Source organism: Nocardia sp. JW2 (assembly GCF_051843015.1).
Taxonomy (GTDB): domain Bacteria; phylum Actinomycetota; class Actinomycetes; order Mycobacteriales; family Mycobacteriaceae; genus Nocardia; species Nocardia coubleae.
Window position 1 is genome coordinate 288,358 of the sequence record NZ_JBPXLK010000002.1, and the last position, 197,531, is coordinate 485,888.

Consider the following 197,531-nt stretch of genomic DNA (forward strand, 5'->3'; position numbering starts at 1 on the left):
GTCCTCCGAAGAGGACGAGCCGGTCACCATGTACGTGCGTAAGCAGGGCCCGGGCACCGTCACCGCCGGTGACATCGTCCCGCCGGCCGGCGTCGTCGTGCACAACCCGGACATGCACATCGCCACCCTGAACGACAAGGGCAAGCTCGAGATCGAGCTCGTCGTCGAGCGGGGCCGCGGTTACGTGCCCGCCGTGCAGAACAAGGCGACCGGCGCGGAAATCGGCCGGATCCCGGTGGATTCGATCTACTCCCCGGTGCTCAAGGTGACCTACAAGGTCGAGGCCACCCGTGTCGAGCAGCGCACCGACTTCGACCGTCTCATCCTCGACGTGGAGACCAAGAACTCCATCACGGCCCGGGACGCGCTGGCTTCGGCCGGTAAGACCCTGGTCGAGCTCTTCGGCCTGGCCCGTGAGCTCAACGTCGAAGCCGAGGGCATCGAGATCGGCCCCAGCCCGGCCGAGGCGGACCACATCGCCTCGTTCGGTCTGCCGATCGAGGACCTGGACCTCACCGTCCGGTCCTACAACTGCCTCAAGCGCGAGGGTGTGCACACGGTGGGCGAGCTCGTCGCCCGCACCGAGTCGGACCTGCTCGACATCCGCAACTTCGGCCAGAAGTCCATCGACGAGGTGAAGGTCAAGCTGCACGCGCTCGGCCTCTCGCTGAAGGACTCGCCCGCTTCGTTCGACCCGTCCTCCGTGGTGGGTTACGACGCGAGCACCGGCACCTGGAGCGATTCCGGCACCTTCAGTGACACCGACGGCGGCGAGCAGGACTACGCCGAGACCGAACAGCTCTAGGCCATCGGGGGGCACCCCGGCTGCGCCTTTCACAAGGAGAATCCAATGCCCAAGCCCAAGAAGGGTGCCCGCTTCGGCGGGTCGGCGTCGCACCAGAAGGCGATCTTCGCCAACCTGGCCACGGCGCTTTTCGAGCACGGTCGGATCACGACCACCGAGTCGAAGGCCAAGGCGGTCCGCCCCTACGCCGAGAAGCTCATCACCCGCGCGAAGGCCGGCACCCTTGCCGACCGTCGCGAGGTCATGAAGGTCATCCGCAACAAGGACATCGTGCACGCGCTGTTCGCGGAGATCGGCCCCTCGTTCGAGGGTCGCGAGGGTGGCTACACCCGCATCACCAAGGCGCTGCCGCGCAAGGGTGACAACGCGCCGATGGCCGTCATCGAGCTGGTCCGCGAGAAGACCGTGACCAACGAGGCCGACCGCGCCCGTCGCGTCGCCGCTTCGCAGAAGACCGAGGCGCCCGCCGCCGAGGCCACCGAAGCCGAGGCCGACGAGGTCGTCGAGGCTCCGGCCGCCGACGAGGCCGCTGAGGACAAGAAGGACGCCTGATTCTCAGGAGTTCGACCGAGCCCGTCACCCTTCGTGGGTGGCGGGCTCGTTCTTTTGGTCAGAGTTGGTGAGGCAGGGAGGTCCGATGGACGAGATCGAGCGGGAACGGTCGCGCGTGCGGCTCGGAATCAGTTACGACGGCACCGATTTCATCGGGTGGGCGCGTCAGCCCGGGTTGCGCACCGTGCAGGGCGTGCTGGAGGAATCGCTGTCGAAGGTGTTCCGTGAGCCGATCGTGCTCACCGTCGCCGGGCGAACCGACGCGGGCGTGCACGCCGAGGGCCAGGTGGCACATTTCGACACCACCGCCGAATTCGACGCCGACAAGCTGATGTACCGGATGGCCCGCTTCCTGCCCAAGGACGTCCGCATCACCGATATCCGCACGGCTCCACCGGAATTCGATGCCCGGTTCTCGGCGATGCGGCGCCACTACGCCTACCGCCTCACCACAGCCCCCTACGGTGCCGAACCGCTGCGCGCGCGCAGTGTGGTCGCCTGCAAGCCGGGTGTGGATCTGGAAGCCATGCGCGCCGCCTCCGGAAAGTTGTTGGGACTGCACAACTTCGCCGCCTTCTGCCGTCGCCGCGAGGGCGCGACTACCGTGCGCGAACTGCAGCGTTTCGACTGGGAGCGGGAGGGCGACCTGCTCACCGCGTACGTGAGCGCCGACGCGTTCTGCTGGTCGATGGTCCGCAGCCTGGTGGGCGCGGTGCTCGCTGTCGGCGAGGGACGCCGGACACCGGAGTGGGTCGCGTCGCTGCTGTCGGAAACGGAACGCTCCAGCTCCGTGACCGTCGCCCCCGCACACGGCCTGAGCCTGATCGCGGTCGACTATCCCGCCGACGCCGACCTGGCCGCCCGCAACGCCCAGACCCGCGAGACCCGGACCGTCCCCGCCGCCGAGGGCTGCTGCGGCGACTGACTGCCGAGCGGCCGATGTCTCCGTCACCGTCCTGACCGGCGGAGGTCACCGATCGAGCGTGACAAGGATCCTTGACCGGGGTGGCGCGAGCAACTCGGGAACTGGCGGGCGCGTAGGCATACGCGCTGGTAGGCTCTGGCCGGTTACGAGTCGAGCGGTCCGTCTGGACTACCATTGCGCCGCAGTCGATTTCAGGGAGTTATTGTGAATCCGCAGGACACGAATCAGGGTGCCATCCGCAACTCGCCGTTGTCCGCGGCGGTGCCCGAGCACCGGATTCCGCTCTACGACGAGGCGTTCGCGGCCGATCCGCACGGTGCCTACCGCCGGATGCGTGACGAGTACGAATCGCTGGTGCCGGTCGAGCTGTGGCCGGGTGTGCCCGCGACGCTGGTCATCAAATTCAGCACCGCCGTGCGGATTCTCAACGACCCCGCGAACTTCTCCGCTGACCCGAGGGCGTGGCAGGCGACCGTGCCACGCGACATCCCGATCATGCCGATGATCGAGTACCGGCCGAACGCGCTGCGTACCACCGGCAAAGGCCACACCCGCTACCGCGACGCCGTGAACGACGCGCTCGCCGGGATGGACCTCAATGTCATGCGCACCAGCGTGGAGCGATCGGCCATCCCGATCATCAACTCGTTCTGCACGGACGGGCACGCGGATGTGCTGCACCAGTACATCTTCCCGATGGTCTTCTCGGTGCTGTGCGAATTCCTCGGTTGCCCGCCCGAGATCGGCGCGGAAGTCGCCAGGGCCAATGCCGCGATGTTCGACGGCGTGGACACCGACAAGGTGAACACGATCATGACCAACGCCCTGCTCGACCTCACCGCGCTGAAGCGCTCGCAGCCGGGCGACGACATCACCACCCGCCTCGTCCAGCATCCGGCGCGGCTGACCGACGACGAGATGGTGCATCAGCTGGTGCTGATGTTCGCGGCAGGCGTCGAGCCGCCGATGAACCTCATCGCCAACACCCTGCTGCTGATGCTGACCGATCCCCGCTTCACCGGCGAAGGCAACTCGATGCCGTTGTCCACCAAGATGGCGATCGATGAGCGCCTCGCCACCGACCCGCCGATGGCGAACTACTGCATCACCTACCCGCGCCAGTCCGTGCCGATCGACGGCGTGCTGCTGCCCGCGCAGCAGCCGGTCATCATCAGCATGGCCGCCTGCAATACCGATCCGACGATCAACACCGGCGATTTCCTCGGCAACGGCTGGAACCTGGCGTTCAGCGCGGGCGAACACGCCTGCCCCGCGCATGCGCGCCCGTATGGCGTGCTGCTGGCACAGGACGTCATCGACCAGCTCTTCGATGTCCTCCCGGAGCTGAAGCTCGGAGTGGCCCAGGACGACCTGGTGTGGCGTCCCGGGCCATTTCACCGAGCGTTGTCAGCGTTGCCGGTCGTGTTCCCACGAACGGCGCCGCTGTCGCTGTAACGGCCTGTCAGCTGTTGATGCGGCTCTCCCACGCGCCGGGTAGATCGTCGAACAGCACCGGCGCGCCGAGGATCTCGTCGTCGAAGCCGAAGGAATCGAGCAGGGCCGGAACGTTGTCGGCGAGCGTGTCGATGGCGTCCCGCAGCTGCTGCTTGATGCCTTCCACAGCGGCAACGTCCAGGTAACCGCGGGTGAGGTACCACGCGGCATTCTGATCGAGGTAGTGCAGCGCGAAAACGTCACGCACGGCGGCGATTTCGGGCAGGTGCTCGTACCGGTGCAGCAGCTGCAACGCTTCCTCCGCGCTGTAGGCCTCGGCGAGTTCGAGCGCTTCCGGGATGACGGCGAGCCGATCCGCGAGGTCGCCTGATTCCAGGTGCCGCTGGGCTTCCTGCACGATCGTGAGCGTGCGCGCGGTGAACAGGCCGAGGCGGTCGGTGGTGACGGCGGGATCGTGCAGACCGGTCTGCGGCGGTACCTTGCCCGCGAGGTGCCTGGCCAGGACGCGACCGGCCACAGAGCCGAGCACATGGCAGTCGCCTTCGCCGGTGATGGCCGCGTGGCAGACGCCGATGTAGTCGGCGACCCGGTTGGCACTGAACATGCCCTGCGCACCCATCTTGATGCGGCAGTGGGTCACCGTGTCCAGGGCGTGCAGCTGGATGAAGTGCTTGGCCAGCATCACCGAGACGACGGTGTCGCGATCGGTGAGGTCGCTGTTGGCGAGGGAGGTCTTGACCGCGTTGCCGAAAATGGTGCGCGCGACCGTGCCTGCCAGATCGGTGAGCAGGGTGTTGCGCACATGCGGGATGTCGGCCATGACCGTCGTGGCGGTCGGCGTCAACGGCACCGCGCGCTTGGCGGCGTAGCGCAGCGCGATGTAGAGCGAGGCCCGCGCGGTGGCGTTCAGGCACGACGCGAGGGCCAGGCGACCGACCGTCAGCTGGCTGATCGCGGAGGCGAACGAGCGGCGCTGGCTGTCCTCGTCGTTCCAGGTCAGGACACCGTTGTCGTCGATGGTCGCCAGGTTTCCACCCAGCCAGGCGCTGCGGTCGACGCGGAGATTGTCGAAGCTGATGACCGAGTTGTCCATGATGACCAGCGGCTGCCGGTCGAGCTGGGTGATCGTGACACCGGGTGCGGCCGTGCCGTCGGCCACCCGCAGACGCGCGGTGAACAGGTGCACGCCCTGATCGACACCCGCCGCGTCGATGAAGCGGGCACCCACGACGCACACGCGCGAGACCGGGATACCGACGCTCGGCATGAACTTGCGGGCCCGCGGGTTCGGGGTGTTGATGACGAACCCGCCGTCTTCCCAGGTCGCCGTGGTCTGCATGAAGCCGATGTTGGAGCCGCAACCGTACTCGGTGAGCAGCATGACACCGATCGCGGTGGCGTCGTCGAGGTCGTGCAGGTACGGCGCCGCCGAGTCCGAGTCGGTGAGCGTGGACAGCGAGCCCGACGCCAGGTTGAAGTGGCCCGAGATCAACGGGATGAGGTCGGTCGCCAGCACCGCGGACCAGTCGAACAACGCGAACAATTGGGGGAGGTTGGTCGCGACATCGCTGGCCTTGCCGAGTTCCTTGACCAGGTCACGCAGCTGGGCGTAGGCGTTCTCGCGCCGCTGCGCTTGGCCCTGGTGCACGGTGATGGCGTAGTCGGGGTCGATCAGCAGTTGCTGCAACCGTTCCTGAAAATCTCGCTCACCATGGCGGAGAAGTTCCGAAAGAGGGGTGTCTGCCGTGTTGCTTTGCGCCGTCATCATCGATCCTGCTCTCACGTGGGCGCCACGACGAACAGGTTCACGGCGCCCCTGAATACCGAAAATGCATTGTTGCACAGCGGATTACGCCAATTCTGTGAATCGTCACTTCACAACAGTCGGTGCAGGCAGACGCGGTCTTTCAGGATCGGACGAGTCGCGCGATGGCGTCGGTGGCTTCCTTGATCTTCGCCTCGGCCTCGGGTCCGCCCGCGACGGCGGCGTCGACGACGCAGTGGCTGATGTGGTCTTCGAGCAGCCCCATCGCGACCGCCTGTAGGGCCTTGGTCATCGCCGAGACCTGGGTGAGGATGTCGATGCAGTACTTCTCCTCCTCGACCATGCGCTGCAGGCCGCGGGCCTGGCCCTCGATGCGGCGCAGGCGCTTGAGGTAGTCGTCCTTGGCGGTGATGTAGCCGTGGCCGTGGTGGCCGGCGTGCTCGTCGGCGGGCGCGGTGTCGGGGGTGGGTGTGGTCACCGTGATCTCCTCGTGCGTCGGGCCCGCATACTGCGAGCTGATACCCCCCTAGGGTACAGTTTCGCGAGGGAATTGTCAGATGTGGTCCCGGTGCTCCTCGAGACCGGGCCGGACGGGAGAATCAGCGGTATGAGTTCGCATCCCCGGCCCGCCCTCGCCGTCATCGGCGGCAGCGGTTTCTATGACTTCTTCGACAACGACGCGGTGCACGTCGACGTCGACACACCGTACGGCACGCCGAGCGCCCCGGTCGCGATCGGCGAGGTGGAAGGCCGCCACGTCGCCTTCCTCCCGCGCCACGGCAAGCAGCACGAATACGCTCCGCACACGCTGCCCTACCGGGCCAATATGTGGGCGCTGCGCTCGCTCGGTGTGCGCCGGGTGTTCGCGCCGTGCGCCGTCGGTAGCCTGCGCGCCGACTGGGGGCCGGGGACCGTCGCGGTACCGGATCAGCTCGTCGACCGGACCTCGGGCCGTCCGCAGACCTACTTCGACGGCGGCGGTATCCACGTCTCCTTCGCCGACCCCTACTGCGACGACCTGCGCGGCGCGGCGGTGAAGGCGGCCGGTGCAGGCCAGTTGCGCGTCGAACCCTCGGGCACGATGGTCGTGGTGCAGGGCCCGCGCTTCTCGACAAGGGCCGAGAGCCGCTGGTTCGCCGGGCAGGGCTGGGACCTGGTCAATATGACCGGCCACCCCGAGGCCGTCCTGGCTCGGGAACTCGAAATGTGCTACGCCGCAGTGGCTCTGGTCACCGATCTGGACGCGGGCCTGGAGGAGGGGCAGGGCGTGCACGCGGTCGACGTGTTCGCGGAGTTCAAGAAGAACCTCGGCCCGTTCAAGGAGCTCATGCGCAGCGCCGTGGCGGCCGTCGACGGCACCGACACCTGCGAGCGCTGCCAGGTGCACGCCGGGGTGTCACTGCCCTTCGAACTGCCCTGAGAACAACCGGCTCAGCCTTAGAACTGCCCGGGGGTGAGCCGCACCTGAGCCAGGACGAACAACGGCGTGCCGTCACCCGGCGCGCCGGGTAGGGGTGACACCTCGACGTCGGCCACCAGCCACTCACCCGACTCGGTGGCAAGCCGCAGCCCCGGCAGTGTCGCGTTCGTCGCCCCCGCCAGAATCTGCTCGCGCACCTCGAGGATCCTGACCCGGTCCTCGGGGTGCGGGATGTCGCGGTCGTCGACTCGGTGCCAGCGCACTCCGGGCAGCGGCTCGGTGACCCACCGCACCGGACGCGCCTGCACGGTGTCGATGATGGCCAGATACAGCCCGGGCTGGGTGTCGCGCAGCAATTCGAGGGTGGTCGCCTCGAGTGATTTCGGTTGTGGCGCAATGCTGTCGGTGACGTCGATCGACACACCACGCCACTGGAACCGGTCGTCGGTCTCGTTGCGGGTGGCGATCAGCATTGATCGAGGCCCGATCCCGGAACGTATGGTGGCGATTCCCGACCAGCGACTGCCCGGTTCCGAACGGTTCAGCGCGGCAACGAGATCGAGCGCGGCGTCGAAGCGTTCCACCAGCTGGTACGGCTCGGCGCCACGGTATTCCCTCGGTTCGGCACCGAAATGGGCGCCGAGGCCGCCGGGCCTGCTGCTCACCCGGCGGGTGCGCGCATCGATCCGGAACGGCGAGACACCGAGCTCCTCGGTGGGCGCCTGCCTGCCCACCCACACCTTCACCGCATGTGGCGCCGAGCCCGGCCACACCACGGGGACCGCGCGAAAGCGGTGCTCCGACCACGGTTTCCGCGATTTCGGCAGCACCTTGTCGACCGGTTCGCCCGAGTCGTAAGCGGCCACGACCAAGGGCCGCAACTGCGCCGAGATCGCCCGCTCGTAGGACGTCCACTCGCGCGGCGTCGTGCCCGAAGTGAGCATCGACCAGGTATGCGCTTCCCCCAGTGTTTCCACCAACTGCCAGCGGTCGAGAATCATGAGCGTCCCCCTTCGTCACACGTCGCCGGAACATGAACGAACGGTGACCATCGTGCCTGATCCGCCCGCTCGCATCGGCGCCGGGGCAGCATCGATAGGCTCAGGGTATGGATGAACCACTGCGGTTGGAGGTCATCGTCGCCAGCACCCGGCCCGGCCGGTTCGCGCCCGTGGTGGCCGACTGGTTCCTCGGGGCGCTGGCCGACCGGCCGGAATTCGAGGTGGGGGTGCTGGATCTGATCGACCACCCGATGCCGACCGAGCTCACCGAAACCCCGCAGGTCGCGGCATTCCGGGAACGTCTCGGCGCCGCCGACGCCTTCGTGGTCGTCACCTCCGAGTACAACCACGGCTATCCGGCCTCGCTCAAGGCCGCGCTCGACAGCGCCAAACACGAATGGCGGGCCAAGCCCATCGGTTTCGTGTCCTACGGCGGGCTGTCGGGTGGATTGCGCGCGGTCGAGCAGTTGCGGCAGGTCGTCGCCGAACTGCACATGGTCTCGGTGCGCGAATCGGTGAGCTTCGCCCAGGCCAAACGGCACTTCGACCCCACCGACGGCGCGGCGGTCGACGCCCGCGAGCGGATGCTTCGCCAATTGGCCTGGTGGGGAACGGTGCTGCGGGAAGCGCGGCCGACCTATCCCGGCTGAGACGCCATCGCCCGCTGACCGCGCGGCTGACCGATGTAGGTCGACTCGCGCGGAATGGAGACCAGCGTGAGGTTCACCCTTGTCGTACCCGTCCGCAGCACCACCCGGTTGCCGACCGCGCCCGGTTGGTAGATCTCCAGATCGGGGCGGGAGGCGGGCCAGCCGTTGGGGTCGGCGGTGAGGTAGATCGTGGTGACACCGGCGTGCGGGGCAGGCGCGAGCACACCGTCGACGATGGTCGCGGTGAATCCCGCGTCGGACTGGTGTGTTTCGACCGCGATGGTCAACCGCTCGGGGTTGCCGACGGTGGTCACCAGCTGCTCCCAGGCCTGAGCGCGATCGGTGCGGATCAGCACCCGCTCGCCGACGGCGAGCGCACGGAACACCAACTGCTGGGCCAGGTACAGCTCACCGGCGACGTAGACGGTGGAGATACCGGCGCCGATGATGCGCGTCGCCACACCGTTGCCCTCCTCGTCGGAACCGAGCAGCTGCCCGCACCCGGCCGAGGGCAGGTGCAGCGCGCCGATGACGTCGATCGGGTACTCGGTGGTCGGTACCGTGTCGTCGACGCCGGGCACCGCGATCGGCAGGTGCGCGAGCAGTGCGTCGCGGTGGCGCCCGTTCATCGAGATCATGCCCTTGGTCTTGGCCTTCTCGGGCAGTTCGCGCGCGGTCAGGCGCCAAGCCGCGCCCACGCTCACCGATTCGGCGTCACTACCCGGGCGCAGCCGCACGGCGACAGTCGTGCCGCGCGACGGCGCGACCCACAGCTGGGCGAGCAGGTCCGAGCCGAGCTGCGCGGGGTCGACCGCGCTGCCGATATTGACCGCGTTGCCGATCTCGGCGTACTTCCAGCGTTGGGTGAGCGTGCGCGGATCGAGCCCGACGGTGATCTGCTGCACGGCTTTCCGGATTTCGGGGGCGGTGAGGATGCGGGCGTTGCAGTCGGCGTCTTCCAGCGTGCGCATGATGCGCTGGGTGGCGATGGTGACCGCACGGGACGCGCCTTCGGTGCCGCCGCCGCGTCGTGCCGCGGCCTCGGGGCACTGCACCGCGTCGAAGCTGATCGCCAGCCACACCGTGCGATGCGCGGTGGCGGGCAGCGGGCCGAGCAGCGACTCGTAGATCGCGCCCGCGGGTGTGCCGGAGCGGCTGCGGTGGCCGTGGCTGATGATGTCGATGCCGCTGAGCAGGATGTCGTGCTGGGTGAGGCAGGCGGCGAGTTCGGGCAGCGGGAGCAGGTGGGAGGCGTGCACGGCGGTGCGCGCGATCCGGGTGAGTCCGCCCTTGGGCGGCAGGACCTCGACCACGGTGACCACCCGGCTGCCGTCCCAGTACAGCCCGAGCGAACGGCCGTCGGCGCCACGGAAATCCACGGTGTCACCGAGGGTGTAATCCCGCTTGCTCGCGTAACCGCGGATGGTGGCGAGCCAGTCGAGGATCGTGCGCTTGCCGATCGGGATCAGCGGAACGAGCATCACCGCCACCGCCACCCCGAGCGACGGCAACGCGCCGAGGCCGACCACCAGCGCGACGAGCCCCGCGACGAGACCGAGGACCTGCGCGATGAGCAGATGCGGCAGCGAAATCCGACCGAACAGCGGACGCGGACCCGCACCGGTGAAGTCGGCCATTCGTTCCTCCCCCAAGTACCCGATTACCGATCGACCGATGGCCGAATGCGAACAAGTGCTGCCGGGAACTGTACTGTGTTGCCCGGACAAGAGCACTGTTCGGGGGAGGAACCATGCCTTCAAAACCCACTACGCGCTGGCAGGTCAGCGGTTACCGCTTCCTGGTGCGGCGGATGGAGCACGCCCTTGTACGGCGCGACGTGCGCATGCTGCACGATCCGATGCGCGCCCAAACCCGTGCCTACGTGGTCGGATTGGTTCTCGGCATCGTCGTTCTCGCCGGTTGCGGCGTGCTCGCCCTGCTCAAGCCGCAGGACAAGATCGGCGACAACAAGATCCTGATCGGTAAGGAATCCGGCGGCGTCTACGTGGTGATCGACAATGTCGTCCACCCCGCGCTCAACCTCGCCTCCGCCCGCCTGGCCGCGGGTGAGGCGGCCAAAGCGGTGATCGTCAAGGAGTCCGAACTCGGCAAGAAGCCGCGCGGTCAGCTCGTCGGCATCCCCGGCGCCCCCTCGTCGATCCAGTACGACAAGGACGGCAAGGGCAGGCCCTGGTCGGTGTGCGACCGGCTCAAGGCCGACGGCAGCACCGACCTCACCACCTCCGTCCTCGCGGGCGCCCCCGAACTCGGCGACAAGGCGTCCAAGGTGGAGACCGGTAAGGCGATGCTCGTCAAGGGCAAGGACGCCACCTACCTGATCTACGACGGCAAGCGGGCCCGCGTGAATCTCAGCGATCGGCCGGTGGTCAATGCCTTGGGAATCGTGGATGCGGAGCCGCGGCCCATCAGCGAGGGATTGCTGAATGCGATTCCCGAAGTGCTGCCGATCGTTTCGCCGGTTGTTACCAATCCTGGTGGAACCCCGCCCTACGCGGTGAGCGGCCACCGCATCGGTGATGTCGTCCAGGTTTTCAACGAACCCAATCAGAACTACGTGGTTCTCGCCAACGGCTTGCAGCCGGTGTCACAACTGACCGCGCAGATTCTCCGTAACACCTACGACACCACGATGACCGGCACCACCATTCAGGCGACCGAGGCTACATACGCGGACCGGACAAACGAACTGAATGTGCAGAACTATCCGGCCGAGCGGCCGACCTTGATCACCGCCAAGGATCGGCCGGTCAGCTGCATCTCGTGGAAGCCGATCGCCGGTGCCACAGACAACGACGACAGCACTGCCCGCGCCGAACTGACCCTGCTCACCGGCATCGACATGCCGATCCCGAACAAAGCCAAACTCGTCGACCTGGCCCAAGCCGACGGTGCGGGTCCTAACGCCGACTCCGTCTACATCCCGCCGGGCGTCGGCGCCTACGTGCAGTCCACCGGCATCGAGCCCGACAGCCGCCGCAAGGACAGCCTGTTCTACATCGCCGACACCGGCGTGCGCTTCGGCATCAAGAACGCCGAAGCGGTGAAGGCGCTCGGCCTCGAGAACGTCACTGCCGAACCGGCGCCCTGGGCGATCATCGGGCTGCTCGCCGGCGGCCCGAGCCTCGGCCGCGAGGACGCGATGGTCGCGCACGACGGTGTGTCGCCCGATCCCTCACCCGCGAAACAGCCTGTCGCGTCGGTGAATTAGCCGCCAGGGGTTTGTCGGTCGGTGGTCAGCTCGGCCACCTCGGCGCGCAGCGAACGCACCTCCTCTACTAGTTCGGCGAGGGTTCGTTCGGTGCGGTCGGCGGCCTCGTCGACGGTTTTGAGCTGCTCGACCACCCAGCTGGTCATGGTGCCGATGGCGAAGGAGATCAGGCCGATGCCGAGCGTCATCAGGACCAGCGACACCAGGCGGCCCTCGGGCGTCACCGGGTAGACGTCGCCGTAGCCGACGGTGGTCACCGAGACCGCCGACCACCACAGTGCGTCGGCGAAGGTCTTGATCTTGCTGTCCGGTGCGCCGTACTCGGCGTCGAAGAACGCCAGGCTGCACAGCAGCAGGATGAGCAGCGAGCTCGTCGCGACGAAGGTCATCAGCCGGGTGCGCGGTTTGGTCGCGCGATTGAGGCTGTCGAGCAGCAGTAGTGCCACGCGCAGCAGTCGCAGCGGCCGGAACGGTGGGACCAGGACTACGAGCAGGTCGAGCGGGTGTTTGCGGACGAATCGGCCACGGTCGGTCGAGAGGTACAGCCGAACCGCGAAGTCGATCGCGAATGCCGCCCATATCGCGATATCGGCCCAGATGAGCGTGATATCGAGGGTGGGGGAGGCCTGGGTGTCGAGCACCCGCCAGGCGTAGATGAGCAGGAACGCGATCGCGAGCATCATCAACGGCAGGTTGGTGCGCTGCTCCCAGCGTTGCCGCCGGGTGAGCGGGTGCTCGGTCGTCGTTGTCATCGCTACCTGCTTCGCTGGACTACACGTCTGAGCAGGACAGTAGCGCGCCCGGCGCACCGGCGAGGACAGTGCTGGACCGACGAAAAAGGGGCTGCCTGCCCGCCGGTCGAATCCCGTTGGGAGGCAGCCCCGTCCGTGCGAAAGCTACAGACCGCGCACCAGCGAGTAGAGATCGGCGACCCAGAACACCAGCGGAAGCACCGCGGCGACGAAGCCGTACTCGATGAGTTCGGCGGCCCGGCGCATCGGCGGGGTGGCGGACTGGTTGGGCACGATCAGGCCGATGACCAGCGCGGCGACCAGGATCACCAGCGCGGCCCCGAACACCACGAGCGGCTGTTCCATCCCGACCGCGACACCGATCAGCATCAGCAGCACGATCGCCGAACCACCCGCGATCAGCACGACGGCCTGCTCGGCGCCCGCGTAGGTGCGGCTGCGGAACATCAGGACCACCGCGCACACCAGCGCAAGCGCGATGCCGGGCCAGTACGGGTCGTCGGCGGACGGGTTGGTCGCGAGCAGCGCGCCGACGACGGTGACCAGCGTGGTCGCGCTGACGAGGCCGGCGAGGTAGTTGCGGGCGCGCTCCGAACGGGCGCGCAGATTGTCGAGGGTGGGCAGCGCGCGGTGGTCGTCCGGGTCGTCCTCGGTGGGGTCGATCGGGGTGCCGGGGGAGGGGACCGGCGGCAGCGGCAGCTTGGCCAGCAGCATCGAAACACGCGGCGAGAGTGAAAGACCCGCGAGCGCCAGCGCCGCGACGACGGCGCCGATGGCCTTCACCGGCTGATCGGTGAGCAGACCGACCAGCGCAGCGGGAACGACGAACAGCGAAATCGCGGCGGCACCGATGAACAGCGCGAGCCCCACCCCGGTGACCCGCCACGCGAGCACCGCAGTCGCACCGAACAGGGCGGCGCCGAGCAACAGATTCGCCCAGCCGTAGTGGTCGGGCACCAGCATCATGCCGCCGGTGAACGCGGTCGGCAGGGCACATCCGCCGAGGACCAATGCGGCGGAGGTGTCGCCGTACATGCGGCTGAGCACCGTCCCGGCGATCACGCACAGCACGGCGACGAACAGGGCCAGCGACCCGCTCACCCAGAACGGCACACCGTCGGGGGCGGCGAGCAGGCCGAAGCAGCCGACCAGCATCGTGAGCGCGGCGAGCACGGAACCGGTGATGCGCGCGGTCTTGGGGGTCCAGCTGCGGTAGTGCTCGGCGTCGGCGATCGCGACGTTGTACATGATGTCGTCGAACAGCGGCGTCGGCGCGGTGTGCGAGGCGCTCTCGAGCATCAGCAGCTCACCGTCGCGCACACCGTGTTCGCCGAGGCTCAGCGAGTTCGAGAAGGGCGGATGGCCGATGCGGGCCAGGACCCATTCGGCGGGTTCGTAGCGTTCGCCGTCGTTGTCGAAGTCGTTGGAGCGGCTGTGCGCGGCGACCATGTCGACCACACTCGGGATGACGAGCGCGACCGGAACGTCCACCGGAATCGCCATGTCGACCTGTGTGTGCTTGGCCAGAATCGTCACCCGGGCAAGGTCGGGTGCGCGAACGATTCCGCGCGCGGAATCCTCTTCCACATGATCGAGTCGCGCGTGCGTCAAAACTCCCCCAACTCCGTCTCTACCTCGCGTTTCCGCTCGACCGGTCAGCGGCCGACAGTTTGCGGAACCCACCGTTCGGACAGCAGAATGCCTGACGAACCATACGACATGTCGGCCGCGACCTCTACACTGAGCCCGTCGCGAGGACAGACAGCGAGTAGTCAAGCAGGGGGAGTCTTCGACCATGAGCACAGTCCGGTTCCAGCGCCGTGCCCGGCGCGAGATGCCGCGCACGCCCGGTGGCGAAGTCACCCTCCAGCCGCCGCCCGAGATCCCACGCATCACGCCCGGCAATCTGCTGATGAAGCTGATGCCCGTGGTCATGGTGGTCGGCATGGTCGGCATGATGGCGCTGATGTTCACCCAGGGCAGCGGCATGCTGTCCAACCCGATGTCGATGATGTTCCCGCTGATGATGATCATGTCGATGGTCACCATGTTCGGGCAGGGAAACGGCAAGGGCGCCAAGGCCGCCGAGGCCAACGAGGATCGTAAAGACTACTTGCGTTATCTCGATCAGGTCCGCAAGGACGTCGACGAGACCGCCAAGCAGCAGCGCGCCGCCGTCGAGTGGAGTCACCCCGAGCCCGGCCTGATCTGGATGCTCGCCGGCACCAGCCGCATGTGGGAACGACGCTCCGGTGACAAGGACTTCTGCCACGCCCGCATCGGCCTGGGCGGTCAGCGTCTCGCCACCCGTCTCGTCGCCCCCGAGACCGGTCCGGTCGAAGAGCTCGAGCCGATCGCGGCGGTCTCCCTCCGCCGTTTCGTCCGCGCCCACTCCACCGTCCCCGACCTGCCGACGGCCATCGCGGTGAAGGGCTTCGGCACCATCGCCCTCGACGGCGACCGCGCCCAGGCCCGCGACATGACGCGCGCGATGTTGTTGCAGCTGTGCATGTTCCAGGCCCCCGACCAGGTGCTGGTCGCGGTGGTGTGTGGTCCCGACACCGCCCGTGAATGGGAATGGACCAAGTGGCTGCCGCACACCCAGCATCCCGAGGTGACCGACGGTGTCGGCACCCAGCGCATGTTCTACGGCTCCATCCGCGAAGCGATGTCGGGCCTGCACCCGCTGCTCGGCAACCGGGTGCGCTACTCGCGTAACCAGCCGAACAACCCGAACATGGTGCACGTGGTCATCGTGGTCGACGGCGGTCTGCTCGAGGCCGAGGACGACCAGCTGCGCGAATCCGGTTTCGAGGGCGTCACCATCATCGACCTGTGCAATTACGCACCGCGCCTTGCCGTTTCGCGCGGCATCAAGATGGTCGTCGAGAACGGTGAGTGCCTCGGCCGCGGTGCCACCGGCAACCAGGAACGCTTCGCCACCATCGACCGCGTCAGCGCCGAGCAGGCCCAGCAGGCCGCCCGTCGCCTCGCCCCCTACCGCGCCGCCACCCAGCGCAGCAGCGATGTGGAGACCGACGAGTCCGAGGCCATCACCAGCTGGGCACAGCTGATGAACCTCGGCGACATCGGCAACTTCAACCCCGCCAGCGCGTGGCGTCCCCGCTACGGCCGCGAACGCCTGCGCGTGCCCTTCGGTCTCGGCGCCGACGGTGCCCCCGTGGAACTCGACATCAAGGAAGCCGCCGAGAACGGCATGGGCCCGCACGGCCTCTGCATCGGCGCCACCGGTTCCGGCAAGTCCGAGTTCCTGCGCACCCTCGTGCTCAGCCTGCTCGCCACCCACTCACCCGACCAGCTCAATCTCGTCCTCGTCGACTTCAAGGGTGGCGCCACCTTCCTCGGCCTCGACGGTGTCCCGCACGTCGCCGCCGTCATCACCAACCTCGAAGACGAGGCCGACCTCGTCGACCGTATGAAGGACGCCCTGGCCGGTGAGATGAACCGCCGCCAGGAAGTCCTGCGTCAGGCGGGCAACTTCGCCAACGTCTCCGAATACGAGAAGGCCCGCGCGGCAGGCGCCGACCTCGACCCACTGCCCGCGCTGTTCGTCGTGCTCGACGAGTTCTCCGAACTCCTCACCCAGCACCCCGATTTCGCCGAACTGTTCGTGATGATCGGCCGCCTCGGCCGCTCGCTGCACGTGCACCTGTTGCTCGCCTCCCAGCGCCTGGAAGAGGGCAAGCTCAAGGGCCTCGAGTCCCACCTGTCCTACCGCATCGGCCTGAAGACCTTCTCCGCCAACGAGTCCCGCCAGGTCCTCGGCGTCCCCGACGCCTACAACCTGCCCAACTCACCCGGTGGTGGTTACCTCAAAGCCGACTCCGGCGAGATCCAGCGCTTCCAGGCCTCCTACGTCTCCGGCCCCTACGTCGGCGGCGGCTCGCAGCGCGAGGTCACCAGCGCGGGCATCGTCGGCGGCGAGATCGACGTCAACGCCCGCCCCTTCAGCGCCACCCACGTCGACTTCCGCACCTCCGACCGCATCCCGCTGCCGGTCGAGGCCGAGTACGAGCCGGAGCCGACGGGCGACGAGAACGACCAGGTGTCGAACCTGAACATGCTCGTCTCCCGAATCCAGGGCCATGGGCGTCCCGCACACGAGATCTGGTTGCCGCCGTTGGACGAGGCGCCGACGTTGGATCAGTTGATTCCGCGGTCGATTCTCACGGGGGAATACTCCGCAGCCGCCACATTGCGCGCACCGATCGGCATCGTCGACAAGCCATACGACCAGCGTCGTGACCCGTTGATGCTCGACCTGTCCGGCGCGCGTGGCCACGTGGCGATCGTCGGTGGCCCGCAATCGGGTAAGTCGACTGCGTTGCGTTCGCTCGTGATGGCAATGTCGTTGGCGCACACGGCCGAACAGGTGCAGTTCTACTGCCTGGATTTCGGTGGTGGCACCCTGGGCAGCCTCGAAGGCCTGCCGCACGTGGGTTCGGTGGCGAGCCGTCTCGATCCCGACAAGGTCCGCCGCACAGTGGCAGAGATGTCGACGCTGGTCCGGCAGCGAGAGAAGCGCTTTCACCAGCTCGGCATCGAGTCCATGGCCGAGTACCGGCGCCTGCGCGCGTCCGACCCCAACAGCAGCCCCGCAGCCGCCGGTGCCCACGCCGACCCCTACGGTGATGCCTTCCTGGTGATCGACGGCTTCGGCACGATCCGCCAGGACTACGAAGCCCTCGAGCAGCAGATCACCAATCTTGCGCTGCAAGGCCTTTCGTACGGCGTGCACGTGGTGATCTCGCTTTCGCGGTGGATGGAAGCCCGCCCCGCCCTCAAAGACCAGATCGGCACCCGCATCGAACTTCGCCTCGGTGACCCGATGGACTCCGAGATCGGCCGTAAGTTCGCGTCGCTCGTTCCGCAGGGCAGACCAGGCCGCGGTATCACGCCTGACGCCCTGCACATGCTGATGGCGTTGCCGCGTGTCGACGGCAGTTCGGACCCGACGGATCTGAGCACCGGTGTCGCGCACGCAGTCGATTTGATCGCCCAGCGCACCCCGGGCCGCCCGGCCCCTGGCACCCGCACCCTGCCCGACGAGCTCGATCGTGCATCGCTGCTGCGCGCGATGAACGATTGGCCCGCCGGCCTCGACCCGTCGCGCCCGAACCTGCAGGTTCCGATCGGTGTCAACGAATCCGAACTCGCCCCGGTGATGCTGAATCTCGCAGAGACGCCGCACTTCTTGGTGTTCGGCGACAGTGAGTGCGGTAAGACCGCGTTGCTGCGTGACATCTGCCAGGGCATCGTGGAGTCGAATACGCCCGGTCAGGCGAAGATCATCCTCGGCGACTACCGGCGCACCCTGCTCGGAACGGTCGAGGGAAATCACCTCGCCGGCTACGCGCCGTCGTCGGAAGTACTTGCTCCGTTCGTTCAGCAGGTTGTCGGCATCCTGAAATCACGGATGCCCGGTCCGAACATCACCCAGCAGGAGTTGCGCGCACGCTCCTGGTGGTCGGGTCCGGAGCTCTACCTGATCATCGACGACTACGACCTGGTGGTCACGTCGTCGGGTAATCCGCTGACACCCCTGGTGGAGTACATCCCGCACGCGAAGGACATCGGCTTCCACCTGATCATCGCCCGTCGCTCGGGTGGCGCGTCGCGCGCGCTGTACGAACCGGTCATCTCCCGCATGCGTGATGTCGGCTGCATCGGCATGGTGATGAGTGGTAGCCGTGACGAAGGCCAGCTATTCGGCAATATCCGCCCGAGCGCGATGCCCCCCGGCCGAGGAACATTGGTTACCAGGAACGCGATCGACCTGGTGCAGGTGGCATGGTCGCCGGCCCTGTGAGCATCGTCGATGTGGTCGTCAGCGGCGCGCGCATCTGGGCGCGCACCGCCGACCACCACGCAGACGTACTCCCCTCGGTGATGCCCGTGCAGGGAGGGATCGCGGTCGGAGCTCCCATTGGGGCCGAGCAACCGTCGGCAGCCGTGTTGACCTTGGCCGACGCGGCATGGATCGGATTCGGCCCGACACCTTTATCGATGGCCGACGCTGTGAATGCGGTCGTCGATGAGCTGTTCTCCGAGTTGATGCCGATAGCCCCAGGTTCGGCAATCGATGTGGCACACCCCGGTTCATGGTCCACAGCGCAATGTGCAGTCTTCGAGAACTCGCTCGCCAGGTATTCGAGCGCGGTAGTCCTCGAGACACTCGCGACGCGCATCGCTTCGTTGCGGCAGGCCCTGTCCTCATCCGAATTGATCGTCGTGGTGGAGGTGGAGTCGCTCCACCTCACGGTGAGTGCCGTCGCGCGGGCCCACGATCAGGTGCAACTCACTGCGTGTGAGCACGATCCGACCCTTGGCGCAGAAGAATTGAGCGAGGCGACCTTCGAACGCCTGGCTGCGATGATCCGTCATGTCGTGGAGGGGCACCGCCCGTCGACCGTCATCGTGGTCGGTCAACACGACGGTTCGCTCGACCAACAGCTACGCGACTTCGTCTCCGCGTCCTGGACCTCTCAGCCACCGTTGGTGCAATCATCGACGTTCACTGCCTTGCTTCGTCCGCAAGCTCGCCGCGGCGGCGCACCCGGCTCATCAGGCCAACCGAATCGCCAGGATTGGGTCGGAACCTTGCGTGAGCGCGCGGCAGCGTCAGCGCCCAGCCCACGCGCTGGAATGGCGAAAGCCATTGCTGCTGCTGCAGTTGTTCTCGTTCTGGTCTCGTTGGGCGTGGCTGGGATCATGGCGGCCAAGGGCGGGGAGGGAGAGGCTTCAGCGGCCCAAGGCTCGCTGTCGACAACCGCCTCCACCCAAGCCCTGCGACCGCCGACCACACAGTCTCTGCCGCCGTCCAGCCGACCGGCAGCACCTTCGCCCAACCACGTGATGGGTCGAGTCTCCTTCGATATCCCCGCGAACTGGCAGCTCACGGCGGCTTCGACCCCGGAACGAGCAGTGCTGACACCGAAGTCTGCGGCGGCGGCCCGAATCACTGTGATGTACAACACTGTTGCAGATCTCGCCGGATATGATGAAGTGCTAAGGGACATTACGTCACGAATCGAGCGGGCCCAGCCCGGCCGGTTCACCACACCGGAACGTGACGTGGTGTTCGCTGGGCGCCGGGGGATCGGCTACCAAGAGCTTCCTGGTGACGGGTCCGTCGTCAGGTGGTATGTCCTGCTCGACCATGGTGTCCAAACCAACGTTGGTTGCCAACATGGAACAGAAGGATGGGGGACTGTCGGATCAGCGTGCGAGGACGTGATGAGATCTGTCGCAATCACGCCGTAGATCCAGGAAATTTTCTCCGAAATGACGGAACCGAACACACCGTCGGTGCGTCCAACCAATATGAAGGGCTCAGATCGCCACCAGGGGGGTCTGGTCCACCGCTGACCACGAAGGAGCCAGAAGATGGGTTTCAACGCAACTCCTGACGAGATCCGGGCGTTCTCCGGACGGATGAAGGATAAGCACGACGCGATCCAGGGGATGATCACCCGCGCTGAAGGCCACGCGAACGACGTGAACAGCCCGGCATTCCAAGGTGCAGCGGGCAAGGCTTTCCAGTCTTCGATGCAGGAGTACCTGACGAACGCCAAGAAGCTGAACGAGGCTCTGTATGACGCGTCCGACAAGGTCTCGACCATCGCTGGGAAGATCGATGACACCGAGGTCGACAACGCTCAGCAGATCATTCAGGCCCAGCAGTTGAACATGAACACTGCTCCGTAATCCAGCTAGATCCATACTTATTTGAGAAGGGGAAAACAATGGCTGACATCGGTTCGATCCGGTATGACTTCGCGGCAATCAACGACGCTGGCACGGGTCTGCAGTCTCAGGCTCAGGCAATCACCAGCGCGCTGCAGGATTACGAGAACGAGTTTCAGCGCTTCATCGAGGAGAACTGGTCCGAGGGTGAAGGCTCGGCCGCCTTCACCATCATGCAGACCAAGTGGTCACAGGACTCGATCAACCTGAACACCAGCCTGCAGAAGATCGGTGCTACGACACTGTCGGGTGCCGACAGCATGAAGGCGACTGACCAGGCGCTGGCGAACATGCTTTTGGGTTAATCCAGAACTGCCTGGGGCGCGGGTGCGGGATTCCTGCATCCGCGCCCCTTCTATTTGAGAAGCGTTAACAGCTTGTATTGCGCGGCTGTCCGTTGATGGGTGTCCTGCATGTTGGCCCCGCCTATTCGGGCGGCAAATCTGCCCACGGTAATGAAGCACTGTGGAGGGATATTGGCGTACGAGGGATCTGTAGGGTCTACTTCGTAGCATTTCGCCGATGGGAGGCCTGGAGGGTGGGTGTCTGAGGGCCTCAAGCCGATGAGGTCAAGGCTTCCGCTCCTGAGTGCTGTCGAGAGGCGCTCTGCAGCCGCCGCATCGCGTGCGCGCCACACTCGTGACAGGCCACCCGACGTGTGGTAGTCCACGCCAGCGTCGGTGAACGCGTTGGACATCAGCTTCGTGTATTTTGACAATGATAGAGCGACGCGAGCCGGATATACCGCACTTTTGATACGCCCATCGTCAGACGGTAGTGTGTGGGCCAAAAGGTTGTCGATATCCAACTGTAGCTTTGATATTTCAGCGAGCGACGTCGGCTCGTAATCATTCAGCATCGCCAGTTGTTTATCGAAAAACTTCTTAGCAATAGATGCAGACTCGGCTGCTTCGTAGGGTCTGCTGACCGGGTCGCCGACCTTGATGTACAGCAGCATTTCATGGTGACTTGTCCAAGACTCCATCGTGCCACCGTAGAAGACCCCAGGGGTAACTTTGGTAATCGTGTTCGGCTGGTCTGCTATCGGATAGTTCTCGCCTGCGGCTCGTTCTGAAATTCGATGAACGGCATTGGTGGCAGCTGATGCCGTCTCAAACCTAAGTGTGTAAGTTTTTATATGTCGCCCGAAGTCCGGTTCGAACCTGCGTTGTCCGAAGGTTTGCCACCCGGCTACCAAGCCAGGGATTTCGGCATTGAAGTTTTCAGCATCTACGCCTGTGTTATCGAATCCGTCTGGTGGTTCGCCCCTTGTGACGTGCTGCCTATAGCCAAAATAGTTTCCGAATTCGAAGCGATGATCGTATTCGAATGGCAACGGCGTGTGGGAACCTATGTTGATCGCTTCTCGAAGGGCGCCGGATTCAGAAGTTTGGAAGGTCTCCGCAGCAACTGGCATTGTTTGATAGTTTCCGACATCAAGCTTATCCAGCTCGACGTCGGAGGTGTTTGTATTTGGATTGCTACAAGCTGCCGCCGCAGAGATCGTGATGGCGGCTACGGTGAGTGCTATTGTGTTCCGCATATTCACCCGCATTTCTTGAGTATTGCGTATTGGGCGGCGGTGCGCTCTTGTAGGGAATAGTCGGCGCGCGCTGACGTATTCCCCATCTTCTCCGCCACCACCGCGACGTAACGGTCGTATACCACCGCGCAAATTGCGTCGTAGCCTCGGCTGGGATCCTTTACGTCCAATCGTATGCACTGTGCGTCGGCGATTCCTGGCGGCGGATCGAGGGCGACATCATCCTTCGTCGGCTGGGCGAGGAATGTCTGCAGCTCGAATGCGGCAGCTAGATCGCGCGTTCGGTAGACGGTGGTCGCCCGGCGGGCAATCATATCTACTCCGGTATCGGCGTACTTCTTTCGGGCACCCTCGGGATCGCGTTCGTAATGGAGCATGCCAGAGGGTTGGAGTAGGCCGAAGTACTTCTCGTACTCGAGCCAGCTTCCGATTTCACGGGGCATTGCACGCCGCATCAGATTGCCAGGGTCGAGGGGGTGATCGAGTACGTCGTCCATTGGGATCGGTTGCTGGCTATCGAGCGATGCAGCCTGAATCTGCAGAGCCTGTTTCGCTACCGATTCCAGCTGGGGACTATCTGCGAACGAAATGCGGGCAGAAATCATCACTACATACGTTCCGTGTGCCTGCCAAACGTCGATCGCCTTGTCATCAAGCACCGATGCATGTGTTGCAGCGCCGCTGTCCAGCGCGTGCTCGATTCGTGGGCCCGATTCCAATGTCGCCCTGTGTAGTTCATGTGCCGAACGGGCCGCTTCTGTATCCGAATCAAACCGGAATATTCCGACCTCAAATTCTTTCGGGGTCCGCAGGCTCTTGTTCGATTTCCTGGCTGTCAATCCCGTGATGAAGTGTTTGCTGTCCTTGAGTATCCTCTTGTGGTTCTCGCCTAGCCCGAGGGTAATCGGAATGTCCAACACATCGATGAAGATGCTGGTCTTTCCTGTTACGACAAGCTCAGGGTCAATATCCATGGGGTGAATGGCATAGTTTAAGAGCCTGCGCCCCTCCATGAGTCTGAGCCATTCATGGCCCGGTGTTGTGCTGTTATCCCCGGCTTTGTATTCTGTCGGTTCAGTTAGATATGGCCCGGTTCGAATCTGATCGAGGTCAACTGGAGTTGAACCTGGTTTCGGATTACCTTCAACGGCTATTCCACATCCGCTGCACAATGTGATGACGGCGGTGATCAAGGCGATCCGAAGAATGCGCGCAGTTTTCTGGTTCGCGGCATGCATCTAGTAACAACTACTTTCTACTGCACAGCCTTGGCGATAATGGGCACCATCTTCTCGATGAGAATCTGTTCCGACTGAGAACTCCACACCTGGAAGGCCTGTACAGTGGCTGGGTCGTCGATGATGACTGTCTTACCGCTACCGCTGGTGAGTGAGTACGGTAGACCGCGGAATCCGCCGTTGCCGGCTTGGCTGTCCGTACGGAGAATGAGGACTACATCGGTCGTGTTCTTGACGTTGTAGTCGCCAACAGAGAGCGCTCGCGGTGACTTTTCGTCGCCGACCGCCTTGAATTCCGGATTGTAGTCGAAATCCAGATCTCGCAGGAACTTCCACTGGTCGCTGGGGTTCAAGACTACGGACAGGCTGGAGTTGCCGAAGTTGTATGCCGTGATGGTTTTGCCGCTGAACTGGGGGTTCTGGGCTCTGGCTTCGCTCATCGGGTCACCAGCAGTTGCTGCACCATCTGGTCTCGTCAGAACAAACACACCTGTGCCGACCAGTGCTGCGACGAGGAGCGCAATCAACCCAGGTAGCAAGAACTTTCGCGCTCGTTTCGGCGAGCGCAACGGCTGGGGGTTGCGGGCGGTGACGATGTCGCTTTCCGGAACACTGCCGTGGTAGCCGGTGTTCGTAGCGATAGGGCGACTGGGGTCGGTGGTCCACCGCGGCTGGCCGACCGGTTCGGTGGCGATGGTCCTGGGCCCGGTCGTGTGAGCAGTAGGCATGCTCGGCGTCGTGAGGAAGCCTTGCGAGGCGGGGGCCTGCATGGGAGACCCGAAGAGGGCGGTGTGGGCGTCCTGGACGAATTCGCGGCAGGTGTTGTAGCGCTGGGCCGGGTCCTTGGCCATCACCTTGGCGATGACGTGGTCGATCGCGGGCGGGAGGTCGGGGCGGACGGCGGTGGGCCGGGGCGGTGGTTCGTGCAGGTGGCCCATCATGACCATGGCCGACACCGTTGCCGGGTAAGGGTTTTGGCCGGTGAGGAGTTTGTAGAGGGAGCAGCCGAGGCTGTAGATGTCGGCGCGGTGGTCGAGCTTGGAACCCATCAGTTGCTCGGGCGGAGCGTAGGCGATGGTGGCCATGATGTTGCCGGTGGACGTGAGTTCCTGGCCGTCGTCCGACGACTTCGCGACGCCGAAATCGGTGAGCAGCACACGCTCCTCGTCACCGTCCTCGGCGGCGGCGATAAGGAAGTTGGCCGGCTTGATGTCGCGGTGCAGCAGCCCGCGGCGGTGGGCGTAGTCCAGGCCCTTGCCGACTTCGCCGATGATGCGCAGCGCGCGATGCGCGGGCATCCGCGCCGGGCCCTTCGCGACCTCGGCCGAGGCGTCGGTTCCGTCGATGTACTGCATGGCGATCCAGAGCTGACCGTCCTCGTCGCCGCGGTTGTACACCGCGACGATATTGGGATGGTCAAGGCCGGCCGCCAGGTTCGCCTCACGTTCGAAGCGGGCGCGGAACTCGGAGTCGGTCGACAAGTCACCGCTGAGCACCTTGAGGGCGTCGCGGCGTGGCAGGCTGGGGTTCTGGGCGAGGTAGACGGTGCCCATGCCACCGGCACCGAGGACCTTGATCACTCGGTAGCCACCTACAATTGCGCCGGGCCGCAAGGCCATTCGCATCTCCTCATCCTTCGCGCGCCCCGCAGTGCACGTGCCGACCAGGGCAATCTAACAGGTGCCGCGTTACCGCATCGTCCACGCGTTCATCAGCTGAAACCGTGCAGGAGCTTGTACTGAGCGGCCAGCTGTTGCTGAGCGTCCTGCAGATTCATGCTCTGGGATTTGATGACATACCGACCGATGGTGGTGATGCACATCGGCGGTGCGTCGGAGGCGTATTTCACCTCGGGCTTGGCGTTATAGCACTCCGCGCCTGGCATCTCGGCCGGCCCGTCCACCTTCATGTGGTCCTCGGTCGTCGAATCGGTTGCTTCGGCGACCATGTACCTGATGGCGGCATCGGCGTCACGCGCACGGAACACCGATCCGCCGGCGAAGCTGGCGTAGTCGATCCCCGCATCGGTGATGGCGGCGATCAGCTTGTCGCGGCGCGAGCCCGCCAGATGCAGGACTGCCTGTACCGGGAAGGCTGCACCCTCGCTCTCCTTCGTTTTCGCCGGAAGAGTGTGGGCCAGAAGGCCGTCGACATCGAGCGGTAGTTTCCCGAAATCGGCTACCGGCGTGGGTTTGTACGATGCGAGCAGTTCGAGCTGCTTGTCGAAGAAGCGTTTCACGATGTCGGCATCGGCCGCCGCGTCGAACGGAATGCTGATGGGGTCGGACAGACTCGCGTGGATGAGCAGGTCGCCCCGGAGCAGCCAGGCGCGCAGGTACTGGGTCGTGTACGAACCCTTGTTGATATCGACACGGGTCTGGACTTCCGGGTGGTCCGGAATCACGGGCCCGGGTACACCCTTGGTCCGCTTGCCGATTTCATCGGCGGCGAAGCGGGCCTGATCGGCGGTTTCATAACGCACGACCATGGTATCGATCTCGCGACCGGCGCTGAATTCTTCGCGTCGTTGCCCGGCCGTCTCCCATCCTGCGACCACACCGGGAATGGCGGCCGAAGTGTCTTTGCCGTTCTCGAAATCGGTACCGGGATACCAGGGCGGAGCTTCGGCCGTGACGGCGTGACCGGGACGGGCCGCGAAGACGAATCGATTGTCGTAGTCGTACGGGGTCGGCGATGCGGCGGCGATCCGGATGGATTCGCGCAACGCGCCCGACATGGCGGTGCGGGTGCTCTCGACATCGAGCGGCGTGGTCGGGTAATTGCCGGAATCCAGCTTCGCCACATCGACCTGGGGTGCGGGCGGTGCGGCCGGTTCCGGATCGTCACCGCAGGCACCGAGCAGGAGAGCGAGGGCGGCAAAAGCGCTGTAGGCGCGGGTCTTTCGCATGGTCGTCTACTCGCTCTTCCCGAGGATCAGATATTGCGCGGCGGTCCGCTCCTGCAACACCGGATCGGCCTGCAGTGCGGTGCGAGACGCCGTGGCCATTGCCATCACCACGGCGACGTAACGGCCGTGCACCAGCACGCAGAAGCCGTTGTAGCCGCGGTTGGGGTCGGCATCCGAGAGCCGCACGCACTGGGCGTCGGCGATGCCGGGCGGCGGATCCAGCACGGCGTCTTCTTTGCCACGTCGGGCCAGCGCGGTCTGTAGCAGGAACGCGGACTCGACGTCGCGCGTGCGGTAAACGGTGCTGTAGCGGCGGCCGACCAAATCGACGCCCGCCGCTTCGAATGCCTTGCGGGTCTCGAGAGTGTTGCGTTCGTAGTGCAAGATGCCCGAGTGCTGGAAGGTGCCGAAATCTTCTTGATGGAAACTCATGCCGAACGGGTCACCGGCCGGCGATTTGCCCATGGTCCGGCGCATGATGCCGTCTTGATCCAACGGTAGGTCGAGCAGGTCGTCGGCAGGAACCGGCTTGTAGGAGTCCAGCGCTTTGATCTGGGCGTCCAGCACCATCTGGATCTTCTGCGACAAGGCCGTGCGGTCGGGCTGGGGCTGCTGGATCGAGGTGACGACCACGAACGGTCCGTGCGCCTGGAACGCATTGACGCTTGCGGCCCCGATGGTGCCGTTGGCCTGGGGGTGGCCGGGGATTTCGATCGGCTGGCGGGGTGGCTCGCCTCGCGTACTCACTTCGAACATGCCGGTGGCAACGTTCTTGGCATTCTCGGCCGTACCGAAATGCAGCACTCCCACATACATCGACTCGGTGGCGCGAGCACTGCCGTTGGTCCGGACTGTCGACACCCCGGACACGAGGTCGTTCTGGTCGACGATCGGGTTGAAAGTGCTCGGCAGGCCGCCGGTTTTCGACATCTCGGACGAATCGGCGAAGATCCGGGTGTGGTCGAGCTCGGTGAGGCTCGGCATGAAATCGATCGGGTGGACGAGAAGATTCAGCAGTTGCCGACCCTCGATCAACCTGATGCGTTGTGCGGTATGCGAGCTGAAATTGAGTTCGAACGGAGTGGGCTCGACGACCTGGGCGCCGGTTTGCAGCGCGGCTATGTCGACGGGGGTGATGCCTGGTTTGGCCTGACCGGAAATCGTTGACGCGCAACCTGATCCGAGAGTCAGGACGGTGAGCAGCCCGACAAGCCGCAGGGAAGTCTTCATCGCGGATTCCTTATCGAGCGGCCAGCAGAATGTACTGCGCGATCGTCTGCTGGTGCAGGTCCTGCAGGTTCTTGTTGCGAACCTGCACGGCGTAGCGGTCCACCTGCAGATAGCAGATGTGGTCGACGGGTTTCACCTGGCCCTCGGAGTCTTTGTAGGTGTTGGCGAAACACTTGACGGGTACCGGAAGTTTTTCGGGCGCTTCGACCTCTTGCTTGTCGTCCGCCGGGGCAATCGCCTCCTGGTACATGCCGTTCGCGCCTGCCGCTGTGGCCGAACGGAAGATGACGGCCTCGCCGAAGGTGATGAGGTCGATCTGATGCTCGGCGAAATCGGCCAGCACATCCGGTGACGGTTCGGCGAACAAGTTCAACGCGCCGCGACCGGTGGAGTACCCGTCGGGCTGCGCGCGTACGGGTGCGCCGGGATCCGAGGGCAGGGTGCGGCCGAGCAGCCCGGTGGGGTCGAGCGGGATGTGTTCGAGCTTGTCCGAGGGCGTCGGCACGAACTTGTCGAGCAGGGGGATCTGCACCTCGAGTGTCTTCTCCACCTGGCTCGTGAGCCACGGCAGGTCCGGTGCACGCGTCTCGTCGTCGATCTTCATGAAGATGACGTAGCGGTCGTGCACGGTCCACGAACCGATCGAGGACACCGACGGACGCCAATGCGCGAAAGTCTTGGGGTACTTGGTGATCGGCACCTTCACGTTCTCGGTGTTGAAGGTGAAGTCGTCGTGCTCGAGCGTCGGACCCACGGACTCCGCGGTTTTCGCGTCGGGGAACATCAGCACCGAGAGATGCAGCTTGCGTGACTTGTTCTCGGCGTCGAGTTCGGTGGCCCACGAGTTCAGCCAGCCGGCGACGAGGTCTTCGGCGACCTCGTCGAAGGTGTCGTTGACGATGAGCCCGCCGAGACCCTTGCGGTTCAGCACGATCTGAGTGCTCGGAACGAACGAATCGAATCGCGCGTCACGGACGTACGCGGGATCGACCTCGAACGGGACCGCCACGTAGTCCGCGAGGCGCTGGGCCTCCCACGCTCGCGCCTGGGTCAGACTCTTGGCATTGCCGACCACCCGAGGTTCGGTCTGGTAGTTGCCGAAGTCGAGGCCCGAGGTATCCGGCGCCTCGCGCGTGGCCGAGCCGGAAACCTGTCCGCCGCACCCGGCGACAGTGGCGGTGATGACGCCGGCGACTGCCACCTGAACTGCGAAACGGGTTATCGATGCGCCACGACAGAACCTCACGCCTCCCCCTCCAACTAACTCTTTCGATCCGATGTGAGCTCGATGGCCCACCTCGTCCCCGGTGATCTGGTTCGCGGGCATAGTAGCGCACCGACGGTTATGACTTCCTTGTCAGACGCTGGGCTCACTGGTACCCGGCAAGAAGCTTGTACTGAGCGGCGAGGCGCTGATGAGCGTCCTGTGGATTCGCTCCGACCGACCCGATAACGTATCGGCCCACTGTGGTCAGACAAGTCGGCGGCAGAGCAATGGCCATCGCTTTACCAGGTTTGGCTTTGTAACACCGCGCGCCGGGCATTTCGGCAGGTGCGTCCATCGGTTCGTACCTGGGGTCGATGTCGGCGGCCTCTGCCGCCAGGTACCGGACCGCTGCGGCCGCGTCACGTGTGCGATACACCGAGCCGCCCGCGGCAGCGGCGTAGTCGACGCCGGCGTCATCGAAGGCAGGCATCATTCTGTCGGGTCGATTTGCCAGGTGCAGCAGGGCCTGCCTGGGATATACGCGGCCGACTGCGAGTCCATCCTCGGCGGGCAGGGTGCGGGTCAGCAAACCGTCCACGTCCAAGGGGGCCTTGTCGATCTCGGCCACGGGGGTGGGGGAGTAGGACTCGAGCATGGCCAATTGCTTGTCGAAGAAGCGTTTGACGATGTCGGCGTTGGCTGCCGCGTCGAAGGGCACACTGACCGGGTCGCTCAGCGCAGCGTGGATGAGCAGATCGCCGCGAACCAGCCACGCGCGCATGTATTGAGTACTGAACGAGTCCTTCGTGATCGCGACCCGTACCTGCGCATCCGGGTAGCCGGGCACTTCTCCTGGGACACCGTTTGTGCGCTTGGCCAACTCCTCGTAGGCGAACCGCGCGTGGTCGTCGTCGGTGTACCGGACCACCATCGTGTCGATTTCACGGCCGGTATAGATGTGGGCACGGCGGGAGGCGGCGGTCTGCCAGCCCGCTACCACACCGGGGATGGCGTCGAGTGTTTCCTCGGCGCCCTTGAAGTCGGTCCCCGGGTACCACGGTGGTTTGCCTGTGGTGATTTCGCGGCTCACCCGCAGCCGGTTGTAGACGAATCTATGGTCGTAGTCGTATGGCATCGGCGACGCGGCACCGATCATGACGGATTCTCGAACGGCCCCTGAAAGTGGCTGTCTCGTGGCCTCGACATCGACCGGCGTCGTCGGATAGTTCCCGGAGTTCAGCTTGCTGATATCCACTTCGGGTGCGGTCGGAGCAGGGGGCTCCGATGAGCTTCCACAGGCGCTCGAGAGGATAATCAGGACCGAAAAGGCGGCGTAGGCGCGGAGCTTTCGCATATTCATCACTCGCTCTTCGCCAGAATCGCGTACTGCGCGGCTGTGCGTTCCTGCAATGTCGGATCTGACGGCTGCGTGCTGTTCAACTGGGACGCCTGAGACATCACCACGGCGACATACCGTTCGTAGACCAGGACGCAGAAACCGTTGTAGTTGCGATTCTTGTCCGGTTCGGCCAAGCGCACGCATTGAGCATCGGCGATGCCAGGCGGCGGCTCGAGAACGGTGTCGTGCTTGCCGCGCCGAGCGAGCGCGGTTTGCAGCAAGAAGGCGGATTCGACATCCCTGGTTCGGTAGACCGTGCTGTAGCGGCGTCCGATGAGATCGACCCCCGCGTCTACCAGCGCTTTGCGGGTTTCGTGAGGGTTGCGCTCGTAGTGCAGGATCCCGGACGGGAGGAATATGCCGAAATCCTCGTTGTGGAAGCCCATCTGAAAAGGGTCGCCCACCGGGGACTTGCTCATTGTGCGCCGAACCATGCCATCCTGGTCGAGTGGCAGATCGAGCAGGTCGTCCGCGGCGACGGCCTGGAACTTGTCCAGCGCCTCGATCTGCTTGTCGAGCACGTTCTTGATCATGTCGGCCGATGAGTTGCGGTCTGCTACCGGCTGTATCGCGGTGACGATCACGAATCGGCCGTGCGGCTGGAAAGCGTTGACGCTGCTGTCCGAAGCAGAGCCGTGCGCGCCCGGGTAGCTCGGAATCGCCACCGGCTGCCGAGAGTTCTCCTGCGTGAGTCCAACGGCGTACATCGCGGCGGCGGCCGCGACGGCGTTCTGCTCTGTGCCGAATTCCAGGATCCCGACGAACAGGGATTCGAAGTCACGGCTGCTGCCGTTCGTTCGTGTTGTGCAGACGCCGGCGACCAGATCATTGGTGGTGACAGCATCTTCGAACTTCTCTGGAAGTCCACCGGTCTTGGTCATCTCTTCGGCGTCGGCGAAGATCTTGGTGTAGCTCGACTCGGTCAGGGTCGGCACGAAGTCGGTCGGGTGGACCAGGACGTTCAGGAGCCGCCGCCCTTCGATCAGCCTGACCCGCTGTGCGGCGTGCGAGCTGAAGTTCAGTTCGAAGTCGGTCGGTTCGGTGACCATCGCGCCCGTTTGCAGGGCCGCGAGGTCGACCGGTGTCGTCCTCGGCGTGGCTTGGCCGGATACTGTTGCAGCGCAACCGGATCCGAGCACCAGGACCGCCGTCAACGCAGCGAATCGCTCGAGCCGCATGTTCCCCCTCCAACCGATCACCGCGTATCGCGGCGTTCAACCGATCGACAGGCTACCGCGTCTGCGACCGACGGCTACTTCACCCGGTTTTTCAGGATCGGGACGAGGCGGGAGAGGAGGGTTTGTTCGGAGGTGGTGGTCCAGGTGCGGATGGCGGTGACGGTGAGGGGGTCGTCGATGGGGATGACGGTGGCTCGGGAGCCGGTGAGTTGGTAGGGGAGGCCGAGGAGGCCGCCGCCGCCTGCTTTTTCGTCGCTGCGGACCGCGAGGATGTAGCTGTCGTCGGGGGTGTCGAAGCGGGTGGTGGTGCTGGTGACGGGGCGGGGGGAGGGTTCCTCGCCGGTTTTCGTGTAGTTGAAGTTGTAGACGAAGCCGAGGTCTTCGAAGAATTTCGTGGGGAGGGTGCCGCCGAGGTAGGTGGCGAGTTTGCCGTCGGCGGCCACGTCGACCATGAGGACGGTTTTGCCCGCGAAGGCGGGGTTGTCCTTGCGGGCCTGTTCCAGCGGGGTCAGCGCGGCGGTGGTGCTGGTCGAGGGGCCGGGTGGGGTGGAATCGCCGCTCGAGGCCCAGATGCCGATGCCCGCGGCGACCGCGACCACCGCCACTACGGCCGCGCCCGCGAGGAGCAGCTTGTTCCTCGGCTTCTCGGATGCCGGGGCGGCGGCGGGAGGAGTGGGTGGTGACCACTGCTGCGGCACCTGGACGGGGTAGGTGGGGGCGGTGTGGTGGCCGGTGGGGTGCGAGCCAGGCACGAGGGCGGCGGTCGCGGCGTCGGTGAATTCGCGGCAGGTACCGAACCGCTCGTTCGGGTTCTTGGCCATGGCGCGGGCGATGACGTGGTCGATCGCGGGCGGCAGGCCGGGGCGCACCGCGGTCGGCCGCGGCGGCGGTTCGTGCAGGTGACCCATCATCACCATGGCCGGTTGCGTTGCGGGGAAAGGGTTTTGGCCGGTGAGGAGCTTGTAGAACGAGCAGGCGAGACTGTAGATGTCGGCACGGTGATCCAGGTGCGCACCCGACAGCTGTTCCGGTGGCGCGTAGGCGATGGTGGCGAGGAAGTTGCCGGTCTGGGTGAGTTCGGAGGCGTCGTCGGTCGACTTCGCGACGCCGAAATCGGTGAGCAGGACTCGCTCTTCGTCGCCGTAACTGCTCGACAGCAGGAAGTTCGCCGGTTTGACGTCGCGGTGCAGCAGGCCGCGCCGGTGCGCGAAATCCAGGCCCTTGCCGACCTCGGTGGTGATGCGCAGGGCGCGCAGCGGGGTCATGGCCTGCGGGTCGCGGGCGAGTTCGGCGGCGGCGTCGGTGCCCTCGACGAACTGCATGGCGATCCACAGCTGGCCGTGTTCCTCGCCGCGGTTGAAGACCGAGACGATATTCGGATGATCCAGTCCGGCAGCCAGATTCGCCTCGCGCTCGAAGCGGGCACGGAACTCGGGGTCGTTGCTGAGTTCGGCGCTGAGAATCTTCAACGCGTCGGTGCGGGGCAGGCTGGGGTGGGCCGCGAGATAGACCGAGCCCATCCCGCCCGCGCCGAGCTTCCGGATGATCCGGTACCCGCCGACGATGGTGCCGGGGCTCATCGCCATATCTCACGATCTCCTGACTCGGTGCATGCTGCCCTTGCTCGGCCGGAGCATAGCGAAACCGGCCCGAACGGGGCGGTCAGCGGGTATTGGCGAACAACGCGTACTGCGCTGCGGCACGTTGGTGGGCGTCGAGCAATTGGCTGCCACCGACCACTCCGACGTATTGCTTGTAGGCGACCAGGCAGGTGAACCGTTTGGCGCCGTCGAGGGTGCGGTTCTCCGTGCATGCGGCCTGGGGGAGGTTGGGCGGCGGGGCGGCATCGGCTTTGGGATGGTGGGGGAAGAGTTTGTCGGTGATCGCGCGCTGGGCCGAGGCGGGGTCGGCGGTGCGGATGGTCATCGTGCCGTGCGAGAAGGCGACCTGTTCGGCTTTCATCGCGGCGAACTGTCCAGCGATTCTGTCGCGTTCGGGGGAGAGGGGGACGCCGGGTGTTCCCGCGAAGTGGAGGGCCCCCGTGGCGGTGGTGACCATGTGAGCACCGTCGCCGCCGGGGAAGGTGAACTGGTCGGGATTGAGGGTGCGGACCAGCAGGTGGTCGGGGTCGAACGGGAGGGCGTAGACCTCTTCGTCGGTGAGAACGGGGACGTCGGCCATCGCCTCGATCTGCTTGTCGTAAGCCGTGGCGGCCAGGGCGGTCAGCGCGTTCTGGTCGGGTTTGTCGATCGAGAGCAGGAACGCGAGCACATAGGGGCCGTGCGGCAGTAGGGTGCGCACGAAGGGCGAATCGGGGCGCCAGTGGGAACGTGCGGCGGGGTGACCGGGGATGCTCACGGGCTGGTTGCGGCCCGCGAAGGCGGCCAGCTCGGCGTCGTGGAGTTCCTGGGCGGCCGCGGTGGCGTGGGCGGCGTCGGGGAATTGCAGCACCATGGTCGCGGCGGTGAATGTGTTCGTCGATTCCTTGGCTGGCCAGTCCATCGAGCTCACGGTGGAATCGGTCGACGCGCCCGTCGACAGGAATCCGTAGAGCATCTTGTGCTTCTCGAGGATCGGCTCGACGACCTTGTCGTCGCCGAGTTCCCAGGCGGCCGTGCCGTCGGAGAAGGCGCGTGCCCCGGTGCCGTACTTCATCCGCGGGTCGATGGCAGCGGCGTCGATGACGTGGCTCGCGACGCGCATGCCCGCCACGTGGTACATCTCGTAGAAATCGGGAACCGGGTCGTCGTCGTGGGCATTCACCGGTTCGGTGGGAAAACTGCCGACATCCAGTGTGCGGATGTCGATCTCGGCAGGCAGCGGGGAACCGGTGACCGCCGACCCGCAGCCGGCGAGGACGACAGCGAACGCGGCGATCGCGAAACGGCGGATTCTCATGACGCGTTCACCAGCAGGGCATACTGGGCGGCGGCGCGTTGCTGCACGTCGAGGAGCTGGTTGGACCAGACGTACGCGGCGTAGCGGTCGTAGGAGACGGCGCAGTAGAAGCGGATCGCGAAATGCTGATTGCGTCCGATGTATTCCTTGCATTCGGCGCTCGGCAGATTCTTCGGTGGGTCGACGGCGGTGAATTTTCGGGTGAGACCGCCCAATTCGTCGCGCACGGCCTGTGCGCCCGCGATATCGCGGGCCCGGAAGACCTCGGCGCCGTCACTGGCGTACAGGTCGACGCCGTTGTCGGCGATCATCGCGGTCATGCTCACCGGGTCGGAGGAGAAATGGCGGGCGGTGCGGCCCGCGTACACGCCGGGCGGGTTGAGCCAGGAATCCTCGCGCGGGCGGGGCGCGGTGCGGCCGAGCATGCCGTCGCGGTCACGTTGCAGGGTCATCAGATCGGCGGTGGGGGTGAAGTTGGCGACCGACGGCACGATGGTGTCCAGACTCTTGCGGGTCAGGTCGAGCAGGGCTTGCTTGTCGACCTTGCCCAGCCAGATCTTGAGGTAGTCGTAGAACCAGGTGTAGATCACCAGATGCCCGGTGGCGAACCACGATCCGATCGACTGCTGGTCGGGCTGCCAATGTGCTTTCGCCGCAGGGTAACCCGGGATCTCGATCGGCTGATTGTTGGGCGCGTAGCCGAAGTCGAGTTGCTCGAGCGCGGTCGCGGCGGCGGTGGCCTTCTGCGCGTCGGGGAAGATCATCACGGCGTTGACCATGTCGATGCCCTGGTTGTCGGGCTTGGTCTGGGCCGAACTCACGAAACCGCCGATGAAATCGGGGGCGATCTCGGCGAACCGGTCGACGGCCATGATCTTGCCGAGCGCGGCCTCGGGGTCGATGAACACCGAGGCGATCGACGGGTTGGTGTGAATGAACCGGGGATCGATATCGGCGGGGGCGGGGACGTGATCGCCGAGGCGTTCGGCCTCGATGAACCGGGCTTGATCCATGCTCGCGACGGCGCCGACCACCCGGGGCTGCGTCGGGTAGTTGCCCACATCGAGGGTGGACAGGTCGACCGGCGGATCGCTGGCCGCGCCCGGTTCCTCCCCGGAGCCGCACGCCAGCAGGCCGGTGAGCAGGACGGTCGCCAGTGCGGCGCAGGCCGGTTTCCTCGACAGCACGGCGATCATTCCTCCCCGAAACGATGGTCGGCCGAATAGTAACCCGTTCTGCCGACCTACAAACTGTTGGCCAGCAGGGCGTATTGGGCGGCGACTTTCTGCCGGATCTCGGGTTCCTGCTCGGCACCGACAATAGCCAGGTAGCGCTTGTACGGAACGTAGCAGCGGTATTCGGAATCGATGTCGGAGTTGCCCTTCGAATTGAGTTGGAAGCATTTGGCGCCGGGCACATCGGTGGGCGCGGGCACGGAATCGTAGTGCTCGGCCGAGTCGATGAAGCCCTGCATCAGCGCTTCGGCCCCCGCCTGATCGCGGACGCGGGCGATGGCGCCGCCTTCGACCAGGGCGTACCGGTCGGCGCCCGCGGCTTCGAGGAGGCGTTCGCGGGCGGTCTCGTCGTCGACCCGGCTCACGATGTGCTCGGGGCTGTACACGGCGAAGGTGCTCTGGTCGGGCTCGGTCTCGGTGGTGTCCTCCACGACGGCGCGGGCCAGCAGGCCGTCGGGATCGACGGGCAGGTCGGCGAGCTTGTCGTAGGGGGTCGGGGTGAACTTCGCGAGCTGGGCCAGGCTCGCTTCCAGCGACATATCGATCCAGGACACGAGGTCGTCGGCGTCGGCGCGTGGCCGCTGCACGAACAGTGAGATCACGAATTCCTTGTGCGCGTGGAAGGCACCGACGGTCGGGATGCCGGGACGCCAATGCACATATGCCTCGGGGTATTTCGTCGAGGCGAGCTTGCGGTTGTCCGGGGAGACGCCGAGGTCGACGTCCTCGAGTTCGCGGGCCGCCAGCGTGGCCGAGGCGCTGTCGGGGAAACGCAGGATCGCGGTGGTGATGGCGGTGGCGTCGGCACCGGGACGTTTGCTGCCGTCGGGATCGGCGCGGTCGGCGCCGAGCGTCACATAGCCGGTGACGAACTTGCGGTTCTCCAGTACCGGACGTGACACATTGGCGATGAAATCGAGTGCGCGTTCCACCGACGGGATCACGGTCGACCCGCGCCCGTAGGACATCGACGGATCGATCCGGACCGTCGGCGGCACGGCGCCCGACATCCGCATGCCCTCCACGAGCGGACCTGCGCTACCGGCCTTTTCATCGTGCGAGCGCTTCTCGACGGCGAAGGTCCCCACCTCGAGTTTGCGCACATCGATCTCACCTGCGACGGGGGTGCCACTCACCGCGCAGCCCGTGAGGGCGATCGTGACTGCCGACAATGCGAACGCGACGCGGATCCTGATCATGGCTGCCCCTCGGTGTTCCTCCCGCTGTAGGTGTGAAGTTACCGGAACAAGCCCGCCCAGGGGGCCCTAAGTGTGGTGCTTTGCCATAGTCTGGATGTCATGTCGACGACCCTGCTGCGCGGTTCCGGTGGAGGCCGATACCTGTGAGGGATCGGCAGGTCGAAATCGTGCCGGGCGCGCATGCCGTGGCGCACGTGGCGGGAGCGGTGATCGCGGTGGCGCACCGGCAGCCCGGACGCCTCACCCCGGAATCCACCGCCGCCATCGCCCTGGAATCGCTGGCCGAGCTCGTCCGCACCGCGGTGGAGGCGGAACCGGGCGGGCCGGGTGCCTCGGTCGCGCGGGAGGCCACCCGGTGGCTGATGAAGCATGCCGAGCAGATCTCGCCGGGTGTGCCGATCGACTTCGGGGTGCTCTCGGCCGCCGACAACGGCGGTGTCGCGATCTTCCTGCACGGCGCGGTGACCGCCGTGCTCGCAGGCGATCGGGGGCCTGAGTACTACCGGGGTAGTGACGCGGCGTTCACCGTCGACCGGGTGGCCTCCGAACCAGCCAAGGGCGTTGCGCTGTTCGTCGACGACGCCAAGGGCCGCATCCCCGACCTGCCCGCCGAACGCGGCATCGGCTGGCTGGTCGAGGGCATCGCGCAGGCGGCCGGGGCCGTGGTGTGGGCCAACGATGTGCGAAGCCGCGTGCGTACCGCCGACCCGGACGCCCGCCGCCTGCCGCCGCCCACTGCCCGCATCGACCGGGAACCACGCCCGCCGCAACAGGATTCGCGCCCGGCCGAGGCGCCTGCCACGGGGATGCAGCCCGCGACCTCGATGCTGGACGCGGTGACCGGAACCAACCACGATCTGGTCGACCCGCACAACGCCGAAACCCGCACCGCCGGAACCAATCCCGCCCCCGAACCCGACCCCGACCTGCAACGCAGGCTAGAGGCGACCGCCCGTTCGACGGTGCTGACGGTGAAGGTGATGGGATTCAAGTGCGCGCGAGCGCATCCCAGCGACCCGCGTTCGGCGTTCTGCACGGTGTGCGGCATGCCGGTCGACCAGACCCAGGCGCTGGCCGAAGTGGTCCGCCCGCCGCTGGGCATGCTCGTCCTCGACGACGGCATGACCTACCTGCTCGCGGCCGACGCGGTGATCGGGCGCGACCCGGAGAATTCCGAAGCGGCACAACGCGGCCTGATCCCGTTGCGCATCGACGACACCTCCGGCGGCATGTCACGCGCGCATGCCGAAGTGCACCTGGTGAATTGGGACGTGCAACTGCTGGATCGCGGTTCCACCAACGGAACTCGCAGCCGGCTGCCCGGCTATCGCGACTGGATCCGGCTCACCCCGAACCAGCCGCTGGTGCTCGTCCCCGGCACCGAGATCATGATCGGCAACCGGGTCCTGCGCTACGAACCAGCCGCGCCGCCCCCGTTCGGCTGAGTCAGCTGTAGCGGGATTCGCAGGTTGTCGCGCCGTTGAGGACGCCCGCGCGGAAGGCGTCGACGCGGGAGAAGCCGCTGGGGACGGTGTTGCCTTCGGCGTCGCTGGCGGCGAGGCCGTCGGTGAGCAGGCCGGAGACCGCTTCGTCGAGGTCGCCCGCGGAGAGCTGGATGTCGCCCTGGCTGACCGGGCGGCCGGGCTCGGCGAGTTTGCCGGTGACCACTCCCGACAGGCAGGCCGCGCGCAGGCCCGTCTTCGCGCCGGTGAGCGCTTGGCCGTTGCTGCGCTGCACGGCGAGGGTGTAGCGGGAGATGAACAGGACGTAGCCGTTGTAGTCGCCGCTCACCTTCACCGGGAGCGGGCCGTCGTCGCTGTCGTCGGCGGAACCGCGTTCGGCCAGGCCGGGCACATCGGTGGCGATCACGTTCTTGGTGGGGCAGTAGGTGACCGGGTCGGTGACGGCGCCGTCGTCGCACTCCACCTGCGATCCCGAATAGTCGTAGGAGGGTGACTGCCGCACCGGCAGGATCGCCTGCAGGGCCTTGCTCAACTCGACCAGGTTGCTCTGGGTGATCGGGTACTCGCCGCGTCCCTGGTCGCCGGAGAAACTCTGCGGCAGATTGCCACGACGCGATTCGATCTCGTCCTCGTCGATGCCCTTGCAGCCGCGCGCACCGTCGGTGAAACCGATCTGCACCGCCGTGACCCGTTCGAACGCCGAACCGTGCACGCTCTCCGGATCGTCGGGGTCGGAATCGCGAATCGAAACCGTCGCGGCCAGCACGGAATTGAGGCCGTCGGAGGTGTTGATGGTGAAGTGCTTCGACTTGCCCTCGGCGACATGACGCATGAACGCACCCGCGAAACAGTCGGCCTGCTGTTCCTTCACCAGTACCGGGGTCTTCTTGGTGACCATCTTGGCCATGGTCTGGATGGCGTGCCCGTATTCGTGGGCGAGCACCATCACCACCGACATCGGGCCGAAGGTCTCGCTCATCGTCGGCAGCAGCATCGCGCGGTCCCAGCCGATGGAGTTGTCGCTGCGGCAGTAGGCGGCGTTCACCAGGTGGTAGGTGGTTTCCTTGCAGAACTCGACCGCCGAGTTGCGTGGGGCGCGCGCGTCCCACGAGATGAGGGTGGTGACCGGGTCGAACGTCTCACCACGGAACTCCGTGCCGAACACCGACTCCCAGTAGGTCTGGATGTCCTCGATGGCGTTGAGGGCGAGGGCGTCGACCTCGCCGCCGTCACCGTTGGACGCGGTGAGCGACGAATCCGCGACGCCGGGTCGTGGGCCGTTCGGGCCGCCGGTGGTCGGCAGACCGGCTACTCGGAAGGGGTCGTCGTAGATCGAGACCGCGCGGCCGTCGACCGCCCGTGTGCAGCCCACACTCAGCAGTGCGCATAGCACGGCGGTGATGGCAACGAGCACTTGGCCTTTCGGCATCGGTCCCCCTGGTCGGCCGGATACACGTGCAGGTCGGTCGCCGGATCGGGTGTGAAGCCGTCTCGGGGGCACCGCCGATGTCCGGGCGATGGCATAGTATCCGCTCCATGTCTTCACCGGGGGCGCAGACCATCACCGTGCGCCATGATGGAACCGAACGAGTCTTCGAAGCGAGCCAGCAGATCACCATGGGCCGTGCGCCCGAGGTCACCCTGTTCGTGGACAGTCCGCTGGTCTCGCGCGTGCACGCCACTCTGCGCTTCAGCAACGGCGCCTGGGTACTCGCCGACAACGGCAGTACCAACGGCGTTTTCGTCGACGCACGCAGGCTGAGTCAGCCGGTCTCGATCGACCGGCCGACCCAGGTGCGCCTGGGCGACGCGATCAGCGGGCCGTTGCTGCACCTCGTGCCCGCGGCGCCGGGGGCGGGATCGCGGCACGCGGCGACCATGGTCGCGCCGCCTTCGCAGCAGCAACCGCAGCACCGTCCGCCGCAGCGCCCGTCCTTCCAGCCACCGTCACATCCGACACCTCAACAGCAGCAGCCACCTGCCCGGCCGCAGTACGTGCCGACCTCGCAGCTGCCGTCGCAGCCGGTCGCGCCGCAGGACAACATCAATATGACCCGCCGCGCCGACTCCTCGATGCTGCCGCCGGTGCGCAAGGCGGCCTCGACCGAACCGGTGGCGCGCGGTGACCGCATCCCGCCCGGCGGCCTGAGCATCGGCCGTACCTCCGACAACCAGATCGTGGTGAACGACCCGCTGGCCTCGCGCAAGCACGCGCGGCTGGTTTCCTCGCCGGAGGGGCTGGTCGTCGAGGACCTCGGGTCGGCCAACGGCACCTTCGTCAACGGTCACCGCCAGCAGCGCACGGTGCTGCGCGAGCGGGACATCGTCACCATCGGCAACATCGACTTCGTCGTCGCGCAGGGTGCGCTGGTGCACCGGCAGAAGCCGGTCGCCGAACTGGGTCTCACGGTGCACGGGGTCGGGTTCACCGTCGAGGGCAACAAGCAGTTGCTCGTCGATGTGAACATGCAGGCCGGGCGTGGCACGCTGACCGCGCTGATCGGCCCCTCGGGCGCGGGCAAGTCGACGTTGTCGAAGCTGATCGCGGGCAATACCCAGCCCTCCGGCGGTGTGGTCACCTTCGAGGGCCGCAACCTGCACGCCGAATACGAGGCGCTGCGTTCGCGTATCGGCATGGTCCCGCAGGACGACGTGCTGCACCGTCAGCTCACCGTCCGCCAGGCCCTCGGTTTCGCCGCCGAGCTGCGGCTGCCGCCGGATACCACCAAGGCCGACCGTCAGCAGGTGATCGACGGTGTGCTGCAGGAGCTTTCGCTCACCCAGCACGCCGATACCCGGGTCGACCGGCTCTCCGGCGGTCAGCGCAAGCGCGCGTCGGTGGCGATGGAGCTGCTCACCGGTCCGTCGCTGCTGATCCTCGACGAGCCGACCTCGGGCCTCGATCCGGCGCTGGACCGGCAGGTCATGCAGATGCTGCGCGAACTGGCCGACGCCGGTCGCGTGGTCATCGTGGTCACCCACTCCGTGGCCTGCCTGGACATGTGTGACCAGGTGGTGCTGCTCGCGCCCGGCGGCAAGACCGCGTTCGCCGGCCACCCCGGTGGTGTCGGCGCGGCGATGGGTACCAGCGACTGGGCCGAGATCTTCGCCAATGTCGCGGCCAACCCGGACCAGGCCTTCGCGGCGTATCGGTCCAGGCAGGCCTATGTGCCGCCGCCACCGCCGCCTCAGCCGTTGCAGCGCGGCAATGCCGGTGCGCCGCCGCAGTCGAGCGGCATGCGGCAGTTCAGTACGTTGGCGCGCAGGCAGTTGCGGTTGATCTTCGCCGATCGCGGTTATCTGGTGTTCCTGGTGGTGTTGCCGTTCATCCTCGGTGCGTTGTCGCTGGTGGTGCCCGGTGAGAACGGATTCGCCGCGGGGCCGCTGGTCGCCCAGCCCGACGGGTCGTTCGCCAAGTCCGGTGGTAGCGAGACCCAGCAGCTGCTGGTGGTGCTCATCCTCGGCGCGTGCTTCATGGGTGCGACGCTGAGTGTGCGTGACCTGGTCGGTGAGCGGACGATCTTCCACCGCGAACGGGCGGTCGGGCTGTTGCCCTCGGCGTACCTGCTTGCCAAGATCGCGGTGTTCAGCGTGGTCGCGTTCCTGCAGTCCGCGGTGCTGATCGGCATCACCCTGCTCGGTAAGAACCCGCCCGGTGCCGGATCGCTGATTCCGAACGGCAGCATCGAGCTCTACATCGACATCGCCATGACGGCGGTCTGCTGTGTGGTGTTCGGTCTGCTGATGTCGAGCCTGGCCAAGTCCAACGAGCAGGTCATGCCGATGCTCGTGGTGATGATCATGGTGCAGCTCGTGATGGCCGGTGGTCTGATCCCGGTGACCGACCGCGTCGGACTCGAGCAGGTGTCGTACCTGTTCCCGGCCCGTTGGGGTTACGCGTCGGGCGCGTCGACCGTCGATCTGAAGAATCTGTTCTGGGGTGCGCAGGACGATTCGCTGTGGACGCATTCGGTCGGCATCTGGATCCTCGACATCGCCATGGTGCTCGTGATCACCGCCGCACTGGCGTTCCTCACCTGGACCCGCCTGCGGCTGAAGCGGTCGCAGGCATGATGATCGGGCAGGTCAACGTCGTTTCGGCGGACACACTGCGCGTGTCGAGCGCCGACCGGGCACACTTGAGCCTGTGACCGTTCGAGTTGGCGCCCTGCATCTGGGGTGGGATGTGGTGTCTGTCGCCGCGGGTGGCGGTGAGACCCCCATCCGCCCGGTTCAGGTGGAGGGCACCTACACCCCGCCCGCCTACCTGCTCGCCGACGCCGCGGGCAGGTTGCACACCGCCGGTGTCGACCGGCAGCGACCCGATCTGGGGATGGCGATCGCCGACGTGCGCGACATCCTCGGGCACCCGCAGATCGTGATCGCCGGCGCCACCTGGCCCGCCGAACTGGTGTTCCGGGCCAGGCTCTACAACCCGCTGGCCGCCGTCGGCAAGTATCTGCGCGGAAAGCCGCAGCTGGTGGCGTTGCCGTATCCGGACAGCTGGCCGGAGGAGAAGGTCGAGGTCTACGCCGGACTGGTCGAACAGCTCGACGTGGTCGTCGAACCGCTACCGGAGAGCGTCGCGCTGTCGGGATACCTGCGCGCGCTCGGCCTGGTCTCGCCGCCGAGCGAGCGGCACCACACCGGCATCGGCGCCACCGGCATCTACTCCGACGGCCGCACGCTGCTGGTCGTCGCGGTGCACGGCGACGACGAGCAGCCGACCGAATCGGTGGAGGTCTCGGTGAACCCGGAGGCGCTGCGCGACGCGCGCACCGCCGACAACGTGGTAATCGAGGCGATGGCCGCGGCCCGTTCCATCGGCGCCGACACCTCGACGGTGCTGCTCGCGGGCAACGTCTGCTTCAACGACGCGCTGCGCCTGGCCTTCCAGAACCACCTCGGACAGCGGCTGCAGGTGGCCGATCACCCGATGCACGCACTGGTGCTCGGCGCCGCGCATCTGCTGGTCACCGAGCCGTTCGACGAGGACGACTACCCCGAACCGCAGCATCCCGGGCAGGCCTATGCCGCCCAGGTCGGCTGGGGTGCGCCGCCTGCCGCGCCGCCCGCCGCCCAGCCACCGGGGCCCGCCGGTTTCGTGGCCGGACCGCCCGCCCAGTCCGGTGGGCGGCACGCGCTCGACGACGAAGCCGACCAGCGCGGAAAGCTCCTCGGCAAGGTCAAGAAGGGATTCTTCGGCGCACCCGCCGTGCTCGGCGCGCTGGCACTCGCCGCCACCGGCTGGCAGACCGACACCACCCTCGCGACCGACGCCTCGGACTGCGCGTTCACCCCGTACGTCAACACCACGCCGCCCGACGGCATCGCGACCGCGGACGGCAGCGTCGTCGACGGATGCGCCACCCCCGGCATCGACAACCTGCGCTATCTGATCCCCGGCCCGGCGCGCACCACCGACCCGGGCCCGCCGGTGGTCATCTAGTCCGATTGTGGGGGCGTCATACCCGGCTGGTATCGTTGGCCGCTGGCGTGTGGAACGTCGACCCGTTCGCGGTTCGGTGTCTCCGCGATGTCCCGGGTCTCCACCGGCCGCCGGGACAAATCTCGACTCCGGGATCCATAACAGTTGGCCGGCAACACCGACGACAGACAGGGAACGACTGTGCCTACGTACAGCCCCAAGGCAGGTGACGTCACCCGCAAGTGGTACGTCATCGACGCCACTGACGTAGTCCTCGGCCGTCTCGCCGTGCAGGCCGCTGGCCTGCTGCGCGGCAAGGGCAAGCCGACCTACGCACCCCACGTCGATGGTGGCGACTTCGTCATCATCATCAACGCGGACAAGGTTGCCATCTCCGGCAACAAGAAGCAGGACAAGCTGATCCACCACCACAGCGGACACCCGGGCGGCCTCAAGTCGCGCACTGTCGGCGAGGTGTTGGCGACCCGTCCCGATCGTCTCGTGGAGAAGGCCGTCAAGGGCATGATCCCGAAGAACAAGCTGGGTAACGCGATCGCGGGCAAGCTGAAGGTCTACGCAGGCCCGAACCACCCCCACGCCGCGCAGCAGCCGGTTCCGTTCGAGATCAAGCAGGTGGCCCAGTGACCGCTCCTGAAGAGTTCACCCCCGAAGAGTTCGACGCGGTCGACGAGACCGTGGTCGAGGTCGTCGAAGACGGCGAAGGCTACGACGAGGGCGAGGCCGTCTACGAGGCGTCCTACGAGCCGATCGTGATCGATCGTCCCGTGCAGACCGTCGGCCGCCGTAAGGAAGCCGTCGTCCGCGTGCGACTGGTTCCCGGCTCCGGCAACTTCACCCTCAACGGCCGCACCATCGAGGATTACTTCCCGAACAAGGTGCACCAGCAGCTGGTGAAGTCCCCGCTGGTGACCGTCGAGCGGACCGAGTCCTTCGACATCGTCGCCCTGCTCCACGGCGGCGGCCCCTCGGGTCAGGCAGGCGCCCTGCGTCTGGCCATCGCCCGCGCGCTGATCGAGGTCACCCCCGAGGATCGCCCCGCGCTCAAGCGTGCCGGCTTCCTGACTCGTGACCCGCGTGCCACCGAGCGCAAGAAGTACGGCCTCAAGAAGGCCCGTAAGGCGCCTCAGTACTCGAAGCGCTGATTTCGGCACTGCCGACCACCGTCTTCGCCTACCTTGGCTGAGGCGGTACGGTCTGCGGAGCACGTGTGCGAGAGCAGGCTTCCAGCACGGCTGGTCGCCTGCTCTCGTGCTGTATATGGACCACCTACAAGGGGCAGGTATGGGACGGCTTTTCGGTACGGACGGCGTTCGTGGGCTCGCCAACGAGTCTTTGAGCCCGGAGCTGGCGATGCGGGTCGCCGGTGCGGCGGCGCAGGTACTCAGCCGGGGCAAGAAGCGTCCGGTCGCGGTTCTCGGCCGTGATCCGCGGGCCAGCGGCGAGATGCTCGAGGCCGCGGTGACCGCGGGCCTGACCGCCACCGGTGTCGACGTGCTGTCCGTCGGTGTGCTGCCAACCCCGGCCGTTGCCTACCTCACCGGCCTCTACGACGCGTGCTTCGGCGTGATGATCTCCGCCTCGCACAACCCCATGCCCGACAACGGCATCAAGATCTTCGCGGCGGGCGGGCACAAGCTCGACGACGCCGTGGAACAGCGGATCGAAGCCCTGATCGCCGACGGCACCACCGTGCGCCCGACCGGCGCGGGCATCGGCCGGGTGCGCGGCGACTACACCGTCGAGGGCACCCACGAACGCTATGTCGAGCATCTGCTCGAATCGACCGGGGAGAACCTGTCCGGGCTCACCGTCGTGGTCGACTGCGCGCACGGCGCGGCCGCCGAGGTGGCGCCGCAGGTGTACCGGGAGGCGGGCGCGACGGTGATCGCGATCAACGCCGAACCCAACGGTCTCAACATCAACGACGGCTGCGGTTCCACCCACCTGGACGCGGTCCGCGCCGCGGTGCTCGCCAACGGCGCCGATCTCGGTGTCGCGCTCGACGGCGACGCCGACCGGTGCCTCGCGGTCGACGCCGCCGGCGAGGTGGTCGACGGCGACAAGATCATGGCGGTACTCGCGCTGGCCATGCGGGAGTCGGGCGAACTGGTCGAGGACACCCTGGTGGCCACGGTGATGAGCAACCTCGGTCTGCATATCGCCATGCGCGAGGCCGGTATTCGCGTGCTCACCGCCGCTGTCGGTGACCGCTACGTGCTCGAGGAACTGCGTCGCGGCGGGTTCAGTCTCGGTGGCGAACAGTCGGGTCACGTGGTCTTCCCGCGCTACGGCACCACCGGTGACGGAGTGCTCACCGGGCTGCGGTTGATGGCGCGGATGGCGCAGACCGGTCGCGGGCTCGGGGACCTGGCGTCGGTGATGAGCACCGTGCCGCAGGTGCTGGTGAACGTGAAGGTGTCGGACAAGGCCGCGGTCGCCGCCGCCCCCGAGGTGCGCGACGCGGTGGCCGAGGCGGAGCGCATGCTCGGCGAGTCGGGCCGGGTGTTGTTGCGGCCCAGCGGCACCGAGCAGCTGGTTCGGGTGATGGTCGAGGCCACCGATCCGGCGCAGGCGCGTCAGCTGGCCGACGACCTGGCCAAGCAGGTCGCCGCCGTCTGATCGGCTGGCGTGCCGTCGCCGCTGCCTCTACTATCGGCGTACGCCGTAAGGACCTGTGTGCCCGTGGCGCGTGTGCTTGCTCGGCGCACCGGAGAGTTTGGCGCGCAGCACGATTCGAAGGGGGCCGATCATGGCGCCGCTGCCTGCCCGCAACTACCAGGATCAGTACTACGAGTACGGCGAGCCACACCGCTGCGGCGGGGCGTGTGGACGGCCGGGGTGTCGTGAAGTGCCGCAGGGGTATTCGCCGACGGTGCCGATCCGCGACGAAGGATACGGTCAGCGCATCGAGGCCGAGTCGTCGCGCAGCGGCGCGGTGGCGGTGCCACGGCCCTCGCCGCGCTCACGGTCGCTGATCGTGGTTGTCGCGATCCTGCTCGCCACCCTCGTCGCCGGGTTGGTCGGGATCAAGTTCGGGTCCGATATCGACCTGTTCGGCGCGGCGGAAACCGCTGTGGTCCAACTGATCTGATCAGAACTGGCCGGCGATGAAACCGGTGAACAGCACGAGGAAGCCACCGACCTCACCCACGATCAGCCCGTACATCGACAGTTTCAGCGCGCCGGAGATCTCCCCGGCGAACTGGTCGGTGGTGTCGCGGCGCAGGCCGTGCATCACGTAACTGGCGATCGCCCCGGCGAAGAACGCGAGAACCACCAGGTCGGCGGCCAGATTCACGAGCGTCGGCCAGGCGCTGAGCTCGGTGAACACGGCAAGCACCAGGCCCGCGAAGGAATACATCAGGGCCGCGCGGTGCGCGATGTCGACGTAGACGTGCGCGGCGCCGTCGACCCGGATGCCGCGATACTTCCAGATCCCGAGCAGCAGGGCGCTCAGGAAGATCAGACCGGTGACGAGCAGCGTGACGCGGGTGTCGATACCTAATGCCATGGGGTGTCCTATTTCTCGGTGAGCAGCCCGGCGGCCATGTGCCAACGGCGGGTCGCTCGCACAGAATCCAGCATGCGGCGGTCGTGCGTCACCAGAATCAGGGTGCCCGTGAAGGATTCGACCGCCTGCTCGAGCTGTTCGATGGCGGGCAGGTCGAGGTGATTGGTCGGTTCATCCAGGACCAGCAGGTTCACCCCGCGCGCCTGGAGCAGGGCCAGGGCCGCGCGGGTGCGTTCACCCGGTGAGAGCGTGTCGCACGCCCGGATCACGTGCGGACCACGCAGCCCGAACTTGGCCAGCAGCGTGCGGACATCGGCGTCGGGCCAATCCGGCATGGCCGCGCCGAAGGTGTCGACCAGCCGCTCGCTGCCGCGGAACAGCCCACGCGCCTGGTCCACCTCACCGATGGCGACACCGGAACCCAGAGCGGCAGAACCGGAATCGGGAGCGATCTTGCCGAGCAGCAGCCCGAGCAGGGTGGACTTGCCCGAACCGTTGGCGCCGGTGAGCACGATCCGGTCCGCCCAGTCGATCTGGGTGGTGACCGGTCCGAGCGTGAACTCGCCACGGGTGACCGTCGCATTGTTGGCGGTGGCAACCACCGCACCACTGCGCGGGGCGGTGGCGATCTCCATCCGCAGCTCCCACTCCTTGCGCGGTTCCTCGACCACCTCGAGCCGTTCGATGCGGCGCTGCGTCTGCCGGGCCTTCGCCGACTGCTTCTCGGTGGACTCGGCGCGCGTTTTGCGGCCCATCTTGTCCGAGTCGTTCTTGCCTTTGCGCCGGGCGTTGCGCACACCGTGCTCGAGCCAGTTGCGCTGCATCTGGGCGCGTGCCTCCAAACCCGCTTTGGTGTCGGCGAATTCGTCGAACTGCTCGCGAGCGTGTTTGCGGGCGATCTCGCGCTCGGTGAGATACGCCTCGTAACCACCGTCGTACATGCCGTACTGCTGCTGGGCCAGGTCCAGTTCCAGCACACGATTCACGGTGCGCGCCAAGAACTCCCGGTCGTGACTGATCACCATCAGCGGCACCCGCACGCCGGTGACGAAACGTTCCAGTCTTTCCAGGCCGTCGAGGTCGAGATCGTTGGTCGGTTCGTCGAGCAGTAGAATGTCGAAGCGCGACAACAACACCGACGCCAGTCCGGCACGCGCCGCCTGGCCACCCGACAGGCCCGTCATCGGGGTGTCGAGGCCGCCGGCCAGACCATCGATGAGGCCGAGTTCGGCCGCCACCTCCTCGGCCCGCTGCTCGAGGTCGGCGCCGCCGAGGGCCAGCCAGTGTTCCAGTGCGGGGGAGTAGTCGTCGTCACCGCCCTCGCCGAGTCGCTCGGCCGCGGCGTCCATCACCCGCTGCGCCTGCGCCACTCCCGTTCGGCGGGAGAGGAATTCGAGCACGGTCTCACCCTCGATGCGCTCGGGTTCCTGCGCCAGGTAGCCGACGGTGGCGTCCGGGGGGCTCAAGGTGATCGTCCCGTCGCCCGCGTCGTGCTCGGCCAGCATCCGCAGCAGCGTCGACTTGCCCGCGCCGTTCACGCCGACCAGCCCGATCACATCGCCCGGGGCGAGGGTGAAATCGAGGTCGGCGAACAGGGTCCGTTCGGCGTGTCCCGCGGACAGGCCGCTGGCGTGCAATGTCGTGCTCACCGCTCGAGTCTGCCCGATCTCAGGGTGTGACCCTGAGATGGGGTAGCCCGAAATCAGGGTGCGGATGGGTCCGTCGACCGATGCCGGGGAGTGGCACCCGACGGCACTGTGGAGTCATCACCGCTCGACCAGGAAGGCACACCATCATGACTGCCCCCACCCGCCGCTTCACCCGCTCGACCAGCGACAAATGGATCGCAGGCGTCTGCGGCGGCATCGCCGACTACTTCGGGTGGAGCCCGAGCGTCGTCCGCCTCGCCTTCGTCGCCTCCTGCCTGCTGCCAGGACCCCAGTTCCTGCTCTACCTGATCCTGTGGCTGATCATGCCCAAGAAATAACACCCGACGTGGCCGTGAGCCGCTCGCGGATGACAGGATGGTGGAGTTCCGCCGCGCCGTCATACGCGAGTTTCCCGTTTGAGGAGGAGCCATGGTCACCTCGGGCGACATCCCCGGCTTCGGCCTACCCGACATCGACGCGCACACACCCCTCGACAGCCTCGGCCCCGTCGAACTCAACTCCCCCTCCCAAGACCTCGACGCCGACGGCGTAGCCGACTCCCTCACCCACACCGACCCCAACTCCACCACCATCTGGTCCGACTACGACGAAGACGGCCTCGCCGACCACGTGACGGTGATCGAGGAGGACGGGGACTATGCGGCGTGGGAGTACCACCGGCATCCGGATGGGACTTCGGAGTGGAGGAAGACGGATCAGGGGAATCTGGGAAAGTAGATTTTCGCGGGAACCAGCGGATGGGTTCGCGCGTCGAAGTAGGTAGGGCGTCATCCGGGCGCCGTGTGTTGGGGAGGCGGGGGAGATGGGTACACAGGTTTCCGGCGGTGTCGTCGTCGACAAGACGGCGATGGACAAATCGGTCAGCAGTCTGAGGGCCACCGTGACCGAAGTGCGCACGGCGGCAAAGAATGTCGCGAACAACGACTGGGGCGACGGCACCGAGGCGGGTCGTGCCTACGCCGCTCAGGGGGTCCGGATCTCACAAGGTATCGACCGGGCTGTCACCTGGCTCAGGGTGTGGACGACTTCGGTCGAAGCCACCGCCGATGCAATCGGCAAGGCCACGGTGGAATACGCCGAGGTGGACAAGAACACTGCGCGCGCCCTCGATCAGGCAGCAGCGAAGTGAGCGCTGACGTCCGGCGGGAGGTTCTGCGATGACCAAGACCGTTGATCAAATTCTCGACGACGGCGCGAAGGGGCTCCTCTATTTCGAGCAGCTGTTGCCGCTGTACCAGGAGGCATTCGGCACAGACCTCGGTTGGCCGCTGCTGAAGATTCAGGCGACCTATGACCAAGAGCGCGAAATGAATCTCGCCAAGATGCAAGCGTCTGCCGATGCTCTGAAAGCGATGATCACTGTTGCCGACACACAGCGAGGTGTGCAGCAGACCACGGCGAACAGTTTGGGGGCGAGCTGGCAGGGGGCGGCCGCAGAGGCCGGCATAGGGCGGCTGCGTGAGATCGTCGGGTTCGCGGAACAAGATCGCAACCCGGTGCAGACCCTTGCGAACGCGATGTCGGATGCCGTGCCGATCCTTCGGCAGGTCGTGGAGCAGAAGGCGACGACTGTTCTGCAGATTGCGGCCGGATACCGTGAACGAGGCGGGCAGACGGTGATCACGGTCAAAGAAATGCCCGCAGACGATATCCGGCGGATCATCGACGCCAGCAAGACCGGCGACATCACGGATATGTTGCTGAATACCTTGACCGACCTCGACGGCATCGAAAATCGGACCGACGATGTCAAACGACATTCCGATGAGTGGAAGCAGGCGGTCAGGGAGACCTGCAAGGAGTGGCTGGACGAGGTCTTCAAGCAGGCCTACAGCGACAAACTCGATGTGTTCAGAGCCCAGTGCAACGTTGCGCAAACCGGCATCGAGGGCAAATACAACTACCTCCAGGCGCTTGCCGACGCGATCCAGGAGCGTGCTTATCCGTCGGTCGCGGGGGTTGCCGCGGCACCGGTCGAGGAGCCATCCAAGGGCGACCAGTCCGGAGCCAAAGGAAACCAGAACTCGGACGGTAGTTCCGCCGGTGCCGCCACAGGCAGCCAGAACTCGGACGACCAAACCAGTGCCGCGGGCACGCAAAAGGGCGACACCTCGTCGCCGGTCAAGACCACGACGCAGGACACCGACGACGACTCCGACGACGACAGTTCCGATACCAGCACCGCGCTGAGTACTCTCGCCACCACGCTCAGCGAACTCGGCACGACGGTGTCGAGCGCACTGACCGGAGATCTCGGGAGTTCGCTGACTTCTGCGGTCGAATCGGTCGGTACTTCCATCAGTGATGGCATCGAGCAGATGACGGAGCAGGCGAGCACTCTGCTATCGGGAGAGCACGAGGCGTCGTTCCAGTTGGGCGATACGAAGGTGACAATCCAGGCGGGTGCGGAAGGCTTGTCGCTGACGACGACAGGCGCCGACGGTCAAACGACCGAGTACCGGCTGACCTTGGACGAGAACGGAACTCCCGTGGTCACCACGGAGTCCGGTTCGGACGGCTCGACCGGCGACCAGGGCGACCCGGGTGTACTCGGCACGGGGACACCGGAATCCGGGACAGGGCACGGCACGGCGGACCTCGAAGATGCGGGGACCGGAGCGGGAGGCGCTGCGGATGCCACCACGTCTGAAACTCCCGACCTGACGAATGCGCCGGTGACCAGCGAAGTCGGTGCGGGAGATCCCTCCTCGGGTTCGGTAGCCGGTGGCATTCCGGTCGGTCCGCGGTCCCAGCAACAGGAGACCGACGGTGAACACACCCCAAGTGTCGAGGACCACCAGGCGAGCAATCCGGGTGACAGTGGTGCCGTCCTGGCCGAGGCGGGTCCACTGTGAGCAGGACCAGAGCTGGCGGATCGCGCCGGACGCCAGGAGAATGACCCATCGTGGACTACGCGGCGGAGTTCGAGCAGATCGCGGCCGAGACCCTTCGGCGCTCGGTCATGCTGCGAGAGGAACTCGATGAGATCGACCGGCAGACGGCAATTCGCGCACAGCAGGTAGCCGCCAATGCGACCCGACGCTTCGATGACGTGGTCGAGTTGCTTGCACAGGAGGCAACCGAAGCCGAAGTTGCTGAGCCACAGCCCGATCCACATGTGGTGCAGGAGGAGCGCATCCAGCCCTTCCCCCGCGCTGTGGCCCCACCGCCGCCTCCGGTCTTCCCCACAGAGCCCGACCCGACCCTGACTCCTGAGCAGCAGCGCCAGGCCGAGATCCGCGCCGCCGTGGCGCGAGCGCGGGCGGCGAGGGAAGCGCGCTCGGTCGTTGCCCCCTCCGATAATGACTACGACTCTGAATCGGAGTACTACCGGCGCTCGACTTGGCTGGACTGATCGTCTGCATATTGTGATGATTCGCGTTGGCATGGCCGGTGCGTGGGTACGGGACGGGGCCGACTGTGGACCGCTGACGAGGGGAACGACTTGATAGGCGCCGGGTCTGTCGCAGGATACGAGTTCGAGCGCCTGCTCGGGCGCGGTGGAATGGGCGCTGTCTATTTGGCGCGGCACCCGAGGTTGCCGCGCTCGGTCGCCGTCAAGGTGCTCGACGAGCAGATGTTCGGTGATGCGGAGGCGCGGGCACGGTTCGAGCGCGAAGCGGATCTTGCTGCGCGCCTGGATCATCCGAATATCGTCACTGTCTATGACCGGGGTATCGACGGAAATCGGCCCTGGATCTCGATGCAGTACGTGCCGGGGACCGATGCAGCAGCAACTGGGGTTCTCGAGCCTCAACGTGCTGTACGGATCGTGTCCGAGGTCGCCGAGGCGTTGGACTTCGCACACAGTCGAGGTGTGCTGCACCGGGATATCAAGCCCGCCAATGTGCTGCTCGGGGCGACGGAGTCGAGTCGACCTGAGCGTGTGTTGCTGGCCGATTTCGGCATCGCCCGTTTGCACTTCGATCAGAATCCGCTCACGCAAACCGGAACCTTCACCGCCACATTGGCTTACGCCGCGCCGGAACAACTGGCCGGATTGGCCGTCGGTCCACAATGCGACCAGTACTCGCTCGCCTGCACCCTCTTCGTGCTGCTCACGGGCGCTCCTCCGTTTGCGGCAAACAACCCGGTTTCGGTGATCCAGTCCCACATGTCAGCTGATCCGCCAGCGATCACGTCGCAGCGCCCGGACCTACCTGCAGGGCTCGACCAGGTGATTCGCCGCGCGATGGCCAAGCGGCCGGACGACCGATTCGGGTCGTGTGGTGAATTCGCCAGGGCAGTGCGTTCGGCGTTCGAGCCAGTCGGGGCCGCAGCGGCCCTCGGAACGTCGACTGCGTCGCGGCGAGTAGCCGTCACCATGGTCAGCCCTGCACCGGTACCCGCGTCCGAGCCGGACCTGGGAAACGTGCAGCCCAGGGCGCCGAGAATTCGGCGGCACCGCACCGAACAGCGCCCATCGAGTCGGCAGGTGTGGCGGCAACGAGCCGAGAGCGTGGGCGTTGTCCTGGCACTGGCCTGGATCGTTGCACTGATATTGCTGGTCGTCCTGACGTGATCGACGGCAGGTCGATGAAGTAGAGCCGGTGACCACAGTTCCAGCCCGACGGGCCGTCCGGCTGCAACCACGTCAGCTCCTCATACTGTTCTACATGACCAGTGAACTCTCGGTCTGCGTGTACATCACCAGGACGGACATGGCGACCACTGCCAGGATGCTGCCGAAAGTCCACATCAACGGTGGAGTGCCCTTCGCGCGGATCGTATTAGACGGGACCCGGGCGATCAGCAATACGACGGCGAGCAATATGAATGGCAGCATCTAGATTCCACCAAATCTGCTCGCTCGACCTGTAGATCAGCTCGATCGCTCCGATCAGGACCAAGGGGACGCCGACGAGTGTCATCGCCACCGGCCAGTCCGGACTGGCCGACGTCCTTGCGGTGAAGATGGCGGCCAGAGCCTGACCCATGACAATCGCAGCGGCGATGATAATCGTGCTGCTTGCCGCCGACTTCAACAATGTCTGGTCGTCCATCGCCATAGTGAGCGGACTACCTATCAGGCAAATTGCCAAGCCGACCGCGCAGACGATGCGACGATCGGCGAGGTGGCCCAGTCGGGATGCGAGACCCAGCGGGATCAACACCATCGAGAGGAATGCTCCGGCGACGATAATCATCGGGTACTGAGCAATCCATGAGTCCAACCCTCTGGTACTGACAACGAGCGCGATGAACGCGCACCACAACCCGAACAGGAGTGGGGCCTGGCCGGTCCGTGGCATCGGCGGCGTTCTCTGAGGAGATCGGGGCTGAGGAGGGAAGTTTCCGGGCGTAACGACGGTCGCGGCGTTCGCCAGCATCGCAGGCGTCCACGTGGGTGCCGCCGACGGACCACCTACCGGCGCAACGAGATCGGTGCTCACGGCGTGGACAGCCGCCTGTGCGAATTCGGTGCAGGAATCGAATCGATGACTCGGGTTCTTCGCCATGGCACGCGCAACGACCATGTCCAGTCCGGGCGGCAAGCCCGGGCGTCGTTCCGAAACAGCGGGTGGTGGAGCGGACATATGGGCACCGATGACTGCGACCGGATTGGTCGCTGTGAACGGAGGATATTGGCGGGTTTCACGTCGCGATGCAGGATGCCTCGACCGTGCGCGAAATCCAGGGCGGCCGCGACATCGCTGATGATCCGAATGGCCCGCGCGGGATCGACCGTGCCCGGTGCGCCCGCGTCGCAGCCGGCAACATACTGCATGGCGATCCAGAGGTTGTTCCCTCTAGTCCACGATCCTGCACCGAGACGATGTTCGGGTGTTCGAGTTGCGCGACCAGATCGGCTTCTCTCTCGAATCGTTGCCGAATTTCCCTGTCGCCCAGCAGATCCGAATTCAGGATCTTGAGCGCTACCGCATCCGCGGCAGGCTCGGGTGCCTGGCGAGATACACGGTGCCCATCCCGCCTCGCCCGAGGACCCGCTCGATCCCGTACCCCGCGAAGGTTCCCGACGTCCCCCAGGTGTCCACTTCTATCCTTCTCTGTACGTTCATCCGAGCCAATTACGACCGCGGAAATACTCGCTTTCCTGGTCGTAGCCGTCGTAGTCGACGGGTTCGACGACCTCGGCCGCTCGCCGTGCGGCGGCGGAACGGGCGATTGCTTCGCGGGCTTCGCGCAATTCGGCTTCGCGGCGAGCGGACTCGTTGTCCAGGGGCGGAGATTCGGGTGTGTACGCAGTCGGCTCGGCGGCGCCGATATGTTGCACGGGTTGGGGCACCGCGCGAGTGCCGTCGTCAACCGGTGTCGACTGATGCGAACTGTTGGCCGGCATCGCCGCCCATCGAATTTGTTCTGCCTCGCCGCGGGCGGTCTCGTCGTTGATGGGCAATGCAGGCTGGGGGACAGCTTCCTTCGCTGCGGAGGTTTGCTCTGCGACCCGTTGCTCCTCGGCTCGGGCGGCGGCGAGCAGCATGTCCCCGGTGGCTTGCAAGCGGGCACGCTCGTCGTCGAATTCTGCTCGGAGCATGCGGACACGGCGGAGGTGTTCGGCGACAAGGTCTTCGATGGGGGAGTTACTCACAGGGGACCTGCCTCTGCCAGTTGCGCACCGGACTCTCCGGGCCCTGGCTGGCCGGTACCGGGAGTGGTGGCGTGGTGTTCGTTGTCGGGTTCGTCGGTGGCGGTCCATGCGGGGGCGCCGCTGTAGCTGCCAGGGTTGTTCTCGGCTTCCTGGCCGCGGGCATTCAGTGAGCCGGTGGGATTCGGTGTTGCGCCGGATAGTGTTCCGGCATCTTCGGGTGCGGCGGGGGCCTGGCTGCTGGACGAGGAAGGCTCGCCGGTGCCGACTGCGCCGGACGAGGTGTTGTCGGTGACGACCGGGACACCGTTCTCGTTGAGAGTAAGGCCGTATTCGTGTGCCGTGCCGGTGGAGTCGGTCGTAGTGAGCTTGAGCTGTCCGTCTTCACCGGTCGCCAAGCTGAGTGTCGTTCCGGCGATACTGAATTCGGTAGTGCTGTTCCCGCTGAACAACGAGCTCAGCTGTTCGATTCCGGTGGTGATCGAAGTGCCGAGCGAACTGAGTCCCGTGCCGATCGATTGGGCGATCGATTCGGCCGAATCCGTCGATCCCGAGGTCAGGCTCGACAACTCGCCGGCCACGGAGCTCAATGTGGACAGCCCACTCGAGACCGTCGACAGCAAGTTGCTCAGATCTGTGGACGAGTCGTCGTCTTTGTCGTCGTCGGGATCGTCGGTTGTTGTCGTATTCTTCAATCCGGCGGTGTCGGTCTTCGTATCGTCGTCGGTATTCGTGTTGGGTTTTCCCCCGGTCGATGCGTTATCGTCCGAGGTATCGTCCCCGTTGGGCTTGCCAGTATTGGGCACTGCGTTCTCGGGAGTTGCCGGTGCGGGGGAATCCGTGGGCATCGGATACGCGAGCGCCTCGACGTTGCCGAGTGCGGTGGTGGCTTGCTTGAAAGCCTCGCTGATGACGGAGGAGGTTTCTTTGCAGACTTCCTCGAAATGGAGGACAGTTGCTTCGACCTGCGGGACGAATACGTTGCGCAGGAAGTCCATCTGATATTGGACATCATCTGCAGTGTCGACACAGTTCTTGATTGTCTGGAGCAGGAACTCTTCGCTGCGGCCTTCCATCTTGAAGTCCGCAGTGCCTGCGGGCCGGTAATAACCTTTGACGTCCGTAGCTTTCTCCGTCACAATAGTACGAAGCGCGGTTGCGAGCTCGCTCAGCTCACGAGAGGCGATCTGAGCGTTGTTGTAGTCCGCTTCGGCGCGTCGAACCTGCTCGTTGATCATATTGAAGGCGGCATCACCCGCGTCGCCTTGCCAGATGTTCTGTACATTGTTGCGCTGGGTCTGTTGCTTCTGTAATTCAGTGGCGAGTTTGGGAAGGGTGGATGCGAGCAGCGTAGCCATTCGCTCGATGGCTTCGATGTCCATATCGCGTTCTTTGTCATACAACGCATAGAAGTGAGTGAGTTCGCGTGCTGCGATATCGGCTCTGCCCAAGTTGTATTTTTCGAGGCACTTCCGATACAGCGGGAGGTAGTTCTCGAAATACTCGAGGCCGTCGTCGCCGTCATCGAGAATCTTGTCGGCATTCCCGGCAGATTTCGAGACATTGTGTTCCCAGTCCGAGTTGATCTTTCCTTCGGTGACAACGCCCGCTTCGTTCGCTGACCAGGTCATCCGAGATTCACCCCTTGTGCTTTGAACTTGGTGACGTTGGCATCGTCGACGGCTGAGTAGGTGTTCGCACTAGTCGTATAAGTGCTGCCGGACTTGGCGATCGCGGTCTCCCAGTGCGTCAACCACGCGCCGATGTTCCCGATCTCGGCGCCGAACTTGGTGCCTTCGTCCCCGTAGCCGCGTCCAGCTTGCTTCGCGGTGAAGGACCACCCGCTGATTTCCTTGTTGAGTGTCTTGATCGTGCCTGCCGAAGTGGTGAGATGCCCCCCGAGTGTGCGCAGCAGATCCGGATCGACCTTTACATGACTCCCCATCAGGACCCTCCCTTGTTGTTCGTCGCCGTCCGGTGTCGGCTACCTCGTTGTCTTGTCAGGCCCACGGTGCTGGGGCAGCATGTTCGGCTTGTTCTCGTATGCGGGTGAGGGCGCGGTCGATCCAGTTCGTGAACAGCGTGTTCATGCCGTCGGCGCCGATCGGGCTCAGCTGCAGATGCTCGCGGTTGCGTTGCATCAGGTAGCGGCCGTCGTCCTTGAGGTCCAACCAGCGGGCGTTGAACCAGGGGTCCTGGCCGTCGGCGAACGGTTCGGCTCGCAGCCGGGCCCAAGCGGAACCGTGGCGAGGTCGGTGGATGAACCGGTCCAAGCGCTGGCGCGGCGTGGTGGTCCAGCTGTCCGAACGCGCATTGCGCGAGGTCAGGTCTTCGAGGTGGAAGATGTCGGCGGCGCTGCGGCCCGCCGGGCACTCGGGGACGATCCAGGACAGGCGGCCGGGTAGTTGTTCCGGCCTGAGGAGGCGGCAGCGGATGCGTTCGGCCACACCGTCGGTCGTCGCCGTTTGGGTGAGCAGCACCGCGTGGTGAGGGGTGCGGGCGCCGATGACGCGGTACTCCTTGGTTGTGCCCTTGGCGATCGCATTGGAATCGCCCAGGATCTCGACCCGCAGTTGGGCGTGGGTGAGGGTGTGGAAGGCGAGTTCGATGAGTTCGTGCTCATCGATGTCGTAGCGCGCACGAACGACCGCGTTGTGTTGGTCTACGTCCTCGAGCCAGGCGAAACGACTTGTGTAGCTGAGCGGGAAGGGGAATCTGTCGCGGCCGGGGCTGAACCACAGCGCGGCGAAATCATCGGGTTCCCAGGCCCATTCGGTCATTCGTCGACACCGATCACACCGCCCGGCAAGGTCTTGGGGAGTTCACCGAGCAGTTCCTCGGTGTTCTTGGCGTTCCTGAGCCATTCCGGAAGGTCGTGGGTGGACTCGTCGTCTTGTCCGCCGCGGGCGCCGGGTGCCCCCATGCCGCCCATCATGCCCGGCATACCTCGGCCCGCTCCGGCGCCGGTGCCCGCGGCGACAGCCGCGGCGCCACCCGCCGATGGGGTGCCTGGTGTCGCTCTCCCCGGGCCAGGAACCGACGGCGAACCGCCACCCGGCGTTCCCCCGCCACCGGGTGATCCGCCACCGGGTGATCCAGTGCCGGGCGATCCGGATCCGGGTGCACCCGTCCCGGCGGGCAAGGTAGAGGTCGGCGTGGTCGCCGGGGACTCCGGCGTGGTCGAAGCGGGCGTGGTGGAGTCGTCGGTGCCCGGGTCGCTGCTGGTGGAGTCGTCGGTGGAATTGCCGGGGGAGTCGTCGTCGGTGGTGCCGGGATCCGTGGTGGCGGGTTGATCGGTGGCCGGGTTTGTGGTCGCGGGAGCCGAGGTGCTCGGTGCGTCCGAACTCGGGCCGCTGCGGGACCCATCGCCGCCCGGATTGCTGCCCGGATCGAAGGAGTACAGCGGGCTCGTCGGGTTCACCGCCGCAGGAAAGACCGGGATCTTGCCGTCCGACTCGGTGAACCTGTCGACGTAGTTGAGCCGCATTACCTCCCGCGCTTGGTCGGTGGCCGCATCCCTGCTCTCCTTCGACCGGGGGCCGTCGGTGATCCAGTCCGCGAATCGTCCTGCCCACTCGTCGTCGTCACGGCGGTTGTAGGGTTCGTGGACTTGCTGTTTGGTCATCACGACCCCGTTCGCGGCGCGTGTCACCTCCGTGACGAGGGCATTCAGGGCGGGTGAAAGCTCGAGGGCGCGGGTGGTGTAGTTCGAGATCGCGGTGCGTGAGGCTTCCGCCGCGGCACCTTCCCACGCGGCCTGGCTGGAATGTTTGATGCGTGCGGCGAAATATTCGACCGCGTTGTTCCAGCCGTGCGCCAGCATCGTGTATTCCTGGGCGACCTGCTGCGCGGTGGTCGGATCAAGGGGGTTGAACGCTTGGAAGATGTCCGAGTGCTCGAAGTTGTCGGGGTTCTCTTTCCTGGTGATCTTGGGTCCTTCGGTACCCGTCATGACTGACCCACCTGGATGACCGTGGTGCCCGGCTCGATCTTGCCATTGAACGGTGCGCTGATCGGGCTGGCGGGCATGTCCGCGAGTTTGCTGTCGTAGGCGGCCGCGAATTCGGCGTCGGTCTCGCGGAACTTCTGGGCGATGGTGCGGTGCAGGATCTGGATGTCGTCCGCGATCTTGTAGTGCTGCTCCAGGATGTCGTAGACGTTGTTGTCGGAATCCCTGGCCGGGTCGACGATCTTGGCTTTGCCGCGGAATCGGCCGACCAGTGTCTGGGCGGATGTCAGGCGTTCCTTGTCTTCACCGAGGCCCCAGATCTCACGGTTGGATATCTGCAGTGCCGCATCCTGCAACTCTCGGATCTTGACCTTGAAGGCTTCGCAGTCGCGTTCGATGTAGGCGAACTCCTCGGCGTTGACAACGATGTTGTCACTGAATCCCACGGTCAACCCGCCGTTCTTCGCCTGTTCGATCAGCGAACCCAACGGTGATGTCCCGGTCATCGGATCTCCCTCCCTGTTGTCTTCGTTTCGGCGCCGCTACATGCCGTCGGTGATCGTCGGCGCCAACATCTCAGCCAAGGACGTCGCGATATCACAGGCGTTCCGGCCCCTGGATTTTCGCGCCGATGGCTGGTTGGAGATGCCGATCTCCATCCCGCCGCCGCGCATCTCGACGTTGATTGTGCAGTTCTCCGCCGGATTGCCCGCCGGCTGCCAATAGGTGACCGTCGACCGTCCGTCGATCGTTGCTTGTTCGCCGACGGCCCATTGGGAGCGGGGACTTTCCACGATCTTCTGTCCGGTGATCGTCGTCACCGTAATGTTGGCTGTGAATCCGTCGCTTTGGGTCCACGTGCAGCCCAGCCACTTCCGCGTGGTTCCCGGCGTGTTCCAGGTCTTGTCCTCGCGCCCCTTCTTCAACTGCTCCGCATCGATCACCGACTGCGGCAGGTTGCACCCATCGAACCCGGTCGGCAACGGCACATCGGTCGACGTCGGCGCGGCGGTCACCTCTTCGCCCGGCTCATCGGTTCCACAGGCCCCGACCAGCAGGGCGGTGACAACCAGCCCGGCGGACATGACGGATCGTCGGCTCATGAGTGCTTTCCCTCCTGTCGGCGCGACCGCGGACTCCCCGCCACGATCGGCCCGACTCTACCGGGCAGAATAGTCGGGTCGCATCTGTGGCGGAGCGAGTCCGCGACACCGATCATGCGAGTTCGAGACCCAGTGCCGACAGCCCGCGTCACCGATCCGGCGCCAAGGTGCCCTGACGGTGTTCGCGCTATCCCGAGCATCGAGTATTGCGCCGATGACAAGCTGTCATATCCAGTCCCTCGCAGCGATCTCGATGGCGGCCCCAGCCGGGCGGCTTCACTGAGGCTGTGCCGCAACGGCTTCCGGGATCCGCAGCCGGTGGGTCAGGGTGGCGAGGGCGGCAGCATCGGGGGACGCGGCCATAATGATGGTGCCGGGGAGGTAGGTGTTGCCCGGGCCGAGGCTGCCGCGACGATGGAGCATGAACTCATCGAGGGTGACGACGATGGTTGCGGCCGTGCCCAATTGGTTCCACCAACGACCACGCCAGCAAAGGCTCTGCACACGCGAAGCCGTCGTGGGGACGAACGACGCGTTCTGGCTCACGGCAGTCGGCTAGAGCCGCAACCCCCAGATTCGACGCTGCCCTTGCGCGGCGCTGATCCGTGTGAGGTCGAGTGCGATGCCGTCGGTGCTCGACGCGTAGGGCACAAGTAGTTCGATGGCGATCCCGCTGCAGTGCTCGATGTGGACCTCGATCGCGTCCTCGCCGCTGGCCGGGAGGTCGACATCCATCGCGACCGCGCACGCGCGCAATTCCCCGGCATCGCGATCGAAGGTCAGCGCATTGTGGATCGCGTTCTTCGACGTGCTGACACTGTCTGTCGTCCGAGCGGCCCGCTGACCGGCAACGTTGATGACGAATGCGAACGGCGAGAACGATCGGTGTTGACGCAGCTCTGATTGGGCGAACTCAACGCAATCGGCGAACAGGTCGTCCACGTCGTCTTGCACCTGCTGTGAGGCATTGTCGCGCCACCGCATCCAAGTCCGCTTCCCCGAGTCCGCTTTGCTCTACTACTGTGAGCTATGACGATACGCTCGGTCTCGCCCGGGCGTGATGCTGGGATAGGAAGTGCCCGCGTGGGGGACGAGTTATCGGTCGCGCCCGAGAAGGTTCGGGCCGCGGCCACGCGCTTGATGGGTTTGCACGCGACGCTGTCAGCGGCCGCTAGCGACATCGACAGCAAGAACACGAGTTTGTACGACAGCTGGACCGGCAGCGCCGCGAACTCGATGAAACAGATCTGGCAACGCGACTTCGGCGAGCTCAGAGCCTTTATCAACGAACTCACCGACATGTCAACGAAGCTGACTACGGTAGCCGATCAGATTGCGGCTTCCGATATCGCCAACAGCGACGCGATTACCCAGGCCCCACTACCAGGTGTCCAGCAACCGGGTGATGGGCAGGACACGTGATGGCGGCGTTCAGCTACAACCTCGATGATCTGGCGAACTTCTCGACCTCGCTCGATGCCTTCCTCCGCGCCGTGACCGACGAACTATCCGGTGCGAAGTCGGCCGTCGACGAGCTCCGCGCGGGTGGGTTCAGCGGAGCAGCGGCCGAAGCGTTCAACCAAGTCCACACCACCTGGCAGACCAACGGTGCCCGGCTCGTCGCGCAGCTAGGCGACTACCGGCTCAAGATCGACAACGCTCACCACAACTACACCCAGGCACGGCAGGTCAACGCCGAGATCCTCGGACGACCTGCGATCTGACCGTGGGCAATGTGGATCCTGCCGCGTATTACGTCGCGGCCACTCGGCTTGCCCAATCCAGTCGCGAGCTCGAAGCCTTCTTGCGAATCCTTGATGTCAGCCTTGATGTCGCGCGCTCGGCTGGCGTGCATGAGGCGGGAGTGCGCTGGTCAACCAGTTACGACCAGTCGGCCTCGGATGTATTCGAGCTGGGCTCGCTCACCGCCCTCGCTGCCGGGGAACTGGCCAAGCAGGTCCATCAGTCCGGTGCGAATTACGACACCAACGAATCTGCGACCGACCCCAATCAGTCAGGAGCCGACCAAACATCGGCCCCAAGCGTCACCACGATCGTTGATGCCCTACACCCCAAGCAGATTTCGGCTGGCGGGACCGGAGACAGGCCAGCGCATTGGGACAAGATCGCCGACCAAGTCACCAAGAAGTGGCCAGACTGCGACTTCGCTCGGATCAAAACCGCAGGCGAGAAGTTCCAGATCTTCGGCGAACACGCCGAAACCGACGCGATCAGCATGTTCAACGACGTCAAAGGGCACCTCTACGACCAAACCGAAGTCGAAGTCGAAGGCATCCTCGAGGAAGTCGCGCTCATCGCGACGGCGTACCGAGACACTGGCACCATCGCCAAAGCATTACGCGCGGCGTGCACCGAAGTCGGTGACAAGTCCGACACCGAACGCCAACAGGTCCAAGCGATTCTGAACAGCCTGGTCACCTCACTAGCGGCGCTGGACGTAGCACAAGCCGCTCCCGGACGAGAAGGCGGCGACGTCGGATACACCGCTGCCAAGAACGCGCTCATCCGCCAAGCCGCGACCGATTTCGACACGCTCATGGTCGAACTCGACACCTTCGTCGCAACGGCGATCAACTCGAACACCGGCATCTACACCACAGCGACAGCCTCCTCGCGACTGCTGACGGGGATCATCGAGCGGACACCGCGCAATACTGACCCGATCCACAACGGCGATACCAGAGATAGCGGTGCCACCGGGCAACAAGGCGAAGACCGGGCAGGGATACCACGGGGAAAGAAGGAAGAAGTTGTTGTCAACGGACGCGTCCGCGCCCCCGACCACATCGATCCCCAGCTCGGTCAGGTCACCGAGGTCAAGAACAAAAACAAGCTCGACAGTCGCGACACTGCGCAGATCACCGATATGGTCGACTACGCCAACAGCAAGGGCTACTCGCCGATCCTGGTCACCGATCACCGCACTCAACTCACGCCCGATGTTCAGAAGCTCGTCGATGAAGGCAAGATCACGTTGATCCGGAAGGAGCTCGATGACAACGCCGACCTCTGACACACCGAGCGAACACGATCTCGCCCACCTCATCGCCGAGCTCGACCGGTTCATCGACACCCTGGCTACAGGCATTGCCGAAGCCGGTCTGGAACCAGGTTCGGCGTTGTCAACCGTCGAGGGCTCGGCAGCGGACCTGGCGGACTGGCAGCGTCGCGGACAGCAGCAACTGGCCAACCTTCGTCAGTATCGAAAGCGGCTCGCCGCCTTCCACATCCACCAACTCGCTATCGCCAAGACCACCCCAACGGCGGCTGACCGCGGTGAGCGGCGCGCGACACCATCCACCGCTGCGTCCCCACCGGTCATCACCTACCCTGGCATGCCCCATGGTGAGGACTGGCTCACCAACCTACCGGCGTGGTTCCATGACGGACGCAACGGCTACGACCTGCGACTTGTCCGCGACCTCGCCGCCGTCGGAGTACGCGCCTACGGGCTCAGCGACCTCGCGAAGCTCCCTACCATCCCGCCCGCTATCCCAGTCTTCCTCGACTGGCTCGCCCACCTGGACGACAAGATCCCCGGGCCTGAGGAATGGGGACGGTTCAACACAGCCGAACATCACAAGGCGTGCATTCGCGCGGACCTCATCCGCAACCTCAACGACCCGGCCGCACACGGCAACCGCGCCGCCATAGACCTACTTGTCGACCAACTACGTCGACGCCCTCCGCTTGCCGAGGATGTCCGATACTGGGCCGGGTCGGGGCTGGCCACGGCCGCGGAATCGAGCGATTTCGACCTGGTCGCCACCGTGATCTCCGAACAACCGCCTGGTGATGTCGTTATCGCGGCGCTCATGCGTTTCATCGGCCGCCATCCGACACCGGCTGCGAAGGAGATCGCGTTGGCTCACCTTGAACATCCCCACACCCGAAATTTCGCGATCGAAGCGCTTGGCCAGATGAAGGCGCCCGGTGTGCGGGCGCTCATTCAGCCCTACCTAGTGGATTCCGACGCGTATACCCGCGACGAAGCCAAGAAAGCAATAGCGAGACTGCCCGAATAGGTCCGCACCAACGTCACGCCGCGTGCACCGATTCATTCCTGTCGCACCGGCGTTCGGACGTTGTGGGACAGGAGAACAGATGCGATCGACAACAGTGCTCGCGCTGCTCGTGATATCACCCGTCGCGCTCGGTGCCTGACGCTGCGCTCGTATTATTTCCTCGGTCGGATTCAATTCCGGGACGCTCCGTGTGAAATTTGAGAATGGCTGGACGTTGCTAGCTCGCAAGGATGACGCGACCGCCTCTGTCCGGTTCGGCGATGACCGTTTGTGGCGTCAAACGCCTTCCGGGAGTGTGCTGGATTAATTTTCGACAGCGCATTGTGTGCCCACTCCGTCGCGGTCGCAACTGTTCGCAACGGAAGAGGCGATGCGGAAAGGTAGGGCCACACCGGAGAAGGCGTCGTGCGTCGAAGCGTCCGTGGGCATCGGGGCCGATGAGTATCCGGAGACGGGCGGCATGGTAGGTCGATGACAGAGCGCTGCGACTGCTCACTTCGGCAGGGAGGCCTGGTCCCGGGTTCGGCGAACGATCTGGAGGCGGTGCGCGAGGCGGATCCTTCGGGGGAAGGAGATCGGCGTCCACGACGTGCTGACAGCCGCGACCGCGATGAGTTTCGGGGGCAGATACCTACCGCGAACGTGCGCCATTACGAGCGCATTCCCGGACTCGATGTGTGTGAAGTCCGGTTCCGCTGAACGGCTTTCAGCCCTTGATGAGCTTGGCGATCGTGCCGACGGACAGTTTCGGCGCTTCCACCTCCACCTCGGCGTGGGGGTCGATGACCGTGGTGTGGGGGATGGCGGCTTCGGGGTCGGCGAAGGGTTTGTATTTTTTGTCGCCGACGAGGGTGGTGAGGAGGTAGCCGGTGAGGAGGGCTCGGGTGGCCTTGTCGGTTTTGTATTCGTAGCGGCCTGCGCCGAGGGCGGCGAAGAGGCGGCGGCCTTCGATGATGCCGTTGTGGGTGGCGCCGTCGAGGCGGCGCAGGAGGCAGGGGCCCGACCAGGCGGTGGCGAGGGGGCGGGCGTTGGAGTTGATGGAGTCGAGGTCGTCGCCTGCCAGGATCAGGGCGGGGGTGTCGAGGTCGGTGGCGATGTTCTCCGCGGCGGGGGAAGTGGGCGCGGGGAAGAGGGCGGCGACGGTGGCGACGGGGCGCTGGGCGGCGGCGATCACGGCGGCACCCGCGCCCATGCCGTGGCCGGTCAGGGCGAGGCGGTCGGGGTGGACGCTGATGGTGCCGTCGCCGAGGCGGACCTTGCTCACGATGTCGAGGGTGGTGAGCAGATCGGTGGCGAGGTCGAGGTGTGACGGGATCGGTCCGCGTTCGGTGTCGGGGGCGGCGACCACGAAACCCCACGACGCGATGTGCTCGAGCAGGCCCTTGTAGTTCTCGGCGCTGGTCAGCCAGCTGTGCGCGAACGCGACGGCAGGCAGGTTCAGCCCGGACTCGGGGGTGTAGACGACGCCGGGCTGGCCGGCGATGCCGAGATTGCCACGCAGCACCCGGTGAGGACCGCGCATGGACAGGGTGCTCAGGAGCGATTTCACGGAGTCCGACACGGCGTGAAGACTAGCCGATCAGTAGGGTGGTGGACCATGTGCGGAATCGTTGGCTACGTCGGATACCGGGATGCGCTCGGCGTTGTCGTCGACGCGCTGCGTCGCATGGAGTACCGGGGCTACGACTCCGCGGGGGTGGCGATTCTCGACGGAAACGGGGGAATCGCGGTCGAACGCAAGGCGGGGCGGCTGGCGAATCTGGAAGCCGAACTCGACGTCGCCGACGGCGCGAAATTCGCCGGGACCAGCGGAATGGGCCACACCAGGTGGGCCACGCACGGCGCGCCGACCGACCGCAACGCCCACCCGCACCGTGACCCCTCCGGCAAGCTGGCCGTGGTCCACAACGGCATCATCGAGAACTTCGCACCGCTGCGGCGCGAACTCGAGGACGCCGGGATCGAGCTGCTCAGCGACACCGACACCGAGGTCGCGGTGCATCTGGTGGCGCGCGCGTACGCCGAGGGGCCGACCGCCGGTGACTTCACCGCGAGCGTGCTCGCCGTGCTTCGCCGCCTCGACGGCGCGTTCACGCTGGTGTTCACCCATGCCGATCATCCGGGCACGATCGTCGCGGCCCGGCAGTCGACGCCGCTGGTCGTCGGGGTCGGGCAGGGTGAGATGTTCATCGCCTCCGACGTCACCGCGTTCATCGAGCACACCCGCGAAGCCGTGGAGCTCGGCCAGAACCAGGCCGTCGTGATCACCGCCGACAGCTACACCGTCACCGACTTCGACGGCAATTCCGACGTGACGAGCAGGCCGTTCACCATCGACTGGGATCTGGCCGCCGCCGAGAAGGGCGGCCACGACTACTTCATGCTCAAGGAGATCGAGGAGCAGCCGACCGCTGTCGCCGACACCCTGATCGGGCATTTCGTCGTCGACGAGAACGGCGGGCGGATCGTGCTCGACGAGCAGCGCCTCGCCGACCAGGAACTGCGCGAATTCGACAAGGTGTTCGTGGTGGCGTGCGGCAGCTCCTACCACGCGGGTCTGCTGGCCAAGTACGCCATCGAGCACTGGACACGGGTGCCGGTGGAAGTGGAGCTGGCCAGCGAATTCCGTTACCGCGACCCGGTGCTCGACCGGTCGACGCTGGTGGTCGCGATCTCGCAGTCGGGGGAGACCGCCGACACGCTGGAGGCGGTGCGCCACGCCAAGGAGCAGAAGGCGCGCGTGCTCGCGATCTGCAACACCAACGGCGCGCAGATCCCGCGCGAGTCCGACGCGGTGATCTACACCCGCACCGGGCCGGAGATCGGCGTGGCCTCGACCAAGGCGTTCCTGGCGCAGGTGGCCGCCAACTATCTGGTCGGTCTTGCGCTGGCGCAGGCGCGCGGCACCAAGTACCCCGACGAGGTGGCCCGCGAGTTCGCCGAGCTCGAGTCGATGCCGAAGCTGATCGCGCGGGTGCTCGACACCGCGCCGCAGGTGCGTGCCATCGCCCGCGAGCTGGCGCACGTGCCGACGGTGCTGTTCCTCGGCCGCCATGTGGGTTACCCGGTGGCGCTCGAGGGTGCGCTCAAGCTCAAGGAACTGGCCTACATGCATGCCGAGGGTTTCGCGGCGGGCGAGCTCAAGCACGGACCGATCGCGCTGATCGAAGACGGTCTGCCGGTGATCGTGGTGATGCCGTCGCCGAAGGGTCGCGCGGTGCTGCATTCGAAGCTGCTCAGCAACATTCGCGAAATCCAGGCCCGCGGCGCGCGCACGATCGTGATCGCGGAGGAAGGCGACGACACGGTCCGCCCGTTCGCCGACGACCTCATCGAGATCCCGGTCGCCCCGACCCTGTTCCAGCCGTTGCTGTCGACGGTTCCGTTGCAGGTCTTCGCCGCCGAGGTGGCGCAGGCGCGCGGCTACGACGTCGACAAGCCGCGCAACCTGGCGAAGTCTGTCACCGTCGAATAGGACCTATTCGACGGTGATCTGGCCGCGCATCTCGGGGTGTAGGGAGCACAAGTAGCGGTAGGTGCCGGGCTGGGTGAAGGTGTAGGACCATTCGCCCTTGTCGATGATGGGGCTGTTGATGCCCATCGCCTTGTCGCCGATGCCCTGCACGTTGTGTGGGGCCTTGTCGGAGAACTTCCAGGTGACGGTTTGGCCGACCTTGACGGTCGCCTGGGCCGGGCTGTACTTCATGTCGCTGACCTCGACCGTGAGGGCGGCGTCCACCTCGACGCTCGGGGTGGTCGTGGTGCTGACCGGGCGGGGTTTGCGGGTTGTGGTGGTGGCCGCGTTGTCCGCGTCGCCGGAGCAACCGGCGGCGAGCAGGGCGGCGACCACGGTGAATCCGGCGGCAACCCGTGCGGCGCGGTGACGAACCATCGACATGGTTGTGCAGCGTAGTCTGCGAACGATCGCGGGACGGTCGTGGCCCGCGCGGGCGCAGGCGGGAGGCGAACGATGGTTGCTCGGCGTGACTATTTCACCGTCGATCAGGTGCGGGCGGCCGAGGCGGAACTGTTCACCCGGGTACCCGACGGTGTGCCGATGCGGCGCGCGGCGTTCGGGTTGGCGCGGGTGGTCGCCGATGAATTGCGTTCGCGCACAGGGGGAGTGGTTGGCCGTTCCGTTGGTCTGCTGGTCGGATCCGGTGACAACGGCGGTGACGGGCTGTGGGCCGGTGCGATGCTGCGGCGACGAGGGGTGGCGGTGCAGGCGGTGCTGCTGAACCCGGAGCGCGCGCATGCGCAGGGGCTCAGTGCTTTTCGGCAGGCCGGTGGTCGAGTGGTCGATCGGCTGGGCGAGGTCGACGTGGTTGTCGACGCCATCGTCGGTATATCCGGCAAGGGGCCGTTGCGTCCCGCAGCCGCAGAAATGGTTGCTGCCGTGCGGGTTCCGATCATTTCCGCCGACCTGCCCAGCGGTGTCGACCCGGACACCGGGGCCATCGACGGGCCTGCCGTGCGCGCGGACGTGACGGTGACGTTCGGGGCGTACAAACCCGTCCATGCCCTGGCGCCCGCGAGCTGCGGACGAATCATCCTGGTGCCCATCGGTTTACATCTTCCCGATGCCACGCTGTCGCAACTCGATCCGGCCGAGGTCGGCGCCGAGTGGCCGGTACCCGGGCCGTTCGACGACAAGTACACCCAGGGCGTGACGGGCGTATGCGCGGGCAGCGCCGAATACCCGGGCGCCGGCGTGCTGTGTACCGGTGCGGCCGTGGCGGCGACCTCGGGAATGGTGCGGTACGCAGGCAGTGACACCGAGGTGGTGAAGCAACTCCCGGAAGTCGTTGCCGCACCGAGTATCCAGGAAACAGGCCGGGTACAGGCCTGGGTCTTCGGGCCTGGTGTCGGCACAGACAGGCGCGACGATCTCGCCCGGGTGCTCGCCACGGATCTCCCGGTGATCATCGACGCCGACGGCCTCACCATCCTCTCCCACGAACCCGACCTGGTACGCGGCAGACAGGCCCCGACCGTCCTCACACCGCACGCGGGCGAGTTCGCCCGGCTCACCGGTGCGAGCCCCGACCCCGACCGGCAGGCAGCGGTCCGCGTCCTGGCCGAGCAATGGGGCGTGACAGTGCTGCTGAAGGGCCGCGCCACCATCATCGCCACCCCCGGCGAACCAACCCTGGTGAACGACGCGGGCGGCTCCTGGGCCGCCACCGCAGGCTCCGGCGACGTCCTCGCCGGCATCATCGGTGCCCTCCTCGCGGCAGGCAAACCCCCCACCTGGGCAGCCGCGGCGGCAGCCCGAACCCACGCCCTGGCCGCCAACCTCGCCGCCCACGCAGGCGAAACCGCGGGCGCCCCCATCTCGGCCACCCCCCTCCACACCCACATCCGACCCGCCATCCGCCTCCTACGAGAACTGCCCCCAACAGCAACCAGCTGATCACGCAAGAACATGGGTAACTCCCCCACCACCTCCCAGCCCGTACGTATCCAACGCAAGCCCGACAACCAACGATCGAGCTACCGGACGCCCCGCTTAAGGCGCGGGGAGGCGGGGGAGGCAGGATCGGGAGGGTGAATGCGCAAGTGGAGACGGTCATCGACCTCGACGCCATTGCTCACAACGTGCGAGTGCTGCGTGGCTTCGCGCAGGGTGTCGCAGTGATGGTCGTGGTCAAGGCCGACGGGTACAACCACGGTGCCGTGCAGGTCGCGCGTGCCGCGCTGGGGGCGGGCGCGCGGGAACTCGGTGTTACCACGGTCGCCGAGGCACTGGAATTGCGGGCGGCGGGTATCGACGCCCCGATTCTGTGCTGGCTCAATACCATCGACGCCGACTACGGTGCGGCGATCGCGGCCGACGTGGAGATCGGGGTGTCCTCGCTCGAGCAGGTGCGGGTGGTCGAGCAGGCCGCGCGCAAGACCGGCCGCACCGCCACGATCTCGCTCAAGGTCGATACCGGACTGAACCGCAACGGCGTCTCGGCGACCGAGTATCCGCAGGTCCTGGCCGCCGTGCGCGCCCTCGTCGACGACCGCGTGCTGCGTTTGCGCGGGATCTTCTCCCACCTCGCGCACGCCGACGAACCGGGCAATCCCGCCATCGACCGGCAGCGGGAACGGTTCCTCGAGGCCGTCGCGCTGGCCAAGGAACACGGCCTGGAGCCGGAGCTGATCCACCTGTCGAATTCGGCGGCCACCCTCACCCGCCCCGACCTGCACTTCGACCTGGTCCGGCCGGGTATCGCGGTCTACGGGCTCTCACCGATCCCCGAGCTCGGCGACTTCGGATTGCGGCCCGCGATGACGCTGCAGGCCGAGGTCACCCTCGTCAAACGGGTGGCTGCCGGGGAAGGCGTGTCCTACGGGCACCGGTGGATCGCGCCACGCGACACCACCGTGGCCCTGGTACCCGCCGGATACGCCGACGGTGTTTTCCGTTCGCTCAGTGGGCGTTTCGAGGTGTGGCTCGGCGGCGCGCTGCACCGTAATGTCGGAAGGGTGTGCATGGACCAGTTCATGGTCGACCTGGGCGACAACGTCGGCAATGTGCGCGCGGGCGACCGGGCGGTGCTGTTCGGTGGCGGCGCGGGACACCCGCACGCCCTGGACTGGGCGCGGCTGCTCGACACCATCGACTACGAGATCGTGTGCTCACCACGCGGTCGCGCGGTCCGCCGTTACGTGGGGACCGGTCGATGAGGCGCCGTCAGGTGGTGCGCGGCGGCTTCGCCACCGCAGGCGTGCTCGGGGCGCTCGCCCTCGCCCACACGCTGCGCCGCATCGGCGCGCGGGTGCGCTGGCCCGCCGAACGCGACGAGTACCGCGACGAGAACTTCGCCCTGATCGATGAGGACGAGCCGGGTGAGGTCCGCGCCGACGACGGTGTGTCGCTGGCCACCCGTACCTACGGTGACGACACCGCCGAGGTGACGCTCGTCTTCGTCCACGGCTTCTGCAACAGCATGGACTCGTTCCATTTCCAGCGCCGCGACCTGGCCCAGCAGTGGGGCCCGCGGATCCGGATGGTGTTCTTCGACCAGCGCGGCCACGGCCGCTCCGGCACGCCGAGCACCGACAGCTGCACCATCGCCCAGCTCGGCCGCGACGTGGCGACCGTGATCCGCACTTGCGTGCCGAAGGGTCCGGTGGTGCTCGTCGGACATTCGCTCGGCGGGATGGCGGTGCTCGCGGCGGCCGCGCAGTTCCCCGAACTGTTCGCCACCAGGGTGGTCGGGGTCGCCCTGCTCAACACCGCCGCTGCCGAGGTCACCTCCACCGGCGTGCTGCAGCTGCTGCGGCATCCGGCGCTGGGCGTTTTCGGGCTGGCGGTGCGGTCGGCGCCCGCGCTGGTGCAGTTCGGGCGCTCGGCGAGCAAGCACGTGGTGACGCCGATCCTGCACGTCAGCTCGTTCCACGGGCCGGTGAGTCCCACACTGTCGCGATTCACCACCATGATGATCGACCGCACACCGGTCGCCACGGTCGAGAAGTTCCTGAAAACGATTGAGTTGCACGATGAATCGGCCGCGCTGCCGACACTGAACAAGCTGCCCGTGCTCGTCCTCGGCGGCGCGCACGACATGGTGATCCCGTTCGAGAACTCGCGCCTGCTCGCCGAGGCACTGCCCAACTGCGAGCTGGTGAAGATCGGTGAGGGAGCGCACATGCCGCACCTGCAGTTCCCCCAGGTGACCCTCGACGCACTCGACCGGCTGCTCGCCCGCGCGGGCGCCGAGAGCTTCGGCGGGGAGGCCGTCGGTGGCTGACCCACGCACCCGCGTCCTGCCGTCCGTCGACGACACCGAGGCGCTCGGCCGCGAACTCGCGCAGACACTTCGCCCCGGCGATCTGGTGGTGCTCGACGGCCCACTCGGCGCCGGCAAGACCGCCTTGACCAGGGGCATCGCCGTCGGCCTCGGTGTGCAGGGGCGGGTGAGCTCGCCGACGTTCATCATCGCGCGCGCCCACCGCGCCGGGCAGCGACCCGACGGCTCGCCCGGGGTGCCGATGGTCCACGTCGACGCCTACCGGCTCGCCGGTGACCTCGACGAGCTCGATTCCCTCGACCTCGACACCGACCTGAACCACGCGGTAGTGGTCGTGGAGTGGGGCAAGGGCGTGGTCGAACACCTCGCCGACCGGCACCTGCGCGTGCAATTGGTGCGGGAACCGGAATCCGATGTGCGCACGGCGATCTGGGAATGGATCGGCTGACGCGCGCGGACCCGATCCACCAGTGCGCGCCGGTCGCGGATACCACCCGGTATTGTTGAGACAATCATGCTCGTACTAGCAGTCGACACCGCGACACCTGCCGTTACAGCGGGATTGGTGCATCTGTCACCGGCCGACGACGCGGACTCCCGACCCGCCGTGGCCACCCTCGCCACCCGGGTGAAGGTCGACGCACGCGCCCACGCCGAGGTCCTCACCCCGCAGATCCTCGAATGCCTCGCCGAAGCCGGGGTGGCCCGCGCCGACCTCGACGCCGTCGTCGTCGGGATCGGGCCGGGCCCGTTCACCGGGCTGCGGGTGGGTATGGCCACCGCCGCCGCCTTCGGTGACGCGCTCGGCCTGCCCGTGCACGGCGTGTGCAGCCTCGACGCCATCGCCGCCGACAGCGCGGGCGAGCAACGCGAGGCCGGGGAACTGCTGGTGGTCACCGACGCGCGCCGACGCGAGGTCTACTGGGCGCGCTACCTCGACGGTGCGCGCGTGGCCGGGCCCGAGGTGTGCAAACCCGCCGAGGTACCGATGGGCGACGCCGTCGCCATCGCCGGGTCGGCCGCCCACGTCGACGACTTCGATCTGCCGGTGCTGCCGAACGAGACGCCGTCGCCGGGAGGCCTGGTCGCCGTCGCCGCACCCGCCCTGCTGGCCGGTGCGGCGCCCGAGCCGCTCGTGCCCCTGTACCTGCGTCGGCCCGACGCGGTGGAGAACAGCTTCCGCACCCTGGCGGGCGCCTCGTGACCTACCGCATCGCCCCGATGACCGTGCACGACATCGACCGCTGCGTCGAACTCGAACACCTGCTGTTCCCGGAGGACGATCCGTGGCAGGCGGTGTCGTTCCGGTCCGAACTGGCCGGGGCGCACAACCGCTACATCACCGCCCGCGACGAGAACGACACCATGGTCGGCTACGCGGGCATCGCGCTGCTCGGCGACAACGCCCATCCCGAGGCCGAGGTGCACACCATCGGGGTCGATCCGGAGTGTCATCGCGGTGGGATCGGCACGCTGCTGCTCGAGGCCCTGCTGGCGACGGCCGCCGAGCGCGGCGGCCCGGTGTTCCTCGAGGTCCGCACCGACAACGCGCCCGCGATCGCGCTCTACGCCAAGCACGGTTTCCACATCATCGGGTTGCGCAAGAACTACTACCACCCGAGTGGGGCGGACGCGTACACGATGCGGCGCCCGGAACTCACCGCCGCGGCCGACGAGTGGGCCGCGCGCGGTCGTCAGGACGAGGTGCTGTCGTGAACGGCGCACGCTGTGCCGCCGTATTCGCCTACCGGATCGGATCGACTGTGAGCGGGGTCGCGGCGTGATCGTCATGGGGATCGAGAGTTCGTGCGACGAAACGGGAGTCGGCATCGTGCGCCGTCACCCCGACGGGTCGGTCGAACTGCTCGCCGACGAGGTGGCCTCGAGTGTCGACCAGCACGCCCGTTTCGGCGGTGTGGTGCCCGAGATCGCCTCGCGCGCGCACCTCGAGGCGATCGTGCCCGCCATGCGCCGCGCGCTGGCAGCCGCCGGGATCAGCAAGCCGGACGCGCTCGCCGTCACCATCGGGCCCGGCCTCGCCGGTGCGCTGCTGGTAGGTGTCGCGGCCGCCAAGGCGTACGCGGCGGCCTGGGATGTGCCGTTCTACGCACTCAACCACCTCGGCGGGCACGTCGCGGTCGACACCCTCGAACACGGTCCGCTGCCGCCCGCGGTGGCGCTGCTCGTGTCGGGTGGGCACACGCATCTGCTGCAGGTGAGCGATCTCGGCTCGCCCATCACCGAAATGGGCAGTACCGTCGACGACGCCGCGGGCGAGGCCTTCGACAAGGTCGCCAGGCTGCTGGGCCTCGGTTATCCCGGTGGCCCCGCGCTGGACGCCATGGCGCAGGACGGTGACCCGCGCGCCATCGCCTTCCCGCGTGGCATGACCGGCCCGCGCGACGCCCGCTACGACTTCTCCTTCTCCGGCCTCAAAACCGCCGTCGCCCGATACGTGGAAGCCGCGCAGCGCCAGGGCATCACGCCCGAACAGTTGCCGATCCCGGATATCGCCGCGTCGTTCCAGGAGGCCGTGGCGGATGTGCTGACGATGAAGGCGGTGCGCGCGGCGACCGATGTCGGTGTCGACACGATCGTGCTCGGCGGCGGTGCCACGGCGAACTCGCGGATCCGCTCGCTGGCCGAGGAGCGCTGCGCCGCAGCCGGATTGACCCTGCGAGTGCCCAAGCCGCGGCTGTGCACGGACAACGGGGTGATGATCGCGGCCCTCGGCGCGCATGTGATCGCGGCGGGCGCCGAACCCGCCGAGCTGACGGTGGCGACGGACCCCGGGCTCCCGGTGTCGGTGAGCGCGCTGCGCTAGATCTGCTGGTTCTAGTCGACCGGGACGAGCGGGGTGACGCCTGTTGTCGGCGGAACCACGAGGCTGCCGCTGGCCGGTGCCTGGGTGGGTGAGGTGTTCGGGGTCGACGGACGCTGCTGGCCGCGACCGGATCCGCTGTTGATACCGCCCGGAGATTCGGGGTAGGGGATCTGCGGGAGGTTCGGGTCGGGGCGCAGGGTCGGTGCCGTGGTCGTGGGCGACGGGGACGGCGCGGGGGTGGTCGACGGTGTGGACGTCGGCGGTGTCGTGGTGGTCGGCTCCTGGGTGGGAGCGGGCGACTCGACGACCGGCGGGGCCACGGTGACCCCGGTGCGGTCGGTGCTCTCTCGATAGGTCGGTGTCGGTGCCGGAGGCACCACGGGTAACGGCGGCTGGCGCACGGTGCTGCTGGTGCCTGCGGGCGTCACATCGGGGGCATCCGGCGAGATGGTCCGCACGCCGTAACCGATCACCAGCCCGACCACGACCACCGCACCGGCCAGCGTGCCGATCACCTTGGCGAAGGTGCCGCTCGGCGCGTCACCGAGGGTTGCCACCTGTAGACCCGAGGGTGCCGCCGCGTCGGCGAGCAGGGCCGCGCCCTTGGCGATCACGGCCTCGGGATCCGGCACCGTGACCACCGGGACGTCCAGGCGCGCGTCGAGGGTGTCGATGACGCTGGGGATGTTCGCGCAGCCGCCGATCACCGCAACCGCCTCGGGGTACTTCGGTGCCCTGGTGAACACCGAAGCCGAGAACACCGCGATATTGCGCAGCAGCCCGCCGATGAGCTCCTCGAAATCGGAGCGCGTGAGTTTCAGCGGCTGCCCGGCCACATGGTCGATGGTGACGGCGGGCGCGACGGTGAGGTGTTCCTTGGCGGCGCGGCCGCGATTGGTGAGGGTCTGGCGGTTGGGCCTGGTCCCGCGCCGGGCGTAGTGCAGATCGACGAGGTGGTGGTAGATCAGCTCGTCGATGGCGTTGCCGCTGAGGGTCGGGGTGCGTTCGGTGTGCAGGACCGTACCGTCGGCCTGGTCGGCCACGGTGACGGTGAGGCCGGTGGCGCCGAGGTCGACCACGGCCACGGTCGAATACCGGTCGAGCAGACCGGTATTGCGCAGATAGGCGAGTGCGGCGGTGCCTTCGGGGACCAGGCGCAGATCGCGGTGGTGCGAACACGCGGCCCGGATGGCCTGGGCCTGCTCGCGGTTGCGGTAGGCGACGGCCACACTGGTCGGTGGGCGCGAGCGCGTGGCGACGGCACGGCGGTGCGCGCCGGTGGAGTAGCGTCCGAGCGGTTCGCCATCCAGCTCCACGTGTTGCTGGGACACGGGTAACTGGTTGGTCATCAGTTCGATCGACGACGACACGAGGTCGCCGAGGTCGGAGTGCGCGGCGTCGGCGGAGACGACGCGGTAGTCGAAGTTCTGTTCGCCGGATGGAGCGGTGGCGACCAGAGCCGAGCACACCACCTCGTTCCCGGCGGAAATGCCGAGGGATGTTCGCATGTTCACCTCCCTTCGAGCGGATGGTTCCAACGGAGGCCGACCATCTCGAATGGAACGATATGCATACTCTGTCACAGCCTGTTATGCGAACGTTACAGATTCAGTCGGTCGATGTGAAGATCACCATTACGCGCGGGCGTGTCGATAATGCGACATTGGCAGAACCCGACCTTGAGCGCTGGCACTCTCGCGTATAGAGTGCTAGTCGGCACTGTGTAGCTGTGCTTGTGCCATCGACGACTACTGGGCTCGGAGTCCCGGCACCCGCGACGACGGGGCCTGCGCGCAGGGTCGCATGCTGAACCGAACCCGGTCCGGGGCAACAGTTCCGGACAACCGAATTCCCCTGAAAGTGGAGGGCTCAACGTGGCGAGCGTGAACATCAAGCCGCTCGAGGACAAGATCCTCGTCCAGGCCAACGAGGCCGAGACGACGACGGCCTCCGGCCTGGTCATCCCGGACACGGCCAAGGAGAAGCCGCAGGAGGGCACCGTCATCGCCGTCGGCGAGGGCCGGATCACCGAAAAGGGTGACCGCATCCCCGTCGATGTCAAGGAAGGCGACGTCGTCATCTACAGCAAGTACGGCGGCACCGAGATCAAGTACCAGGGCGAGGAATACCTCATCCTCTCGGCGCGCGACATCCTGGCCGTCGTCACCAAGTAAGGCCGACGCCGCACCAGCGTTCCGCCCCGGCGTCTTCGTGACCCCGGGGCGGAATGCGTTAAACACAGGAGCTTTTAGATGCCCAAGCAGATCCGGTTCGACGAGCAGGCTCGTCGGGCACTGGAACGCGGTGTGGACAAGCTGGCCGACGCCGTCAAGGTCACCCTCGGCCCGCGTGGCCGCCACGTGGTCCTTGCCAAGGCCTTCGGTGGCCCCACCGTGACCAACGACGGTGTCACCATCGCGCGTGACATCGACCTCGAGGACCCCTTCGAGAACCTCGGCGCCCAGCTCGTCAAGAGCGTCGCCACCAAGACCAACGACGTCGCGGGCGACGGCACCACCACCGCCACCGTGCTGGCCCAGGCGTTCGTGCGCGCCGGCCTGAAGAACGTCGCCGCCGGCGCCAACCCCATCACGCTCGGCCAGGGCATCGCGCTCGCCGCCGAGAAGGTGTCCGAGGTGCTGCTCGCCGCGGCCACCCCGGTCGAGGGTGCCCAGGCCATCGCCCAGGTCGCCACCGTCTCCTCGCGTGACGAGGAGATCGGCGAGATGGTCGGCAAGGCGCTCACCACCGTCGGCAAGGACGGCGTGGTCACCGTCGAGGAGTCCTCGACCACGCAGACCGAACTCGTCGTCACCGAGGGTGTGCAGTTCGACAAGGGCTACCTCTCGCCCTACTTCCAGACCGACCCCGAGACCCAGCAGGCCGTGCTGGAGGACACCTACGTCCTGCTGCACCGCGACAAGATCAGCTCGCTGCCCGACCTGCTTCCGGTGCTCGAGAAGATCGCCGAGTCCGGCAAGGGCGTGCTGATCGTGGCCGAGGACGTCGACGGCGAAGCGCTGTCGACCCTGGTGGTCAACTCGATCCGCAAGACCATCAAGGCCGTCGCGGTGAAGGCGCCGTTCTTCGGTGACCGCCGCAAGGCGTTCCTCGACGACCTCGCCGTCGTCACCGGTGGCACCGTGATCAACCCCGATCTCGGCGTCACCCTGCGCGAGGCCACCCTCGAGCAGCTCGGCCAGGCGCGTCGCGTCGTCGTCACCAAGGACGAGACCGTCCTCATCGACGGTGCGGGCACCGAGGCCGACATCGCGGCCCGCAGCGCGCAGCTGCGCCGCGAGATCGAGGCCACCGACTCCGACTGGGACCGCGAGAAGCTCGAAGAGCGCCTCGCCAAGCTGGCCGGTGGCGTCGCGGTGATCAAGGTCGGCGCGGCCACCGAGACCGCGCTCAAGGAGCGCAAGTACCGCGTCGACGACGCGGTCGCCGCCGCCAAGGCCGCGGTCGAGGAGGGCATCGTCCCCGGTGGTGGTTCGGCGCTGGTCCAGGCCGCCGCCGCGCTGGTGGAGCTGCGTGACTCGCTGACCGGCGACAAGGCCGTCGGCGTCGAGGTGGTCCGCAAGGGCCTCGAGGCGCCGCTGTTCTGGATCGCCACCAACGCGGGCCTCGACGGCGCCGTGGTGGTCAGCAAGGTGGCCGAGGGCAAGGAAGGCTTCAACGCCGCCACCCTCACCTACGGCGACCTGCTCACCGACGGTGTCGTCGACCCGGTCAAGGTCACCCGTTCGGCCGTGGTGAACGCCGCGTCCGTCGCCCGGATGATCCTGACCACCGAGAGCGCCATCGTGGAGAAGCCGGCCGAAGAGGCCGACGACCACGGGCACGGTCACGGTCACGCGCACTGACCTGACATGACGAAGGCCCCCTGACCGTTGCGGTCCGGGGGCCTTTCGTTGTGCGCCTAGCTGGCTACGGGTGGTTCTTCGGCCTCGATCGCGGCCAGTAGCCGAGCGCGCAGAGACGGGGGTGGTGGGGTGGCGGTGAGTTCCGAGAGTTCGGTGAGAGCCGCGCGGGTGGCGCGGATCTCGTGCAGAAACTCGGTACACAGGGTGGGGTCTTCGGTATCGATGATGGTCTGGATCGCGTGATGGTCTTCGTCGTCGATCAATCCGAGCGCGACGGTGTGCGCGAGATCGATCTGGGCGTCGTTCATCTCACGTCACCCCCAAACTTTTCTTCAGTCGTGTCAATCCGTCCCGAATACGGGACTTAACGGTCGGTAATCCGATGCCGAGGTGCTGAGCTACCTCCGCATACGTCCGCCCGCCGTAGTAGGCGAGCGAGATCGCCTCGCGCTGGGTCTCGGTCAATGTCGAGAGCCCGCGCCGGACGGCCTGCTGTTCGAGTCTGCGTTCCACCTCCTCCGTGACCTCGTCGAATTCGTGACCGAGTACCCGGATCCCGTACGCGACCTCGCGCTGGGTGTGGGCTTGCTCGGCACGAACCCGGTCGACCGCGCGGCGGTGGGCCAGCGTCATCAGCCAGGTCACCGCCGACCCCTTGGCGGGGTCGAAACTCGTTGCGGTGCGCCAGATCTGAAGGTAGACCTCCTGCGTCGTCTCCTCGGCGTACCCGGGGTCGTGGAGCACCCGCAGGATCAGGCCGAAGACGCGGGCACAGGTCCGGTCGTACAGTTCGGCAAAGGCTTGCTGGTCGGCAAGGCCGCATCGTTCCAACAGTGCAGCTAGCTCGACTCCTTCGGCCGCGCGTGCGGTAACCGCAGAATCCACGCTCGGTGGGAAGGCTTCGCTTCGGAACCCATTCTGTGTCATCGGTCACGAATGTAGCCCGAGGCTATGACACCCCTGCGAGCGGGGTGCCTCGAATCGGGTGCCAGCTGTTTGCTAGGAATTCGGCGCCCCACGCAGGATGGATGGGAACGGATTTGCGGAGGGTTCCGCGAAGGGCTCTAGACCGCCATGCGCCGCCGGTTGCGGCGGGCGTGCATCTCGCGTTCGGTCTCGGACATGCCACCCCAGATGCCGTAGGGCTCGCTGACCTTGAGGGCGTGGGTGCGGCACTGCATGAGCACGGGGCAGGCCCGGCAGATCTCCTTGGCGCGCATCTCGCGGGCGGTGCGGGCGCGGCCACGTTCGCCGTCGGGGTGGAAGAAGACGGCCGAGTCCTGGCCGCGGCACGAGCCACGCATCTGCCAATCCCAGACGTCGGCGTTCGGACCGGGGAGGTGGGTGGGCATGGGCATGGTGAACTCCTTGTGGTGCGAGCTCGTCAGCGTTGTCGAGCGAGTGGTGCGGCAGGTCAACGCGGCCCCTCGGTTGAGTGGCCGGCTCGACGGTGCCTGACGGTGCCGAGTGGATGGTCGCTGCAATTTCGCGCGGCGCCGTCCCCGGCGATGAGCTACGTTAGGGCTCGGCGGGAAATTCCGTCAATAGTTCCGCGCATTGGTTCAGCAAATCATCAACGCTGAAATTTAACCTGCGAACTGTTTACATTTCACTCCCCGTCCGTCCATACTGTTCGGTTGGCTATGGATGGGTCGAGTTGGTCTGTGGAAGCACACGGCTATTTTCCCTGGTGACAGCCTTTTCGATGCGTTTCGAGTGCTCGATGCCCCGCTCAGCGCGGTGTGCCGGGTCACAGTGGCTCCCGCGACCGTAACCTCGGACATGGCGCAAAGAGGGCCCTCAGGTTAATTGCGAGAAACGCATGTGAATTCGAGACTTTGCGGCGAGGGCATCCGGGAGCGGAGATTTACCTGATGGCAACATCGGCCACGGAAAGAAAAGCTGAACGGTTGCTGCCCGGCCGCGGTCGTGACATATCACGAGAAACGGCGAGGACCATCGGGAGCTAGAGTCACCGCGTGCATACTGCGGCCTCATCGGCGGATATCGGTTCCGAAATCCTCGCTTCGACAGCATTCGGTCCCACCCCGGGCCGGGCCGCTGCACAGTTGCCGGAGCCTGCCGACCCGCGCTCGCGCTGGCATCGGGCGGTCGCCCTCGGTGGTCAGGGCCACTACGCCGCCGCCCGCGCCGACCTGCGGGTACTCGCCCGCACCCGCCTCGATCCCGGCTTGGCCTCGTTGGTCGAGAGCACCACGGGCTCGCTGCTGCGTCAGCTCGGCTGGCACGGTGCCGCCGCCGCCAACGACGGGCGCGCGGCCCGCCTCGCCTGCGCCGCGACCGGAGCCACCCGCGCCGAGGCCCTGGCCGACGCGTACACCGGTCTGGCCGCCGACGCGCTCGGCACCGGCCGCCTCGCCCTCGCCACCCGGCTGCTCGGCCGGGTGGAACCGCTGCTCGACGAGGCGCCTGCCCGGGCGCGGGTGCGCTGGCACTGGGTCCGCGCCGAAACCGCGCTGGCCCGCGGCGAATTCGCGCTGGAGGACGCCACTCGTGCCGCCGCGCTGGCCGAGGACCTTCCCTCGGTGCGGCACCGGGTGAAATCGGCACTGCTCGTCGCGGCCGCCACCGCCGCCGCGGGAGAGCTCGCGGCGGCCGCGCGACTGGCCGAGAAAATCGACTCTGAGTGCCGTGACAACGCCCTGCTGCCCCTGCGCTGGGCGTGCGCGATGCTGCGCGCCGGAGTGGCCGCGGAGCCAGCCGCCGCGGCGGCCGCCGCGCACGAAGCCGCAGATCACGCCGCACGTATCCGTTCCCTCGGGGGAGACTTCCGCTCGTCCCCCCGATGAGGCCGCCCGGCGATCTTCCTGAGAGCACCCTCAGAACAACCCGGGGCCGCTGGCGGGTGATCATCGGGTCGCTATTGTTAGTTCCGTTCCGCCACATCGGTGGAAGCTCGGTCACATGTGACCGCGCCACTCGTAACGCCAGGAAAATCTCTGACGATGACGCATATGGGCGAAGAGTTGGACCTCGCCGTCGCTGCGGCTGCGCAGGGCGACAGGACCGCTTTAGCTCAGGTACTGGAACTGGTCCGTCCCTTGGTGGTTCGCTACTGCAGGGCGCGGATCGGTGCCGCGGAGCGCGGGCAGCTCTCCGCGGACGATGTTGCGCAAGAGGTCTGTTTGGCTGTGATGACCGCCCTGCCCCGCTATCAGGATCAGGGTCGGCCCTTCATGGCCTTCGTGTACGGGATCGCCTCGCACAAGGTCGCCGACGCCCACCGCAATGCCGCCCGTAACAAGGCGGAGGCGATGGCCGAAGTACCAGATGTCATATCCACCGACCACGGACCGGAACAGCGAGCTCTCGACTCGGAGACCAGCAGGCAGATGAACACTCTGCTCGCCACGCTCCCCGAGAAACATCGGGAAATCCTGATCTTGCGACTGGTGATGGGTCTGTCAGCAGAGGAAACCGCAGTCGCCGTGGGCAGCACGGCGGGGGCGATACGGGTGGCCCAGCACAGGGCACTCGCAAAACTGAAGTCACAAGTGGCGAGGGCAGGTGAAATGTATGGCTAGGGATGGCGAGCGCGGTCGAGGCGACCGGAAGGTTTGGCGTGGGTCGCACGACAGCGGTCCCTACGCCGCCGAGGATGCCGGCGATTCCGGTCCGGTCGACATTGCGGCGGTGCGCAGCGACGATGCGCTGATCGACGCGATCGCGAGCGACGGACCGGTGCATACCGACAGCACCGAGGAGTTCCAGCTGGCGTCACTGCTCGCGGATTGGCGGGCCGATCTGTTGGCCGAGCCGATGCCGGCGGGCCCCGATCTCGACACCGTCTTCGCGGCGGTCGATCAGGAGATCGGTGCCAGGCAGGTTCGAACCGGAGCTTCCTCGCGCGGACGTCTGCGTCTGGTCCGGCCCCTGCTGGGGTCCGCCGCGGCACTGGCCGTGGTGTTCGGCGGTATCACGGCGTTCTCCTACAGTGCGGCACCCGGTGATCCGCTGTGGCGGGTCAAGGAAGTCGTGTTCAGCGAACAGGCACAGACCACCGTCGTGGCTCGCGCCGACGACGACCTGGCCGCCGCGCAGAACATGATCGCCGCGGGCAATCCGGAACAGGCTCGCGCCAAGCTGGAGCAGGCCTCGGCGACCGCAGATCAGGTCAGCGACCCGAAGAAGCGCGAGGACCTGCTGGCTCGCTGGAACTTGCTGCGTGATCAGCTGGTGAAGCAGGCACCCGAACTCGGGTCGCTGCTGCCGCCCGCGCCGCTGCCGGGTACCACCGCGCCGTCCTCGTCGCCGTCCGCACCTTCTCCGTCGCCGGCCAAGCCGGGGACCACCGACCCCGCGGCGCCGATCGACCCGGGTAACTCGGGTACGACCGATCCGACCGTGCCGCCGGAGATCATGCTGACGCCTGCTCCGGAGACGGTGGACCCCAAACCGACCGACCAGTCGCCACCGCCGGTGACCACGGTGCCGCCGACTCCGCCGCCGGTCACCGTCGAACCGACCCAACCCCCGACAACCATCGCAGAACCGCCGCCGACCGCTCCGACGGCGGTTCCGCCTACGCAGCCTGTGCCGACGGCCGTTCCGACGATCTCGATCCCGTCGCTTCCCGGCACTCCCTGACCAACAACGAAAGAGGCCTCGAACCACAGTGGTTCGGGGCCTCTTTCGTTGTTGTCTGTATCGGTAGCCGTCCGGCGCGTGCGCGACTCACGCGGGACCGCACGTGCTCGGTCCGCCGATCAGTGAGCGCTCAGTTGTCGAACCCGTCGAACCCGTCGCCGTGGAAGGCCTCGTTCATCGAGGCGTCCGCGTAGCCGCGGCAGTAGTCCCAGGTGACGTACGCCTCGGGCGTCGGGTCGTAGGCGGGCTCGTGCGGCCGGACAGTGCCGTCGACGAGTAGCTGCAGCAGGTTCGCCCGCAGCATGTCCCAGTCGTGGTAGTGATCTTGCCGACAGTCCTCGCAGCTGACGACGAGCCCGCGGATGCCACGATGGGCGAGCAGGGCTTCGTAGACGGCGAGGTCGGCGAGATCTTCCTCGACCGCGAGGCGCTCATGTGGATCCAGCGGCTCACCGGGCTCGATGGCATCGAGCGCGGCAGACGGGTCGGAGGGGTCTCCGGCGAAGGGATCCGGCGGCAGGCCAGGTGGTAGATGGTCACGCACAACCCCACGGTACGCAGTGGTGGCCGGTCTGCGCCAGCGATGCACCTGGCAAGTTTTGCGCGAGGGCTCACTGCACAGCGTGTCACGGCCGACCGATACCATGGAATGCAGGCGTCGGCGAGCTTGTTCTCACCGACCATCAAGCTTTCCGCTCAGCACCGACGCGCGTCATCTCCTGCGTCGGTACTCCGACGACCAGGAGGGGTCGATCCGAATGAGTAATCCCGTGTCGGGCGAACGAATCGCGGTGCGCCCTCCTACGGGTGGCGACGATCCGAACAAGATCGCCATGCTCGGCCTCACGTTCGACGACGTGCTGTTGCTGCCTGCCGCCTCGGATCTCATCCCCAGCTCCGTCGAGACCTCCAGCAGGCTCACGCGTGACATCACGCTGCGCACCCCGCTGGTGAGTTCGGCCATGGACACCGTCACCGAGGCGCGCATGGCGATCGCCATGGCGCGTGCGGGCGGCATGGGTGTGCTGCACCGCAACCTGTCGGCCGCCGATCAGGCCGCCCAGGTGGAGACCGTGAAGCGGTCCGAGGCGGGCATGGTGACCGACCCGGTCACCTGTCGTCCCAACGACACTCTCGCCGATGTGGACGCCATGTGCGCCCGGTTCCGCATCTCGGGCCTGCCCGTGGTGGACGAGACCGGTTCGCTCGTCGGCATCATCACCAACCGCGACATGCGCTTCGAGGTCGATCAGGACCGCCGCGTCGACGAGGTGATGACCAAGGCGCCGCTGATCACCGCCCAGGAGGGTGTCACCGCCGAGGCCGCGCTCGGTCTGCTGCGCCGCCACAAGATCGAGAAGCTGCCCATCGTCGACGGCAACGGCCGCCTGCGCGGGCTCATCACGGTCAAGGACTTCGTCAAGACCGATCAGTACCCCAACGCCACCAAGGACCGCGACGGCCGCCTGCTCGTCGGTGCGGCGATCGGTGTGGGTGAGGACTCCTGGTCGCGCGCGATGACCCTGGCCGACGCGGGTGTCGACGTGCTGATCGTCGACACCGCGCACGGGCACCAGTCGCAGGTGCTGCAGATGGTCGCCAAGGTGAAGGCCGAAGTGGGCGACCGCATCCAGGTCGTCGGCGGCAACGTCGCCACCCGGGCCGGTGCCGCCGCGCTCGTCGAGGCGGGCGTCGACGCTGTCAAGGTGGGTGTCGGTCCCGGCTCCATCTGCACCACTCGCGTGGTTGCCGGTGTCGGTGCGCCGCAGATCACCGCGATCCTCGAGGCCGTCGCCGCGTGCAAGCCCGCCGGTGTGCCGGTGATCGCCGACGGTGGCGTGCAGTACTCCGGCGATGTGGCCAAGGCCATCGCCGCCGGTGCGTCGACGGTGATGCTCGGTTCGCTGCTCGCGGGCACCGCCGAGTCGCCCGGCGATCTGATCCTGGTGAACGGCAAGCAGTTCAAGAGCTACCGCGGCATGGGTTCGCTCGGCGCGATGCAGGGCCGCGGCCAGGCCAAGTCCTACTCCAAGGACCGCTACTTCCAGGACGACGTGCTCGCCGAGGACAAGCTGGTCCCCGAGGGCATCGAGGGCCGCGTTCCGTTCCGTGGCCCGGTGAATCAGGTGATCCACCAGCTCGTCGGCGGCCTGCGCGCCGCGATGGGCTACACCGGTTCGCAGAACATCGAGCACCTGCAGGGCGCCCAGTTCGTGCAGATCACCGCCGCGGGCCTCAAGGAAAGCCACCCGCACGACATCACCATGACCGTCGAGGCCCCGAACTACACCGGCCGCGGCTGAGTACAATAGATGCGTTTGTGCGCCGGGGGGTACGCTCCCGGCGCACAGCCATGCAAGCCGTCAGGTTTGTGAAAACGCGCGCACACGCGCGCCCGGACACAGGGAGCAACTGTGCGTGACATGGTCGAGATCGGGATGGGTCGGGTCGCTCGGCGGACCTACGAGCTGGACGACGTGGACATCGTGCCCTCGCGGCGGACGCGGTCGTCGAAGCAGGTCTCGCTGGCCTGGCAGCTCGACGCCTACCGCTTCGAGATCCCCGTGCTCGCGCACCCCACCGACGCGCTGGTCTCGCCGGAGTTCGCGATCGAACTCGGGCGTCGTGGTGGCCTCGGTGTGATCAACGGTGAGGGTCTGTGGGCGCGGCACGCCGATGTGCAGGCCAAGATCGATCAGCTGATCGATCTGGTCGACAAGGGGGGTTACGAACGCGCGATCTCCTTACTCCAGGAACTGCACGCCGCCCCGATGCAGCCCGACCTGCTCGCCGCCGCCGTGGCCCAGGTGCGCGCCGCCGGGGTGACCACCGCCGTGCGGGTGAGCCCGCAGAACGCCCGCGCGCTCACCCCCGCACTGGTGCAGGCCGGTGTGGAGCTGCTGGTGGTGCAGGGCACCATCATCTCCGCCGAGCACGTCGGTGACGGCGAACCGCTCAACCTCAAGACCTTCATCGCCGAACTCGACGTGCCGGTCGTGGCCGGTGGCGTGAGCGATCACCGCACCGCCCTGCACCTGATGCGCACGGGTGCGGCGGGCGTCATCGTCGGATACGGCTCCTTCCCGGGTGCGACCACCACCGGCGAGGTGCTCGGTATCGGTGTGCCGATGGCCACGGCCATCGCCGACGCCGCCGCCGCGCGCCGCGACTACCTCGACGAGACCGGCGGCCGCTACGTGCACGTGATCGCCGACGGTGACGTGGCCACCTCCGGCCAGCTCGCCAAGGCCATCGCCTGCGGCGCCGACGCCGTGATGCTCGGTGTGCCGCTGTCGGTGTCGGCCGAGGCGCCGGGTCACGGCTGGTACTGGCCCTCGGCCACCGCGCACCCCTCGGTGCCGCGCGGTTCGTTCCTGCCGGTCGACGAGTCGTGGCTCGACGGCCCCGACGGCGCCACCGACCGCCCCAGCCTCGAGCGCGTCCTCTACGGCCCCTCCGACGACCCGTTCGGTTCGCTGAACCTGGTCGGTGGCCTGCGTCGCTCGATGGCCAAGGCCGGTTACTCCGACCTCAAGGAATTCCAGAAGGTCGGGCTCAGCGTCCGCTAACGGACGTGGGCCAGTGACACCCGTTCGCGCAGGAACCGGCCGATGGCGGCATTGACCGGTTCCGCGTGGGTCATCGTGACACCGAGGCGGGCGCCGTCGATCTCCACGTAGGTGGAGGCGGTGAGACCGTCGGCGAGCATGCGGGCCCTTTTCCCGGCGATACCGCTGTGGGTGGCGTGGATGACCAGCGCCGGGCAAGTGATCTCGGACAGCCGTTCGAGCACCGAGTCGCGCCCGAGCAGGCAGCCGACCGCGGCGTCGAGACCGTTGTGCGCGTCGCCGACCCAGCGGCGGGTCCAGATCTCGCGGTAGTGGTTGTCGTCGCCGATGAGCCAGTCGGCGAGCTGGGTCGCGGCTTCCTCGCGGGAACCCCGGTCGTGCCATTCGTCGAGGAAACGCTGTGTGGCGGTGGACTGTTCACGGGTCGGCCCGTGGGCTTCGGTGCTGATGAGGATGAGCGCGGCCACCCGTTCGGGGGCGACGAGCGCGGTGCGTAGCGCGGTGAACCCGCCCTGGGCGGTGCCGCCGACGATCGCGCGTTCGACGCCGAGCGCGTCGAGCACGGTCAGCGCGTCGCGGGCGGCGGTCCAGTAGGTGAACGGTAGCCGCTGGTCCCTGGTGCGGCCGTGGCCGCGCGCGTCCCACGCGACGACCCGGAATTCGGGGGCGAGTGCCGTCTGCTGCGCCTCGAACATCGTGCGGTCCATGAAGAATTCGTGGGCGAGCAACACCACCGGACCCGTGCCACCGCTGTCCTCGTAGTAGATGTCGGCATCGATCGCGCGGGCGAATGGCACGAGCACGAGGATAGCCAGCCCCGCCCCGCCCCGCGCAAGGATTGACGGTGCGTCGTGGTCTGTCACAGCGTGGCGTGGCGTCGCATCGATGCCCCGTGCTCGGCCGTCTGTCACCCTCACTAAACTGGGCAGGTGGCAGAAACTCAGAGACCGGTCCTCGTCGTCGACTTCGGCGCACAGTACGCACAGCTGATCGCCCGCCGGGTGCGTGAGGCCAGGGTGTTCTCCGAGGTCATTCCGCACACCATGACGGTCGAGGAGATCGCCGAGAAGCAGCCGCTCGCGGTGATCCTGTCCGGTGGCCCGTCCAGCGTGTACGCCGAGGGCGCCCCGCAGCTCGACGCGCGGCTGTTCGACCTCGACGTGCCCGTGTTCGGCATCTGCTACGGCTTCCAGGCGATGGCCCAGGCCCTCGGCGGCACCGTCTCGCACACCGGCACCCGCGAATACGGCCGCACCGAACTCAATATCGACGGTGGTGTGCTGCACGGTGGTCTGCCGACCATCCAGCCGGTGTGGATGAGCCACGGCGACGCGGTCACCGACGCCCCCGAGGGGTTCGAGGTCACCGGCACCACCGCGGGTGCGCCGGTCGCCGCGTTCGAGGATCGCGCGCGTCGGCTGGCCGGCGTGCAGTACCACCCCGAGGTGCTGCATTCCCCGCACGGCCAGCAGGTGCTGAGCCGCTTCCTGCACGAGCTGGCGGGCATTCCCGCGGCGTGGACCCCGGCCAATATCGCCGAGGCCCTGATCGAGGACGTGCGCGCCCAGATCGGTGACGGCCACGCCATCTGTGGGCTGTCCGGCGGTGTCGACTCCGCCGTCGCCGCCGCGCTGGTGCAGCGTGCCATCGGTGACCGGCTCACCTGTGTGTTCGTCGACCACGGTCTGCTGCGCGCGGGCGAGCGTGAGCAGGTGCAACACGATTTCGTCGCCGCGACCGGGGCCAAGCTGGTCACGGTCGACGCGGTCGACAAGTTCCTCGGTGAGCTGAAGGGCGTCTCCGACCCGGAGGAGAAGCGCAAGATCATCGGCCGCGAGTTCATCCGGTCCTTCGAGGACGCGGTGGCGGGCATCGTCGCCGAACAGGGTGGCGACGGGACGGCACCGAAGGTCGAGTTCCTGGTGCAGGGCACGCTGTACCCGGATGTGGTCGAATCCGGTGGTGGCACCGGCACCGCCAACATCAAGAGCCACCACAATGTCGGCGGCTTGCCCGACGATCTCGAGTTCGAGCTGGTCGAGCCGCTGCGGTTGCTGTTCAAGGACGAGGTCCGTGCGGTGGGTCGCGAACTCGGCCTGCCCGAGGAAATCGTCGCGCGCCAGCCGTTCCCGGGCCCCGGCCTCGCCATCCGCATCGTCGGCGAGGTGACCGCCGACCGGCTCGACCTGCTGCGTCAGGCCGACGCCATCGCCCGCGAGGAACTCACCGCCGCCGGCCTGGACAAGCAGATCTGGCAGTGCCCGGTGGTGCTGCTCGCGGATGTCCGCTCGGTGGGTGTGCAGGGTGACGGCCGCACCTACGGTCATCCGATCGTGCTGCGCCCGGTGTCGAGCGAGGACGCGATGACCGCGGACTGGACGCGCCTGCCCTACGACGTGCTCGAACGCATCTCCACCCGCATCACCAACGAGGTGGCCGAGGTGAACCGCGTAGTGCTCGACGTGACGAGCAAGCCGCCGGGCACCATCGAGTGGGAGTGAGTCAGGGGTTGCCCCTGCAATAGAAATGGCCCGTCTGATGACGGGCCATTTCTCGTTTCGATGTCGTTGTTCTCGTCAGTGTCGTTTGCGGCGGGGGGAGAGGACGAGCAGCAGGCCGACGACGCTGGCCACGATCACCACGCCCCAGCCCATCGGTACGATGCCGCCGCTGTCGGGGGTCGGTGCGCCGAGCAGGGCCCACACGCTCACCGCAAGGGCGAGCAGACCGGTGATGAGTAGGGAAAATGCCGGGCGGCGTTCGGTTTTCGTCGAGTCAGCCACGGGTCACCTCCACGTCGCCGAGGTGCATCGTGATGTGCAGGTCGAGGACCGGTGCGCCGGGGGTGTTCGGTCCGCTCAGGCCCTCGTCGCACGGGTTGTCGGCGACGCGGATGTCGCAGGTGGTGTTCACCGTCATCCCTTCTGGCAGCTTGATCTTCGTATCGCCGATGTTCACCGCGACCTCGACGCTTCGTGATTCGGTGAGGGTGAGGCCGCGCAGATCCAATGTGCCCGAACCGATGTCGAGGGCGTAGCGGGGCTGCAGTTCCTGCACGGAGGTCGGCGCCCACACGCGGTCACCCACATTGCCGCTGTTCTCGAAGTCGATCGGCCCGATCAGTGAGGCGAGCAGGACGAAGCCGGCCAGCGGTGCGGTGAGCACGAGCAGTCCGTAACCGCGCCGCAGGAATGCGCCGGCGACGAGGCCGAGGCCGACGACGGCCAGGGCGAAGGCGGCGATGCGGGCGGGGGTCATCCATTCGACGCCCGACGCGGCGGCCGCACCCGCTGCCGCGGCGGCGAGGATGGCCAGGCCGATGGTGATCGGCGTCAGCCGGGAGCGCGGGCGTTTCGGTGGTTGCGGGGCGACCGGGGCGAAGGTGGGGACGGCTTCGGGGAGCTCCCAGGCCAGCGGGGCCACGGCCAGGGGATCCCAGCCGGGGGGCACCTGGGCGCGTAGGTGGGGGCTGCCCGGGGTTTTGGGCAGGATCGCGGTGTCGCCGATCGTCGACAGGCCGGTCGGTTCAGCGTGTGCGGCCGGCTCGGGTTTCGCGAGATCGATGATTGATCGGTCGTCGCCGGACTCGTGCCCTGCGGTCGGTGTTGTCTCCGCCGTCGGCGCCGGTCGGAGGTGGGCGTCTGCTGCCGATGCCTCTCGGTTGTCCACGACCGTTCCCGAGGCCTCCTGGATGCCGGCGTCTGTTGTCGGCGTCGTCCCGAATTCGTCAGGTTTCGGTGCGTCCGCGAGTTCTGCGTCGATGGGCGCGGAAGGGCGAGCATCGGCGTGCTCGGAAGGTGCAGTGCTGCCGGTAGATTCGGCATCTTCCGGGGTGGTCACGGTTTCGCCGACGGTGGTCGACGACTGTGGTGGCACGGCGTCGCTGTGCTTGTGCAGTACTACCGTCTCGGCCTCGTCGACCCGCAGCAACGGCATGGGTTCCGCTGTCGCCGCGCGGTTTTCCGTGCGGGGGAGCACGGTCGTCGCCGGATCGGGGACGTAGGCGTCGGGGAGTTTGGTGTACGGCGTGTACATCCCCTCGGCGGTGTACGGGTACATCGCGTTCGGGTAGCCCGCGCCCGGGTAACCGGTGGTGCCGAGCGGGGCGGGACGGCTGTCGAAACCGGCGGGCAGCTCGGGATGACGCAGATAGAGCATCCACCACCCGGCCAGCATCAGACCCATGCTGATCACGCCGCCACCGCCGAGCCCCAACCCCATCGGGCCCATGGTCGACACCGCGATGGCCAGCGCCACGATCAACACGATCGTCTTCGTCTGCGAATGCGACCCACGCCCGCTGAGCGACTCGGCCGCCGACGCTTCGTTGCCCGCGGAGCCGAGCACCAGCCACGCCAGCAGATACAGGATGATCCCCGCCCCGCCGAAAATGGTCGACACCACGAACGCCACCCGCAACAGCACCGGATCCACGCCGTAGCGCAACCCGAACCCGGCGGCCACACCGGCGATCGGCCCCTGCCGGGGCAGCCGGACGGGCCGCGTGTGCCACATCTGCTGAACCTGATCGCCGAAGCTCGTTCTGCTCATGGGTTCCATGGTGTGCTGCGCGACCCCTCGACCGCATCGGGGGGAACCCTGAAAATTGCCCGGGGTTCAGGAGCAGGGTGCGCGGTAGGGGCCGTTGGCGACGTGCGTGCGCCAGACCGCCTCGGTGAGCATGCCTGTGCTCGCGCAGATGCGGGTGGCGACGGCTTCGGGGTCGAGGTCCCAGACGCCGAGCTGTCCGTCGTCGGTGAGGAGTACGAGCTGTTCGCCGCGTGGGTGCAGGACGACCGCTCGTCGGCGGCCGTCGGCAGGGCCGATCGGGCCGGTGCGGTGGCGTGGCATGCGTGGGTCGGCGATGTCCCACAGGTTGGTGGTGCCGGTTCTGCTCGACACGGCCAGTCCGGTGCCGCCCGCGGTACCGGAGATCCACGTGATCGGGGCGATCTCGGTGCGTGCCGCGACGACGAGCGGGGTGAACGATTCCAGGTGATCGGTATCCCACAGGCCGAACTGGTCATCTCGGGTAATGGTGAGGACTCGGTGACCGGGGACGAATTCGGACGGCCAGAAGGACTCGTTCAGGTCCACCTCGGTGTCGATGGCGAGCTGTGGGTGTGCCGGATCGTCCAGATTCCAGATCTGGCGGAAGACGCGGAATTTCTCCTGGCGTCCATCTCCTTGGAGTAGCCGCACCGTCAGTTGGCTGCCGTCGGTGCTGAAACTGCCGTCGGCGAGTTCTCGTTCCCCTGCGGTGATCGGTGGTCCGAGGGGTGTGGGCGCGGTGCGATCGGTGACGTCCCACACCTGGCCTGTGGTGCGATCGGTGACCAGCATCCGGGTTCCCTCGACCACCGAGAATTCACCTTCGCCGAGCGGCCACGCGGGCAGCATGCGCGGGTGACGTGGGTCTTCGAGATCGAACACGACGCGCCGCCTGCCCTGCCGGTCGTGCGCTGTCAGGGTCCGACCGTCTGGGCTCAGCGCGGGTTCGGTCAGCCCCGGTATCGCGGGAATTGTCGCCGTTCTGACCGGCTGGCGGATGTCGGTGGTATCCCAGACGGTAATCGCGCCGCCCCGGGTGAGTAGGGCCATGCGGTTGCCGGAGCGGTCGAAGACAGGGGATGTCGGCTCCGGTGCCCTCGCCGGGATATCGATGGTCGAGCGGGGCAATGTCCAGACGCGCAGCAGACCGTCGTCACCGGCCCCGATCAGTATCGGTTCGCCGGGGAGGAAAAGCATGGTGCTTGGGCCTCCGCCGCACGGTGAGTACCACACTCGGGGGCAGGCGGTCGGGCTCACGGCGAGCGGGCGCCCGGTTTGGGTGGGTTGGGACGGATCGGCGATATTCCACAGCCGCGCGGCTTCCTCGGAGCCCGTGGCGAGAAGGTTTCCGCCGGGATGGAAGGCGAGGGAAGTCAGGTCGTCGTTCGCCACCCTGGTGGACGCACCGAAGGCGCGCGGACGGGCCGGCTCGGTGGTATCGAAGAGCCGCAACTGGCTCGACGTCGCACTGTCTGTGCCGCCCACTCTGTGTGTGCCGACGGCCAGCCGGGTTCCGTCCGGGCTGAGTGCGACGGCCGTCAGATACTCCCCAGCCTGGGTGGATATCGGTTCACCGAGGGGCTGGGCGGTCGCGGTATCCCACATCTGCACGGTGTCCGGGACGGAGATGCCCATGGTTTGGGTGCCGAGCGCGAATGTTGTTCCACCGGCCCCGAATTCGATGGTGTGGTTGTCTCCGGACAGCGCTCTGGTCGCGGTGCGCACGGGGTGTGACCGATCGCGCACGTCCCACAGGCTCAACGTCGAGGCGGCGATCTGCGCGAGTCTGGTTCCGGTCGGGTCGACAGCGATCTGCTGGGCGCGGGCGGGGTCGAGCGTGTAGACAAGTCGGGGGGCTCCGGGGTCGGCGATATCCCACAGCTGGGTACCGGAGCCGCCGAGGGTGACCGCGTCCGTGCTGCCCGGAACGAAGACGAGCTCATCGAAACCAGTGCCGAGCGCGGTGGGCAGGCGCCGAGGTCGCGCGGGATCGTTCAGGTTCCAGAAGGCCGCCTCGCCGCGGTAGTCGATCGAGACCAGCAATGCGTCGGCCGGACGGAAGGCGAGCGTATCGACCAACTCGGTATGCGCGGGCACCGCGACAGCGAGCGGCGAGTCCTGGCTGTTCAGCAGCAGATTGCGGGTCATGTCGTCGGGCCGGAGCCGGTACGCGGCCAGCAGGAATTGGGACGAGAGAGACGGGTCGATGGTTCCGGTGCGCTGGGCGGCGGCCACCAACTCGGCATAGTCGCGGTCGAGTGCCCGTTGGTCGGCGAGCCGGGTGCGGTCGAAGGCGATCACACCGGTGGCGAGCAGAGCGAACACCACCATGATCGCCACGATCCGCCGTCGGTTGCCGTTGCGCGCCGCGCGCCGTGAGGCCTGTAGAAAGGCTCGCACCTGCGGGTTGTCGGGCGCGCGGCCGACGTGTTCGCCCACCCGGTCGAGCCGGGTACCCCGATACAGCAGCGCCGGATCCTGCCCGGCGACTGTCCATTCGATCGCGTCGCGCTCGAGCCGTTGGCGGACCGCGTGCCCGACTCGGTCGGCATCGATCCAGCCGCGCAATCGTGGCCAGGCCGTGAGCACGATCTCGTGGGTGAGCTGCACGGAGCTGGCGTCGACGGTGACGATTCGGCTGGCGGCGAGCACGTCGAGCGCTTGCGCCGCCGCCTCGGAATTCCCACTGCGACCGAGTAATTCGACGCGGTCGACGGTGCGGCGGGTGTCGCGGGTGTCCTGCCCGACGGTCACCAGCGCGCCGAGGAGTTCCTGTGCGGCGCTCTGCTGTGGGGGAGTGAGCTCGCTCCAGGCGAGTTCGGCGGTCTCCGCGACCGACCCCGCGACACCGCCGGCCTTGCGGTACCCGGCCACGGTGAGTTTGCGCCCCTCCCGCTGCTGCCAGGTCGCGGCCATCACGTGCGACAGCAGCGGCAGCGTGCCGGGGTCGTAACCGTCGAGATGCTCACCGAGCCCGCGCAATTCGGCGAGAACCAGCTCGGCGAGCCCAGGTTCGAGGGTGAGTCCGGCGGCAGCGGCAGGACCGGTGATCGCGCGAGATACTTCGTCCATCGACATGGCACCGAGCAGATAGCTGTTGTGCTGCAAGCTGTTCCGTAGCACGGGGTAGTGCAGACACGGTTCGTAGAAGTCGGCGCGCAGGGCCAGGACCACTGTGCGCGGATCGGTGTCGCGGGTGGTGAGTTCGGTGAGCGAGGTCAGGAACGCCGAACGTTCGGCCTCGTCCTGACACAGTGTGAACAGCTCTTCGAACTGGTCGACGATCAGCACCGCCGGATCGTCGCCGACGGCGTCGAGTGCGGTGGCCGGTGTCGCGCCCGGTGTGATGGTGGCTGCGGTCAGGTCGATGGCCGGGCGCAGACCCGCGGCGAGCAGCGAGGATTTGCCCGCCCCCGACGCGCCGATCAGCACGACGATGCCCGTGGTGTCGCGGACCAGCGCGGCGAAATCGGCGGTGGCCTGCTCGCGTCCGAAGAACAAGGTGTCCTCCTCGGGTCGGTAGGCGCGCAGGCCGGGGTACGGGCAGGTGTGGTCGTCGCCCGCCGTCGCCGTCCAGGTGACCGATTCCTGCCACAGCCGTCGCCATTCGTGCGGGTCGGCCAGTGTTCTCGGCAGGTCGCGCTGGGCCTTCTCGGTCATCTCGACGAGCGTGAGGACCACGGGCAGCAGGGATTCGAAGCGGGCGGGAACATTGCGGCCGGCTTTCCAGTCGCTGATCCGCTGCGCCGACGGCGTGCCCGACTGGGCGCCGCGCATGCGCCGCTCGGTGGCCGCGGCGACCCGGCGCAGGGTCGGGTTGCCCGCCGCGGCGTAGAGCTCGCCGAATCGCTGGGCGAAAAGCGCACGTGGCGACGAGATCTCGCTGTCGACGACAGTCAAGAACCCCCCCGTTCGATGAAAAGATGACCACCGCAATGATATTCGCCCGGCTCGGGAACCCGGCGTGGGCGCCGGGTTCCCGGTTCGGCTACAGGAACATGGTGTCGCCGAAGACGGAGTTCGTGGCCTCGACCTGACCGGTTCCGGCGGTGACCGTCGCCCAGGAGTAGACATTGAGCGGACCGCCGCAGTTGCCGACCATCAGGTGGAAGTCGCGGTTCACCAGGTAGGTGGTGCCCGAGCTCAACGGCATCGATCCCATGTCGATCTTCTTGATCTCGCCGGGGGCGAGCGACAAACTCAGGTCAAGACCCGCCGAGATCGACGGACCGATATCGACCGAGCCGTCGGGACCCGACGAGCCGAATCCGACGCTCGCCCCCGCATCCACCGAGATCCCGCCGTCGAGGCCGACCGACAATTCCAGGTCGACGGCACAGGCCACGAGGTAACCGGAGCTGAGGTCACCGGTCGCGCCGGGCGGTGCGGTGACGTAGGCGGTGTTGTTCAGGAACACCTCGCGGTTGGTCGGCATGGCGTTGAGCGGGGGAACCAGCCGGTAGGACTGGTCGGTATGGCCGATGGTGAGCTGGAAGCCCTCGGGACCGTGGTAGGTCGATTCGTGCGGTGCCATCGGCGTGGCCGAGGCGATCGGTGTCATCCCGAGAGTGCTCAGTCCGATGGTCGCGGCACCCAGCACGGTGGTGATGATGTTCACGTGTTCCTCCCCTGGAGCGGCGGCCGTGGTTCCGGCCTGCCATCAACGTAGGAAGATCATCTGTGCCCGGGCTTTCGAAATACCGGTGCGATCGCTGAAAGCCCTGCTGAGGGCGGCACTTTCGGTTTTCCGGTCCGGCATCCGCCGCCGGTTCCGCCCGGCCGCACCGGTTTGCGGATAGCCGCAGGTCATCGCTGATTTTTGTCCGGACCGGACAGGGTGCGCCGCAGGTCGGCACGGAATCGGGGACATCGGGCACAGATCAGGGTCTTTCCTGATGTCGGCTGCCGCTCGCGCGTGCCAGTATCGAAGTATGGATCCGTCTGTTCCCACCCGCACCGCCGCCCAGGGGCTACCCGGGCCCGGCTTCGCCCCCGGGATCAACGGCTCCGCGCGCATGCCGGGGCCCGTGGCGCCTCGGCCGAGTGGCAGGCGGTATCGCGAGGCTGTCCGGCAGTATCGCCGAGCGGCTCAGCAGTACGGTGTCGCCCAGCAGTACCGTCCTGGCGTGCAGTACCTGCCCACGCCGCCGCCGTACCGTCCGGCCGTCGGCTACTCGCCGGTCCCGCCGCAGGGTTACGGCGTGCCCCGCGGGTATCTCCCCGGTGTGCTTCCGGTTCCCGCGTCCGAACCCGGCGACCCGGCGTCGCCGACGACTCCCCGGCTGGTCCGGCGGACCGGTGGCCGGGTGATCGGTGGCGTCGCGGGCGGCCTGGCCGATCACCTGGGCGTCGACGTGTTCAAGGTGCGGCTGGCGTTCGTGCTGCTGTCCGCGCTGGTCGGCGCGGGCCTGGTGGCCTACGGCCTGCTGTGGATCTTCACCCCGGCCGGTGGCGACGCGACCGCACCCACCGGCGACGAGCGCAGGCAGGCGATCGGGCTCGCGCTGCTCGGGATGGTGCTCGCGGTCACCGTCGGCTGGTTGTTCCAGGGCACGGCGGCGAAGGTGATCGTGCCGGTCGTCGTCGTCGCGGTCGGCGCCGCCCTGGTGTGGCGTGAATACGATGTGGCCGCGCCGGGACCGCGGGCGCTGTTCGGGTTGCCCGCGCGACCGTCGGTGGTCACCTGGTCGCGCATCGTGGCCGGGGCGACGCTGATCGTGTTCGGCCTCGGTGTCGTCGTGCTGGCCCGTATCGACCTGAGCTCGCTCGGTTCGGCCTTGATCGCGGTGGCGGTCACCCTGGTCGGCGCGGGGCTGCTCACGGTGCCGCTGTGGCTGCGCATGGTCCGCGCCCTCAACGCCGAACGCGGCGCCCGCATCCGCAACGAGGAGCGCGAGGAGATCGCCTCCCACCTGCACGACTCGGTGCTGCAAACCCTCGCGCTGATCCAGCGGCAAGCCGAAGATCCCCAGGAAGTGTTGCGCCTGGCCCGCAGCCAGGAACGCGAACTGCGCAAATGGCTCTTCGACGATGCCGCGCCCGCGCATTCGAGCCTGTCCGCCGCCCTGCGCACCATCGCAGGCGAGGTGGAGGACCAGCACGGTGTGAAGGTCACCCCCGTCACCGTCGGCGATGTCGCGATGGACCCCGGCGACACCGGCGCCGGGCTGCCCAAGGAGCACTTCACGGCCCTGCTCGGCGCTACCCGCGAGGCACTGGTCAACGCGGCCAAGCACGCCGACGTGCCCGAGATCGACCTGTTCGCCGAAACCGAACCGCACCAGGTGAGCATCTTCGTGCGCGACCGCGGCGCCGGTTTCGACGTGTCGTCGGTGCCCGCCGACCGGCGCGGGATCGCCAAGTCGATCTGCGCGCGCGTCGAGCGGCGCGGCGGTACCGCCGAGATCGACTCGACCGTCGGGCGCGGTACCGAGGTGCGGATCGTCATGCCGCGCACCGACTCCGGTTCCTCCGAGCCGAGCGACGAGGAACAGCCGACCGACGCCGATTCGCCGACCGTCGCTCTGCGCCTGGACCAGGCGCACCATGACCATCCGGTCGACCGCTGACGGCCGGGTTGCGCGGCTCGGACATGGTGGTGGCGGTGGGAGGGCACCGTCGCGCCGCTCGGATGTCCTGATGTGGCCGTGGAGGGTCCGGTTGCGGCCGCGCGGATGTCGTGGTGTGACCGCTGATGGTCCGGTTGCGTCGCGCGGACATCATGATGGGGGCGCTGATGGCCCGATCGCGTCGCCCGGACATCGTGGTGTGGTACCGATGAGCATCAGGTTCGCGGTTCGAATGAGGAGTCTCGAGTGAGTGTGCGGGTGTTTCTGGTCGACGATCACGCGGTCTTCCGGTCGGGGGTGCGAGCGGAGCTGAGCCGGGAAGCCGACATGGAGGTGGTCGGTGAGGCCGGGGCCGTGGCGGAGGCCGTCGCCGGGATCGATGCCGCGAAACCGGATGTGGTGCTGCTCGATGTGCACATGCCCGACGGCGGCGGTGTCGCGGTGCTGAGCGGAATCGCCTCGGGCCCGGTCTGTTTGGCGCTGAGCGTGTCGGACGCGGCCGAGGACGTGATCGCGGTGATCCGGGCGGGCGCGCGCGGGTATGTCACCAAGACCATCTCCGGCGCCGAGCTGGCCGACGGCATCCGCCGCGTCGCGGGCGGTGACGCGGTGTTCAGTCCACGGCTGGCCGGTTTCGTCCTCGACTCGTTCACCGGCCGCTCCCCGGTCCCCGAACCACCGCTCGACCCCGAATTGGACTCACTGACCCCACGCGAACTGGAAGTCCTGCGTCTGCTCGCCCGCGGATACACCTACCGCGAGATCGCCGAAAGCCTGTTCATCTCGGTGAAGACGGTCGAAACCCACGCCTCGAACGTACTGCGCAAAACCCAGCAGTCCAACCGCAACGCACTGACCAGATGGGCCCATCGCCGCCGCATCGAATGAGCGGCCCCGGGCGAGGCAGCGCCTACATCACTGCGATGATGAGGGCGATGAGGATGACCAGGCCGATCAGCACACCTGCGCCGATCGCCAAGGGCGCACCGTTGGGCAGGTCGTCGAAGAAGCTGCCGGTGCGCTGGGGGCGCGCGGTCTGCGCGGCGGCAAGGGGTGCGCGGTGCGGGCGGGGCAGCGGCTGGGCATTGGGGCTGCGCACGCCGCTGGCGCCGCTGCGCGACGCCCAGGCCGGGATGGTGCCGTCCTCGGTGCGCAGCGGGACACCGAGAATGTAGGCGCCGGTGCCGGGACCGAAAGCGGCCGTGAGGATCTCGTCGCGGGCTTCGGCCATGGTCGGACGGCGCTGCGGCGCGGGCTCGAGCATGTGCAGCAGCGGCTGGGTGAGGATGCCGCTGCGGGTGGGCGGGATGATGCGGCCCATCGCGGCGCGGGTGACCACGTCGTTCTCGTCGTCATCGAAACCGAACGGCGGCTGACCCTCTAGCGCGGTGTAGAGGGTGGCGCCGAGGGAGAACACGTCGCTGGCCTCGGTGGGCTGGGCGCCACGCGCCACCTCGGGCGGCAGGTAGGCGGGGGTGCCGGTGATCACGCCGTCGGGTTCGTCACCGTGCGGGTCGCCCGCACCACGGGAGATGCCGAAGTCGCTGAGCTTCGCCTTGCCCAGGTCGGGGCCGCGGTCGGCGACGAGGATGTTGCCCGGTTTGATATCGCGGTGCACGATGCCCGCGGCGTGGGCGGCGGCGAGCGCGTCGGCCACCTGCGCGCCGATCTGGGCGACCTCCACCGCGGGCAGTGCGTCCACCAGCGCGAGCGCCTTGGCCACACTGCGCGAGGGTAAGTACTCCATGACGAGCCACGGCTCGCCCGCTTCGATCACCACGTCGTAGACGGCGATGGCGTGCTCGTGCGACAGCTTGGCCGCCACCCGGCCCTCGTGCACGATGCTGTTGCGCACCCGCTCGGCCTCGGCCTCGCTCAGGCCGGCGGTGGTGAGCACCTGCTTGATCGCGACTTCCCGGTTGAGCAGCCGATCGGTGGCCAGCCAGACCGCGCCCATGCCACCCCCGCCCAGCTTCGACTGCAGGCGGTAGCGGCCCGCGACCAGGTAGTCGGGGCCGATATGGGGGCGAGCACGTTCGGTCACGGGTGCGAGGGTAGCCGAATCTGCCGCTGACTGGCCGGGATCTTCCCTGTGGACAGGGACAGGGCCGCCTGTCACGCTGGTCGCGATCGAACGTATATTCGAATACGATCGATAGCTGGAACGGTGCTGTCGTTTCGGTGACGAGCGGTTCGCCGCTCGCGGGTCCATCGTGGAAGTAGGTGGTGTTGATGGGTTCGAACGGTTTGCCGCCCGAGCCGGGCACGCGCGAGCACACGCTCGACGAGTTGCGCAGGCGGATGGCCTCGGTGCCGGGACGTGGTGCGTCGGTAGCCGCGCAGATACCCCGTGAACAGCCACTTCGCCGCGATCTGCTGCCCGTTCCCGCGCCGTTGGCCGACCTGCTTCCCGACGGCGGACTGCCGAAGGGGTCGGTGGTCGCCTACTCCGGTGCGCACTCGCTGCTCACCGGCCTGCTCGCCTCGGTCACCGCGGGCGGTGGCCACGCGGCCGTGGTCGGGCTGCCGCGGCTCGGTTTGCTGGCTGCCGCCGAGATGGGTGCGCAGCTGTCGCGGCTCGCGGTCGTCCCCGACCCGGGTCCCGACCCCGCCGAGGTGGCCGCGGTCCTGCTCGACGGCCTGGACCTGGTGGTCCTCGGCCTGCACGGCCTCGCCGTCCCCCCGGCTCGCTGCCGCGTGCTCGCCGCCCGCGCCCGCAACCGTGGCACCACTCTCGTCGTCGCGGGCGGTGAGTGGACCAACCCGGCGCTGCGCCTGGACACCCGCGTCGCCGGTTACGACGGCCTGGGCCCCGGTCGCGGTCGCCTGCGCTCGGTCTGTCTCGACGTGCGCGTCAGCGCCAAGGCGGGCCCACCCCGCCAGGGCCGCATGGACCTGTGCGCCCGCGCGGGTCGCACCGAATGGCTGGCCCGCGAGAACGTCGCCCGCCCAACCGAAGTGACCGCCTTACGCGAGGCCGTGTCGTGACCCCGCGTCCGTTGCCCACCTTCGCGCGATGGGCATGAGCACCGTCATCGCGCACCCCGCGCCCCTCGACCGATCGACCGCAGTCCGCGGCGCTCGCATCGATCACAGGAAGGTGCGGGCAACGACTGTTACCGCAGGGTGCGGTGCCTTGCTCACGCGTGGGCTCGTGATGGTGGGGCGGTCGAGTGTGCCGGGGTGGGGGAGCGCGGTGTGGTGTGGGGTCGTGTGGTCGGGGTTTTGCTATGGGGCGCGCTGATCGGGTGGTCGCGGTGTGGTGCCCGGATTGGCCTGCCGTGGCGGCGGCGGCCGGGATGGGGGTGGCGGCGCAGCGGCCGATCGCGGTGTTGCGGGGGAACCGGGTTGTCGCGTGTTCGGCGATCGCGCGGGCCGAGGGGGTGCGGCGTGGGATGCGCAGGCGGGATGCGCAAGGCTGCTGTCCGGAACTCGTTGTGGCCCAGGATGACCCGGATCGGGACGCGCGGCTGTTCGAACCGGTGGTCGCGGCTGTCGATGCCACCGTACCGGGGGTCGAGGTGTTGCGGCCGGGACTGATCGTGCTCGGGGCGCGGGGTGCCACACGGTATTTCGGGTCCGAGGAGGCGGCGGCGGAACGGTTGATCGACGCGGTCGCGGTGGCAGGCGCCGAAGCCCAGATCGGGATCGCCGATGCCATGTCGACGGCGGTCATCGCGGCCAGACGTGGCGCGATCGTCGAGCCGGGGGAGGGCGCGCGCTACCTCGCGTCGCTGCCCGTGTCCGAGCTCGCGGCCGAACCGAGCCTGGCCGCACCGGACCGTGCCGACCTCGCGGACCTGTTGCACCGCTTGGGTTTACGTCGCATCGGCGACTTCGCCCAGCTCGCGCCCGCCGAGGTGACGTCGAGGTTCGGTGCCGACGCCGCGCACGCCCATCGCATGGCGCGCGCCCTCCCGGAACGCCCGCCTTCGGCGCGCAGAGCTGCCCCGGAACTGACCGTCGAGCTGGCCTGCGACCCACCCATCGACCGGGTCGACGCGGCCGCCTTCGCGGGCAGGCAGCTGTCCACCCGCTTGCACGCGGCCCTGTCGGCGGCGGGGGTGTCGTGTACCCGGCTCGCCGTCACCGCTCGCACCGAGACCGGTGAGGAGCTCACCAGGATCTGGCGTTGCGCGCGCCCGCTCACCCCGTCCGACACCGCCGACCGGGTCCGCTGGCAACTCGACGGCTGGCTCACCCATCGCGCCCGCCCGACCGGTCCCATCGTCGCGCTCACCCTGGAACCGGTCGAGGTGGTCGCCTCGGGCGCCTTGCAGCTGGGTCTGTGGGGCGGTGAGGGGGAACAGACCGAACGCGCCAGGCGCGCGCTGGTGCGGGTGCAGGGTCTGCTCGGCGGTGAAGCGGTGCGCATCGGGGTGCTCAGCGGCGGTCGTGGCCCCGCCGAACGCATCACCATGATCGCCCTCGGGGACGAACTCACCCCGAGCGCGGACCCCGCCCACCCGTGGCCCGGCCGCCTCCCCGAACCGGCCCCCACCCTGCTCCTGCTGCACCGCCCCACCGTCCACCTGACCGCCGCCGACGGCACCGAGGTCGGCGTCACCGACCGAGGCCTGTTCACCGCCGACCCCGCGATCCTGCGCTGGGGCCGCAAGCAGTGGTCCCTGCTCGGCTGGGCAGGTCCGTGGCCGGTCGTGGAACGCTGGTGGTCCGCCGCCGAACACGCGACCACGGCTGTCCGCGTCCAGGTCCAGCTCGACGCCCGCCCCACCGAGATCCGCGCGGTCCTGCTGGTCCACGACGAGCAGAACTGGCATGCCGAGGGGGTCTACGAGTAGCACCGCGCGATCTTCTCGGCCGTGGACTGCTTCGCTGTCACCGCTGCTCAGCGAGGGTGTGAACCGTGCACTGCCGGGCGCCTCTACAGTGAACTCCGGTCAGGGACCGACCCGGCGAGCGAGAAAGGAGGCGCGGTGACGAATCCGTTCGAGGGCATGGTGTGTTCGGCGGCCGCCGCCGACCTTCCGCTGCTCGGCACGGCGGTGCACGCCACGGGGTGGCTGTGTATCGAGCATCCCGGGGCGTGGGGGCGCGATGTGCTGGGTGACGAGGTGCTCGGACCGGAGATCACCGCCGAACTGGCCGCGCGCACGTCGGCGGCGAAGGTGCGCCCGACCCTGATCCGCCGTCCCGGACGCTACGAGTTCACCGGCACGCGCACGGTGCTGCTGGCCAGTGCTCGGCCCGAGGGCTCGTGGTGTGTGCGGTTCGAGATCACCGACCTGAGTGAGCTTTTCGATATCGATCTGCACCTGGTGGACGGGCCCGCCCCCGAAATCGGTGTGCGGGTGGACGATCCGATCGTCCTGGTCTGCGCCCACGGCAAACGCGACCAGTGCTGCGCCCGTCTCGGCCGCCCGATCGCCGCCGCCTTGGCCGCCGAACAGCCCGGCCGTGTCTGGGAGGCGTCCCACACCGGCGGCCACCGGTTCGCCCCCGCCGTCGTCCTGCTCCCGTCGGGCCTCACCTACGGCCGCGTCGACATCCCCGCCGCCCGCGACCTGCTCGCCGCCGCCGACACCGGCGAGGTCTCCCTCACCGGCCTGCGCGGCCGCAGCTGCTACCCGCCGATCGCCCAGCTCGCCGAAGTCGCTGTCCGCGAACAGGTCCCGGCCCCCGCCGACGCCCTCACCGTCACCCTCGACCCCACCCCCACGCACGACCCCACCCTCGCGGGCGCCGCCGTCGTCACCCACCGCGACGGCCGCCGCTGGCGCGTGACCACCCGCACCGCCTCCGCCACACCCCGCCAGGCCAGCTGCAACGCCAACCCCAAACCCGCCGGCTACCTCGAACCGGTCTCCATCGAACAACTCCCCACCCTCTGACCCACGCACACCACCCGGCAAGGCCTGCGATCGCTCCCGCCCCTGCGACGCCCGTTCTCAACGGCGGCCGTCCGAGCTCGCGGATCCGCTCGTGCGTAAGGACCCCGCATGGAGGCTGGCCGAAGTCGAAGCAGCCGGCCTTCCGTGGTGATCTTGAAGTGGCTACCAGTGAGTGCCGGGGACCCAGCGGGCAGCACGGCGGACGGCGGCACCTGCGGCGGTGCGGACGGGGGATTTCTTCGGCTCCGGCTGGGGTGCCAGGGGTGCGGGGTCGGGATCGGGGGTGCTGGCCTCACCCTTGGCCGCGGGGGAATCCGGGATGGCGCGGTAGTAGCGGTGCAGGATGCGGTCGCGGAGTTTGGGGGTGAACAGGGCGCCGTACTCGGCGAGGGTGCCGAGGGGGACGTCGATGCGTTTGGGGCGTTCGGTGAGGGCGCGGACGATGGTGGCCGCGGCCCATTCCGGTGATTCGGCGGGACCCTGTTCGCCGGTCGGGGCGATCATGGGTGTGCGCACGAGCGGCATGTGGATGGTGGTGAAAGTGACACCGTCGGCAAGGGTTTCGACGGCCGCCACCTCGGTGAACTTGTCCAGCGCCGCCTTGCTGGCGAGGTAGGCGGAGAAGCGCGGCGTCGCCACCTGCACGCCCGCGCTGGAGATGTTGACGATGTGGCCGAAGCCGCGTTCGCGCATCTGCGGCAGCAACGCCATAGTCATCCGCAGCGCGCCGAAGTAGTTGACCGCCATGGTGCGCTCGTAGTCGTGCAGGCGGTCGGTGGAACGGTGGATGGCGCGGCGGATGGACCGGCCGGCGTTGTTGACCAGCATGTCGACGTGATCGTGCTGGTCGAGGATGGTCTTGACGGTCGATTCGACGGATTCGGCGTCGGTCACATCGCACTGGTAGCCGTGCGCCTGCCCGCCCGCCGCGCGGATCTCGTCGACCACCTGGGCCAGCTCGTCGCCGCGCCGGGCCAGCAGCAGGACGACGGCGCCTTTGTCGGCCACGGCGAGGGCGGCGGCACGTCCGATGCCGGAGGACGCGCCGGTGATCACCACGTGCCTTCCGGTGAGATCGCGCCGGTTCTTCGGGGAAACCTGGGACATCACTGCTCCTTTGCAGCTCGCTCCCTCTAACTTACTTCAAAGTAAGTTACGCGACCAGACCTGTGAGAAACTCGAAAATATGTTCGAACGCCTCTGGTGGATATTCGAACGTATGTGCGATACTGGGGGCATGGCGGACGATCGGATGGCGGACATCTATGCCGCGGTGCGGCTCGGCGGATTCGACCCGGCGGCGGCGCGCGCGGCGCTGACCCGGCTCTGGGACGAACTAGGGGAGGGCGGCGACCCGTTGCATCGCTGCGTGGTGGCACATCACCTTGCCGATGTGCAGGAACTACCCGAGGGCGCGTTGCTGTGGGACCAGCGGGCCCTGGCCGCGGTGTTCGGGCCGGGCATCCCGCTGGACGAGGGGCTGCGCGGATTCCTGCCCTCGCTGTACCTGAATCTGGCCGACAGTCACCGTCGGGTAGGCGATTTCGACATGGCGCGCATGCAGCTGACCATCGCCCGTGGCCACCTGGACGTGCTCGCCAACGATGCCTACGGCGCGGTGATCCGGGCGGGTCTGGCCCATGTGGAGGCGGCGCTGGAGTCGCAGTCGATGGAGCGGTTGCCTGCGAATTGAGGTGTCGGGCAGGGCGATCGAGGTGAGGGGGTAGGGAGAGGAGCGGGTGCGTGGGTTGGAGCAACGGGCCGCCGACCTGGTCGGAGCTGGAGCGGGTGCTCTCGGGCAAGCCGAGTGCCCGCCCGGCCGAGGAGATGCACCCGGGTGATGGGGGCGACAGTCCGGCCTGGTCGCGCAAACGCGGCGAATACCGTGCTCCCGAACTGGAACTCCCGGCGGGCCCGGCGGTGCCCTACGCCGAGCTGCACGCCCACTCGGCCTACAGCTTCCTCGACGGCGCGAGCCCGCCCGAGGAACTGGTGGAGGAGGCGGTGCGGCTCGGCCTCGAGGCGCTCGCGCTCACCGATCACAACGGGTTCTACGGGACCGTCCGGTTCGCCGAGGCGGCCAGGGAATGGGGAATGCCAACGGTTTTCGGTGCCGAACTGTCACTGGGAACCGATGCGGAGGCGGCGCCGGGCCGAGGGGATGCGGTCCGGCGCCGTACTGTTCCGCGCGGCGGGCTGCGCGAGATCGGCGATCCGCGCGATCTCGGCAGGGGCAGCGCGTCGACGGGTCGCCGCCCGGCGACCGAACCGGCCGACGCGGGGCTGCTGCGCCACGCTGACCTGTCGCAGGCGAGGAGCGGTCACGGTGCTGCCCCGGATTCGATGCCCCGCACGGGTTTTCCCGACCCGAAGGGTCCACACTTGCTGATCCTGGCCAGAGGGCAAGAGGGCTACCGCCGCCTCTCGCGGGAAATGGCGGCGGCACACATGGCGGCGGGAGAGAAGGGCGTCCTGCGCTACGACCTCGACACACTCACCGCTGCGGCGAGCGGGCACTGGCACATCCTCACCGGCTGCCGCAAGGGGCACCTGCGCACCGCCCTCGAACAAGACCTGCTCGCGGGTGACACAGACCTGCCCGAAGCGGAAGCGGCCCTGCGTGATCTGGTCGAACGCTTCGGCACCGACCGGGTGAGCGTGGAACTCACCCACCACGGCATCGCCACCGACGACGAGCGCAACGGCTATCTTGTCGCCCTCGCCGATCGGCTCGGTCTCCCGGTGATAGCCACCACCGGAGCGCATTTCGCCGCGCCCGCCCAGCGTCGGCGTGCCATGGCCCTGGCCGCGATCCGCGCCCGCAGCAGCCTCGACGAGATGGCCGGCTGGCTGGCACCCACCGGCGGCGCCCACCTGCGCTCGGGCGCGGAGATGGCGCGGCTGTTCACGGCGTACCCGCACGCGGTGACCAACGCGGCGGCGCTGGCCCGCGAATGCGCCTTCGATCTCGGCTTGATCGCGCCGAAACTGCCACCGTTCGAGGTGCCACCGGGCCACGACGAGAACTCCTGGCTGCGTGAGATCACCTATCGCGGTGCCGCCGAACGATACGGATCTCCCGAACGTAACCCCGAGGCGTACAAGCAGATCGAGCACGAACTCGCGGTGATCCGGCACCTGGAGTTCCCCGGCTACTTCCTTGTCGTGCACGACATCGTCGAGTTCTGCAAGCACAACGACATCCTGTGCCAGGGCCGTGGGTCCGCGGCCAATTCCGCGGTCTGCTTCGCCATCGGCATCACCAATGTCGATCCGGTCGCCAACAACCTGCTGTTCGAGCGGTTCCTCTCACCCGAACGCGACGGCCCACCCGATATCGACGTCGACATCGAATCCGACCGGCGCGAAGAGGCCATCCAGCACGTCTACGCCAAGTACGGCCGTGACTACGCGGCCCAGGTGGCGAACGTGATCACTTATCGCGGCAAGTCGGCCGTGCGCGATGCCGCCCGGGCGCTCGGCTTTTCGCCCGGTCAGCAGGATGCGTGGAGCAAGCAGGTGAGCCGCTGGTCCGGGGTGAGCCAGGAGACCGGCACCGATATCCCCGACGCCGTGCTCGAGCTCGCGGGCGAACTCGACGGTCTGCCACGGCATCTGGGCATCCACTCCGGCGGCATGGTGATCTGCGATCGCCCCATCGCCGATGTGTGCCCGGTGGAATGGGCGCGCATGGCGGGCCGCAGCGTGCTGCAGTGGGACAAGGACGACTGTGCGGCGGTCGGCCTGGTGAAGTTCGACCTGCTCGGTCTCGGCATGCTCTCGGCCCTGCACTACATGATCGACCTGGTGTGGGAACACAAGGGCGAGAAGGTGGAACTGCACGCCCTCGACCTCACCGAACCGGCCGTCTACGAGATGCTGCAGCGCGCCGATTCGATCGGGGTGTTCCAGGTGGAATCGCGCGCGCAGATGGCGACCCTGCCACGGCTCAAGCCGCGAAAGTTCTACGACCTGGTGGTCGAAGTGGCGCTGATCCGGCCGGGGCCTATTCAAGGCGGCTCGGTGCATCCCTACATCCGCAGACGCAACGGCAAGGAGCCCCCGGTCTGCGACCATCCGGCGCTGGAGAACTCGCTGTCGCGCACCCTCGGCATCCCGCTGTTCCAGGAGCAGCTGATGCAGATGGCCATCGATGTCGCCGGTTTCAGCGCCGCCGAAGCCGACCAGCTGCGCCGCGCCATGGGTTCCAAACGCTCACCGGAGAAGATGGAACGGCTCAAGAACCGCCTCTACCAGGGCATGCGCGAGCTGCACGGCATCACCGGCGACCTCGCCGACCGCATCTACGAAAAGCTCTACGCCTTCGCCAATTTCGGGTTCCCCGAAAGCCATTCGCAGAGCTTCGCCGCGCTGGTGTTCTATTCGTCGTGGTTCAAGCTGCACCACCCGGCCGCGTTCTGCGCCGGGCTGCTGCGCGCCCAGCCGATGGGGTTCTACTCACCGCAGTCGCTGGTCGCCGATGCCCGCCGCCACGGCGTGCTCGTGCACGGCCCCGACATCAACGCCAGCCGCGCCGAACCCACCCTGGAGAACGCGGGCACCGAGGTGCGCCTCGGCCTGGCCGCCGTCCGCCACATCGGCGACGACCTCGCCGAACGCCTCGTCATCGAACGCACCGAACACGGCCCTTACACCTCGATGCTCGACCTCACCGGGCGCGTGGAATTGACTGTCACCCAGGCGGAATCGCTGGCCACCGCAGGTGCTCTCGACATGCTGGTCGATGCGGCTGTGTCTGACAGCGGGGTGGCGATGGTGACCGATGCCGATGTGTCGACTGCGGGTAGGGCCGTGGTGGACGGCGGTACGCGGGGCAGCAGTGTGCGGCGGGCCGCGTTGTGGGCGGCAGGGGCGGCGGCGGGGGAGCGGCCCGATCTGTTGCCGGGGACCGGGGCGGTGACGCAGGCTCCGTCGTTGCCCGGGATGAGCGCCCTCGAGCTGGCCGCCGCCGACGTGTGGGCGACCGGCATCTCACCCGGTACCTACCCCACCGAATTCCTTCGCGCCCACCTGAATTCACTCGGCGTGGTGCCCGCCGCCGACCTGCTGCTCGTCGAGGACGGATCGCGCATCCTCGTCGCGGGTGCGGTCACCCACCGGCAGCGTCCGGCCACCGCCGCCGGTGTCACCTTCCTGAATCTCGAGGACGAGACCGGCATGATCAATGTCGTCTGCTCGGTCGGGCTGTGGACCCGCTACCGGCGCCTGGCCCAGAGCGCGACCGCCCTGCTCATCCGTGGCCGCATCCAGAACGCCGAGGGGGTGGCGAGCCTGGTCGCCGAGCATCTGGAACACCTCGACCTGCGCATCGTCGCCCGGTCCCGCGACTTCCGCTGAGCACTCGCCCCCGTTCGGCGCCCCCAACGCATTACGCTGCGACCATGCGCAAGCTTGCCGTGGTGATGATCGCGTTGCTCGGACTGGTGTTCCTGGCCGGGTGCGGAGACGACGAAGCAGGCGTTCGAAGTCCCGAACCCGGGGCTCTCGACGCGTCCGCTCCCGCGGTAGCACCCGGCTTCCGGGAGGGCGCGCCGTCGAAAGAAAGTCCCGCACCGTCGGATTCGTCGACCCGTAAAGAGGTGATCACCGGCTCGGTCGACATCACCGCCGACGACCCGATCGCCGCCGCGGGCACCGTCGTCGACCGGGTGACGGCGCTGAACGGGCGCGTCGACAGCCGCACCGAACAGCCCGGCACCGACAAGCGGGTCGCGCGCGCCGTGCTGAGCGTGCGCGTGCCCGCCGACAAGACCGACGCCTTCATCACCGACCTCGGCGACGCGGGCACGGTCACCGAGATCAGCACCAACCGCGACGACGTCACCATGCAGTGGCAGGACCTCGACGCCCGCATCAATGCCCTGCGCGCCTCCGTCGACCGGCTGAAAGCGCTGATCGCGGGCGCGAACAACACCGCCGACCTGATCGCCGCCGAGGAGGCGCTGTCGAGCAGGCAGGGCGAACTCGACAGCCTCACCGCCCAGAAACGCAGCCTCGACGACCAGGTGGCCCTGTCGACCCTCACGATCACCCTCACCGCCGAGAAGAAGCAGGCGCCGGGCGAGCCCGACTCGTTCTGGGACGGCATCGTCTCCGGCTGGAACTCGCTGGTCGACTGGCTCGGCGACGCGGTCGTCTTCGCGGGCAAGGCGGTGCCGTGGCTTGGCCTGTTCGTCCTGCTCGGCGGCGTGCTCTACGCAGTCCTGCGCGTTGTCCGCCGGAAACCGCGATCCCACACCGCGAAGGAGACCTCCGGTGCCCACAGTGCGGGCGACGATCAAACCGAACAGCCGTAAAGGCCCGCTGGTCGAAACCGCCGCCGACGGCACCCTCACCCTCTACGTCCGCGCCCCCGCGACCGAGGGCAAGGCCAACAAGGCCGCCATCGAACTACTCGCCGACCATTTCGGCGTCCCCAAGTCCACCGTCCATCTCACCGCGGGTGCCACCTCCCGCTTCAAACGCTTCGAGATCGACTGATCAGACCGCGTCCGGGAATCCGTGCTGCCGCCACGCCTCGTACACCGCGACGGCGGCGGTGTTCGACAGGTTCATCGAGCGGCGGCCGGGCAGCATCGGGACGCGCACCTGGTCGGTGATGTGCGGATCGGTGAGAACCTCCGGCGGCAGGCCCGTCGGTTCCGTGCCGAACAGCAGGATATCGCCGGGCTGGTAGGCGATATCGGTGTAGCGGGTGGTGGCCTGAGTGGTGAACGCGAAGACCCGCTGCGGTCCGATCGCCGCCCAGGCCGTCTCCAGGTCGGGGTGCACGGTGACCGAGGCCAGATCGTGGTAGTCCAGGCCCGCGCGGCGCAGTTTCGATTCCGACAGGTCGAACCCGAGGGGCTCGATCAGGTGCAGCGTGCATCCGGTGCCCGCGACCAACCGGATCGCGTTACCGGTGTTCGGCGGGATCACCGGCTGATGGAACATCACATTGAACACCCGCAGCAGGGTAGCGGGCCCCTGTGTGCGGACAGCGCGCCGCACTGCGACAATCGGCAACGTGAACGAGGCGCAGACCACCGGCAAGCATCGCGTCGTGCGGCTGAGCGCGTGGCAGCAGTACCTGCGCAGCCACCTGCCGATGACCGTGGTGAGCGTGCTGATCGTGATCGCGATCGCCTTCGTCGCCTGGGACCGCTGGCGACGCGGCGCCCTCATCTTCGGCAGCGCGGCGCTGGTGGCCGCCGCGTTCCGGCTGTGCCTGCCGACCGTGCAGGTCGGCCTGCTCGCGGTGCGCAGCAAGCCCTTCGACGTCGCCTGGCTCACCGCCCTCGGCAGCGCCATCGTCTTCCTCGCGGCCACCATCAACACCCTCGGCGTCAGCTGAGCGTCGGGTAGCGCTCCGCGAACACCGTCTGCGGGCGGGGCCTGCGCCCGGGATGCGGCGGGGTCCCGGCGCCGTATCCGATCGTCACCAGCACGGCGATCGCCAGATCCGACTCCGGGTCGATGTCGATCGCGCGTTTCACCGCCGCCTCGTCCCATCCGTTCATCGGCGCCGACGCCAAGCCGAGCCCGGTCGCGGCGAGCATGACGTAGGTGGCCGCGATCATCGCGTTCTTCACCGCGTTCTCGCGCAGCAACCCCCGCTCGCTCAGCGAGTGGTATTCCGCGCGCCCGTCGAACATCGCCCGGAACTCCTCGTTCCACGCCCCATTGGCCACGGCTCGCTCCGCGATATCGGCCTGGGCCCCACGCCAAGCGTGCGGGTCGGCGACGAAAACCAGCACCGCGGGCGCCTCCAACGGCTGCGGCTGCCCGAATGCCGCCGCCGACAGGGCTCGTCGGCCCTGTTCGCTGCGTATCAGGACGATGGACCGGTCCTGCATGTTCCATGCGCTGGGGGCCTCCACGACCAGGTCGAGCAGCTCGTCAAGGATGCCGGGTGGGATCGGATCGGGCCGGTAGTGGCGAACGGTGCGGCGGGTGCGGATGGCGTCGGTGACCGAAAGTGTCTGTGTGATCATGTTTCTAACTATCGGAGAGTTACATCTGATAGGGAAGTAGGCACCTGAAAGTGCGTTAAGCTCGATCAGGTGGCCACCATTCACGAACTCAGCGGACTACCGGCCGACGTGTATTCGGCGAAATGCCCGACGCGCGAAGTGCTCGACACCATCGCGGGGAAATGGACCGTGCTGATCGTCGACGCGCTCGCCGAGGGCACCCTGCGCTACACCGATCTGCGTCGCCGCATCGACGGCATCTCCCAGAAGATGCTCACCCAGACCCTGCGGCAGCTGGAGGCGGACGGGTTCGTCGAACGCACCGTGTATCCGACGGTGCCGCCGCGCGTCGAGTACGCCCTCACCGATCTCGGCCGCAGCCTGCGTGAGCCGATCACGGCCCTGCGCGAATGGATCGAGACGAACATCAATCGCATCGAGGACGCCAGGCGCCGCACGGCGTAGTCATCGAATCACCCTGTTGGTCAGGCAGTTTCGCTTACGCGCGACTCCGCCCACAGGCTCGCGTCGCCCTTGCTGCCGTAGAGCTCTCTGGCTCGCTGCGGCGTGATCGTCGCCGGTGTTCGCGGCGGCGCGGACGCGGCGTGCGCGGCCAGGATCTTGCCCGACATCGGCGCGATATACGGCGCGGCCTTGATCATCGCCCAGTTGTCGCGCCGCGCGGCGGTCCAGGCGATCGCCTTCGCCGGAATCCGCACCAGCGGGTCGACCACCGGCGGAACGGCGAACCGGCCGAGGGTCCGCATCCACCGCGGCAGGCTCGGGATGCTCGCCAGTGAGAGCAGTCTGCTGCCGATCGCGAAGTGCCAGCCCTTGCTCGGGGGCGTCCACAGCAGGTAATGCATGCCCTCGACGGCCCGCTCGGTGACACACAGTCGTGGCCGCACCCGGTCCAAATAGGCGCGGACCTCGGCGCGATCGCGCGGCACATCGGCCGGCTTACAGGTCTGCAGCTCGGCGGCGACCGCGCACTCGGCCCAGTAGCGGTCCTCCTCTGCGGGACTCAGCGGTCCCGGCCCGTACATCTCGTAGGCCTTGAGGACCGAATGCCAGCCGGTGATGTGGATCCACAGCTGGGAGTCGGGGCTGTTGGCGCTGTAGCGCTTGCCGCTCACCGGTTCGATGCCCGTCATCGGCGCGTGCACCCGCATCAGGTGCTCGGCGGCCTGGACGGCGGTGCGTCCGTCACCGACCGCGACCAGCAGGAAGTAGGCGAGGGTGTGGTCGAGGCGGGTGGCCGGGTTGTCGTAGATGCCGTGGGAGTCGGCCACGGCGGCGGTCAGGAACGGGTCGAAGTGTTCGAGGGTGACCGCGCGCTGGAAACCGATGAGCGCGGTCGGTGCCGCCCAGACCTTCCAGCTGGGGGAGCCCGGCCCGAAGAATCCGTAGTCGTCGCGGCGCAGGGTGGTCGGATCGAAGGCCATGGCACGTGCTCCTTTGCACAGCTGAGGCGAACCTCGCAATGAATACAACGCCACCGATGACCGCCACGCGCGATCAACGACCGCGCCGCCGCTATGCCCCGCGCCTGCCGCCGGAACAACGCCGCGCGCAACTGCTCGACGCCGCGTTCACCGTGCTCGGCCGGATGGAACTGCACGAACTGAGCATGGAAGCCGTCGCGCAGGAGGCCGGTGTCGGAAAACCGGTGCTGTACACGGTGTTCAAGACCCGTGCCGAACTCGTCGAGGCCCTGCTCGAGCGGGAACGTGAACGCGGGCTCGAGCAGATCGCCGACACCCTGCCGCAAGACCTGCTCGGCGTCGATCCGGTGGCGGCCGCCTCGGCGACGGTCGAGGCGTTCGTCGATGTGGCACTGGCGAATCCGACCCGCTGGCGACTGATCCTCGCCACCCCGGCCGGCGCGCCCGCCGAATACCGTGCCGCGCTGCGCGATTCCCGGGCCGACATCCTCGACCGGGCGCAATCGCTTGTCCGCGTGGGCATCTCGCTGTCGCCACGCTGGTCGGGCATGGATGCCGAACTGCTGGCGAACTCCACGCTCACCGTCGCCGAGATGCTCGGCAGGCTGGCGGTGAGCTCGCCGCAGGAATATCCGCGCGAACGTCTCCTGGCCTACGTGCGGTCGATCGTCGCGTTGCTCACCGCGCCCTGAACGCGCTCAGCGGTTTTCGCGGGCCAATCGCATCGTCTCGGTGAGCAGTTTGGACACCGCCGCCGCCTCGGTGAGGAAGCCGTCGTGGCCGTCGCGGGAGTGCACGATCTCCAAACCCGCACAGCCGGGCAGACCTTCGGCCAGCTCGGCCTGAGTATGCAAGGGGTACAGGCGATCCGAGTCGACGCCGCCGACCACGCACGGAACCGGGGTGGACGCGAGCGCGGCGGCCACACCACCGCGGCCGCGACCCACGTCGTGCCGGTTCATGGCCTCGCTGAGCAGCACATAGGTGGCCGGGTCGAAGCGCTGGCCGAGCTTGTCGGCCTGGTGCTCGAGGTAGCTCTGCACCGCGTACCGGCCGCCCGCCCACGGGTCCTCGTCACCCTGCGCGTGATTGGCGAAGCGGTGCTCGAGTTCGCCCTCGGTGCGGTAGGTGAGGTGGGCGATGCGCCGGGCCAGGCCCATGCCCGTCATCGGCGCGCGCTCGGTGCCGTGATAGTTGCCGTCCTGCCAGTCCGGGTCGGCGGTGATGATGGCCATCTGGGTGGTCTGGGTGCCGATCTGATCGGCGGTGGCGCGTGCGCCGACGGCGAGCACCAGTGCCGCCGACACCCGCTGTGGATGCCCGATGATCCACTCGAGCACGCGCATGCCACCCATCGACCCGCCGACGACGGCACCGAGCCGCTCGATGCCGAGCAGGTCGAGCAACTGTGCCTCGGCGGTCACCTGATCGCGGATGGTCACCCAGGGAAACCGTGCGCCCCAAGGCTTTCCGTCGGGCGCGAGGGACGACGGGCCCGTGCTTCCCTTACAGCCGCCGAGCACATTGGTCGCGATCACACACCATTCGTCGGTGTCGATCGGCGCGCCTGGCCCGACCATGCCCTCCCACCAGCCGGGCGCCCCGTCGGGCCCACCGACGACATGGGAGTCGCCGGTGAGCGCGTGTTCGACGAGCACCACATTGTCGAGCGTGGGGGAGAGTTCACCCCACCGTTGCACCGCCAGCCGCACATCGGGGACGACGGCGCCGTTCTCCAGCGTCACGTCCCCGATGGCGACCACGCCGAGTCGCCCGTCCGGTGGTGGCAGCAGGGCCACCCCGGTGCCGGGACGGGTGATCGGCGATTCGGTGCTCACAGTCACGTCGTCGCCGCCGCGAAACCGGCCCGCAGATCGGCCAGGATGTCGTCGATTCCCTCGATACCCACCGCGAGCCGGACCAGGCCGGGAGTGACGCCGGCGGCCAGCTGCTCCTCCGGTGTCAACTGCGAGTGCGTGGTCGACGCCGGGTGGATCACGAGAGAACGCACATCACCGATGTTAGCCACATGGCTGTGCAGGCTGAGCGCGTCCACGAACTTCTTGCCCGCGTCGACACCGCCTGCCAGCTCGAACGACACGATCGCGCCCGCACCCTTGGGCGCCAGCTGCTTGGCCCGCTCGTGCCAGGGCGAGGACTCGAGACCCGCGTAGTGCACCGCGTCGACACCGGGCTGCGCGGCGACGAACTTCGCCACCTCGACCGCGTTGCTCACGTGCCGCTCCACCCGCAGGCTCAGCGTCTCGATGCCCTGGGCGATGAGGAAGGCGTTGAACGGTGACACCGCCGCGCCGAGGTCGCGCAGCAACTGCACGCGGGCCTTGAGCGCGAACGCCGGTGCGCCGAGATCGGCGAAGACCGCGCCGTGATAGCTCGGATCGGGCTCGGTGAAGCCCGGGAACCTGGCGTTGCCCTCGGCGTCACGCACGGTCCAGTCGAAGGTGCCGCCGTCGACGATCACGCCCGCCACCGCCGCGCCGTGGCCACCGAGGTACTTCGTGGCCGAGTGCACCACGATGTCGGCGCCGTGGGCGAGCGGCTGGATCAGGTACGGCGTGGCGACGGTGTTGTCGACGATCAGCGGCAGCCCGTTCTCGTGAGCGACACCGGCGATACCGGGGATGTCGAACACCGCGCTGCTCGGGTTGGCGATGGTCTCGCCGTAGAACGCCTTGGTGTTGGGGCGGATCGCGGCCTGCCACTGCGCGAGGTCGTCGGGGTCCTCGACGAACGACACCTCGATGCCGAGCTTGGGCAGCGAGTAGTGGAAGAGGTTGTAGGTGCCGCCGTAGAGGTGCGGGCTGGACACGATGTGGTCACCGGCGCCTGCCAGATTCAGGATGGCGTAGGTCTCGGCCGCCTGGCCCGAGGCCACCAGCAGCGCCGCGACGCCGCCTTCGAGGGCGGCGACTCGCTGCTCCACCGCGTCCTGGGTGGGGTTCATGATCCGGGTGTAGATGTTGCCCGGTTCGGCGAGCCCGAACAGCGCGGCGGCGTGTTCGGTGTCGCGGAAGGTGTAGGAGGTGGTCTGGTAGATCGGCAGTGCCCGCGCGTTGGTGGTCGCGTCGGGGGCCTGGCCCGCGTGGATCTGCTTGGTCTCGAACGACCAGTTCTCGGGCAGGGCGGCGTCGGTCATGGTCAATGCTCCAGGGGTTGTGCGTCAGGGTTCAGCTGGGGCGGATCGACGGACAACAACACATGGGGTCCTCCTGAAATGCGCGCTTGCTCCCGACCTTCGGGAGCCCGGTCATCACCCGGAGCACCCCACCGCAGCTGGAGGGTTGCCGACCAGCGAGCCGGGGCTTCGCGCTGGTACTCATGACCTTGGACGACATGTTAACCGGACATCGCGCCGGTGGGGAAACTTCCCCCGCGTTTCCTGCCTCACATCACCGTGCCGCCGGTGCGGCGAAGCCTGGTGTGTCGTCGGCCGGTGCGCCGCAGACCTGCCGCAATCCGTGGTAAGCGCGCAGGATCGCTTCGCGGGTGACCCGCACCGCCGCCTCCGGTGAGGTGGGCAGTACGTGCTCGGTGTCGGCGACCGCGAGGTGGCACAGCGTCTGCCACGTGCCCGCGACCAGCTTCACCAGAAAGTCGTCGGGTGTGGTCCCCATCCGGCGGGCCAGTTCCTCGCACACCGCGACGTTCTTCTTCTCCGCGTATTCCAGTGCCCGCGCGTTGACCGCCTGGCTGGCCCGCATGATCCGCTGCGTCTGCAGGAACTGGTGCAGGAACCGCAGGCCGTCGGCATCGGCCTCGGACTCGACCACCTGGAGGTAGGCACCGCACAGGGCTCGCAGTTCGTTGCCGGTATCGGGCTGGCCGCGCAGCGCGACGGCGACGGCGTGGCCGAAGTCGTCGATCGGGGCGAGCACGATGTCCTCTTTGAGCGCGAAGTACCGGTTGACGGTGCGGGGGGATACGTCGGCTCCGGCGGCGATCTGCTCGACGGTTGTCGCGTCGAAGCCCTGTGTATCGCACAGGTCGAGCCCGATCGCGACGATCGCGGCCCTGGTCTGCGCCTTCTTGCGCTCGCGCAGGCTCGGCGGAGCCGGCCGGTCGGAGGCGGTCGGAGTGGTCGAGTCGAGCATTTCGCCAGCTTAGCGTCTGCGCGCGACCACCTGTCGCGACCTGCCAAGTGTCGCGTTCAGACAAATTTCTCTTGACGCCAATTGTCGCACAGTGCCAGGATTGGCCGACGCATGCCGAGCGATGAGGAGCCCAGGTGACCGGCACCGAACTGAAACCCGAAGATGCTGCAGCCCCGGCGAATTCGATGCGATGGTGGGCGCTCGTCGTGCTCTCCGCCGCGCAGCTGATGGTGGTGCTCGACGCCACCGTCATCACCATCGCGCTGCCGTACGCCCAGCGCGACCTCGCCATCAGCGACGGCGACAAACAGTGGGCCATCACCGCCTACACGCTGATCTTCGGCGGATTGCTGCTGCTCGGCGGGCGGATGGCCGACTACCTGGGCCGCCGCCGCATCTTCCTGGTCGGCCTCGTCGGCTTCGCCGTCGCCTCGGCGCTGGCGGGCCTGGCGCAGAACACCGTGCAGTTGTTCCTCGGCCGTGGGCTCCAGGGCGCGTTCGCCGCCCTGCTCGCGCCCGCGGCGCTGTCGCTGCTGTCGGTGATCTTCACCGATGTGCGCGAACGGGCGCGCGCGTTCGCGGTGTTCGCCGGGATCACCGCCGGTGGGGTGGCGTTCGGGCTGATCGTCGGCGGCGCGCTCACCGAGTTCGCCTCCTGGCGGTGGACGTTGCTGATCAACACCCCGATCGCCCTGGTCGCGGTGGCCGGCGCGCTCGCCGTGATCGCCCGCGACATCCCCGCACCGCGCACCGGCGGCTACGACCTGCCAGGTGCCGTCACCGTGACTCTCGGTCTGGTCGCGATCGTCTACGGATTCAGCCGGGCCGCCGAGCACGGCTGGCTGGCGCCGAGCACGCTCGCACTGCTCGGTGCCGGTTCCGCGTTGCTCCTGGTCTTCGTCGTCATCGAGGCACGATCGACGAATCCGCTGCTGCCCCTGCGCATTCCCGGGGAGATCAACCGCGGCGGTGCTTTGCTCACCGCGCTGCTGATCCCCATCGCGATGTTCGCCATGTTCCTGTTCCTCAGCTTCTACTACCAGAACACCCTCGGATACTCGCCGCTCGAGGCGGGCATCGCGTTCCTGCCGTTCCCGATCGGCATCGGCATCGCGGCGGGCATCACCAGTTCGCTGCTGCCCAAGTTCGGCCCGCGCCCGGTGATGGTGGTCGGCGCCCTGCTCGGCGTGATCGGGCTGGTCTGGTTGGCGCAGCTGAGCTACGGCGACGGTTACGCGCTGAGCGTGCTGCCCGCCCAGGTCGTGATGGCCTTCGGTATGGGCCCGCTGTTCGTCGGCATGCAGGCCGTCGCGCTGCACCAGGTGCGCGCCGAGGATTCCGGTGTCGCCAGCGCCCTGCTCAATGCCGCCCAGCAGGTCGGCGGCGCGGTGGGCACGGCACTGCTCACCACGCTGTCGGTGCAGGCCGCCGAGCACTACGTCGCCGAGCACCCCACCGTCGACCATCTCGTCGAACGTGCCTCGATCTACAGCTACGACGTCGCCTTCTACGTCGGGGCGGGCTTCTTCCTCGCCGCCGCCGTCGTGATCGCCCTGATGATCAGGGACAAGCCGGAAAACCTGATCGAAGGCGACGAGCGCGCGACGGCCGCGCCGATTGTCGTCTGACCAGGGACGGGCAGGTCCGCGAGGCCCTCGCCGGGGTTACCGCCCGGTAACCGATCGAAGGCGGATGGGGTGCGGGTGCGCGGAGTAGTTTCGAGGTGTGCCGCACAGCGGGACCTCCCGTCGCGGTGAGGTCCCGGGCAGCAGTACGCTCGTCATGTTTGCACCTACACGTCCCGCAGACAACGCGGGGCATATACGTTGTCTGTTGGAACTGCTGGGGTCCGCTCACAAGCGTGTTCGCCCGGCCGTGCAATGAGGGCACCCACCGAGGAGGACACGAAGATCCATGTCCAAGATCAAGGTTGAAGGCACCGTCGTAGAACTCGACGGCGACGAGATGACCCGGATCATCTGGCAGTTCATCAAGGACAAGCTGATCCATCCCTATCTCGACGTGAATCTCGAGTACTACGACCTCGGTATCGAGTACCGCGACAAGACAGACGACCAGGTCACCATCGACGCGGCGAACGCCATCAAGCAGCACGGCGTCGGCGTGAAGTGCGCCACCATCACCCCCGACGAAGCGCGGGTGAAGGAATTCGGTCTCAAGAAGATGTGGCGCTCGCCCAACGGCACCATCCGAAACATTCTGGGTGGCACCATCTTCCGCGCGCCGATCATCATCTCCAATGTGCCGCGCCTGGTGCCCGGTTGGACCAAGCCGATCATCATCGGCCGCCACGCGTTCGGCGACCAGTACCGCGCCACCGACTTCAAGGTCTACGAGGCGGGCACCGTCACGCTGACCTTCACCCCGGAGGACGGCAGCGAGCCGATCGTGCACGAGGTCGTGAAGATGCCCGAGGACGGCGGCGTCGTCATGGGTATGTACAACTTCAAGAAGTCCATCGAGGACTTCGCGCGGGCCTCGTTCAACTACGGCCTGCAGCAGAACTACCCGGTGTACCTCTCCACGAAGAACACCATCCTCAAGGCCTACGACGGCATGTTCAAGGACACCTTCCAGGAAGTCTTCGACGCCGAGTTCAAGGCCGAGTTCGACGCCGCGGGCCTCACCTACGAGCACCGCCTCATCGACGACATGGTCGCCTCCTCCATGAAGTGGGAGGGCGGTTACGTGTGGGCCTGTAAGAACTACGACGGCGACGTGCAGTCCGACACCGTCGCCCAGGGCTTCGGTTCGCTGGGCCTGATGACCTCGGTGCTGCTCACCCCGGACGGCAAGACCTGCGAGGCCGAGGCCGCGCACGGCACCGTCACCCGGCACTACCGCCAGCACCAGCAGGGCAAGCCGACCTCGACCAACCCGATCGCGTCGATCTTCGCCTGGACCCGTGGGCTCGAGCACCGCGGCAAGCTGGACAACACCCCCGAGGTGATCGGCTTCGCGCAGGCGCTCGAGGACGTCGTCATCAAGACCGTCGAGGGTGGGCAGATGACCAAGGACCTGGCGCTGCTCGTCGGCGGCGATCAGGGCTACCTGAGCACCGAGGAATTCCTCGGTGCGCTGGACGCCAACCTGGCTCGCGCACTGAAGTGAACTCGTGCGGGTTCGCGCCGCGAACCCGCACAGCTGTGAAACGCTCGCATCGAACGCCTGATGCGAGCGTTTCTGTTTCAGCGGGCTTGATGAACGCTTTCGCGGGTCCGATCCGGTGCTGTCGTCGACCGAAGCCGTGGCAGGTGGGATAACTCACGGCGGTCTCGGGATGCGGTGGGATGCTCGGGCCCGTTGCATAGAAGCGTGACTTCTTCCCTCGCGACCTCCGAACGCCTCGACGCGCCACGCACCAGCTGGCATGTCCCGGCGATGCTCGCGTTGGCGCTGGGAGGGTTCGGTATCGGCACCACCGAGTTCGTGACCATGGGCCTGCTGCCCGATATCGCCGCGGCCTTCGGCATCTCCGAGCCGTCGGCCGGGCACGCGGTGTCGGCGTATGCGCTCGGCGTCGTGGTGGGCGCGCCGTTGATCGCGGCGCTGTGCGCGCGGGTGCCGCGCAAGAAACTGCTCATCGTGCTGATGGCCGCGTTCACCCTCGGCAACGCGGCGACGGTGCTCGCGCCGACCTTCCCGACGCTGGTGGCGGCGCGGTTCGTGTCCGGTCTGCCGCACGGCGCGTACTTCGGTGTGGCCTCCCTCGCCGCCGCGACGCTCGCGCCTGTCGGGCAGCGGGCCAAGGCGGTGGCGGCGGTGATGCTCGGGCTCAGCGTGGCGAATGTGGTCGGCGTCCCCGGCGCGACCTGGCTCGGACAGCATTTCGGCTGGCGCGACGCCTACGTCGTCGTCACCTTCATCGGCGTGGCGACCGTGGCCGCGCTGTGGCGCTACCTGCCCGCCCTGAGCGACATGAAGATCACCAACCCGATGACCGAACTCGGCGCCCTGCGCCGCCCCCAGGTGCTGCTCACCCTCGCGGTCGGCGCCATCGGCTTCGGCGGCATGTTCGCCGTGTACACCTACATCGCCACCACCATGACCGACGTCGCGGGCATGCCGATCGGTGCCGTGCCGATCGTGCTCGCCCTGTTCGGCCTCGGCATGATCGCGGGCAACATCATCGGCGGCATCCTCGCCGACCGCGGCGTCGACCGGTCGATCTTCGCCGCGATGATCGCGATGGTGGTGATCCTGGCCGGCTTCGTCCTCGCCGCCCACAACCCGATCACCGCCGCCATCGGCGCCTTCCTCGTCGGTGCTTCCGGCGCGGCCCTGGCCCCCGGCTTGCAAACCCGCCTCATGGACGTCGCCGCCGACGCCCAAACCCTCGCCGCCGCCCTCAACCACGCCGCCCTCAACATCGCCAACGCCGCAGGCGCCTGGCTCGGCGGCCTCGTCATCGCCGCGGGCCTCGGCTACACCGCCCCCGCCCTCGTCGGCGCCGTCCTCGCCGTCGCAGGCGTCGCCCTCTTCACCGCCACCGTCCTCCTGGCACGCCGCTCCACCCCCAACACGCCGTAACCGATTCCGCGCGGAATACCTTGCGGCATACGGTGCTCCGCATGCCGAGCTACCTCCACGAGGGTTTGCTTGATCTGTTCCGCACCGACGCTCTGCTGGCACCGACGTTGCTGGCAGAGGAGTTCGGCATCCCGCTACCCGGCTTGTCCCGGATGCGGGCCGAGTCGTGCGACTTCACCGATATCGGGCCGAAGGAGTTCCGCGGCGATCTCGCACTCAGCACCCACGACGATCGCGATCTGCCGGTGCTCGGGGTCTGTGTCGAGGTCCAGTTGGCGGCCGACGATGTTCGGCGCTGGAAGTGGCCGGTCTACCTGACCACATTGCGGTCCAGATTGTGCTGTCCCGTGGTGCTGTTGGTGGTGACGCCGAACAGAAAGGTGGCGAAGTGGGCAGAACAGCCGATCGAGCTCGACAATGTCGGATCCGTCGTCCAGCCGCTGGTGCTAGGTCCCGACCGCTTCCCGGTAGTGACCGACCCCGACGAAGCCCGACGCCGTCCCGAGCGCGCGACATTGTCGGCTATCGCCCACGGTGCGGGGCCGCATATGGAGGAGGTCCTCGCCGCCTTCCTCGCCGGCCTGATGAAAACCGACGACGAACATGCGAAAATGTATCTTGATCTGGTCGACGACGCGTTGACCCTCGCGGCAAGCCGACGACTGGAGGAGCTCATGAAGAACACTCCCGAGTACCGGGGTCGCATCGCCACGAAATATGTGGCGAAAGGTCGTGAAGAGGGGCGTGAGGAGGGCCGGGCCGAGCAGGCTGCCCGGGCGGTCGCGACGGTGCTCACTGCGCGGGGGCTCGAATTGTCTGCCGCTCAACGCGAGCGGCTCGCTGCCTGTACCGATCTGGACCAGCTCGACGCGTGGCTGGCGCAGGCCGTCACGGCGACCAGTTCAGACGAGATCTTCGGCTGAATCCCTGATCTGCCCGGGCGGAGTCGAGGCCGCCCGGGCAGGTGCGAATTCAGGCGGGGCAGACGGCGGCGGAGCCGCACTGGAGCTGGCGGAAGAGGTCGGCGAAGTCATCGAGGATGGCGCTGCCGGAGGTTGCGCCGCCCGGGGCGGGCTCGCCGGGGGCGAGGGGAGCCGCGGTGGCGGGGCCCGCGGTGAGGACTGCTCCGAACGCCAGTGCGGTGATGCCCGCGGCGACCAGCTTGGTGAACGACATGGTGGATCCTGTTCGGTTCTCGATGGTGGATAGCGGTTCGCAGTCTCGCATATTTGACCGATCAGTCTCAATAGATACGAGACGTAAACCATTGGGTAGCAACTAGCTTTCGACAAAACCGGAACGAACGGTATGCTTTGGCGACTCATGATCGCAGGTCGGCGACGGCAACTTCGGTGCGGAAATCGCAGGTGGGGCAGGGTCGTTGGGTGCCGGGCAGGCGAGCGGGCGGTTCGCGCTGTATATGATCCACTCGCTGTGCTCGGGGGGAAGATCTCATGGAGACCCCGCGCGTCTTTCAACAGGAGGGGTTGTCCGTGCGAAACCGAATTGCGCTGTGCGCCACCGTCGTGGCTACGGGAATGCTGCTGGCCGGATGCCAGGAGGAACTGCCGAGCGGCAAGCCCGCCACGCCGTCGTCCACCACGACGAGCGCCCAGGCGCCTGCCACGCCGAACGCCGACGGCGTGCTGAACCCGGGCGACACGGGCAAGCTCGAATCCGGTGTCGAGCTGTCGATCCTGAAGGTCGAGGCCGACGAGGTGGAGCGCGAGGGCACCGTGTCGGTGTTCACCTTCCAGCTCAACAACACGGGAAAGACCACGCTCGACAACTGGTCGCGCCCCACCCTGGTGTACGGTGCCGACGGCACCGCCGCCGAATACGTGCTGTCCCTGGACAAGAAGTACCAGTACGGCATGGAGGGCAAGCTGCCGCCCGGGTCCAAGCAGACCATCAAGATCGCCTACGCGGTCCCGGTCGACAAGCTGAACCCCGCGGTCATCACCTCCGAAGAGCTGATCTGGCGCGGCGACTTCAGTAAGTACAACAAGGGCTGACCACCTCCGCCGGCCGGATCGACAGATCCGGTCGGCGTCGCCGCCCCGACTGGCTAGCGTGGGTGGATGGAATCGCACTACGAAACGTGCCCGTCGACAGGGCAGGCGTCATGAGCACCATTCTCATCACCGGTGCCAGCTCGGGGCTCGGCGCGGAGATGGCCCGCCAGTTCGCGGCCCTCGGCTACGACCTCGGCCTGTGCGCCCGCCGCACCGAGCGCCTCGACGAGCTGCGCACCGAGATCCTCGCCGAACACCCCGACCGGGTCGTCTCGGTGAAACAGCTCGATGTCACCGACGACACTGCTGTGTTCACCGTCTTCGACGAGTTCGCCGCCGAGTTCGGCACCATCGACCGGGTGATCGTCAACGCGGGACTCGGCAAGGGCGCACCGCTCGGTACCGGTAAGCATGCGGCCAACCGTGAAACCGCTGTGGTGAATTTCCTTGCGGCGCTGGCCCAAACCGAGGCGGCCATGCAGATCTTCCGCGCTCAGGGCCGGGGCCACCTGGTGATGATCTCCTCGATCTCCGGCCTGCGTGGAATGCCCAAAACCCTCACCACCTATGCCGCGACCAAGGCCGGAGTCGCCGCACTCGCCGAGGGACTACGCGCCGAAGCTGTTCCCGGCGTGGATGTCTCGGTGATCTACCCGGGCTATATCCGCTCGGAGATGAACGACCGCATCAAACACGAGCCGAAGTTCATGGTCGACACCGAAACCGGCGTACGCGCTATGGTCGCGGCGATCGAGAAGCGCCACGCCAAGGCATATGTCCCCAGTTGGCCGTGGGTGCCCCTGGGCTACGCCCTGCGCGTCCTGCCCTCGCGTGTCGTGCGCAAAATGCTGTGAACACCACGAAGGCCGTGCGGGCAGAAGCCCGCACGGCCTTCGATGACGGATCAGTGCTGGCGAGGCAGCAGGTGCACGCCGTGCTTGTCCGTCGACAAGGCCAGCGAGGAGATGTACTGGATCTCTCCCTCGGGACCCGGGACGGCCGAGGCGATCATGTCGGGGCGCTCGAACTCCAGGCCGGTGACGTGGCAGGGGAGTAGTTCGCCCGAGGGGTTGCCGTGTTCGTCGAACATCGGAGTCTTGATGCCGTCGTCGGAGCGGCGCAGGTAGTACTTGCCCTTGGTCGCCAGCGCGGTGAGCGGGGTGGCGATGAACGACACGAGGACCGCGACCAGCGGGGAGTACGGCTTCAACAGCTCACCGAACAGGCCGAAGAAGGTCATGATCGACAGCACCGCCGACAACCCGAAACCGACCAGGCCAACGGGGTTGAAGTCGTAGAGCATCCCGCGCCGGAACTCCGGCACCTTCGGCGAGATCTTCAGCAGGTACTTGTTGACCGCGATGTCGGTGGCGACGGTGACGATCCAGGCGATGCCGCAGTTGGCGTAGAAGCCGAGGATGCTGTTGAGGAAGTCGAACATGTTGGCTTCCATCAGGATCAGCGCGACGACCAGGTTCACCACGAGGAACACCAGGCGACCGGGGTAGGTCTTGGTGACGCGGGTGTAGGAGTTGGTCCAGGCCAGCGAGCCGGAGTAGGCGTTGGTGACATTGATCTTCACCTGGCTGATCACCACGAGCACCACCGCGAGCGTCATGGCGAGCCAGCCGGGAACCATGTCGCGGTAGATCTCCAGGAACTGGTGCACCGGCTGGTTCGCGATCGACTGGGCGGCGGGCAGATTCGCGATCAGGTACACCGCGAGGAACAGGCCCACCACCTGCTTGGCCGCACCGAACAGCACCCAGCCGGGCCCGGCCAGCAGCATCCAGCCCCACCACTTGGCCCGGTTCTCCGGGGTGCGTGGCGGCATGAAGCGCAGGTAGTCGATCTGCTCGGCGATCTGGGCGATCAGCGACAGGCACACACCGGCGGCCAGCAGCGCACCGGACACGCTCACACCCTGGCCGTCCTTACCGCCGTAGGCGAAGAACGAACCGACCGACTCGGGGTGGCGAACCAGCAGGAACCCGAACGGCGCGACCATCAGCAACAGCCACAGCGGCGTGGTCCACACCTGCAGTTTGGCCAGGGTGTTCATGCCGTAGATGACCAGCGGGAAGATGATGACCGTCGAGGCGAGATACCCCAGCCACAACGGAATTCCGAGCCCTAATTCCAGGCCCTGCGCCATGATCGAACCTTCGAGCGCGAAGAAGATGAAGGTGAACGAGGCGAACACGATATTGGTGATCACCGACCCGTAGTAACCGAATCCGCTACCGCGCGTGATCAGGTCGAGATCGATGTTGTAGCGCGCCGCGTAATAGGCGAGCGGAAAGCCGGTGAGCATCACGACGACGGCGAAGATACCGATGCCGATCAGGGCGTTTCCGGTGCCGTGCGCGATGCCGATATTGGCACCGATCGCGAAATCGGCCAGATACGCGATGCCGCCGAGCGCGGAGATGCCGACTACCGCCGGACTCCATTTTCGGTAGCTCCGGGGGGCGAAGCGCAGCGTGTAGTCCTCGAGTGTTTCTTTGGCGGCGGTATCTACTCCGGCCATTTACCTCTCTCCTTCATCCGCTGCCGCTCGAATTCGGCGACTCACCGACGGTCGTGCACGGATGTAGACGGGTATTTTCCGATTCGTTACGCCGCTGTTACGTACCGCGAGGGTGACCGGGGTCACCGAAACCGTCCACGCGGAAACAAGCACGGATGTATGTTTCGCAGAAGACGAACGTCAGGAGCGAACAGTGTTCGAGTGGTCCGAAACCGATCTGATGATCCGCGATGCCGTGCGGACCTTCATCGACAAGGAGGTTCGCCCGCACCTCGACGCCCTCGACAGCGGCGAGATGCTGCCGTACCCGATACTGCGAAAGCTGTTCAGTCAGTTCGGCATCGACACCATGGCCGAGGACATGGTCACCAAGATGCTCGCCAAGGAGGAGAGCGGAGAGGGTGGCGGGAGCAAGCGCGGCCCGTTCGGCGATCAGCAGTCGATGATGGCGGTGCTCATCAGCGAATTGTCCGGCGTGTGTATGGGTTTGGTGTCCGCGCTCGGGGTGAGTATCGGCCTGGGCGCCACCACCATCATGTCGCGTGGCACGCTCGCGCAGAAGCAGCGCTGGCTCGCCGACATCGTGACTCTGCGCAAGGTGGCCTCCTGGGCGATCACCGAACCCGATTCCGGCTCGGATGCGTTCGGCGGCATGAAGACTCGCGTCGAACGCGACGGTGAGGACTACATCCTCAACGGCCAGAAGACCTTCATCACCAACGGCCCGTGTGCCGACGTGATCATCGTCTACGCCAAGCTCGACGAGGGCGACGGTGCCGACAAGCGTGATCGCAAGGTGCTCACCTTCGTGCTCGACAAGGGCATGGAGGGTCTCACCCAGGGCAAACCGTTCAAGAAGATGGGCCTGCACTCCTCACCCACCGGCGAGCTGTTCTTCGACAACGTCCGGCTCGGTAAGGACCGGCTGCTCGGCGAGACCGAGGACCACCGCGGTGGTGACGGAAGAGAAAGCGCCCGAGCGAGTTTCACCGCCGAGCGAATCGGTGTGGGCTTCATGGCGCTCGGCGTGATCGAGGAATGCCACCGGCTGTGCGTGGACTACGCGCGCAACCGCACCCTGTGGGGTCAGGAGATCGGACGCTTCCAGCTGATCCAGCTCAAGCTGGCCAAGATGGAAGTCGCGCGGATCAATGTGCGCAACATGGTGTTCAGCGTGCTCGAGCGCAGCAAGGCCGGCAAGCCGCCGAGCCTGGCCGAGGCCTCGGCGATGAAGCTGTACTGCTCCGAGGCCGCCACCGAGGTGGCGATGGAGGCCGTGCAGCTGTTCGGCGGCAACGGGTACATGAGCGAGTACCGCGTCGAACAGCTCGCCCGCGACGCCAAGTCGCTGATGATCTACGCGGGCAGCAACGAGATCCAGGTGACCCACATCGCCAAGGGCCTGCTCGCGCGCTGATCACACCGCGCGCAGGTGCCCCCGGCTGGCGTAGATGTGCTCGGCGATGAGCGTCGCGATCCGGTCGGGGGCCTCAAGCATCGGTACGTGCCCCACCCCGTGGACCAGGATGCGATCCGCCGACGCGGGCAGTTCGCGCAGGTAATGGGTGGCGTAGACGCTGTTGGGGATGATCCGGTCGTACTCGGCGAGCAGCATGCGGATGGGTGTTTCCAGCTCAGCGAGGTCGTCCATGCCGGGCGCGCGCAGGCTGCCGAGGATCAGCGGCACGATCACGTCGCAGTGCAGCGCGGCGATGAGCGTGGTGACCAGTTCGTGGCGTGGCACCGCTCCGGTGCGTTTGGTCAGCAGCAGCGCCGTGGCGTGCTGCACCAGCCGGTTGTTGAGCGCGACGTCACCGAGACGCCTGCCGACCGCGATGAACGGCAGCAGCGACGCGAACTTGACGCCGATCCTGATCTGGGTGATCGAGGGCGAGGCCCAACCGCCCGCCGCCGCGATGGTGGTGAGGGTGCGGGCCCGGCCGCGTCGCGCGAGCTCGAGACCCACCCAGCCGCCGAGCGAATTGCCCGCGATATGGCAGGTGCGCCAGCCCAGTTCGTCGAGCTGGTCCTCGATCTGGTCGGCCAGGGCGTACACGTCGAGCGTCCAGCCCTCGACCTTCGGCCCACCCCAGTGCCCGGCGAACGCGGGTGCGTACACCTCGCAGTGGGCGGCCATGCGGTGGGCGACCTGCTCCCAGCAGTGTGGCGACAACATGAATCCGTGCAACAGCAGCACCGGGTCGCCGGACCCGAGATGCAGGGCCGCGATCGGCTCCGGGCGGGCGGGGGACTTGGCGGTGCGTGACGTCATCGTCATCACCCCTTCCTGGACGACAGTGTCCTGTTACCCGAGGTTACGCGGGGGAACCGCCGTGCGCGGGCTGTTGCCGGGCCGGCGATCACAACGTTCGGGCCGCCGGGTTGTTCCCCTACACGTTCGGGAATACCCGCCGATGTACCGTCCTACGCGTGGCAATCATTCTCTCGACCGTGAACGTCAACGGCGTCCGCGCGGCGGCGACCAAAGGCATGCTCGCCTGGCTCGACGCCACCGAAGCCGACATCGTCTGTCTGCAGGAGACCAGGGCCACCGACGCGCAAACCGCCGCCGCGCTGGCTCCCGCACTCTCGGCCGGGTGGGTGCTCACCCATGCCGAACCGGAGTCGAAGGGCCGTGCCGGTGTCGGCATCCTGTCGCGACGCGCGCCCGACGCGGTGCGGATCGGTTTCGGCAGCACCGAGTTCGCCGCGTCGGGCCGCTACCTCGAGGCCGACTTCGGCGAACTCACCGTGGCGAGTGTGTACGTGCATTCGGGCGAGGAGAACACGCCCAAGCAGGACGAGAAGTACCGCTTCATGGCCGAACTGGGCGCCTACCTGAAGGCCAGGACCGGCGAGTTCGTGGTGAGCGGTGACTGGAACATCGCGCCCGCCGAGGTGGACCTGAAGAACTGGAAGGGCAACCAGAAGTCGGCGGGCTTCCTGCCCGAGGAACGCGCCTGGATCGCCGAACTGCTCGCCGCGGGCTACGTCGACGTGGTCCGCGCCCTGCACCCCGATGTCGCGGGCCCGTACAGCTGGTGGTCCTACCGCGGCCGCGCCTTCGACAACGACTCCGGGTGGAGAATCGATTACCAGCTCGCCCGAGGTGAACTCACCGGCCGCGCCAAGCAGGCCGTCGTCGAACGCGCCGCCGCCTACGACCAACGCTGGTCCGACCACGCGCCGGTTACTGTGCAATACCGATGAACATCTCACGGAAAACTCTCGGTCTGCTCGGCGGACTCGTCCTTGTCCTCGCCGCGCTCGGTCTGACGCTGTTCGGTGGTCGTGGTTCGGATACGACCACGGCGGCGACCACCACCCGCGCCGTCGCGTCGTCGACCGCGCCGAAACCCGCGGCACCTGCGGCGAAACCGTCGGCGAATCCGTCTGCGGCACCGGTCACGAAGGTGGCGGGGGTCCCGGATCGGGCCTATGCCACGCTCGTCGAGATCGATGCGGGGCGCTGGCCGGACTCGGCGAACGCGCCAGGCACCAAGGGTGGTGAGCAGTTCATGAACCGGGGAACCAAACTGCCGCCCAAGGATTCGGCGGGCAATCCGGTGAAGTATCAGGAGTGGGATGTGAATCCCAAGCAGCGCAACCGGGGTCGCGACGCGGAACGCATCGTCACCGGTAGCGACGGCAGCGCCTGGTACACCGGTGACCACTACGAAACGTTCACGAGGATGCGCTGATGCCACTGACGCTGTCGCAGTTCCTTGCCCGCCCACCCGCCGACGCGCCCGCCGCGGCCGACGCACCGGTGCTCGGCGCCATGGCGGTGGATGCCAACCAGCTCAGCGCCATCCGCTACGACGCCCCCGCCGACTACCGCGTGCGCGAACTGCGCGGCACCAAGATGCGTGATGTCACCACCCTGTTCGACGAGTTCGCGGCCGCCTTCCAGTTCCCGTACTACTTCGGCGCGAACAAGGACGCCTTCGACGAATGCCTGCGCGACCTCGACGATTTCGTCGGCGACGCACCCGGTTACGTCGCGGTGGTCCGCACCGCCGACGACCTGCTGGCCGACGAACCGACCGAACGCGCCTGGTTCGAGGCGGCCATGCGCGATTGTGCCGCCTACTGGTCACGCCGCGACGTGGTGTTCCGGGTTGTCCTGCAAGGCGACCCGGTTACCTTCGGTGCGGTAGCGCTCGTCGAGTGATGCCGAGGGAATTGGCGTCTCCCGCCTGCTGATCGGCCCGCCTAACGTTTGCGCCGGTGCGGCCGATTCGAGGCCGCCGGTGAGGAGAACACGATGAAGCGAGTACTGGCGGGTGTCGGCGTTTTCGCCGCGATCATGGCGGCGGGCCCCGGAATCGCGGCGGCCGGGGCCGCGGTGGCGCCGGTGGCGGGTCCCGCGGTCGGTTCCACCGAGGATTTCCCCGGTGCCGCCCTGCTTCAGGCGCTCGGACTCGGGTCCTCGCAGCCGTGCGATGGCATCATGCTCGACACGTGCGTGCCGACCGGGCCCGCGAGCGCGCAGCAGGCCATCGCGCAACCGGTCGCCGACAGCGGGTCGGGGCTGCTGGATCAGGACATCAATTCGATGGTGGGCTACGCGCTTCTCTGGCTGGGCAACGGATCGTCGGAGCCGTGCGTCAGCTTCGGCCCGAACTGCGCGTGGGAATGAAGCGCGGCGTGTGAATCCGGCGGGTCCTAGCGATAGCGCCCGGCCAGGTCGTCGCCGAGTAGGACGAAGACGTCGGTGATCTGGTCGATCAGTTCCGCGCGGGTCAGGTCGAGATCGCCCGCGAGCCACGTCGTCAGGGTTTGGGTCAGGCCGCCGACGAGGTAGATCGCGCGGAAATCGACCAGGTTCTGCGGTACGTCGCCGCCGTAGAAGCCGGTGCCCTCGGCGGCGACGAGCCGGGCGAACGCGCGAACCGTCCGTGCGGTGCGCGCGCGGAGTTCGGGCGTGGCCATGCCGGCGATGAGTGCGGCGCGGGCCTTGCGTGGGTCGTCGAGCAGAACCGCCACGCCGGCCTCGATCGCCGCGTGCGCCTGGGCGCGGCTGTCGGGCGGCGCACCGGCCAGGGCCGCCATGATGGCGGCGGCCAGTTCCTCGGCTATGCGATCGAGCAGTGCTTCCAGCACGCTCTCGCGTCGTTCGAAATTCTCGTAGTAGTAGCGCTCGTTGAGGCCGGCGCGGGCACACAGCCCCGCGACGGTGAGTTTGGCCTGCCCGTCCTCGGCGAGGATGTCGAGCGCCGCGTCCAGCAGCGCTGTGCGGCGCTGCGCCTGGCGTTGTTCGGCGGAGACGCCCCCGTATGTCCGTTGTGCAGCCACGGGCTCCATTGTGCTGCCACCGTCCGTTCGCGGGTGTTTTGGTAGAGACTCTTGCCAGATTACCAATTCTGGAGGATTCTATTGCCAGATGCACTCGACGAGGAGGCGCGACATGGCCGCACGGCAGGGCGAACCCGGATATTTCGCCGACGATTCGATGATTCGCAGGGTGATGAGCAAGCGCGCGGTCGGCGTCACCTACGGCCTGCGCGCCCTGGTCATCGGCGCGGTCCACCCACTGCTGTTCGTCGGGACCAGCGAGCACACGGCCCACCGGGCGACCCCCTACACGCGGCTGGCTGTCACCGGCGCCCTGTTCGAATCGGTCTTCCTCGGCAGCAAGGCCGAGGCCGACCGGGCGCTCGCCTTCACCCGGCGCAAGCACGAGCGGGTGGTCGGCGCGCTGCCCGAGGACGCGGGTCCGCACCACCGGGCGGGCACTGCCTACGCGGCCCTCGACCCGCACCTGATGTTCATGACCATGGCCTTCACCTTCGATTCCGCCGAGGTGATGTACGACCGGCTGGTCCGCGAACTCACCCCGACCGAACGCGAGGACCTCTACCAGGACTACGTGCGCTGGGGCGAGCTGTTCGGCATGCCACGCGAGGCCGCCCCGGCCGACTACCCGGCCTTCCGCCGCTACTTCGACGACTACCTCGACTCGGCCGAACCGTTCCTCACCGACGAAGCCGAGCTGGTGGGCTCCTACCTGGCCGGTCATCGCAAGGCCTACCGGTTGCGCCCACCCGTCGAACAGGTCGGCAGCGCGCTGTATCTGCTGGTCCAGGGCAGTCTGCCTTCGCGAATCCGGCGGATGTACGGCATCGAGTGGGACATCGCCGACGAACTCGCCCACCGCGCCCTGTGCCGCAGCATCCGCACCGCGCACCTCGCACCGCCGCTGGCACCCCGCGTGCTCGCCGGTGCGCTCGCCGGCCGGAGCACCCCGTCCTATCAACTGCTGGCCCGCCGCGAACAGCACATGATCCGGCAGGGGAAGCCGAGCATGCCGGGTGTCGATCCACGCAACTGGGTGCAGCGAAATTCCGCTTGAGGGCCGTGGAAAGATTGGGGGCATGTCCAGTCCTGCCCCGGCCGCGACGGCCGAACGTAAGCAGCGGGTGCTGTCGGGCATCCAGCCCACCAGCGACTCCTTCCACCTCGGCAACTACCTGGGTGCGCTGCAGTACTGGGTGACGATGCAGGACGACTACGACGCGCTGTACTTCATCCCCGACCTGCACGCCATCACCGTCAGCCAGGATCCGAAGGCGCTGCGCGCGCGGACCAAAGCCGCTGTCGCCCAGCTGCTCGCCCTCGGTATCGACCCCGAGAAGTCGACCCTGTTCGTGCAGAGCCAGGTGCCCGAGCACGCCGAGCTGTCGTGGGTGCTCAGCTGCATCACCGGTTTCGGCGAGGCGGGCCGGATGACGCAGTTCAAGGACAAGTCCGCCAAGCAGGGCGCCGAGAACGCGACCGTCGGCCTGTTCACCTATCCGGTGCTGATGGCCGCCGACATCCTGCTCTACCGCCCGCATCAGGTGCCCGTCGGCGAGGATCAGCGCCAGCACCTCGAGCTCACCCGAAACCTGGCCCAGCGCTTCAACACCCGCTTCAAGAAGACCTTCGTCGTGCCCGAGCCGCACATCGTGAAGGGCACCGCCAAGATCTACGACCTGCAGGATCCGACCGCGAAGATGAGCAAGTCCGCGGCCAGCGACGCCGGGCTCATTAATCTGCTCGACGATCCGAAGGTCACCGCGAAGAAGGTGCGCTCGGCCGTCACCGACACCGGCCGCGAGATCGTCTACGATCCCGACACCAAGCCGGGCGTGAGCAACCTGCTGGTGATCCTCAGTTCGCTCACCGAAACCCCGATCGTCAGCTTGGAACAGAATTTCGCGGGTAAAGGCTACGGTGAGCTCAAGGCCGAAGTGGCCGACGCGCTGGTCGAATTCGTGACGCCCGTGCAGAAGAAGGTGAAGGACTATCTGTCGGATCAGGCAGAGCTGGACCGGATCCTGGCTTCCGGGGCCGAGCGGGCGCGTGAGATCGCAGGCAACACACTTGCCCAGGTGTACGACCGGGTCGGCTTCCTCGCTCGCTGACCCGGTGCGCACCTGAGGTTTCGGCTGAAGAGGGGCGCGTGTCATGCAGTTGATCGACAACATCTCGGCCACTGTCGAGAAGCAGGTCAAGAGCAGGCCTTGGCTGGATCATCTGGTCCGGGCCGGTGGGCGGTTCCAGCGTCAGCGCGGCGACTACTTCGCCGCGGGCATCACGTATTTCACTGTGCTTTCGCTGTTTCCGCTGTTGATGGTGGCGTTCTCGATCGCGGGTTTCATTCTCGCCGGGCAACCCGACCTGCTGAACGAATTGCAGGGCAAGGTGATCGAGAAGGTCCCCGGTGCCTTCGGTGAGCAGATCAACGACCTCATCAAGCAGGCGGTCGATTCGCGCGGCACGGTCGGTGTGCTCGGCCTGCTGACCGGTCTCTACACCGGCCTCGGCTGGATCGCGAACCTGCGTGCGGCGCTCACCGAGCAGTGGGAGACCCAGACTCCCGACAAGCCGTGGTGGCGGGAGAAGCTGTCCGATCTCGGCGCGCTGTTCGGCCTGTTCCTCGCCCTCGTCGTGTCGCTCGGTCTGTCGACGGTCGCCAACAGCGGACTCGCCGCGAAGCTGCTGAAAACCGTTGGCCTCGACGGTGTCCCCGGCGCCTCGGTGGTGTTGTCGATCGTGTCCATCGCGCTGGGGATGATCGCCTCCTGGGCGGTGTTCGCCTGGGTGATCGCCCGGCTACCGCGCGAACCGGTGTCGCTGCGCAGCGCGGCGAAGGCGGCGGCCATCGCCGCGGTGGCATTCGAGATCTTCAAGTTCGTCGGTGCCATCTACCTGCGGATGGTGCTGTCGAGCCCGGCGGGTGCCACCTTCGGTTCGATCATCGGTCTGATGGTCTTCAGCTACATCACCTTCCGTATCCTGCTGTTCGCCACCGCGTGGGCGGCGACCTCGTCGGACAACGACCACACCGAGATCGCCCCGCCCGCCCCGGTCGTCATCCAGCCGCGCGTGGTCGACAAGAACCTGTCCACCGGTGCCGGTGCGGCCGCCTTCGGCGCGGGTGCGCTCGCCGCCCTGGCCCTCGTCGTGTTCGGGCGCCGACGGTAGCTCAGCGACTGCGCCAGGCGCGGCGGGCCAGGAGCAGCAGGGTGAGGATCAGGAGCGGGCCCGCGACGAGCGCGGCGATGCGCGCCGCTTCATGGGCGGACCGCGAGACCTCCAGCCGGCTGCCGTCGGCGCGCGGCGGGGGTGAGGCGAGCGGGACGCTCGGCTGGATCATGTCGTCGCCCACTTCCGGGAGCTTGCCGATGCGCGCGTCGGAGTCGAGGGCGAAGCCGTAGTCGAGCAGGCGTGCGGCCTGTTCCCAGGGGCGGATGGGTCGCACGTCGGCCTGCAACAGGGTGACCACGAGGCGGTGTCCGTCGCGTTCGGCGGCGGCCACGAAGGTCTGTCGGGCGTCGTCGGTGAAGCCGGTCTTGCCGCCGATGGCGCCGGGGTAGTTGTAGAGCAGCTGGTTGTCGTTGCCGATGGGGAAGCCGGGGTGGTCCTCGTCGCCGGGGATCTTCGGGTCGGCGGGGTAGCCGGGGAAGTCGACCTGTTCGGTGTGGATGAACTCGGCGAACAGCGGGATCGACATCGCCTCCCGGAACAGCACCGACAGGTCGTAGGCCGAGGTGCTCATCCCGGGGCCGTCGAGGCCCGACGGGGTGGCGGCGCGAGTATCCATGGCGCGCAAGGACTTCGCGAGGTCGTTCATCTTCGCCACGGCCGCCTTGTCACCACCGAGCTGGGTGGCGATGGCGTGTGCGGCGTCGTTGCCCGAGCACATGATGAGGGCCTGCATGAGCTGACGGTTGGTGTAGCGGCCGCCCGGCCCGATGCCGACGCGGGTGCCGTCCACATCGGCGTCGGCCTGGGTGCCGATCACCACCTTGTCCAGATCGAGGGTGCGCAGGGCGACGACGGCCAGGGCCACCTTGATCGTGCTGGCCGGTCGATAGCGGCCGTGCGGGTCCTTGGCGGCCAGCACCCGTCCGGTGTCGAGGTCCGACACCATCCACGCGGTCGCCGAGATGTCGGCGGGCAGCGGAGGAGCGCCGACCGGCAGCACCACACCGCATTCGCCGAGCCGGTCGCCGCCGATCGGCTTGTCGGGAACCGGCAGTTCGGCGGGTGCCGATTCGCCCGGCGCCGGGACCTCCGAGGAGTCGATCGGGGCCGGTGGCCTGGTCTTCTGCGGGCAGCCGTCGGTGTTCGGCGTGGTGAACGGGGTGGTGGTGGTCGAGCCGGTGGGGCTGGGCTGGGCCTGTGCGGGGCCGAGCGTGAGAGCGGCCGCGGTGGCGGCGGCGCCGAGGAAGCAGGCGGCGCGCACGCCGTGTTCGCGGATCTTCATCAGCGCAGAGCCTAGCGAGCCGGCACGCCGACTTCCCGTCGAGTCCAGCCAACTATTGACACCCACCACTTATTGAGAGTTACTAACAAATGACAGTAACTCTCATTTTTGGAGGAGATATGCGAACCGACGACACCCGTCGCTGGCTGGCGCTCGGAGCGCTCGCCGTGGCGATGCTCACCATCGGACTCGACGTCACCGTGCTGACGGTGGCCATTCCCACCCTCGCCGTCGACCTCGACGCGAATACCGCTGCGCTGCAATGGTTCAGCAGCGCCTACACGCTGGCCCTCGCCGCGTTGATGCTGCCCGCGGGCGCGCTGGGCGACCGCTACGGGCGCAAGAAGGTCCTGCTGTGCGCGCTCGTGCTGTTCGGCCTCGCCTCGCTGGGCTGTGCCTTCGCGACCACCGCCGGGCAGCTCATCGCCGCGCGCGTGGTGCTCGGTGTCGCCGCGGCGGCGATGATGCCGCTGTCGATGGCGGTGATCCCGGTGCTGTTCAGCGACCAGGGGCAACGCCAGCGCGCGCTCACGGTGTGGGTCACCTCGACCGCCCTCGGGTTGCCGCTCGGCCCCGTCGTCGGTGGCTGGCTGCTGCGCAACTACTGGTGGGGTTCGGTCTTCCTCATCAATGTGCCGCTGGTGATCCTCGGCACCCTCGCCGTTATCTTTCTCGTGCCGGAATCGCGCGGCGACAAGGCCTTTCGCATCGACCTGCCCGGTGCCGTGCTGGCGGCGCTCGGAATGCTCGGGCTCACCTACGGTTTCATCCGGATCGGCGAATACGGATGGGGTGAAGCGGCGGCCTGGGCGATGATCGTCGCGGGTCTCGGTGCGCTCGCCGCGTTCGGGTGGTGGCAGCGGAGGGCCGCGCATCCGCTGATCGATACGGCGCTCTTCGCCTCGTCCGGATTCCGCTGGGGCACAGCTATTTCGCTCATGGTCAGCTTCGCCATGTTCGGCATGTTCTTCACCGTGCCGCAGTACTTCCAGGCCGTCCTCGGCGTCGACGCGCTCGGCAGCGGACTGCGGTTGCTGCCGATGATCGGCGGGCTGGTGATCGGCAGCAGGCTGGTGGATCTGCTGTTGCCGCGCTGGGGTATCCGCGCGGTGCTCGTCGCCGGGTTCCTTGTGCTCGCGGCCGGCATCGGTCTCGGCGCGCTCACCCGGGTCGACAGCGGTTACGGACTCACCGCCACGTGGACGACGATCCTCGGCGCTGGCATGGGAATGGTGATGCCCGCGGCCATGGGGTTGGCGATGAGCGAACTCGACACCGCGCGATCCGGCTCGGGTTCGGCTCTGCTGCAAGCACTTCGGCAGGCGGGCGGCACGATCGGCGTCGCCGTGCTCGGCACCGTACTCGCCACCGTCTACCGCGCCGATCTCGGCGAGCTGAACCGGCCGCCGATCTCCGACGGTGTCAATGCGGGAGTCACCGCGACCGCACACGACCCCGTCGCACTGCGGGAGGTGCGGCACGCCTTCGTGCTCGGCATGGACACCATGCTCGGTGTGTGCGCGGTGGGATGTCTGCTCGCGGCTGTCCTGGTGGCGCTGGCCTTCGGGCGGCGCCACGCCGTGACAGCCGACGATGCGGCAGAATCGCTGCATGTCGGTTGAGACGTCGTTGCGCGCGCGGAAGAAGGAGCGGACCCGTCGAACCATCCGGCTCGAGGCGTTCCGCCTGTTCCGGGAGCAGGGCTACACCGAGACGACCGTCGAACAGATCGCCGCGGCCGCCGAGGTCTCCCCGAGCACCTTCTTCCGCTACTTCCCGACCAAGGAACAGCTCGTCATGGCCGACGACCAGGACGCGCTGATGATCGAGGCGCTGGCGGCGCAACCCCGGGGCCAGAACCCGCTCACCGCGGTCCGCCGGGCCACCGAGACGGTGTACGCGTCGATGTCGGCCGAGGATGCCGCCTTCGAACAGGAACGGCAGAAACTGCTCTACCACCTGCCGGAACTGCGCTCGGCGATCGGCCTGGAATTCCAGCGAAGCATCGACCTGGCCGCCCAGCTGCTCGCCGACTACACCGGCCGCCCGGTCGACGACTTCGAGGTGCGGGTGGCGGCCGGGGCGATGGTCGGTGCGATGCTCGGCATCGTCACCACCGGACCGGTCGATGCCACCAAGGTCGGCCGCGCCCTCGACCTGCTCGAGGCGGGCCTGCCGTTCGACGACAGGCCCGCGAGCTCCTAGTCGGCCTTGCCGTGCCGCACGGGGCAGCCGTGCGCCAGCGGGCCGAGCAGCTGGTTGTTGTCGTAGAAGTGCTCGAGCTCGACGATGCGCAGGTCCTCGGTGACGCGGGCGATGGTCATGCCGTACATCTCGATCTGCTCACCGGTGGGCTGGTGGCCCTTGTACTCGCCGTCGTACTTGCCCCAGTGCCGCCAGCGGAAGCTCACCGTCGGCGGGCCCGACAGCACCTCGAGCACCTCCCAGAAGAAGCCACCGGGGAAGGCGGTGTGGAAGATCTTGTGCGAGGACTCGAAGGTCTCGTTCGCCGACTCGTAGTACGGGTTGTCGCCGATCAGGATGTTGTAGCTGCCGATCCGCGCGAATTCCTCCGCGTCCTGCCACACACCGCCGTTGACCCGGCCGCGGTACTGCTCGGCGACCACCGACAGCCAGGTGGCGGGGTCGGCCTTGTGCGAGACCTCCATCTCGAAGACCTTCACCAGGTCCTCGACGATGGCCTCGAGCGAACCGGGCGCGTGCTGGGCGACGCGCTCGCGGGGGATCACCTCGTGGCTCAGTTCGTAGTCGGGAACGTTGCCGCGCCACTGGTCGGGGGTCGCCGCGGCGATCACCGCCTCGCGGCCCTGCAGCCACAGCGGGGCCTCCGGCTCGGGATTCTGATCGGCCTGCGTATCAGTCACGTCCACAGTCATATTCGGTCTACCCGACCCTTTCGCAAAGCTTGAAGAACGGGTCGAACCTACCGCCGCGACTTTGCCCGCGCGCACCCTGGTCCCATTATGTGAGACGCATCGGAATTGCCAAGTATATTCTGCGCCAACGGTTTACAGCCGACTACGCGGCAGGGTGGGCACGTCCGCCGAGCCGGGCCGGAGTGTCGTCGTCCATGGTCGCGAAGAATTCGCCGAGCACGTCCACGAGCTGATCCACCGAATCCGCACAGAACAGCACCGGCTGGTAATGGGTGATGTCGTAGCTGATGGTGCCCATCTGCGCTACATCGAGCGGGCGCAGCGTCGCCTGGCGGAATTCGTCGATCTCGCCGTAGGACGACAGCAAACCCGCACCGTAACAACGGATCTCTCCGTCTTCGCGAACCACGCCGAATTCCAGCGAGAACCAGAACACGTCGGCGAGGAACTTCAGCGCGGCGTCGGTCTCCAGCCGTCCGACCGCCGCGCCGACGGTCTCGTACAGACTCGCGAAGCGGGGACTCGCCAGCTGGTTGGCGTGCCCGATGATCTCGTGGATCGCGTCGGGTTCCGGCGTGTACAGCGGGGCCGAATGGTGGCGGATGTACTGGGTGGAGTGGAAGGTGCGGTCCGCGAACGAACCGAAGAACTCGCGCAGCGGGACGAGCCCGGCGGCGGGCACGTACCGGAAACCGGTGAGGGGATGCAGCAGCCGTGAGACGTCGTCGAGCTGGGGGATGTGGTCGCGCGGCAGGGCGAGCCGGGCGGCCGCCTCGCGTACCTCGCGGCAGGCGTACACCTCGTGCTTGCGGGCCAGCTCGGCCGAGGCGATCCGCCAGACCTGCTGCTCGTCGTCGGTGTAGTCGATGTGCGGGACGGGGTTGCCCGGCCGGTAGTCGAGGGCGAGCGCGGCGATGGCATTGCGCCTGGTGCGGTAGTGCTCGTCGTCGACGCCTGGGTGGTCGTCACTCAGGTGCACAGTGACGTCGCCGTCGCGCTCGCGCGTCACCGGCGAATACAGCTGGGCCTCGGTGAACATGCCTCAAGGCAAGCACCGCTGGCGCGTCGCGACAACACACCGGTGCGCAACTACGCAAACTGCACAGTTCGCCCGCCCGAATTCGGTAACGACGCGGTGAAACGGCGGACGCGTCGACCGCGCATCGCGCAAGATTGCGTTTGTACCCGAGGAGGATGCTTGCGAAGCCTGCGGATAGATCTCGATCAAGAACTGCTGGATGCCGCCGCCGAGATCATGGGCACGGCCGACAGCAACACCACCGTCAACGAGGCATTGCGGCGGATCGTCGTGCACGAGCGCCAGCTGCGCAACCTCGAACGGCTGATGGCCGACTCGGTGTTCAGTCCGGAACCGCACGATATCGACACGGATTCGCCCGCGGTGGCTGAACGGTAGCCGAACCTGTCGGTGCCCTCTGCGAGCATGGGTCTCGTCACCGATGACGTAGGGGGGAATGTGTCGGTACCGATCGCGAATCTGCCCGTCGCCCAGCGCCCGCGTGAGCGTTTGCTCGCGCTCGGCCCACACGTGCTCACCGATACCGAATTGCTCGCGCTGCTGCTCGGTCAGGGCACGCGCGGGCAATCCGCGCTCGAACTCGCCGCCCACCTGCTCGCCGAATACGGCGGCCTGGCCGAACTCGCCGCCGCCCGCCCCGAGGAGCTGGCATCGCAGGCCGGGATCGGCCCGGCCAAGGCCGCCGCCGTGATCGCCGCGTTCCACCTCGGCACCCGTTCACGAACCAGCGAACCGGTTCCGAGGCTCACCGCACCCGACGACATCGCCCACGCCGCCGCCCCGCTGTTCGCGGGCGCCCGCGTGGAACGCCTGCTCGTCCTGATCTGCGACACCCAGAACCGCCTGCGCCACCGGGTTTTCGTCGCCGAGGGCGCCATCGACCACGTCGCGGTCCCCGTCCGCGAAATCCTCAACACCGTCCTGCGCCACGACGGCCGGGCCTTCGCCGTAGTCCACAACCACCCCTCCGGCGACCCCACCCCAAGCCCCGACGACCGCCGAGCCAGCACCCTCCTCTACCAGGCCGCCGCCACAGTCGGCCTCCGCTACCTCGACCACGTCGTCATAGCGGGCGAGAACTGGGCAACGGCCGCACCGTATCCGTGACAGTCGTCTGCCGCGTCAGCCGGTGTAGCCGAAGACCGGGTAGTGGTCGCTGTAGTCGGTGTAGGTGTAGGTGGTTCCGTCGGCGGTGACGCTCCAGCTCGGGCTCTTGGCTCGGCGGGTCTCGTTGACGTAGCGGTCGGGCACCGGGTGGCCCTTGATGGGGAGCACGTAATCGAGGTGCTCCGAGGCGTATTCGGGGCCGTACTGGTCGCGGCAGACGGAGTTGTCCGCGCAGTCCCAGGAGAAGGTGTGACCGGTGTGCTGGGGGCCGACGGCAGCGAGATCGGCCAGCATGGCGCCGTATTCGGGACTGGATTCGATCACGTTCATATCGCCCGCCACATACACCGGCTCATCGGCCGGAATCCGCTCCGCCGCGAGGAAGGCCTTGATCTGTGCGCGCTGTTTCGCCCGCACCTGACCGGGCCGGCCCGAACTGCACCCGTCGTCCTCGGACTGCATGTGCGTGCCGATCACGTGCACCGGACCGCCGGGCGCGGCGAGCTTCACATACGCGAAACCCTTGTTGGAGAACCAGTCCGCGCCACACGCGTCCTTGTACACGAACTGCACCTTGCGGCTGATCGGCCACCGGCTCGCGATCGCGACGCCGCCGTCCTCGGGTGTGGTTGCGGAGTACGAGCCCTGGGTGGCGTCCCAGCCGGAGCGGGTTCGGCCGACCACCGGAGTCTGATTCGGGAAGTCCCGCTTCAGGTTGTTCAGCAACTGGTCGCCCGCCTCGTTGTGGAACAGCTCTTGGAGAACGACGACGTCCTGTCCCGCGAGCACGTTCTGCTGCGCGATGAGGTCGGCGCGTTGCTCCTGCCCCCAGTTCGGGTAGAGCGCCTCGGCGAGCATGAAGACGTTGTAGGAGGCGATCTTCGGATCGGACTTCGGCGCCGCATCCGCGGGGACGGCGACGGGCAGGAGGGCGGCTGCGCCACAGACCACGGCGAGCGTCAATCGTTTGAACATGAGGCAGTTTGGTCACATGACCAGTTCTGCGACGACCGCTCGAGCGTCCCGACATCGAATCGTTACACGGAACGTAAATTTGTAAGCCCTGGTTCAGGCCCCGTTGGTGCCGAATGTGGCCTAGCGATACCGGGCGGCCGCGTCGAGGACGGCGGCGCGATAGGAGCGGCCGAACAGGACGGCGTGAACCAGGAGCAGGGGAAGCTGGTGGAGTGGGATGCGCTCCTGCCAGCCGGCCTCGAGCTGGTGGATGTCGTTGTAAGCGGGGATGATTCGGGAGAGATGGGGTGCGCCGCCGAAGAGGAAGAGTGTGGCCAGGTCGGTTTCGCGGTGGCCACCGTGCGCGGCGGGATCGATCAGCCATGGGGTGTCCGACGGGCCCCAGAGAATGTTGCCGGGCCACAGGTCACCGTGGATCCGCGACGGCGATTCGGCGGGGGCTTCGAGGTGGATCGACTCGACGGCAGTGGCGTCGGCCGGATCGAGTGCGCCCGCATCGACGGCGAGTCGCAGGAACGGAAGAATTCGGCGCTGCCGGAACCAGGTCGGCCAGTCGTGGCCGGGGGTGTTGTCCTGCGGCAGGCTGCCGAGGAAACCGTCGACGGGAGCGCCGAATTCGGCTGCACCGGCGTTGTGGAGACGAGCCAGTCCCGCACCGAATCGTGCGGCCGCGGCCGGAGAGGGTTCGGCGTGGTCGACCCATTCCATGAGCAGCAGGTCGTCGGAGACGGCGTAGACCTCGGGAATCGCGACACCGCCCGCCTCCCGCAGCCAGCGCAGACCATGCGCTTCGGCTGCGAAGAATCCCGGCGGTGCGGCAGCCGGGGTGCCGTCGGTAGGCGCGGCCGAGATCCCGCCGGGCCAGGTTTTGAGGAACAGCTGGGTGCCGTCGTCGAGGCCGATGCGCTCGGCCACCGCGATCGACCCCCCGCCGACCGGGGTGGTGCGCAGGCGCTGATGCGCGAGGAATGTCGGCAGCAGGTGCGGGTTGGCTCGCAGGTACGGCAAGTCCACGCCGCCATCTTGCCCAGCGGAGCCGGCGCGCGCACGGATTCACGCCATCTTGCCGACCGGATTTCATAAACAGGTATTACTAAAACCTGTTCACAAATGGGTGCGGCGTGGTTTCATCGATTCGAACGTGTTCTACATCACGTTCTGGAGTCAGCCGAAGGAGACACCGTGACCAGCACCGATATCCCCGCGGGATTCGATTTCACCGATCCCGACCTGCTCGCGCAGCGCCTGCCGATCGAGGAGTTCGCGCAACTGCGGCGCACCGCGCCGGTCTGGTGGTGCGCGCAGTCCGACCGGGCGAGCGGCTTCGACGACGGCGGCTACTGGGTGGTGTCGACGCTGGCCGACATCAAGGAGATCTCGAAGAACCCCGAGGACTTCTCCTCGCACGAGAACACCGCCATCATCCGGTTCAACGAGGAAACCACCCGCGAGCAGATCGACATGCTCGGCAACATGCTCATGCTGAACCTGGATCCGCCGCAGCACACCAAGATCCGGCGCATCGTGTCCAAGGGATTCACCCCTCGCGCGGTGGAGAATCTGCGCGCCGCGCTCACCGAACGGGCCGAACGCATCGTCTGGGAGGCCAAGAAATCCGGTCGGGGCGATTTCGTGCAGCAGGTCGCGTGCGAGCTGCCCCTGCAGGCCATCGCCGAACTGCTCGGCGTGCCGCAGGAGGACCGGATGAAGCTGTTCGACTGGACCAATCAGATGATCTCCTACGACGATCCGGAGTTCGAGGGCAATCACCACACCGCCACCGCCGAGGTGATGGGCTACGCCTGGAACATGGCCGAGCAGCGGCGCGGTTGTCCGGCCTCCGACATCGTGACCCAGCTGGTGAACGCCGATGTCGACGGCGAGCATCTCGGCTCCGACGAGTTCGCCTTCTTCGTCATCCTGCTGGCGGTCGCGGGCAACGAGACCACCCGTAACTCGATCACCCACGGCATGAAGGCCTTCGTCGACAACCCTGAGCAGTGGGAGATCTACAAGGACCAGCGGCCGCGCACCGCCCCCGACGAGATCGTGCGCTGGGCCACCCCGGTGCACGCCTTCCAGCGCACCGCGACCCGCGACTTGGAGCTGGGCGGGCAGCAGATCAAGAAGGGCCAGCGCCTCGGCTTGTTCTACAGCTCCGCCAATTTCGACGAGACCGCCTTCACCGACCCGTTCCGGTTCGACGTGCTGCGCAACCCCAATCCGCACGTCGGGTTCGGCGGCACCGGAACCCACTACTGTGTCGGCGCGAATCTCGCCCGCCTGGAGATCGACCTGATGTTCAATGCCATTGCCGACGCGATGCCGAACCTGCGTCAGGTCGCCGAACCGGTGCGCTTGCGCAGCGGCTGGCTCAACGGCATCAAGCGGTGGGAAGTCGAATACTCTTGAGCCCGAACAGCAGCGAGGGGGTGGGCGGTTGACGGCCAAGGCACGCGGCCGGGCGCCCGTCGTGGCCGACGCCGATATCCGGCGGGTCGCGCGGGCGCTGCTGGCCGAGCACGGCCCCGACGCGGTCACCCTGCGGGCCATCGCGCGTGAACTCGGCGTCACCGCCCCCGCGCTGTATCGGCACTACGACTCCCGCGACGAGCTGATCGAGCGGTTGCGGATGGAATTCTGTGCCGACCTCGCCGACAACCTGTCGGCGGGCATCGCGGACCTGCCCGACGACGGCGCCGTGCAGTTCCTCGCGATCTGCCGCGGCTTCCGGCGCTGGGCGCTGGCCAACCCCAGGGAATTCACCCTGGTGTTCGCCTCGCCCACCTCCAGTCGTGCCATGCTGCGCCGCTTCGACGAGCCCTTCGGCCGGATCTTCCTCGCCGCGGCGGGCCGGTTGCTGGCCAGTTTCGAGATCGCCACCCCGCCCGGCGAATCCATCCCCGTCGAACTGCGCGACGATCTGATCGAATTCCAGACCGAACTGCTCGCCATGCTCTCGGATTCGGGCCAGAAGTTCCCCGCCGAGAAACTGGATCTCGGCGTCACCTACGTGATGGTGCAGACCTGGGTTCGCCTGTTCGGCCACGTCACCCTCGAGGTGTTCGGCAACTACCCGATTCCCCTCACCGACCCCGAAGTCATGTTCGACACCATGCTCGCCGACCTCGCCCGCACCACCGGTTTCGCGTGATCACCGCTGAGCGGACACGCGATCCCGCGTGGCCGGAGTGAGGGAACCCGTCGCCCAGATCGCGAAGCCGATGTACAGCAGCTGTTCCGGGACGCGCTGCCACAGGGGAGACGCGGGTTCGCCCGCGAAGGTGACGTTTTCGACGGCCGCGTAGATATTGGCGGGCAGCAGCAGCACGAACAGCGGCACCAGCGCCCAGCCCGCGAACCGGCGCGTCCGGGTGAGGATCAGGCCGACGGCCGCGAGTAGTTCCAGCACGCCGGTGAACAGCACCATGAATCCGGGGAACGGCACGAACGACGGCACCATCGCCACCAGGTCGTCGTAATTGGGCATCACGGTGACGCTCGACGGCATGAAGTGGGCGGAGCCGGTCATCATCAGCATGACGGCCAGAGCGTACGCGGCAGCCGCCGACCAGGTGGCGAACCGGCTGATGCCGAGTGCTCCCAGTGCGCGAAAGCTCAGGAGTGAGACGAGAAGAACGATGACGATCACGGTGACTCCATAGTAGATAGTTACACTGTCTATTATAGATAGTAGAACTATCCACTAGTTCGTCAAGTCCGTCCGACCAACCTGCTGTACCGCGATTAGTTCGGTAGCCGCGCACCGTCGTAGTAACCGACACACTCACCGCTCACCGAGGAGAAGTACCGATGAGGAAGATCACCGCCGGTCTGTTCATGTCTCTCGACGGCGTGATCGCCGACCCGCAGGACTGGCATTTCCCCTACTTCGACGACGCCATGGGCGCCGCGGTCGACGCCCAGCTCGGCAGCGCCGACACACTGCTGCTCGGCCGCGTGACCTACGACAGCTTCGCCGGCGCATGGCCCGGCCGGGAAGCCGAAGGTGGACCGGACGCGGCGTTCGCGAAGAAGCTCGGCGACGCACGCAAACTGGTGGTGACCCACGAGGACCGCGATTTCCCATGGCGCAACTCCGAGCGCCTCGACGGCGACCTGACCGCGTCTGCGGCCGAACTGAGGAAGGGGTCGGGCGGCGATATCGCCATCAGCGGCTCGGTATCGGTGGTGCGCCAACTCCTGGCCGCGGGCCTGCTGGACGAACTGCACCTGCTGGTGCACCCGATCGTGGTCGGCAAAGGGGAGCGGCTGTTCGAGGACGGGACGACGATCCCCCTCCGCCTGCTCTCCTCGGAAACCTTCGGCACCGGCGTACTGCACCTGGTCTACACCAAGGACGACACCGCCCCGAGCGGATCCTACGAGGACGCCAAAACCCATCTCGCACAGGAGGAGTGACGGCAAAGGCCGCCTTCATCGAAAGATGAAGGCGGCCTTTGTGGGGACCGGGGGGAGGTCAGCGGGCGAAGAGCAGGGCTCGCTTGACTTCCTGGATGGCCTTGGTGACCTCGATGCCACGGGGGCACGCGTCGGTGCAGTTGAAGGTGGTGCGGCAGCGCCACACGCCTTCGACGTCGTTGAGGATGTCGAGGCGCTCGCGGGCGCCTTCGTCACGGCTGTCGAAGATGAAGCGGTGGGCGTTCACGATCGCGGCCGGGCCGAAGTAGCTGCCGTCGCTCCAGTACACGGGGCAGGAGGTGGTGCAGCAGGCGCACAGGATGCACTTGGTCGTGTCGTCGAAGCGGGCGCGGTCGTGCTGGGACTGGATGCGCTCGCGGGTGGGCTCGTTACCCGAGGTGATCAGGTACGGCTTCACGGCACGGAACGCGTCGAAGAACGGCTCCATGTCGACAACGAGGTCCTTCTCCACGGGCAGGCCGCGGATCGGCTCGACGGTCATGGTGAGGGTCTTGTCGCCCTTGGGCAGCATGTCCTTCATCAGCACCTTGCAGGCCAGCCGGTTCACACCGTTGATCCGCATCGCGTCCGAACCGCACACACCGTGGGCGCAGGAGCGCCGGAAGGTGAGGGTGCCGTCCAGGTAGGACTTGATGTAGATCAGCACGTTGAGGAAGCGGTCGGTCGGCAGGACCGGCACCTGGAACGAATCCCAGTACGCGCCCTTGTCGTTCTCGGTGCTGAACCGGGCCACCTTCACGGTGACCATGACCGAGCCCTCGGGGACGGGCGCGGGCTTCTGCGTGGTCGGTTCTGCTACAGCAGTCATCAGTACTTACGCTCCATCGGCTCGTAGCGGGTCTGCACCACCGGCTTGAAGTCGAGGCGGATCTCGGAGATGAGCTCCGGGCCCTCCTTGTACGCCATGGTGTGCCGCATGAAGTTCACGTCGTCGCGGTCCGGGTAGTCCTCGCGGGCGTGCCCACCACGCGATTCCTTGCGGTTGAGCGCGCCGACGACGGTGACCTCGGCCAGCTCGAGCAGGAAGCCCAGCTCGACGGCCTCGAGCAGGTCGCTGTTGTAGCGCTTGCCCTTGTCCTGCACCGTGATCCGGGTGTAGCGCTCCTTGAGCGCGTGGATATCGGTGAGGGCCTGCTTGAGGGTGTCCTCGGTGCGGAACACGGCGGCGTTCATGTCCATCGTGTACTGCAGTTCGGTGCGGATGTCGGCCACGCGCTCGTTGCCGTGGTCGGACAGGATCAGCGCCAGCCAGTCCTGCACCATCTGCGCCGGGTTCTCCGGCATCTCGACGAACTCGGTGCGCTGGGCGTACTCGGCGGCCGCGATGCCGGCGCGACGGCCGAACACGTTGATGTCGAGCAGCGAGTTGGTGCCCAGACGGTTCGCGCCGTGCACGGACACACAGGCGCACTCACCGGCGGCGTAGAGGCCGGGGACCACGTCGGTGTTGTTGCGCAGCACCTCGCCACGGATGCGGGTGGGGATACCGCCCATCACGTAGTGGCAGGTCGGCATGACCGGCACGAGCTCCTTCACCGGGTCCACACCCAGGTAGGTGCGGGCGAACTCGGTGATGTCGGGCAGCTTCTCCTCGAGCACGTCCTCGCCGAGGTGGGTCACGTCGATGTAGACGTAGTCCTTGTTCGGCCCGGCGCCACGGCCCTCGAGTACCTCGAGCACCATCGAGCGGGCGACGATGTCACGCGGCGCGAGGTCCTTGATGGTGGGGGCGTAGCGCTCCATGAAGCGCTCACCGGAGGCGTTGCGCAGGATGCCACCCTCACCACGAACAGCCTCGGAGATGAGGATGCCCAGGCCCGCGAGGCCTGTCGGGTGGAACTGGTGGAACTCCATGTCCTCGAGCGGCAGACCCTTGCGGAACACGATCGCCATGCCGTCACCGGTCAGCGTGTGCGCGTTCGAGGTGGTCTTGTACATACGGCCCGAGCCGCCGGTGGCGAACACGATCGACTTCGCGTGGAAGACGTGGATCTCGCCGGTGGCCAGCTCGTAGGCGACGACGCCGGTGGCGACGGGGCCACGGTCGGACTCGGTCATCACCAGGTCGAGCACGTAGAACTCGTTGAAGAACTCGACGTCGTGCTTGACGCAGTTCTGGTACAGCGTCTGCAGGATCATGTGACCGGTGCGGTCGGCGGCATAACACGCGCGACGCACGGGCGCCTTGCCGTGGTCACGGGTGTGGCCACCGAAACGACGCTGGTCGATCTTGCCCTCGGGCGTGCGGTTGAACGGCAGGCCCATCTTCTCCAGGTCCATGACCGCGTCGATGGCCTCCTTGGCCATGATCTCCGCGGCGTCCTGGTCGACCAGGTAGTCACCACCCTTGACGGTGTCGAAGGTGTGCCATTCCCAGTTGTCTTCTTCGACGTTGGCCAGCGCGGCGCACATGCCGCCCTGGGCCGCGCCGGTGTGGCTGCGCGTCGGGTAGAGCTTGGTCAGGACCGCGGTACGAGCCCGGGGACCGGCCTCGATCGCCGCGCGCATGCCCGCGCCACCGGCGCCGACGATGACCACGTCGTAGCGATGTTCCTGAATCGGACGGGATTCACTCATGCGAGGTGGCCTGTTCCTAACCGGTGATGTTGGGGTCGAAGGTGAAGATGACGTAGGTGCCCACGCTCATCACCAGGATCATCGAGACCACGAGGATGGTCTTGAGCCAGAACCGGGTGGAGTCCTTGCGGGAGTAGTCATCGATGACGGTGCGCAGACCGTTGCCGCCGTGCAGCTGAGCCAGCCACAGCATGGACAGGTCCCAGAACTGCCAGAACGGGCTGGACCAGCGACCGGCCACGAACGCGAAGTTCAGCCGGTTCACGCCGCCGTCGATCATCAGCATGATGAACATGTGGCCGATGACCAGCACGATCAGGAACAGGCCCGAGATGCGCATGAACAGCCATGCGTACTTCTCGAAGTTGCTGTTGGCCTTGCCACGCGGTGCGCGGGGCGCGTCCAGGCTGGCGGGGCGGTCGTAGGACTTGCCGAGGACAGGTGCGGTCATGATCAGTGCTCCGTCAGCAGGTAGAAGAACTGGCGGCCGACGCCGGCGGCGGAGACCAGGACCCAGATGGTCAGCACGACCCACAGCATCTGCTTCTGGAAGCGCGGACCCTGCGACCAGAAGTCGACGAGGATGACGCGGACGCCGTTGAGCGCGTGGAACAGGACGCAGACGACGAGGCCCATCTCCATGAGCGCGACCAGCGGGTTCTTGTAGAGCTCGATGGCTTCGTCATAGGTGTTCGGGTTCACCCGAACCAGTGCCGTGTCCAGCACGTGCACGAAGAGGAAGAAGAAGATCGTGACACCGGTGATCCGGTGCAGCGCCCAGGACCACATGCCGGGGTCGCCGCGGTACAGCGTCTTCCGCTTCGGCTGGGCCGGAGCCGGAGCTTCTATCGTGGTCATAGAGTGCGGTGCCTCCAACGTCGTTGATGGACCCGGTCACAGATCCGACGCCGGCTGCGTGGAGAGGCAAATGCCCAGGTGGCTGCGCTGTATTCTCGAGCGCTGGCCCGCCGCCGGGAACCTGAACCGATCTTCGGCTGACTCTAATCCTCTCTGTTTCGCGGAACTAATTCGGCGTGCCGTGCGTTGTGCACGAATCGGCCGAGTTAGGTTTACCTTTCTCGATGCCGAATACTGGTGTCCGAGCCCCCGCGCGGACATGTTCGGCGGTATCGGCTGGAGGTTCGCGATGTCCGAAATCGACTGGAATACCTTGCGCGACATGGCAATTCGCGTAATGGGTAGCGCGTATGCCCCGTACTCGGGTTTCCCGGTCGGTGCTGCGGCTCTCACGACGGACGGTCGAATTGTGAGCGGTTGCAATGTGGAAAATGTCTCATATGGACTAACCCTGTGTGCCGAATGCGTACTCGTCGGTAACTTATTCGGGTCGGGTGGGGGCCGCCTTGTGGCGGTATCGGTGAGCGATTCCCGTGGCGAAATCTTGATGCCGTGTGGGCGGTGTAGGCAGCTGCTGTTCGAGCACGGCGGGGGTGAGCTGCTCGTGGACCATGCCGAGGGGTCCAAGAAGCTGAGCGAGCTGTTGCCGTACGCGTTCGGGCCCGATGATCTGGCGGCCGGGCAGCGCTGATCGCGCCGGTCGACCGATGACCGACCCGAACGAGGGTGATCGGATCCTGTTCTGAGCCGACGGAGGTTCGGCCAGGGCTCGCTCGGCGCGAGGAGTGCCGCGGCCGATGTCGCGTGCCAGACTGGCCGCATGACGGCACTGGACGCGGTATCGATCATTCGGGCCAAACGTGACGGCGGTGAGCTGTCCGACGAGCAGATCGACTGGGTGGTCGACGCGTTCACGCGGGGGATCGTGGCCGACGAACAGATGTCGGCCCTCGCGATGGCCATCCTGCTGCGTGGCATGAACCGGCGCGAGATCGCTCGGTGGACGGCGGCCATGATCGGCTCGGGGAGCCGGATGAACTTCACCGACCTGCCGCGGCCCACCGTCGACAAGCATTCGACCGGTGGCGTCGGCGACAAGATCACCCTGCCGCTGGCGCCTCTGGTGGCGGCCTGCGGCGCGGCGGTGCCGCAGCTGTCGGGACGCGGCCTCGGCCACACCGGCGGCACCCTGGACAAGCTCGAGTCGATACCCGGCTGGCAGGCCGACATCACCGTGCCCCGGATGCGCGAGATCCTCGCCGACCCCGCGATCGGCGCGGTGATCTGTGCGGCGGGCGCCGACCTCGCCCCCGCCGACAAACGGCTGTACGCGCTGCGTGATGTGACCGGGACGGTCGAGTCGATCCCGCTGATCGCCAGCTCGATCATGAGCAAGAAGATCGCCGAAGGGACCGCGGCGCTGGTGCTCGACGTGAAAGTCGGGACCGGGGCGTTCCTGAAGACCCTCGACGAGGCGCGCGAGCTGGCCGCCGTGATGGTCGAGCTCGGGCGGGATGCCGGAGTGAAGACCGTCGCGTTGCTGACCGCGATGGACACCCCGCTCGGCCGGACCGCGGGCAATGCGCTCGAGGTCGCGGAGTCGGTCGAGGTGCTGGCCGGTGGCGGGCCCGCCGATGTGGTCGAACTGACGCTCGCCCTCGCACGCGAGATGGTTGCCCAGGCCGGACTGCATGTCGACCCGGCCGAGGTGCTCGCCGACGGCCGGGCGATGGATCACTGGCGGACGATGATCCAGGCCCAGGGCGGCGATCCCGATGCCCCGCTGCCGACCGCGCGGCATACCGAGACGGTGCGGGCCGAGTCGGCCGGGGTGTTGACGCGGCTCGACGCGATGGGTGTGGGTTTGGCCGCCTGGCGGCTCGGTGCCGGGCGTGCGCGGCAAGGTGAGCAGGTCCAGGCGGGCGCGGGTGTCGAGATGCACGCCAAGCCCGGCGATTCGGTGGCGATCGGCCAGCCCTTGTTCACCCTGCACACGGACACGCCCGAAGCGTTCGCGGGCGCGTTGGAAGCACTCGACGGTGCGGTGGGGATCGAACTCACCCCGGAAAGCAAGCCCGGCGAGCTTGTGCTGGGGCGGATCGATTGAGGTAATAGTCGTGGCCGCGATGGGGAGGTTCGTTGTGTCGGTGGTCGCGGCGGGAGCGGCCGACAACGGGAGGCGGACGGCGGCGGTCGCGCGGGTACTCGCCTTCATCTCGGCGCTGATCGCGTTCGCGATCGCCGGGCTGATGATCTTCGACGCCGTCAGGGTGGTGAACGAGCCGATCGAACCGGATCAGGTGGACTTCCGGCTCATCACGGGCGTGATGCTGGTGATCATGGCCGCGATCGTCGCTCCGGTCGGCGTGCTGAACCTGATCGGCGCCCGCCTGCTCGGCCGCCGAAAGCCGCGCGGACGGACGTTGGTACTCACCGGGTCGTTGCTGGGCGCCGTGGTGGCATTCATGGTCGGCGCCGACGCGCCGGTGGTGGTTTGGGTGTCGGTGATCGTGCTGTTCATTGTCACGGCGGTTGCGGCTGCGCTACCTGGGACCAAACGCTGGGTCCAATGCGCGCCATCGCCGAGTGAGTCGGGGAGTCGGTGCTAGGGCAGGTGGGCTGAGGGAGTGCGGTAGGTGGCGGACACAGGTGGTGTGGCGGGGAGTGCGGTAGGTGGCAGGCTCGAGTAGCGCCGTCCGGCTGGAAAGGGGGAGTGGCGGGCTCGAGCGGGTTGGTGGTGTGGTGGGTGTCCTCGGGGAACTGTGCTGCCGGGATCGGTGGGTGCGGCTAACGTTTGGATATGACTGGACCGGCGCCCCTCGACCTTGCTTCGATCCGACGTGCACCCAAAGCCCTGCTGCATGACCACCTCGATGGTGGTCTGCGGCCGGAGACGGTGCTAGAACTCGCCGCCGAGTGCGGCTACGACCAACTACCCGCGCAGGATGCCGAGAGTTTGGGGGCGTGGTTCAGGGACGCCGCCGACAGCGGGTCGCTCGAGCTGTACCTCGAGACGTTCGCCCATACCGTCGCGGTGATGCAGACGCCGGAGGGTTTGCGGCGGGTGGCTCGGGAATGTGCCATCGATCTGGCCGCCGACGGGGTGGTCTACGCCGAGGTGCGGTTCGCGCCCGAGCAGCATCTGGAGAAGGGGCTCACGCTCGACGAGGTGGTCGAGCACACCCTTGCCGGGTTCCGGGAGGGGGAGGCGATCGCGGCGGAGCAGGGCAACATCATCCGGGTGACGTGTCTGCTCACCGCCATGCGGCATGCCGCGCGTTCCCGGGAGATCGCGGAGCTCACGGTGCGCTTCCGCGACAGCGGGGTCGGTGGGTTCGACATCGCGGGGGCCGAGGCCGGTTTCCCGCCCACCCGGCACCTGGACGCCTTCGAATATCTGCGAGTCAACCACGCGCACTTCACGATTCACGCGGGGGAGGCGTTCGGGTTGCCGTCGATCCACGAGGCGCTCGCCTTCTGCGGGTGCGACCGTCTCGGGCACGGCGTGCGCATCACCGACGACATCAGCGTGCCGGGCGCCATCGAGGACGCCCAACTCGGGATCGTCGCCAACTACGTGCGTGACATGCGGGTTCCGCTGGAACTGTGCCCGTCGTCGAACGTGCAGACCGGTGCGGTGCCCTCGCTCGACAAGCACCCCTTCGACCTGCTGGCCCGGCTGCGGTTCCGGGTCACCGTCAACACCGACAACCGGCTGATGAGCGACACCACCATGAGCCAGGAGATGCTCAAACTGGTGGAAACCTTCGGCTACGGCTGGAGCGACCTGGAACGCTTCACCATCAACGCCATGAAGTCGGCGTTCATCCCGTTCCCCGATCGCCTGAAGATCATCGACGAGATCATCAAACCGCGCTACGCGGTCCTGGTCGGATGACGAAGAAGGGTGGCACCTCATCGGTGCCACCCTTCTCGTCTTGCTACTCGCTGACCAGCCGTGCTTCGAAGGCGCGTTGCAGTTCGCGGAACTGCTGGGCCTCGGCTGTGAACGGCGGGTTCGGGGCCAGCCGGTTGGGGTCCGGGTTGAGCAGGTAGGAGACGTACCAACCCAGCGGGTTCGACGCGGCAAGCGCCTGTTCCACGCTGTCGTCGTCAGCGTAATCGGCTGCGTCGGTGAACAATTCGACAGCCAGGTCGAGCTGTTCGATGTCGACGGCCTCCGGCCCCTCGGCCAGGTCCTCCACGAGGCCGGTGAGCACGTAGACGTTCTCGTCGCTCACCTCAACCTCGAGTGAGCCGTCGACCGCGGCGGTCTGCACGTCACCGAAGGTCGACACCCGGGCCAGCTCGTGCTCGTGGTCGTCGGCCAGGTAGCGGGCCAGCGCGCGCTCGGAACCGAACACCGTGATGGTGCGGCCGTTGCCGAGGAAGATCGGCTCGTCGTCGAGGTAGCAGCGCAGGGTGAAGTGCTCACCGTCGGAGGTGACGATCTTGACCGGGTCGATGCCGACCTCGTGCCAGAAGGTCTCGTCCTCGTCGTCGGCGGTGAGGTCGACGCTTTCGAACTCCTCGTCCTCCTCGACGACGTCGTCGGCGTCGACCACGTTCTCCTCGGCGGCCAGCAGCTCGGCCTCGGCGACCTCGACCGCCGCGGCATCCACCTCCGGGGTGGTGACGATGCTGTCGATCGCGTCGAGCACGTCGTCCCAGCCCTTGACGATGGCGGCACCGACCTGGTCCCACAGCTCCTCGCCGTCGCGCCCGGTGAAGGTGCCGACACCGTTGGCCAGCACACCGAGTACCGGGTTGTCGTCGAAGAACGCCGTCACCACGTCGAGCTCGCACACGTCGCCGATATTGCGAACCATGGCCAGGGTGTCCTCGAGCTCGCCGACCACCTCACCGTCGGGTTCGCCCGCGGCCAGCTCGGGCACGGAGACCAGATCGAAGGTGAAGTTGTCCTCCGGCTCCAGTTCGGCGGCCGACAGGCCGGCGACCACCGCCCACGACGGATGCTCGACGAGGTCGTTGTCGGTGTTGGTGCGGATGAACGCCGCCAACTCCGCAACGGACTCGAAACCGTAGAGGTCGTCCTCGTGTCCGAGGAACGCCATGTACTCGTCGTCACCGTCACGCCAGCGCGGTGCCCACAGGGTGACGAGATCGCCATCGGTCAGACCGAGCTCGATCGGGACGATGTCTCCAGAAGCCATGACGCGAAGCCTATCGAGCTTCAGCGCCGCGCACTATCCGGCCCGGGTGCTAATTCCCCCGGCGGGTGTGCAGTGCCGCCGGTGAGCGATTCGTTCAGTGTCGCAATGATGTTGGAGCGCGCTTCGCCCGCGGTCTCGGTGGCCTGCCTGCACGCCGACAGGATCAGCTGCGCGGCCTCCGCCGGCGGCAGGGCGGTGATGCCCTCGTCCAGGCGCAGATCGACCAGCGCGCCGTCACTGTTCACCTCGGCGGTGACCAGTCCGTCCTCGGTGGTGAACTTGCCGTTGACCTGCTTCAACCCGTACAGCGCCGCCTCGAGTGCCTCGAGTTTCTCGGTCACGCCCGCGACGAGGGCGTCCATCTCCGCGCTCACAGGGGCCTCATCCAGCTCGTCTGACCGGTGTCGGCGTCGTCGATGCGGTCGAGCTCGTCGACGGCCTGACGCCGGGTCGGCAGGTTCATCTTGTCGAGCAGGGCATCGGGGATGCCCGCCTGCTCGCTGTACACCTCGCGCAGGCGCGCGGCGGCCGCGATGGTCGAACGCCTGGTCAGGCGAAGGATCTCATCGGCGAGGGCCTGCGCGCCGTACTGGTATTCGCTGCGCTCGAACTTGAGCGCGATCGGCAGCCCCATGCTGGTCGCACGCACCGAGATGGTGCCCGACCGGTTGGTGCTGACCGCGGTTTCCACATTGGGAACCTCGGGGATCGGGGTTTCGCTCATGAGGTAGGCCTGTAGAAGCCGTAGAACTCCATGCCACTGTTCTCCGTTCGGATCGAACTGATCGAGACCGGGTCGCCCGCCTCGACGAGCTGCCCGTTGCCGACGACCATGGCGACGTGGCCGTCCCATACGGCCAGGTCACCGGGCATCAGGTCACCGGGTGACACCTGTGGGTGTCCGATGTGCTGTTCCTGGGCCAGGCGGGGCAGCTCGACCCCGGCCTCGCCGTAGGCGTACTTGGTGAGACCACTGCAGTCGATGCCCGAGCCCGGGTCGTTGCCGCCCCACACGTACGGGGTGCCGACCGCGCCGATGGCCGAGCGCACGGCCGTGGCGGCCTCTTCGTTGGGGGCTTCGACCACGCTGCCGTCGGGCAGGGTGACCTTGACGCCGGTGCCGGTGGAGCCCGTCGACGAGCCGGTGGGGGTCGACGTCTTGCCGTTGTTGGTCGAGTTGCCGGTGCTCGTGCCGCCCGAACTGCTCGAGTCGCCGCCGCCCATGGCCGTCGACAGGCCCGACGACACCGCGCTCAGCATCGAACCGCCCGCGCTCGTCGCGGTGGACAGCAGCGTGGAAGCGGCCGAAGTCGACAGGTTGGCGGTGTTGGCGAGGGGCGTGCTCGACGGTGCCGGGGTGAGCTCCTTGATGGCGGCGGTCTGGGTGCCGAGTTCGTCCTGCACCCGCCCGACCACGCCCATGCCCTGGCCGATGTGGTCGATCGCCGAGGCGACGACGGCGGTGAGGCCCGCCGGGGTGGCCAGGACCGGGCTGAGCGCGGAGACCTCGGTGAGGAAGGAGTTGACGATCCCGTCGAGTTCCTTCTGCCCGGTCTGCACATACGCGGCGGCCTGGTCGACGACGGTGGCCATCTCGTTGCCGGTGTCGGACAGGGTGGCCGAGGAGGTCTGCACGCGCAGCGCCTTCGAGGTGACCGCGTCGACGGCCAGACCGTCCCAGGCGGTGTTCACCGCATTGATGCCGGTGCGGCCGAGCTGGTAGATCTGGTCGATCTCGGCGGAGGTGCTGCGCAGGCCGTCGGACGCGCCGCCGGTGCCGAGGACTCCGCTACCGAAGCTGGACAGCAGGTCGTACAGGGGTTGAGCCAGTCCGCTGAGGTCGATCATGCGAGTTCGCCCGCTGCCGATTCGATGGCGGCGGCATTGCCCGTGTCGGTGTCGACGAGGGTGGTCGCGGCGCCTGCCGTTGCGGTGCCCATGCTGGCCATCACGGCCGAGAGCTGGGCGATCGCGGCGACGTGACCGGCCTGGGCGGCGGCGTAGGCGGTGACGAAATCGCCGCCGATGAGTCCCATCACCGGGCCGAGCAGAGCCGGGTTCGATGCCACCGATGCGGCCGCCGCCGTGGCGAATTCGGTGGACATGGTTCCGGCGGTCGCACTATAGGCGACGATGCCCTCGGCATCGGCCGACATCTTTACCATCGAACTTCCCCCAATCCTCGAGTTCCCGGGCAGAGTACGTCATTCACCTGATTCGACGCACCGGCTCCGCGTTCGGTTCCCTCTTCCGCGAAATTTCCCCAGCGGACGCACCGGAAGCGCGTGGTGACCCTATCGTTTTTTCATGCGCACCGACACCGTCGACCATCCGCTCGCCGCCACTCTGCTGAGCACGATGCGAGACGCCCGCACCGACAACGCCACCTTCCGCAACGCATTGGCCGACCTCACGGGCATTTTGATGTACGAGGCCCTGCGTGACGCGCCCGTCGTCCGTGAACCGATCAACACGCCGGTCGCCGTCACCGACGGTGTCCGCCTGGCCGCCCCACCGCTGCTCGTCCCGGTCCTGCGCGCGGGCCTCGGCATGGTCTACGCCGCCGCCGATCTCGTGCCACAGGCCCGCGTCGGTTTCGTCGGCATCGCCCGCGACGAGGAAACCCACCAGCCCGTCCCGTACCTGGAATCCCTGCCGACCGACCTGACCGACCTCCCTGTCTTCGTCCTCGACCCCATGCTCGCCACCGGCGGCTCGATGATCCACACCCTGGAACTCCTCGTCGCCCGCGGCGCCACCGACATCACCGCCGTCTGCGTCGTAGCCGCCCCCGAAGGCGTTGCCGCCCTGGCCGACTCGGGCCTGCCCGTCCGCCTCGTCACCGCCGTCGTCGACGAGAAACTCAACGAACACGCCTACATCGTCCCCGGCCTCGGCGACGCGGGCGACCGCCAATTCGGCCCTCGCTGAAACCGAGTGTCAAGGAAGCTCGAGCGCTCGGCAGAGGTCGGCCAGGTCATCGAGTCTTGCTGTGGCGGCAGCGCGGGCCTTCGGTAGGTCGGCGCTGGCCGCGACCGGGGCGAAGACCTCCAGGTAGCACTTCAATTTCGGTTCGGTGCCCGACGGCCGGACGACGATGCGGAAGTCGTCGGCCTCGAAGATCAATGCGTCCGTGCGCATTCGGCCGCGGACCTGGGCCTGATCGGTGAACTTCACCGGTGTGCCCGCGATCTCGACGGGTGGGTTCGTGCGCAGGGCGGCGGCGAGGGTTGTTGCCGCGGCCTGGTCGGGTAGGCGCAGCGACACTTGATCGCCTGCGTGGAGGCCGAATTCGACCGCGTAGGAATCGAGTTCGTCGAGGAGGGTGCGGTTCCGCGCCTTCAACAGGGCGACCAGGTCCGCGGCGGCCACCGCGGCGGAGATGCCGTCCTTGTCGCGGACCTTCGACGGGTCGACGCAGTGGCCGATGGCTTCCTCGTAGGCGTACACGAGGCCGTCACCCGCCCTGGCCAGCCATTTGAAGCCGGTGAGCGTCTCGGCGTAACGGGCCGAACGGGCGGCCGCCAGCTTCGAGAGCAGGCGCGAGGAAACGATTGTCGTGGCGACCAGCGGGTCGTCGGAAGCGGTGCGCAGCACGTAATCGGCCAGCAGCACACCGGTTTCGTCACCGCGCAGCATGCGCCAGCCGTCCGGCCCCGGCACGCCGACGGCACACCGGTCGGCGTCGGGATCCAGGGCGATCGCCACGTCGGCGCCGACCCGCTCGGCCAGCGCGAGCAGCAGATCGGACGCTCCCGGCTCCTCGGGATTGGGAAAGGCGACGGTGGGGAAGTCGGGGTCGGGGGCGAACTGCTCGTCCACCACGTGCACATCGGTGAAACCCGCGGCGTGCAGGGCCCGCACGGCGAGGTCGCCGCCCACACCGTGCATGGCCGTCAAGGCGATCCGCACCTCGGCCCGCGCCCCGGGACCGCCGAGCACACCGGGCAGTTCGGCGACTCGCGCCAGGTACCGGTCGACCAGTTCGGCTCCGGACGGTGAGACAGCAGCCCGCTCAACCGGTTCGACGACCTTCTCGATGTACTGCTCGATCTCGGTATCGGCCGGTGCGATGAGCTGTGAGCCACCGTCGAGATACACCTTGTACCCGTTGTCGGCGGGGGGATTGTGCGAGGCGGTGATCTGCACGCCCGCCACCGCACCCAGCTCACGCACCGCGAACGCCACCACCGGCGTCGGCACGGGCTCGGGCAAGAGGGTCACGGGAAAGCCCGCGGCCGTGAAGATCTCGGCTGTCGCGGTCGCGAATTCGGCGGAACCGTGCCGGGCGTCGCGCCCGACCACCACCGCACCGCCGCCGAGACACCGCGCCCGCAACCAGTCGGCCAGGCCAGCGGTCGCCCGCGACACGGTGGTCACGTTCATCCCGTCCGGCCCCTCACGCAACGGGCCACGCAGGCCCGCGGTCCCGAAGCGCAGCATCTACACCCGCTCCAGGATGCCGCGCAGCAGTTTGCCGAGCCGGGGCGCGGCGGCCTGCCCCTCGGCCAGCACCTCCGCATGCGACAGATGCTGGCCGGTGACCCCGGCGGCCAGGTTGGTGACCAGCGAGATGCCGAGCACCCGCGCCCCGCGTGAGCGGGCTTCGATGGCCTCCAGCACCGTCGACATACCGACCAGGTCGGCGCCGAGAGTGGCAAGCATGCGGATCTCGGCGGGTGTCTCGTACTGCGGCCCGAGCAGTCCGGCGTACACGCCTTCACCGAGCGAGGGGTCGAGTTCCTTTGCCAGCGTGCGCAATTCGGGATCCCACGCGTCGACCAGGTCGACGAACCGTGCCCCCTCCAGCGGGGTGCGGGCGGTGAGGTTCAGGTGGTCGGCGATGAGGACCGGTTCACCCACCCGCAGCCCGCCCCTGATTCCGCCCGCGGCGTTGGTGAGCAGCACGATCTCCGCACCGGCCGCGATCGCCGCCGACACCGGGTGCACCACCTGCTGGGGTGTGTAGCCCTCGTACAGGTGCTGACGGCCCATCAGCAGCAGCACATTGTTGTCGTTGACGGTGACCGAGTGCACCATCCCGCCGTGCCCCTGCGCGCTCGGCCTGCCGAAGCCGGGCAGCTCCGGCATGGCGATCGAGGCGTGCGGCGCACCGATCTCGGCCGCGGCCTGCTGCCACCCCGATCCGAGCACCACGGCCACGCGATGACGCGGCACTCCCGTACGTTCGGCGATAGCCTCGGCGGCCTGTTCGGCAAGCATGGGGACAGCTTATGTCCCTGGAGCGCTGGCGCGCTCGAGTCGGCGGTCGGCGGCCGACCGCCGCTTCGCGGCGATCCCTCCTCGAGGTCGGGATGTGCGGGCTGGGAAAGGTGTCTACCCGCGAGTAGGGGAGTGTTCTGGTGCGGACTATTCTCCCCCGTATGCCGTATTTGGAGCGCTCTGGTGAAGTTTTCGTCCTGTACCTCGGTGACGAGGGGCAGACCGACAACGAGAACCGTTTCTCGCCGGACTGGATCGACGCCTTCCACGCCGAACTCGACAAGGTCGAGGCCTCCGAGGGTGCCGCGGCGCTGGTCACCGTCGCGACCGGCAAGTTCTACAGCAACGGCCTCGACACCGACTGGGTGTTCGGCAACCTGGACAAGATCCACGGTTACCTCGACCGCGTGCACACCCTCTACACCCGGCTGCTGACCTTCCCGATGCCGACCGTCGCCGCCATCAACGGCCACGCCTTCGGTGCGGGCGCCATGCTGGCCTCCGCGCACGACTTCCGGGTGATGCGCGGCGACCGCGGCTTCTGGTCGCTGCCCGAGGTGCACCTCGGCATGCCCTTCACCATCGGCATGAACGCGCTGCTGAAGGGCCGCCTCAGCAACCAGGTGTGCGTGCAGGCCATGACCACTGGGCACCGCTTCGGCGCCGACGAGGCGATCGCCGCGGGCATCGTCGACGCGAAGGCCGACGCCGACCAGGTGCTGCCCACCGCCGTCGCCCGAGCCGCCGCGCTCACCAGCCTGCGCAAGCCGATCACCCCGATCATCAAGACCTCGCTGCACGCGGAGACCCTGGCCGCGCTCGCCACGCCGGTGACCCCGGAGAACCTGCCCTTCGGCGGCTGAGGTCCTTCGCCGGTGCGCCCGGGCGCAGCACTGATGCGAGACTGAGTGCATGGCACCCTCGCGTACCGGCGAATTCTCGGCGACCGCAGCCGATACCGCGATTCTCGCGGCCTCGGACGAGCTGATCGGGCTGTCGCACGCCATTCACGCCGAACCCGAACTGGCCTTCGACGAGACCCGGAGCGTCGCCAAGGTTCTCGCCCCGCTACGCGCCCGCGGCTTCGCGATCACCACCGGAATCGCCGGGCTGCCCACGGCCTTTCGCGCCGTCTACGGCAGCGGCCCGCTCACCGTCGGCATCTGTGCCGAATACGACGCGCTGCCCGAGATCGGGCACGCCTGCGGGCACAACATCATCGCCGCGTCCTCGACCGGTGCCGCGCTCGGCCTGGCCGAAGTGGCCGATCAGCTCGGCCTCACCGTCGTCGTGCTCGGCACACCCGCCGAGGAGAGCGGCGGCGGCAAAGTACTCATGCTCGAGGCGGGCGCCTTCGACGACATCGCGATGGCGATGATGGTCCACCCCGGCCCGGCCGACATCGTCGGCGCCCGATCGCTGGCGCTGGCCGACCTCGCCGTCACCTTCCACGGCCGCGAGGCGCACGCGAGCGCCGCCCCTGAACTGGGCCTCAACGCGGGTGACGCGATCACCGTCACCCAGGTTGCTCTCGGCTTGCTGCGCCAGCATCTGCGGCCCGGCCAGCAGCTGCACGGTATAGTGTCCGACGGTGGTGTAGCCCCCAACATCGTGCCCGGACGTGCGGAGTTGCTGTACTACCTTCGCGCTGCCGACGCCGCGTCCCTGGACGACCTGATGCGCCGGGCGAAGGCATGCTTCGCGGCGGGCGCCCTGGCGACCGGCTGCACCCACGACATACGGACGCTCGCGCCCACCTATACCGAGCTCACCCCCGACCCGGTTCTCATCGCTGCCTACCGCGCGCAGATCACCGGTTTGGGACGGGTGCCGATCGCGCCCGAGCTCGAGGTGCTGCGACCGCTCGGGAGCACCGACATGGGCAACGTCACCAACGTGATCCCCGGCATCCATCCGGTGATCGGCATCGACGCCGGTGGCGCGGTGACCCACCAACCGGACTTCGCGGCGGCCGCGGTGAACGCCTCGGCGGATCGGGCCGTGATCGACGGTGCGCTCGCGCTGGCGCGTACCGCTGTCGCGATCGCGCGCGATGAAGTACACAGGGACAGGTTGTTGCAACGTCTGATCGAACGACAGGAGGACATTCGGTGAGTATTTCCGGCCATTCGGGCACCGCACGCGCAGGCGCTGACGCTCTATCGATGGGTGTCGCCACCCCGTCGGTGATGCGTGAGCCCACGGTGTTCCCGACCAGGCCGGCCGCCGAACCAACCATGATGTCGGGAACCGAGATCGTCGACGCATGGCTGGCCGAACACACCGGTGACCTGGTGCAATGGCGCAGGCACATCCACGCCAACCCCGAGTTGTCGCGGGCGGAGTTCGCCACCACCGAGTTCGTCTCCGGCTGGCTCACCAAGGCGGGCCTGACCTGGGAGGTGCTGCCCGGAGGCACCGGCCTGATCTGTGATCTCGGACCGTCCGACGGGCCGCGCATCGCCCTGCGCGCCGACATGGACGCCCTGCCGATGCAAGAATTCACCGGCCTGAGCTTCGCCTCCACCGTGCCCGGTGTGTCCCACGCCTGCGGCCACGACGCGCACACCACGGTGCTGCTCGGGACCGCGCTCGCGCTGGCCGAGGCCGAACACACCCTGCCGGTCGGCGTGCGGTTGATCTTCCAGCCCGCCGAGGAAGTGATGCCGGGCGGCGCGCTCGACGTGGTCGCGGCGGGCGGGATGAACGGCGTGGACCGGATCTTCGCGCTGCACTGCGACCCGCGGCTGGAAGTGGGCAAGGTAGGGCTGCGGACCGGGGCGATCACCTCGGCGGCCGACACCGTCGAACTCGTGCTCGACTCGCCCGGTGGGCATACGTCCCGGCCGCATCTCACCAGCGACCTGGTGTACGCCATCGGCACCGTCATCACCGGGCTGCCCGGGTTGCTGAGCAGGCGGGTCGATCCGCGCACCAGCACCGTGATGGTGTGGGGCGCGGTGAGCGCGGGCAAGGCACCCAACGCCATCCCGCAGACCGGCATGCTCACCGGAACCGTCCGCACCGGCGACCACCCCACATGGTTGCTGCTCGAGCCGCTGGTCCGCGAGATCGTCGACAGCCTGCTCGCGCCGACCGGTGTGCGGTACCAGCTCAACTACAAGCGCGGCGTGCCCCCGGTGGTCAACGACGCGGCCTCGACCCTGATGTTCGAGAACGCCGTCCTGGCGATCGGTGCCGACGCGCTGGCCGACACCCCCCAGTCTGGCGGCGGTGAGGACTTCTCCTGGTACCTGGAACACGCGCCGGGCGCGATGGCGCGTCTCGGCGTCTGGTCGGGCACCGGCGAGCAGCTCGACCTGCATCAGCCGACGTTCGATATCGACGAACGCGCGCTGGCCGTCGGCGTGCGGACACTGACGAACATCGTGCTGCAGGCCTGAGGGCGGCGGGGAGTGCGGTAGGTGACGCACTCCCCGGGGGTCGGCTCAGGCCGACCCCGGACCCACATTCTTGCTGTTGCGGGTGCGCAAGGCGTGCACGTAGTCCTCGGGTGCGCCCGCCTTCTCGGCGGCATCGGCGATGACACCCAGATAACGCGCCGACGGCAGCCCACCCTCGTAGGCGTCGAGCACGTACAGCCAGGCCAGCCGGGACTCGCCCTGGGTGCCGGTGACCCGCAGCCGGATCTTCTTGTGGATGCCGAAGTCGGAGCCCTCCCAGCGGTCGAGGCGTTCCTCGTCCTCCGGGGACACGTCGTAGAGGACGACGAACACCCGGGAGCCCGGATCTTCGACGACGGTGGCCAACGGCCCTTCCCAGCCGATGTCGTCACCGGCGAAGGTCAGGCGCCAACCTTCCAGCCACCCGGTCCCCGACATGGGCGAATGCGGGCAGCGTTCCAGCATCTGCGTGGAGTCCATGTTGGACCCGTAAGCGGCATAGATCGGCACCTGAGGAACTGTAGCCAATAAACCGCGCGGAATTCCTGTCTCCCACCCAGATCGGCTCACTGTCACACTCGGCGGTGACGGCGAACACGCCGAACGTTGTTCACCGAGCCGACCCGGTCGCGTCACGGCGCACCTGAAATGATGGGGCGACAGCGCGGGCGGCCCTCACAAGGGGCGATGCCCGATCAGGCGAGCACAGGAGCGTGACTGGTGGCACGGATTGCGATCATCGGCGGTGGACCGGCGGGATACGAGGCGGCTCTGGTGGCCGCCCAGCACGGGGCCTCGGTGACCCTGGTCGATGCCGACGGCATCGGTGGCGCCTGTGTGCTGTGGGATTGCGTTCCGTCGAAGACGTTCATCGCCTCCACCGGTCTGCGTACCGATCTGCGCCGCGCCCGCGACCTCGGCATCACCCTCGACGCGAGCCAGGCGAAGGTGAACCTGCCCGAGGTGAACGGCCGCGTGAAGGCGCTCGCCCTCGCCCAGTCTTCCGACATCCGCGCCAAACTGCAGGCCGCAGGCGTGCAACTGCTGGCCGGGCGCGGTGAATTGGTCGGTCCCGCAGCCGGTTTGGCGCATCGTGTGCGTGCCACCATGGCCGACGGCAGCACCGAGGAATTCGAGGCCGAGGTGGTGCTCATCGCCACTGGCGCCAGCCCGCGGGTGCTGCGCGGTGCCGAACCCGACGGTGAGCGCATCCTCACCTGGCGCCAGCTCTACGACCTGCCGGAACTGCCCGAGACCCTGGTGGTGGTCGGATCCGGTGTCACCGGTGCCGAATTCGTCTCCGCCTACACCGAGATGGGTGTGCGGGTGAAGCTGGTGTCCAGTCGCGACCGCGTGCTGCCCGGCGAGGATGCCGACGCCGCCCTCGTGCTCGAGGAAGCCCTCGCCGAACGCGGTGTGGAACTGGTCAAGCACGCCCGCGCCGACGCCGTGGAGCGCACGGCCGACGGCATCGTGGTGAAGCTGTCCGACGGGCGCACCGTCACCGGCACCCATGCCCTGATGACCGTCGGCTCCACCCCGAACACCGCCGATCTCGGTCTCGACCGGGTCGGTATCGAACTCGACAACGGCTACCTGCGTGTCGACCGCGTGTCGCGCACCTCGGTGCCGGGTATCTACGCGGCGGGTGACTGCACCGGCCTGCTCCCGCTCGCCTCGGTGGCCGCGATGCAGGGCCGGATCGCGATGTACCACGCGCTCGGCGAGGGGGTGAGCCCCATCCGGCTCAAGACCGTCGCCTCGGCGGTGTTCACCCGTCCGGAGATCGCGACCGTCGGTGTGAGCCAGACCGCCATCGACAACGGCGAGGTGCCCGCGCGCACGGTCATGCTGCCGCTCAACACGAATCCGCGCGCGAAGATGTCGGGGCTGCGCCGGGGCTTCGTCAAGATCTTCTGCCGCCCGGCCACCGGTGTGGTGATCGGCGGCGTGGTCGTCGCCCCCATCGCCTCGGAGCTGATCCTGCCGATCGCGCTCGCGGTGCAGAACAACCTCACCGTCACCGACCTCGCGCAGACCTTCTCGGTGTATCCGTCGCTCACCGGATCGGTCACCGAAGCCGGTCGTTTGCTGATGCGCCACGACGACCTGGACTGAGCCCCCACGGCCGATATCCGAAAGCTACTGCCGCGTTGCCTGTCTCGCGCTCATATGGTTGACTCACGGCCGAGGCGCGTTCGAATGCGAGCGCGTGGTGGATTGTGGGGGACTCCCTCCGGGAAAGGGATTAGCGAAAAGTGAAGCATCGTAAGCCGAGTCGGGCGCAGCGAGCGATGGCAAGCACGTCGTTGCCCCTGGCCGCCGCCGCGGCCGTGGCGACCCTCCTCGCGGCTCCGGCCGGCGCGGTCCCCAGCGACCAGCCGACCACACCCGCGACTCCGGCTCCTGCGCAGCCGGGCACCGAGACCCCGAGCCAGCAGCCGGGGGAGACGCCGGAGACGGTCACTCCTGAAGAGAAGCAGCCGGAGACCCCGGAGAACGTGAAGCCGGGCGAGTCCAAGCCCACCCCGGCGCAGCCGGGTGTCACCACCCCCGCGCCGGAGGAGCCGGAGCAGGCCAAGCCGACGCCGAGCCAGCCGGGCGTCACCACCACCCCGCGTACCGCGCCGCTGCCGGTGCCGGGTCAGGCCGGTCAGGGCAACCCCGCCCAGCCCGCCGTGAACAACCCGGAGAAGCCGCAGGAGGCCGCGCCGGGCCAGCAGGGTGGCACTCCCGCCCAGCAGACGCCCGCGCAGCCTTCGCAGAACCAGCCCGCGGCCCCGCAGGCGCAGGGCGGTGCCGCCGAAGACGGTCCCGAGACCCTGGTGCAGGAGCCGCAGGAAGCGCAGGAGCCCGCCTGGCAGGCGCCGCGCCTGGCCAACGCGCCCGCCGCGCCGGTCGTCGAGATGGAAGGCCCGCACCAGGAAGTCGGCGTCACCGTCGACGGCGGTTCGCTGCTGCCGGGTGTGCTGGCCAACACCCACCACTACAACAACGCTTCCGGTTACGTCGGCACCATCGGCTACCGCGCGCCGGGTGGCGGCTTCGGTGACGCCGGTGTGGCGGTCGAGTACGTCGGCGAGAACTCGGTGAAGGTCACCACCTTCAACGGTGGCGACGGCCGCCCCGACAACACCATGGTCACCGTCCTCGACACCACCCAGGCCAACCTGGCCAAGGCGGCGGTCGAGAACTGGATCAAGGCTCAGCCGGGCGGTGCCGCCGCGATGGAACAGGCCGCGAAGGCTACACTTCCGGTGCCGGGGGAGCTGCTGCAGACGATCAACGTCGCGGGTGTCACCACTCAGTGGGGTGGCTCGCTCCAGTACTGACACGCAGTACGTCGTGTGGGGCGGTCGGATGGCGACCGCCCCACACGTGTGTCCTGGGGAAAGGATGGGACTGTGGCCACCGAGGATGACGAGAACGAGCGCGGCCGTAACCGGCCCGCGAGTGAATTCGGTCCTCCCGTAGGCGATTTCGGGCCGCCGGTCGACGACGCCGGTTTCGGTGGTCCGCTCGCCGTGCCGCCGCCCGCTCCGCCGGGACCGCTGCCGGAGGTCGGTTGGCGACCCGCGCAGCCGGGCTCCGCGCCCGCGCCCGGGCCGTTCGGTGCGCCGGTGGGTGCGCCGATGCCCCCGGCCGGCCCCGTTCCACCCGCCGCTCCTGGTCCGGTGCCTCCCGCCGGGAGCGTTCCGCCGAATGGGCCTGTTCCGCCGCGCGGGTCCGATCCTGTTGTGCCGCCGCGTCGTTCGGCTCCGACATCCGTCTTCGGCGATGCCGTGTCCACGCCGCCGCCCACGAGTCCGCCTGCGCCGCCTCGTCCTTCGGCACCGACCTCCGTTTTCGGTGGGGCCACGCCGCCTCCGGCGAATCCCGTTGCGCCGCCGCGTCCTTCGCCGTTCGGTGATGCTGTCGCGACACCGCCGCCCGCACGACCCACCCCGCCCGCCGATCCGACGGTGCGTTTCGGCGCCGACGCTTCCGCCGCCGGTAGCTCGGTGTTCGGCGACTCGGTGCCGGTGACTTCCGGGAAGGAAGAGACCGAGGTCATCCGGCGCAACTCCGCGCCGCGCCAGCAGCGGGTCACCGAGCCGGAACGCGCCCCCGAACCGCCGCGCGCACCGGCCAAGGACAACGACGCCGAGGACCGGGCCTGGTGGAACAGCCCCGACGACGACGGCGGCGTCCCCAAGCCGCCCGAACCCGGCCTGTCCTGGGCCGACGACCCCATCGCCCGCAGGCTCGCCCCGAAGACGCCGACCGCGCCGGTCGCCGAGGAGTCCGAGCCCGACAACCGGATGCGCTGGATCATCGGCGGTGTCGTGGCCGCGGTCCTGCTCGTCGTCGCGCTGGTGCTGACGATCGGGCTGGTCAAGCGTGGTGGTGGCGAGGATCCCGGGCCCACCGCGGCGCCGGTCACCTCCGCTGCGGGTGCCGACTGCCGGACGATCGCCGACGAGGGGCTCACCGTCGGCAACGGCCCGGGCGACACATCCTCGGGCGCGCGGGCGATCCTCGGCTTCCAGTACGCCTTCTATGTCGAACGCTCCGGCGCGCGCGTGCGGGAGTTCGTCGCGCCCGACGCGGTGACCATCTCGCCCGCCGATGTCATCCAGAAGGCGATCGACGATCAGATCCCGAGGGGTACCACGCACTGCGTGAAGGTGCGCGAGACCGGCGTCGGCGTCTATGACGTGGAGCTGCGCGAGTGGCATCCCGACCGTACGTCGGTGGTCTACAAGCAGGAGATCGTCACCACGCTGACCGATGGGAAGTGGCAGGTCAAGTCCATTACCGCCCTCCCGTAGTCTCATTATCTGGGACAACAATTTCATATTCTGGTGAATGCTGTGCGATCGTTGGTCATCGCGTCCCCTGGCGTTCCCGGAGGTTTCCATGTCGCTGACCAGTCCAGCATTGGCGGGCAAGCTCGCCGGTTTGCAGAGTTCGGCGATCAGGGACCTGCTCAAACTCACCGCGCGGCCGGAGATCATCAGCCTTGCCGGTGGTCTGCCCGATGCGGCGCTGATGCCGGGTGAGCGGATCGCCGCCGCGGCGGAGGCGGCCCTGCGTGATCCGGCGGTGTTGCAGTACACGGAGTCGCCCGGCTGGCCCGCGCTGCGTGCGGTGATCGCCGAGCGCGAGTCCGCGAAGATCGGCCGGTCGGTGCCGGTCGGCGAGGTGTTCATCACCCATGGTTCGCAGCAGGCGTTGTCGCTGCTGGCCGAGGTGCTGCTCGATCCGGGCGCCCTGGTCGTGGTGGAGGACCCGGCGTATGTCGGTGCGCTGCAAGTGTTCCGGGCCGCCGGTGCGCGCATCGTCGCCGTGCCGCTCGACGCCGACGGGCTACGTGTCGACGTGCTGGAGGAGCTGCTGGCCGCCGGTGAGCGTCCGGCCGTCGTCCACACCGTCGCGAACTTCCACAACCCCGGTGGGGTCACCCTCGCACCCGAGCGCCGCCGTTGCCTCGCCGAACTCGCTGAGGCACACGGCTTCTGGGTGATCGAAGACGATCCCTACGGCGAACTCTGGTTCGACCAGCCGGCCCCGGCGCCGGTCGCCTCCTACTCGCCCCAGGTGATCCGGCTGTCCAGCGTGTCCAAGATCCTGGCCCCCGCCCTGCGTGTCGGCTGGTTGATCGCCCCCGAAAAGGTCTGTCGCGCAGTCGAACTCCTCAAACAAGGCGCCGACCTGTGTGGCTCGGCCCTCACCCACCAGATCACCACCGACCTGCTCACCGACACCGACTGGCTCACCACCCACGTCGACACCATCCGCGCCGCCTACGGCACCCGCGCCCGCGCCCTCGTCGCCGCCCTGCGCACCACCTTCGCCGACCGCGTCCACTGCACCGACCCCACCGGCGGCATGTTCATCTGGGCCGACTTCACCGACGGCACCAACGCCTCGACCCTGCTCCCCACCGCCCTGGAAGCAGGCGTCGCCTACGTCCCCGGCGCCGCCTTCGCCGTCACCGACGCCTACCAGACCTCCATGCGCCTCTGCTTCACCACCTCCGACGAACCCACCCTCACCGAAGCGGTCAACCGCCTGGCAAAGGCAGCCACGCCCAGCGTTTGATCGTGGCTCACCGGTCGCTCGGAAGGGCATCAACTCTTCGTGAGTCCTTGTGCGCCTGGGCGATCAGGGCGCAGTCATGCGCGATTCGGCGGCGCCGACAGGCCGAATCCGGGGACAGGGGAACACTGTCCACAACAGTTGACCGGACTCCGAGACCCCGAGCCTGAACCGTTGTCTCCTCGGAAGCCGCTGTAGCGATGTTCGAAATGCGAGCACGTGAATCAGTGTTCTGCGATGGCGCTGCTCAGTGGGTGTTTTTGCGGCCGGTTCGGGGTCGTGAATGCGAGTTGGCAGCGGGTATTCGGGGCCGGACTCTGTGCGTATGGAGTATTCGAGTTATGTGAAGTTCCTGCCGGTTCGGTATCGGGAGAAGGTGGTCGAGCCGGAGTCGACGTGGTGGGAATGGCGAGGGCGCAGGGTGCATGTGGCCAGGGTGGAGCGTGCGGACGCGGCCGTTCGGGTGTTGGCGTTGCACGGGGCGGGTGGGCATGCGGGGTTGGTTTGGCCGCTGCTCGGAATCGCTGCGGGGGAGGGTGTTTCGGTCGCGGCGCTGGATCTTCCGCTACGGCGACACCGTCGAGCCGAAGCCCACGTCGGTGCGGTATCGCGACTGGGTGGAGCTGGTGAGCGAGTTCGTCTGTGCTGAAACCGAATCCGACAGCAGGCCGCTCGTGCTGTTCGGCGCGAGTGTCGGTGGGATGCTCGCGTACGAGGTGGCGGCGCGGACCGGGCGGGTCGCGCATGTGGTGGCGACTTGCCTGCTCGACCCTGCTGACCCGGCCGCACGTCGGGCGGCTGCCCGCTGGAAGGCGTTGGGCGCGTTGCCGCGTGGCGTCCTCTCGGGTGCGGGGCGAGTGGCGAGCGGTGTGCGCCTGCCGATTCGATGGATGGTCGATATGGCGAACATGAGCCTCGACCCGGCATTGTCGCGACACTGTGGCAGCGACCCGAGAGGCGGCGGCGTGTGGATCCCCGTCGGTTTTCTCACGGACTTCCTCTTGTTCGAGCACACACCTCCACAGGACTATCAGGGTTCGCCGGTCACGCTGGTCCACCCGGCGGCGGACCGGTGGACGCCGCCGGAACTGAGCGTGCGGTTCCTCGACCGGATCGCCGCCGACACGAGAGCGGTGTTGCTCGAGGGATGTGGTCACTTCCCCATCGAAGAGCCGGGGCTGACGCGGCTGGCCGACACGTTGCGGGAGGTCATCGACTCGGTCCGCCCGCTCTGATCGGTCGGGGCGACCACGGCCCGTTCAGCCCTCCGGCAGCAACTGCCGCGCCAGTACGAGCAGTGCATCCGCATCGACGGTGTGCCGCGTCATGACGCGGTGCACCTGGGTGTCGACGGCGTGGACCAGGGTCCGTGCGGTGAACTGCGGATCAGCTCCGCCGCGCCCGCATCGCCGCAGATGGAACTCCACCTCGGCGACGAGGTAGTCCTCGAAGGCCCGCATCGCCTCCCATTCCGCGGGCAGCCGCAACGCGACGCGGTGCATGAGGGCGTGCAGGGCAGGCCGGTCGCGATGCAGATCGGCGACAGCCGTCACGATCGCGCGCAGCGTCTCGTCGAACGGTGGCTCCTCGGACCGCAACCGCGCGAACACCTCGCCGAGTCCCGTCGCGGCAGCGAGGAAGTGGCGCTCGGCCAAGGCGCGCAACATCGCCGTCTTGTTCGGAAAGTACTGGTACAGCGTGCCGATCGAGACGCCCGCGCGCTCGGCGATCCGGTTGGTGGTGGCCGCCGCACCCTCGCGGGAGAACACCTGGGCGGCGGCCTCGAGCAGCGTTTCCACGGTCTCGCGCGCCCGGCGTTGCCGAGGCAGCTTGCGGGGGCGGTCGTCCATCCTCAGGACCAGTTGTAGGTGCGTTCCACGGCCTTGTTCCATTCCGAATAGCGTTGGGTGCGTTCGGATTCGGGCATGTCGGGGGTCCAGGTGTGGTCGGCGGTCCAGTTGTCGCGCAGGTCGTCGAGGCTGGACCAGTAGCCGACGGCCAGGCCTGCGGCGTAGGCGGCGCCGAGGGCGGTGGTTTCGCGGACCACCGGGCGGACCACGGGGACGTCGAGGATGTCGGCCTGGAACTGCATGAGCAGGTCGTTGCCGGTCATGCCGCCGTCGACCTTGAGGGTGGTCAGTTCCAGGTCGAGGTGCTGGGCGGCGGCGTCGGCCCGCATGGCGTCGACCACCTCACGGGTCTGGAAAGCGGTGGATTCCAGTGCGGCCCTGGCCAGGTGGGCCTTGGTGACGAAGCGAGTGAGGCCCGCGATGACGCCTCGGGCGTCGGGCCGCCAGCGCGGGGCGAACAGGCCGGAGAAGGCGGGGACGAAGTAGGCGCCGCCGTTGTCGGGGACCGTACGGGCCAGGGTTTCCACTTCGGGGGCCGAGGAGATGATGCCGAGGTTGTCACGCAACCACTGCACCAGCGAACCGGTGACCGCGATCGACCCTTCCAGCGCGTAGACGGCGGGGGCGTCACCGATCTGGTAGCACGCGGTGGTGAGCAACCCGTGCTTGCTGAACACCGGTGTCGTCCCGGTATTGAGCAGCATGAAATTGCCTGTGCCGTAAGTGTTCTTGGCTTCGCCGGGCGACAGGCACGCCTGCCCGAAGGTGGCGGCCTGCTGGTCGCCGAGAATGCCCGCCACGGGCGCGCCGGCGAAGGGCCCGGCGGTGATCTCCGCGTACACCTCCGAGGAGCTGCGGATCTCGGGCAGCATCGACATCGGCACGTCGAATTCCGCGCAGATCTGCGAATCCCAGCGCAGCGTGCGCAGATCCATCAGCATCGTGCGCGAGGCATTGGTGACATCGGTGCGGTGTTCGCCGGTGAGATTCCACAGCACCCAGGTATCCATCGTGCCGAAACACAGGTCACCCGCCTGCGCCTTTGCCCGTGCGCCCTCGACATTGTCGAGGATCCAGCGCAGCTTCGGACCGGCGAAATAGGTCGACAGCGGCAACCCGGTGCGGTCGGCGTACCGCGACGGACCCTGCTCGCCACCGAGCTCGGTGCACAGCTGATCGGTGCGGGTGTCCTGCCAGACGATGGCGTTGTACACCGGTTCGCCGGTGGTCCGGTCCCACACAACGGTGGTCTCGCGCTGGTTGGTGATACCGATGGCGGCCAGGTCGCCCGCCGAGCAGCCACTGTTGCCGAGCGCGGCGCCGAGCACCCATTCCGTATTGCGCCACACCTCGACCGGATCGTGCTCCACCCAGCCGGGCTTGGGGAAGATCTGCCGATGTTCGCGTTGCGCGGTCCCGACGATCCGGCCCTGCCGGTCGAAGACGATGCACCTACTCGAAGTCGTGCCCTGATCGATGGCGGCCACATAGCGACGCATTCAGGCAGGCTACCCAACCGCGCGGTCGTCGTAGCAAGCTTTGTCGCCGACGACGAGTGTGAATCGCCCGGTTGGGCCCGGATACCGAATTTCGGCCACGCGCCTCGCCGGGTTCGTCCCACACGCCGGGTGGGCACTACGTTTAGCCTGTAGGCGGCGCCGGGACGTGCCCGGCGTCTGCACCCAACTGTCGGCTGGGACCGGCCGTTCACGGTCGGCGGCGAGGAGTCGAGCATGTCGCAGACACCGGAGTTTCCGTTCCTCAACCCTGGTGAGTTGGTCGCAGGCGGAAAACGGGACCGGCTCGGCCCCGGTGAGCTCGGGCCCGAACACCGGCGCACCGCCTGGGAGCGCCTCGGCAAGGACCGGTTCGACGTGCTGGTCATCGGCGGCGGCGTGGTCGGCTCCGGGATCGCTCTCGACGCGGCGACCCGTGGCCTGTCGGTCGCCCTCGTGGAGGCGCGTGACCTCGCCTCGGGCACCTCGAGCCGGTCGTCGAAGATGTTCCACGGCGGTCTGCGCTACCTCGAGCAGCTCGAGTTCGGGTTGGTGCGCGAGGCGCTCAAGGAGCGCGAGCTGGCGTTGTCGACGCTGGCCCCGCACCTGGTGAAGCCGCTGCGCTTCCTGTACCCGCTCACCCACCGGCTGTGGGAACGGCCGTACGTGGCCGCCGGTCTGACCCTCTACGACACCATGGGTGGCGCGAAATCCGTTCCGGGACAGCATCATCTGACCCGCCACGGGGCGCTGCGGCTGGCGCCGGGGCTGCGCCGTGACGCGCTGATCGGCGGTGTCACCTACTACGACACCGTCGTCGACGACGCCCGCCACACCATGACCGTCGCCCGCACCGCGGCCCACTACGGTGCCGTCATCCGTACGTCCACCCAGGTGGTCGGGCTGCTGCGGGAGGCCGACCGGGTGGTCGGGGCGAAGCTGCGCGACACCGAGGACGGGCGGACCGCCGAGGTGCGTGCGAGCGTGGTCATCAATGCGACGGGCGTGTGGACCGACGAGGTGCAGGGTCTGTCGCATCAGCGCGGTCGATTCCATGTGCGAGCGTCCAAGGGTGTGCACATCGTCGTCCCGCGCGACCGCATCGTCAGCGACGCGGCGATCATCCTGCGGACCGCCACTTCGGTGCTGTTCGTCATTCCGTGGGGTGCGCACTGGATCGTCGGCACCACCGACACCGACTGGAATCTCGACCTCGCGCATCCCGCCGCGACCAAGGCCGATATCGACTACCTGCTCGACCGGGTGAACGAGGTGCTGGTCACCCCGCTCACCCACGCCGATATCGACGGCGTGTACGCGGGCCTGCGACCGCTGCTGGCGGGGGAGAGCGACGAGACGTCGAAGCTGTCGCGTGAGCATGCCGTTGCCCGGGTGGCGCCCGGCCTGGTGAGTATCGCGGGCGGCAAGTACACCACCTACCGGGTGATGGCGGCCGATGCGATGGACGAAGCGGCGCAGGACATCCCGGCCCGCGTGTCGCCGTCGATCACCGAGAAGGTGGCTCTGCTCGGTGCCGACGGGTACTTCGCGCTGGTGAACCAGACCGTGCAACTGGCCGAGCACTACGGCGTCCACCCGTACCGGATGACCCACCTGCTCGACCGCTACGGCTCGGTCGTCGACGAGGTGCTCGCCATGGCCGAGGGCAAACCCGAACTGCTGCAACCGATTACCGACGCCCCCGCCTACCTGCAGGTGGAAGCGGTGTACGCGGTCGCCGCGGAGGGCGCCCTGCACCTCGACGACATCCTGGCCCGGCGCACCCGCATCTCCATCGAATACCCCGATCGGGGCGCCAACTGTGCCGAACAGGTCGCGCACCTGGTGGCGCCGATTCTCGGCTGGGACGACGACGACATCGAGCGTGAGGTGTCGACCTACCAGGCGCGGGTGCGCGCGGAGATCGATTCGCAGACCCAGCCGGACGACAAGTCGGCCGACGCCCTGCGGGTCGCCGCCCCGGAGCCGCGTCCACAACTGCTGGAACCGGTACCGCAGGACCGCTGACCCTCAGACCGGGTCGATGCGCGCCTTCAGCAAGCAGAAGTAGTTGTCCTCGGGATCGGCCAGCACATGCCACTGCTCGTCACCCGTCTGGCCGATATCCGCGGGACGTGCGCCGAGTTCGAGCAGGCGCGCGAGTTCGCCGTCCTGGTCGCGGTCGGTGGGATTGACGTCGATGTGCAGGCGAGCCTTGCCGGGCGTGGGGTTGTCGGTGGGGCTGAGGATGATCGTCGGCTGCGGGCCGCCGAAGCCTTCGCGTGGCCCGATCTCGATGCTGCCGTCGTCGTCGCGATCGAGCACGACGTAATCGAGTACCGCGCACCAGAACCGGGCGAGCGTCTCGGGCTCGCGGCACTCGAGCACGAGCTCACCGATCCGACATGCCATTGCGAAACCTGCTCTCTACCTGGTGAACTGCCGGGAAGTTAGCGATGGGAACGATGCTGGCGAGCGTATCGGACCACGGTGGCGACGGCGAGCCGTTTCAGGGAACCGGCTGGCAGCGCGGACAGAAATAGATGCCACGTTCGCGCTGGGTGATGCGGTCGGCGGCGTCGTCCTCGCCGAGGAGCTGGGAGGCGATGGCGGTGCCGCAGCGCGGGCACGGCCGGCGGGTGCGCCCGTAGACCATCGGCCGCCACGGTGGTTCGTGCGCGGCCTTGCCGAGAACCCGGTGTGACTCGTCGACGAGGGCGGGGAGATCGGCGATCTCGCCGACGGGGGTGGCCGGGTGGACGCGGCGCAGGAAGCAGATCTCGCTGCGGTAGATATTGCCGATGCCCGCCAGGTTGCGCTGGTCGAGCAGGGCGAGGCCGATGGGGCGGCGCGGATACCCGGACAGGCGACGCAGCGCCTCGGCGGCGTCCCAGCTGGGCCCGAGCAGATCGGGGCCGAGGTGATCGATGACGGTGTGTTCCTCGGCGCGCGGCAGGACCTGCACTTTGCCGAGCGAGAAGCCGACGGCCTCGACCTCCTCGGTGGCCAGCACGAGTCGCGCGGTGACCCGCGGTTTGGTCCAGCGTTGGCCGCAGTGGAACACCCGCCACTCGCCCTCCATTTTCAGGTGGGTGTGGATGCTCACCCGTTCGGTGCGCACGAACAGGTGCTTGCCGTAACTGGCGACCTCGTCGACGACCGCGCCGACCAGGTCGACGGTGGCATAGCGCGGCACCCGGAAGTCGCTGCGGGTCAGGGTCTTTCCGGCCAGTGCGGTGCGTAGCCGTTCGGCGGTGCGGAAAACGGTGTCGCCCTCGGGCATCGGCTACACCTGCCTGCGCAGTCGGAGTCCGCGTGGTGTCATCGAGAAGCCCGCCTCGACGAGGACGTCGACGAAGGTGTGGCCGTGCACGGTTTCACCGTTGATCTTGTCGATCACCAGGCCGTCGACCCGGCGGTCGGTGACCAGCTGTGCCAAGGCGACAGCCGCTGTGCGGCGCAGGCCGATGTCCTCGGTGAAGCTGAGCAGGGTCTTGCCGCCGCGCTCCACATAGAGCACCAGTTCGCCGCCGACCAGCACCACCAGCGCCCCCGCTTTGCGGCCCGGCCGGTGACCACTGTCGGCGTCGCCCTTGGGCCACGGCAGGGCGGCGCCGTAGGGGTTGGCCGGGTCGCAGGCGGCCAGGGCCACGGCGACGCCTGCCCGGTTGTTGTCGCGGTCGGTGTCGAAGGAACGTAATCGGTCGACGGTGTCGGTGGTGGAGAACTGCGCGCCACCGAGGGTGTCGACGAAATAGCCGCGCCTGCACCTGCCACGGTCCTCGAACTCGGTGAGAACCCGGTACATCAGCGCGAACCCGCCCGGCACACCTTCGTTCTGCACAGAGCCGCGCGTCAGCACGCCGTATCGCTCGATGAGCTGATCGGCAGTGGCGTGGGCCCGAACAGTGTTGTCGCGCACCCGTTCCGGAAGGATCGACCACCTGCCTGCCAGGTTCGGTGGGCCGGACCGGGTCGGCATTGACGGGCGGGGGAGGTACGCGCGGGCGCGGGGAGCGCGGCGCGGGGTGCGATGGGCGGTGGTGCTGCGCGCGGTGCCCGACAGGAGTGCGCGCACCGGGGCGAAGGTGTCGCCGGAAACGTAACCGGCCCAGACCAGCTGCCACAGCGCGTCACCGACCGCCTTGTCGTCGAGCAGCCCGGTCGCATCGGACAGCTGGCGGAAGAAATACGCGCCACCGCCGCTGAGGTTCGCCGGGATTCGACGGCCTTCGCCGCCGATGTCACCGGGCCGGTCGAGGTCTATCACCTCGGCCTCGGGCTCGGTGCCGTTGGTTGGTTCACCTCGCCCGGATCGTAGGCGGGGCTCGATATCGGCGCCTAGAGCCAGGAGGAGGTCGAGTTGGATGTCGGTCGGGTCGATGTCGTCGGGCGGTGGCAGCGTGACCGGGGCCTGTTCGGCCAGGTGCAGGGCGATCCAGCCGTCGCGGGCGGTGATGGCGCCGTGCCCCGACCAGATCACCTCGCCGGTGGCCATGAGTTCGTCGAGCATGGCGGGGGAGTAGTCGCGCACCCGCATCGGCAGGATCAGCGACTCCCATGCCGAAGCCGGAACAGGCACGCCCGCAAGCTGTTCCACCACCGTGGCGACACCGTCGATGCCGCGCAACTCTCCCGAACCGACGTGTTGCCAGGCAGGCAGGAAACGAGCGAACGCGGCGGTGGACACCGGCTCGACCTCGTGCCGCGCCGCCGCGAGCGACCGACGCCGCAACCGCCGCAACACCTGCGCGTCACACCACTCACCACCGGCCGCACCCGGCGTGAATTCCCCCTCCACAACACGCTTTTCGGCAAGCAATCGATGCAGCGCGGTGACCGCGACCGCCGTTCCCAAGCCGAATCGCTCGGCAACGGCGGCGGTAGTGAACGGCGCGTGCGTGCGCGCATACCGCCCGACAAGATCACCGAGCGGATCCGGCACCGGCTCGATGAACGCCGCAGGCACCCCGATCGGTAACGGCACCCCCAGCGCATCCCGCAACCGAGCCGCGTCCTCCACCGCGACCCACCAGGTCCGCCCGGCGAACGAAACCTCCAGCGCCCGCCGCGAATCCCGCAACTCCACGAACCACGCCGGCGCGTCGGAGTCCGCGAGCAGCCGCGCCCCATCGCCGATCACTGCCGCACTCCCGTCGGCAACTGCATCGCCTTCGGCCGAGGTATCACTTCGGGTCGACGACCCGAAGTCCGACGAACCACCACCCGTCGACGTGTCGCCACTGACCGACGAGCTGACGTCAACCGAGCCGCCACCGGCATGCCCGTCCAATGGGCTTGTCGCCGACTCCCCTTCGATGGTGCGAGGTGCTCGGTCGTCCGCCGCGGCATAGCGAGCGGCTGACGGGGTTCCGGGGCGGGGAACGCAGCGTGCGGCGGCTTCGGTAGGGGTCAGAGGGCCGAGGAGGCGGAGGAGGTCGGCCAGGCCTTCCGCGTCGCGGGCGTGGCGTTCAGGAGTGAGGCGTTGGAGTTCGCGTTCGGTGAGGTCGAGGACGGCTGGGTCGAGGAGTTCGCGCAGTTCTACGCGGCCGAGGAGTTCGGCGAGCAGGCTCGAGTCGAGGGCGAGGGCGGCGGCGCGGCGTTCGGCCAGTGGGCTGTCGCCGTCGTAGAGGAACTGGCCGATGTAGGAGAACAGCAGGGCGTTGGCGAACGGTGAGGGGGTGGCGGTCTCCACCTCGACCAGGCGGATCTCCCGGCGTGCCACCCGGGTGAGCAGGTCGCGCAGGGCGGGCAGGTCGTACACATCGCGCAGGCATTCGCGCACGGTTTCCAGCAGGATCGGGAACTGCGGGAATTTCCTTGCCACGTCGAGCAATTGGGCCGACCGCTGCCGCTGCTGCCACAGCGGGGCCCGCTTACCCGGGTCGCGCCGCGGCAACAGCAGCGCGCGGGCGGCGCACTCCCGGAACCGGGACGCGAACAGCGCCGAACCACCGACCTGTTCGGTGACGATGTCGTCGATCTCGTCGGGTTCGAACGCGAACAGCTCCGCACCCGGCGGCTGATCCGTGGTGTCGGGCAACCGCACGACAATGCCGTCGTCGGACGCGGTAGGCGCCGCGTCGATTCCGAATTGCTCCTGCAAACGCGCACCGACGGCTAGTGCCCACGGTGCGTGCACCGGCGTGCCGTAGGGCGAGTGCAGCACGAGCCGCCAGTCACCGAGTTCGTCCCGGAACCGCTCGACCACCAGAGTGCGATCGGTAGGCAATTGCCCTGTCGCCGTGCGCTGTTCCTCGAGCAACCCGACAAGATTGGCCGTCGCGTTCTGATCGAGCCCAGCTGTGCGCACCAATTCCTCGAGCCGCGCCGCAGGCTTACTCAGCTCCGCCCCGGCCCGACTGGCACCGCGTGATCGCGCCCGGCTCGACTCGACGGCGGCTGGTTGGGCTCGGCTCGCCTCGGCCCCGCCGGACAAAGTCCCTCGGGTGGGTACCTCCGCAGTCTCTCGCCGGGATCGTGCGACCTGCGACCCGCCTTCCAGCGGAACGTCCTGTCCGGCGGTGACCTCCTTCGAATCGAGCTGGTCGCCGGGAGCCGAGACCGCTGTGCCCATGTTTGTCACGATCTGGGTCAGCTCATCGGCGGGAACCTGACCTGCCGTGCGCACGAATTCGCCTAGCGCCGCACCTAATTCGGCGGGACGGCCCAATCCGTCGCCATGCCAGAACGGCAATCGACCGGGCAACCCGAACGCGGGCGACACCAGCACCCGGTCGAAGGTGATCTCCTCGATCCGCCAGCTCGTCGCACCGAGCGCGAACACATCACCGACGCGGGACTCGTAGACCATCTCCTCGTCGAGTTCACCTACACGGGAAGCCTTCTCGCCCACCATGAACACCGCGAACATCCCGCGATCGGGAATCGCCCCACCCGAGGTGACCGCCAGGCGTTGCGCACCGGGGCGCCCGGTCAGCGTGCCCGCATCGCGATCCCACACCACGCGGGGCCGCAGCTCCGCGAACTCGTCGGACGGATACCGACCGGCGAGCAGATCGAGCACGGACTCATACGCCGAGCGGGGCAGCTGCGCGTAACTTCCGGTCGACCGGACGACATCGAACCAGGCATCGACATCGAGCGGTTCCAGCGCGCAGGCGGCAACGGTCTGCTGGGCGAGGATGTCGAGCGGATGCGCGGGAATCTGGAGCAGTTCGATCTGCCCGGACAGCATGCGCTGGGCGGCGACGGTGCAATGGATGACATCCGTGCGGTGCTTGGGGAACAGCACGCCCCGCGAGATCTCGCCCACCTGGTGCCCGGCCCGCCCGACCCGCTGCAACCCGCTCGCCACCGACGGCGGCGCCTCCACCTGAACGACCAGGTCGACCGCACCCATGTCGATGCCCAGCTCGAGGCTGCTCGTGGCAACCACGCACCGCAGCCGGCCGGTCTTGAGGTCGTCCTCGATGATCGCCCGCTGCTCCTTGCTCACCGACCCGTGATGGGCACGCGCCAGCAGGTGGTCGGCACCGTGGATCACCTCGGTGGACGGCCCGAGCTGGGCGGGCGGGGCGTGCTCGGTCTCGACCGGTTCGCCCAGCTTGGCGGCGTAGGCCTCGTTGAGCCGGGCGGTCAATCGTTCGGCCAGGCGTCGCGAGTTCGCGAACACGATCGAGGACCGATGCTCGAGCACCAGGTCGACGATGGCCTCGTCGACATGCGGCCAGATCGAACCCGGCTGGTCGGAGTCGCCGCCCGGATCGGTCATATCCGCCACCGGCACGCGAACCGACAGGTCGAAGGTCTTCGGCGCGGGTGGCCGGACGATGGTGATCGGCGCGTCGCCGACGAGGAATCGCCCGACCTCCTCGGGCGGGCGAACGGTGGCCGACAGCCCGATGCGCTGCGCGGGCCGTTCGGTGAGCTGATCGAGCCGGGCCAGCGACAGCGCCAGGTGCGCGCCGCGTTTGGAGCCGGCGATGGCGTGTACTTCGTCGACGATCACCGTCTCGACCTCGGCGAGAGTTTCGCGGGCCGCGGAGGTGAGCAGCAGGAACAGTGATTCGGGTGTGGTGATGAGAATGTCGGGTGGGGTGCGCTGCATCGCCCGGCGCTGCGCGGGGGTGGTGTCGCCGGATCGCACGCCCACCGAGATCTCCGGCGGGTCGAGCCCCAGCCGCTTCGCCGTCTGGGTGACCCCGACCAGCGGGGCTCGCAGGTTCCGCTCCACGTCCACTGCCAGTGCTTTCAGCGGTGAGACATAGAGCACGGACGTCCCTCGGCGGGTGCCGGGCTCGGCGGGCCCACGCTGGGCGAGCTGGTCGATCGCCCACAGGAACGCCGACAGCGTCTTGCCCGACCCGGTCGGCGCGACGACAAGGGTGTGCTGCCCGTCGGCGATGGCCTGCCACGCGCCGAGCTGGGCCGACGTCGCCTCGGGGAAGGCGCCGTCGAACCACTGCGCGGTAGCGGGGGAGAACCGGTCCATGAGATTCAGTGTGCACCCACCCACCGACAGGTTCCGCGATCCGCGCGCCGCCCGCGACCAGCGTCGATGGCCGGGCCGCCGACGATTCCCCGGTCGAGCCGGGGTGAGGGGGGTGGCCCGGAACACGCTCGCCGTACCCTGGTCCATCGTGCGAACGGTGCTGAGAGTCGACCTCGTCGGCCACGGCCTCACCGAGGCGGTACGCAAGGCGCGTTTCCCGGTCGACGAACCCCTGGACACAGCGGGCCTCACCGCGCTGGAGACGTGCTCGCCGCTGACCGGAGCCCAGGTGCGGACGGGCCCGGAACGTCGGGTGCGCGAGACCGCGGAGGCGCTCGGGCTGGTGGGCGAGCGGGACGAGCGACTACGTGACCTGGACGCGGGGGCGTGGCGGGGTACCGAAATGAGCAGGCTCCCGCAGGATCAGCTGTTCGCCTGGCTCACCGATCCGGAATTCCGTGGGCACGGTGGTGAGTCGGTGACCGACCTGGTGGAGCGGGTGCGGTTCTGGCTGGCCGAGATAGCGACGGCGGGTGTGGATACCGTCGCGGTGACACATCCCTCGGTGATCCGCGCGGCGCTGCTGGTCGTCCTCGACGCGCCGCCGAAGTCCTTCTGGCGCATCGATGTTCAGCCGGCGAGCGTCACCCGGCTGCATTTCCGCGGCAATTGGACATTGCGACTGGGATGAACGACGAAAGCCCCGGAGTCGAAACTCCGGGGCTTTCGGGTGGTAGCGGGAACAGGATTTGAACCTGCGACCTCTGGGTTATGAGCCCAGCGAGCTACCGAGCTGCTCCATCCCGCGTTGCATTCACTACTGTACACGCGGGGTGGCCGAAGGCGAAATCGCCGCTGTGATCAGCCGAAATGGATGCCCTGGGCGAGGGGGAGTTCGGTGGAGTAGTTGATCGTGTTGGTCGCCCGGCGCATGTAGGCCTTCCAGGAATCGGACCCGGATTCGCGCCCGCCGCCGGTGTTCTTCTCCCCGCCGAACGCGCCGCCGATCTCCGCGCCGGAGGTGCCGATATTGACATTGGCGATGCCGCAATCGGATCCGGCGATGAACTGTTCGGCTTCGCGTTGGTCGAGGGTGAAGATGGCCGAGGAAAGGCCCTGGGTCACACCGTTGTTCAGTGCGATGGCCTCGTCGAGGTCGTCGTAGGTGAGCACGTACAGGATCGGTGCGAAGGTCTCCTCGCGCACCAGTTCGGTCTGTGCGGGCATGCGCACCAGCGCGGGCCGCACGTAGTACGCCTCCGACCCGATCAGCTCCACCCGCTCACCGCCGCAGACGATTTCGCCACCCTCGTCCTTCGCGCGCAGCAGCGCCGCCTGCATGGCGGTGTAGGCGCGTTCGTTGATGAGCGGGCCGACGAGCACACCGTCGTCGAGTGGATTGCCCACGGGCAGTTGGCTGTACGCCGACGACAGCCGCTCGACGAGCTGATCGGCGACCGAGCTGTGCACGATCAACCTGCGCAGCGTGGTGCATCGCTGACCCGCCGTGCCCGCCGCCGCGAACACGATCCCGCGCACCGCGAGCTCCAGATCGGCACTCGGCGCCACGATCGCGGCATTGTTGCCACCGAGCTCGAGCAGGCACCGTCCGAACCTGGCCGCCACTCGTGGCGCGACGACGCCACCCATCCGCACCGACCCGGTCGCACTCAGCAGCGCCACCCGTGGGTCGTCGACGAGCGCCTCGCCGACGGTGGCGTCACCCTGGACCAGCTGGTGCACTTGCGGATCCGCGCCCACCTCGAGCGCGGCCCGGCGCAGCAGCGTGTGACAGGCCAGCGCGGTGAGCGGGGTCGTCTCCGACGGCTTCCACACCACCGTGTCACCACAGACCAGCGCGATGGCGGTGTTCCACGCCCACACCGCGACCGGGAAGTTGAACGCCGAGATCACCCCGACCACCCCGAGCGGATGCCAGGTCTCCATGAGCCGATGCCCGGGCCGCTCCGACGGCATGGTCGCGCCGTAGAGCTGGCGTGACAGGCCGATCGCGAACTCGCAGACGTCGATCATCTCCTGCACCTCGCCGAGTGCTTCGGCGCCGATCTTGCCCGCCTCGAGTGTGACCAGCTCGGCCAATTCGTCCTGATGGGCGACCAGCAACGCCGACAATCTGCGCACCAGCGCCGCGCGCACCGGGGCGGGGACCGTGCGCCACGATTCGAACGCCCCGGCCGCGCGACCGATCGCGGCATCCACGTCGGCTGTGGTGTCGGGAGTGAGCGGAAGCAGGACACCGCCGGAGATCGGGGTGCGCGCGAGCAGGACGCCCGGCTCGGGCACGTCGGCGCCGAGGCCGTGCAGCAGGGCCCGCGCGCGCAGCGAGAGCTGTTCGGAGAAATGCTCGGTCACGGTGTGCGTCATCACTGTTCACCTTCTGCTGTTGGTACGACTCACGGAAAAGTTCGCTCGGATTTCGGAGGAGAACAGAAAGAAGTCTTCCCCGCGCAACCCCCGGCCTGCGTTAGCCTTCGCTGATGGCGGATACACCGGCTAGACCCCAGCTCGACGATATCGACCGGCTCCTGATCAGGGAGCTGATGAACGACGGGCGCGCCACCCTGTCGAATCTGGCGGAGAAGGCCAGCCTCTCGGTGTCGGCGGTGCAGTCACGGGTGCGCAGGCTCGAGGCGCGCGGCGTGATCCGTGGATACACGGCCAACGTCGACCCCGAAGCGCTCGGGCACCTGCTGTCGGCATTCGTCGCGATCACTCCTCTCGACCCATCCCAGCCCGATGACGCGCCCGCGTTGCTGCAGCACGTTCCCGGCATCGAGGCGTGCCACTCGGTGGCGGGCGAGGAGAGCTACGTCCTGCTGGTGCGGGTGGCCTCACCCCGGCATCTCGAACAGCTGCTGCAGGAGATCCGGGCCACCGCCAACGTACGGACGCGCAGCACCATCATCCTGCAGACATTCTACGACAGGTAACGATTCTTCGTAATTAATCCGTCATTCCGTGGATGTTCCGTAAATAGTTGCGTACCCTCGGGTCGTGACCATCGAACTGGAGCGCCCCGGCGCGGCGGTCACCCCCGCCAACCGGGTCCACGAAATCCTGTCCTCGCACATCCTCGCGGACGGCTTCGACCTTGTGCTCGACCTGCACAAGTCCCACGGCCGCACGCTCATCGACGAACGCGACGGCACCGCCTATCTCGACATGTTCGGCTTCTTCGCCTCCAACGCCCTGGGCATGAACCACCCGGCGCTGGCTCGCGACGAGCGCTTCCGCGCCGAACTGGCCACCGCCGCGGTGAACAAGCCGAGCAATTCCGACGTCTACACCGTCGAGATGGCCCGCTTCGTCGACACTTTCGCCCGCGTGCTCGGTGATCCGCGGCTACCGCACCTGTTCTTCGTCGACGGTGGTGCGCTCGCGGTGGAGAACGCGCTCAAGGTGGCCTTCGACTGGAAGAGCAGGCACAACGAATCCCACGGCCGCTCACCGGAACTCGGCACCCAGGTGCTGCACCTGACCGGCGCCTTCCACGGGCGCAGCGGCTACACCATGTCGCTGACGAACACCGATCCGGTCAAGACCGCGCGCTTCCCCAAGTTCGACTGGCCACGCCTGGACACCCCGCACACCTTCGCGGGCGAGGACCTCGACGCGCTCGAAGCCGAAACCCTCGCTCAGGCCGCCCGCGCGTTCGCCGACCGTCCGCACGACATCGCCTGTTTCATCGCCGAGCCCATTCAGGGCGAGGGCGGTGACCGGCATCTGCGGCCGCGGTTCCTGGCCGCGATGCAGCGGTTGTGCCACGACAACGACGCCCTGTTCGTCCTCGACGAGGTGCAGACCGGTGTCGGGCTCACCGGAACCACCTGGGCCTACCAGCAATTGGATGTCGCTCCGGATGTGGTGGCGTTCGGGAAGAAGACGCAGGTCTGCGGCATCATGGCGGGCGGCCGGGTCGACGAGGTGCCCGACAATGTCTTCCGGGTGAGTTCGCGGCTCAACTCCACGTGGGGTGGCAACCTCACCGATATGGTGCGCGCGCGTCGCATTCTCGAAGTGCTGGAACAGGATCGGGTGATCGACAAGGTCGGCCCCCTCGGTCGGTACCTGCTCGATCAGCTGGGTCAGCTCGCCGCCGCGCACCCGGCGAAGGTGAGCGAGGTGCGTGGGCGCGGGCTGATGTGCGCGATCACCCTTGCCACGCCGCAGCTGCGGGACCGGGTGGTGACGGCCCTGCGCGAGCGCGAACACGTGCTGCTGCTGGGTACCGGCGAGCGCGGAATCCGGTTCCGTCCGGCACTCACCGTCACCGAAGCGGAACTGGGCAAGGTTGTGGACGCCCTCGACCGGGTACTCGCGACCATCATGGAATGACGGCAAACCTATTGGGAGAAACCCGATTCGGTGCCTCCGGGTATTTGACCGAACGGTCAGATATGCCAGACTCGTCATCCGAGCGAACAACTCGATCGACAACTACCGAACAGGACTCTCGATGAAGAAGCTCGTTGCTGTCAGCGCTGTGATCGCCGGCCTCGCCCTCCCCGTCACGACCGCGAACGCGGCCACCGGACCCGATAGCGCCCCGGCCGCGACCCAGGTCGGGTCCTCGACGGGCGACATCTTCTCGGCGGTATGCGAATTCCTCAACGGCGGCTGGGCGGGCCGGCCCAAGCCCTGCATCTACTGACGAGACCGAACGCCCTGGGGCTCAGCCCAATTCGGGGCTGAGCCGCGGGGTGAGGGCGAGGGCGCCTGCGACGAAACGAGTCACCGATTCGACGCCGGTGGCCAGGGCGTCGTCGAATCCCTCGCGCGCCCAACCGGTGATCAGGGCGGTGCCGTCCGCGTCGGGGGTGACCCCGATCTCGGCGATCATCTCCGCCGTGGTCGGCACGCACACCGCCCACGACAGATGCGATTCGTCCGCCCAGCCGGTGTCGCGGCGGGCGATGTAATCGGGGTCGACGATGCCTGCTTCGGCGAGCGCGGGCCGGTCATCGATCCGTTCGTCGGCGCGCAGGGCACGCAGATACCAGGAGCCTGCGTTGATCTCGATCGGTTCCACGGGCCGAGCCTAGCCGGGGCGTCACCGGTAGTACGGGGTGGCCTGAACCCAGTGGAAGCCGCGCGAGACGACGGGGAACTGGTCGAGGTCGACCTGGTCGAGCCGCATCCGCACCTGGCGGCCGCCTAGCTTGCCCTCGAGGATCAGCTGATTCTCCTGTGGGCGAAGATAGGTGAAGGACGCGATGGTCCACTGGTGGGTGGTGTCCTTGGACAAGGTGACGGTCTGCTTTCCGGTGTCGACGCGGGCGGGGAAGGACACCAGCGAATCGTCGAGGCGCTGGGCGGTCATGCCCTGCGGGATGTCGAAGATGATGCGGCGGAACCGTTCGGTCGCGTTCGGCAGGCCGGTTGCCGGTGCGTCGAAGCCGACCAGCGCGGGCACCTGCTCGCCGTCGACCGAGTACTCGGTGACATTCCAGATGCCGTAGAGCGGCGACTTCGGCCGGGCATTGCCGTAGGTGTGCCAGCCGTCGTAGGCCTCGACCGCCGTGGCCACGAGGAACCACAGCCCGAGCAGTGCCTGAGCACCGAGCATCAAGCGGTTGCCACGCGGTGAGGTGAGCAGGGTGGTCGGCGGGCTCGCTTCGACAGCACGGCCGAGCAGCGCCCGGACCAGACGTACGAGATCAGGTGCCGCGAGAAGCAGTGCGTACAGCAGCAGTTGGAGGGCGAACAGCTTCACCGGCACATCGAAGGTGAGGTTCATCAAGACCACTTGCAGCGCGACGATCACCGCGAGCACCGAACCGAGCCCGGCGGTGAGCGGCAGGATCAGCAGCACCGCCGCCGCTACCTCGGCCGCCCCGAGCGCCATCTCGTACGGTTCCGACAGCGACGACTGCGCCCACAGCACGGCCATCGGGCTCATGTGCCCGAACGGTTCGACCAGCCGCTCCAGATTGAACGACATCTGGGTCGGCATCAGCTTGATCATCCCGTACAGCATCAGCGCGCTCACCAGGGTGAACCGCACCAGCAACCGGAACCAGCCGTACAGGCGGGCATAGTCGGGGCGCCGCCGGTCGAGTACCGACCACACCGCGGTCACCGGAACCGCGACCAGGATCAGGGTGAGGACGCTGATCCACTTGGCGGCTGTGTCACCACTACCGGTGACCGTGTAGTCGACCCGGACATCGAAGAGCCGGGCGCCCACCCAGTCCGTGAGTGGATGCAGCGCAGTCCATTTGCCGATCTCGGCCACCACCTGCTGCGGTAGGCCGAGAGTGCGCAGCAGCGCGTGCAGCAACCACGCACCGGCCATCCCGATTCCGACGGTGACGAACGTGAACCGGAACAGTACCCGGACGGCCGGATGCCACCCCCGCTCCTGCGGCTCCTCATGACCGGCCGATTCCACCGGCGGTCGAGCCAGCACCTGCGTACCCATCCCGGTCTCCTCTGCTCATGCCCTCGCCGGTGAGACGCTATGGGAGCGGGCAGAACTGGGAAATCCGGCAAAACCGGTGCCCCGGAGTTCCGGGGGTCGCCTCAGGCCGGGCTCGGCCGGTCGCCGAGCAGGGCGTGGACGGCGGCGCGTCCGAGGTCGAGGGCCTGGGTGAGCAGGGTGGTGTCGCGGGCGGCGCTGTCGACCGGCGGGGCGTCGGCAGGGGGATGTACCTGCAGTACCCGGTCGCCGAGTCCGGCCAGATAGCTGTCTTCCACCGCCTGCTGACCGGGTCGCGCCGACCACGCGCGGAAAGCGCCGGGTGCGACCGCACGCAGATATCCGCCGCCGACCACCCGGTGCACGAGGGGGGCGGGGGGACGCAGCTCCCCGGTTCGTCGCGTGCGCAGGACGAGGGCGTGGGTGGCGCCCGCGCTCACCGCGCTCCGGATCGGCACGGTCTCGGAGAGACCACCGTCGAAATAACTGCGGCCTGCCAGCTCCACCGGCGGGCCCGCGAGCAACGGCAATCCCGCCGACGCGCGCAAAGCTGTGAGCAGCGTCGGCTTGTCGACGATGAACGGTGCGAGATCGACCGGCTGCCCGGTGCGGGTATCGGTGGCGATCGGATGGAAGCTGGTCGGATTGGCGAGAATCGCCGGGAAGTCCATCGGCTCGATCCCGTCGTACACCCGGTGCACCAGGTAGTGCAGATCGAAAACCGGTCGCCCGCGCACGATCCGCACCGGGTCGACCACTCGCCGCATGATGGTGCGATCCGTCCACGACCGCATCCCCGAGGCGGCCCGCCCGCACAGCAGCCACGCCCCGTTGATCGCCCCGGCCGACGTGCCGTACACGGCATCGAACACCGTCGACAGCCCGAGCTCCTCGAGCGCCTGCACCATGCCGCTGGAATACACGCCACGGCTGCCGCCGCCCTCGATCACCAGGGCCAGACGGTGGCCGTCGTCGCGATGCCCGGCGGCCTGCCTGCCGCGAATCACCTCGGCGACCGGCACCGGATCCGGTGTGGCTGCGGAATCCGGTTCGATGTGCGCACTGCTGGTCACCCGACCCACATTACGACAGGCCACGGACGCGGCGCCCGGCCGCGACCGCGATCTTCGCCGCCCGTTCACTCAGGGCAATCGCCCCTGAACGCGAACGGACGCCGGTCTACAAAGACCGGCGTCCGTTCGCGAAATGTCGTCTTACTTGATCTCGGCCAGGACGGTGCCCTGGGTGATGGCGGCACCCGCCTCGACGGCCAGCCCGGTGACGACACCGGCCTTGTGCGCGTTGACCGGGTTCTCCATCTTCATGGCCTCGAGCACCACGATCAGGTCGCCGGCCTCGACGGTCTGACCCTCTTCGACGGCGACCTTCACCACGGTGCCCTGCATGGGCGCGGTGACCGCGTCACCGGACGCGGCGCCGGCACCGCCGCCACCACGCTTGCGCGGCTTGGGCTTCTTGCGGACCACACCGTTACCGGCCGCACCGGCCGCGCCGCCACCGAGGGAGAACTGGCCGGGCAGCGAGACCTCGACGCGACGGCCACCGACCTCGACGACGACCTTCTGCCGGGGCAGTTCCTCGTCGTCGTCGGCCGGGGCACCGCCGCCGGTGTACGGCTCGACGGTGTTGTTCCACTCGTTCTCGATCCACTTGGTGTAGACGTCGAACTTCTCGCCGTCACCGATGAACGCCGGGTCCTCGACGATCGCGCGGTGGAACGGGATGACCGTCGCCAGGCCCTCGACCTCGTACTCGGCCAGCGCGCGACGGGCGCGCTGCAGCGCCTGCTCGCGGTTCTCGCCGGTGACGATCAGCTTGGCCAGCATCGAGTCGAACTGACCGCCGATGACGCTGCCTGCCACCACACCGGAATCCACGCGCACGCCGGGGCCCGAGGGCTCGCGGTACACGTTGACCGGGCCGGGGGCGGGCAGGAAGCCGCGACCGGCGTCCTCACCGTTGATGCGGAACTCGAAGGAGTGACCACGCGGGGCGGGGTCCTCGGTGATGCTCAGCTCGTGGCCCTCGGCGATGCGGAACTGCTGGCGCACCAGGTCGATACCCGCGGTCTCCTCGGTGACCGGGTGCTCCACCTGCAGGCGGGTGTTCACCTCGAGGAACGACACGGTCTCGCCCTGTACCAGGTACTCCACGGTGCCCGCGCCGTAGTAACCGGCCTCGCGGCAGATGCGCTTGGCGGAGTCGTGGATCTTGGCGCGGACCTCGTCGGACAGGAACGGCGCGGGCGCCTCCTCGACGAGCTTCTGGAAGCGACGCTGCAGCGAGCAGTCACGGGTACCGGCGACGACGACGTTGCCGTGCTGGTCGGCGATGACCTGGGCCTCGACGTGGCGGGCTTTGTCCAGGTACTGCTCGACGAAGCACTCACCACGGCCGAAGGCGGCGACGGCCTCACGGGTGGCCGACTCGAACAGCTCGGGGATCTCCTCGATGGTGTGGGCGACCTTCATGCCGCGGCCACCGCCACCGAAGGCCGCCTTGATCGCGACCGGGACGCCGTATTCCTTGGCGAACGCGACGACCTCGTCGGCGTTCTTGACCGGGTCCTTGGTGCCCGCGGCCATCGGGGCCTGCGCGCGCTCGGCGATGTGGCGGGCGGTGACCTTGTCACCCAGGTCGCGAATCGACTGCGGTGAGGGGCCGATCCAGATCAGCCCGGCGTCGATGACGGCCTGGGCGAAATCGGCGTTCTCGGAGAGGAAGCCGTAACCGGGGTGGATCGCGTCGGCGCCGGACTTGGCGGCGGCGTCGAGGATCTTGTCGAACACGAGGTACGACTCGGCCGAGGTCTGGCCACCGAGGGCGAACGCCTCGTCGGCGAGCTTCACGAAGGGAGCGTCGGCATCGGGCTCGGCGTACACCGCGACGCTGGTGATCCCCGCGTCCTTGGCAGCCCGGATCACGCGGACCGCGATCTCGCCGCGGTTAGCTACGAGTACCTTCGTGATCCGTGCGCTGGCATGGCTGGGCACTGAGCCTCCTGTGTGCAATCTTTGGTCGCTTCGGACGGGTCACCGTGTGGGCCCCGCGCCCGGTATCGACAACTTTCGTCTCGGGCGAGTGTAGGCAGTGTGCCAATTCGCCCCGAACTCGGCTAGCCCTACTGTTCAGTAGGTCGTAGGTCACACTACGCGGCGCGCCGACCTGTGAACCCGTTTCAATTCCGCTGATCGACGGTGCCCGGTTCGTGGCCCGCGGCGATCGGCAGGCGAACCGAGTTGCCCCATTCGATCCACGAACCGTCGTAATTGCGTACCGACCTGCGGCCGAGCAGGAAGGTCAGGACAAACCAGGTGTGGCTGGAGCGTTCGCCGACCCGGCTGTAGACCACGAGATCCTCGGCGGGCAGGGCGCCGTAGACCTCGTCGAGTTCGGCGCGCGAACGGAATCTTCCATCGGGTGAGCAGGCAAGTGTCCACGGGATGTTAACGGCGGTTGGCACATGACCCGCCCGTTGCGTTTCCGGTTCCTTGTCGCCGCCGGACTCGCCCGCGTACTCCTGCGGCGAGCGCACGTCCACGAGCGGGCGGCCCAGCCGCGCGAGAACCTCCTCGCGGAACGCGCGGGCGGTCGTGTCGTCACGCTCGACCGCCGGGTAGTCGCTGCGCTCGGGGACAGGCGTCTCGAAGGTGGTGTCGCGTTCCTCGGAGATCCAGGCGTCGCGGCCGCCGTCGAGCAGGCGCACGTCCTCGTGCCCGAACAGGGTGAAGATCCAGGCGGTGTGCGCGGCTTGGGCATTGCCGCGATCGCCATAAATCACCACGGTGTCCTCGCGCCGGATACCCTTGGCGCGCATCAGTTCGGTGAATCGGTGACCATCGATGTAATCGCGGGTCACCGGGTCGCTCAGATCACCACGCCAATCGATCTTGACCGCGCCGGGCACATGTCCGATGTCGTAGAGAAGAATGTCGTCGTTGGATTCGATGACCTTCACACCGGGCACCCCGATGTTTGCGGACAGCCATTCGGTGGTTACCAATCGATGCGGGACTGCGTAGGAACCGTAGGCGGGGTGCGGATCCGGGGCGACGGGCACAGTGTGGTCCTTCACGCGAGAGTTGGGCGGGTGCGGCAGTGTCGAGGCCGTAGCCGATGGTATGTCTGTGGTGGCACATCACGAATCGACGCAATGGGCGAATAAAGCGCAGAGCTGTCCGATAAAGTCTCTGGAGAGGAGGGGTGAGCTATGTCCGATTCATGGCCGCGACGGCGACTGCTCGCGATCCTACGTGGCGCCACCGAGCCCCTCGATGCCCAGGAACTGGCCCGCATCACCGGACAGCACGTCACCACCGTCCGTTTCCACCTCGACGTTCTCACCCGCGAATCGCTCGTGCGCCAGTTCCAGCAACCCCCGCGCGGACGTGGCCGACCTCGCATCGGTTATCGCGCGGTGCAGCGGTCGGTCGGCTATCAGGAACTGGCCCAGGTGCTGGCCGACCACCTCGGACCCGACCCGCTCAGTCGCTCCGCCGCCGCCATCGAGGCGGGCCGCGCGTGGGGCCGTCGCATGGATATCGGCTCCCACCAGGTGGAAACTCTCGCCGACGCCCGTGACATCACCATGTCGCTGATGTCGGAACTCGGCTTCGCGCCGGAGAAGGACCCGGTCGGCGAGACCGACGAGCACGTCGGGATCAACCTCACCGCCTGCCCGCTGCGCGAACTGGCTCGCTCGCACGCCGAAGTGGTGTGCGGAGTGCATGTTGGTCTGATGCGCGAAGTGCTGGAACGCAACGGTGCGCGCGGCCGGGTGGAGGTGCGGCTGCATCCGTTCACCGAACCGGAACTGTGCCACGCCCGGCTCGAACTCACCCTCGGTGCGGAAGCCGTCGAGCACGCGGCCGAGGAGCACGGCGAGCGGCCCGCCCGGCCGGCGATCGGTGCGGACCAGGCCGCTCAGCGCATGATCACGCCGTCAGGACCGCGCGTCCCGCCACAGTTGCGTGACACCGACGCCGACGTCTTCGAGCAGCCTGCGCAGCAGTGGTAGCCCGATGCCGATGACACTCGACGGATCGCCCTCGATCCGGTCGACGAACCAGCCGCCGAGACCGTCGAGCGTGAACGCGCCCGCCACCTGAAGCGGCTCGCCGGTGGCGATGTAGGCCTCGAGTTCGTCCGGGCCGGGTTTGGCGAAATGCACGGTGGTGGAACTGCATTCGGCCGATTCGGCGACGACCTCGCCGTCGCGCAGGCGGAGCACACAGTGACCGGTGAGCAGATCGGCGCTGCGCCCGGCCATGCTCGCCCAGCGCTCGCGCGCCACCTCGGGGGTGTGCGGTTTGCCTTGCAGCCGCCCGTCGACGAGCAGCATGGAATCGCAGCCGACGACGACACAGTCGGCGGCGAGTTCGGGAATGGAGCCCGCCACGTCGAGCGCCTTGGCACGGGCCAGGGCGACAACGACATCCTCGGCGGAGGTATCAGCGGGAAGCGCGGCCGAGACCGCGTCCTCGTCGACGCCGGAGACGCGGACGACGGGATCGATACCCGCCGTCCGGAGCACCCCGAGCCGGGCGGGGGACGCGGAGGCCAAGACCAGCCGGGTCACCCTCAGCGCAGGTGCGACAGCAGCGGGTACACGTACGGCGAGAACGGGGACGAACCCCGGTGCATCAGCGTCGCCTGACCCCAGCCGTCGACCGGCTGCGGAGCGGTCGGCGCCGGTGCGCTCGCGGCGGCGGCACTGAACACCGCGACCAGCGCGGCGACGTCCTCGTCGGTGGGCGAGCCCTTGAGAATGCGCAACAGCGGCTCACCGGCGGGTTCTGCCGGGGCCTCGGTCAGTGTGTCGGTAGACAGTTCGACCTCGTCGACGAGTGGTTCGACAGCGAGCTCGAGCTCGGCGGCGGTCAGCACGTCTTCTTCTGCCACAGTGGTCACAGTGCCAGATCCTTCCTGCGCGTACTTCGGTTCACGGCGCGGTGTCCGCGATCATTCCCGGTGCAACAGCGCCGGGCAATAGTTGATTTCCCCAACAAGTGTGCGCGGCACACGAGGAATATCGCGTTTTCAGAGCGGAATGTTGCCGTGTTTCTTGGGGGGAAGGGTCACCATTTTGCGTTCGAGCAGTCGCAGCGCCGACACGATCTGGCCTCGCGTGTGCGACGGCGGGATGACCGCGTCGACGTAGCCACGCTCGGCGGCCACGTACGGGTTCACGAGGGTGTCCTCGTACTCGTTCTGCAGCTCGAGGCGCAAAGCGTCGACATCGGCGCCGTTCTGGGCGGCCTCTGCCAGCTGTTTGCGGTAGACGAACCCGACGGCGCCCGAGGCGCCCATCACGGCGATCTGCGCGGTCGGCCACGCGAGGTTCACATCGGCACCCATGTGCTTGGAACCCATCACGTCGTAGGCACCGCCGTAAGCCTTGCGGGTGATGATCGTGATCTTGCCCACAGTGGCCTCGCCGTAGGCATAGAGCAGCTTGGCGCCGCGGCGGATGATGCCGTTGTATTCCTGGCCGGTGCCGGGCAGGAAGCCGGGCACGTCGACCAGGGTGATGATCGGGATGTTGAAGGCGTCGCAGGTGCGAACGAAGCGCGCGGCCTTCTCCGAGGCGTCGATGTCGAGGCAGCCGGCGAACTGGGTTGGCTGGTTGGCGACGATGCCGACGCTGCGCCCGTCGACCCGGCCGAAGCCGACGATGATGTTCATCGCGCGCTCGGCCTGCACCTCGAGGAACTCGTCGTCGTCGAGCAGACGACGGATCACCTCGTGCATGTCGTAGGGCTGGTTCGGCGAATCCGGGATGATCGTGTCGAGCTCGAGGTCTTCCTCGGTGAGCGAGTCCTCGATGGCGCCGAAGATCGGGTCGGTCGGCTCGGTGCGCGGTGCCTCGGCGCGGTTGTTGCTCGGCAGGTAGCTCAGCAGGTCCTTGACGTAGTCCAGCGCGTCCTGCTCGCCGGAGGCCACGTAGTGGGCGACACCGGACTTCACCATGTGGGTGTGCGCGCCGCCGAGGTCTTCCATGCTGACCTCTTCACCGGTGACGGTCTTGATCACGTCGGGACCGGTGACGAACATCTGCGAGGTCTGATCGACCATCACCACGAAGTCGGTGAGCGCGGGGGAGTACACGTGCCCACCGGCGGCGGCACCCATGATCAGCGAGATCTGCGGGATCACGCCGGAGGCCTGCACGTTGCGGTGGAAGATCTCGCCGTAGAGGCCGAGGGAGACGACGCCCTCCTGGATGCGCGCGCCCGCGCCCTCGTTGATGCCGACCAGCGGACGACCGGTCTTGATGGCCAGGTCCATCACCTTGACGATCTTCTCGCCGTAGACCTCGCCGAGGGAGCCGCCGAAGACGGTGACGTCCTGGGAGAACAGGCACACGTCGCGGCCGTCGATGGTGCCGTAACCGGTGACCACGCCGTCGCCGGTGGGACGGTTGTTCTCCAGCCCGAAGTTCACGCTGCGGTGCTTGGCCAGGGCGTCGAGCTCGACGAAGGAGCCCTCGTCGACCAGTGCGAGGATGCGCTCGCGGGCGGTCATCTTGCCCTTGGCGTGCACCTTGTCGACGGCGGCCTCACCCATCGGGTGTTGCGCTTCTTCCAGCCGATTCCGCAGATCAGCCAGCTTCCCGGCGGTGGTGTGGATGTCGGGGGCGCCCGCCGATTCCGACGCGGGCTGCTGCTGGACACTCGTCATGGGTTGCGAGTGTAACTAGTGACACCGCCCCGCACTACGGCAGTACGCCTACCGGCCAGTACAGAAACCGCAGCTAGGTGTGGTGATGCCCCATAGCACGCGGCGGCAGGTAGCGTGCCAGGAATGAACAGGGCACCGATCGACGCGCACCGTCTGCGCAGCTCTCTCGTCTCCCCGGCACCGGTGTTCTTCGACCGGATCGATGTCGTCGAATCGACCGGTTCGACCAATGCCGATCTGGTGGCCCGCGCGGCCGATCCCGCTGTCGACCGGCAGGCACTGCTCGCCGAGGAGCAGGTCGCGGGTCGCGGTCGGCACGCGCGCGAGTGGGTGAGCCCGCCGCGGGCCCAGATCTCGCTGTCGATCCTGGTCCGGTTGCCGGGGATCGACCCGGTGGCGCTGGGCTGGCTGCCGTTGCTCACCGGTATCGCGGTGGTCGACGCGCTGCGTGGCATCGCGGGTCTCTCCCCGGAATTGAAGTGGCCCAACGACGTTCTGCTCGACAACCGCAAGCTCGCGGGCATCCTCGCGGAGGTCGCCGCCACCGGCATCGCGCCAGCCGTGGTGGTCGGTGTCGGCCTCAATGTCGACCTGGACGAGTCGGAACTGCCTGTGCCGCATGCGACTTCGCTGGCGTTGGCCGGTGCGCAGACCACCGATCGCACCGCGCTCGCCGCCGCGATCCTCAGCGAATTCGCCCGCCGGTTCACCGATTGGGAGCGGGCGGGGTGGGCCACCGACGAACTCGCGGCGGCCTACCGCGAGCGTTGCGCGACCATCGGGGTGAACGTGCGGGCGGAGCTGCCGGGTGGGAAGGTGCTCACCGGTGTGGCCACCGGGGTAGACGCCACCGGGCGACTGCTGATCGGCGACGAAGCGGTGTCGGCGGGAGATGTGACCCACCTGCGCGGGCAGTACTGACCGCGACGCGATCGCGGCCGCCGGTCAGGCGCTGTGGTCGTCACGACGCCTGACCGAACGGCCGCTGCCGATCAGCGCGCCGCTACGCCCGCCCCCTTGCGTTCGGCGACCTCCCGCTCGCGCGCCAGCAACCTGTCGCGCTGCTCCTCGAACTTCAGCACGTCCTTCTCCAGCTTGGCCAGGAACTGCGCCAGTTCGTCGCGGGCGGCCTCGCCGCGTGGCCCGAAGTCGTCGCGGCCGAAGATGTTCCACTGCTTGAGCACCGGAAGCACCACCTCGTCGAGATGCTGGCGCAGGTCGTAGATGCCGTGCTTGGCCATCAGCACGCCGTTGCGCCGCCAGTTCGGCATGCCCGCGCCGGGCATCTGGAAGTTGGTGAGCACCTTGGTGATCGCGGGCATCGCCTGATCGGGGACCAGGTCGAGGGCGGCGGCGCACAGGTTGCGGTAGAAGATCATGTGCAGGTTCTCGTCGGTGGCCACCCGCGCGAGCATGCGGTCGGCGACGGCGTCGTCGCAGACGCGGCCGGTGTTGCGGTGGCTCACCCGGGTGGCCAGCTCCTGGAACGTCACGTACGCGACGTTGACCAGGAACCCGCCCCAGTTCGCCGGTGCGTGCGCGCCCTGGGTCATGTGGACCATCCTGGCGTTCTCCAGCGCGACCGGGTCGACCCCTCGGGTCACGACCAGATAGTCGCGGATGACGATGCCGTGCCGGTTCTCCTCGGCGGTCCAGCGACCGACCCAGGTACCCCACGCGCCGTCCTGGGAGAAGTTCTCGGCGATCTCGCGGTGATAGGAGGGCAGGTTGTCCTCGGTGAGCAGGTTGGTGAT

The 197,531-nt window shown here is 67.6% G+C and carries 185 protein-coding genes, 1 tRNA gene, 1 pseudogene and 1 riboswitch (1 of these 188 running past the window's edge); of the genes and pseudogenes, 97 read left to right on the top strand and 90 right to left on the bottom strand.

What is annotated here, in order from left to right; all coding sequences use genetic code 11:
* From ACSVDM_RS04320 to ACSVDM_RS04335, 4 genes are all read left to right on the top strand, one after another.
* A protein-coding gene (locus ACSVDM_RS04320; RefSeq protein WP_022567324.1) for a DNA-directed RNA polymerase subunit alpha crosses the window boundary here: on the top strand, nt 1-805 show its 3' portion. 254 nt of this gene lie to the left of the window's left edge; only the last 805 of its 1,059 coding nucleotides appear in the window; its start codon lies beyond the left edge, outside the window; it ends in the stop codon at nt 803-805.
* A 45-nt stretch (nt 806-850) separates the two neighbouring features.
* Entirely contained in the window at nt 851-1,357 is a 507-nt protein-coding gene (gene rplQ / locus ACSVDM_RS04325) for a 50S ribosomal protein L17 (protein WP_357395322.1), read from the top strand.
* Between the two features lie 85 nt (nt 1,358-1,442).
* A complete protein-coding gene (truA, locus tag ACSVDM_RS04330; protein ID WP_067490994.1) occupies nt 1,443-2,282 on the top strand; it encodes a tRNA pseudouridine(38-40) synthase TruA in 840 nt (279 codons plus the stop codon).
* Between the two features lie 204 nt (nt 2,283-2,486).
* Nucleotides 2,487-3,737 carry a cytochrome P450 gene (locus ACSVDM_RS04335; protein WP_067490992.1) on the top strand — a complete coding sequence of 417 codons (1,251 nt, stop codon included), beginning with the start codon at nt 2,487-2,489 and terminating at the stop codon, nt 3,735-3,737.
* Nucleotides 3,738-3,744: 7 nt separating this feature from the next.
* Here ACSVDM_RS04335 and ACSVDM_RS04340 read toward each other — a convergent pair whose 3' ends face one another.
* Both ACSVDM_RS04340 and ACSVDM_RS04345 read right to left on the bottom strand, forming a co-directional pair.
* Complete coding sequence (locus ACSVDM_RS04340) at nt 3,745-5,424, bottom strand: acyl-CoA dehydrogenase family protein (protein WP_439262976.1); 1,680 nt, start codon at nt 5,422-5,424, stop codon at nt 3,745-3,747.
* Nucleotides 5,425-5,644: 220 nt separating this feature from the next.
* Complete coding sequence (locus tag ACSVDM_RS04345) at nt 5,645-5,980, bottom strand: metal-sensitive transcriptional regulator (protein ID WP_067641208.1); 336 nt, start codon at nt 5,978-5,980, stop codon at nt 5,645-5,647.
* 129 nt (nt 5,981-6,109) lie between these two features.
* On the opposite strand from ACSVDM_RS04345, the gene ACSVDM_RS04350 reads away from it, so the two are divergent.
* On the top strand, nt 6,110-6,922 hold the full coding sequence (locus tag ACSVDM_RS04350; RefSeq protein WP_439262979.1) for an S-methyl-5'-thioadenosine phosphorylase: 813 nt from the start codon (nt 6,110-6,112) through the stop codon (nt 6,920-6,922).
* A gap of 17 nt (nt 6,923-6,939) precedes the next feature.
* Here ACSVDM_RS04350 and ACSVDM_RS04355 read toward each other — a convergent pair whose 3' ends face one another.
* The gene (locus tag ACSVDM_RS04355) at nt 6,940-7,923 is read right to left on the bottom strand and encodes a GAF domain-containing protein (protein ID WP_439262981.1); all 984 of its coding nucleotides are present in this window, start codon (nt 7,921-7,923) and stop codon (nt 6,940-6,942) included.
* Nucleotides 7,924-8,030: 107 nt separating this feature from the next.
* Between ACSVDM_RS04355 and ACSVDM_RS04360 the strand changes: the two genes are divergently transcribed.
* Nucleotides 8,031-8,573 carry an NADPH-dependent FMN reductase gene (locus ACSVDM_RS04360; RefSeq protein ID WP_356984966.1) on the top strand — a complete coding sequence of 181 codons (543 nt, stop codon included), beginning with the start codon at nt 8,031-8,033 and terminating at the stop codon, nt 8,571-8,573.
* On the opposite strand, the gene eccE is transcribed toward ACSVDM_RS04360, so the two are convergent.
* Nucleotides 8,561-10,210: a type VII secretion protein EccE gene (eccE, locus tag ACSVDM_RS04365; protein WP_439262983.1), complete on the bottom strand. Its 1,650-nt coding sequence runs from the start codon at nt 10,208-10,210 to the stop codon at nt 8,561-8,563. The genes ACSVDM_RS04360 and eccE overlap by 13 nt on opposite strands.
* Nucleotides 10,211-10,323: 113 nt before the next feature.
* Between eccE and eccB the strand changes: the two genes are divergently transcribed.
* Complete coding sequence (gene eccB, locus ACSVDM_RS04370) at nt 10,324-11,802, top strand: type VII secretion protein EccB (protein WP_439262985.1); 1,479 nt, start codon at nt 10,324-10,326, stop codon at nt 11,800-11,802.
* On the opposite strand, the gene ACSVDM_RS04375 is transcribed toward eccB, so the two are convergent.
* Both ACSVDM_RS04375 and eccD read right to left on the bottom strand, forming a co-directional pair.
* Nucleotides 11,799-12,554 (bottom strand): potassium channel family protein, encoded by a 756-nt coding sequence (locus ACSVDM_RS04375; protein ID WP_439262987.1) that lies wholly within the window; start codon nt 12,552-12,554, stop codon nt 11,799-11,801. The genes eccB and ACSVDM_RS04375 overlap by 4 nt on opposite strands.
* Before the next feature lie 144 nt (nt 12,555-12,698).
* Entirely contained in the window at nt 12,699-14,165 is a 1,467-nt protein-coding gene (gene eccD, locus ACSVDM_RS04380) for a type VII secretion integral membrane protein EccD (protein WP_439262989.1), read from the bottom strand.
* Between the two features lie 184 nt (nt 14,166-14,349).
* Between eccD and eccCa the strand changes: the two genes are divergently transcribed.
* The 4 genes from eccCa (at nt 14,350) to ACSVDM_RS04400 (ending at nt 20,626) form a co-directional block, all read left to right on the top strand.
* Nucleotides 14,350-18,384: a type VII secretion protein EccCa gene (eccCa, locus tag ACSVDM_RS04385; RefSeq protein ID WP_439262991.1), complete on the top strand. Its 4,035-nt coding sequence runs from the start codon at nt 14,350-14,352 to the stop codon at nt 18,382-18,384.
* On the top strand, nt 18,381-19,838 hold the full coding sequence (locus ACSVDM_RS04390; RefSeq protein ID WP_439262993.1) for a type VII secretion-associated protein: 1,458 nt from the start codon (nt 18,381-18,383) through the stop codon (nt 19,836-19,838). Before eccCa ends, ACSVDM_RS04390 begins: the two co-directional genes overlap by 4 nt.
* 123 nt (nt 19,839-19,961) lie before the next feature.
* Nucleotides 19,962-20,282 carry a WXG100 family type VII secretion target gene (locus ACSVDM_RS04395; protein WP_439262995.1) on the top strand — a complete coding sequence of 107 codons (321 nt, stop codon included), beginning with the start codon at nt 19,962-19,964 and terminating at the stop codon, nt 20,280-20,282.
* 38 nt (nt 20,283-20,320) lie between these two features.
* The gene (locus ACSVDM_RS04400; protein ID WP_181700674.1) at nt 20,321-20,626 is read left to right on the top strand and encodes a WXG100 family type VII secretion target; all 306 of its coding nucleotides are present in this window, start codon (nt 20,321-20,323) and stop codon (nt 20,624-20,626) included.
* A 50-nt stretch (nt 20,627-20,676) separates the two neighbouring features.
* Here ACSVDM_RS04400 and ACSVDM_RS04405 read toward each other — a convergent pair whose 3' ends face one another.
* The 12 genes from ACSVDM_RS04405 to ACSVDM_RS04460 form a co-directional block, all read right to left on the bottom strand.
* Nucleotides 20,677-21,876: a DUF7373 family lipoprotein gene (locus ACSVDM_RS04405; protein ID WP_439262997.1), complete on the bottom strand. Its 1,200-nt coding sequence runs from the start codon at nt 21,874-21,876 to the stop codon at nt 20,677-20,679.
* Nucleotides 21,867-23,102 (bottom strand): DUF7373 family lipoprotein, encoded by a 1,236-nt coding sequence (locus tag ACSVDM_RS04410; protein ID WP_439262999.1) that lies wholly within the window; start codon nt 23,100-23,102, stop codon nt 21,867-21,869. The genes ACSVDM_RS04405 and ACSVDM_RS04410 overlap by 10 nt, the downstream gene beginning before the upstream one ends.
* Nucleotides 23,103-23,119: 17 nt before the next feature.
* Nucleotides 23,120-24,682: a serine/threonine-protein kinase gene (locus ACSVDM_RS04415; protein ID WP_439263001.1), complete on the bottom strand. Its 1,563-nt coding sequence runs from the start codon at nt 24,680-24,682 to the stop codon at nt 23,120-23,122.
* 131 nt (nt 24,683-24,813) lie between these two features.
* Complete coding sequence (locus tag ACSVDM_RS04420) at nt 24,814-26,010, bottom strand: DUF7373 family lipoprotein (RefSeq protein WP_439263003.1); 1,197 nt, start codon at nt 26,008-26,010, stop codon at nt 24,814-24,816.
* Between the two features lie 6 nt (nt 26,011-26,016).
* The gene (locus ACSVDM_RS04425) at nt 26,017-27,240 is read right to left on the bottom strand and encodes a DUF7373 family lipoprotein (protein ID WP_439263005.1); all 1,224 of its coding nucleotides are present in this window, start codon (nt 27,238-27,240) and stop codon (nt 26,017-26,019) included.
* Between the two features lie 10 nt (nt 27,241-27,250).
* Nucleotides 27,251-28,441, bottom strand: coding sequence for a DUF7373 family lipoprotein (locus tag ACSVDM_RS04430; RefSeq protein ID WP_439263007.1), 1,191 nt, complete (start codon nt 28,439-28,441; stop codon nt 27,251-27,253).
* 169 nt (nt 28,442-28,610) lie between these two features.
* The gene (locus ACSVDM_RS04435; RefSeq protein WP_439263009.1) at nt 28,611-29,807 is read right to left on the bottom strand and encodes a DUF7373 family lipoprotein; all 1,197 of its coding nucleotides are present in this window, start codon (nt 29,805-29,807) and stop codon (nt 28,611-28,613) included.
* Complete coding sequence (locus tag ACSVDM_RS04440) at nt 29,807-31,024, bottom strand: DUF7373 family lipoprotein (protein ID WP_439263011.1); 1,218 nt, start codon at nt 31,022-31,024, stop codon at nt 29,807-29,809. Before ACSVDM_RS04440 ends, ACSVDM_RS04435 begins: the two co-directional genes overlap by 1 nt.
* A gap of 74 nt (nt 31,025-31,098) precedes the next feature.
* Nucleotides 31,099-32,610 (bottom strand): serine/threonine-protein kinase, encoded by a 1,512-nt coding sequence (locus tag ACSVDM_RS04445; protein ID WP_439263013.1) that lies wholly within the window; start codon nt 32,608-32,610, stop codon nt 31,099-31,101.
* 76 nt (nt 32,611-32,686) lie between these two features.
* The gene (locus ACSVDM_RS04450; protein WP_439263014.1) at nt 32,687-33,922 is read right to left on the bottom strand and encodes a DUF7373 family lipoprotein; all 1,236 of its coding nucleotides are present in this window, start codon (nt 33,920-33,922) and stop codon (nt 32,687-32,689) included.
* The gene (locus tag ACSVDM_RS04455; RefSeq protein ID WP_439263016.1) at nt 33,919-35,109 is read right to left on the bottom strand and encodes a DUF7373 family lipoprotein; all 1,191 of its coding nucleotides are present in this window, start codon (nt 35,107-35,109) and stop codon (nt 33,919-33,921) included. Before ACSVDM_RS04455 ends, ACSVDM_RS04450 begins: the two co-directional genes overlap by 4 nt.
* Nucleotides 35,110-35,165: 56 nt before the next feature.
* Nucleotides 35,166-36,356, bottom strand: coding sequence for a DUF7373 family lipoprotein (locus ACSVDM_RS04460; protein ID WP_439263018.1), 1,191 nt, complete (start codon nt 36,354-36,356; stop codon nt 35,166-35,168).
* Nucleotides 36,357-36,499: 143 nt separating this feature from the next.
* On the opposite strand from ACSVDM_RS04460, the gene ACSVDM_RS04465 reads away from it, so the two are divergent.
* Nucleotides 36,500-37,801, top strand: a complete 1,302-nt coding sequence (locus ACSVDM_RS04465; protein ID WP_439263020.1) for an FHA domain-containing protein — start codon at nt 36,500-36,502, stop codon at nt 37,799-37,801.
* A 1-nt stretch (nt 37,802) separates the two neighbouring features.
* Here ACSVDM_RS04465 and ACSVDM_RS04470 read toward each other — a convergent pair whose 3' ends face one another.
* Nucleotides 37,803-39,248: a metallopeptidase gene (locus ACSVDM_RS04470; protein ID WP_067641250.1), complete on the bottom strand. Its 1,446-nt coding sequence runs from the start codon at nt 39,246-39,248 to the stop codon at nt 37,803-37,805.
* A 107-nt stretch (nt 39,249-39,355) separates the two neighbouring features.
* Here ACSVDM_RS04470 and ACSVDM_RS04475 point away from each other — a divergent pair, with 107 nt between their 5' ends.
* From ACSVDM_RS04475 to ACSVDM_RS04500, 6 genes are all read left to right on the top strand, one after another.
* On the top strand, nt 39,356-41,893 hold the full coding sequence (locus tag ACSVDM_RS04475) for an FHA domain-containing protein (RefSeq protein ID WP_439263022.1): 2,538 nt from the start codon (nt 39,356-39,358) through the stop codon (nt 41,891-41,893).
* Nucleotides 41,894-41,966: 73 nt separating this feature from the next.
* Nucleotides 41,967-43,268 (top strand): hypothetical protein, encoded by a 1,302-nt coding sequence (locus ACSVDM_RS04480; protein ID WP_439263024.1) that lies wholly within the window; start codon nt 41,967-41,969, stop codon nt 43,266-43,268.
* A gap of 180 nt (nt 43,269-43,448) precedes the next feature.
* Nucleotides 43,449-43,892 carry a 50S ribosomal protein L13 gene (rplM, locus tag ACSVDM_RS04485; RefSeq protein ID WP_022567307.1) on the top strand — a complete coding sequence of 148 codons (444 nt, stop codon included), beginning with the start codon at nt 43,449-43,451 and terminating at the stop codon, nt 43,890-43,892.
* The gene (rpsI, locus tag ACSVDM_RS04490; protein ID WP_084457283.1) at nt 43,889-44,410 is read left to right on the top strand and encodes a 30S ribosomal protein S9; all 522 of its coding nucleotides are present in this window, start codon (nt 43,889-43,891) and stop codon (nt 44,408-44,410) included. The genes rplM and rpsI overlap by 4 nt, the downstream gene beginning before the upstream one ends.
* Before the next feature lie 139 nt (nt 44,411-44,549).
* Complete coding sequence (gene glmM / locus ACSVDM_RS04495) at nt 44,550-45,887, top strand: phosphoglucosamine mutase (RefSeq protein ID WP_439263027.1); 1,338 nt, start codon at nt 44,550-44,552, stop codon at nt 45,885-45,887.
* A gap of 130 nt (nt 45,888-46,017) precedes the next feature.
* On the top strand, nt 46,018-46,359 hold the full coding sequence (locus ACSVDM_RS04500) for a hypothetical protein (RefSeq protein WP_439263029.1): 342 nt from the start codon (nt 46,018-46,020) through the stop codon (nt 46,357-46,359).
* On the opposite strand, the gene ACSVDM_RS04505 is transcribed toward ACSVDM_RS04500, so the two are convergent.
* A complete protein-coding gene (locus ACSVDM_RS04505) occupies nt 46,360-46,779 on the bottom strand; it encodes a hypothetical protein (protein ID WP_225281970.1) in 420 nt (139 codons plus the stop codon).
* 8 nt (nt 46,780-46,787) lie between these two features.
* Nucleotides 46,788-48,374, bottom strand: coding sequence for an ABC-F family ATP-binding cassette domain-containing protein (locus tag ACSVDM_RS04510; protein WP_439263251.1), 1,587 nt, complete (start codon nt 48,372-48,374; stop codon nt 46,788-46,790).
* Nucleotides 48,375-48,574: 200 nt separating this feature from the next.
* Between ACSVDM_RS04510 and ACSVDM_RS04515 the strand changes: the two genes are divergently transcribed.
* The 6 genes from ACSVDM_RS04515 (at nt 48,575) to ACSVDM_RS04540 (ending at nt 52,971) form a co-directional block, all read left to right on the top strand.
* Entirely contained in the window at nt 48,575-48,766 is a 192-nt protein-coding gene (locus ACSVDM_RS04515) for a PspC domain-containing protein (protein WP_067490919.1), read from the top strand.
* A 91-nt stretch (nt 48,767-48,857) separates the two neighbouring features.
* The gene (locus tag ACSVDM_RS04520; RefSeq protein ID WP_225281972.1) at nt 48,858-49,166 is read left to right on the top strand and encodes a DUF6802 family protein; all 309 of its coding nucleotides are present in this window, start codon (nt 48,858-48,860) and stop codon (nt 49,164-49,166) included.
* 85 nt (nt 49,167-49,251) lie between these two features.
* Entirely contained in the window at nt 49,252-49,578 is a 327-nt protein-coding gene (locus ACSVDM_RS04525) for a hypothetical protein (protein ID WP_439263031.1), read from the top strand.
* Between the two features lie 28 nt (nt 49,579-49,606).
* On the top strand, nt 49,607-51,304 hold the full coding sequence (locus tag ACSVDM_RS04530; protein WP_439263032.1) for a hypothetical protein: 1,698 nt from the start codon (nt 49,607-49,609) through the stop codon (nt 51,302-51,304).
* Between the two features lie 50 nt (nt 51,305-51,354).
* A complete protein-coding gene (locus ACSVDM_RS04535; RefSeq protein WP_439263034.1) occupies nt 51,355-51,804 on the top strand; it encodes a hypothetical protein in 450 nt (149 codons plus the stop codon).
* Between the two features lie 150 nt (nt 51,805-51,954).
* A complete protein-coding gene (locus tag ACSVDM_RS04540; protein WP_439263036.1) occupies nt 51,955-52,971 on the top strand; it encodes a serine/threonine-protein kinase in 1,017 nt (338 codons plus the stop codon).
* A gap of 208 nt (nt 52,972-53,179) precedes the next feature.
* On the opposite strand, the gene ACSVDM_RS04545 is transcribed toward ACSVDM_RS04540, so the two are convergent.
* The 11 genes and pseudogenes from ACSVDM_RS04545 to ACSVDM_RS04595 all read right to left on the bottom strand — a co-directional run bounded on the left by ACSVDM_RS04545 (nt 53,180) and on the right by ACSVDM_RS04595 (nt 60,990).
* Nucleotides 53,180-53,596, bottom strand: a complete 417-nt coding sequence (locus tag ACSVDM_RS04545) for a hypothetical protein (RefSeq protein WP_439263038.1) — start codon at nt 53,594-53,596, stop codon at nt 53,180-53,182.
* A 431-nt stretch (nt 53,597-54,027) separates the two neighbouring features.
* Nucleotides 54,028-54,469 (bottom strand): annotated as a pseudogene (locus ACSVDM_RS04550) (serine/threonine-protein kinase); the annotation flags it as partial.
* Nucleotides 54,466-54,945, bottom strand: a complete 480-nt coding sequence (locus tag ACSVDM_RS04555; protein WP_439263040.1) for a hypothetical protein — start codon at nt 54,943-54,945, stop codon at nt 54,466-54,468. The gene ACSVDM_RS04555 and the pseudogene ACSVDM_RS04550, both read right to left, overlap by 4 nt.
* Before the next feature lie 50 nt (nt 54,946-54,995).
* The gene (locus ACSVDM_RS04560; protein ID WP_439263042.1) at nt 54,996-56,627 is read right to left on the bottom strand and encodes a hypothetical protein; all 1,632 of its coding nucleotides are present in this window, start codon (nt 56,625-56,627) and stop codon (nt 54,996-54,998) included.
* Nucleotides 56,624-56,941, bottom strand: coding sequence for a hypothetical protein (locus ACSVDM_RS04565; protein WP_439263044.1), 318 nt, complete (start codon nt 56,939-56,941; stop codon nt 56,624-56,626). The genes ACSVDM_RS04560 and ACSVDM_RS04565 overlap by 4 nt, the downstream gene beginning before the upstream one ends.
* Before the next feature lie 55 nt (nt 56,942-56,996).
* On the bottom strand, nt 56,997-57,776 hold the full coding sequence (locus ACSVDM_RS04570) for an ESX secretion-associated protein EspG (protein WP_439263046.1): 780 nt from the start codon (nt 57,774-57,776) through the stop codon (nt 56,997-56,999).
* Complete coding sequence (locus ACSVDM_RS04575) at nt 57,773-58,948, bottom strand: WXG100 family type VII secretion target (protein WP_439263048.1); 1,176 nt, start codon at nt 58,946-58,948, stop codon at nt 57,773-57,775. Before ACSVDM_RS04575 ends, ACSVDM_RS04570 begins: the two co-directional genes overlap by 4 nt.
* Entirely contained in the window at nt 58,945-59,451 is a 507-nt protein-coding gene (locus tag ACSVDM_RS04580; protein ID WP_439263050.1) for a hypothetical protein, read from the bottom strand. The genes ACSVDM_RS04575 and ACSVDM_RS04580 overlap by 4 nt, the downstream gene beginning before the upstream one ends.
* A 36-nt stretch (nt 59,452-59,487) precedes the next feature.
* Complete coding sequence (locus ACSVDM_RS04585; protein ID WP_439263052.1) at nt 59,488-60,030, bottom strand: DUF3558 domain-containing protein; 543 nt, start codon at nt 60,028-60,030, stop codon at nt 59,488-59,490.
* 294 nt (nt 60,031-60,324) lie between these two features.
* Complete coding sequence (locus tag ACSVDM_RS04590; protein WP_439263054.1) at nt 60,325-60,594, bottom strand: hypothetical protein; 270 nt, start codon at nt 60,592-60,594, stop codon at nt 60,325-60,327.
* A gap of 9 nt (nt 60,595-60,603) precedes the next feature.
* Nucleotides 60,604-60,990: a hypothetical protein gene (locus tag ACSVDM_RS04595; RefSeq protein WP_439263056.1), complete on the bottom strand. Its 387-nt coding sequence runs from the start codon at nt 60,988-60,990 to the stop codon at nt 60,604-60,606.
* Between the two features lie 141 nt (nt 60,991-61,131).
* On the opposite strand from ACSVDM_RS04595, the gene ACSVDM_RS04600 reads away from it, so the two are divergent.
* Genes ACSVDM_RS04600 through ACSVDM_RS04615 form a run of 4 tightly spaced genes read left to right on the top strand, consistent with a single transcriptional unit; the run spans nt 61,132 to nt 64,094 of the window.
* On the top strand, nt 61,132-61,470 hold the full coding sequence (locus ACSVDM_RS04600) for a WXG100 family type VII secretion target (RefSeq protein WP_225281979.1): 339 nt from the start codon (nt 61,132-61,134) through the stop codon (nt 61,468-61,470).
* Nucleotides 61,470-61,772 (top strand): WXG100 family type VII secretion target, encoded by a 303-nt coding sequence (locus ACSVDM_RS04605; RefSeq protein WP_439263058.1) that lies wholly within the window; start codon nt 61,470-61,472, stop codon nt 61,770-61,772. Before ACSVDM_RS04600 ends, ACSVDM_RS04605 begins: the two co-directional genes overlap by 1 nt.
* 2 nt (nt 61,773-61,774) lie before the next feature.
* Nucleotides 61,775-63,082, top strand: coding sequence for a putative toxin (locus ACSVDM_RS04610; protein ID WP_439263060.1), 1,308 nt, complete (start codon nt 61,775-61,777; stop codon nt 63,080-63,082).
* Nucleotides 63,063-64,094 (top strand): HEAT repeat domain-containing protein, encoded by a 1,032-nt coding sequence (locus tag ACSVDM_RS04615; protein WP_439263062.1) that lies wholly within the window; start codon nt 63,063-63,065, stop codon nt 64,092-64,094. Before ACSVDM_RS04610 ends, ACSVDM_RS04615 begins: the two co-directional genes overlap by 20 nt.
* Nucleotides 64,095-64,800: 706 nt before the next feature.
* Here the strand turns inward: ACSVDM_RS04615 and ACSVDM_RS04620 are convergent.
* A complete protein-coding gene (locus tag ACSVDM_RS04620) occupies nt 64,801-65,655 on the bottom strand; it encodes a dienelactone hydrolase family protein (protein ID WP_439263064.1) in 855 nt (284 codons plus the stop codon).
* A gap of 36 nt (nt 65,656-65,691) precedes the next feature.
* On the opposite strand from ACSVDM_RS04620, the gene glmS reads away from it, so the two are divergent.
* Complete coding sequence (glmS, locus tag ACSVDM_RS04625; protein ID WP_439263066.1) at nt 65,692-67,569, top strand: glutamine--fructose-6-phosphate transaminase (isomerizing); 1,878 nt, start codon at nt 65,692-65,694, stop codon at nt 67,567-67,569.
* Between the two features lie 3 nt (nt 67,570-67,572).
* Here glmS and ACSVDM_RS04630 read toward each other — a convergent pair whose 3' ends face one another.
* Complete coding sequence (locus ACSVDM_RS04630; RefSeq protein WP_067641269.1) at nt 67,573-67,992, bottom strand: cupredoxin domain-containing protein; 420 nt, start codon at nt 67,990-67,992, stop codon at nt 67,573-67,575.
* A gap of 72 nt (nt 67,993-68,064) precedes the next feature.
* On the opposite strand from ACSVDM_RS04630, the gene ACSVDM_RS04635 reads away from it, so the two are divergent.
* From ACSVDM_RS04635 to tsaD, 7 genes are all read left to right on the top strand, one after another.
* Nucleotides 68,065-69,507 carry an NAD(P)H-hydrate dehydratase gene (locus ACSVDM_RS04635; protein ID WP_439263068.1) on the top strand — a complete coding sequence of 481 codons (1,443 nt, stop codon included), beginning with the start codon at nt 68,065-68,067 and terminating at the stop codon, nt 69,505-69,507.
* Nucleotides 69,508-69,641: 134 nt separating this feature from the next.
* On the top strand, nt 69,642-70,769 hold the full coding sequence (gene alr / locus ACSVDM_RS04640) for an alanine racemase (protein WP_439263070.1): 1,128 nt from the start codon (nt 69,642-69,644) through the stop codon (nt 70,767-70,769).
* Nucleotides 70,766-71,836 (top strand): alpha/beta fold hydrolase, encoded by a 1,071-nt coding sequence (locus tag ACSVDM_RS04645; RefSeq protein WP_067491198.1) that lies wholly within the window; start codon nt 70,766-70,768, stop codon nt 71,834-71,836. The genes alr and ACSVDM_RS04645 overlap by 4 nt, the downstream gene beginning before the upstream one ends.
* Nucleotides 71,829-72,284 carry a tRNA (adenosine(37)-N6)-threonylcarbamoyltransferase complex ATPase subunit type 1 TsaE gene (gene tsaE, locus ACSVDM_RS04650; RefSeq protein ID WP_439263073.1) on the top strand — a complete coding sequence of 152 codons (456 nt, stop codon included), beginning with the start codon at nt 71,829-71,831 and terminating at the stop codon, nt 72,282-72,284. The genes ACSVDM_RS04645 and tsaE overlap by 8 nt, the downstream gene beginning before the upstream one ends.
* 66 nt (nt 72,285-72,350) lie before the next feature.
* Entirely contained in the window at nt 72,351-73,040 is a 690-nt protein-coding gene (tsaB, locus tag ACSVDM_RS04655; protein ID WP_439263075.1) for a tRNA (adenosine(37)-N6)-threonylcarbamoyltransferase complex dimerization subunit type 1 TsaB, read from the top strand.
* Nucleotides 73,037-73,552, top strand: a complete 516-nt coding sequence (rimI, locus tag ACSVDM_RS04660; protein ID WP_067490895.1) for a ribosomal protein S18-alanine N-acetyltransferase — start codon at nt 73,037-73,039, stop codon at nt 73,550-73,552. The genes tsaB and rimI overlap by 4 nt, the downstream gene beginning before the upstream one ends.
* A 64-nt stretch (nt 73,553-73,616) precedes the next feature.
* Nucleotides 73,617-74,660 carry a tRNA (adenosine(37)-N6)-threonylcarbamoyltransferase complex transferase subunit TsaD gene (gene tsaD, locus ACSVDM_RS04665; RefSeq protein ID WP_067490893.1) on the top strand — a complete coding sequence of 348 codons (1,044 nt, stop codon included), beginning with the start codon at nt 73,617-73,619 and terminating at the stop codon, nt 74,658-74,660.
* 11 nt (nt 74,661-74,671) lie between these two features.
* Here the strand turns inward: tsaD and ACSVDM_RS04670 are convergent, their stop codons facing one another.
* A complete protein-coding gene (locus ACSVDM_RS04670; RefSeq protein WP_439263077.1) occupies nt 74,672-76,168 on the bottom strand; it encodes an Hsp70 family protein in 1,497 nt (498 codons plus the stop codon).
* 366 nt (nt 76,169-76,534) lie between these two features.
* Between ACSVDM_RS04670 and groES the strand changes: the two genes are divergently transcribed.
* Both groES and groL read left to right on the top strand, forming a co-directional pair.
* On the top strand, nt 76,535-76,834 hold the full coding sequence (gene groES / locus ACSVDM_RS04675; RefSeq protein ID WP_067490891.1) for a co-chaperone GroES: 300 nt from the start codon (nt 76,535-76,537) through the stop codon (nt 76,832-76,834).
* Nucleotides 76,835-76,912: 78 nt separating this feature from the next.
* The gene (groL, locus tag ACSVDM_RS04680) at nt 76,913-78,526 is read left to right on the top strand and encodes a chaperonin GroEL (RefSeq protein WP_357147127.1); all 1,614 of its coding nucleotides are present in this window, start codon (nt 76,913-76,915) and stop codon (nt 78,524-78,526) included.
* Between the two features lie 56 nt (nt 78,527-78,582).
* Here groL and ACSVDM_RS04685 read toward each other — a convergent pair whose 3' ends face one another.
* The 3 genes from ACSVDM_RS04685 to ACSVDM_RS04695 all read right to left on the bottom strand — a co-directional run bounded on the left by ACSVDM_RS04685 (nt 78,583) and on the right by ACSVDM_RS04695 (nt 79,884).
* Nucleotides 78,583-78,834 carry an RskA family anti-sigma factor gene (locus tag ACSVDM_RS04685; protein WP_067490887.1) on the bottom strand — a complete coding sequence of 84 codons (252 nt, stop codon included), beginning with the start codon at nt 78,832-78,834 and terminating at the stop codon, nt 78,583-78,585.
* Between the two features lies 1 nt (nt 78,835).
* A complete protein-coding gene (locus ACSVDM_RS04690; protein ID WP_210740784.1) occupies nt 78,836-79,453 on the bottom strand; it encodes a sigma-70 family RNA polymerase sigma factor in 618 nt (205 codons plus the stop codon).
* A 137-nt stretch (nt 79,454-79,590) separates the two neighbouring features.
* The gene (locus tag ACSVDM_RS04695; protein ID WP_022567299.1) at nt 79,591-79,884 is read right to left on the bottom strand and encodes a WhiB family transcriptional regulator; all 294 of its coding nucleotides are present in this window, start codon (nt 79,882-79,884) and stop codon (nt 79,591-79,593) included.
* A 621-nt stretch (nt 79,885-80,505) separates the two neighbouring features.
* Here ACSVDM_RS04695 and ACSVDM_RS04700 point away from each other — a divergent pair.
* The 3 genes from ACSVDM_RS04700 to ACSVDM_RS04710 all read left to right on the top strand — a co-directional run bounded on the left by ACSVDM_RS04700 (nt 80,506) and on the right by ACSVDM_RS04710 (nt 83,134).
* Nucleotides 80,506-81,336 (top strand): hypothetical protein, encoded by an 831-nt coding sequence (locus ACSVDM_RS04700; RefSeq protein ID WP_439263081.1) that lies wholly within the window; start codon nt 80,506-80,508, stop codon nt 81,334-81,336.
* A gap of 156 nt (nt 81,337-81,492) precedes the next feature.
* Nucleotides 81,493-82,071: a sigma-70 family RNA polymerase sigma factor gene (locus tag ACSVDM_RS04705; protein ID WP_067490881.1), complete on the top strand. Its 579-nt coding sequence runs from the start codon at nt 81,493-81,495 to the stop codon at nt 82,069-82,071.
* A gap of 109 nt (nt 82,072-82,180) precedes the next feature.
* On the top strand, nt 82,181-83,134 hold the full coding sequence (locus tag ACSVDM_RS04710) for an anti-sigma-D factor RsdA (RefSeq protein WP_439263082.1): 954 nt from the start codon (nt 82,181-82,183) through the stop codon (nt 83,132-83,134).
* A gap of 130 nt (nt 83,135-83,264) precedes the next feature.
* On the opposite strand, the gene ACSVDM_RS04715 is transcribed toward ACSVDM_RS04710, so the two are convergent.
* Nucleotides 83,265-83,678, bottom strand: a complete 414-nt coding sequence (locus ACSVDM_RS04715) for a DUF5319 domain-containing protein (protein WP_022567296.1) — start codon at nt 83,676-83,678, stop codon at nt 83,265-83,267.
* Nucleotides 83,679-83,892: 214 nt separating this feature from the next.
* Between ACSVDM_RS04715 and guaB the strand changes: the two genes are divergently transcribed.
* Together guaB and ACSVDM_RS04725 are read left to right on the top strand one after the other, a co-directional pair.
* On the top strand, nt 83,893-85,437 hold the full coding sequence (guaB, locus tag ACSVDM_RS04720) for an IMP dehydrogenase (protein ID WP_067490877.1): 1,545 nt from the start codon (nt 83,893-83,895) through the stop codon (nt 85,435-85,437).
* A 111-nt stretch (nt 85,438-85,548) separates the two neighbouring features.
* Entirely contained in the window at nt 85,549-86,703 is a 1,155-nt protein-coding gene (locus tag ACSVDM_RS04725; protein ID WP_067490875.1) for a GuaB3 family IMP dehydrogenase-related protein, read from the top strand.
* Here the strand turns inward: ACSVDM_RS04725 and ACSVDM_RS04730 are convergent.
* Nucleotides 86,700-87,500 (bottom strand): alpha/beta fold hydrolase, encoded by an 801-nt coding sequence (locus tag ACSVDM_RS04730; RefSeq protein WP_067641611.1) that lies wholly within the window; start codon nt 87,498-87,500, stop codon nt 86,700-86,702. The two genes, ACSVDM_RS04725 and ACSVDM_RS04730, sit on opposite strands and share 4 nt — an antisense overlap.
* A gap of 132 nt (nt 87,501-87,632) precedes the next feature.
* Here ACSVDM_RS04730 and guaA point away from each other — a divergent pair, with 132 nt between their 5' ends.
* Complete coding sequence (gene guaA / locus ACSVDM_RS04735) at nt 87,633-89,204, top strand: glutamine-hydrolyzing GMP synthase (RefSeq protein ID WP_067641286.1); 1,572 nt, start codon at nt 87,633-87,635, stop codon at nt 89,202-89,204.
* A 75-nt stretch (nt 89,205-89,279) separates the two neighbouring features.
* Here the strand turns inward: guaA and ACSVDM_RS04740 are convergent, their stop codons facing one another.
* From ACSVDM_RS04740 to ACSVDM_RS04755, 4 genes are all read right to left on the bottom strand, one after another.
* On the bottom strand, nt 89,280-89,486 hold the full coding sequence (locus ACSVDM_RS04740; RefSeq protein WP_439263085.1) for a hypothetical protein: 207 nt from the start codon (nt 89,484-89,486) through the stop codon (nt 89,280-89,282).
* On the bottom strand, nt 89,479-91,254 hold the full coding sequence (locus ACSVDM_RS04745; RefSeq protein WP_439263087.1) for a PspC domain-containing protein: 1,776 nt from the start codon (nt 91,252-91,254) through the stop codon (nt 89,479-89,481). Before ACSVDM_RS04745 ends, ACSVDM_RS04740 begins: the two co-directional genes overlap by 8 nt.
* 66 nt (nt 91,255-91,320) lie before the next feature.
* The gene (locus tag ACSVDM_RS04750) at nt 91,321-95,154 is read right to left on the bottom strand and encodes an nSTAND1 domain-containing NTPase (protein WP_439263088.1); all 3,834 of its coding nucleotides are present in this window, start codon (nt 95,152-95,154) and stop codon (nt 91,321-91,323) included.
* Nucleotides 95,155-95,242: 88 nt separating this feature from the next.
* Entirely contained in the window at nt 95,243-95,872 is a 630-nt protein-coding gene (locus ACSVDM_RS04755; protein ID WP_067490864.1) for an MspA family porin, read from the bottom strand.
* Between the two features lie 313 nt (nt 95,873-96,185).
* Here ACSVDM_RS04755 and ACSVDM_RS04760 point away from each other — a divergent pair, with 313 nt between their 5' ends.
* Together ACSVDM_RS04760 and ACSVDM_RS04765 are read left to right on the top strand one after the other, a co-directional pair.
* On the top strand, nt 96,186-97,823 hold the full coding sequence (locus ACSVDM_RS04760) for an ATP-binding protein (RefSeq protein ID WP_439263090.1): 1,638 nt from the start codon (nt 96,186-96,188) through the stop codon (nt 97,821-97,823).
* Between the two features lie 252 nt (nt 97,824-98,075).
* The gene (locus ACSVDM_RS04765) at nt 98,076-98,711 is read left to right on the top strand and encodes a response regulator (protein WP_067491188.1); all 636 of its coding nucleotides are present in this window, start codon (nt 98,076-98,078) and stop codon (nt 98,709-98,711) included.
* 22 nt (nt 98,712-98,733) lie between these two features.
* On the opposite strand, the gene ACSVDM_RS04770 is transcribed toward ACSVDM_RS04765, so the two are convergent.
* Nucleotides 98,734-99,867 carry a serine/threonine-protein kinase gene (locus ACSVDM_RS04770; RefSeq protein ID WP_356984917.1) on the bottom strand — a complete coding sequence of 378 codons (1,134 nt, stop codon included), beginning with the start codon at nt 99,865-99,867 and terminating at the stop codon, nt 98,734-98,736.
* Between the two features lie 188 nt (nt 99,868-100,055).
* Between ACSVDM_RS04770 and ACSVDM_RS04775 the strand changes: the two genes are divergently transcribed.
* The 3 genes from ACSVDM_RS04775 (at nt 100,056) to ACSVDM_RS04785 (ending at nt 103,675) form a co-directional block, all read left to right on the top strand.
* The gene (locus ACSVDM_RS04775) at nt 100,056-100,811 is read left to right on the top strand and encodes a hypothetical protein (protein ID WP_378668143.1); all 756 of its coding nucleotides are present in this window, start codon (nt 100,056-100,058) and stop codon (nt 100,809-100,811) included.
* Nucleotides 100,812-101,053: 242 nt separating this feature from the next.
* Nucleotides 101,054-102,625: a DNA polymerase Y family protein gene (locus ACSVDM_RS04780; protein WP_439263092.1), complete on the top strand. Its 1,572-nt coding sequence runs from the start codon at nt 101,054-101,056 to the stop codon at nt 102,623-102,625.
* A 156-nt stretch (nt 102,626-102,781) separates the two neighbouring features.
* Complete coding sequence (locus ACSVDM_RS04785) at nt 102,782-103,675, top strand: sucrase ferredoxin (RefSeq protein WP_439263253.1); 894 nt, start codon at nt 102,782-102,784, stop codon at nt 103,673-103,675.
* 162 nt (nt 103,676-103,837) lie between these two features.
* On the opposite strand, the gene ACSVDM_RS04790 is transcribed toward ACSVDM_RS04785, so the two are convergent.
* On the bottom strand, nt 103,838-104,782 hold the full coding sequence (locus ACSVDM_RS04790; RefSeq protein ID WP_439263094.1) for an SDR family NAD(P)-dependent oxidoreductase: 945 nt from the start codon (nt 104,780-104,782) through the stop codon (nt 103,838-103,840).
* 130 nt (nt 104,783-104,912) lie between these two features.
* Between ACSVDM_RS04790 and ACSVDM_RS04795 the strand changes: the two genes are divergently transcribed.
* The 4 genes from ACSVDM_RS04795 to ACSVDM_RS04810 are packed head-to-tail and all read left to right on the top strand — an operon-like array spanning nt 104,913 to nt 110,176.
* Complete coding sequence (locus ACSVDM_RS04795) at nt 104,913-105,368, top strand: hypothetical protein (RefSeq protein ID WP_084457285.1); 456 nt, start codon at nt 104,913-104,915, stop codon at nt 105,366-105,368.
* Between the two features lie 50 nt (nt 105,369-105,418).
* Nucleotides 105,419-109,033 carry an error-prone DNA polymerase gene (locus ACSVDM_RS04800; protein WP_439263096.1) on the top strand — a complete coding sequence of 1,205 codons (3,615 nt, stop codon included), beginning with the start codon at nt 105,419-105,421 and terminating at the stop codon, nt 109,031-109,033.
* 44 nt (nt 109,034-109,077) lie between these two features.
* Nucleotides 109,078-109,992, top strand: a complete 915-nt coding sequence (locus ACSVDM_RS04805; protein WP_439263098.1) for a DUF4349 domain-containing protein — start codon at nt 109,078-109,080, stop codon at nt 109,990-109,992.
* On the top strand, nt 109,952-110,176 hold the full coding sequence (locus ACSVDM_RS04810) for a DUF167 domain-containing protein (protein ID WP_067641305.1): 225 nt from the start codon (nt 109,952-109,954) through the stop codon (nt 110,174-110,176). The genes ACSVDM_RS04805 and ACSVDM_RS04810 overlap by 41 nt, the downstream gene beginning before the upstream one ends.
* Here ACSVDM_RS04810 and ACSVDM_RS04815 read toward each other — a convergent pair whose 3' ends face one another.
* Nucleotides 110,177-110,641 carry a tRNA (cytidine(34)-2'-O)-methyltransferase gene (locus tag ACSVDM_RS04815; RefSeq protein WP_067491179.1) on the bottom strand — a complete coding sequence of 155 codons (465 nt, stop codon included), beginning with the start codon at nt 110,639-110,641 and terminating at the stop codon, nt 110,177-110,179.
* 61 nt (nt 110,642-110,702) lie between these two features.
* Here ACSVDM_RS04815 and ACSVDM_RS04820 point away from each other — a divergent pair, with 61 nt between their 5' ends.
* On the top strand, nt 110,703-111,029 hold the full coding sequence (locus tag ACSVDM_RS04820) for a DUF3017 domain-containing protein (RefSeq protein WP_243749857.1): 327 nt from the start codon (nt 110,703-110,705) through the stop codon (nt 111,027-111,029).
* Here ACSVDM_RS04820 and ACSVDM_RS04825 read toward each other — a convergent pair.
* The gene (locus tag ACSVDM_RS04825; protein WP_439263101.1) at nt 111,022-111,669 is read right to left on the bottom strand and encodes a nitroreductase family protein; all 648 of its coding nucleotides are present in this window, start codon (nt 111,667-111,669) and stop codon (nt 111,022-111,024) included. The genes ACSVDM_RS04820 and ACSVDM_RS04825 overlap by 8 nt on opposite strands.
* Before the next feature lie 69 nt (nt 111,670-111,738).
* On the opposite strand from ACSVDM_RS04825, the gene ACSVDM_RS04830 reads away from it, so the two are divergent.
* Complete coding sequence (locus ACSVDM_RS04830) at nt 111,739-112,113, top strand: winged helix-turn-helix transcriptional regulator (protein WP_181697604.1); 375 nt, start codon at nt 111,739-111,741, stop codon at nt 112,111-112,113.
* Nucleotides 112,114-112,133: 20 nt separating this feature from the next.
* Here the strand turns inward: ACSVDM_RS04830 and ACSVDM_RS04835 are convergent, their stop codons facing one another.
* Nucleotides 112,134-113,093, bottom strand: a complete 960-nt coding sequence (locus ACSVDM_RS04835; protein WP_439263103.1) for an oxygenase MpaB family protein — start codon at nt 113,091-113,093, stop codon at nt 112,134-112,136.
* A gap of 56 nt (nt 113,094-113,149) precedes the next feature.
* Between ACSVDM_RS04835 and ACSVDM_RS04840 the strand changes: the two genes are divergently transcribed.
* Complete coding sequence (locus ACSVDM_RS04840; protein WP_439263105.1) at nt 113,150-113,785, top strand: TetR/AcrR family transcriptional regulator; 636 nt, start codon at nt 113,150-113,152, stop codon at nt 113,783-113,785.
* 6 nt (nt 113,786-113,791) lie between these two features.
* On the opposite strand, the gene metX is transcribed toward ACSVDM_RS04840, so the two are convergent.
* The 3 genes from metX to ACSVDM_RS04855 all read right to left on the bottom strand — a co-directional run bounded on the left by metX (nt 113,792) and on the right by ACSVDM_RS04855 (nt 117,205).
* On the bottom strand, nt 113,792-114,937 hold the full coding sequence (gene metX / locus ACSVDM_RS04845; RefSeq protein WP_439263107.1) for a homoserine O-acetyltransferase MetX: 1,146 nt from the start codon (nt 114,935-114,937) through the stop codon (nt 113,792-113,794).
* Nucleotides 114,934-116,250 (bottom strand): bifunctional o-acetylhomoserine/o-acetylserine sulfhydrylase, encoded by a 1,317-nt coding sequence (locus ACSVDM_RS04850; RefSeq protein ID WP_067641316.1) that lies wholly within the window; start codon nt 116,248-116,250, stop codon nt 114,934-114,936. The genes metX and ACSVDM_RS04850 overlap by 4 nt, the downstream gene beginning before the upstream one ends.
* A gap of 77 nt (nt 116,251-116,327) precedes the next feature.
* A riboswitch (SAM riboswitch) is annotated at nt 116,328-116,438 on the bottom strand.
* A 65-nt stretch (nt 116,439-116,503) separates the two neighbouring features.
* Complete coding sequence (locus ACSVDM_RS04855) at nt 116,504-117,205, bottom strand: TetR family transcriptional regulator (protein WP_067490846.1); 702 nt, start codon at nt 117,203-117,205, stop codon at nt 116,504-116,506.
* A gap of 134 nt (nt 117,206-117,339) precedes the next feature.
* On the opposite strand from ACSVDM_RS04855, the gene ACSVDM_RS04860 reads away from it, so the two are divergent.
* The 4 genes from ACSVDM_RS04860 (at nt 117,340) to ACSVDM_RS04875 (ending at nt 122,679) form a co-directional block, all read left to right on the top strand.
* Nucleotides 117,340-118,833 carry an MFS transporter gene (locus tag ACSVDM_RS04860; RefSeq protein WP_439263109.1) on the top strand — a complete coding sequence of 498 codons (1,494 nt, stop codon included), beginning with the start codon at nt 117,340-117,342 and terminating at the stop codon, nt 118,831-118,833.
* A gap of 286 nt (nt 118,834-119,119) precedes the next feature.
* On the top strand, nt 119,120-120,337 hold the full coding sequence (locus ACSVDM_RS04865; protein ID WP_067490842.1) for an NADP-dependent isocitrate dehydrogenase: 1,218 nt from the start codon (nt 119,120-119,122) through the stop codon (nt 120,335-120,337).
* Between the two features lie 204 nt (nt 120,338-120,541).
* Entirely contained in the window at nt 120,542-121,756 is a 1,215-nt protein-coding gene (locus ACSVDM_RS04870) for an MFS transporter (RefSeq protein WP_439263112.1), read from the top strand.
* A 41-nt stretch (nt 121,757-121,797) separates the two neighbouring features.
* Nucleotides 121,798-122,679, top strand: a complete 882-nt coding sequence (locus ACSVDM_RS04875) for a hypothetical protein (protein ID WP_439263114.1) — start codon at nt 121,798-121,800, stop codon at nt 122,677-122,679.
* 49 nt (nt 122,680-122,728) lie between these two features.
* Here the strand turns inward: ACSVDM_RS04875 and ACSVDM_RS04880 are convergent, their stop codons facing one another.
* Nucleotides 122,729-122,932 carry a hypothetical protein gene (locus ACSVDM_RS04880; protein ID WP_439263116.1) on the bottom strand — a complete coding sequence of 68 codons (204 nt, stop codon included), beginning with the start codon at nt 122,930-122,932 and terminating at the stop codon, nt 122,729-122,731.
* Nucleotides 122,933-123,249: 317 nt separating this feature from the next.
* Between ACSVDM_RS04880 and ACSVDM_RS04885 the strand changes: the two genes are divergently transcribed.
* Together ACSVDM_RS04885 and ACSVDM_RS04890 are read left to right on the top strand one after the other, a co-directional pair.
* Nucleotides 123,250-123,771, top strand: coding sequence for a hypothetical protein (locus ACSVDM_RS04885; protein ID WP_133733978.1), 522 nt, complete (start codon nt 123,250-123,252; stop codon nt 123,769-123,771).
* Nucleotides 123,772-123,881: 110 nt separating this feature from the next.
* Nucleotides 123,882-124,625: an SDR family oxidoreductase gene (locus ACSVDM_RS04890; RefSeq protein ID WP_439263118.1), complete on the top strand. Its 744-nt coding sequence runs from the start codon at nt 123,882-123,884 to the stop codon at nt 124,623-124,625.
* 50 nt (nt 124,626-124,675) lie between these two features.
* Here the strand turns inward: ACSVDM_RS04890 and ACSVDM_RS04895 are convergent, their stop codons facing one another.
* The gene (locus ACSVDM_RS04895; RefSeq protein WP_439263120.1) at nt 124,676-126,301 is read right to left on the bottom strand and encodes a purine-cytosine permease family protein; all 1,626 of its coding nucleotides are present in this window, start codon (nt 126,299-126,301) and stop codon (nt 124,676-124,678) included.
* 193 nt (nt 126,302-126,494) lie between these two features.
* On the opposite strand from ACSVDM_RS04895, the gene ACSVDM_RS04900 reads away from it, so the two are divergent.
* Nucleotides 126,495-127,718, top strand: coding sequence for an acyl-CoA dehydrogenase family protein (locus ACSVDM_RS04900; RefSeq protein ID WP_439263121.1), 1,224 nt, complete (start codon nt 126,495-126,497; stop codon nt 127,716-127,718).
* Here ACSVDM_RS04900 and ACSVDM_RS04905 read toward each other — a convergent pair whose 3' ends face one another.
* Complete coding sequence (locus ACSVDM_RS04905) at nt 127,719-128,579, bottom strand: alpha/beta fold hydrolase (protein ID WP_243749858.1); 861 nt, start codon at nt 128,577-128,579, stop codon at nt 127,719-127,721. It lies immediately after the preceding gene.
* Between the two features lie 152 nt (nt 128,580-128,731).
* Between ACSVDM_RS04905 and ACSVDM_RS04910 the strand changes: the two genes are divergently transcribed.
* The 4 genes from ACSVDM_RS04910 (at nt 128,732) to ACSVDM_RS04925 (ending at nt 130,943) form a co-directional block, all read left to right on the top strand.
* A complete protein-coding gene (locus tag ACSVDM_RS04910; protein ID WP_439263123.1) occupies nt 128,732-129,511 on the top strand; it encodes an exodeoxyribonuclease III in 780 nt (259 codons plus the stop codon).
* Entirely contained in the window at nt 129,508-130,002 is a 495-nt protein-coding gene (locus ACSVDM_RS04915) for a ribonuclease domain-containing protein (protein WP_067641336.1), read from the top strand. The genes ACSVDM_RS04910 and ACSVDM_RS04915 overlap by 4 nt, the downstream gene beginning before the upstream one ends.
* Nucleotides 130,002-130,475, top strand: coding sequence for a barstar family protein (locus ACSVDM_RS04920; RefSeq protein ID WP_067490829.1), 474 nt, complete (start codon nt 130,002-130,004; stop codon nt 130,473-130,475). The genes ACSVDM_RS04915 and ACSVDM_RS04920 overlap by 1 nt, the downstream gene beginning before the upstream one ends.
* Before the next feature lie 93 nt (nt 130,476-130,568).
* Entirely contained in the window at nt 130,569-130,943 is a 375-nt protein-coding gene (locus tag ACSVDM_RS04925; RefSeq protein WP_225282030.1) for a hypothetical protein, read from the top strand.
* Between the two features lie 26 nt (nt 130,944-130,969).
* Here the strand turns inward: ACSVDM_RS04925 and ACSVDM_RS04930 are convergent, their stop codons facing one another.
* Nucleotides 130,970-131,608, bottom strand: a complete 639-nt coding sequence (locus tag ACSVDM_RS04930; protein WP_067641341.1) for a TetR/AcrR family transcriptional regulator — start codon at nt 131,606-131,608, stop codon at nt 130,970-130,972.
* 103 nt (nt 131,609-131,711) lie between these two features.
* Between ACSVDM_RS04930 and ACSVDM_RS04935 the strand changes: the two genes are divergently transcribed.
* The 3 genes from ACSVDM_RS04935 to yhjD are packed head-to-tail and all read left to right on the top strand — an operon-like array spanning nt 131,712 to nt 134,773.
* Nucleotides 131,712-132,656, top strand: coding sequence for an oxygenase MpaB family protein (locus tag ACSVDM_RS04935; RefSeq protein ID WP_067641343.1), 945 nt, complete (start codon nt 131,712-131,714; stop codon nt 132,654-132,656).
* A gap of 22 nt (nt 132,657-132,678) precedes the next feature.
* A complete protein-coding gene (gene trpS, locus ACSVDM_RS04940; RefSeq protein WP_067641345.1) occupies nt 132,679-133,710 on the top strand; it encodes a tryptophan--tRNA ligase in 1,032 nt (343 codons plus the stop codon).
* 43 nt (nt 133,711-133,753) lie between these two features.
* A complete protein-coding gene (gene yhjD / locus ACSVDM_RS04945; RefSeq protein WP_439263127.1) occupies nt 133,754-134,773 on the top strand; it encodes an inner membrane protein YhjD in 1,020 nt (339 codons plus the stop codon).
* Nucleotide 134,774: 1 nt separating this feature from the next.
* On the opposite strand, the gene ACSVDM_RS04950 is transcribed toward yhjD, so the two are convergent.
* Nucleotides 134,775-136,058, bottom strand: a complete 1,284-nt coding sequence (locus ACSVDM_RS04950) for a D-alanyl-D-alanine carboxypeptidase family protein (protein WP_439263129.1) — start codon at nt 136,056-136,058, stop codon at nt 134,775-134,777.
* A gap of 119 nt (nt 136,059-136,177) precedes the next feature.
* On the opposite strand from ACSVDM_RS04950, the gene ACSVDM_RS04955 reads away from it, so the two are divergent.
* Together ACSVDM_RS04955 and ACSVDM_RS04960 are read left to right on the top strand one after the other, a co-directional pair.
* Nucleotides 136,178-137,680 carry an MFS transporter gene (locus ACSVDM_RS04955; RefSeq protein WP_439263131.1) on the top strand — a complete coding sequence of 501 codons (1,503 nt, stop codon included), beginning with the start codon at nt 136,178-136,180 and terminating at the stop codon, nt 137,678-137,680.
* Nucleotides 137,670-138,263 carry a TetR family transcriptional regulator gene (locus tag ACSVDM_RS04960; protein WP_439263133.1) on the top strand — a complete coding sequence of 198 codons (594 nt, stop codon included), beginning with the start codon at nt 137,670-137,672 and terminating at the stop codon, nt 138,261-138,263. Before ACSVDM_RS04955 ends, ACSVDM_RS04960 begins: the two co-directional genes overlap by 11 nt.
* Here the strand turns inward: ACSVDM_RS04960 and ACSVDM_RS04965 are convergent.
* Nucleotides 138,260-138,943, bottom strand: a complete 684-nt coding sequence (locus ACSVDM_RS04965; RefSeq protein ID WP_439263135.1) for an ester cyclase — start codon at nt 138,941-138,943, stop codon at nt 138,260-138,262. The genes ACSVDM_RS04960 and ACSVDM_RS04965 overlap by 4 nt on opposite strands.
* A 154-nt stretch (nt 138,944-139,097) precedes the next feature.
* Entirely contained in the window at nt 139,098-139,994 is an 897-nt protein-coding gene (locus tag ACSVDM_RS04970; RefSeq protein WP_439263137.1) for a phenylalanine 4-monooxygenase, read from the bottom strand.
* Nucleotides 139,995-140,153: 159 nt separating this feature from the next.
* On the opposite strand from ACSVDM_RS04970, the gene ACSVDM_RS04975 reads away from it, so the two are divergent.
* Complete coding sequence (locus ACSVDM_RS04975; RefSeq protein WP_067641359.1) at nt 140,154-140,372, top strand: type II toxin-antitoxin system VapB family antitoxin; 219 nt, start codon at nt 140,154-140,156, stop codon at nt 140,370-140,372.
* A gap of 60 nt (nt 140,373-140,432) precedes the next feature.
* Nucleotides 140,433-141,101: a JAB domain-containing protein gene (locus ACSVDM_RS04980; protein ID WP_067641361.1), complete on the top strand. Its 669-nt coding sequence runs from the start codon at nt 140,433-140,435 to the stop codon at nt 141,099-141,101.
* A gap of 15 nt (nt 141,102-141,116) precedes the next feature.
* Here ACSVDM_RS04980 and sph read toward each other — a convergent pair whose 3' ends face one another.
* Nucleotides 141,117-142,076, bottom strand: coding sequence for a sphingomyelin phosphodiesterase (gene sph / locus ACSVDM_RS04985; protein WP_439263139.1), 960 nt, complete (start codon nt 142,074-142,076; stop codon nt 141,117-141,119).
* Between the two features lie 120 nt (nt 142,077-142,196).
* Complete coding sequence (locus tag ACSVDM_RS04990; protein WP_439263141.1) at nt 142,197-143,090, bottom strand: fructosamine kinase family protein; 894 nt, start codon at nt 143,088-143,090, stop codon at nt 142,197-142,199.
* A gap of 168 nt (nt 143,091-143,258) precedes the next feature.
* Between ACSVDM_RS04990 and ACSVDM_RS04995 the strand changes: the two genes are divergently transcribed.
* Together ACSVDM_RS04995 and ACSVDM_RS05000 are read left to right on the top strand one after the other, a co-directional pair.
* Nucleotides 143,259-144,488 (top strand): cytochrome P450, encoded by a 1,230-nt coding sequence (locus ACSVDM_RS04995; RefSeq protein ID WP_067490801.1) that lies wholly within the window; start codon nt 143,259-143,261, stop codon nt 144,486-144,488.
* A 28-nt stretch (nt 144,489-144,516) separates the two neighbouring features.
* On the top strand, nt 144,517-145,230 hold the full coding sequence (locus ACSVDM_RS05000) for a TetR/AcrR family transcriptional regulator (RefSeq protein ID WP_439263143.1): 714 nt from the start codon (nt 144,517-144,519) through the stop codon (nt 145,228-145,230).
* Here ACSVDM_RS05000 and ACSVDM_RS05005 read toward each other — a convergent pair whose 3' ends face one another.
* Nucleotides 145,231-145,728: a DoxX family protein gene (locus ACSVDM_RS05005; protein ID WP_439263145.1), complete on the bottom strand. Its 498-nt coding sequence runs from the start codon at nt 145,726-145,728 to the stop codon at nt 145,231-145,233.
* Between the two features lie 161 nt (nt 145,729-145,889).
* Here ACSVDM_RS05005 and ACSVDM_RS05010 point away from each other — a divergent pair, with 161 nt between their 5' ends.
* On the top strand, nt 145,890-146,498 hold the full coding sequence (locus ACSVDM_RS05010; RefSeq protein WP_439263147.1) for a dihydrofolate reductase family protein: 609 nt from the start codon (nt 145,890-145,892) through the stop codon (nt 146,496-146,498).
* Between the two features lie 58 nt (nt 146,499-146,556).
* On the opposite strand, the gene ACSVDM_RS05015 is transcribed toward ACSVDM_RS05010, so the two are convergent.
* From ACSVDM_RS05015 to sdhC, 4 genes are read right to left on the bottom strand one after another with little or no spacing between them, the layout of a single operon-like run.
* On the bottom strand, nt 146,557-147,327 hold the full coding sequence (locus tag ACSVDM_RS05015) for a succinate dehydrogenase iron-sulfur subunit (protein WP_067490793.1): 771 nt from the start codon (nt 147,325-147,327) through the stop codon (nt 146,557-146,559).
* Nucleotides 147,327-149,096: a succinate dehydrogenase flavoprotein subunit gene (gene sdhA, locus ACSVDM_RS05020; protein WP_133733979.1), complete on the bottom strand. Its 1,770-nt coding sequence runs from the start codon at nt 149,094-149,096 to the stop codon at nt 147,327-147,329. The genes ACSVDM_RS05015 and sdhA overlap by 1 nt, the downstream gene beginning before the upstream one ends.
* 16 nt (nt 149,097-149,112) lie before the next feature.
* Complete coding sequence (locus tag ACSVDM_RS05025; protein ID WP_067490791.1) at nt 149,113-149,547, bottom strand: succinate dehydrogenase hydrophobic membrane anchor subunit; 435 nt, start codon at nt 149,545-149,547, stop codon at nt 149,113-149,115.
* A gap of 2 nt (nt 149,548-149,549) precedes the next feature.
* Nucleotides 149,550-149,954, bottom strand: a complete 405-nt coding sequence (gene sdhC / locus ACSVDM_RS05030) for a succinate dehydrogenase, cytochrome b556 subunit (protein ID WP_067490789.1) — start codon at nt 149,952-149,954, stop codon at nt 149,550-149,552.
* A gap of 289 nt (nt 149,955-150,243) precedes the next feature.
* On the opposite strand from sdhC, the gene ACSVDM_RS05035 reads away from it, so the two are divergent.
* The 4 genes from ACSVDM_RS05035 to ACSVDM_RS05050 all read left to right on the top strand — a co-directional run bounded on the left by ACSVDM_RS05035 (nt 150,244) and on the right by ACSVDM_RS05050 (nt 153,852).
* Entirely contained in the window at nt 150,244-150,645 is a 402-nt protein-coding gene (locus ACSVDM_RS05035; protein WP_439263150.1) for a cytidine deaminase, read from the top strand.
* 129 nt (nt 150,646-150,774) lie between these two features.
* On the top strand, nt 150,775-152,061 hold the full coding sequence (locus ACSVDM_RS05040; RefSeq protein WP_439263152.1) for a thymidine phosphorylase: 1,287 nt from the start codon (nt 150,775-150,777) through the stop codon (nt 152,059-152,061).
* A 19-nt stretch (nt 152,062-152,080) separates the two neighbouring features.
* Nucleotides 152,081-152,563, top strand: a complete 483-nt coding sequence (locus tag ACSVDM_RS05045) for a hypothetical protein (protein WP_439263154.1) — start codon at nt 152,081-152,083, stop codon at nt 152,561-152,563.
* 191 nt (nt 152,564-152,754) lie between these two features.
* Nucleotides 152,755-153,852 (top strand): adenosine deaminase, encoded by a 1,098-nt coding sequence (locus tag ACSVDM_RS05050; protein ID WP_067641382.1) that lies wholly within the window; start codon nt 152,755-152,757, stop codon nt 153,850-153,852.
* 43 nt (nt 153,853-153,895) lie between these two features.
* On the opposite strand, the gene ACSVDM_RS05055 is transcribed toward ACSVDM_RS05050, so the two are convergent.
* The 5 genes from ACSVDM_RS05055 to ACSVDM_RS05075 are packed head-to-tail and all read right to left on the bottom strand — an operon-like array spanning nt 153,896 to nt 157,293.
* The gene (locus ACSVDM_RS05055) at nt 153,896-155,128 is read right to left on the bottom strand and encodes a primosomal protein (RefSeq protein ID WP_067490781.1); all 1,233 of its coding nucleotides are present in this window, start codon (nt 155,126-155,128) and stop codon (nt 153,896-153,898) included.
* Between the two features lie 20 nt (nt 155,129-155,148).
* Nucleotides 155,149-155,502 carry a YbaB/EbfC family nucleoid-associated protein gene (locus ACSVDM_RS05060; protein ID WP_166655760.1) on the bottom strand — a complete coding sequence of 118 codons (354 nt, stop codon included), beginning with the start codon at nt 155,500-155,502 and terminating at the stop codon, nt 155,149-155,151.
* The gene (locus ACSVDM_RS05065; protein WP_067490779.1) at nt 155,499-155,852 is read right to left on the bottom strand and encodes a hypothetical protein; all 354 of its coding nucleotides are present in this window, start codon (nt 155,850-155,852) and stop codon (nt 155,499-155,501) included. The genes ACSVDM_RS05060 and ACSVDM_RS05065 overlap by 4 nt, the downstream gene beginning before the upstream one ends.
* On the bottom strand, nt 155,849-156,976 hold the full coding sequence (locus tag ACSVDM_RS05070) for a C40 family peptidase (protein ID WP_067490777.1): 1,128 nt from the start codon (nt 156,974-156,976) through the stop codon (nt 155,849-155,851). The genes ACSVDM_RS05065 and ACSVDM_RS05070 overlap by 4 nt, the downstream gene beginning before the upstream one ends.
* Entirely contained in the window at nt 156,973-157,293 is a 321-nt protein-coding gene (locus ACSVDM_RS05075) for a hypothetical protein (RefSeq protein WP_067490775.1), read from the bottom strand. The genes ACSVDM_RS05070 and ACSVDM_RS05075 overlap by 4 nt, the downstream gene beginning before the upstream one ends.
* 142 nt (nt 157,294-157,435) lie before the next feature.
* Here ACSVDM_RS05075 and upp point away from each other — a divergent pair, with 142 nt between their 5' ends.
* Nucleotides 157,436-158,059 (top strand): uracil phosphoribosyltransferase, encoded by a 624-nt coding sequence (gene upp / locus ACSVDM_RS05080; protein ID WP_356984886.1) that lies wholly within the window; start codon nt 157,436-157,438, stop codon nt 158,057-158,059.
* A gap of 9 nt (nt 158,060-158,068) precedes the next feature.
* Here the strand turns inward: upp and ACSVDM_RS05085 are convergent, their stop codons facing one another.
* On the bottom strand, nt 158,069-159,571 hold the full coding sequence (locus tag ACSVDM_RS05085) for a phospho-sugar mutase (protein ID WP_439263158.1): 1,503 nt from the start codon (nt 159,569-159,571) through the stop codon (nt 158,069-158,071).
* Complete coding sequence (locus ACSVDM_RS05090) at nt 159,572-160,351, bottom strand: purine-nucleoside phosphorylase (protein WP_067641390.1); 780 nt, start codon at nt 160,349-160,351, stop codon at nt 159,572-159,574.
* Nucleotides 160,352-160,512: 161 nt separating this feature from the next.
* On the opposite strand from ACSVDM_RS05090, the gene ACSVDM_RS05095 reads away from it, so the two are divergent.
* The 3 genes from ACSVDM_RS05095 (at nt 160,513) to ACSVDM_RS05105 (ending at nt 163,755) form a co-directional block, all read left to right on the top strand.
* Nucleotides 160,513-161,214: an enoyl-CoA hydratase-related protein gene (locus tag ACSVDM_RS05095; protein ID WP_439263160.1), complete on the top strand. Its 702-nt coding sequence runs from the start codon at nt 160,513-160,515 to the stop codon at nt 161,212-161,214.
* A gap of 49 nt (nt 161,215-161,263) precedes the next feature.
* A complete protein-coding gene (locus ACSVDM_RS05100) occupies nt 161,264-162,466 on the top strand; it encodes a M20 family metallopeptidase (protein WP_067641393.1) in 1,203 nt (400 codons plus the stop codon).
* 125 nt (nt 162,467-162,591) lie between these two features.
* Nucleotides 162,592-163,755, top strand: a complete 1,164-nt coding sequence (locus tag ACSVDM_RS05105) for a M20 family metallopeptidase (protein ID WP_067641624.1) — start codon at nt 162,592-162,594, stop codon at nt 163,753-163,755.
* 45 nt (nt 163,756-163,800) lie between these two features.
* Here the strand turns inward: ACSVDM_RS05105 and ACSVDM_RS05110 are convergent, their stop codons facing one another.
* Nucleotides 163,801-164,265, bottom strand: a complete 465-nt coding sequence (locus ACSVDM_RS05110) for a gamma-glutamylcyclotransferase (protein WP_067490738.1) — start codon at nt 164,263-164,265, stop codon at nt 163,801-163,803.
* 210 nt (nt 164,266-164,475) lie between these two features.
* On the opposite strand from ACSVDM_RS05110, the gene ACSVDM_RS05115 reads away from it, so the two are divergent.
* From ACSVDM_RS05115 to ACSVDM_RS05135, 5 genes are all read left to right on the top strand, one after another.
* Nucleotides 164,476-165,873, top strand: a complete 1,398-nt coding sequence (locus ACSVDM_RS05115; protein ID WP_225282052.1) for an NAD(P)H-quinone dehydrogenase — start codon at nt 164,476-164,478, stop codon at nt 165,871-165,873.
* Between the two features lie 176 nt (nt 165,874-166,049).
* On the top strand, nt 166,050-167,087 hold the full coding sequence (locus tag ACSVDM_RS05120) for a hypothetical protein (RefSeq protein ID WP_439263163.1): 1,038 nt from the start codon (nt 166,050-166,052) through the stop codon (nt 167,085-167,087).
* Between the two features lie 72 nt (nt 167,088-167,159).
* Nucleotides 167,160-168,566 carry a hypothetical protein gene (locus ACSVDM_RS05125; RefSeq protein ID WP_439263165.1) on the top strand — a complete coding sequence of 469 codons (1,407 nt, stop codon included), beginning with the start codon at nt 167,160-167,162 and terminating at the stop codon, nt 168,564-168,566.
* An 88-nt stretch (nt 168,567-168,654) separates the two neighbouring features.
* Nucleotides 168,655-169,839: a PLP-dependent aminotransferase family protein gene (locus ACSVDM_RS05130; protein ID WP_439263167.1), complete on the top strand. Its 1,185-nt coding sequence runs from the start codon at nt 168,655-168,657 to the stop codon at nt 169,837-169,839.
* 533 nt (nt 169,840-170,372) lie between these two features.
* Nucleotides 170,373-171,071, top strand: coding sequence for an alpha/beta hydrolase (locus ACSVDM_RS05135; protein ID WP_439263169.1), 699 nt, complete (start codon nt 170,373-170,375; stop codon nt 171,069-171,071).
* Nucleotides 171,072-171,095: 24 nt separating this feature from the next.
* Here ACSVDM_RS05135 and ACSVDM_RS05140 read toward each other — a convergent pair whose 3' ends face one another.
* Entirely contained in the window at nt 171,096-171,686 is a 591-nt protein-coding gene (locus ACSVDM_RS05140) for a TetR/AcrR family transcriptional regulator (RefSeq protein ID WP_439263171.1), read from the bottom strand.
* Between the two features lie 2 nt (nt 171,687-171,688).
* On the bottom strand, nt 171,689-173,185 hold the full coding sequence (gene glpK, locus ACSVDM_RS05145; RefSeq protein WP_439263173.1) for a glycerol kinase GlpK: 1,497 nt from the start codon (nt 173,183-173,185) through the stop codon (nt 171,689-171,691).
* A gap of 234 nt (nt 173,186-173,419) precedes the next feature.
* Here glpK and glpD point away from each other — a divergent pair, with 234 nt between their 5' ends.
* On the top strand, nt 173,420-175,210 hold the full coding sequence (gene glpD / locus ACSVDM_RS05150) for a glycerol-3-phosphate dehydrogenase (RefSeq protein ID WP_245655420.1): 1,791 nt from the start codon (nt 173,420-173,422) through the stop codon (nt 175,208-175,210).
* 3 nt (nt 175,211-175,213) lie between these two features.
* On the opposite strand, the gene ACSVDM_RS05155 is transcribed toward glpD, so the two are convergent.
* The 3 genes from ACSVDM_RS05155 to ACSVDM_RS05165 all read right to left on the bottom strand — a co-directional run bounded on the left by ACSVDM_RS05155 (nt 175,214) and on the right by ACSVDM_RS05165 (nt 181,637).
* Complete coding sequence (locus tag ACSVDM_RS05155) at nt 175,214-175,594, bottom strand: VOC family protein (protein WP_439263175.1); 381 nt, start codon at nt 175,592-175,594, stop codon at nt 175,214-175,216.
* 97 nt (nt 175,595-175,691) lie between these two features.
* Nucleotides 175,692-176,465: an Fpg/Nei family DNA glycosylase gene (locus tag ACSVDM_RS05160; RefSeq protein ID WP_439263177.1), complete on the bottom strand. Its 774-nt coding sequence runs from the start codon at nt 176,463-176,465 to the stop codon at nt 175,692-175,694.
* Nucleotides 176,466-176,468: 3 nt separating this feature from the next.
* Entirely contained in the window at nt 176,469-181,637 is a 5,169-nt protein-coding gene (locus tag ACSVDM_RS05165; RefSeq protein WP_439263179.1) for an Lhr family ATP-dependent helicase, read from the bottom strand.
* 157 nt (nt 181,638-181,794) lie between these two features.
* Here ACSVDM_RS05165 and ACSVDM_RS05170 point away from each other — a divergent pair, with 157 nt between their 5' ends.
* Nucleotides 181,795-182,328 carry a histidine phosphatase family protein gene (locus tag ACSVDM_RS05170; protein WP_439263181.1) on the top strand — a complete coding sequence of 178 codons (534 nt, stop codon included), beginning with the start codon at nt 181,795-181,797 and terminating at the stop codon, nt 182,326-182,328.
* A 40-nt stretch (nt 182,329-182,368) separates the two neighbouring features.
* On the opposite strand, the gene ACSVDM_RS05175 is transcribed toward ACSVDM_RS05170, so the two are convergent.
* Nucleotides 182,369-182,445 (bottom strand) — tRNA-Met (locus ACSVDM_RS05175).
* Nucleotides 182,446-182,498: 53 nt separating this feature from the next.
* Nucleotides 182,499-184,022 (bottom strand): L-piperidine-6-carboxylate dehydrogenase, encoded by a 1,524-nt coding sequence (amaB, locus tag ACSVDM_RS05180; protein ID WP_439263183.1) that lies wholly within the window; start codon nt 184,020-184,022, stop codon nt 182,499-182,501.
* A gap of 113 nt (nt 184,023-184,135) precedes the next feature.
* Between amaB and ACSVDM_RS05185 the strand changes: the two genes are divergently transcribed.
* The 3 genes from ACSVDM_RS05185 to ACSVDM_RS05195 all read left to right on the top strand — a co-directional run bounded on the left by ACSVDM_RS05185 (nt 184,136) and on the right by ACSVDM_RS05195 (nt 186,309).
* Entirely contained in the window at nt 184,136-184,588 is a 453-nt protein-coding gene (locus tag ACSVDM_RS05185; RefSeq protein ID WP_067490712.1) for an Lrp/AsnC family transcriptional regulator, read from the top strand.
* Between the two features lie 64 nt (nt 184,589-184,652).
* Nucleotides 184,653-185,993: an L-lysine 6-transaminase gene (gene lat, locus ACSVDM_RS05190; protein ID WP_439263185.1), complete on the top strand. Its 1,341-nt coding sequence runs from the start codon at nt 184,653-184,655 to the stop codon at nt 185,991-185,993.
* Between the two features lie 121 nt (nt 185,994-186,114).
* Entirely contained in the window at nt 186,115-186,309 is a 195-nt protein-coding gene (locus ACSVDM_RS05195) for a hypothetical protein (protein ID WP_067490706.1), read from the top strand.
* A gap of 21 nt (nt 186,310-186,330) precedes the next feature.
* Here the strand turns inward: ACSVDM_RS05195 and ACSVDM_RS05200 are convergent, their stop codons facing one another.
* The 5 genes from ACSVDM_RS05200 to ACSVDM_RS05220 all read right to left on the bottom strand — a co-directional run bounded on the left by ACSVDM_RS05200 (nt 186,331) and on the right by ACSVDM_RS05220 (nt 192,157).
* Entirely contained in the window at nt 186,331-186,687 is a 357-nt protein-coding gene (locus ACSVDM_RS05200) for a hypothetical protein (protein ID WP_439263187.1), read from the bottom strand.
* A 21-nt stretch (nt 186,688-186,708) separates the two neighbouring features.
* A complete protein-coding gene (locus ACSVDM_RS05205) occupies nt 186,709-188,079 on the bottom strand; it encodes a DoxX family protein (protein WP_439263188.1) in 1,371 nt (456 codons plus the stop codon).
* A 101-nt stretch (nt 188,080-188,180) separates the two neighbouring features.
* Nucleotides 188,181-189,149 (bottom strand): patatin-like phospholipase family protein, encoded by a 969-nt coding sequence (locus ACSVDM_RS05210; RefSeq protein ID WP_439263190.1) that lies wholly within the window; start codon nt 189,147-189,149, stop codon nt 188,181-188,183.
* Nucleotides 189,150-189,290: 141 nt separating this feature from the next.
* The gene (locus tag ACSVDM_RS05215; protein WP_067490697.1) at nt 189,291-191,090 is read right to left on the bottom strand and encodes an acetyl/propionyl/methylcrotonyl-CoA carboxylase subunit alpha; all 1,800 of its coding nucleotides are present in this window, start codon (nt 191,088-191,090) and stop codon (nt 189,291-189,293) included.
* Nucleotides 191,091-191,275: 185 nt separating this feature from the next.
* Nucleotides 191,276-192,157, bottom strand: coding sequence for a sulfurtransferase (locus tag ACSVDM_RS05220; protein ID WP_439263192.1), 882 nt, complete (start codon nt 192,155-192,157; stop codon nt 191,276-191,278).
* Nucleotides 192,158-192,307: 150 nt separating this feature from the next.
* On the opposite strand from ACSVDM_RS05220, the gene ACSVDM_RS05225 reads away from it, so the two are divergent.
* Nucleotides 192,308-193,114, top strand: a complete 807-nt coding sequence (locus ACSVDM_RS05225) for a helix-turn-helix transcriptional regulator (RefSeq protein ID WP_439263194.1) — start codon at nt 192,308-192,310, stop codon at nt 193,112-193,114.
* Here ACSVDM_RS05225 and ACSVDM_RS05230 read toward each other — a convergent pair.
* From ACSVDM_RS05230 to ACSVDM_RS05240, 3 genes are all read right to left on the bottom strand, one after another.
* The gene (locus tag ACSVDM_RS05230) at nt 193,040-193,675 is read right to left on the bottom strand and encodes a Maf family protein (protein WP_067490690.1); all 636 of its coding nucleotides are present in this window, start codon (nt 193,673-193,675) and stop codon (nt 193,040-193,042) included. The genes ACSVDM_RS05225 and ACSVDM_RS05230 overlap by 75 nt on opposite strands.
* Before the next feature lie 2 nt (nt 193,676-193,677).
* The gene (locus ACSVDM_RS05235) at nt 193,678-194,007 is read right to left on the bottom strand and encodes an acyl-CoA carboxylase epsilon subunit (protein ID WP_067641425.1); all 330 of its coding nucleotides are present in this window, start codon (nt 194,005-194,007) and stop codon (nt 193,678-193,680) included.
* 129 nt (nt 194,008-194,136) lie between these two features.
* On the bottom strand, nt 194,137-195,777 hold the full coding sequence (locus ACSVDM_RS05240; protein WP_067641427.1) for an acyl-CoA carboxylase subunit beta: 1,641 nt from the start codon (nt 195,775-195,777) through the stop codon (nt 194,137-194,139).
* Nucleotides 195,778-195,900: 123 nt separating this feature from the next.
* Here ACSVDM_RS05240 and ACSVDM_RS05245 point away from each other — a divergent pair, with 123 nt between their 5' ends.
* Complete coding sequence (locus ACSVDM_RS05245; RefSeq protein ID WP_439263197.1) at nt 195,901-196,698, top strand: biotin--[acetyl-CoA-carboxylase] ligase; 798 nt, start codon at nt 195,901-195,903, stop codon at nt 196,696-196,698.
* Nucleotides 196,699-196,769: 71 nt separating this feature from the next.
* Here the strand turns inward: ACSVDM_RS05245 and ACSVDM_RS05250 are convergent.
* Nucleotides 196,770-197,531 (bottom strand): acyl-ACP desaturase (locus ACSVDM_RS05250; RefSeq protein WP_439263199.1); only part of this gene is annotated, 762 nt, incomplete at its 5' end.

What these genes read in the sequence shown, in the direction of transcription:
- ACSVDM_RS04585 (WP_439263052.1), bottom strand. Translation starts at nt 60,030, where the DNA reads ATGTCCGCCGGGCTGGTTGTCACCGCCCTGCTGGTCGGGGCCTGTGGA.
- ACSVDM_RS04745 (WP_439263087.1), bottom strand. Translation starts at nt 91,254, where the DNA reads ATGAGCAGAACGAGCTTCGGCGATCAGGTTCAGCAGATGTGGCACACG.
- truA (WP_067490994.1), top strand. Translation starts at nt 1,443, where the DNA reads ATGGACGAGATCGAGCGGGAACGGTCGCGCGTGCGGCTCGGAATCAGT.
- ACSVDM_RS04410 (WP_439262999.1), bottom strand. Translation starts at nt 23,102, where the DNA reads ATGCATGCCGCGAACCAGAAAACTGCGCGCATTCTTCGGATCGCCTTG.
- rplQ (WP_357395322.1), top strand. Translation starts at nt 851, where the DNA reads ATGCCCAAGCCCAAGAAGGGTGCCCGCTTCGGCGGGTCGGCGTCGCAC.
- ACSVDM_RS04685 (WP_067490887.1), bottom strand. Translation starts at nt 78,834, where the DNA reads ATGAACGACGCCCAGATCGATCTCGCGCACACCGTCGCGCTCGGATTG.
- ACSVDM_RS04950 (WP_439263129.1), bottom strand. Translation starts at nt 136,058, where the DNA reads ATGAAGATCCGCGAACACGGCGTGCGCGCCGCCTGCTTCCTCGGCGCC.
- sdhC (WP_067490789.1), bottom strand. Translation starts at nt 149,954, where the DNA reads ATGACCACGATAGAAGCTCCGGCTCCGGCCCAGCCGAAGCGGAAGACG.
- ACSVDM_RS04785 (WP_439263253.1), top strand. Translation starts at nt 102,782, where the DNA reads ATGGTGTGTTCGGCGGCCGCCGCCGACCTTCCGCTGCTCGGCACGGCG.
- ACSVDM_RS05225 (WP_439263194.1), top strand. Translation starts at nt 192,308, where the DNA reads ATGTCCGATTCATGGCCGCGACGGCGACTGCTCGCGATCCTACGTGGC.
- ACSVDM_RS04375 (WP_439262987.1), bottom strand. Translation starts at nt 12,554, where the DNA reads ATGACAACGACGACCGAGCACCCGCTCACCCGGCGGCAACGCTGGGAG.
- ACSVDM_RS04905 (WP_243749858.1), bottom strand. Translation starts at nt 128,579, where the DNA reads ATGACGATGACGTCACGCACCGCCAAGTCCCCCGCCCGCCCGGAGCCG.
- ACSVDM_RS05245 (WP_439263197.1), top strand. Translation starts at nt 195,901, where the DNA reads ATGAACAGGGCACCGATCGACGCGCACCGTCTGCGCAGCTCTCTCGTC.
- ACSVDM_RS05085 (WP_439263158.1), bottom strand. Translation starts at nt 159,571, where the DNA reads ATGCTGCGCTTCGGGACCGCGGGCCTGCGTGGCCCGTTGCGTGAGGGG.
- ACSVDM_RS04790 (WP_439263094.1), bottom strand. Translation starts at nt 104,782, where the DNA reads ATGTCCCAGGTTTCCCCGAAGAACCGGCGCGATCTCACCGGAAGGCAC.
- ACSVDM_RS04915 (WP_067641336.1), top strand. Translation starts at nt 129,508, where the DNA reads ATGAACATCTCACGGAAAACTCTCGGTCTGCTCGGCGGACTCGTCCTT.
- ACSVDM_RS04930 (WP_067641341.1), bottom strand. Translation starts at nt 131,608, where the DNA reads ATGGAGCCCGTGGCTGCACAACGGACATACGGGGGCGTCTCCGCCGAA.
- ACSVDM_RS05090 (WP_067641390.1), bottom strand. Translation starts at nt 160,351, where the DNA reads ATGCTTGCCGAACAGGCCGCCGAGGCTATCGCCGAACGTACGGGAGTG.
- ACSVDM_RS04760 (WP_439263090.1), top strand. Translation starts at nt 96,186, where the DNA reads ATGGATCCGTCTGTTCCCACCCGCACCGCCGCCCAGGGGCTACCCGGG.
- ACSVDM_RS05100 (WP_067641393.1), top strand. Translation starts at nt 161,264, where the DNA reads ATGGCACCCTCGCGTACCGGCGAATTCTCGGCGACCGCAGCCGATACC.
- glmM (WP_439263027.1), top strand. Translation starts at nt 44,550, where the DNA reads ATGGGACGGCTTTTCGGTACGGACGGCGTTCGTGGGCTCGCCAACGAG.
- ACSVDM_RS04435 (WP_439263009.1), bottom strand. Translation starts at nt 29,807, where the DNA reads ATGAATATGCGAAAGCTCCGCGCCTACGCCGCCTTTTCGGTCCTGATT.
- ACSVDM_RS04575 (WP_439263048.1), bottom strand. Translation starts at nt 58,948, where the DNA reads ATGACGGGTACCGAAGGACCCAAGATCACCAGGAAAGAGAACCCCGAC.
- groL (WP_357147127.1), top strand. Translation starts at nt 76,913, where the DNA reads ATGCCCAAGCAGATCCGGTTCGACGAGCAGGCTCGTCGGGCACTGGAA.
- ACSVDM_RS04705 (WP_067490881.1), top strand. Translation starts at nt 81,493, where the DNA reads ATGACGCATATGGGCGAAGAGTTGGACCTCGCCGTCGCTGCGGCTGCG.
- ACSVDM_RS04825 (WP_439263101.1), bottom strand. Translation starts at nt 111,669, where the DNA reads ATGATCACACAGACACTTTCGGTCACCGACGCCATCCGCACCCGCCGC.
- ACSVDM_RS04645 (WP_067491198.1), top strand. Translation starts at nt 70,766, where the DNA reads ATGAGGCGCCGTCAGGTGGTGCGCGGCGGCTTCGCCACCGCAGGCGTG.
- ACSVDM_RS05120 (WP_439263163.1), top strand. Translation starts at nt 166,050, where the DNA reads ATGGCAAGCACGTCGTTGCCCCTGGCCGCCGCCGCGGCCGTGGCGACC.
- guaB (WP_067490877.1), top strand. Translation starts at nt 83,893, where the DNA reads ATGAGTAATCCCGTGTCGGGCGAACGAATCGCGGTGCGCCCTCCTACG.
- sph (WP_439263139.1), bottom strand. Translation starts at nt 142,076, where the DNA reads ATGTTCAAACGATTGACGCTCGCCGTGGTCTGTGGCGCAGCCGCCCTC.
- ACSVDM_RS04875 (WP_439263114.1), top strand. Translation starts at nt 121,798, where the DNA reads ATGCCGAGCTACCTCCACGAGGGTTTGCTTGATCTGTTCCGCACCGAC.
- ACSVDM_RS04530 (WP_439263032.1), top strand. Translation starts at nt 49,607, where the DNA reads ATGACCAAGACCGTTGATCAAATTCTCGACGACGGCGCGAAGGGGCTC.
- ACSVDM_RS04360 (WP_356984966.1), top strand. Translation starts at nt 8,031, where the DNA reads ATGGATGAACCACTGCGGTTGGAGGTCATCGTCGCCAGCACCCGGCCC.
- ACSVDM_RS04920 (WP_067490829.1), top strand. Translation starts at nt 130,002, where the DNA reads ATGCCACTGACGCTGTCGCAGTTCCTTGCCCGCCCACCCGCCGACGCG.
- ACSVDM_RS05045 (WP_439263154.1), top strand. Translation starts at nt 152,081, where the DNA reads ATGGGGAGGTTCGTTGTGTCGGTGGTCGCGGCGGGAGCGGCCGACAAC.
- ACSVDM_RS04400 (WP_181700674.1), top strand. Translation starts at nt 20,321, where the DNA reads ATGGCTGACATCGGTTCGATCCGGTATGACTTCGCGGCAATCAACGAC.
- ACSVDM_RS04890 (WP_439263118.1), top strand. Translation starts at nt 123,882, where the DNA reads ATGAGCACCATTCTCATCACCGGTGCCAGCTCGGGGCTCGGCGCGGAG.
- ACSVDM_RS04560 (WP_439263042.1), bottom strand. Translation starts at nt 56,627, where the DNA reads ATGACCTGGTCAGCGAACGAAGCGGGCGTTGTCACCGAAGGAAAGATC.
- ACSVDM_RS05155 (WP_439263175.1), bottom strand. Translation starts at nt 175,594, where the DNA reads ATGGCATGTCGGATCGGTGAGCTCGTGCTCGAGTGCCGCGAGCCCGAG.
- ACSVDM_RS04670 (WP_439263077.1), bottom strand. Translation starts at nt 76,168, where the DNA reads ATGCGAACATCCCTCGGCATTTCCGCCGGGAACGAGGTGGTGTGCTCG.
- ACSVDM_RS05035 (WP_439263150.1), top strand. Translation starts at nt 150,244, where the DNA reads ATGTCCGAAATCGACTGGAATACCTTGCGCGACATGGCAATTCGCGTA.
- ACSVDM_RS04805 (WP_439263098.1), top strand. Translation starts at nt 109,078, where the DNA reads ATGCGCAAGCTTGCCGTGGTGATGATCGCGTTGCTCGGACTGGTGTTC.
- ACSVDM_RS04540 (WP_439263036.1), top strand. Translation starts at nt 51,955, where the DNA reads ATGGGCGCTGTCTATTTGGCGCGGCACCCGAGGTTGCCGCGCTCGGTC.
- trpS (WP_067641345.1), top strand. Translation starts at nt 132,679, where the DNA reads ATGTCCAGTCCTGCCCCGGCCGCGACGGCCGAACGTAAGCAGCGGGTG.
- ACSVDM_RS05095 (WP_439263160.1), top strand. Translation starts at nt 160,513, where the DNA reads ATGCCGTATTTGGAGCGCTCTGGTGAAGTTTTCGTCCTGTACCTCGGT.
- ACSVDM_RS04935 (WP_067641343.1), top strand. Translation starts at nt 131,712, where the DNA reads ATGGCCGCACGGCAGGGCGAACCCGGATATTTCGCCGACGATTCGATG.
- ACSVDM_RS05160 (WP_439263177.1), bottom strand. Translation starts at nt 176,465, where the DNA reads ATGCCCGAGGGCGACACCGTTTTCCGCACCGCCGAACGGCTACGCACC.
- glpD (WP_245655420.1), top strand. Translation starts at nt 173,420, where the DNA reads ATGTCGCAGACACCGGAGTTTCCGTTCCTCAACCCTGGTGAGTTGGTC.
- eccB (WP_439262985.1), top strand. Translation starts at nt 10,324, where the DNA reads ATGCCTTCAAAACCCACTACGCGCTGGCAGGTCAGCGGTTACCGCTTC.
- ACSVDM_RS04445 (WP_439263013.1), bottom strand. Translation starts at nt 32,610, where the DNA reads ATGGCGATGAGCCCCGGCACCATCGTCGGCGGGTACCGGATCATCCGG.
- ACSVDM_RS04440 (WP_439263011.1), bottom strand. Translation starts at nt 31,024, where the DNA reads ATGCGGCTCGAGCGATTCGCTGCGTTGACGGCGGTCCTGGTGCTCGGA.
- ACSVDM_RS04350 (WP_439262979.1), top strand. Translation starts at nt 6,110, where the DNA reads ATGAGTTCGCATCCCCGGCCCGCCCTCGCCGTCATCGGCGGCAGCGGT.
- ACSVDM_RS04555 (WP_439263040.1), bottom strand. Translation starts at nt 54,945, where the DNA reads ATGCTCCGAGCAGAATTCGACGACGAGCGTGCCCGCTTGCAAGCCACC.
- ACSVDM_RS04695 (WP_022567299.1), bottom strand. Translation starts at nt 79,884, where the DNA reads ATGCCCATGCCCACCCACCTCCCCGGTCCGAACGCCGACGTCTGGGAT.
- ACSVDM_RS05055 (WP_067490781.1), bottom strand. Translation starts at nt 155,128, where the DNA reads ATGGCTTCTGGAGACATCGTCCCGATCGAGCTCGGTCTGACCGATGGC.
- ACSVDM_RS04580 (WP_439263050.1), bottom strand. Translation starts at nt 59,451, where the DNA reads ATGACCGGGACATCACCGTTGGGTTCGCTGATCGAACAGGCGAAGAAC.
- ACSVDM_RS05040 (WP_439263152.1), top strand. Translation starts at nt 150,775, where the DNA reads ATGACGGCACTGGACGCGGTATCGATCATTCGGGCCAAACGTGACGGC.
- ACSVDM_RS04955 (WP_439263131.1), top strand. Translation starts at nt 136,178, where the DNA reads ATGCGAACCGACGACACCCGTCGCTGGCTGGCGCTCGGAGCGCTCGCC.
- ACSVDM_RS05070 (WP_067490777.1), bottom strand. Translation starts at nt 156,976, where the DNA reads ATGATCGACCTCAGCGGACTGGCTCAACCCCTGTACGACCTGCTGTCC.
- ACSVDM_RS04840 (WP_439263105.1), top strand. Translation starts at nt 113,150, where the DNA reads ATGACCGCCACGCGCGATCAACGACCGCGCCGCCGCTATGCCCCGCGC.
- ACSVDM_RS04850 (WP_067641316.1), bottom strand. Translation starts at nt 116,250, where the DNA reads ATGACCGACGCCGCCCTGCCCGAGAACTGGTCGTTCGAGACCAAGCAG.
- ACSVDM_RS04425 (WP_439263005.1), bottom strand. Translation starts at nt 27,240, where the DNA reads ATGAAGACTTCCCTGCGGCTTGTCGGGCTGCTCACCGTCCTGACTCTC.
- ACSVDM_RS04355 (WP_439262981.1), bottom strand. Translation starts at nt 7,923, where the DNA reads ATGATTCTCGACCGCTGGCAGTTGGTGGAAACACTGGGGGAAGCGCAT.
- ACSVDM_RS04795 (WP_084457285.1), top strand. Translation starts at nt 104,913, where the DNA reads ATGGCGGACGATCGGATGGCGGACATCTATGCCGCGGTGCGGCTCGGC.
- ACSVDM_RS04835 (WP_439263103.1), bottom strand. Translation starts at nt 113,093, where the DNA reads ATGGCCTTCGATCCGACCACCCTGCGCCGCGACGACTACGGATTCTTC.
- ACSVDM_RS04880 (WP_439263116.1), bottom strand. Translation starts at nt 122,932, where the DNA reads ATGTCGTTCACCAAGCTGGTCGCCGCGGGCATCACCGCACTGGCGTTC.
- ACSVDM_RS04475 (WP_439263022.1), top strand. Translation starts at nt 39,356, where the DNA reads ATGTCTTCACCGGGGGCGCAGACCATCACCGTGCGCCATGATGGAACC.
- ACSVDM_RS04545 (WP_439263038.1), bottom strand. Translation starts at nt 53,596, where the DNA reads ATGATTATCGTCGCCGGAGCATTCCTCTCGATGGTGTTGATCCCGCTG.
- upp (WP_356984886.1), top strand. Translation starts at nt 157,436, where the DNA reads ATGCGCACCGACACCGTCGACCATCCGCTCGCCGCCACTCTGCTGAGC.
- ACSVDM_RS04500 (WP_439263029.1), top strand. Translation starts at nt 46,018, where the DNA reads ATGGCGCCGCTGCCTGCCCGCAACTACCAGGATCAGTACTACGAGTAC.
- ACSVDM_RS04405 (WP_439262997.1), bottom strand. Translation starts at nt 21,876, where the DNA reads ATGCGGGTGAATATGCGGAACACAATAGCACTCACCGTAGCCGCCATC.
- ACSVDM_RS05130 (WP_439263167.1), top strand. Translation starts at nt 168,655, where the DNA reads ATGTCGCTGACCAGTCCAGCATTGGCGGGCAAGCTCGCCGGTTTGCAG.
- ACSVDM_RS04970 (WP_439263137.1), bottom strand. Translation starts at nt 139,994, where the DNA reads ATGTTCACCGAGGCCCAGCTGTATTCGCCGGTGACGCGCGAGCGCGAC.
- ACSVDM_RS04420 (WP_439263003.1), bottom strand. Translation starts at nt 26,010, where the DNA reads ATGCGAAAGACCCGCGCCTACAGCGCTTTTGCCGCCCTCGCTCTCCTG.
- ACSVDM_RS05105 (WP_067641624.1), top strand. Translation starts at nt 162,592, where the DNA reads ATGTCGGGAACCGAGATCGTCGACGCATGGCTGGCCGAACACACCGGT.
- ACSVDM_RS04515 (WP_067490919.1), top strand. Translation starts at nt 48,575, where the DNA reads ATGACTGCCCCCACCCGCCGCTTCACCCGCTCGACCAGCGACAAATGG.
- glmS (WP_439263066.1), top strand. Translation starts at nt 65,692, where the DNA reads ATGTGCGGAATCGTTGGCTACGTCGGATACCGGGATGCGCTCGGCGTT.
- ACSVDM_RS05065 (WP_067490779.1), bottom strand. Translation starts at nt 155,852, where the DNA reads ATGAGCGAAACCCCGATCCCCGAGGTTCCCAATGTGGAAACCGCGGTC.
- ACSVDM_RS04960 (WP_439263133.1), top strand. Translation starts at nt 137,670, where the DNA reads ATGTCGGTTGAGACGTCGTTGCGCGCGCGGAAGAAGGAGCGGACCCGT.
- ACSVDM_RS04895 (WP_439263120.1), bottom strand. Translation starts at nt 126,301, where the DNA reads ATGGCCGGAGTAGATACCGCCGCCAAAGAAACACTCGAGGACTACACG.
- ACSVDM_RS04630 (WP_067641269.1), bottom strand. Translation starts at nt 67,992, where the DNA reads ATGTCGATGGTTCGTCACCGCGCCGCACGGGTTGCCGCCGGATTCACC.
- ACSVDM_RS04690 (WP_210740784.1), bottom strand. Translation starts at nt 79,453, where the DNA reads ATGACACAGAATGGGTTCCGAAGCGAAGCCTTCCCACCGAGCGTGGAT.
- eccCa (WP_439262991.1), top strand. Translation starts at nt 14,350, where the DNA reads ATGAGCACAGTCCGGTTCCAGCGCCGTGCCCGGCGCGAGATGCCGCGC.
- ACSVDM_RS04395 (WP_439262995.1), top strand. Translation starts at nt 19,962, where the DNA reads ATGGGTTTCAACGCAACTCCTGACGAGATCCGGGCGTTCTCCGGACGG.
- sdhA (WP_133733979.1), bottom strand. Translation starts at nt 149,096, where the DNA reads ATGAGTGAATCCCGTCCGATTCAGGAACATCGCTACGACGTGGTCATC.
- yhjD (WP_439263127.1), top strand. Translation starts at nt 133,754, where the DNA reads ATGCAGTTGATCGACAACATCTCGGCCACTGTCGAGAAGCAGGTCAAG.
- ACSVDM_RS05240 (WP_067641427.1), bottom strand. Translation starts at nt 195,777, where the DNA reads ATGACGAGTGTCCAGCAGCAGCCCGCGTCGGAATCGGCGGGCGCCCCC.
- ACSVDM_RS05140 (WP_439263171.1), bottom strand. Translation starts at nt 171,686, where the DNA reads ATGGACGACCGCCCCCGCAAGCTGCCTCGGCAACGCCGGGCGCGCGAG.
- ACSVDM_RS04925 (WP_225282030.1), top strand. Translation starts at nt 130,569, where the DNA reads ATGAAGCGAGTACTGGCGGGTGTCGGCGTTTTCGCCGCGATCATGGCG.
- ACSVDM_RS05165 (WP_439263179.1), bottom strand. Translation starts at nt 181,637, where the DNA reads ATGGACCGGTTCTCCCCCGCTACCGCGCAGTGGTTCGACGGCGCCTTC.
- ACSVDM_RS05195 (WP_067490706.1), top strand. Translation starts at nt 186,115, where the DNA reads ATGAAGAAGCTCGTTGCTGTCAGCGCTGTGATCGCCGGCCTCGCCCTC.
- ACSVDM_RS05015 (WP_067490793.1), bottom strand. Translation starts at nt 147,327, where the DNA reads ATGACTGCTGTAGCAGAACCGACCACGCAGAAGCCCGCGCCCGTCCCC.
- ACSVDM_RS05075 (WP_067490775.1), bottom strand. Translation starts at nt 157,293, where the DNA reads ATGGTAAAGATGTCGGCCGATGCCGAGGGCATCGTCGCCTATAGTGCG.
- ACSVDM_RS04615 (WP_439263062.1), top strand. Translation starts at nt 63,063, where the DNA reads ATGACAACGCCGACCTCTGACACACCGAGCGAACACGATCTCGCCCAC.
- ACSVDM_RS04780 (WP_439263092.1), top strand. Translation starts at nt 101,054, where the DNA reads ATGGGGCGCGCTGATCGGGTGGTCGCGGTGTGGTGCCCGGATTGGCCT.
- ACSVDM_RS05010 (WP_439263147.1), top strand. Translation starts at nt 145,890, where the DNA reads ATGAGGAAGATCACCGCCGGTCTGTTCATGTCTCTCGACGGCGTGATC.
- ACSVDM_RS04520 (WP_225281972.1), top strand. Translation starts at nt 48,858, where the DNA reads ATGGTCACCTCGGGCGACATCCCCGGCTTCGGCCTACCCGACATCGAC.
- ACSVDM_RS04865 (WP_067490842.1), top strand. Translation starts at nt 119,120, where the DNA reads ATGTCCAAGATCAAGGTTGAAGGCACCGTCGTAGAACTCGACGGCGAC.
- ACSVDM_RS04775 (WP_378668143.1), top strand. Translation starts at nt 100,056, where the DNA reads ATGGGTTCGAACGGTTTGCCGCCCGAGCCGGGCACGCGCGAGCACACG.
- tsaB (WP_439263075.1), top strand. Translation starts at nt 72,351, where the DNA reads ATGCTCGTACTAGCAGTCGACACCGCGACACCTGCCGTTACAGCGGGA.
- ACSVDM_RS04855 (WP_067490846.1), bottom strand. Translation starts at nt 117,205, where the DNA reads ATGCTCGACTCGACCACTCCGACCGCCTCCGACCGGCCGGCTCCGCCG.
- eccE (WP_439262983.1), bottom strand. Translation starts at nt 10,210, where the DNA reads ATGGCCGACTTCACCGGTGCGGGTCCGCGTCCGCTGTTCGGTCGGATT.
- ACSVDM_RS04460 (WP_439263018.1), bottom strand. Translation starts at nt 36,356, where the DNA reads ATGATCAGGATCCGCGTCGCGTTCGCATTGTCGGCAGTCACGATCGCC.
- ACSVDM_RS04470 (WP_067641250.1), bottom strand. Translation starts at nt 39,248, where the DNA reads ATGCCGAAAGGCCAAGTGCTCGTTGCCATCACCGCCGTGCTATGCGCA.
- amaB (WP_439263183.1), bottom strand. Translation starts at nt 184,022, where the DNA reads ATGACGCACACCGTGACCGAGCATTTCTCCGAACAGCTCTCGCTGCGC.
- ACSVDM_RS05205 (WP_439263188.1), bottom strand. Translation starts at nt 188,079, where the DNA reads ATGGGTACGCAGGTGCTGGCTCGACCGCCGGTGGAATCGGCCGGTCAT.
- ACSVDM_RS04570 (WP_439263046.1), bottom strand. Translation starts at nt 57,776, where the DNA reads ATGACCGAATGGGCCTGGGAACCCGATGATTTCGCCGCGCTGTGGTTC.
- ACSVDM_RS04605 (WP_439263058.1), top strand. Translation starts at nt 61,470, where the DNA reads ATGGCGGCGTTCAGCTACAACCTCGATGATCTGGCGAACTTCTCGACC.
- ACSVDM_RS05025 (WP_067490791.1), bottom strand. Translation starts at nt 149,547, where the DNA reads ATGACCGCACCTGTCCTCGGCAAGTCCTACGACCGCCCCGCCAGCCTG.
- ACSVDM_RS05050 (WP_067641382.1), top strand. Translation starts at nt 152,755, where the DNA reads ATGACTGGACCGGCGCCCCTCGACCTTGCTTCGATCCGACGTGCACCC.
- ACSVDM_RS05185 (WP_067490712.1), top strand. Translation starts at nt 184,136, where the DNA reads ATGGCGGATACACCGGCTAGACCCCAGCTCGACGATATCGACCGGCTC.
- ACSVDM_RS04525 (WP_439263031.1), top strand. Translation starts at nt 49,252, where the DNA reads ATGGGTACACAGGTTTCCGGCGGTGTCGTCGTCGACAAGACGGCGATG.
- ACSVDM_RS04505 (WP_225281970.1), bottom strand. Translation starts at nt 46,779, where the DNA reads ATGGCATTAGGTATCGACACCCGCGTCACGCTGCTCGTCACCGGTCTG.
- glpK (WP_439263173.1), bottom strand. Translation starts at nt 173,185, where the DNA reads ATGCGTCGCTATGTGGCCGCCATCGATCAGGGCACGACTTCGAGTAGG.
- ACSVDM_RS04565 (WP_439263044.1), bottom strand. Translation starts at nt 56,941, where the DNA reads ATGGGGAGTCATGTAAAGGTCGATCCGGATCTGCTGCGCACACTCGGG.
- ACSVDM_RS04450 (WP_439263014.1), bottom strand. Translation starts at nt 33,922, where the DNA reads ATGAGAATCCGCCGTTTCGCGATCGCCGCGTTCGCTGTCGTCCTCGCC.
- ACSVDM_RS04635 (WP_439263068.1), top strand. Translation starts at nt 68,065, where the DNA reads ATGGTTGCTCGGCGTGACTATTTCACCGTCGATCAGGTGCGGGCGGCC.